195 protein-coding genes, 1 other RNA gene and 1 pseudogene (1 of these 197 cut by a window edge) are annotated in these 230,686 nt (G+C 61.5%); 88 read left to right on the top strand and 109 right to left on the bottom strand.

Annotated features, from left to right (window positions below; all coding sequences use genetic code 11):
• Together argJ and secA are read right to left on the bottom strand one after the other, a co-directional pair.
• Positions 1-804, bottom strand: partial view of a bifunctional glutamate N-acetyltransferase/amino-acid acetyltransferase ArgJ gene (gene argJ, locus HU715_RS18805; protein ID WP_186706368.1) — the 5' portion only. It extends 414 nt beyond the left edge of the window; the window shows 804 of its 1,218 coding nt (coding positions 1-804); its start codon is at positions 802-804; its stop codon lies off the left edge, out of view.
• Between the two features lie 119 nt (positions 805-923).
• Positions 924-3,659 carry a preprotein translocase subunit SecA gene (gene secA / locus HU715_RS18800; protein ID WP_186706369.1) on the bottom strand — a complete coding sequence of 912 codons (2,736 nt, stop codon included), beginning with the start codon at positions 3,657-3,659 and terminating at the stop codon, positions 924-926.
• A gap of 307 nt (positions 3,660-3,966) precedes the next feature.
• On the opposite strand from secA, the gene HU715_RS18795 reads away from it, so the two are divergent.
• Positions 3,967-4,422, top strand: a complete 456-nt coding sequence (locus HU715_RS18795) for a DUF721 domain-containing protein (protein ID WP_186706370.1) — start codon at positions 3,967-3,969, stop codon at positions 4,420-4,422.
• Positions 4,423-4,694: 272 nt separating this feature from the next.
• On the opposite strand, the gene HU715_RS18790 is transcribed toward HU715_RS18795, so the two are convergent.
• Positions 4,695-6,182 carry a helicase HerA-like domain-containing protein gene (locus tag HU715_RS18790; RefSeq protein WP_186706371.1) on the bottom strand — a complete coding sequence of 496 codons (1,488 nt, stop codon included), beginning with the start codon at positions 6,180-6,182 and terminating at the stop codon, positions 4,695-4,697.
• A 313-nt stretch (positions 6,183-6,495) separates the two neighbouring features.
• On the opposite strand from HU715_RS18790, the gene gpgS reads away from it, so the two are divergent.
• The 3 genes from gpgS to gpgF are packed head-to-tail and all read left to right on the top strand — an operon-like array spanning position 6,496 to position 9,393.
• On the top strand, positions 6,496-7,617 hold the full coding sequence (gpgS, locus tag HU715_RS18785; RefSeq protein ID WP_186706373.1) for an N-acetylglucosaminyl phosphatidylglycerol synthase: 1,122 nt from the start codon (positions 6,496-6,498) through the stop codon (positions 7,615-7,617).
• 16 nt (positions 7,618-7,633) lie between these two features.
• Positions 7,634-8,401, top strand: coding sequence for an N-acetylglucosaminyl phosphatidylglycerol deacetylase (gene gpgD / locus HU715_RS18780; protein ID WP_186706374.1), 768 nt, complete (start codon positions 7,634-7,636; stop codon positions 8,399-8,401).
• Complete coding sequence (gpgF, locus tag HU715_RS18775) at positions 8,398-9,393, top strand: glucosaminyl phosphatidylglycerol flippase (RefSeq protein WP_186706376.1); 996 nt, start codon at positions 8,398-8,400, stop codon at positions 9,391-9,393. The genes gpgD and gpgF overlap by 4 nt, the downstream gene beginning before the upstream one ends.
• Positions 9,394-9,397: 4 nt before the next feature.
• Here the strand turns inward: gpgF and HU715_RS18770 are convergent, their stop codons facing one another.
• A complete protein-coding gene (locus tag HU715_RS18770) occupies positions 9,398-9,571 on the bottom strand; it encodes a hypothetical protein (protein ID WP_186706377.1) in 174 nt (57 codons plus the stop codon).
• A gap of 233 nt (positions 9,572-9,804) precedes the next feature.
• Entirely contained in the window at positions 9,805-10,653 is an 849-nt protein-coding gene (gene purU, locus HU715_RS18765; RefSeq protein WP_003178545.1) for a formyltetrahydrofolate deformylase, read from the bottom strand.
• A gap of 306 nt (positions 10,654-10,959) precedes the next feature.
• On the opposite strand from purU, the gene mvaT reads away from it, so the two are divergent.
• Positions 10,960-11,337, top strand: a complete 378-nt coding sequence (gene mvaT, locus HU715_RS18760) for a histone-like nucleoid-structuring protein MvaT (protein ID WP_003205091.1) — start codon at positions 10,960-10,962, stop codon at positions 11,335-11,337.
• 82 nt (positions 11,338-11,419) lie between these two features.
• Here mvaT and sbcB read toward each other — a convergent pair whose 3' ends face one another.
• The gene (gene sbcB / locus HU715_RS18755; RefSeq protein WP_186706378.1) at positions 11,420-12,856 is read right to left on the bottom strand and encodes an exodeoxyribonuclease I; all 1,437 of its coding nucleotides are present in this window, start codon (positions 12,854-12,856) and stop codon (positions 11,420-11,422) included.
• A 370-nt stretch (positions 12,857-13,226) separates the two neighbouring features.
• Here sbcB and HU715_RS18750 point away from each other — a divergent pair, with 370 nt between their 5' ends.
• The 8 genes from HU715_RS18750 (at position 13,227) to HU715_RS18715 (ending at position 22,463) form a co-directional block, all read left to right on the top strand.
• The gene (locus HU715_RS18750) at positions 13,227-13,952 is read left to right on the top strand and encodes an RDD family protein (RefSeq protein ID WP_186706379.1); all 726 of its coding nucleotides are present in this window, start codon (positions 13,227-13,229) and stop codon (positions 13,950-13,952) included.
• Positions 13,949-14,923: a stage II sporulation protein M gene (locus HU715_RS18745; protein ID WP_186706381.1), complete on the top strand. Its 975-nt coding sequence runs from the start codon at positions 13,949-13,951 to the stop codon at positions 14,921-14,923. Before HU715_RS18750 ends, HU715_RS18745 begins: the two co-directional genes overlap by 4 nt.
• Positions 14,910-16,460, top strand: a complete 1,551-nt coding sequence (locus HU715_RS18740; protein ID WP_186706382.1) for a DUF4129 domain-containing protein — start codon at positions 14,910-14,912, stop codon at positions 16,458-16,460. Before HU715_RS18745 ends, HU715_RS18740 begins: the two co-directional genes overlap by 14 nt.
• Complete coding sequence (locus tag HU715_RS18735) at positions 16,457-17,620, top strand: DUF4350 domain-containing protein (RefSeq protein ID WP_186706383.1); 1,164 nt, start codon at positions 16,457-16,459, stop codon at positions 17,618-17,620. Before HU715_RS18740 ends, HU715_RS18735 begins: the two co-directional genes overlap by 4 nt.
• Before the next feature lie 161 nt (positions 17,621-17,781).
• The gene (locus tag HU715_RS18730; protein ID WP_186706384.1) at positions 17,782-18,969 is read left to right on the top strand and encodes a Fic family protein; all 1,188 of its coding nucleotides are present in this window, start codon (positions 17,782-17,784) and stop codon (positions 18,967-18,969) included.
• A gap of 83 nt (positions 18,970-19,052) precedes the next feature.
• Entirely contained in the window at positions 19,053-20,060 is a 1,008-nt protein-coding gene (locus HU715_RS18725) for an AAA family ATPase (protein ID WP_186706385.1), read from the top strand.
• Positions 20,061-20,331: 271 nt separating this feature from the next.
• A complete protein-coding gene (locus HU715_RS18720) occupies positions 20,332-21,663 on the top strand; it encodes a DUF58 domain-containing protein (protein WP_186706386.1) in 1,332 nt (443 codons plus the stop codon).
• Positions 21,664-22,115: 452 nt separating this feature from the next.
• Positions 22,116-22,463 carry a DUF6124 family protein gene (locus tag HU715_RS18715; protein ID WP_186706387.1) on the top strand — a complete coding sequence of 116 codons (348 nt, stop codon included), beginning with the start codon at positions 22,116-22,118 and terminating at the stop codon, positions 22,461-22,463.
• A 182-nt stretch (positions 22,464-22,645) separates the two neighbouring features.
• Here HU715_RS18715 and HU715_RS18710 read toward each other — a convergent pair whose 3' ends face one another.
• Both HU715_RS18710 and HU715_RS18705 read right to left on the bottom strand, forming a co-directional pair.
• Positions 22,646-23,005, bottom strand: coding sequence for a PilZ domain-containing protein (locus tag HU715_RS18710; RefSeq protein ID WP_186706388.1), 360 nt, complete (start codon positions 23,003-23,005; stop codon positions 22,646-22,648).
• 285 nt (positions 23,006-23,290) lie between these two features.
• Complete coding sequence (locus HU715_RS18705) at positions 23,291-23,662, bottom strand: tetratricopeptide repeat protein (RefSeq protein WP_186706389.1); 372 nt, start codon at positions 23,660-23,662, stop codon at positions 23,291-23,293.
• Between the two features lie 325 nt (positions 23,663-23,987).
• Here HU715_RS18705 and pyk point away from each other — a divergent pair, with 325 nt between their 5' ends.
• Positions 23,988-25,439 (top strand): pyruvate kinase, encoded by a 1,452-nt coding sequence (pyk, locus tag HU715_RS18700; RefSeq protein ID WP_053124684.1) that lies wholly within the window; start codon positions 23,988-23,990, stop codon positions 25,437-25,439.
• 289 nt (positions 25,440-25,728) lie between these two features.
• Here the strand turns inward: pyk and HU715_RS18695 are convergent, their stop codons facing one another.
• Genes HU715_RS18695 through HU715_RS18685 form a run of 3 tightly spaced genes read right to left on the bottom strand, consistent with a single transcriptional unit; the run spans position 25,729 to position 28,541 of the window.
• Positions 25,729-26,478, bottom strand: a complete 750-nt coding sequence (locus tag HU715_RS18695) for an enoyl-CoA hydratase (protein WP_186706390.1) — start codon at positions 26,476-26,478, stop codon at positions 25,729-25,731.
• A gap of 28 nt (positions 26,479-26,506) precedes the next feature.
• Entirely contained in the window at positions 26,507-27,442 is a 936-nt protein-coding gene (locus HU715_RS18690; RefSeq protein ID WP_186706391.1) for an iron-sulfur-binding ferredoxin reductase, read from the bottom strand.
• Positions 27,435-28,541: a GGDEF domain-containing protein gene (locus HU715_RS18685; RefSeq protein ID WP_186706392.1), complete on the bottom strand. Its 1,107-nt coding sequence runs from the start codon at positions 28,539-28,541 to the stop codon at positions 27,435-27,437. Before HU715_RS18685 ends, HU715_RS18690 begins: the two co-directional genes overlap by 8 nt.
• A 464-nt stretch (positions 28,542-29,005) precedes the next feature.
• Here HU715_RS18685 and HU715_RS18680 point away from each other — a divergent pair, with 464 nt between their 5' ends.
• The 6 genes from HU715_RS18680 to HU715_RS18655 all read left to right on the top strand — a co-directional run bounded on the left by HU715_RS18680 (position 29,006) and on the right by HU715_RS18655 (position 37,398).
• Positions 29,006-30,529, top strand: coding sequence for a fumarate hydratase (locus HU715_RS18680; protein WP_003178511.1), 1,524 nt, complete (start codon positions 29,006-29,008; stop codon positions 30,527-30,529).
• A 428-nt stretch (positions 30,530-30,957) separates the two neighbouring features.
• A complete protein-coding gene (locus tag HU715_RS18675; protein WP_186706393.1) occupies positions 30,958-32,724 on the top strand; it encodes a sensor histidine kinase in 1,767 nt (588 codons plus the stop codon).
• Positions 32,717-34,042: a sigma-54-dependent transcriptional regulator gene (locus HU715_RS18670; RefSeq protein WP_186706394.1), complete on the top strand. Its 1,326-nt coding sequence runs from the start codon at positions 32,717-32,719 to the stop codon at positions 34,040-34,042. The genes HU715_RS18675 and HU715_RS18670 overlap by 8 nt, the downstream gene beginning before the upstream one ends.
• 426 nt (positions 34,043-34,468) lie before the next feature.
• Entirely contained in the window at positions 34,469-35,788 is a 1,320-nt protein-coding gene (locus HU715_RS18665; protein WP_186706395.1) for an MFS transporter, read from the top strand.
• Between the two features lie 299 nt (positions 35,789-36,087).
• Complete coding sequence (locus HU715_RS18660) at positions 36,088-36,480, top strand: heme utilization protein (RefSeq protein ID WP_186706396.1); 393 nt, start codon at positions 36,088-36,090, stop codon at positions 36,478-36,480.
• A gap of 297 nt (positions 36,481-36,777) precedes the next feature.
• Positions 36,778-37,398: a flavin reductase family protein gene (locus tag HU715_RS18655; RefSeq protein WP_186706397.1), complete on the top strand. Its 621-nt coding sequence runs from the start codon at positions 36,778-36,780 to the stop codon at positions 37,396-37,398.
• Positions 37,399-37,561: 163 nt separating this feature from the next.
• Here HU715_RS18655 and HU715_RS18650 read toward each other — a convergent pair whose 3' ends face one another.
• From HU715_RS18650 to HU715_RS18640, 3 genes are read right to left on the bottom strand one after another with little or no spacing between them, the layout of a single operon-like run.
• Positions 37,562-37,795, bottom strand: coding sequence for a hypothetical protein (locus HU715_RS18650; RefSeq protein WP_186706398.1), 234 nt, complete (start codon positions 37,793-37,795; stop codon positions 37,562-37,564).
• Positions 37,796-37,838: 43 nt separating this feature from the next.
• Complete coding sequence (locus HU715_RS18645) at positions 37,839-38,192, bottom strand: putative quinol monooxygenase (RefSeq protein WP_053124710.1); 354 nt, start codon at positions 38,190-38,192, stop codon at positions 37,839-37,841.
• Between the two features lie 53 nt (positions 38,193-38,245).
• Positions 38,246-38,407: a hypothetical protein gene (locus HU715_RS18640; RefSeq protein ID WP_186706399.1), complete on the bottom strand. Its 162-nt coding sequence runs from the start codon at positions 38,405-38,407 to the stop codon at positions 38,246-38,248.
• A gap of 112 nt (positions 38,408-38,519) precedes the next feature.
• Between HU715_RS18640 and HU715_RS18635 the strand changes: the two genes are divergently transcribed.
• Positions 38,520-39,449 (top strand): AraC family transcriptional regulator, encoded by a 930-nt coding sequence (locus tag HU715_RS18635; RefSeq protein ID WP_186706400.1) that lies wholly within the window; start codon positions 38,520-38,522, stop codon positions 39,447-39,449.
• A gap of 141 nt (positions 39,450-39,590) precedes the next feature.
• On the opposite strand, the gene HU715_RS18630 is transcribed toward HU715_RS18635, so the two are convergent.
• Positions 39,591-41,222 carry a 5-guanidino-2-oxopentanoate decarboxylase gene (locus HU715_RS18630; protein WP_186706404.1) on the bottom strand — a complete coding sequence of 544 codons (1,632 nt, stop codon included), beginning with the start codon at positions 41,220-41,222 and terminating at the stop codon, positions 39,591-39,593.
• A 158-nt stretch (positions 41,223-41,380) separates the two neighbouring features.
• On the opposite strand from HU715_RS18630, the gene HU715_RS18625 reads away from it, so the two are divergent.
• A complete protein-coding gene (locus tag HU715_RS18625; RefSeq protein WP_186706401.1) occupies positions 41,381-42,262 on the top strand; it encodes a LysR substrate-binding domain-containing protein in 882 nt (293 codons plus the stop codon).
• A 193-nt stretch (positions 42,263-42,455) separates the two neighbouring features.
• Here HU715_RS18625 and HU715_RS18620 read toward each other — a convergent pair whose 3' ends face one another.
• From HU715_RS18620 to metE, 3 genes are all read right to left on the bottom strand, one after another.
• Positions 42,456-43,475 carry an alpha/beta fold hydrolase gene (locus tag HU715_RS18620; RefSeq protein ID WP_186706402.1) on the bottom strand — a complete coding sequence of 340 codons (1,020 nt, stop codon included), beginning with the start codon at positions 43,473-43,475 and terminating at the stop codon, positions 42,456-42,458.
• Between the two features lie 287 nt (positions 43,476-43,762).
• Positions 43,763-45,094 (bottom strand): IS110 family RNA-guided transposase, encoded by a 1,332-nt coding sequence (locus HU715_RS18615; RefSeq protein WP_217884307.1) that lies wholly within the window; start codon positions 45,092-45,094, stop codon positions 43,763-43,765.
• Positions 45,095-45,399: 305 nt separating this feature from the next.
• Complete coding sequence (gene metE / locus HU715_RS18610) at positions 45,400-47,712, bottom strand: 5-methyltetrahydropteroyltriglutamate--homocysteine S-methyltransferase (protein ID WP_186709915.1); 2,313 nt, start codon at positions 47,710-47,712, stop codon at positions 45,400-45,402.
• A gap of 109 nt (positions 47,713-47,821) precedes the next feature.
• On the opposite strand from metE, the gene metR reads away from it, so the two are divergent.
• Positions 47,822-48,739 (top strand): transcriptional regulator MetR, encoded by a 918-nt coding sequence (gene metR / locus HU715_RS18605; RefSeq protein WP_053124730.1) that lies wholly within the window; start codon positions 47,822-47,824, stop codon positions 48,737-48,739.
• A 128-nt stretch (positions 48,740-48,867) separates the two neighbouring features.
• Here metR and HU715_RS18600 read toward each other — a convergent pair whose 3' ends face one another.
• The 4 genes from HU715_RS18600 to nosR all read right to left on the bottom strand — a co-directional run bounded on the left by HU715_RS18600 (position 48,868) and on the right by nosR (position 52,023).
• On the bottom strand, positions 48,868-49,365 hold the full coding sequence (locus tag HU715_RS18600; RefSeq protein WP_186709916.1) for a GNAT family N-acetyltransferase: 498 nt from the start codon (positions 49,363-49,365) through the stop codon (positions 48,868-48,870).
• The gene (locus HU715_RS18595) at positions 49,362-50,000 is read right to left on the bottom strand and encodes a LysE family translocator (RefSeq protein ID WP_186709917.1); all 639 of its coding nucleotides are present in this window, start codon (positions 49,998-50,000) and stop codon (positions 49,362-49,364) included. The genes HU715_RS18600 and HU715_RS18595 overlap by 4 nt, the downstream gene beginning before the upstream one ends.
• A gap of 24 nt (positions 50,001-50,024) precedes the next feature.
• Positions 50,025-50,441 carry an NUDIX hydrolase gene (locus HU715_RS18590; protein ID WP_186709919.1) on the bottom strand — a complete coding sequence of 139 codons (417 nt, stop codon included), beginning with the start codon at positions 50,439-50,441 and terminating at the stop codon, positions 50,025-50,027.
• Positions 50,442-50,655: 214 nt separating this feature from the next.
• Positions 50,656-52,023: a response regulator c-di-GMP phosphodiesterase, NosR family gene (nosR, locus tag HU715_RS18585; RefSeq protein WP_186709921.1), complete on the bottom strand. Its 1,368-nt coding sequence runs from the start codon at positions 52,021-52,023 to the stop codon at positions 50,656-50,658.
• Between the two features lie 228 nt (positions 52,024-52,251).
• Between nosR and HU715_RS18580 the strand changes: the two genes are divergently transcribed.
• From HU715_RS18580 to HU715_RS18550, 8 genes and pseudogenes are all read left to right on the top strand, one after another.
• Positions 52,252-54,543 (top strand): GGDEF/EAL domain-containing response regulator, encoded by a 2,292-nt coding sequence (locus HU715_RS18580; RefSeq protein WP_186709923.1) that lies wholly within the window; start codon positions 52,252-52,254, stop codon positions 54,541-54,543.
• On the top strand, positions 54,540-56,414 hold the full coding sequence (locus tag HU715_RS18575; protein ID WP_186709924.1) for a putative bifunctional diguanylate cyclase/phosphodiesterase: 1,875 nt from the start codon (positions 54,540-54,542) through the stop codon (positions 56,412-56,414). The genes HU715_RS18580 and HU715_RS18575 overlap by 4 nt, the downstream gene beginning before the upstream one ends.
• Positions 56,415-56,456: 42 nt before the next feature.
• Positions 56,457-57,416, top strand: coding sequence for a cytochrome-c peroxidase (locus HU715_RS18570; protein WP_186709925.1), 960 nt, complete (start codon positions 56,457-56,459; stop codon positions 57,414-57,416).
• Positions 57,413-59,215: a DAHL domain-containing sensor histidine kinase gene (locus HU715_RS18565; protein ID WP_186709926.1), complete on the top strand. Its 1,803-nt coding sequence runs from the start codon at positions 57,413-57,415 to the stop codon at positions 59,213-59,215. The genes HU715_RS18570 and HU715_RS18565 overlap by 4 nt, the downstream gene beginning before the upstream one ends.
• Before the next feature lie 590 nt (positions 59,216-59,805).
• A pseudogene (locus HU715_RS27715) lies at positions 59,806-59,892 on the top strand (hypothetical protein); the annotation flags it as partial.
• Between the two features lie 57 nt (positions 59,893-59,949).
• On the top strand, positions 59,950-60,618 hold the full coding sequence (locus HU715_RS27710) for an ATP-binding protein (RefSeq protein ID WP_437182515.1): 669 nt from the start codon (positions 59,950-59,952) through the stop codon (positions 60,616-60,618).
• A gap of 394 nt (positions 60,619-61,012) precedes the next feature.
• The gene (locus HU715_RS18555) at positions 61,013-62,632 is read left to right on the top strand and encodes an FMN-binding glutamate synthase family protein (RefSeq protein ID WP_186709928.1); all 1,620 of its coding nucleotides are present in this window, start codon (positions 61,013-61,015) and stop codon (positions 62,630-62,632) included.
• A gap of 305 nt (positions 62,633-62,937) precedes the next feature.
• On the top strand, positions 62,938-65,355 hold the full coding sequence (locus HU715_RS18550; RefSeq protein WP_225917656.1) for a glycoside hydrolase family 3 N-terminal domain-containing protein: 2,418 nt from the start codon (positions 62,938-62,940) through the stop codon (positions 65,353-65,355).
• A gap of 46 nt (positions 65,356-65,401) precedes the next feature.
• Here the strand turns inward: HU715_RS18550 and HU715_RS18545 are convergent, their stop codons facing one another.
• The 6 genes from HU715_RS18545 to HU715_RS18520 all read right to left on the bottom strand — a co-directional run bounded on the left by HU715_RS18545 (position 65,402) and on the right by HU715_RS18520 (position 71,318).
• Positions 65,402-66,961 carry a glycosyltransferase family 39 protein gene (locus tag HU715_RS18545; protein ID WP_186709930.1) on the bottom strand — a complete coding sequence of 520 codons (1,560 nt, stop codon included), beginning with the start codon at positions 66,959-66,961 and terminating at the stop codon, positions 65,402-65,404.
• Positions 66,958-67,938, bottom strand: a complete 981-nt coding sequence (locus HU715_RS18540; RefSeq protein ID WP_186709931.1) for a glycosyltransferase family 2 protein — start codon at positions 67,936-67,938, stop codon at positions 66,958-66,960. Before HU715_RS18540 ends, HU715_RS18545 begins: the two co-directional genes overlap by 4 nt.
• A complete protein-coding gene (locus HU715_RS18535) occupies positions 67,935-68,309 on the bottom strand; it encodes a GtrA family protein (RefSeq protein ID WP_186709966.1) in 375 nt (124 codons plus the stop codon). The genes HU715_RS18540 and HU715_RS18535 overlap by 4 nt, the downstream gene beginning before the upstream one ends.
• Positions 68,310-68,389: 80 nt before the next feature.
• On the bottom strand, positions 68,390-68,740 hold the full coding sequence (locus HU715_RS18530) for a polysaccharide synthesis protein GtrA (protein WP_186709933.1): 351 nt from the start codon (positions 68,738-68,740) through the stop codon (positions 68,390-68,392).
• A gap of 172 nt (positions 68,741-68,912) precedes the next feature.
• Positions 68,913-70,334 carry an amino acid permease gene (locus HU715_RS18525; protein WP_186709935.1) on the bottom strand — a complete coding sequence of 474 codons (1,422 nt, stop codon included), beginning with the start codon at positions 70,332-70,334 and terminating at the stop codon, positions 68,913-68,915.
• A 525-nt stretch (positions 70,335-70,859) separates the two neighbouring features.
• Complete coding sequence (locus HU715_RS18520; protein ID WP_186709938.1) at positions 70,860-71,318, bottom strand: REP-associated tyrosine transposase; 459 nt, start codon at positions 71,316-71,318, stop codon at positions 70,860-70,862.
• Positions 71,319-71,680: 362 nt separating this feature from the next.
• On the opposite strand from HU715_RS18520, the gene HU715_RS18515 reads away from it, so the two are divergent.
• Complete coding sequence (locus HU715_RS18515; protein WP_186709940.1) at positions 71,681-74,788, top strand: transglycosylase domain-containing protein; 3,108 nt, start codon at positions 71,681-71,683, stop codon at positions 74,786-74,788.
• Between the two features lie 57 nt (positions 74,789-74,845).
• Here HU715_RS18515 and HU715_RS18510 read toward each other — a convergent pair whose 3' ends face one another.
• From HU715_RS18510 to HU715_RS18480, 7 genes are all read right to left on the bottom strand, one after another.
• Positions 74,846-75,352, bottom strand: coding sequence for a CS1 type fimbrial major subunit (locus HU715_RS18510; protein ID WP_186709942.1), 507 nt, complete (start codon positions 75,350-75,352; stop codon positions 74,846-74,848).
• A 93-nt stretch (positions 75,353-75,445) separates the two neighbouring features.
• Complete coding sequence (locus HU715_RS18505; protein WP_186709943.1) at positions 75,446-75,928, bottom strand: CS1 type fimbrial major subunit; 483 nt, start codon at positions 75,926-75,928, stop codon at positions 75,446-75,448.
• Positions 75,929-75,972: 44 nt separating this feature from the next.
• The gene (locus tag HU715_RS18500) at positions 75,973-76,716 is read right to left on the bottom strand and encodes a molecular chaperone (RefSeq protein WP_217884338.1); all 744 of its coding nucleotides are present in this window, start codon (positions 76,714-76,716) and stop codon (positions 75,973-75,975) included.
• A gap of 59 nt (positions 76,717-76,775) precedes the next feature.
• Entirely contained in the window at positions 76,776-78,020 is a 1,245-nt protein-coding gene (locus HU715_RS18495) for a hypothetical protein (RefSeq protein ID WP_186709947.1), read from the bottom strand.
• 40 nt (positions 78,021-78,060) lie between these two features.
• Positions 78,061-79,317: a hypothetical protein gene (locus tag HU715_RS18490; protein WP_186709949.1), complete on the bottom strand. Its 1,257-nt coding sequence runs from the start codon at positions 79,315-79,317 to the stop codon at positions 78,061-78,063.
• A gap of 208 nt (positions 79,318-79,525) precedes the next feature.
• Entirely contained in the window at positions 79,526-82,060 is a 2,535-nt protein-coding gene (locus HU715_RS18485; RefSeq protein ID WP_186709951.1) for a CS1-pili formation C-terminal domain-containing protein, read from the bottom strand.
• Positions 82,061-82,183: 123 nt separating this feature from the next.
• Positions 82,184-82,669 (bottom strand): CS1 type fimbrial major subunit, encoded by a 486-nt coding sequence (locus HU715_RS18480; RefSeq protein WP_186709953.1) that lies wholly within the window; start codon positions 82,667-82,669, stop codon positions 82,184-82,186.
• Between the two features lie 426 nt (positions 82,670-83,095).
• Here HU715_RS18480 and HU715_RS18475 point away from each other — a divergent pair, with 426 nt between their 5' ends.
• The 4 genes from HU715_RS18475 (at position 83,096) to purT (ending at position 86,443) form a co-directional block, all read left to right on the top strand.
• Positions 83,096-83,674, top strand: a complete 579-nt coding sequence (locus tag HU715_RS18475; protein WP_186709955.1) for a PadR family transcriptional regulator — start codon at positions 83,096-83,098, stop codon at positions 83,672-83,674.
• Positions 83,671-84,456, top strand: coding sequence for a siderophore-interacting protein (locus HU715_RS18470; RefSeq protein ID WP_186709957.1), 786 nt, complete (start codon positions 83,671-83,673; stop codon positions 84,454-84,456). Before HU715_RS18475 ends, HU715_RS18470 begins: the two co-directional genes overlap by 4 nt.
• A gap of 247 nt (positions 84,457-84,703) precedes the next feature.
• Entirely contained in the window at positions 84,704-85,171 is a 468-nt protein-coding gene (locus tag HU715_RS18465; protein ID WP_186709959.1) for a preQ0 transporter, read from the top strand.
• Positions 85,172-85,261: 90 nt separating this feature from the next.
• Positions 85,262-86,443 (top strand): formate-dependent phosphoribosylglycinamide formyltransferase, encoded by a 1,182-nt coding sequence (purT, locus tag HU715_RS18460; RefSeq protein WP_186709961.1) that lies wholly within the window; start codon positions 85,262-85,264, stop codon positions 86,441-86,443.
• Positions 86,444-86,745: 302 nt separating this feature from the next.
• Here the strand turns inward: purT and HU715_RS18455 are convergent, their stop codons facing one another.
• Positions 86,746-89,160, bottom strand: a complete 2,415-nt coding sequence (locus tag HU715_RS18455) for a glucose/quinate/shikimate family membrane-bound PQQ-dependent dehydrogenase (RefSeq protein WP_186709963.1) — start codon at positions 89,158-89,160, stop codon at positions 86,746-86,748.
• Positions 89,161-89,658: 498 nt separating this feature from the next.
• Here HU715_RS18455 and HU715_RS18450 point away from each other — a divergent pair, with 498 nt between their 5' ends.
• Positions 89,659-89,889 (top strand): VF530 family protein, encoded by a 231-nt coding sequence (locus tag HU715_RS18450; protein WP_003205228.1) that lies wholly within the window; start codon positions 89,659-89,661, stop codon positions 89,887-89,889.
• Between the two features lie 15 nt (positions 89,890-89,904).
• Positions 89,905-90,564, top strand: a complete 660-nt coding sequence (locus HU715_RS18445) for a Pr6Pr family membrane protein (RefSeq protein ID WP_217884337.1) — start codon at positions 89,905-89,907, stop codon at positions 90,562-90,564.
• 159 nt (positions 90,565-90,723) lie between these two features.
• On the opposite strand, the gene HU715_RS18440 is transcribed toward HU715_RS18445, so the two are convergent.
• Genes HU715_RS18440 through HU715_RS18430 form a run of 3 tightly spaced genes read right to left on the bottom strand, consistent with a single transcriptional unit; the run spans position 90,724 to position 92,070 of the window.
• Positions 90,724-90,933 (bottom strand): DUF1289 domain-containing protein, encoded by a 210-nt coding sequence (locus tag HU715_RS18440; protein WP_186705192.1) that lies wholly within the window; start codon positions 90,931-90,933, stop codon positions 90,724-90,726.
• Positions 90,930-91,454: a gamma carbonic anhydrase family protein gene (locus tag HU715_RS18435; protein WP_186705191.1), complete on the bottom strand. Its 525-nt coding sequence runs from the start codon at positions 91,452-91,454 to the stop codon at positions 90,930-90,932. The genes HU715_RS18440 and HU715_RS18435 overlap by 4 nt, the downstream gene beginning before the upstream one ends.
• Positions 91,455-91,470: 16 nt before the next feature.
• Complete coding sequence (locus HU715_RS18430; protein WP_186705190.1) at positions 91,471-92,070, bottom strand: CoA pyrophosphatase; 600 nt, start codon at positions 92,068-92,070, stop codon at positions 91,471-91,473.
• A 146-nt stretch (positions 92,071-92,216) separates the two neighbouring features.
• On the opposite strand from HU715_RS18430, the gene HU715_RS18425 reads away from it, so the two are divergent.
• The 3 genes from HU715_RS18425 to HU715_RS18415 all read left to right on the top strand — a co-directional run bounded on the left by HU715_RS18425 (position 92,217) and on the right by HU715_RS18415 (position 94,778).
• On the top strand, positions 92,217-92,768 hold the full coding sequence (locus HU715_RS18425; RefSeq protein ID WP_186705189.1) for an NUDIX hydrolase: 552 nt from the start codon (positions 92,217-92,219) through the stop codon (positions 92,766-92,768).
• Positions 92,769-92,809: 41 nt separating this feature from the next.
• A complete protein-coding gene (locus tag HU715_RS18420; RefSeq protein ID WP_039591469.1) occupies positions 92,810-93,316 on the top strand; it encodes a L,D-transpeptidase family protein in 507 nt (168 codons plus the stop codon).
• A gap of 388 nt (positions 93,317-93,704) precedes the next feature.
• Positions 93,705-94,778: a scabin-related ADP-ribosyltransferase gene (locus HU715_RS18415; protein WP_186705188.1), complete on the top strand. Its 1,074-nt coding sequence runs from the start codon at positions 93,705-93,707 to the stop codon at positions 94,776-94,778.
• 181 nt (positions 94,779-94,959) lie between these two features.
• Here the strand turns inward: HU715_RS18415 and HU715_RS18410 are convergent, their stop codons facing one another.
• The 3 genes from HU715_RS18410 to HU715_RS18400 all read right to left on the bottom strand — a co-directional run bounded on the left by HU715_RS18410 (position 94,960) and on the right by HU715_RS18400 (position 96,773).
• Positions 94,960-95,319 carry a DUF6124 family protein gene (locus tag HU715_RS18410; protein ID WP_217884335.1) on the bottom strand — a complete coding sequence of 120 codons (360 nt, stop codon included), beginning with the start codon at positions 95,317-95,319 and terminating at the stop codon, positions 94,960-94,962.
• Between the two features lie 379 nt (positions 95,320-95,698).
• Positions 95,699-96,151, bottom strand: coding sequence for a hypothetical protein (locus HU715_RS18405; RefSeq protein WP_186705186.1), 453 nt, complete (start codon positions 96,149-96,151; stop codon positions 95,699-95,701).
• On the bottom strand, positions 96,135-96,773 hold the full coding sequence (locus HU715_RS18400; RefSeq protein WP_186705185.1) for a DUF6036 family nucleotidyltransferase: 639 nt from the start codon (positions 96,771-96,773) through the stop codon (positions 96,135-96,137). Before HU715_RS18400 ends, HU715_RS18405 begins: the two co-directional genes overlap by 17 nt.
• Positions 96,774-98,039: 1,266 nt before the next feature.
• Here HU715_RS18400 and HU715_RS18395 point away from each other — a divergent pair.
• From HU715_RS18395 to nagE, 5 genes are read left to right on the top strand one after another with little or no spacing between them, the layout of a single operon-like run.
• Positions 98,040-98,771, top strand: coding sequence for a GntR family transcriptional regulator (locus tag HU715_RS18395; RefSeq protein WP_181286541.1), 732 nt, complete (start codon positions 98,040-98,042; stop codon positions 98,769-98,771).
• 17 nt (positions 98,772-98,788) lie between these two features.
• Complete coding sequence (gene nagA, locus HU715_RS18390) at positions 98,789-99,895, top strand: N-acetylglucosamine-6-phosphate deacetylase (protein ID WP_186705184.1); 1,107 nt, start codon at positions 98,789-98,791, stop codon at positions 99,893-99,895.
• A complete protein-coding gene (locus HU715_RS18385; RefSeq protein WP_186705183.1) occupies positions 99,876-100,898 on the top strand; it encodes an SIS domain-containing protein in 1,023 nt (340 codons plus the stop codon). The genes nagA and HU715_RS18385 overlap by 20 nt, the downstream gene beginning before the upstream one ends.
• A 51-nt stretch (positions 100,899-100,949) precedes the next feature.
• Entirely contained in the window at positions 100,950-103,463 is a 2,514-nt protein-coding gene (gene ptsP / locus HU715_RS18380) for a phosphoenolpyruvate--protein phosphotransferase (protein WP_186705182.1), read from the top strand.
• A gap of 33 nt (positions 103,464-103,496) precedes the next feature.
• Complete coding sequence (nagE, locus tag HU715_RS18375) at positions 103,497-105,212, top strand: N-acetylglucosamine-specific PTS transporter subunit IIBC (protein WP_186705181.1); 1,716 nt, start codon at positions 103,497-103,499, stop codon at positions 105,210-105,212.
• A gap of 350 nt (positions 105,213-105,562) precedes the next feature.
• Here the strand turns inward: nagE and HU715_RS18370 are convergent, their stop codons facing one another.
• Together HU715_RS18370 and purL are read right to left on the bottom strand one after the other, a co-directional pair.
• Complete coding sequence (locus HU715_RS18370) at positions 105,563-105,874, bottom strand: YqfO family protein (protein ID WP_186705180.1); 312 nt, start codon at positions 105,872-105,874, stop codon at positions 105,563-105,565.
• Between the two features lie 4 nt (positions 105,875-105,878).
• A complete protein-coding gene (gene purL / locus HU715_RS18365) occupies positions 105,879-109,775 on the bottom strand; it encodes a phosphoribosylformylglycinamidine synthase (protein ID WP_186705179.1) in 3,897 nt (1,298 codons plus the stop codon).
• A gap of 288 nt (positions 109,776-110,063) precedes the next feature.
• Between purL and mltF the strand changes: the two genes are divergently transcribed.
• A complete protein-coding gene (mltF, locus tag HU715_RS18360) occupies positions 110,064-111,524 on the top strand; it encodes a membrane-bound lytic murein transglycosylase MltF (protein ID WP_186705178.1) in 1,461 nt (486 codons plus the stop codon).
• A 186-nt stretch (positions 111,525-111,710) separates the two neighbouring features.
• On the opposite strand, the gene pdxJ is transcribed toward mltF, so the two are convergent.
• The 8 genes from pdxJ to lptF form a co-directional block, all read right to left on the bottom strand.
• A complete protein-coding gene (pdxJ, locus tag HU715_RS18355; protein WP_186705177.1) occupies positions 111,711-112,454 on the bottom strand; it encodes a pyridoxine 5'-phosphate synthase in 744 nt (247 codons plus the stop codon).
• 49 nt (positions 112,455-112,503) lie between these two features.
• Positions 112,504-113,187 carry a DNA repair protein RecO gene (gene recO / locus HU715_RS18350; RefSeq protein WP_186705176.1) on the bottom strand — a complete coding sequence of 228 codons (684 nt, stop codon included), beginning with the start codon at positions 113,185-113,187 and terminating at the stop codon, positions 112,504-112,506.
• A 170-nt stretch (positions 113,188-113,357) separates the two neighbouring features.
• Positions 113,358-114,260, bottom strand: coding sequence for a GTPase Era (gene era / locus HU715_RS18345; RefSeq protein WP_003205264.1), 903 nt, complete (start codon positions 114,258-114,260; stop codon positions 113,358-113,360).
• A complete protein-coding gene (rnc, locus tag HU715_RS18340; protein WP_186705175.1) occupies positions 114,253-114,942 on the bottom strand; it encodes a ribonuclease III in 690 nt (229 codons plus the stop codon). Before rnc ends, era begins: the two co-directional genes overlap by 8 nt.
• A gap of 185 nt (positions 114,943-115,127) precedes the next feature.
• On the bottom strand, positions 115,128-115,982 hold the full coding sequence (lepB, locus tag HU715_RS18335; RefSeq protein ID WP_186705174.1) for a signal peptidase I: 855 nt from the start codon (positions 115,980-115,982) through the stop codon (positions 115,128-115,130).
• 5 nt (positions 115,983-115,987) lie between these two features.
• Positions 115,988-117,787 (bottom strand): translation elongation factor 4, encoded by a 1,800-nt coding sequence (lepA, locus tag HU715_RS18330; protein ID WP_135847028.1) that lies wholly within the window; start codon positions 117,785-117,787, stop codon positions 115,988-115,990.
• Between the two features lie 236 nt (positions 117,788-118,023).
• Positions 118,024-119,085, bottom strand: coding sequence for an LPS export ABC transporter permease LptG (gene lptG / locus HU715_RS18325; protein WP_186705173.1), 1,062 nt, complete (start codon positions 119,083-119,085; stop codon positions 118,024-118,026).
• On the bottom strand, positions 119,078-120,199 hold the full coding sequence (lptF, locus tag HU715_RS18320) for an LPS export ABC transporter permease LptF (protein WP_186705172.1): 1,122 nt from the start codon (positions 120,197-120,199) through the stop codon (positions 119,078-119,080). Before lptF ends, lptG begins: the two co-directional genes overlap by 8 nt.
• Before the next feature lie 311 nt (positions 120,200-120,510).
• Here lptF and HU715_RS18315 point away from each other — a divergent pair, with 311 nt between their 5' ends.
• From HU715_RS18315 to rlmF, 5 genes are all read left to right on the top strand, one after another.
• Positions 120,511-122,001, top strand: coding sequence for a leucyl aminopeptidase (locus HU715_RS18315; RefSeq protein WP_186705171.1), 1,491 nt, complete (start codon positions 120,511-120,513; stop codon positions 121,999-122,001).
• Positions 122,002-122,061: 60 nt separating this feature from the next.
• Complete coding sequence (locus HU715_RS18310) at positions 122,062-122,490, top strand: DNA polymerase III subunit chi (protein ID WP_186705170.1); 429 nt, start codon at positions 122,062-122,064, stop codon at positions 122,488-122,490.
• 8 nt (positions 122,491-122,498) lie between these two features.
• A complete protein-coding gene (locus HU715_RS18305) occupies positions 122,499-122,876 on the top strand; it encodes a DNA polymerase III subunit chi (RefSeq protein ID WP_186705169.1) in 378 nt (125 codons plus the stop codon).
• A 243-nt stretch (positions 122,877-123,119) separates the two neighbouring features.
• Positions 123,120-125,966: a valine--tRNA ligase gene (locus HU715_RS18300; protein WP_186705168.1), complete on the top strand. Its 2,847-nt coding sequence runs from the start codon at positions 123,120-123,122 to the stop codon at positions 125,964-125,966.
• A 254-nt stretch (positions 125,967-126,220) separates the two neighbouring features.
• Positions 126,221-127,246: a 23S rRNA (adenine(1618)-N(6))-methyltransferase RlmF gene (gene rlmF / locus HU715_RS18295; RefSeq protein WP_186705167.1), complete on the top strand. Its 1,026-nt coding sequence runs from the start codon at positions 126,221-126,223 to the stop codon at positions 127,244-127,246.
• Between the two features lie 187 nt (positions 127,247-127,433).
• On the opposite strand, the gene HU715_RS18290 is transcribed toward rlmF, so the two are convergent.
• Complete coding sequence (locus HU715_RS18290; RefSeq protein WP_058544106.1) at positions 127,434-127,715, bottom strand: HU family DNA-binding protein; 282 nt, start codon at positions 127,713-127,715, stop codon at positions 127,434-127,436.
• 396 nt (positions 127,716-128,111) lie between these two features.
• Between HU715_RS18290 and yejK the strand changes: the two genes are divergently transcribed.
• Positions 128,112-129,116, top strand: coding sequence for a nucleoid-associated protein YejK (gene yejK, locus HU715_RS18285; RefSeq protein ID WP_030139623.1), 1,005 nt, complete (start codon positions 128,112-128,114; stop codon positions 129,114-129,116).
• 185 nt (positions 129,117-129,301) lie between these two features.
• Here yejK and HU715_RS18280 read toward each other — a convergent pair whose 3' ends face one another.
• From HU715_RS18280 to HU715_RS18260, 5 genes are all read right to left on the bottom strand, one after another.
• Positions 129,302-130,237, bottom strand: a complete 936-nt coding sequence (locus HU715_RS18280; protein WP_186705166.1) for a glutathione S-transferase family protein — start codon at positions 130,235-130,237, stop codon at positions 129,302-129,304.
• A 79-nt stretch (positions 130,238-130,316) separates the two neighbouring features.
• Positions 130,317-130,640 carry a GIY-YIG nuclease family protein gene (locus tag HU715_RS18275; protein ID WP_186705165.1) on the bottom strand — a complete coding sequence of 108 codons (324 nt, stop codon included), beginning with the start codon at positions 130,638-130,640 and terminating at the stop codon, positions 130,317-130,319.
• A 40-nt stretch (positions 130,641-130,680) separates the two neighbouring features.
• Positions 130,681-131,151: a nuclear transport factor 2 family protein gene (locus HU715_RS18270; protein WP_186705164.1), complete on the bottom strand. Its 471-nt coding sequence runs from the start codon at positions 131,149-131,151 to the stop codon at positions 130,681-130,683.
• 97 nt (positions 131,152-131,248) lie between these two features.
• Positions 131,249-132,565 (bottom strand): CynX/NimT family MFS transporter, encoded by a 1,317-nt coding sequence (locus HU715_RS18265; RefSeq protein WP_186705163.1) that lies wholly within the window; start codon positions 132,563-132,565, stop codon positions 131,249-131,251.
• Entirely contained in the window at positions 132,555-133,214 is a 660-nt protein-coding gene (locus HU715_RS18260) for a FadR/GntR family transcriptional regulator (protein ID WP_186705162.1), read from the bottom strand. The genes HU715_RS18265 and HU715_RS18260 overlap by 11 nt, the downstream gene beginning before the upstream one ends.
• 165 nt (positions 133,215-133,379) lie before the next feature.
• Here HU715_RS18260 and HU715_RS18255 point away from each other — a divergent pair, with 165 nt between their 5' ends.
• Together HU715_RS18255 and HU715_RS18250 are read left to right on the top strand one after the other, a co-directional pair.
• Entirely contained in the window at positions 133,380-133,691 is a 312-nt protein-coding gene (locus HU715_RS18255) for a type II toxin-antitoxin system MqsR family toxin (protein ID WP_134925673.1), read from the top strand.
• Entirely contained in the window at positions 133,688-134,170 is a 483-nt protein-coding gene (locus HU715_RS18250) for a type II toxin-antitoxin system MqsA family antitoxin (protein ID WP_186705161.1), read from the top strand. Before HU715_RS18255 ends, HU715_RS18250 begins: the two co-directional genes overlap by 4 nt.
• Positions 134,171-134,396: 226 nt before the next feature.
• Here HU715_RS18250 and HU715_RS18245 read toward each other — a convergent pair whose 3' ends face one another.
• The 4 genes from HU715_RS18245 to HU715_RS18230 all read right to left on the bottom strand — a co-directional run bounded on the left by HU715_RS18245 (position 134,397) and on the right by HU715_RS18230 (position 138,558).
• Positions 134,397-135,161 (bottom strand): amino acid ABC transporter ATP-binding protein, encoded by a 765-nt coding sequence (locus tag HU715_RS18245; RefSeq protein WP_003178331.1) that lies wholly within the window; start codon positions 135,159-135,161, stop codon positions 134,397-134,399.
• 10 nt (positions 135,162-135,171) lie between these two features.
• Positions 135,172-136,269 carry an amino acid ABC transporter permease gene (locus tag HU715_RS18240; RefSeq protein WP_186705160.1) on the bottom strand — a complete coding sequence of 366 codons (1,098 nt, stop codon included), beginning with the start codon at positions 136,267-136,269 and terminating at the stop codon, positions 135,172-135,174.
• 10 nt (positions 136,270-136,279) lie between these two features.
• A complete protein-coding gene (locus HU715_RS18235) occupies positions 136,280-137,461 on the bottom strand; it encodes an amino acid ABC transporter permease (protein WP_186705159.1) in 1,182 nt (393 codons plus the stop codon).
• A 65-nt stretch (positions 137,462-137,526) separates the two neighbouring features.
• The gene (locus HU715_RS18230) at positions 137,527-138,558 is read right to left on the bottom strand and encodes an amino acid ABC transporter substrate-binding protein (RefSeq protein WP_186705158.1); all 1,032 of its coding nucleotides are present in this window, start codon (positions 138,556-138,558) and stop codon (positions 137,527-137,529) included.
• Between the two features lie 472 nt (positions 138,559-139,030).
• Between HU715_RS18230 and HU715_RS18225 the strand changes: the two genes are divergently transcribed.
• The 5 genes from HU715_RS18225 (at position 139,031) to HU715_RS18205 (ending at position 144,314) form a co-directional block, all read left to right on the top strand.
• Positions 139,031-139,687, top strand: coding sequence for an alpha/beta hydrolase (locus HU715_RS18225; protein ID WP_186705157.1), 657 nt, complete (start codon positions 139,031-139,033; stop codon positions 139,685-139,687).
• Between the two features lie 98 nt (positions 139,688-139,785).
• Positions 139,786-141,249: an ATP-dependent RNA helicase RhlB gene (gene rhlB / locus HU715_RS18220; RefSeq protein ID WP_186705156.1), complete on the top strand. Its 1,464-nt coding sequence runs from the start codon at positions 139,786-139,788 to the stop codon at positions 141,247-141,249.
• A 124-nt stretch (positions 141,250-141,373) separates the two neighbouring features.
• Complete coding sequence (locus HU715_RS18215; RefSeq protein WP_186705155.1) at positions 141,374-142,324, top strand: ornithine cyclodeaminase family protein; 951 nt, start codon at positions 141,374-141,376, stop codon at positions 142,322-142,324.
• 146 nt (positions 142,325-142,470) lie between these two features.
• A complete protein-coding gene (locus HU715_RS18210; protein WP_186705154.1) occupies positions 142,471-143,598 on the top strand; it encodes an NAD(P)/FAD-dependent oxidoreductase in 1,128 nt (375 codons plus the stop codon).
• Between the two features lie 89 nt (positions 143,599-143,687).
• Positions 143,688-144,314 (top strand): helix-turn-helix transcriptional regulator, encoded by a 627-nt coding sequence (locus HU715_RS18205; RefSeq protein WP_186705153.1) that lies wholly within the window; start codon positions 143,688-143,690, stop codon positions 144,312-144,314.
• Positions 144,315-144,439: 125 nt separating this feature from the next.
• Here HU715_RS18205 and HU715_RS18200 read toward each other — a convergent pair whose 3' ends face one another.
• From HU715_RS18200 to HU715_RS18175, 6 genes are all read right to left on the bottom strand, one after another.
• The gene (locus tag HU715_RS18200) at positions 144,440-145,216 is read right to left on the bottom strand and encodes an ABC transporter substrate-binding protein (protein WP_186705152.1); all 777 of its coding nucleotides are present in this window, start codon (positions 145,214-145,216) and stop codon (positions 144,440-144,442) included.
• Between the two features lie 284 nt (positions 145,217-145,500).
• Positions 145,501-145,953, bottom strand: coding sequence for a molybdopterin synthase catalytic subunit MoaE (gene moaE / locus HU715_RS18195; protein WP_053124900.1), 453 nt, complete (start codon positions 145,951-145,953; stop codon positions 145,501-145,503).
• A 3-nt stretch (positions 145,954-145,956) separates the two neighbouring features.
• Positions 145,957-146,199 carry a molybdopterin converting factor subunit 1 gene (moaD, locus tag HU715_RS18190; protein ID WP_186705151.1) on the bottom strand — a complete coding sequence of 81 codons (243 nt, stop codon included), beginning with the start codon at positions 146,197-146,199 and terminating at the stop codon, positions 145,957-145,959.
• On the bottom strand, positions 146,196-146,669 hold the full coding sequence (gene moaC / locus HU715_RS18185) for a cyclic pyranopterin monophosphate synthase MoaC (protein WP_030139643.1): 474 nt from the start codon (positions 146,667-146,669) through the stop codon (positions 146,196-146,198). The genes moaD and moaC overlap by 4 nt, the downstream gene beginning before the upstream one ends.
• 250 nt (positions 146,670-146,919) lie before the next feature.
• Positions 146,920-148,314, bottom strand: a complete 1,395-nt coding sequence (locus tag HU715_RS18180) for a PhoH family protein (RefSeq protein WP_186705150.1) — start codon at positions 148,312-148,314, stop codon at positions 146,920-146,922.
• 335 nt (positions 148,315-148,649) lie between these two features.
• Entirely contained in the window at positions 148,650-149,774 is a 1,125-nt protein-coding gene (locus tag HU715_RS18175; protein ID WP_186705149.1) for a polysaccharide deacetylase family protein, read from the bottom strand.
• 314 nt (positions 149,775-150,088) lie between these two features.
• Here HU715_RS18175 and yaaA point away from each other — a divergent pair, with 314 nt between their 5' ends.
• The 15 genes from yaaA to HU715_RS18100 all read left to right on the top strand — a co-directional run bounded on the left by yaaA (position 150,089) and on the right by HU715_RS18100 (position 169,849).
• The gene (yaaA, locus tag HU715_RS18170; RefSeq protein WP_186705148.1) at positions 150,089-150,868 is read left to right on the top strand and encodes a peroxide stress protein YaaA; all 780 of its coding nucleotides are present in this window, start codon (positions 150,089-150,091) and stop codon (positions 150,866-150,868) included.
• An 810-nt stretch (positions 150,869-151,678) separates the two neighbouring features.
• On the top strand, positions 151,679-152,995 hold the full coding sequence (locus HU715_RS18165) for a nucleotide sugar dehydrogenase (protein WP_053124910.1): 1,317 nt from the start codon (positions 151,679-151,681) through the stop codon (positions 152,993-152,995).
• 100 nt (positions 152,996-153,095) lie between these two features.
• On the top strand, positions 153,096-154,577 hold the full coding sequence (gene alg8, locus HU715_RS18160; RefSeq protein WP_411385554.1) for a mannuronan synthase: 1,482 nt from the start codon (positions 153,096-153,098) through the stop codon (positions 154,575-154,577).
• Positions 154,578-154,612: 35 nt separating this feature from the next.
• Positions 154,613-155,782 carry an alginate biosynthesis protein Alg44 gene (locus tag HU715_RS18155; RefSeq protein ID WP_186705147.1) on the top strand — a complete coding sequence of 390 codons (1,170 nt, stop codon included), beginning with the start codon at positions 154,613-154,615 and terminating at the stop codon, positions 155,780-155,782.
• 9 nt (positions 155,783-155,791) lie between these two features.
• Complete coding sequence (gene algK, locus HU715_RS18150; protein ID WP_186705146.1) at positions 155,792-157,303, top strand: alginate biosynthesis TPR repeat lipoprotein AlgK; 1,512 nt, start codon at positions 155,792-155,794, stop codon at positions 157,301-157,303.
• A gap of 5 nt (positions 157,304-157,308) precedes the next feature.
• Positions 157,309-158,799, top strand: a complete 1,491-nt coding sequence (locus tag HU715_RS18145; protein WP_186705201.1) for an alginate export family protein — start codon at positions 157,309-157,311, stop codon at positions 158,797-158,799.
• A 26-nt stretch (positions 158,800-158,825) separates the two neighbouring features.
• The gene (algG, locus tag HU715_RS18140; RefSeq protein WP_186705145.1) at positions 158,826-160,418 is read left to right on the top strand and encodes a mannuronan 5-epimerase AlgG; all 1,593 of its coding nucleotides are present in this window, start codon (positions 158,826-158,828) and stop codon (positions 160,416-160,418) included.
• Between the two features lie 11 nt (positions 160,419-160,429).
• Positions 160,430-161,881 (top strand): alginate O-acetyltransferase, encoded by a 1,452-nt coding sequence (locus tag HU715_RS18135; RefSeq protein WP_186705144.1) that lies wholly within the window; start codon positions 160,430-160,432, stop codon positions 161,879-161,881.
• Between the two features lie 11 nt (positions 161,882-161,892).
• Positions 161,893-163,029 (top strand): mannuronate-specific alginate lyase, encoded by a 1,137-nt coding sequence (locus tag HU715_RS18130; protein WP_186705143.1) that lies wholly within the window; start codon positions 161,893-161,895, stop codon positions 163,027-163,029.
• A gap of 220 nt (positions 163,030-163,249) precedes the next feature.
• Positions 163,250-164,815, top strand: coding sequence for an MBOAT family O-acyltransferase (locus HU715_RS18125; protein ID WP_186705142.1), 1,566 nt, complete (start codon positions 163,250-163,252; stop codon positions 164,813-164,815).
• Between the two features lie 11 nt (positions 164,816-164,826).
• The gene (locus tag HU715_RS18120) at positions 164,827-166,002 is read left to right on the top strand and encodes an alginate O-acetyltransferase (protein WP_186705141.1); all 1,176 of its coding nucleotides are present in this window, start codon (positions 164,827-164,829) and stop codon (positions 166,000-166,002) included.
• 14 nt (positions 166,003-166,016) lie between these two features.
• The gene (locus HU715_RS18115) at positions 166,017-166,682 is read left to right on the top strand and encodes an alginate O-acetyltransferase AlgF (protein ID WP_186705140.1); all 666 of its coding nucleotides are present in this window, start codon (positions 166,017-166,019) and stop codon (positions 166,680-166,682) included.
• Between the two features lie 217 nt (positions 166,683-166,899).
• On the top strand, positions 166,900-168,351 hold the full coding sequence (locus HU715_RS18110) for a mannose-1-phosphate guanylyltransferase/mannose-6-phosphate isomerase (protein WP_186705139.1): 1,452 nt from the start codon (positions 166,900-166,902) through the stop codon (positions 168,349-168,351).
• A gap of 173 nt (positions 168,352-168,524) precedes the next feature.
• Positions 168,525-168,989: a multidrug transporter gene (locus tag HU715_RS18105; protein ID WP_186705138.1), complete on the top strand. Its 465-nt coding sequence runs from the start codon at positions 168,525-168,527 to the stop codon at positions 168,987-168,989.
• Positions 168,990-169,024: 35 nt separating this feature from the next.
• Positions 169,025-169,849: an SDR family oxidoreductase gene (locus HU715_RS18100; RefSeq protein WP_186705137.1), complete on the top strand. Its 825-nt coding sequence runs from the start codon at positions 169,025-169,027 to the stop codon at positions 169,847-169,849.
• A 465-nt stretch (positions 169,850-170,314) separates the two neighbouring features.
• Here HU715_RS18100 and HU715_RS18095 read toward each other — a convergent pair whose 3' ends face one another.
• From HU715_RS18095 to HU715_RS18080, 4 genes are read right to left on the bottom strand one after another with little or no spacing between them, the layout of a single operon-like run.
• On the bottom strand, positions 170,315-171,178 hold the full coding sequence (locus tag HU715_RS18095; RefSeq protein WP_186705136.1) for an efflux RND transporter periplasmic adaptor subunit: 864 nt from the start codon (positions 171,176-171,178) through the stop codon (positions 170,315-170,317).
• A gap of 10 nt (positions 171,179-171,188) precedes the next feature.
• The gene (locus HU715_RS18090; protein WP_003205331.1) at positions 171,189-171,389 is read right to left on the bottom strand and encodes a DUF1656 domain-containing protein; all 201 of its coding nucleotides are present in this window, start codon (positions 171,387-171,389) and stop codon (positions 171,189-171,191) included.
• Entirely contained in the window at positions 171,379-173,583 is a 2,205-nt protein-coding gene (locus HU715_RS18085) for an FUSC family protein (RefSeq protein ID WP_186705200.1), read from the bottom strand. The genes HU715_RS18090 and HU715_RS18085 overlap by 11 nt, the downstream gene beginning before the upstream one ends.
• A gap of 11 nt (positions 173,584-173,594) precedes the next feature.
• The gene (locus HU715_RS18080; protein ID WP_346343473.1) at positions 173,595-175,172 is read right to left on the bottom strand and encodes an efflux transporter outer membrane subunit; all 1,578 of its coding nucleotides are present in this window, start codon (positions 175,170-175,172) and stop codon (positions 173,595-173,597) included.
• 351 nt (positions 175,173-175,523) lie between these two features.
• On the opposite strand from HU715_RS18080, the gene HU715_RS18075 reads away from it, so the two are divergent.
• Positions 175,524-176,492, top strand: coding sequence for a LysR family transcriptional regulator (locus HU715_RS18075; protein WP_186705135.1), 969 nt, complete (start codon positions 175,524-175,526; stop codon positions 176,490-176,492).
• A 27-nt stretch (positions 176,493-176,519) separates the two neighbouring features.
• Here the strand turns inward: HU715_RS18075 and HU715_RS18070 are convergent, their stop codons facing one another.
• Positions 176,520-176,777 carry a hypothetical protein gene (locus HU715_RS18070; RefSeq protein WP_186705134.1) on the bottom strand — a complete coding sequence of 86 codons (258 nt, stop codon included), beginning with the start codon at positions 176,775-176,777 and terminating at the stop codon, positions 176,520-176,522.
• 467 nt (positions 176,778-177,244) lie between these two features.
• Between HU715_RS18070 and HU715_RS18065 the strand changes: the two genes are divergently transcribed.
• The 5 genes from HU715_RS18065 to HU715_RS18045 all read left to right on the top strand — a co-directional run bounded on the left by HU715_RS18065 (position 177,245) and on the right by HU715_RS18045 (position 185,285).
• Positions 177,245-178,402, top strand: coding sequence for an efflux RND transporter periplasmic adaptor subunit (locus HU715_RS18065; RefSeq protein WP_186705133.1), 1,158 nt, complete (start codon positions 177,245-177,247; stop codon positions 178,400-178,402).
• On the top strand, positions 178,399-181,515 hold the full coding sequence (locus HU715_RS18060; RefSeq protein WP_186705132.1) for a multidrug efflux RND transporter permease subunit: 3,117 nt from the start codon (positions 178,399-178,401) through the stop codon (positions 181,513-181,515). Before HU715_RS18065 ends, HU715_RS18060 begins: the two co-directional genes overlap by 4 nt.
• A gap of 9 nt (positions 181,516-181,524) precedes the next feature.
• The gene (locus HU715_RS18055) at positions 181,525-182,208 is read left to right on the top strand and encodes a heavy metal response regulator transcription factor (RefSeq protein WP_186705131.1); all 684 of its coding nucleotides are present in this window, start codon (positions 181,525-181,527) and stop codon (positions 182,206-182,208) included.
• Positions 182,195-183,562 (top strand): heavy metal sensor histidine kinase, encoded by a 1,368-nt coding sequence (locus HU715_RS18050; protein WP_186705130.1) that lies wholly within the window; start codon positions 182,195-182,197, stop codon positions 183,560-183,562. The genes HU715_RS18055 and HU715_RS18050 overlap by 14 nt, the downstream gene beginning before the upstream one ends.
• 229 nt (positions 183,563-183,791) lie before the next feature.
• Positions 183,792-185,285 (top strand): sensor domain-containing diguanylate cyclase, encoded by a 1,494-nt coding sequence (locus HU715_RS18045; protein WP_186705129.1) that lies wholly within the window; start codon positions 183,792-183,794, stop codon positions 185,283-185,285.
• Between the two features lie 461 nt (positions 185,286-185,746).
• Here HU715_RS18045 and lpxC read toward each other — a convergent pair whose 3' ends face one another.
• The 18 genes from lpxC to rsmI form a co-directional block, all read right to left on the bottom strand.
• Entirely contained in the window at positions 185,747-186,658 is a 912-nt protein-coding gene (gene lpxC, locus HU715_RS18040) for a UDP-3-O-acyl-N-acetylglucosamine deacetylase (RefSeq protein ID WP_030139673.1), read from the bottom strand.
• 112 nt (positions 186,659-186,770) lie between these two features.
• Complete coding sequence (gene ftsZ, locus HU715_RS18035; protein ID WP_042729563.1) at positions 186,771-187,964, bottom strand: cell division protein FtsZ; 1,194 nt, start codon at positions 187,962-187,964, stop codon at positions 186,771-186,773.
• Between the two features lie 98 nt (positions 187,965-188,062).
• Positions 188,063-189,322, bottom strand: coding sequence for a cell division protein FtsA (gene ftsA, locus HU715_RS18030; RefSeq protein ID WP_024618465.1), 1,260 nt, complete (start codon positions 189,320-189,322; stop codon positions 188,063-188,065).
• Between the two features lie 15 nt (positions 189,323-189,337).
• A complete protein-coding gene (locus HU715_RS18025; protein WP_186705128.1) occupies positions 189,338-190,204 on the bottom strand; it encodes a cell division protein FtsQ/DivIB in 867 nt (288 codons plus the stop codon).
• A 3-nt stretch (positions 190,205-190,207) separates the two neighbouring features.
• Positions 190,208-191,173: a D-alanine--D-alanine ligase gene (locus HU715_RS18020; protein WP_186705127.1), complete on the bottom strand. Its 966-nt coding sequence runs from the start codon at positions 191,171-191,173 to the stop codon at positions 190,208-190,210.
• A complete protein-coding gene (gene murC / locus HU715_RS18015) occupies positions 191,170-192,630 on the bottom strand; it encodes a UDP-N-acetylmuramate--L-alanine ligase (protein ID WP_053124957.1) in 1,461 nt (486 codons plus the stop codon). The genes HU715_RS18020 and murC overlap by 4 nt, the downstream gene beginning before the upstream one ends.
• Positions 192,623-193,693 (bottom strand): undecaprenyldiphospho-muramoylpentapeptide beta-N-acetylglucosaminyltransferase, encoded by a 1,071-nt coding sequence (gene murG, locus HU715_RS18010; RefSeq protein WP_186705126.1) that lies wholly within the window; start codon positions 193,691-193,693, stop codon positions 192,623-192,625. Before murG ends, murC begins: the two co-directional genes overlap by 8 nt.
• The gene (ftsW, locus tag HU715_RS18005) at positions 193,683-194,900 is read right to left on the bottom strand and encodes a putative lipid II flippase FtsW (protein ID WP_411385565.1); all 1,218 of its coding nucleotides are present in this window, start codon (positions 194,898-194,900) and stop codon (positions 193,683-193,685) included. The genes murG and ftsW overlap by 11 nt, the downstream gene beginning before the upstream one ends.
• On the bottom strand, positions 194,897-196,243 hold the full coding sequence (murD, locus tag HU715_RS18000; RefSeq protein WP_186705125.1) for a UDP-N-acetylmuramoyl-L-alanine--D-glutamate ligase: 1,347 nt from the start codon (positions 196,241-196,243) through the stop codon (positions 194,897-194,899). The genes ftsW and murD overlap by 4 nt, the downstream gene beginning before the upstream one ends.
• A gap of 5 nt (positions 196,244-196,248) precedes the next feature.
• A complete protein-coding gene (gene mraY, locus HU715_RS17995) occupies positions 196,249-197,331 on the bottom strand; it encodes a phospho-N-acetylmuramoyl-pentapeptide-transferase (RefSeq protein WP_063324484.1) in 1,083 nt (360 codons plus the stop codon).
• On the bottom strand, positions 197,331-198,698 hold the full coding sequence (locus HU715_RS17990) for a UDP-N-acetylmuramoyl-tripeptide--D-alanyl-D-alanine ligase (protein WP_186705124.1): 1,368 nt from the start codon (positions 198,696-198,698) through the stop codon (positions 197,331-197,333). Before HU715_RS17990 ends, mraY begins: the two co-directional genes overlap by 1 nt.
• Complete coding sequence (locus HU715_RS17985; protein WP_186705123.1) at positions 198,691-200,154, bottom strand: UDP-N-acetylmuramoyl-L-alanyl-D-glutamate--2,6-diaminopimelate ligase; 1,464 nt, start codon at positions 200,152-200,154, stop codon at positions 198,691-198,693. Before HU715_RS17985 ends, HU715_RS17990 begins: the two co-directional genes overlap by 8 nt.
• Complete coding sequence (locus HU715_RS17980) at positions 200,154-201,893, bottom strand: peptidoglycan D,D-transpeptidase FtsI family protein (protein WP_186705198.1); 1,740 nt, start codon at positions 201,891-201,893, stop codon at positions 200,154-200,156. The genes HU715_RS17985 and HU715_RS17980 overlap by 1 nt, the downstream gene beginning before the upstream one ends.
• Entirely contained in the window at positions 201,893-202,186 is a 294-nt protein-coding gene (ftsL, locus tag HU715_RS17975) for a cell division protein FtsL (protein ID WP_003178214.1), read from the bottom strand. Before ftsL ends, HU715_RS17980 begins: the two co-directional genes overlap by 1 nt.
• The gene (rsmH, locus tag HU715_RS17970) at positions 202,183-203,130 is read right to left on the bottom strand and encodes a 16S rRNA (cytosine(1402)-N(4))-methyltransferase RsmH (RefSeq protein ID WP_434574420.1); all 948 of its coding nucleotides are present in this window, start codon (positions 203,128-203,130) and stop codon (positions 202,183-202,185) included. Before rsmH ends, ftsL begins: the two co-directional genes overlap by 4 nt.
• Positions 203,127-203,582, bottom strand: coding sequence for a division/cell wall cluster transcriptional repressor MraZ (mraZ, locus tag HU715_RS17965; protein ID WP_186530428.1), 456 nt, complete (start codon positions 203,580-203,582; stop codon positions 203,127-203,129). Before mraZ ends, rsmH begins: the two co-directional genes overlap by 4 nt.
• Positions 203,583-203,890: 308 nt before the next feature.
• An RNA gene (rnpB, locus tag HU715_RS17960) (RNase P RNA component class A) lies at positions 203,891-204,244 on the bottom strand.
• Positions 204,245-204,318: 74 nt separating this feature from the next.
• On the bottom strand, positions 204,319-205,224 hold the full coding sequence (gene rsmI, locus HU715_RS17955; protein WP_186705122.1) for a 16S rRNA (cytidine(1402)-2'-O)-methyltransferase: 906 nt from the start codon (positions 205,222-205,224) through the stop codon (positions 204,319-204,321).
• 298 nt (positions 205,225-205,522) lie between these two features.
• Between rsmI and HU715_RS17950 the strand changes: the two genes are divergently transcribed.
• The 4 genes from HU715_RS17950 to HU715_RS17935 all read left to right on the top strand — a co-directional run bounded on the left by HU715_RS17950 (position 205,523) and on the right by HU715_RS17935 (position 208,967).
• Entirely contained in the window at positions 205,523-207,334 is a 1,812-nt protein-coding gene (locus HU715_RS17950) for a penicillin-binding protein activator (protein ID WP_186705121.1), read from the top strand.
• Complete coding sequence (locus HU715_RS17945) at positions 207,334-207,696, top strand: YraN family protein (protein ID WP_186705120.1); 363 nt, start codon at positions 207,334-207,336, stop codon at positions 207,694-207,696. Before HU715_RS17950 ends, HU715_RS17945 begins: the two co-directional genes overlap by 1 nt.
• Before the next feature lie 102 nt (positions 207,697-207,798).
• Positions 207,799-208,392 carry a phosphoheptose isomerase gene (locus tag HU715_RS17940; protein ID WP_007928463.1) on the top strand — a complete coding sequence of 198 codons (594 nt, stop codon included), beginning with the start codon at positions 207,799-207,801 and terminating at the stop codon, positions 208,390-208,392.
• Complete coding sequence (locus HU715_RS17935) at positions 208,389-208,967, top strand: BON domain-containing protein (RefSeq protein ID WP_030139689.1); 579 nt, start codon at positions 208,389-208,391, stop codon at positions 208,965-208,967. The genes HU715_RS17940 and HU715_RS17935 overlap by 4 nt, the downstream gene beginning before the upstream one ends.
• A gap of 903 nt (positions 208,968-209,870) precedes the next feature.
• Here HU715_RS17935 and HU715_RS17930 read toward each other — a convergent pair.
• From HU715_RS17930 to rplM, 7 genes are all read right to left on the bottom strand, one after another.
• Positions 209,871-210,284, bottom strand: a complete 414-nt coding sequence (locus HU715_RS17930) for a ClpXP protease specificity-enhancing factor (RefSeq protein ID WP_053124982.1) — start codon at positions 210,282-210,284, stop codon at positions 209,871-209,873.
• Positions 210,285-210,300: 16 nt separating this feature from the next.
• On the bottom strand, positions 210,301-210,918 hold the full coding sequence (locus HU715_RS17925; protein ID WP_003178195.1) for a glutathione S-transferase N-terminal domain-containing protein: 618 nt from the start codon (positions 210,916-210,918) through the stop codon (positions 210,301-210,303).
• Positions 210,919-211,069: 151 nt separating this feature from the next.
• Positions 211,070-211,852, bottom strand: coding sequence for a cytochrome c1 (locus tag HU715_RS17920; protein ID WP_186705119.1), 783 nt, complete (start codon positions 211,850-211,852; stop codon positions 211,070-211,072).
• Positions 211,852-213,063, bottom strand: coding sequence for a cytochrome b (locus HU715_RS17915; RefSeq protein ID WP_186705118.1), 1,212 nt, complete (start codon positions 213,061-213,063; stop codon positions 211,852-211,854). The genes HU715_RS17920 and HU715_RS17915 overlap by 1 nt, the downstream gene beginning before the upstream one ends.
• Positions 213,063-213,656: a ubiquinol-cytochrome c reductase iron-sulfur subunit gene (gene petA, locus HU715_RS17910; protein ID WP_039591565.1), complete on the bottom strand. Its 594-nt coding sequence runs from the start codon at positions 213,654-213,656 to the stop codon at positions 213,063-213,065. Before petA ends, HU715_RS17915 begins: the two co-directional genes overlap by 1 nt.
• Before the next feature lie 256 nt (positions 213,657-213,912).
• The gene (rpsI, locus tag HU715_RS17905; protein ID WP_003205364.1) at positions 213,913-214,305 is read right to left on the bottom strand and encodes a 30S ribosomal protein S9; all 393 of its coding nucleotides are present in this window, start codon (positions 214,303-214,305) and stop codon (positions 213,913-213,915) included.
• Positions 214,306-214,319: 14 nt separating this feature from the next.
• Positions 214,320-214,748, bottom strand: a complete 429-nt coding sequence (gene rplM, locus HU715_RS17900; RefSeq protein ID WP_003205365.1) for a 50S ribosomal protein L13 — start codon at positions 214,746-214,748, stop codon at positions 214,320-214,322.
• Positions 214,749-214,993: 245 nt separating this feature from the next.
• Here rplM and HU715_RS17895 point away from each other — a divergent pair, with 245 nt between their 5' ends.
• On the top strand, positions 214,994-216,034 hold the full coding sequence (locus HU715_RS17895; RefSeq protein WP_053124986.1) for an NADP(H)-dependent aldo-keto reductase: 1,041 nt from the start codon (positions 214,994-214,996) through the stop codon (positions 216,032-216,034).
• Positions 216,035-216,150: 116 nt separating this feature from the next.
• Here HU715_RS17895 and HU715_RS17890 read toward each other — a convergent pair whose 3' ends face one another.
• Entirely contained in the window at positions 216,151-217,287 is a 1,137-nt protein-coding gene (locus HU715_RS17890; protein ID WP_186705117.1) for an acyl-CoA dehydrogenase family protein, read from the bottom strand.
• A 244-nt stretch (positions 217,288-217,531) separates the two neighbouring features.
• Here HU715_RS17890 and HU715_RS17885 point away from each other — a divergent pair, with 244 nt between their 5' ends.
• Positions 217,532-218,428, top strand: a complete 897-nt coding sequence (locus tag HU715_RS17885) for a GlxA family transcriptional regulator (protein WP_186705196.1) — start codon at positions 217,532-217,534, stop codon at positions 218,426-218,428.
• 189 nt (positions 218,429-218,617) lie between these two features.
• Here HU715_RS17885 and zapE read toward each other — a convergent pair whose 3' ends face one another.
• The 3 genes from zapE to HU715_RS17870 all read right to left on the bottom strand — a co-directional run bounded on the left by zapE (position 218,618) and on the right by HU715_RS17870 (position 221,823).
• Positions 218,618-219,712 (bottom strand): cell division protein ZapE, encoded by a 1,095-nt coding sequence (zapE, locus tag HU715_RS17880; protein ID WP_186705116.1) that lies wholly within the window; start codon positions 219,710-219,712, stop codon positions 218,618-218,620.
• Between the two features lie 101 nt (positions 219,713-219,813).
• Entirely contained in the window at positions 219,814-221,169 is a 1,356-nt protein-coding gene (locus HU715_RS17875; RefSeq protein WP_186705115.1) for a tryptophan--tRNA ligase, read from the bottom strand.
• A gap of 24 nt (positions 221,170-221,193) precedes the next feature.
• A complete protein-coding gene (locus HU715_RS17870) occupies positions 221,194-221,823 on the bottom strand; it encodes an alpha/beta hydrolase (protein WP_186705195.1) in 630 nt (209 codons plus the stop codon).
• Between the two features lie 148 nt (positions 221,824-221,971).
• Between HU715_RS17870 and HU715_RS17865 the strand changes: the two genes are divergently transcribed.
• Positions 221,972-222,409: a Z-ring associated ZapG family protein gene (locus tag HU715_RS17865; protein ID WP_181287677.1), complete on the top strand. Its 438-nt coding sequence runs from the start codon at positions 221,972-221,974 to the stop codon at positions 222,407-222,409.
• Positions 222,410-222,655: 246 nt separating this feature from the next.
• Here the strand turns inward: HU715_RS17865 and HU715_RS17860 are convergent, their stop codons facing one another.
• The 7 genes from HU715_RS17860 to eutB all read right to left on the bottom strand — a co-directional run bounded on the left by HU715_RS17860 (position 222,656) and on the right by eutB (position 230,668).
• Positions 222,656-224,041, bottom strand: a complete 1,386-nt coding sequence (locus HU715_RS17860) for an aspartate aminotransferase family protein (RefSeq protein WP_186705114.1) — start codon at positions 224,039-224,041, stop codon at positions 222,656-222,658.
• Positions 224,038-225,525: an NAD-dependent succinate-semialdehyde dehydrogenase gene (locus tag HU715_RS17855; RefSeq protein ID WP_186705113.1), complete on the bottom strand. Its 1,488-nt coding sequence runs from the start codon at positions 225,523-225,525 to the stop codon at positions 224,038-224,040. The genes HU715_RS17860 and HU715_RS17855 overlap by 4 nt, the downstream gene beginning before the upstream one ends.
• 130 nt (positions 225,526-225,655) lie before the next feature.
• The gene (locus HU715_RS17850; protein ID WP_186705112.1) at positions 225,656-226,135 is read right to left on the bottom strand and encodes an Lrp/AsnC family transcriptional regulator; all 480 of its coding nucleotides are present in this window, start codon (positions 226,133-226,135) and stop codon (positions 225,656-225,658) included.
• 311 nt (positions 226,136-226,446) lie between these two features.
• Positions 226,447-227,448: a N(2)-acetyl-L-2,4-diaminobutanoate deacetylase DoeB gene (doeB, locus tag HU715_RS17845; RefSeq protein WP_186705111.1), complete on the bottom strand. Its 1,002-nt coding sequence runs from the start codon at positions 227,446-227,448 to the stop codon at positions 226,447-226,449.
• Between the two features lie 3 nt (positions 227,449-227,451).
• Positions 227,452-228,642 carry an ectoine hydrolase DoeA gene (gene doeA / locus HU715_RS17840; RefSeq protein WP_186705110.1) on the bottom strand — a complete coding sequence of 397 codons (1,191 nt, stop codon included), beginning with the start codon at positions 228,640-228,642 and terminating at the stop codon, positions 227,452-227,454.
• A 39-nt stretch (positions 228,643-228,681) separates the two neighbouring features.
• Positions 228,682-229,674, bottom strand: coding sequence for a cyclodeaminase (locus tag HU715_RS17835; protein WP_186705109.1), 993 nt, complete (start codon positions 229,672-229,674; stop codon positions 228,682-228,684).
• A 22-nt stretch (positions 229,675-229,696) separates the two neighbouring features.
• Positions 229,697-230,668: a hydroxyectoine utilization dehydratase EutB gene (eutB, locus tag HU715_RS17830; protein ID WP_186705108.1), complete on the bottom strand. Its 972-nt coding sequence runs from the start codon at positions 230,666-230,668 to the stop codon at positions 229,697-229,699.
• Positions 230,669-230,686: the final 18 nt, after the last annotated feature.

The raw sequence follows: 230,686 nt of genomic DNA, 5'->3' as shown, positions 1-230,686 counted from the left end.
GGCCACTTCCATGCACACGTCGAACACTGCCTGCTTCAGGGCGGCGAACAACGAACCGCTGGCCTCGGTGATCTCCGGCAGGTTGGCCTGGCCGGTGGCGATCAGCATGCAGCAGTCATTCGTGGACGTGTCGCCGTCGATGGTGATGCGGTTGAACGACTTGTTGGCGCCGTCGAGCATCAGGTCTTGCAGCACTTGGCGCGAGACCTTGGCGTCGGTGGCGATGTAGCCGAGCATGGTCGCCATGTTCGGGCGGATCATGCCGGCACCCTTGCTGATGCCGGTGACGGTGATGGTCACGCCGTCATGCTGGAACTGGCGGCTCGCGCCCTTGGGCAGCGTGTCGGTGGTCATGATGCCGGTGGCGGCCGCGGCCCAGTTGTTTTCCGACAAGTCATCGAGGGCGGCTTGCAGCGCGCCTTCGATCTTCTCCACCGGCAGCGGCTCGCCGATCACACCGGTGGAATACGGCAGCACCTGGCTGGCGTCGACGCCGGTCAGCTCAGCCAGCTTGGCGCAGGTGCGCTCGGCGGCGGCCAGACCTGGCGCGCCGGTGCCGGCGTTGGCGTTGCCGGTGTTGGTCAGCAGGTAACGCACCGGCCCTTGCACGCGTTGCTTGGCCAGGATCACCGGCGCGGCACAGAAAGCGTTGAGGGTGAACACGCCCGCTACGGTCGAACCTTCGGCGCAACGCATGACCACGACATCCTTGCGCCCGGGGCGCTTGATGCCGGCCGAAGCGATACCGAGTTCAAAACCGGCAACCGGGTGCAACGTGGGCAACGGACCAAGACCAACAGCCATGAATGCGCTCCTTAATAAATGTATTCAGCATCGTCCTTATCAAGACGACTGATCAAATGGCAAAACGCCGCGACAAGAGACTCTTGTCGCGGCGCGGGTCGTTCAGCGTTGAAACGGGATTATTGGATCTGCCCGTGGCAATGCTTGTATTTCTTGCCCGAACCGCAGTAGCACAGTTCGTTACGGCCCAGCTTCTGCTCGTTGCGCACCGGTGCGGTCGCCAGGGCGACATCCACATCGACGCCCTCTTCGGCGACCACTTCCAGGCCAGGGGCTTCGGCGTGTTCGAACTGCATCCGCGCGGCCAAGGCTTCGGCTTCCTGGCGCAGGCGAGCTTCTTCTTCGGCCGGATCTTCGCGGCGAACCTGAACGTGGGACAGCACACGGATCGAGTCGCGCTTGATCGAATCGAGCAACTCGGAGAACAGCGTGTAGGACTCGCGCTTGTACTCCTGCTTCGGGTTCTTCTGGGCGTAACCACGCAAATGGATACCGTGGCGCAGATGGTCCATGGTCGACAGGTGGTCTTTCCACAAGTCGTCCAGCACCCGCAGCACGATCTGCTTCTCGAAGGAACGCAGGGCCTCGGCCCCCGCCTGGTCTTCCTTCTCGTTATAGGCGGCGATCAGTTCGGCCAGCAGTTTTTCGCGCAGGGTTTCTTCGTACAGGTGATCGTCTTCGTCGAGCCATTGCTGGATCGGCAAGGCCACGCCGAAATCGCTCTGCAAGGCGGCTTCCAGGCCAGCGACGTCCCACTGTTCCGGCAGCGATTGCGGCGGGATGTGGGCGCTGACGGTGGCGTTGAGCACGTCCTGGCGGAAATCGGCGATGGTTTCGCCAATGTTGTCGGCGGCCAACAAACTGTTACGCATGTGATAGATCACTTTACGCTGTTCGTTGTTGACGTCGTCGAACTCGAGCAATTGCTTGCGGATATCGAAGTTGCGGCCTTCGACCTTGCGCTGGGCCTTTTCGATGGCGTTGGTCACCATGCGGTGCTCGATCGCCTCGCCTGGCTGCATGCCCAGGGCCTTCATGAAGTTCTTCACCCGGTCAGAGGCGAAGATGCGCATCAGGCTGTCTTCCAGGGACAGGTAGAAACGGCTGGAACCGGCGTCGCCCTGGCGACCGGCACGGCCACGCAGCTGGTTGTCGATGCGACGGGATTCGTGACGCTCGGACGCGATCACCTGCAAACCGCCGGACTCGAGCACCTGCTGGTGACGCTTCTGCCAGTCGGCCTTGATCTGCGCGATCTGCTCAGGCGTCGGGTTTTCCAGGCTGGCGACTTCCACTTCCCAGTTGCCGCCCAGCAGGATGTCGGTACCACGACCGGCCATGTTGGTGGCGATGGTCAGCGCACCCGGGCGACCAGCCTGGGCGATGATCTCGGCTTCCTTCTCGTGGAACTTGGCGTTGAGGACCTTGTGCTCGATGCCTTCCTTGTTGAGCAAGGCGGACATGTGCTCGGAGGTCTCGATGGTGGCGGTACCCACCAGGATCGGACGGCCCTGGGCCATGCCTTCCTTGATGTCGTTGATGATCGCCGCGTACTTCTCTTCGGCGGTCAGGAACACCAGGTCGTTGTAGTCTTTACGAGCCAGCGGCTTGTTCGGCGGAATCACCACCACTTGCAGGCCATAGATCTGGTGGAATTCGAACGCTTCGGTGTCCGCGGTACCGGTCATGCCGGACAGCTTGTTGTACAGGCGGAAGTAGTTCTGGAAGGTGGTCGAGGCCAGGGTCTGGCTCTCGGCCTGGATGTTCAGGCCTTCCTTGGCTTCGATGGCCTGGTGCAGGCCCTCGGACAGGCGACGGCCCGGCATGGTACGGCCGGTGTGCTCGTCCACCAGCACGACCTGGCCGTCCTGCACGATGTATTCGACGTTGCGATGGAACAGCTTGTGGGCACGCAGGCCGGCATAGACGTGGGTCAGCAGGCCCAGGTTATGGGCCGAGTACAAGCTCTCGCCCTCAGCCAGCAAGCCGACGCGGGTGAGCATTTCCTCGATGAACTGGTGACCGGCCTCGTTGAGTTCGACCTGGCGGGTCTTCTCGTCAACGGTGTAGTGCCCGGCCTGGGTCACTTCGCCTTCGACTTCCTCGACGTGCAGCTTGAGCTGCGGGATCAGTTTGTTGATCTCGATGTACAGCTTGGAGCTGTCCTCGGCCTGACCGGAAATGATCAGCGGGGTACGGGCTTCGTCGATGAGGATGGAGTCGACTTCGTCGATCACGGCAAAGTTGAGTTCACGCTGGAATTTCTCTTCCATGCTGAACGCCATGTTGTCGCGCAGGTAGTCGAACCCGAATTCGTTGTTGGTGCCGTAGGTGATGTCGGCGGCATAGGCGGCGCGCTTCTCTTCCGGCGGCTGGAACGGCGTGACGACGCCGACGGTCAGGCCGAGGAATTCGTAGAGCGGGCGCATCCAGTTGGCGTCGCGGCGGGCCAGGTAGTCGTTGACCGTCACCACGTGCACGCCCTTGCCGGACAATGCATTGAGGTACACACCCAGGGTCGCCACGAGGGTCTTGCCCTCACCGGTACGCATTTCAGCGATCTTGCCTTCGTGCAAGGTCATGCCGCCGATCAACTGAACGTCGAAGTGGCGCATGCCCATGACCCGCTTGCCGGCTTCACGGGCGACCGCAAAGGCTTCGGGCAGGAGCTGGTCAAGGGTTTCCCCTTTGGCGATGCGGTCCTTGAATTCGGCAGTCTTGGCGCGTAACTGATCGTCCGAAAGGGCCACCATTTGCTCTTCGAAGGCATTGACAGTCTGTACCGTCTTGAGCATGCGCTTGACTTCACGCTCGTTCTTGCTTCCAAAAAGTTTCTTTAACAAAGGCGCAAACATATCGGCAGGATCTTCCACACTAAAGGGATGGAGGGCGGCCCCATGAGTCGCCCGTGCAGCCCTCATGGCCGCATGCGAACGAGCATTCTACCCGGAAACGATGGAGAGGAAAGTGGCGTTATTCCACGATGCTGGCACAGCGCTGTGACGGGGCCACACTAAAATAAGGGCTTTTGCGCGAACTTCAACCCGCAAGGTGCAGAAGTTACTCATTGATTGTGCAGCTAAAAGCCGCTGGGCGAGAGGGTCGAGGCGCATCCGGCGCTTTCTGCTACCATGGCGCCTCTGTCATTTGCGGTATTCATTCATGGCCTTTCGCCCTCTTCCAGCCAAGGCACCCGCCGTTCTGCTGCGCGAAGCCAAGCCGTTGAAAGCCATCTTCGGCCACGCCCGGCGCCTGGGCCACCTGCAGCGCCTGCTGGACAGCCAGTTGCAACCGGCCGCGCGCGAACATTGCCACGTAGCGTCGTGGCGCGAAGGCAGCTTGTTGCTGATTGTCACCGACGGCCACTGGGCCACGCGCCTGCGCTACCAGCAAAAACGCTTGCTGCGCCAACTCCAGGCGTTCGAAGAATTCGCCAACCTGACGCGGATCCTGTTCAAGGTCCAACCGCCTACTGTCCAGGTCGGCGCCAAGGGGCATACGCTGGACTTGTCCACCGACGCCGCCGCGACCATCCAGGCCACGGCGGACGGCATCAGCGATCCCAACCTGCGGGCGGCGCTGGAACGGTTGGCGGCCCATGCCAGGCCCAAGGGTTGAGATTTTCGGCGGTTGTTAGATAGCTATCGCGAGCAGGCTCGCTCCCACAGGGGATCTGCGGCGGACACCTATTTCGTGTAAGACGCCGATCCCTTGTGGGAGCGAGCCTGCTCGCGATAGCGGCAGGTCAGTCAGCCTATTTTTCGCCTGCCAGATCGCCTTCGCGAGCAAGCCCGCTCCCACAGGGGATCTTCAGCGGACGCACATTTTGCGTACGACATCGATCCACTGTGGGAGCGAGCCTGCTCGCGATGGCCGCGACTCGGTCCTGACTACCGGCGCTTGCTGCCCCCCAGCAACGACCCCATCAACCCACGCACCAACTGCCGGCCCAATTGATTGGCCGCCTGGCGCATCGCCGATTTAAGTGCCTGGCCAGCCGCCGTGCCGAGGAACTCGCCGGCTTGTTCGGTGAAGCTGGGCGCTTCAGCCGCCGGCTTGCTCGGTACCGCTTCGGCCTGGGGTTCCAGCCCCTTGCGCCCCATCAGCACCTCATAGGCCGACTCGCGATCAATCGGCTTGTCGTAGCGCCCTTGCAACGCTGAACTGGCGATCAGCCCGGCGCGCTCGGCCTCGCTCAATGGCCCGATCCGCGATTGCGGCGGCGCCACCAGCACGCGCTGGACCATTTCCGGCGTGCCTTTTTCCTGCAAGGTGCCCACCAGGGCTTCACCGATGCCCAGTTCGGTCAACACCGCCAAGGCATCGAACTGCGGGTTGGGCCGGAAACCGTCGGCCACCGCCCGCAGGGATTTCTGTTCCTTGGCCGTGAAGGCTCGCAACCCGTGCTGGATGCGCAACCCCAATTGCGCCAGCACGTCGTCCGGCAAGTCTCCGGGCGACTGGGTCACAAAATACACCCCTACGCCCTTGGAGCGGATCAGCCGCACCACTTGCTCCAGGCGCTCCTGCAAAGCCTTGGGCGTACCGGCAAAAAGCAAGTGCGCCTCGTCGAAGAACAGCGCCAGCAGCGGCTTGTCCGCATCGCCGCGCTCGGGCAATTGCTCGAACAGCTCGGCCAGCAGCCACAGCAGGAACGTCGCGTAGACCTTTGGCGCTTCGTGGACCAGGCGGCTGGCATCGAGCAAGTGGATGCGGCCGCGGCCATCGCTGGCCGGTTGCAGGATGTCTTCGAGCTGCAAGGCCGGCTCGCCGAACAACGCGTCCGCGCCCTGCTGCTCCAAGGTGGACAAGCGCCGCAGCAGCGCCTGGCTGGAGCCGGTGGTCATCAGCGCCGCGTCGTCCCCCAGCAACTCGGGATTGTCCTTGAGGTGATTGAGCAGCGCCTTCAGGTCCTTGAGGTCCAGCAGCAACAGGCCCTCGCGATCGGCGACCTTGAACGCGGCATAGAGCGCCGATTGCTGGCTGTCCGTCAGTTCCAACAGGCTGCCGATCAACAACGGGCCCATTTCACTCAAGGTGGTGCGCAGCGGATGACCGGACTGGCCGTGGATATCCCACAAGGTCACCGGATAAGCCTGGGGTTTGTGATCGAGCCAGGGCATGCCCGCGATACGCTCGGCGATCTTGCCCTGGAGGTTGCCCGCCGCGCCGAGGCCGCACAGGTCGCCCTTGATGTCCGCCGCGAACACCGCCACGCCGGCATCGCTGAACATTTCCGCGAGGCGCTGCAAGGTGACGGTCTTGCCGGTACCGGTGGCGCCCGCCACCAGGCCATGGCGGTTCGCCAGGCGCATGGCCTGGCCGATGGGCTGGCCGCTGAGGTCGGCGCCGATAACGAGTTGCGATGAGTCAGGCATGTGGTCACCCGTGGTGTTTGCGATATGACGCCATTTTGCACGCTTATATAAAAGCATGCCTGGGGCATTAAGGCCCTGGCGCTGGAAATAAAAACCACATTTGACCGCACTCATGTGGCGAGGGAGCTTGCTCCCGCTGGGCTGCGCAGCGGCCCCAAAATCTTGGGAGCGCTTCGCACTGGAGCGCCAGCCCGGTCCAGCGGGAGCAAGCTCCCTCGCCACATATTCATTTGCATGACGGCTACGTCACCACAACCCCAACCGAACATCTATTCTTACTAAAGGTCAACACAGGAGAACACAGACCGGAGGGATGTTCATCGTGCATATCGCGGACATAACCATGTTCTACGCCCCTGCCAGCGGAGGCGTGCGCACTTACCTGGATGCCAAGCACCGGCGCCTGGGCGATCGGCCCGGTATTCGTCACAGCCTGTTGATTCCCGGCGCGCATTTGAGCGAGCACGACGGAATCTACAAGGTTCCGGCCCCTGCGCTGCCGTTCGGCAAGGGCTATCGTTTTCCCCTTCGCCTGGCGCCCTGGCGCAATGTCCTGCGCGATCTGCAGCCGGACCTGATCGAGGTTGGCGATCCGTACCTCACCGCCTGGGCCGCATTGGATGCCCGTCGTCAGCTCGACGTGCCCGTCATCGGCTTCTATCACTCCGACCTGCCACTGTTGGTGAGCAACCGCATGGGCAACTGGTTCACGCCCAACATCGAAGCCTACGTCAGCAAGTTATATGGCAATTTCGACCGGGTCCTGGCGCCAAGCCAGGTCATGGCCGACAAACTGACCGGGCTGGGGGTCAAGAACGTCTTCGTGCAACCCTTGGGCGTCGACCTGCAAACCTTCACCCCCGCCGCCCGCGACCCGGAACTGCGGGCCGAGCTGGGCATTGCCGAAGATACGCGCCTGCTGATTTTCGCCGGTCGCGGCTCCAAGGAAAAAAACCTGCCTGTGCTGCTCAAGTGCATGAAACGCCTGGGCGAGCGCTATCACCTGTTGTTGGTGGGCTCGTCGATGCCCGCCGTGGTGCCGGACAACGTCACGGTGGTCGATGAATTCTGCCCGGCGCCGCAAGTCGCCCGGCTCATGGCCAGCGCCGATGCCCTGTTGCACGCCGGCGACCAGGAGACTTTCGGCCTGGTGATCCTCGAAGCCATGGCCAGCGGTATTCCCGTGGTGGCGGTGGCGGCCGGGGCCTTCACCGAAATCGTCAAAGAGGACTGCGGGTTGCTGTGCACGCCCAACAACCCGCAGGCCATGGCCAATGCCGTGCGGCAACTGTTTGCCGAAGGCTGCCAGCGCCGTGGCACACTGGCGCGCCGGCATGTGGAACGGCATTACGCCTGGGATACCGTGGTCAACAGTTTGCTGGGGCATTACCACGCCGTGCTCGGCGAACAGCTGCCGCTGCTGGCCAATGGTTGAGGCGAGGTCCGTGTCGATGAGTTCCTCGCCCAGTGTTCTATTGGTGCTGCACGACGTGGCACCGCAAACCTGGCCCGATTACCAGCCCTTCGTCGAGGCCGTCGATGCCCTCGGCCAGGTGCCGATGACCTGGCTGGTGGTGCCGAACTTTCACCGCAACAATGCCTTGGAGGCTCACCCCGGCTTTCGGCGCCTGCTCGACAGCCGGGTGGAGCGCGGCGATGAGCTGGTATTGCATGGCTACTACCATTGCGACGATGGCCCCGCTGCCCGTCACCCCAAGGACTGGTTCATGCGCCGGGTCTATACCCACGAAGGGGAGTTCTACAACCTGTCCGAGCAAGCCGCCCTCGCCCGCCTGCGCGCCGGGATCGACACCTTTGAGCGTTACCACTGGCCGCTGGAGGGTTTCGTGGCCCCGGCCTGGCTGATGAGCGAAGGCACGCGCCGGGCGTTGCGCCAGTTGCCGCTGAGCTACACCAGCGATACCCAACACCTCTATCGCCTGCCCGACTTCACCGCCATCGACGCGCCGGGCCTGGTCTGGAGTGCCCGCAGCGCCTGGCGCCGTGGCCTGTCGAAAGTCATCAGCGACCAGCGTGAACAGCGCTGGCGCCAGGCCCCGGTGATTCGCCTTGGCTTGCACCCGGTGGACATGCGCCACGGATTTTCCCGCGACTATTGGCTGCGCACCCTCGAACGCTTGCTCAATGACGGTCGCGTGCCGATGACCAAGGTCGGCTGGCTGGCGACCCAGGGGCTACTGGCCCGTAGCGCCGCATGAAACGGCTGATCTGGCTGGGTGCCGCGCTGCTCACGGCGCTATTGGTGCCGCTGCTGGTCGGCGGCGGGGAAATGTGGTCGCGGGTGCAGCGTTTTCCCTTGTCGCTGCTGCTGGCCATGCTCGGCATGATCGTGCTGTGCTGGGGCTTGAACTCCGTACGCTTGCGCCTGTTGCTGGGTGAATACCGTGGACGCATCGGCCGGTGGAAAAGCATGGGCGTGGTGATGTCCACCGAGTTCGCCATGTGCGCGACGCCCGGCGGCAGCGGCGGCCCGCTGACGCTGATGGCCCTGCTGGCGCGTAACGGCGTGCGCCCGGCCCATGGCAGCGCGGTGTTCGCCATGGATCAGTTGAGCGACTTGCTGTTCTTCCTCTGCGCCTTGGTGGGCATTCTGTTCTACGCGCTGTTCCAGAACCTCAGCCAGCGCCTGGAATGGATGCTGGCGTTGAGCGCGATTTCATTGTTTGGCGGGCTGTTCGGCTGCGTCCTGGTGGCCCGTTATCACCGTCGATTGATCCTGCTGGGCGCCCGCGTGCTGCGGCACTTGCGGGTAAAGACCGCCACCCGCCGACGCTGGGGCCGCAAGATCCTGAACTTCCTCGCGGCGTTCACCGACACCTTGAAATTGCCGCGACGGACCCTGTTCCAGGTCTTCGGCCTGACCTGCCTGCATTGGGCGCTGCGCTACAGCGTGTTGTACCTGGCCTTGAAGGGACTGGGGGCGGACTTGCAGTGGGCCTGGAGTTTCCTGATCCAGATGCTGTCCTTGAGCGCGGGACAGTTCAGCCTGCTGCCGGGTGGTGCCGGGGCGGCCGAACTGACCTCGGCGGCGCTGCTGGCGCCCATGGTGGGCAAGTCCACCGCGGCGGCGGCGATCCTGATCTGGCGGGCGGTGACCTATTACTTCTACCTGGTGGCCGGCGGGCCGGTGTTTTTCCTGATGGTCGGGCGGCCGTTGATCAAGAAGCTGATCAGGCTCAGGCAAGCCTGACCGGTCACGGCTTTTGTTCGGCCTCGTCCTGGGGATGCAGTTGCTCCCACAATTGCGCGGCGTCGGGAAACTCGGTGCCGTCCTCCGGGCTCAATGCGTCAGGATCGTAGCGGCTGAGGCAGCCTTCGCCCAGGGTGGTTGGGGCCTTGGAGGTGGCTTTGTCCAATGGATCGGTCATGGCGCAGCGTTGCTCCTTGAGCGGTATGAATCACTGTGGCGAGGGAGCTTGCTCCCGCTCGGCTGCGCAGCAGTCGTAAAGCCTGCCTACTCTTTTCCCCGGTGCACGGTGTTGAATGGTTTTGGGTCTGCTTCGCAGCCCAGCGGGAGCAAGCTCCCTCGCCACGGGGCATCGTTGTTCTTTAGTCAATAAAAAGGCCTGGCGATCACTCGTCCAGGCCCTTCGAAGTGTAGTCAGAAGACCACGGTCTTGTTGCCGTGCACCAGCACCCGGTCTTCCAAGTGATAACGCAGGCCACGGGCCAACACCATTTTCTCGACGTCACGGCCGAAACGCACCATGTCTTCGATGCTGTCGCTGTGGCTGACGCGCACCACGTCCTGCTCGATGATCGGGCCGGCGTCCAGCTCTTCGGTCACGTAGTGGCAGGTGGCGCCAATCAGCTTCACACCACGCATCGAGGCCTGGTGGTACGGCTTGGCACCGACGAACGACGGCAGGAAACTGTGGTGGATGTTGATGACTTTATGGGCGTACTCGCTGCACAACGCCGGCGGCAGGATTTGCATGTAGCGGGCCAGCACCACTACTTCGGCGTCGTGCTGCTTGACCAACCGCGAGACTTCGGCGAATGCCGGCTGCTTGTCTTGCGGGTTGACCGGCACGTGGTAGTACGGGATGCCGTGCCACTCCACCATGCTGCGCAAGTCATCATGGTTGGAGATCACACAGGCGATGTCGCAATCGAGCTCATCGCTGTGCCAGCGGTGCAACAGGTCAGCCAGGCAGTGAGACTCACGACTGGCCATCAGCACCACGCGCTTTTTCTGCGCGGTGTCGGTGATGCGCCAGTCCATCGAGAACTCTTCGGCAATGGGTGCGAACGCTTCACGGAAGGCTTCGATACCGAAGGGCAGCGAGTCGGCACGGATCTCGTGACGCATGAAAAACCAACCGCTTTGATTGTCCGAGTGATGGCTCGCTTCGGTGATCCAGCCGTTATGGGACGCCAGAAAGTTACTGACTTTAGCAACGATGCCGACGCGGTCCGGGCAAGCAATCACCAGACGAAAAGTGCGCATTAGGGAAACTCCAGAACTTCGCAAAGGCGGCCATTCTAGCCATTGCGCGACAAAACTGCAGTATCGATGACACGCCGGAGCCTGGGCGACCGCCCCAGGCCATGGCCGGCGAGGCCTGGCAAGGCAGGCTATATGTGTGAATAGATGTGAAGACACTGTCACGGTATTTAACTGCAACAGGCATTTTTGTGGCGCAGCACTAATTAATTAAATAAAACACCGGTTAAATGTTTACTTGATGAAACTGTCTGATTACTATTGCCGCACTGTCTCCTTGTCACCCGCGTCCTACATAAGGTAGTCCACATGTCCTTGATCAATGAATACCGCGCCACAGAAGAAGCCATCAAAGAACTGCAAGCTCGCCTGAAAAATCTGTCGCAAGACGACAAACTGCAAACCGAGCTGGAATTCGAAGGCAAACTGCGCACGCTGATGGGCGAATACTCCAAGTCGCTGCGTGACATCATTGCCCTGCTGGATCCAGAAGCCAAGTCGAGCAAAGCGCCACGTGGCGCCGTCAAAACTACTGGCACCAAGCGCGCTCGCAAAGTTAAGCAATACAAGAACCCGCACAACGGCGAAGTCATCGAAACCAAAGGTGGCAACCACAAGACGCTGAAAGAGTGGAAAGCCAAGTGGGGCGGTGACGTGGTAGAAGGCTGGGCAACCCTGCTGGGCTAAGCCTCACCGCGTCGCATGCTTCTTTGCGAACAAAAAACGCCAGCGATTGCTGGCGTTTTTTTATGCCTGTCATCTTTTCAATTCATTGCGACTCAAGGCTTAAACGTTTGCGCAATTGCTGGCTGTAGCCTTGCCATTCCATGAGTACTTCTCGCTGCATGGGTGTCGACAGGCCCAGCCACTCTCCCATCGCCTCGTCAAAACTTTGCAAGGTATTAGGCGCTCCCCATTCCGGGGCGGACAGACGTTGTTGACAGAAAAGTCTCCAACGCCCCTGCTCTTCGGGATCCAAGGTGTCTGGAAAGTTGCGTGCGCGATATCGGAACAATAGTTCCGGCAGACGCTCATCATCGAAAGGCCAGCGCTCTTGAGCCAACTGCGCCGGGTCCGCCATGCGCACTTGTTCACATAAACGCCGATCGCGGTCGCCCAAGAAGCCTGCGTATAACTGTTGCTCGGGATCCTCGCTGGCGGTGAAATCTTCGCGGCCATAAATAGCCTGAAGTTTATCTTGCCAAACTTTCTGTCCGTCAGTTAGTCGCAATGCCCGCTGTTGGTAACCCTCCATGTCCAGCGCCAGCCGTTGCTGGTCCTCGACGCGCAGCACCGACAGCGGCGCGACCACCGGGCATTTGTTGATATGGATAAGCTTGAGCGGCACTGGCAGCTCACCTTCGAGCAACTCTTCACGGCGGGTATACAACCGTTGGCGCAGGCTGTCGGCGTCGTGGTCCAACAAGCCCTGGGGGTCCAAATGCAGGTCGCAGACAATCAGGGCGTTGCGGTTTTTCGGATGCCAGGCCAGGGGCAGGACCACGCCGATGTAGTTGCGCGCCGCCGAAAAGCGACCGGAAATATGCACCATCGGCTGCAACAGGCGAATCTGGTCCATCACCTTCTGTTTGCTGCGCAGCTGGAACAGCCAGTCGTAGAGCCGGGGCTGCTGCTGGCGGATCAGGCGAGCCAGGGCGATGGTCGCACGCACGTCCGACAACGCATCGTGGGCCTGGCCATGATCGATGCCGTTGGCGGCGGTCAGGCGTTCGAGCTTGAGGCTGACGCGACCGTCTTCCTGCGGCCAGACAATGCCTTGTGGGCGCAGCGCATAGGCCGCGCGCACCAGGTCAATCAAATCCCAGCGACTGTTACCGCCCTGCCATTCCCGCGCGTACGGGTCGAAGAAGTTTCGATAGAGGCTGTAGCGGGTCATTTCATCGTCGAAGCGCAGGGTGTTGTAGCCGGCGCCACAGGTACCGGGCGCGGCCAGTTGGTCGTGGACACGGGTCATGAAATCGGCTTCGCTCAAGCCTTTTTCCGCCAGGCATGACGGGGTGATGCCGGTAATGGCACAGGCCGCCGGATGCGGCAGGATGTCATCGCTGGGCCGGCAATACAGGTTCACCGGTTCGTCGATTTCATTGAGCTCGAAGTCGGTACGGATACCCGCCACCTGCAAGGGCCGGTCGCAACGCGGGTTGATGCCGGTGGTTTCGTAGTCGTACCAGAAGATGGAAGTCACGGGCTGTTCCTGAACTGAAGACTGGCGAAGTCTAGGCGCTCGAACCCGCCTGCGACCAGCAGTGCTGTAACTTTTAAAGACTAATACCAGGGATAGTGGATCTGTGTGGGAGCGGGCTTGCTCGCGAAGACGGCGATACATTCAACATCAATGCAAGCTGGCACACCGCTTTCGCGAGCAAGCCCGCTCCCACAGTTGGTCTGCGGTGCCTGCGAGTGCAATCCCGGCATGGAGGTACAGACCGTGTTCGCCCTCCCAATCCTGTTGCAAACCATGAAATGACCCACACAGTTCTATCGTTTGCCCGCGCGAAGACTGCTAGCATCGGGGCCGAGATTGAACATTCGGTCTGGCCCATCACAGGTTGCCCATGCTCGAGACACCAGCACTGCAAAGGAACGCGACGCTGCCCGCGCCCCTGGACACGCGTTATCAGGTTGAAACGCCGGAAGGTATCGACCTGCCGCTGCGCCCGGCGGGGTTGATGCCGCGTGCAATCGCCTTCGCCATCGACCTGGGCATACGCGGGCTGGTCCTGGGTTTTTTCTTCCTGGTCCTGGCATTTTTCGGTGAGCTGGGGCTCGGCCTGGGTTCCATCCTGCTGTTTGTCATCAGTTGGTGGTACATGGTGCTGTTCGAGGTGCTCAACCAGGGGCGCTCTCCCGGCAAGCAGATCATGGGGCTGCGCGTGGTGCAGGACGATGGCCGGCCCATCGGCTGGTCGGCGTCGTTGATCCGCAACCTGCTGCGTTTCGTCGACATGCTGCCCTTCGGCTACACCTTCGGGGCCATTTGCTGCCTGCAGCATCCGGCGTTCAAGCGCCTGGGCGATCTCGCGGCCGGCACGCTGGTGGTGTATCGCGAACAACCGGTCAAACGCCCCGCATTGCCCATGGCCCCGCCGATACGCACGCCTTTCACCCTGAACTTGCATGAACAACGCGCCGTGCTGGGCTTCGCCGAACGCCAGGCAGAACTGTCCCGGGCGCGGGTCAACGAACTGGCGGCGATCCTGGCCGCGCCACTGAACGTCCAAGGGCCGAACGCCACCGCCGAGCTCAATGGCATCGCCCGTGGCTTGTTGGGGCCGACATGAAGCAAAGCCTGTTCGAAAGCCGCCACCAAGGCGAATGGGAGCACCTGTCCCGACAACTCGATCAACTGGAGCGCAGCCGCAACGTACCCCAGAGCGGTGATTTCCCCGCCGCCTATCGACGGCTCTGCCATCACCTGGCACTGGCCCAGGCCCGGGGCTACAGCAGCTTGCTGGTCGACACCCTGCAACAACTGGCGCTACGCGGTCATCAGCAACTCTACCGGGATCGCAGCCGCCCCTCGGCCAGCCTCTCGGCCTTCATCCTGGTCGGTTTCCCTCGCCTGGTGCGTGAACAATGGCGCTTTGTGCTGGCCGCCAGCCTGATGTTCCTCGGCAGCCTGGTGGGCATCGGGCTGCTGGTCTATCTGTTTCCGGAACTGGTCTACAGCGTGCTGGGCGCCGACGAAATCAGCCAGATCCGCAGCATGTATGACCCCGCCTCCGGGCACCTGGGGCGCTCGGTCGAACGGGCCGCCAGCGAAGACTGGGTCATGTTCGGCTACTACATCATGCACAACATCGGCATTGCCTTTCAGACGTTCGCCAGTGGCTTGATGTTTGGGCTCGGGAGCGCGTTCTTCCTGCTTTTCAATGGCCTGACCATCGGCGCGGTGGCCGGGCACCTGACCCAGATCGGCTCGGGGGGAACGTTCTGGTCGTTCGTGATCGGCCACGGCGCCTTCGAACTCACCGCCATCGCCCTGGCCGGCGCCGCGGGCCTGCAATTGGGCTGGGCCTTGATCGCGCCGGGACGCCTGACCCGGGGCGAGGCCTTGCGACTCGCGGCGGGCAAAAGCGTGCTGATGATCGGTGGCGTGATGCTGTTCCTGCTCATCGCCGCGTTCATCGAGGCCTACTGGTCCTCCAGCGCCGTGACGCCCGCCACCAAATACACGGTGGGCGCGTTGTTGTGGCTGTTGGTGATCAGCTATCTGTCGTTTGCCGGACGGGTCCGCCATGCGCCTGAGTGATGCCACCGTCGTCATCCGCCCACGCACCACCTGGGAAGCCATGGACCTTGGCATATTGATGAGCCAGCAGCATCGACGCCTGCTGATGACCAGTTGGGCGATCATCACGTTGCCGGTGTACCTGTTGCTGACCCTGCTGCTGTGGGATTCACCGTCCCTGGTGGTGATGCTGTTCTGGTGGCTGAAGCCGGCCTTTGACCGTTTGCCCTTGTACATTCTGTCCAAGGCGTTGTTTGGCGAAACCCCGACCTTGAGGCAGGCCTTGCGCCAATGGCCAGCGCTGCTCAAACCCCAGTTGCTGGCCAGCCTGACCTGGCGCCGGCTGAGCCTGAGCCGCAGTTTCCTGCTGCCGGTGGTGCAACTCGAAGGGCTCGCCGGTGAAGCGCGGGAGCAACGCATACGGGTATTGCTGCAACGTAATCGCGGCGCTTCGCAATGGTTGACCATCATCGGCATGCACCTGGAAACCGCCCTGTGGTTCGGCCTGATGGCGCTGTTCTACCTGTTCGTGCCGCAACAAGTCGAACTGCAATGGGATTGGGAGACGCTGGTGTCCGCAGCCGAACACGACTGGTTGTGGTTCGAGCACCTGGTCAACTTCCTGTATCCGCTGCTGCTGATCTTGTGGGAACCGGTGTACGTCGCCTGCGGCTTCAGCCTCTACCTGAACCGGCGCACGATCCTCGAAGCGTGGGACATCGAACTGGTGTTCCGGCGCCTGCGCCAGCGGCTGAGCGGCGTAGCCCCGGTGTTGTTGCTCCTGGCCCTGGTGATGCTGCCATTGGCGCCCCCGGCGTTTGCCGCTGAGGACACCAACGGCCCCGACAGCCCGCGGCTGCTCAACCAGCCCCTCACCAGCGAAGCCTCCCGGGACGGCATCGAGGCGATCCTCGACGCTCCGCCCTTCAAGAACTCCGAGACCGTCACCCGTTATCGTTTCGGCGAAGACACCGCTGAACCCGCCGAGGAGACCGAAGAGACCGAGGCCAAACCGAGCTGGCTCAAGGCCCTGTTCAAATGGCTCGGCGGCCAACGCTTCGACATTGCCGCCTCGCTGATCCAGATCGCGCTGTGGGCCTGCTTGATAGGCGCGATCGTCTGGCTGGCCTGGCACTATCGGGAGCGGCTCAAGGCCCTGGTCAATCGCCGACCGACGCCACGCCTGCCCGTGGAACGAGCGGCGCCGGCACGCATGTTCGGCCTGGATATCCGGGAAGAAAGCCTGCCGGCCGACATCGCCGCCAGCGTCGAACAACTGTGGGCCACGCAACCCCGTGAAGCCCTGGGCCTGCTGTACCGGGCACTGCTCAGCCGGTTGCATCATGATTTCAAGATCCCCTTGAAACCGTCCGACACCGAAGGCCAGGTGCTGCAACGCGTCGAACAGCTCAAGCAGGACGAGCTGCTGGGCTTCAGCAAAGCCCTGACGCTGCATTGGCAAAACATTGCCTACGGGCATCGCCCACCGCCGACCCACCTGCAACAGGAACTGTGTGACGGCTGGCGCGGGCTGTTCGGTCCGGGAGCGTCTCGATGAGCCGGCACGCGGGGTGGCTGATCGGCGCCGTGCTGGCCGCCGTGGTGTGCGCATTCGGCTTCTATCTCTACGCCAAAGCCGTGCCCTATGAAGAGGTCGTCGAGCACGGCCCTTCTCCCGAAGCCCAGGCCAACCCTTACCTGGCCGCCGAGCATTTCCTGCGCCAGCGGGGCATCAACGTCGAACACGCCAACAGCCTGGATGTATTGCCCACCCTGGAGCCTCGCCAGCACAGCCTGCTGTTGCTGGGCGAGCGCACCCACATGACGCCCCGGGAAGTCGACCGGTTGATGAACTGGACCCGGGCCGGCGGGCGCTTGCTCTTCGTGGCCGAAGCCTTGTGGGACGACAGCGCCGGCAGCAGCGGCGACCTGCTGCTCGACCGCGTGCGCCTGCGCCAATTCCTGAGCAAGGACCTCAAGGAACCCGCGCCCGAACTGATCAAGGACCGCTTCCCCGAACTGACCAAGCTCTACCTGGAAGACGAAGAGGCGCCGGCCTATATCAGCTTCGACACCGACTTTCACCTCGAAGACCCGCATAACCTGGCCCAGGGCTGGGCCAACAGCGCGTCGTCGACCCACATGATGCAATTGACCCTCGGCCTGGGCTCGATCACCGTGCTCACCGATGCCGAGCTGTGGAAGAACGATGCGATCGACCAGTACGACAACGCCTGGCTGCTCTGGTATTTGAGCGCCGACACGGACGTCACGCTGCTGTTCAATACCGACCACGACGACCTGCTGACCCTGTTGCTGCGCTATTTCCCCCAAGCGCTGGTGGCACTGCTGGCCCTGGTTGCCCTGTGGTTCTGGCATTCGGCGGTGCGCCATGGCCCGCTGCAACCCCCCGCCTCCAAGGCGCGGCGCCAGTTGGAAGAACACGTGCAGGCCAGCGCCGGTTTCCACCTGCGCCACAACGGCCAGCAGCACCTGTTGCACACCTTGCAGCAAGACGTGCTGCGCCGGGCACGCCACCTTCACCCAGGTTTCGAACAACTGGCCGTCGCCGAACAATGGCAGGTCCTCGCCCGCCTGACCCGGCAACCGACGCGGGCCATCAGCCAGGCCTTGAGCCCACGGCCGAAACAGCGGATGTCCGGCGCCGAGTTCTGCCGTCAGGTCGCCCATTTGCAAACCCTTAGGAATGCCTTATAGATTCTTTCCGCAGAAAAATCCGCAAAAACAGCGGAAACAATCTATCGTACGGTATCGTCAAACCCAGTATTTACTGGCTTTATCGACCATTTTATTTTCCGCATAAATTTCCGCAGGAACTGCCCAACCAATAGCCGTTTATGTTCGCTGGAAGCAAAACGATGATCACCTCGAAAACGTACCTTGATCCCGTACTGCCAGAAAGTCTGCCCGACTCGATCATTCAGGCTGCGGATCAATTGCCACGCAAGGCAACCTTTCTGGCCGGACGTCTGGCCGATGAGACATCCAGGCAACTGGCGGGCCTGTTGCGCATCACCAACACCTACTACTCGAACCTGATCGAAGGGCATCGCACCGAGATTGCCGACCTGCAGGTTGCTCGCACGACACCAAAACGGGAACGAAAGGAACTCAAAGAGCTGGCCGTGCAGCACATGACGCAGCAGGAGGTGATGGAGCGGCTATTTCGCATGCGGCCAGCGGAGAATTTCTCCGCCCTGTTCGATCCCAAGTTGATCGCGGCCATCCATCGTCGACTGTTCAAGGACGCGTCCAAGCAGGAACTGACCCTGGGCGATGGGCGCCTGATGGAACCCGGCAGGCTGCGGGCCGAAGAGAATGAACAGGTCCAGGTCGGCGCGCATGTCGCTCCAGCGGCGGCTGTTGTATTGCCCATGCTTGAGCATCTGCAGCTGCACTACGGACGAATCAGGGATCCGCGGCGCCAATTGGTCGCGGCCCTGGCAGGCCATCACCGGGTGGCGCTTGTTCACCCCTTCCTGGACGGCAATGGTCGAGTGATTCGGATGCTCACCCACCTACAACTGGTTCACCTTGGGCTGAAACCTTTTCTCTGGTCACTGTCTCGCGGCCTGGCTCGCAGGCAAGATGAGTACTATCGCTTCCTGGCCCTGGCTGATCGCCCGCGTGAGGGTGACTATGACGGGCGTGGCCAACTTTCACAGCGTCACTACTTCAACTTCATCGAATTCATGCTCGATGTCTGCCGCGACCAGATTGAGTACATGACCACCTCGCTAAACCCGGCCAAGCTGCGCGAGCAGGTTGTTCATGTGTTCTCGACGGATCCCGAGCTTCGCCGTGCCGGCATCCGGCCAACCAGTGCAGCCGCTGTGCTGGCGCTTCTCACTCAAGGTGCGATGCCGCGTGCGGAGTTCAAGGTGTTCACAGGCTTGAAGGATCGGCTGGCAACGGAAGAACTGGGCCGCTTGATCGAAGCGGGGATCGTGGTCAGCAGTACCCCCCGGTCCCGCACGGTGGAAGCGGGTCTGCCCGCACGCTTCGCCGGATTGATCTTTCCGAACCTGCATTTTCAAATGGGCTAAGGTGTGCAGCGACTCAGTTGTCAGCGCCCGGCACTGCACCATATCGCGAGTCATAGGATTTAACCGTTAGGAGAACGCCAGAATTGACGACTGAACAGAACGAACCTACCGACGGCCAGGCCCACGCCGTCCAACAGCGCCAGCGCGCCAGTCAGTTGGCCCAGGCTATCCGCACCGAGCTGCGCAAGGCGGTGGTGGGTCAGGCCAGTGTGATCGACGATGTGCTCACGGCATTGATCGCCGGTGGCCACGTATTGCTCGAAGGCGTTCCCGGGCTGGGCAAGACCTTGCTGGTGCGGGCCCTGGCTCGCTGTTTCAACGGCGAGTTCGCGCGCATCCAGTTCACCCCCGACCTGATGCCCAGCGACGTCACCGGGCATGCGGTGTACGACTTGCAGACCGAGCAGTTCAAGCTGCGCAAGGGCCCGGTGTTCACCCATCTGCTGCTGGCCGACGAGATCAACCGTGCGCCAGCCAAGACCCAGGCCGCGCTGCTCGAAGCCATGCAGGAGCGTCAGGTCACCCTCGAGGGCCGCGCCCTGCCTATCGCCCAGCCGTTCATGGTCCTCGCCACCCAGAACCCCATCGAACAGGAAGGCACCTACCCGCTGCCGGAAGCCGAGCTCGACCGCTTCATGCTCAAGGTGCGCATGGATTACCCGGATGCCGAACAGGAGCTGGACATGGTCCGCCAGGTCAGCCGTTCGACCCGCGCCGACATGCTCGACGTGCAACCGCTGCGCATGGTGTTGCAGGCCAAGGACGTGCAAGCGTTGCAACGCATCGCCAGCGACCTGCCGATGGACGACCAGGTGCTCGACTACGCCGTGCGCCTGGCCCGCACCACCCGCAGCTGGCCGGGCTTGACCCTCGGCGCCGGGCCTCGCGCGTCGATTGCCCTGGTGCGTTGCGCCCGGGCCCGGGCGTTGTTGCGCGGCGGCGACTTCGTCGTGCCGGACGACATCAAGGGCTGCGCCCTGGCCGTACTGCGCCATCGCGTGCGGCTGGCGCCGGAACTGGACATCGAAGGGCTGTCGGTGGACCAGGTGCTGGGGCAACTGCTCGATCAAGTGCCGGCGCCGCGGTTGTGATGAGGGCGTCTGTGCCAAGCGTGCTTTTTGTGCCAGGAAAATTCTTTGTGGCAGGCATGCTTTTTGTGCCAGGAAAATTCTTTGTGGCAGGCATGCTTTTTGTGGCGAGGGAGCTTGCTCCCGCTGGGCTGCGAAGCAGCCCCCAAGTTCTATCTGACACACCGCCAGGGGACGCTGCGCGTCCAGCGGGAGCAAGCTCCCTCGCCACAGGAAACCTCACTGCAGTAAATTTCTTTGCCAAGGCCAACATCCCCTGCAAGGGCATGCACCGATGAAACCCTCACGCCTGCTGCTGACCTGGCTCGCCGTGCTGCTGGCCGTGAGCATCGTGCTCGGCGCCCTGCGAGCGCTGGGCATCGCGGTGCCATCGACGCTGCTGTCGATCAACTGGGGGTTGCTGCTGGCCTTGCTGGCCCTGGCGCTGCTCGACGCGGTGCGCGTCCGACGCCTGCCCTCGCCGCGGGTGCAACGGCAAATGCCCGGGAGCCTGGCCCTGGGCCGCTGGGGTGATGTCCGCCTGGAAGTCAGCCACGACTTTGCCCAGCCGCTGCACGTGCAGCTTTTCGATCATGTTCCCGATGGTCTGGACTTCGAAAACCTGCCGCAGTCGGTCGAACTGCAACCCGGCCAGCGCAGCCAGGTCGGCTACCGCCTGCGCCCGCTCAAGCGCGGTCACTTTACCTTCGTCCAGTGCGAAACCAACCTGCCGAGCCCGCTGGGCTTGTGGACCGATAAGCGCCTGCTGGACGCCGTCGACCACACCCGCGTCTACCCGGATTTCGCCAGGCTCTACGACGGCCAGTTGCTGGCGGTGGACAATTGGCTCAGCCAGCTCGGCATTCGCCAGCGGCAACGCCGCGGCCAGGGGCAGGAATTCCATCAACTGCGCGAATTCCGCGAGGGCGACAGCCTGCGCCAGATCGATTGGAAAGCCACCGCCCGCCATCGCACGCCGATCGCCCGGGAATACGAAGACGAGCGCGACCAGCAGATCATCTTCATGCTCGATTGTGGCCGACGCATGCGCAGCCAGGACGGCGAGCTGGCGCATTTCGACCACGCCCTCAACGCCTGCCTGCTGCTCAGCTACACCGCCCTGCGCCAGGGCGATGCCGTGGGCCTGAGCACCTTCGCCAGCGAGCAAAGCCGCTACCTCGCCCCGGTCAAAGGCACCGGCCAACTCAACGTCCTGCTCAACACCGTGTACGACCTCGACAGCAGCCAACGCCCCGCCGACTACCAGGCCGCCGTCACCGAACTGCTGGCCCGGCAAAAACGCCGGGCCCTGGTGGTGCTGGTGACCAACCTGCGGGATGAAGACGATGCGCAATTGCTCGCCGCCGTGAAACGGCTGGGGCAACAGCATCGGGTGCTGGTGGCCAGCCTGCGCGAAGACGCCCTCGACCGGTTGCGCCAGGCACCGGTGCAAACCTTGCCCGAGGCCTTGGCCTATTGCGGGACGGTGGACTATTTGAATGCGCGGGCCGAGCTGCACAAGCAGCTCGCCGCCCACGGCGTGCCAACCCTGGATTCGCGCCCCAGCGAATTGGGCGCGGCCCTGGTGACCCAATACCTGGCCTGGAAAAAAGCCGGAACCGCCTGAAGCTGATCACTTAAGAAAGCGATGAACCCGTGGCGAGGGAGCTTGCTCCCGCTGGGCTGCGTAGCAGCCCCTTTTGGGGGGCGCATCGCACTGAAACAGCAGCCCGGTCACAATGGTCCTACAGCGAGACAGCAAAAGTCCGATTAACTACAGCGCCTTGCGCAACGGACTACAGATCCGCCAGAATCCGCCGGCTTGTGCACCTTGGCCTTGCCCCGTAACTTGATTCGCGTCGCTGATAACCAGCGATCGGGTTTAGTCGCCCGGCGATGAAGTGATGTGCACTAGTGTCATCCAGTCGGGTTCCCCTATCCCCGCACTTGATGGTGGCTGTGCGCAGGGCGCCCTCGGGCGCGCCGGTTTCACTTCTCACCGGTCGACTAACCTGCGTCCAGCCGCCACCCCTCGTTTAGTCGCGAGCCGGATGGCAGCACCACCAACGAGAAGTGAATATGATCAAGCCGACTCCAAATCCACCCCACGAAACCCCCGACCCCGAAAAGCTCGACGAAGCCGCCCAAAGAGCCCTCGACTACTACCTCAAGCCCAACCACGGCCAACCCGACAAAAAACCTTACAAACAACCGGACTACTTCATCGTCGCCCCCGACGCCGACCCCGAAGGCATGCTCGCCCACACCTACGAAACCTTCTGTTCGGTAAGCACGCTGATCCTGGATCTATCGGAAGACCTCGAAGGCGCCCCACGCAACCTGGCGTTGGCGATTCACCAAATGGGCGAGATGGGGGTGTTGTTGCTGGAGAAGATGCTGGATAACGAGGCGAGGGTTCAGCGCTGAGGGCCGAATGCCTGTAGACGCAGGCGGATGAAGGTCCTGTGGGAGCGGGCTTGCTCGCGAAGGCGGCGGCACATTCAGCATTGCTGCAAGCTGATCCACCGCTTTCGCGAGCAAGCCCGCTCCCACAATTAAGTGAGGTACACCCGCAGGAACCAGGCCTTGCGGCTAGGACCCAAGCGGCATCAAGCCGACGCCGGCAACGGATAAAAACAGAAATACTGCCGCAACGCGCTCACCAGTTGCCCATAGTCCGGTGGCGCCCACAGCAAGCTGAAACCGGCATCGAAATGCTGCGGCGTCACGTCTTCGTGACACCACAGGCACCTGGCTTTCAACTGGATGTTCTCCTGTGGCCCTTCGTCGGCGGGGATTTTCAGGTGCAGGTCAAAATCCGCACCGACCATCAACGGCAGCTGGCTGATCAGCATCAGCCCATTTTCAGAAACGTTGCCCAAAAAACCGATGGGCCTGTCGTTGATACCGTTGAACACTTTGAGGAAATACGGCAACTGATGCCGTTCGATTCGGCGTTCCTTGTACATGTCTTGTATCGCTTTCTTAGCGGCCACATACAGGGCCAACCGATCACTTCGGAACGAACCCAAGCGAGCCCGCTCTCCCCAATCCCGGTGCCAGACGCTATCAACCGCCTTGAGCTTACTTCTGCCGGTCTCAGGTGCTTCTATAAAGTAGAGATCTAGCTCTAACTACGACTTGTACAAATATAGCCCAAGGTTAGAAGGCAACCAGTCCCATGTATTAATTTTCATAAACACGACGGGCAGAGGACGGATGGCCAGGATTACTCCTGGCCACGGGAGGGAGGGTCAAGAAGCAGGACGAATCGCCGAGGCGCTGCGGGTCGGGTAGTGGCCCAGGCTCTGCAGGGTTTCGAGCCGGGCGCGAGCGCGGAACGCGTATTCGCTGCTAGGGTATTGGGTGATGATGAACTGGTAGGTCTGCGCTGCATCGATGAACAGCTTCTGCCGCTCCAGGCATTGGCCGCGCAGCATCGAGACTTCCGGCTGCATATAGCGGCGGGCGCGGCTGGCGCGGTCGACCTTGGACAGCTCAAGCATGACCTGCTCGCAATTGCCACGGTCATAAGCCTTGTAGGCCAGGTTCATGTGGTGGTTCATCGACCAACGGGTGCAGCCCGTGACGCTCAGGGCCAGGGCAACAAAAAGCACGAATCGCATGGGAGGTTCTCCTGTCTTGAGCTCTGTATCGACCTGGCGGGGAAAATCTTCAGCTGAAAACACTCCGATGGTGAACACCTGTGTGGCGAGGGAGCTTGCTCCCGCTCGGTTGCGTAGCGACCGTAAAATCTTGGGGCTGTTGCACAGCCCAGCGGGAGCAAGCTCCCTCGCCACAAGAGCAGTGTTCGGCTTTAGTAGTTAAAGGCGCAAAAATTTTCAGGAATGTTCATTTCGAAAAACAAACGAAAAAGTAGTGCATATGAACAATGACTACACCCAAAGAGCATAGTAGCCTTCGCTGGCGCTTGAACTTGAGGAGTCTTGCATGTCCGTCCGTCGCACCAAAATCGTCGCTACCCTTGGCCCGGCCAGTAATTCGCCGGAAGTTCTCGAACAGCTGATTCTGGCTGGCCTGGACGTTGCCCGTCTGAATTTCTCCCACGGCACCCCCGACGAGCACAAGGCTCGTGCCAAGCTGGTGCGCGACCTCGCTGCCAAGCATGGCCGCTTCGTTGCCCTGCTGGGTGACCTGCAAGGCCCGAAGATCCGTATCGCCAAATTCGCCAACAAGCGCATCGAGCTGAAGATCGGTGACACCTTCACCTTCTCCACCAGCCATCCGCTGACCGAAGGCAACCAGCAAGTGGTCGGCATCGACTATCCGGACCTGGTCAAGGATTGCGGCGTCGGCGACGAGCTGCTGCTTGACGACGGTCGCGTGGTGATGCGCGTCGAGACCGCTACCGCCACCGAACTGAACTGCGTCGTGACCATCGGCGGCCCGCTGTCGGACCACAAAGGCATCAACCGTCGCGGCGGTGGCCTGACGGCCCCAGCCCTGACCGAAAAAGACAAGGCCGACATCAAGCTGGCGGCGGAAATGGAAGTCGACTACCTGGCCGTTTCCTTTCCCCGTGACGCGGCGGACATGGAATACGCCCGTCAACTGCGCGACGAAGCCGGCGGCACCGCCTGGCTGGTGGCCAAGATCGAACGCGCCGAAGCCGTGGCCGACGACGAAACCCTCGACGGCCTGATCAAGGCGTCCGACGCCGTGATGGTGGCCCGTGGCGACCTGGGCGTGGAAATCGGCGATGCCGAGCTGGTGGGCATCCAGAAGAAGATCATTCTGCATGCACGCCGCCACAACAAAGCAGTGATCGTTGCGACCCAGATGATGGAGTCGATGATCCAGAACCCGATGCCGACCCGCGCCGAAGTGTCCGACGTAGCCAACGCCGTGCTCGACTACACCGACGCCGTGATGCTCTCGGCCGAAAGCGCCGCCGGCCTCTACCCGCTCGAAGCGGTGCAGGCCATGGCGCGTATTTGCATCGGCGCTGAAAAGCACCCGACCAGCAAGACCTCCAGCCACCGCATCGGCAAGACCTTCGAGCGCTGCGACGAAAGCATCGCCCTGGCGACGATGTACACCGCCAACCACTTCCCGGGCGTGAAGGCGATCATCGCCTTGACCGAAAGTGGCTACACGCCGCTGATCATGTCGCGCATCCGCTCCTCGGTGCCGATCTACGCGTTCTCCCCGCACCGCGAAACCCAGGCCCGCGCGTCGATGTTCCGTGGCGTCTACACCGTGCCGTTCGACCCGGCGGCCCTGCAACCGGGCGAAGTCAGCCAGGCGGCGGTGGATGAACTGGTCAAGCGCGGCGTGGTGCAGACCGGCGACTGGGTCATCCTGACCAAGGGCGACAGCTACCACACCATCGGCGGCACCAACGGGATGAAAATCCTGCACGTTGGCGACCCGATGGTCTGAGTGACCGAGCGCTGAAAAACAAAAGCCCTGCCATGTGAATGGTGGGGCTTTTGGGTTTTTGCCTGCAAGAAATGTGGCACTTGGACTGGCGTACACATCTCACCTGTGGGAGCGGGCTTGCTCGCGAAGGCGTCAGCTCATTCAAGATGGATGCAAGCTGACCCACCGCTTTCGCGAGCAAGCCCGCTCCCACAGGGATCTTGTGTTGAACACATTATTCATGAACACCACAGATCTACTGTGGGAGCAAAGCTTGCTCGCGATAGGGCCGGACCAGGCACCAAAAAACTCAACGCCTGTTGATAAACCCCGACAACGCCGCCACCGCTTCGGGCGAGCGCAGGCGTTGGGTGAACAACTTGCCCTCCTCTTCGATCACCTTGCGCAATGCTTCCCGGTCCGGCGCTTTCATCAGTTGCTTGCTGATACACACCGCTTCCGGCGGCAGCGATTCGAAGCGCAATGCCACTTCCCTGGCCTTGGCCAATACCGCTTCGCCATTATCCAGCGCCTCGGTGGCGATGCCCCATGCGACCGCCTGTTCTCCATTGAAGCCCTCGCCCAACAGCAACAATTTCGCAGCCCTGGCCTGGCCCAGCAGCCGCGGCAGGATCAGGCTGGAGCCGAACTCCGGACACAAACCCAGGTTGACGAACGGCATGCGCAGCCGCGCATCCCGGCTGACGTAGACCAGGTCGCAATGCAACAGCAACGTGGTGCCGATGCCCACCGCCGGCCCGGCCACGGCGGCGATCACCGGTTTGCGGCAATCGAGCAGGCTGAGCATGAACTGGAATACCGGGTTATCGAGGTCGTTCGGTGGCTGTTCGAGGAAGTCGACGATGTCGTTACCGGCGGTGAAGCAATCGCTGGAGCCGGTGAGCAGCACCGCGCGAATCTGCGGGTCGGTGTCGGCCATCACCAGGGCATGGGCCAATTGACTGTACATCGCCCGGGTGAGGGCGTTTTTCTTGTCCGGGCGGTTCAAGCGCACGGTCAGCAGGCAGCGTTCACGGTCGAGCAACAGGGTTTCGGTCATGGTCGGTCTCGCGTCTGGGAATCAGCGCTCAACCACGGGGCAGGAAGACGTCGGCCAGCAGTTGATTGCGCGGCAAGCCGGCCAGGTACAAACGCTTGGCAAAGGCCTCGACCCGGTCGGGATGGCCGCAGAGTAAGGCTTGGGTTTGCCGGGAAACAAGCCGCAGTTGCGCCAAGGCGGACGGCGCCTCGGCCGCGGTCAGCAGCTCCACCGAGAGGTTTTGATGCTTGGCCGCCAGCGCCTCCAGGGGTTTGGCCAGGTAATGCCCGGCCGCATCATGGGCCACGTGAATAAGGCGAATCGCGCCTTGGTGATGCTGGCGCAACGCCTCGCGCAGCAAGCCGAACAGCGGCGCCAAGCCCGTCCCGGCGGCGAGCAGCCACAGCGGCCTGGCATGCCAGTCGGGATCGTAGTGCAAGGCGCCACCGCGCAGCTCGCCCAGCCGGATCGGGTCGCCGGCGTTCATCTGCCGGGCCGCCTCGATGAACTGGCCGGGCTCACGGCAATCGAGGTGGAACTCCAAGAAACGGTCTTCTTCGGGCAGGCTTGCCAGGGAATATGGCCGGGCCACCTCGCCGGCCCACAGCACCAGATGCTGCCCGGCCCGATACCGCAGCGGCCGCTCGGGCGTGACGCGCAAGCGCAACACCTCGCCGCCCAGCCAATCCACTGCCATCACCTGGGCGGCCTGGCCGTCACGTTGCGGATCGAAGGTATGGATCTGCACATCCTCCACCACCTGGCATTGGCAGGCCAACCGCCAGCCCTGGTCGCGCTGCGTCGGGCTCAGGGCATCGGGACGGCTGTCGCGCACGTCGCCACCCACGCACTGCACCAGGCAGGCGTGGCAGCTCCCGGCGCGGCAACTGTAGGGCACCGGCACGCCGGCACCGTTCAAGGCGTCCAGCAGGTTACTGCCCGCCGCCACCGTCCAGTGCCGACCGGCGACTGTCAGTTCAGGCATCGACGTTCTCCCAAGCGGCGGCGCACCGATTGCGGCCGTCTCGCTTGGCACGGTACAGGGCCTGGTCGGCCCGCTGCAACGCGTTATCCAGGTCATCGCCCATGTCCAGCATCGTCATGCCCGCCGACAGGCTGAGGGCGCCGACCTGCAGGCCGATCAGTTCGACTTCGGTGAACGCCAGCCGCAGCCGCTCGCAACAGGCCGTCAGGCGCTGGGGGTCGCAAGCGGGCAGCAGCATGACGAATTCCTCGCCGCCGTAACGGGCCAATACATCGCCTTCGCGCAGGCATGCCGTGGCGACCGCGGCGAACGCCTGGAGCACCTGGTCGCCGGCGGCGTGGCCGTGCAGGTCGTTGATGCGCTTGAAATGGTCAAGGTCGATCAGGGCCAGGCCATGGGCGACGCCGGGCCGGAGGGTGTTGAGTTCGCGGGAGGCCAGGCGCAGGAAATGCCGGCGATTGAACAGCCCGGTCAGCTCATCGGTGGCCACCAGGTCTTCGAGCTGGCGCATCATCCCGCGCAAGGTGTCCTGGTGCGCCTGCAAGGCAAACCGCCGCTGACGCATGCGCTGGCGTGAGGTCTGGACGTAGCGGGCGTAAAACACCAGCCACACCAGCACGAGAAACAGCACGGCCACCTGCAACCCGGCCAGGGTGGGATCGGGAAGCCTGAAGAAGTAACCGTCCCAGAGGGTAATTGCGGTGAAACTGATGAACACCAGCGACGCGCAGCGCACAAACGCCCGGCGTGACAGGTGGAACAGCCCGAACAACAGAATCAGCACATAGAACACCAGGAACACGCCCCGGGCCTGGTCCAGGTGCGCCATCATCCAAGTCTGCCAGCCCAGGCCGATCAACACCTGGACTTCGGTGAGGCTGGGGTCGGCAAAGCGCAGGTTGCGGTCGGTGATAAACAATGTGAACAGTCCGGCCTGGCACAGCACGACCAACACGCTGCCGATGATGACACCGCGCAACGAGTCCAGGTAATGCCCACTGAAAAATGCCAGCCACAACAAAACCAGTGCCAGCGCGTACGTCGCGGCCGCCAAAGCGAAGCGTTTCAGCAAAAGACGTTGAATGGCGTTATGGGTCAATCGTTGACTCACCATGGGAAAGGAAACTGACAGGAGGCGTCCTACGCTACAGGCCAGACGCCACTTTAGTGGCGTGTAGGACAAATGACCATTCAATTCTGGAGCAGAAAAATGGCGTCAAAGCAATGGCCCAATTGACGCAGTGGTTGGCTCCCCTGATATCCCTGTGGCGAGGGAGCTTGCTCCCGCTCGGTTGCGCAGCGACCGCAAAATCCTGGGGCCGCTTCGCAGCCCAGCGGGAGCAAGCTCCCTCGCCACAGGCTTTCACCGCCATCCTCATCAGTCCGTCGCGATCGCGAGCAAGCTCGCTCCCACAGGATGCTGGCCTGCGATATACTGCCGCGCCTTTTTAGCGTCGCGCCAGCATGCCCGGCGTGCCTTATAGAGGTGCCGCCCGTCGACCGATGCACCCAAGCGGCCGGCACCTTATTGAATGTTCCCGTCTTTAGAGAGGAGCGCGACTCATGACCGTGATCAAGCAAGATGACCTGATACAGAGCGTCGCCGACGCCTTGCAGTTCATTTCCTATTACCACCCCGTGGATTTCATCCAGGCGATGCACGAAGCCTACCTGCGCGAAGAATCGCCGGCGGCCCGTGACTCCATGGCGCAGATCCTGATCAACTCGCGCATGTGCGCCACCGGCCATCGGCCGATCTGCCAGGACACCGGCATCGTGACTGTGTTCGTGCGCGTGGGCATGGATGTGCGTTGGGATGGCGCGACCATGGGCCTGGACGACATGATCAACGAGGGCGTGCGTCGCGCCTACAACCTGCCAGAAAATGTCCTGCGTGCCTCCATCCTCGCCGACCCGGCAGGCGCACGCAAAAACACCAAGGACAACACCCCGGCGGTCATCCACTACTCCATCGTCCCGGGCAACACCGTGGAAGTGGACGTAGCGGCCAAGGGCGGCGGTTCCGAGAACAAGTCGAAGATGGCCATGCTCAACCCGTCCGACTCCATCGTCGACTGGGTGCTCAAGACCGTTCCGACCATGGGCGCCGGCTGGTGCCCACCGGGCATGCTCGGTATCGGCATCGGCGGCACTGCCGAGAAAGCCGCGGTGATGGCCAAGGAAGTCTTGATGGAATCCATCGACATCCATGAGCTCAAGGCCCGCGGCCCGCAGAACCGTATTGAAGAGATGCGCCTGGAGCTGTTCGAGAAGGTCAACCAACTGGGCATCGGCGCCCAGGGCCTGGGTGGCCTGACGACCGTGCTCGACGTGAAGATCATGGATTACCCGACCCACGCCGCCTCCCTGCCGGTGTGCATGATCCCCAACTGCGCCGCCACCCGTCACGCCCACTTCGTGCTGGACGGCACCGGCCCGGCTTCGCTGGAAGCGCCACCGCTGGACGCCTACCCGGAAATCGTCTGGGAAGCCGGCCCGTCGGCCCGTCGCGTCAACCTCGACACCTTGACCCCGGAAGACGTGCAGAGCTGGAAGCCGGGCGAAACCGTGCTGCTCAACGGCAAGATGCTCACCGGTCGCGACGCCGCGCACAAACGCATGGTCGAGATGCTGAACAAGGGTGAAACCTTGCCGGTGGACCTCAAGGGCCGCTTCATCTACTACGTCGGCCCGGTCGATCCGGTCGGCGACGAAGTGGTCGGCCCAGCCGGTCCGACCACCGCCACACGGATGGACAAGTTCACCCGCCAGATCCTCGAGCAGACCGGCCTGTTGGGCATGATCGGCAAATCCGAGCGCGGCCCGACCGCCATCGAAGCGATCAAGGACAACAAAGCCGTCTACCTGATGGCCGTCGGCGGTGCCGCTTACCTGGTGGCCCAGGCGATAAAGAAATCCAAGGTCCTGGCGTTCGCCGAACTGGGCATGGAAGCGATCTACGAGTTCGAGGTCAAGGACATGCCAGTGACGGTTGCCGTGGACAGCAAGGGCGAGTCGGTGCATATCACTGGTCCTGCCATCTGGCAGAAAAAGATCAGCGACAGCCTGGCGGTCGAAGTGCAGTAACAGGCATTTTGGCGCAGTGAAAAAGGCCGGCGGGGCAACAACCCCACCGGCTTTTTTTTATGCAGTGATGCCACAGCCGCCCCCTGTGGGAGCGGGCTTGCTCGCGAAAGCGGTGTGTCAGTTTGCGGTGATGTTGGATGGACCGGCCTCTTCGCGAGCAAGCCCGCTCCCACAGGGAATCGGCTGGGAAAAAGACTTTGCACTCACCACAAACCATTGTGGGAGCGAGCCTGCTCGCGAAAGCGGTGGGTCAGTCGACATCAAGTTGGATGTGCTGGCGTCTTCGCGAGCAGGCTCGCTCCCACTGGATCTCAGGTGACACAACACCCCAATCCACCACCAATCCCTGTTGGAGGCTAACTACCTGATCGCTCGAAGCAACCGCCATGCTATCGTGCCCGCCCGACTTTCCACTGGTTCACGCCAGCATGCTGCCGACCCCCCGTACCTTGCGCCTGTCGTTGTACACCTTGCTGATCCTCGCCGGCGCGGCCGTTGCCGCCACCCTCGCCGTGCGCCACGCCGAGCGCGAGGCCTTGGAAGAAGACGCCAGCCGTGCCAGCCAGCAGTTGGCGCTGTATGCCAATTCGTTGCACACCCTGATCGAACGCTACCGCGCCCTGCCTTCGGTGCTGTCGCTCGACCCGCAACTGCGTGATGCCCTCAAGGGGCCGGTCAACCCGGCACAACAGGATGAACTGAATCGCAAGCTGGAAAAGATCAACGGCGCCGCGCAGTCGTCCACCCTGGAGCTGATGGACCGTACCGGCCTGGCCGTGGCGGCCAGCAATTGGCGGCTGCCCAGCAGCTATGTCGGTCACAACTACGGGTTTCGCCCCTACTTCATCCAGACACGCACCCATGGCACCGGGCGGTTTTATGCGGTGGGCGTGACCAGTGGCATTCCCGGTTACTTCCTGTCCAGCGCGGTGACCGACGACAACGGCGAGTTCCTCGGTGCGATGGTGGTGAAGCTGGAATTCCCGGAGCTGGAGCGAGAGTGGCGCCAGGGCAGCGACACGTTGCTGGTCAGCGATGCGCGAGGCATCATCTTCATCGCCAACCGCCCGGGCTGGCGCTATCGCCACCTGCGCGCTCTGTCCGACAGCGACCTTGCCGAGCTCAAGGCTACGCGCCAATACGACAAGCAACCGCTGCAACCGCTGGCCTTCGAGCCGCTGCGCCGCTTCGATGACAACAGCCATCTGGCCCGGGTCGAAGCCCCCGATGGCTCGGCGGATTACCTGTGGGAATCCTTGCCGTTGACCGCCGAGGGCTGGACCCTGCACTTGCTGCGCCGCCCGCAAATCACCTTCGAAGACTTGCGCAACGCCGGGCTCGCCGCCGCTGGCTTATGGTTGGCGCTGGTGTTCCTGTTGCTGTTTCTCAACCAGCGCTGGCGCCTGGCAAGGTTGCGCCAGCGCAGCCGCGAAGAGCTGGAACGGCTGGTGGAGGAGCGCACTCGGGATCTGCGCACCGCCCAGGACGGGCTGGTGCAATCGGCCAAGCTGGCGGCGTTGGGGCAGATGTCGGCGGCCCTGGCCCATGAAATCAACCAACCGTTGACCGCCCAGCGCATGCAATTGGCAACCCTGCGCCTGCTGTTGGATCACGGTCGGGTCGATGACGCCTACAAGGCCCTCAAGCCGGTGGATGACATGCTGACCCGCATGGCCGCCCTCACCGGCCACTTGAAGACGTTCGCGCGCAAAAGCCCCAGCGGCCTGCGCGAACGCCTGGACCTGGCGGAAGTGGTGGACCAAGCCCTGCAACTGCTGGAAACACGCCTGCGCGATGAACAGATCAGCACCGTGCTGCACCTGACCCGCCCGGCGTGGGTGCGCGGCGATGCGATCCGCCTCGAACAGGTGTTGATCAACCTGCTGCGCAACGCCCTCGACGCCATGGCCGGCCAACCGCTCAAACGTTTGGAAGTGCGGCTGGAGGCCGATGAGCAATTGTGGCGCCTGACCGTCAGCGACAGCGGCACCGGCATCGCCGAGGAGCACCTGGCCCAGGTGTTCGATCCGTTCTTCACCACCAAGGCCGTGGGCGACGGCCTGGGCCTGGGGCTGGCGGTTTCGTTCGCAATCATTCATGAATCCGGTGGGCGGCTGACGGCGGACAACCACGGGAACGGCGCGGTATTCTGCGTGACCTTGCCCATCGATCAGGAGGCTCAACGGCATGCTTGATTCAGTCATGGTCGTGGATGACGAAGGCAGCATTCGCAGTGCCGTCGAGCAATGGTTGAGCCTGTCGGGGTTCCAGGTGCAACTGTTCAGCCGCGCCGACGAATGCCTGGCCCGGCTGCCGGAGCATTTCCCCGGGGTGATCCTCAGCGACGTGCGCATGCCCGGCCTCAGTGGCCTGGATCTGCTGGCCGAAGTGCGCCGCCGGGATCCAGACCTGCCGGTGATTCTCTTGACCGGTCACGGCGACGTGCCCATGGCGGTAGAGGCCATGCGCGACGGTGCCTACGACTTCCTGGAAAAGCCCTTCAGCCCGGAAGCCCTGCTTGGCAGTTTGCGCAGGGCCCTGGACAAGCGTTTCCTGGTGCTGGAAAACCGTCGATTGCACGAGCAGGCCGATGCCAGGACCAGGCTCGACGCCAGCTTGCTTGGCGTGTCCCGCTCGCTGCAAAACCTGCGACGTCAGGTGCTGGACCTGGCGACATTGCCGGTCAACGTGTTGATCCGTGGTGAAACCGGCAGTGGCAAGGAGTTGGTCGCCCGTTGCCTGCACGACTTCGGCCCGCGGGCGAGCAAACCTTTCGTGGCCTTGAACTGCGCGGCGATTCCCGAACCGCTGTTCGAAGCCGAACTGTTCGGCCATGAAAGCGGCGCCTTTACCGGGGCCCAGGGCAAGCGCATCGGCAAGCTCGAATACGCCGATGGCGGCACGCTGTTTCTCGATGAAATCGAAAGCATGCCCCTGGCCCAGCAGGCCAAGCTGTTACGAGTTCTTCAAGAAAAAAAGCTCGAACGCCTGGGCTCCAACCAGAGCATCAACGTGGACCTGCGCATCATTGCCGCCACCAAACCCGACCTGCTGGACGAAGCCCGGGCCGGGCGTTTTCGCGAAGACTTGGCCTATCGCCTGAACATCGCTGAACTGCGCCTGCCACCGCTGCGCGAACGGCGCGAGGACATCCCCTTGCTGTTCGAACATTTCACCCACCACGCCGCCGAACGCCTGGGCCGTCCCGCCGCGCCCTTGAATGGCCCGCAACTGAGCCATCTGCTGAGCCACGACTGGCCGGGCAATGTGCGGGAACTGGCCAACGTCGCCGAGCGCCAGGTGTTGGGACTCGATCAACTGCCCGTCCTGGAGGCAGAGCCGGGCCAGTCCCTGGCGGCCCAACAGGAAGCCTTCGAAGCCCAGTGCCTGCGCGCCGCCCTGACGCGGCACAAAGGTGATGTGAAAGCCGTGCTTGAGGAACTGCAACTGCCACGCCGCACCTTCAATGAAAAGATGCAGCGGCATGGGTTGAGTCGGGAGATGTTTTTGTAGGGCCCGCCATTTTGTGGTGGTTGTACTGGCGCCATCGCGAGCAGGCTCGCTCCCACAGGGGCATGTGTACACGTCGGGCAAAAATGTGGGAGCGGGCTTGCTCGCGAAGGCGTCGGATCAGTCAATACAGAGTTGGCTGACACACCGCTTTCGCGAGCAGGCTCGCTCCCACAAGGATCATATGTACACCGGACAGAAATGTGGGAGCGAGCCTGCTCGCGATGAGGCCGGTACTGACAACACACATTCCCCCTGCATAAGCGGATTCCCGCCCACACCCGCCGCCACAATAAGCGGATTTCCGCTTACGCAACGCCACAACCCCCTCTAAACCGGCCTTCTCCCAGCTGGCACAGCTCCTGCTATAGCCCTGTCAGGCTGCGTTCCCACGCGCTCCACAAAAACAATTAAACGAAGGATCCTTCAATGGATAACTCAAACACCCTGCCCATCGGGTCGGCTGCCGTGCCCGCCCGTGAAAGAACCACCGCCAGCCGGATCAAGTCGATCTTCAGTGGCTCGGTCGGCAACATGGTCGAGTGGTACGACTGGTACGTCTACGCCGCTTTCTCCTTGTACTTCGCCAAAGCCTTCTTCCCCAAGGGCGACACCACCGCCCAATTGCTCAACACCGCCGCGATCTTCGCCGTCGGCTTCCTGATGCGCCCGATCGGTGGCTGGCTGATGGGCTTGTACGCTGACCGCGCTGGTCGCAAACGCGCGTTGATGGCCTCGGTGTACTTGATGTGCTTTGGCTCGCTGATCATCGCCCTGAGCCCCGGCTACGAAACCATCGGTGTCGGCGCACCGATCCTGCTGGTATTCGCCCGCCTGCTCCAAGGCCTGTCGGTGGGTGGCGAATACGGCACCTCGGCGACCTACCTGAGCGAGATGGCGACCAAGGAACGCCGCGGCTTCTTCTCTAGCTTCCAGTACGTAACGCTGATTTCCGGCCAGCTCATCGCCCTCGGCGTGCTGATCGTGCTGCAACAAATGTTGACCACCGAGCAGCTGTACGCGTGGGGCTGGCGCATCCCGTTCGCCATCGGCGCGCTGTGTGCGGTGGTGGCGCTGTACCTGCGTCGCGGCATGGAAGAAACCGAGTCGTTCACCAAGAAGGAAAAAGCCAAGGAAAGCGCCATGCGCACCTTGATGCGTCATCCCAAGGAACTGCTGACCGTGGTCGGCCTGACCATGGGCGGCACCCTGGCCTTCTACACCTACACCACCTACATGCAGAAATACCTGGTGAACACCGTCGGCATGAGCATCTCCGACTCCACCACCATTTCCGCCGCAACGCTGTTCCTGTTCATGTGTCTGCAACCGCTGATCGGCGGGCTGTCGGACAAGATCGGTCGTCGGCCGATCCTGATCGCCTTCGGCATCCTCGGCACCCTGTTCACCGTGCCGATCCTCACCACCCTGCACACCATCGAGACCTGGTGGGGCGCGTTCTTCCTGATCATGGCCGCGCTGATCATCGTCAGCGGCTACACCTCGATCAACGCCGTGGTGAAGGCCGAGTTGTTCCCCACCGAAATCCGCGCCCTGGGCGTCGGCCTGCCCTACGCGCTGACCGTGTCGATTTTCGGCGGCACCGCTGAATACATCGCGCTGTGGTTCAAGAGCATCGGTATGGAGACCGGCTACTACTGGTACGTGACGGCCTGCATTGCCGTGTCGCTGCTGGTGTACATCACCATGAAAGATACACGCAAGCATTCACGGATCGTGACCGACTGATCTCCAAGTCGTACGCACAAAAGGGGCGAACCTACAGGTTCGCCCCTTTTTTCGTTCTGCCTGTCCAAAGATTTATCCGACATTAATCTCTGGTTAATGCCTGACCTCCATCCTCACCCTCAACAGAACGCCATTCGATACGCCGGCAATGGGCCTCATTGACCGTTCTGTGGCAACCCAATATAGATCTATTTAATTGATAGATTTAAGCATTTATTTGCGCTTTTTAATCAAATTAACGAGCGTAATATGAACTCCACACCCAAGGCGCCTAACGCCAAACATTCTGGAGCACGACCATGAAAACCAAACTGATCATCGCCCTGACCCTGTCCGTACTGGCCGCCAACACTTTTGCTGCCGACGGTTTCGACCGCACCAGCGCGGCCATCGCCGCTGATGGTTACGACCGCACCGGCGCTTCTACCCTCGCCGCCGATGGCTTCGACCGCACCAACGGTGCAATCGCTGCCGACGGTTTCGACCGCACCAACGGCGCAATCGCTGCCGACGGTTTCGACCGCACCAACGGCGCAATCGCTGCCGACGGTTTCGACCGCACCAACGGTGCAATCGCTGCCGACGGTTTCGACCGCACCAACGGCGCAATCGCTGCCGACGGCTTCGACCGCACCAATGGCGCAATCGCTGAAGATGGCTTCGACCGCACCAACGCTGCTGCCATCAGCTAATCCGATCACCACACCCTCACAGCCCGGCCTCGGCCGGGCTTAGTTGTTTTTGGATCACAGGAAAACGGGCAGCCTCAAGCCGAACACAAAGTGAAAAACACTGAAGAACAAATGTGGGAGCGAGCCTGCTCGCGATGACATCATCCGACGCGGCAACGGTTGCGCGTCATAGACAGCTATCGCGAGCAGGCTCGCTCCCACAAAGGTATCGGGTGCTCAGGTTTTGCTTGCGGCTGGAAATAACTCACCAACCCTTGCACTATCCCTTCGTTTTCAACCCATTCAGGACCCGGCCCGATGCCCGATGACATCCACTTCTACGAACCCGCCAACGGCCACGGCCTGCCCCACGACCCGTTCAATGCCATCGTCGGCCCACGGCCCATTGGCTGGATTTCATCCCAGGATGGCGAAGGCCGCCTGAACCTGGCGCCCTACAGTTTTTTCAATGCGTTCAACTACGTGCCGCCGATCATTGGTTTCTCCAGCGTCGGGCGCAAAGACAGCCTGAACAACATCGAACAGACCGGTGAATTCGCCTGGAACCTGGCCACTCGCCCGCTCGCCGAGCAGATGAACCAGAGCTGCGCGATGGTCGCGCCCGAGGTCAATGAGTTCGAACTCGCGGGTCTGACGGCGGCCCCGTCACGGGTGATCCAGGTACCGCGCGTCGCCGAAAGCCCGGTGTCCTTCGAATGCAAGGTCACGCAGATCATTCAATTGCAGCGGGCGGACAAGGAGCGGGTGCCGAGCTGGCTGATCCTCGGCGAAGTGGTCGCCGTGCATATCGCCCAGTGGCTGTTGAAGGATGGGGTGTACGACACCGCCGCCGCCGAGCCGATCTTGCGCGGTGGCGGGCCGGCGGATTATTTCCAATTGGGGCCTGAGGCGTTGTTCAAGATGCATCGCCCGAAGTAAGCGATAAAATCCTGCAAACAACACCGCTCACTTGAAATGAAGGTGTGTGTGGCGAGGGAGCTTGCTCCCGCTTGGGTGCGCAGCGCCCACCAAAAAAGGGGCCGCTGCGCAGCCCAGCGGGAGCAAGCTCCCTCGCCACAAAAGCATTCCCATCAATGCTGATTTACCAGACCAACCCGCCCTCGTCATCGACACCCTTGAGGTGGGTCAGCTGCAGGGCTGCCGCTTCATCGGCTTTGACGGCGGTCTCGAACGTCTGCTCTTCAAGCACCTTGTTGAAGCGCGGCGCACCTGAGCCGCCGATGGCCTTGGTGGCTATGGCGGCGTGGTAACCACCGCCCTCCTTGGGAACAACAGCAGAAACAGCTTCAAAGGTTTCAAAGGCTTTACGTGCCATGTCTTGTGCATCCTGGCGGTGGAAAATGACCGCCATTAAACCTTCAACCCGCCAGTTTGTGTACCTGTGCCCGGCACCCTTCGGTCGCCTGGGCTGCGGAGACTTCCCTGAAGGTATGGAAATCCAGGCTGCTCACCACCAGGTCTTGCACCAGCTCGGCGAAAATCGCCATGGCCGGCGAATTGAAGTAAGCGTCCATGGACGGCTGATTGACCCAGAGCCCGGACACCAGCCACAAATCAGCGTCGCATTGCGATTGCTGCAAGGCAAAGTGCAGGCAACCGGGCGCCTGGCGCGAAGGTGCGATCAGCGTGCTCAGGCGCGCACCCAATTGCTTGGAGCAACCGCCGCGGGCCCGGACAAAAGCCATGTGGCTGACGGGGATGTGTGTAGTCATGTTCAACCCTCCCAGGTAATCCGTTGTGCAGCCGGGGACAGGCTGCGACAGGATCAAAGGTTAAGCGCCGCGCCGCCAGCTTCGTTAGTCGATTCCTGCCGACCCATTGCACGATCCTGCGCATCGGCCGCACAAAATCCGCCAACGATCCGCTGGCAACCCGGGAAGTTGAAACAAAAGGTTTCAAGCAAGTTTCGGCAGCGTTGCACCGTCATGGCCCATTGCGCCGTGCAGGATCAGGCAAGCTTTCAACAGGATGTGGCTACCGCTGCGCCTTGCACAAACATAAGCTTTGTCCATTGCTCCCTATTGCCTGAGGATTCCGGCATGTCGCCACTCGATCACGCCCACGTCCCGCTGGACACGTACCTGGAACAACAGCGCGCCGAACTGGCGTCGATCATTGACCGCAACACCAGCGAAGACGGCAGCTACGCCACGGCCATCGGCTCGCTGAACCTGTCGCGGCACAGCCAGCCTCATCGATTCGCCCCGGTGCTGGCGCAACCGGCGCTGTGCATCATGGCCCAGGGCAGCAAACAGGTGTGCCTGGCGGATGAGTCGTTCCAGTACGACCCGCTGCATTACCTGGTGGTCTCGGTCTCGATGCCACTCAGTGGATGCATCACCGACGTTTCCGCCGGACTGCCGGTCCTGGCCTTGCGCCTGGACATCGACCCGACGGAAATCACCGCGTTGATCGCCGACGCCGGCCCCTTGGGCGTGCCGACCCGCCCCGCCGGGCGTGGGCTGTATGTCGAACGGCTGGACACGCCGATGCTCGACGCCGTCCTGCGCCTGGCACGGCTGCTCGACACGCCGAAAGACATCGCCATGCTCGCGCCCCTGGTGCGCCGGGAAATCCTCTATCGCCTGTTGCGCAGCCCGCAGGGCTATCGGCTGTATGAAATTGCCATCGCCAACAGTCAGAGCCACCGCATCAGCCAGGCGATCAAATGGCTCAACGGTCATTTCGAACAGCCGTTGCGCATCGATGACCTGGCCCGGGAAGTGAACCTCAGCGTCTCGACCTTGCATCACCGCTTCAAGGCCATGACCGCCATGAGCCCGCTGCAATACCAGAAGCAACTGCGCTTGCAGGAAGCCCGCCGACTGATGCTGGCCGAAGGGCTGGAAGCTTCGGCGGCGGGGTATCGGGTGGGTTACGAAAGTCCTTCGCAGTTCAGCCGCGAGTACAGCCGGTTGTTCGGCGCGCCGCCGCTAAGGGATCTGGCGCGGTTGCGGATGACTGTTTGATCTGAGGTTTGTGCAGCCCTTGCCGGCCCCTTCGCGAGCAAGCCCGCTCCCACATTTGATTTGCGGTGAACACAACATCTGTGATCACCACAGATCCCCTGTGGGAGCGGGCTTGCTCGCGAAGAGGCCAGTCGTTGCGACTCAACTCGTCGGTTTCCAGCGCGCCTGATCGATCTCAATCAACGTAGGCCCCTGCCGCTCACACGCCGCCAGCAACGCGGCCCTCAGCGACGGCACATCATCGATGGCCTCGGCAAAACAGCCCAACGCCTTGGCAACACCGATGAAATTCGGGGTGTAGATGTCCACCCCCACCGGCTCAATGGCGCGGTTGACCATGTATTTCTTGATCTCCTCGTAACCCTGGTTATTCCACAGCAACACGATCACGGGCGTGCGCGCTTCCACGGCACTGGCCAGTTCCGGCAGGGTGAACTGCAACCCGCCGTCGCCGATCAGGCACACCACCGCCGGGCGGCCGTGGCCCAGGTCCTTGCCGCCGAGCCAGGCACCGATGGCCGCCGGCAATGCGTAGCCGAGGGTGCCGTAGCCGGTGGATGAGTTGAACCAGCGGCGCGGCTGTTCCAGATTGAAGGTGAGGTTGCCGGAGTACACCGGTTGCGTGGAATCGCCGACGAACACCGCCTCCGGTAGCGTCTGCAAGACTGTGTCGAGAAACACCGTCTGGGCCCGGGTCGCGGCGTCCCAACTGCCTTGAAGCTCGGCGCGCAACCGGGCGGCACGCGCCGGCCCCCAATCGGCGTGGCGTTCGGCCAAGGGTTGCCGGCCCAATTCGTCGAGCACGGCCCGGGCCGCGATGCGGGCGTCGGCCACCAAGGCCAAGTGCGGCGGGTAGTTGCGCACGGTCTGGTCCGGGTCGATGTCGATACGCAACAGCGCACCGGGAATTTCGAAGCCGCCGGCGAAGGTAATGTCGTAGTCGGTCTCGGCCAATTCGGTGCCGATGGCCAGCACCACGTCCGCTTCGGCCACCAAGGCACGGGTCGCCACCAGGCTCTGGGTGGAGCCGATCAACAACGGATGGCGCGCCGGCAACAGGCCCTTGGCATTGATGGTCAACGCCACGGGTGCGCCGAGGCGTTCGGCCAGCTCGGTCAATTCGGCCGCGGCGTCGATGGCCCCGCCACCGGCCAGGATCAAAGGCCGTCGCGCCGTCGCCAGCAGGCCAGCCATTTGTTTGACCGCATGGGGTGCGGCACCGGCGCGGCTGATATTCACTGGCACGCTGGCCAGCCAGGCATCGGCGTCTTCGACCAGCACATCCAGCGGGATTTCAATGTGCACCGGCCGTGGGCGCCCGGCCTGGAACACCGCGAACGCCCGGGCCAGCACGCCGGGCAACTCGGCGGCGGACATCAGCGTGTGGGAAAACGCCGCGACACCGCCTACCAACGCAGACTGGTTCGGCAGTTCATGCAGCTTGCCGCGGCCGCCGCCCAACTGGCTGCGCGACTGCACGCTTGAGATCACCAGCATCGGGATCGAATCGGCATAGGCCTGGCCCATGGCGGTGGTGATATTGGTCATGCCCGGGCCGGTGATGATGAAACACACGCCGGGCTTGCCGCTGACCCGGGCGTAACCGTCGGCCATGAAGCCTGCGCCCTGCTCATGCCGCGGCGTCACATGGCGGATGCTCGAACGGGCCAGCCCGCGGTACAACTCGACGGTATGCACGCCGGGAATGCCGAACACCTGCTCCACGCCATAACCTTCAAGTAACTTGACCAATACTTCGCCGCACGTCGCCATTGCCATTGCCTTTCTTCTGGTCGGATAAAGGGCCGCGCAGCGCAGGCGGCGGCCCCTTTCCTGTCTTGGGAATGGGGTTATTGGAACGGTCCGGGCATGGCGCCAACAATGGATAAAAAGTCATACTAGCCATGTCCTCACGTCATGGCTGGATCGAAATGAAACGACTCCCCCCGTTGCCAGCGCTGCACACGTTTCTGATCACGGCCCAATGTTGCAACTTCACCCGGGCCGCCGAACAGCTGCACATCACCCAGGGCGCGGTGAGCCGGCAGATCGCCGGGCTGGAAGATCATTTGGGTTATGCGCTGTTCCGGCGCCAGGCGCGCGGCCTGAGCCTGACCGCCGAGGGCCAGGCCTGGCTGCCACGGGTGCAGCAGGTGTTCAGCCTGATCGACGAAGCGGTCGAGCAGATCGGCGAGAAGCGCCAGGTCCTGCGGCTCAAGGCCCCGACCTGTGTGATGCGCTGGCTACTGCCGCGTTTGTTGCAGTGGCAAAAGGAACGACCGGACGTGCCGGTGGAGCTGACCACTACCGTCAGGCACGGCGTGGATTTCCAGCGCGAAGCCTTCGACGCCGCGGTGGTCTATGGCCCGCCGCCGGACACCTCGCTGGCGTGCCTGCACCTGTTCGATGAGCAACTGACGCCCGTGTGCTCGCGCCCGGTCCTGGAAGGCCTGGTGCCGTTGCATGATCCCGCCGACCTGCAACACCACCTGCTGTTGCACCCGGCCCTTGACCAGCGCGACTGGAACGCCTGGCTGGCGGCGGCCGATGTGCATTTAAGCAATGTCAGCAAGGGCCAGCACTTCGAAACCCTGGACCTGGCGATGTCCATGGCCTCCCAGGGCACTGGCGTGGCGATTGGCGACTGGTCGCTGATCGGCGACGACCTGAGCGCCGGCCGACTGGTGATGCCGTTCGAGCTGAAGGTCAAGACCGGCCTGGGCTATCACCTGGTGCACCCGCGCAAGCCCCAGGCCTCGGGGCCTTTACAGGAGTTGATGGGGTGGTTGGTGGAGCAGGCTCAAACACGTTGAATGCTCGCAAGGTGCTTTTGTGGCGAGGGAGCTTGCTCCCGCTGGAGCGCGAAGCGGTCCCAAAATGTTTCAACCTCAAAATAGATCAAGGCATGAAATGTTGGGGCTGCTGCGCCCGAAGCGTCGGACCGGCCCAGCGGGAGCAAGCTCCCTCGCCACAAAAGCCGGGCAGGACCTTAGAAAAAGTGTTCCATCAAAGCAGATTCGGCGCCTGCGCCGGCTCGATCTGCGCCCAGTGCGAAGTGTCTTCACGGTGCTGCTGCAGGTACGGCAACACTGCCCCCAGCAAGGGCGCCTTGAACGCGTCCTGGAAGCGATGGGCCAGGCCCGGGATTAGTTTCAGTTGGCTGCCTTGGATGTGCGCCGCCAAGTGCACGCCGTGCATCACCGGCAGCAAAGGGTCGGCGGTGCCGTGGACGACCAGGGTCGGCACCCGCAGTTGATTGAGCAGGGCCACCCGGCTCGGCTCGGCCATGATCGCCATGATCTGGCGCTTCACGCCTTCAGGATTGAAGGCCCGGTCATAAGCCACGGCGGCCTGATGCAGCAAGGCCTGGCGATCGTCCATCACCACCGGGCTGCCCAACGCGGCCAGTAGATCGGCTTGCTGTTCAAGGGCCATTTCGCGATTCGGCGCACCGCGTCGGGACAACAGCTGCACCAGTCTTTCGCTGGGCGCGGGCAAGCCGGCGGCACTGGAACTGGTCATGATCAGGGTCAGGCTTTCAACCCGCTCAGGCGCCATGGCGGCCATGTGCTGGGCGATCATCCCGCCCATGCTCGCGCCCAGCACATGGAAGCGCTGCACCTGCAAGGCATCCATCAGCCCCAGCCCGTCGTCGGCCATGTCCGTCAGGGTATACGGCGCGGCCACGGGCAAGCCGAGTTTGTAGCGCAGGGCTTCAAACGTCAGGTTGGCGCTGCCGGGCGCCTGGCGCCAGGTGGACAGGCCAACATCGCGGTTGTCGTAGCGAATCACCCGGAAACCCTGCTCACACAGGGCGACCACCACTTCGTCCGGCCAATGGATCAGTTGCCCGCCCAGGCCCATCACCAACAGCAAGGCAGGATCCGAGGCACGGCCAATGCTTTGGTAAGCCAGGCTGACCTGATCCAGGTCGACATGTTGAGTTGCAACATTGACATCACAACGAGCCGCCGCCATCGACGGCAGGCCGAACAACAGCACGGCCAGGAAAATGAATACACGCATGAAGAAACACCAAAACGCAGAACCCCAGTAGAGCGCGAGTCTGATGAAGTTTGTTCAAGCGCGCTGCCACAGTTGCGTGACAGTTTGATGAAGATTGCCGAGTGGTTATCTGAAGCCATGTGGTGATTCTGTGGCGAGGGAGCTTGCTCCCGCTGGGCTGCGTAGCAGCCCCAACATTTCATGCCTTGATCTTATGTTGAGGTTGAGGCCTTTTGGGACCGCTTCGCGGTCCAGCGGGAGCAAGCTCTCATCAAACAAAATCCATCCCCTTGTTCTCCAAAGCTTTTTTAAGCCGCGACCAATCGAACACCCAGCTTTGTAGCCTTACGCTGTAAGGCTCTAAGCTGGCGATCACGGCTTTTGGCCTCGTATTCGTTCATATCCTGCGCCACGTAAGGTTGTCCCTTGGTCAGCATGGCGTAGATCAGGCGGGCCAGTTGGTGAGCCGTAGCCTTAATGGCGCAGGCCGTATCCATGCGAGCCAATCGGGCGCGGTGACTGGCACCGATAAAGCTTTTATCGGTGCGGGCGCTAGAGGCCGCCTGCTTCAACGCTTGTGCCGCCCGGTTAAATACCTTGGGGACATGACCGGGCAAGGGTTTTCCCCCCGATATTCGGGTTGAGGGCGCTACCCCCATCCAGGAGCTGAAATGTTGCTCAGTCGGAAAACGCGACAAATCAGGTCCGACTTCGCTCGCCAGAACCAAGGCGGATTCGATTCCGATGGTGGGAATCGCGGTCAGGTCCACGCCCATGATTCTCACAAGTGCCTGGTGCAAGCTGGCTTGTTCATCTGCCGAGCGATGCGGGCTACGCAGTGGCTTGGTGGGTTGCGTGGGCTCATGGTTCAGCACTGGAAGTCGATCAAGTGCCTGAGTGATGGTCCGATCACATTCGGCAATCTGCTTCTCAAGGAAATCATGAGCAGCCACCTCCTGAGCCAAAGCATGCAGATGCTCGACTCGCCAGTTACCGTGCAGGCTGCGGGCAATGGTTTGGTGATCGGCCTTGATACGGCCGTCTCGGAAGTTGGCCAAGACTTGAGGGTCACGCTCGCCATCGATGATGGCCTTGATGATTTTCATCCCTGTCACGCCAGCAATATTGCTGATGACATTGGCTAACTGAATGTTCATCTGCGTCAGGGCTTTTTGCATGCGGTTGATGGTCTTGGCTTGATCACGAACCTTCATGGCCCGCTGGCGAACCAATGATCGCATCGAGCAAATATCATCAGCGGGTCGGAAAGCACCTCTGAGTAAGCCATGGGTCATGAGTTGCCAGATCCACTGGCAATCCAGAACATCGGATTTACGTCCGCTTATCTGACGAGTTGCACGGGAATTGACCAGATACACCTCAAAGCCCCTTGAATCGAGAAGCTCGAACAGCGGTATCCAGTAAACGCCAGTGGCCTCCATCGCCACGACCTTGATTTTCAGCGATTCCAACCATTCGGCCAGGCTCACCAAATCCTCAGTGAAGGCCGGAAAACAGCGAACCGGCTTGTCGCTTTGATCGGGATTGACGCCAACCCAGTGCTCGCGGCTGCCGATATCGATACCGGCACAATGAGGGTGAATCACTTCAAATCGTTTCTGCTGCTTCTTGCGCGCCATGACAATTCCTCGCAGGATTGAATGGCGCGCGGGGAACACGGTGGCGAACGGATTCACTCTCTCATACGTGGTCACAGCTTGCTGTGCCTACAACGACTCCACGCCGATACCGTGCCGGCCACTCTCCCTCGCGGGTGCGGACACACCAGTGATAGCTACGGCCTCTTTCCCCGCGCGCACCCAATCTTAAGCCGAGCACTTGTTTGCTGCGCGACAGCGCAGCGTCGGCGACGCGGCGGGGACTCCCTCGCCACAAAAAAAAGCGCCCTTGCCAGAAATTGGCGCTCGCCTACTACATCCGGATCTCAGGCCAACTGGCTACGCAACTGCCGCGCCGCCGCCACCATGTTCACCAGCGCCGCTTCCGTTTCTGGCCAGCCCCGAGTCTTCAGCCCGCAGTCGGGGTTGATCCACAGCCGCTCGGCAGCGATCCGTTTCACCGCCTTGCTCATCAGCGCAACCATCTCGGCGGTGTCCGGCACCCGTGGCGAGTGGATGTCGTAGACACCCGGGCCGATGTCGTTCGGGTAGTCGAACGCCTCGAAAGCTTCCAGCAATTCCATGTCCGAACGGGAGGTTTCGATGGTGATCACATCGGCGTCCATGTCGGCGATGGCCTTGATCACATCATTGAACTCGCTGTAGCACATGTGGGTATGGATCTGGGTGTCATCCGCCACGCCCGAGGCGCACAAGCGGAAAGCCTCCACGGCCCAATCCAGGTAGGCCTGCCATTCCCCGCGACGCAACGGCAATCCCTCGCGGAACGCCGCTTCGTCGATCTGCACAATCTTGATCCCGGCTTTTTCCAAGTCCAACACTTCGTCCCGCAGGGCCAGGGCCAGTTGCCGGGCCTGGACCTGGCGCGACACGTCTTCGCGGGGGAACGACCACATCAGCATGGTCACGGGCCCGGTGAGCATGCCTTTCATGACCTTGTCGGTCAGGCTTTGCGCGTAACGGATCCAGTCGACGGTCATGGCTTTCGGGCGGCTGATATCGCCATAGATGATCGCCGGCTTCACACACCGCGAGCCATAACTCTGCACCCAGCCGAAACGGGTGAAGGCATAGCCGTCCAGTTGCTCGGCGAAGTACTCCACCATGTCGTTGCGTTCGGCTTCACCGTGCACCAGCACGTCCAGGCCCAGGCGCTCCTGGATCTGCACGGCATGGCGGATCTCGGTGTGCATGGCGTCCTGATAGTCGTTGGCCGACAATCTGCCTTGTTTGTAGGCCTGGCGCGCCAGGCGGATGGCCGGGGTCTGCGGGAAGGAGCCGATAGTGGTGGTGGGAAAGGTCGGCAGCGCCAGGCGTGCGCGCTGGCGTTCGATGCGCTGGGCAAACGGCGAGCGCCGCTGGCTGTCCTGTGGACTGATCGCTGCGAGGCGCGCCTGGACCTCGGCTTTGTGAATACGCGCCGAGCCCGCGCGACGGGCCTGCACCGCGCGGCTGTCGCTCAAGGCCTGTCGCACGGCGGGGGCCTGGGGATCGTTCAGCGCATCGCGCAGCACCGCGACTTCACCGCACTTCTGCACGGCAAAGGCGAGCCAGCTTTTGAGTTCCGGATCGAGCCGATCTTCACGCTCCAGATCCACCGGGCTGTGCAGCAGCGAGCACGAGGTGCTGACCCAGAGGTTGTCGCCAAAGCGCTCCTGGGCCGGTTGCAAATGCGCCAGCGCCTGTTCCAGTTCGCAGCGCCAGACGTTGCGACCGTTGACCAGGCCCACCGAGAGAATCTTGTACGTCGGCAGGCGGTCCAGCACCTGGCCCAGTTGTTCCGGGTCACGTACCGCGTCGATGTGCAAGCCGTCCACCGGCAGGCTCACCGCCAGGCCGAGGTTGTCTTGCAGGCCACTGAAATAGGTGGCCACGAGTTTTTTCAACGGCGAGTACTGGAGGATGTGATAAGCGCGCTCGAAGGCGCTCTTCCAGGCCTGAGGCAGGTCGAGGGTGAGGATCGGTTCGTCGATCTGCACCCATTCCACGCCCTGGGCCTTGAGGCGGTTGAGGATTTCACCATAGACCGGCAGCAGGCGCTCCAGCAGGTCGAGTTTGTCGAACGCCTCGCCCTTGGCCTTGCCCAGCCACAAGTAGGTCAACGGGCCGATGATCACCGGTTTGACCCGGTGGCCCAAGGCATGGGCCTCGGCCACTTCGTCAAACAACTGTTCCCAGCTCAGGGCGAAGGCCTGGTCGGCGGAAAACTCCGGGACCAGGTAGTGGTAGTTGGTGTCGAACCACTTGGTCAGCTCCTGGGCGTATTGCGCCTGGCCGTGGTCGGCACCGCAGCAACTGGCCGTGGCGCCACGGGCCATGGCGAACAAGGTGTCGAGGGTCGGTCGGCCCTGGGCATTCAAGGTGCTGTGGAAACGCTGCGGGACGGCGCCCAGGGTCAACGTGTGGCTAAGCACTTGGTCGTACCAGGCGAAGTCGCCGACGGGCAGCAGGTCGATGCCGGCGTCCTTTTGCAGTTGCCAGTGCCGGGCCCGCAGTTCACGGCCTACGGCCTGCAACGCTACCGGGGCCAGGTCGCCCTTCCAGTAGGCTTCGAGGGCTTTTTTCAATTCGCGGTCGGCGCCGATGCGGGGGAAACCGAGGGTGTGGGCCAGGGCCATGGTGTGCGTCCTCCTGTAAAAGATGGCGCCATTGTCGACAACCCGACCTGCATGAGACAAACTCAACCTTTTCGTGTTGATCACAAGTTTTACTCATGGAGCTACTCCGGTGCTTGAACTCCGTCACCTCAAGACCCTGCACGCCCTGCGCGAAGCCGACAGCCTGGTCGAAGCCGCCGAACGCCTGCACCTGACCCAGTCCGCCCTCTCCCATCAGTTCAAGGAATTGGAAGAGCGCCTGGGTATGCAGTTGTTCGTGCGCAAGACCAAGCCGGTACGCTTCACCAGCGCCGGCTTGCGCCTGTTGCAACTGGCCGATGCCGCCCTGCCGTTACTGCGCAGTGCTGAACGGGACATCGCGCGGCTGGCGGGCGGCACCGCCGGGCGCCTGCACATGGCTATCGAGTGCCACAGCTGCTTCCAGTGGCTGATGCCGACCATCGACCAGTTCCGCGATGCCTGGCCGGAAGTCGAGCTGGACCTGGCCTCGGGCTTCGCTTTCGCGCCGTTGCCGGCCCTGGCCCGAGGCGACCTTGACCTGGTGGTGACCTCCGACCCGCTGGAACTGGCCGGCATCACCTACGTGCCGCTGTTCACCTATGAAGCGATGCTTGCCGTCGCCAACCAACATCGGTTGGCGGGCAAGCCCTACATCGTGCCCGAGGACTTGGTCAGCGAGACCCTGATCACCTATCCCGTGGAGCGAGACCGGTTGGACATCTTCACCCGCTTCCTGGAGCCGGCCGACATCGAACCGGCCCAGGTGCGCACGTCCGAGCTGACGGTGATGATGATGCAACTGGTGGCCAGCGGCCGTGGCGTCTGTGGCATGCCGCACTGGGCGCTGCATGAATACAGCTCACGGGGCTATGTGAAAGCCAAGCGGCTGGGGGAGAAAGGCTTGTTCGCCACGCTGTACGCAGCGGTGCGCACCGACATGCTCGACGCGCCATACATGCGCGATTTCTTACTGACGGCCAAGGACACGTCGTTTTCGACATTGGATGGGGTCAGTGCCGTGCGCTGACCGCTTTTGTGGCGAGGGAGCTTGCTCCCGCTTGGGCGCGAAGCGGCCACAAAACGGGTCTGCTGCGCAGCCCAGCGGGAGCAAGCTCCCTCGCCACAAAAGCTCCATCACTCAAATCAGTGGTTCGATCAAAGTTCTAGCCACATATGGATTTTGTCGAGGTACTCATCGTCCACCCGGATCGCCATCGGCTCGAGGCCGTACAAGACGAAACCGCAGCGCTGGTAGAGCTTGAGGGCCGGCTCGTTGCCAGCGGTGACGGTCAGTTGCACCAGGCGCAGGAAGGTGTGGCGCCGGGCTTCGTCGAGGGTGGCCTGCACCAGTTGGTGGCCGAGCCCGCGATGGCGATGTTCGTCGGCGACGTACATGCCGAACAGCAGCGCCTTGTGTCGGGCTTTTTCCCGGGGCTCCAGGGCCAGGCCGACGATGCCGACCAGTTCTTGTTCGACAAACGCCCCCAACAGTACATCGAGCCGACTGCCCAAGCGTGACTCCCACCAGTTGATGGGCAACATCGCCCGCTCGCTGACGCTGGAGGTGAGGGCCTGGGGGTGCAAGGCATACGCCTGGAGCATCAGCTCGCGATAGGCATCGGCATCGCCAGCCCGCAGGCGTCGGATGCTCACGCCGAACGCCGCTGCTCGAGCATCAGGCGCAGGGCCAGGGCACCGAGGACAAATCCCATGACATAGCGCTGCACCGCCAGCCAGCTCGGGTTATGGACGAACCACGAGGCGATGCCGGCGGCGAACAGGGCGATCAGCAGGTTGACGCTGAAACTGACGCTGATTTGGGTCAGCCCGAGGATGAGGCTCTGGGTGAACAGCGAACCGTGTTCCGGGCTGATGAACTGCGGGAACACCGACAGATAGAACACCGCGATCTTGGGATTCAGCGCGCTGGTGAGAAAGCCCATGGTGATCAGCTTGCGCGTCGAGTCTGCCGGCAGTTGCTGGGCCTCGAAGGGCGAGCGCGCACCCGGCTTCACGGCCTGCCAGGCCAGCCACAACAGGTACAGCGCACCGGCCCATTTCAATACTTCATAGGCCATGGGCACCGCCAGGAACACCGCCGTCAGCCCCGCCGCGGCAGCGAACATGTGCACGAAGAAACCCGCCACCACGCCCAACAAGGACGTGACGCCAGCCTTGCGGCCCTGGCAGATCGAACGGGAGATCAGGTAGATCATGTTCGGGCCGGGCGTCAGCACCATCAGCAACGCGGCGGCGGCGAAAATCAACAGGTCCGGCAATGGAATCATGAGCATCAGTCCTTGAGGCGTGAATCAGCAGGTAGCGAGAAGTGTCGCTCGATAAAACGGCAGGATCACCTCGCCTGTCAACGGTGCCAGCACCAGATCGCTGTCGCCGGCCGGGTCGATCCAGCACACCTCTTCAATTTCGGCCGCTGGCGAAACCGCAGCGTCGATGCTCAGCAAAAACACCTCGGCCTGCACGGTGAACCCCGGCTCGTTGGCCGCCGGTGCGCTGAACACGCCTAGGTAATGGGCCTGTGCCGGGTCGATCTGCAACCCCAGTTCCTCTTCCAGCTCACGGGCCAGCGCCTGCACCGGTTGTTCATGGGCCTCGATCTTGCCGCCCGGCTGCATGAAGGCTTGGGTGCCGCGCTTGCGCACCAGCAGGGTTCGCCCGTCCGGCCCGAGCAACAGGGCGGCGGCGATGCGGATGAGGGGGGTGGTCATGAGGGGTCAAAGCCTTGGTCGCGAAAATGCCAGGGAGATTACAGACCTCGGCGGCGGGAGCAAAGCCTGGCGCATGCCACAACCCACCACAGTCCCCTGTGGGAGCGAGCCTGCTCGCGAAAGCGGTGTGTCAGCCAAATCATATTTAACTGCTATACCGCCTTCGCGAGCAGGCTCGCTCCCACAAGGAATCGCAGTGACCGCTAGAGCCGCATCACCCCAAAATCGGCTTCGGCGCCGTAGGGTCGGCCGCCTCTTCGGGGATCTTGACGAATACGCTGTACCGCGCGCCTTCCATCGCTTCGAAGGCAATGAGTTTTTCGATCAACGGGCCGCTCAGGACCTTGCCGGCGTTGAGCAGCAACATGCCGTTGTCGGCATTGAGGTTGCGCGCCAGAATCATCCCTGCAGTCAACTCGCGAGTGGCGGAGACTTGCACCGTCGGATCCGACAAGGTCACGTCTTCCAGGTATTCGGCACAGGCCTTGATGAAATCCTCGATCATGTCCGGGTCGTACAGCTTGCCGGCGTACTTGCGGATGTAGACCAGCGCTTCGTCGCTGTTCATCTGCCGTTCCAGGATCAACCCGCGCTGCAACTCGATGAAGTCCACCGCCAGTTTCAACAGGCGCGAGCCGAACGGAATCGCTTCGCCTTTCAGATGCTCGGGGAAACCGCTGCCGTCCCAGCGCTCCTGGTGATGGCGGATGATCCGCGCCGCGTCCTTCATCGGGTCCAGGGTCATCAGCAGCGATTCGCTCTGCTTCGGATAGGCGCGGTACAGCTCCAGTTCGGTGTGGTGCAGCATGTCGGCGGGCGTGACCATCATGTTGTCGGTCCAGCTCAGCTTGCCGATGTTGTAGAGCGCCGCCGCCATGGTCAGGTCGCGGTCGGTGGACTCATCGAGAAAATTGAGCCGGCTATAGACCCGGATCAGCTCGATGATCTGCCGGTTGGTCTGCTTGGCCTTGGGCAGGCGCAGGTTGGCGATCAGCGAAAACACCTCGGTGCTGGTCACATAGCTGCGCTTTAGCTCGTCATAAGCCAGGTCAAGCATGTCGGCGGTCTGCTGCAGCTCGGAGGTGCGCGACGCCACGCGTTTTTCCAGGGTGGCGTTCAGGGTCTTGAGTTGCTGGTTCTGCTCGCGGTTCAGCGCTTCGAGGCGCTGGCGCTCGCTTTCGGAGTGCTGGTGGGCCAGGGCCTGGCGCAAGGCCTGCACCAACTCCTCATCGTTCCACGGCTTGCTGAGGTAGCGATAAAGCTGCCCCTCGTTGATGGCCTTGGTCATCATGTCCACATCGGCATAACCGGTGAGCAGGATGCGCAAGGTCGATGGATACAACTTGCGGATTTCGGCCAGCAGCGTGGCGCCATCCATGTTCGGCATGCGCGCGTCGGTCATCACCAGGTCGACCGGGCGCTCCTTGAGAATTTCCAGCGCCTTGGCGCCACTGTCTGCCAGCAGGATCTCATACGGCTGGCTGCGCAATAGCCGACGCAAGCTATTGAGAATCGACTCTTCGTCATCGACCAACAGCACCGTCGGCTTCTTTACCGGAACATCCGGCGATTGACCTTCCATTTGCAACCCCCTCCTGATTCACGACAACCGTTCTACCTTAGCCCCAAAAAACAGGCTAGTAGATTGCGAAGATTTAGACACATTTGCCATCAGTGGCCGAGCGCATCCCGATCAGACGACTATGCTGTACCCCATGAAGGGCCATGTATAGGCCGAATACTCATGCCAGCGAAAGGGATAGCAGATGTTCCCAAGGTTCTATAGTCCGCATCAAAACGGTGCACGGCCATGAGCCTGCCTTTGGATAAAACCAATCGGCGGATCCTGATCGTCGACGACACCCCGACCATCCATGAGGATTTTCGCAAGATCCTCAGCCCGCAGATGAGCGCCGAAGATAACTTGAGCAGCGCCGAAGAAGCCCTGTTCGGCGCGCCGGTGGCGGTCGCCGGCACGAGTTTCGTGCTCGACTCGGCGTTCCAGGGCATGGAGGCCTTGAACAAGGTCGAAGCGGCGCTGGCCCAGGGGCAACCCTACGCCATGGCGTTCATCGACATGCGCATGCCACCGGGCTGGGACGGCCTGGAAACCATCGAACGGCTATGGCGCGCCGACCCCAAGCTGCAAGTGGCGTTGTGCACCGCGTACTCGGATTATTCCTGGGAAGATATTTCCGAGCGCCTGGAACTGGGCGACCGCCTGCTTATCCTGAAAAAACCCTTCGACGCCATCGAGATCCGCCAGATGGCCAGCGCCTTGACCGTCAAATGGCAGATGACCGAAGACGCAGCGCTGAAAATGGACATGCTCGAACGAGCGGTCGAGGAACGCACCCGAGAGTTGGCCGACGCCAATATCATCGTGCAGAACAGCCCGACCATCCTCTATCGCTTGCGGGGCGAACCGCCGTTCGCGTTGATGTACATCTCCCATAACATCACCAAGTTCGGTCATTCCGCGGCGCAACTGATCAACTCGCCGGACTGGGCAGAAACCCTGATCCATGCCGATGACCAGGCCAAAGTCCAGGAGGCCATGGTGCGCGTCCTCGACCGTGACACCGTGGGGGCGTCCATCGAGTTTCGCATGCGCACCGGCGACGACACGTTCCGCTGGGTGGAGAACCGCTACATCCCGGTGCGCAACGACCAGGGTCTGTTGCTGGAGGTGGAAGGCATCATCCTCGACATCACCGAACGCAGGCTGGCCGAAGAAAAGATCGCCCTGCTCGCCCGCACCGACGGCCTGACCGGGTTGGCCAACCGCGCCACCATGATCGAGCGCTTGCACCAGGCCTTCGCCGCCGCGCGTCGCGGGGCGGCGCCGTTTGCCATGTTCTACCTGGACCTGGACCACTTCAAACGCATCAACGACACCCTGGGCCATCCCATCGGCGACCTGCTGTTGCAGGAAGTTGCCGTGCGCATCAAGGCCTGTACCCGGGAAAACGACGTGGTGGCGCGCCTGGGCGGCGACGAGTTCGCCCTGCTGCAACTGGACGTGCATGAAGCGACCCATTGCGCCGCGCTGGCGGGCAAGATCCGCGACGCCCTCGTGGCGCCGTACTCCCTGGACGGCAACGACGTGCGGATCTCGGTGAGCATCGGCATCGCCCTGTACACCCCACAGAGCCTGAGTGCCGACAGCCTGATGGCGCAATCCGACATGGCCCTGTACCGCTCCAAGGAAAAGGGCCGCAACCAGTACCACTTCCACAACGAGGAAATCAACCAGGAAGTCACCGACCGGGTCGCCCTCGCCAACGACCTGCGCCAAGCCATCGAAAACCACGAACTGCACTTGCACTACCTGCCGGAAGTCGACCTCGGCACCGGCAAGATCCTCGGCATGGGCGTACAAGTGCGCTGGAACCACCCCGAACGGGGCTGGCTGGAACCGGCGGCCTTCATGCCCGCCGCCGAGAAGACCGGGATCATCATTGGCCTGGGGCATTGGGTGCTGGACCAGGCCTGCCAGCAAATGCGCCAGTGGCGCGACCAGGGCATGGCGCCGCCGGTGATCGCCATCGACCTGTCCCTGACCCAGCTCAAGACCGGCCCGGAACTGATCTACGACGTGCTGCGCACCACCGCGCGCTGGGAACTGGCGCCCTGGGACCTGCGTTTCGACGTCACCGAAGCCACCCTGGCCCAGACCAAGTGGACCCACAACGACGTGCTGCCGCGCCTCTGCGAATTGGGTGTGCAGATCGCCATCGATGACTTCGGCACCGAATATTCCTCGTTCGACTACCTCAAGACCTACCGGGTCAATCACCTCAAGCTCGCCCAGCGGTTCCTGGACAGTGCCAGCGACAATCCCGAAAACGCCACGACCTTGCGGGCGATCATCAACTTTGCCCGGGACGTGGGCATCGGGATCATTGCCGAGGGCGTCGAGACCCAGGAGCAACGCACCACGCTGATGTCCAGCGGCGGGGCGATGCAGGCCCAGGGGCATTACTTCAGCACCGTGGTCGACAGCGGCCAGGCCGCCGAACTGCTCAAGGCCGGCACCATCATTCCCGCGACAGACCACTGGACCCGACCTGCGAGCCAGCTATCGGAGAGCAATCCATGAACCCCATGTCGGTACCTGCCAACCGGCGAATCCTGGTGGTGGACGATACGCCGGCGATCCACCAGGACTTTCGCAAGATCCTCAGCCCCAGCGCCGGCCTCGATGACTCGCTGGACGACACCGAGAGCCTGCTGTTCGGCACCCCGCAGGTCAGCCGGCTGCAGTTCCAGATCGACTCGGCCTACCAGGGCGAGGAGGCGCTGGAACTGGTCAAGCGCGCCCAGGCCGAAGGCCAGCCCTATGCGTTGGTGTTCGCCGACATGCGCATGCCGCCGGGCTGGGACGGCCTGCAAACCATCGAGGCGCTGTGGGAGGCCGACCCACGGCTGCAAATCGCCCTGTGCACGGCGTTCTCGGATTACTCCTGGGAAACCATGTCCGAACGGATCGAGTTCGACGATCAGTTGCTGATCCTCAAGAAGCCCTTCGACACCCTGGAAATCCGCCAGATGGCCAGCGCCATGACCTGGAAATGGCAACTGGCCCAGGATGCGGCGAGGAAAATGCGCAGCCTGGAACGCACGATCGAAGAGCGCGTCCAGGAATTGCTCAAGGTGTCTCACCTGCTGCAATACGACGTGCTCACCGAACTGCCCAACAGCATGTTGCTCGGCGACCGCCTGACCCAGGCCATGGCCCAGTGCCGTCGGCATGACAAGCAACTGGCGGTGATGTTCCTCGGCCTGGACCGTTTCAAGCGCATCAATAACGCCCTGGGCCATCCGGTGGGCGATGAGATGCTCAAGCGCGTGGCGCGGGCGTTGGCAACCGTGGTGCGCGAGTCCGACTCGGTGTTTCGCTACGGCTCCGATGAATTCGTCGTGGTGCTGGGTGACATTGTCGATCCGCAGCAGATCAAAGGCGTGGCCGACAAACTGCTGGCGGCCATCAGTTCCCCGCAACCGATCGACGGCCATGACCTGAGCGTCACCGCGAGCCTGGGCATCAGCGTCTACCCGAGCGACGGTTTCGACGCCGTGGCGCTGATCAAGAAAGCCGAGACGGCGATGCGCAACGTCAAGGAGACCGGCCCCAACGACTACCGTTTTTTCACCGAGGATATGAACCGTCGGGCACGGCAGCAGCAAACCATCGAATCGGGCCTGCGCCTGGGCCTGCAACGCAAGGAATTCGTGCTGCATTACCAGCCCAAGCTCGACCTCAAGAGCGGCAAGGTGGTCGGCGTCGAGGCGCTGGTGCGCTGGGACAGGCCGGGGCACGGCATGGTCTACCCGTCGGATTTCATTCCGGTGGCCGAGGACAGCGGCCTGATCGTCCCACTGAGCCAATGGGTGCTCCAGGAAGCCTGCCAGCAGGCCTGTCGCTGGCAAGCCGAGGGCATGCGCCCGCTGTACCTGTCGGTGAACGTCTCGGCCATCGACTTTCGCCAGCGCGGCTTCGTCGAAGGCATCGCCCGCACCCTCAAGGAAACCGGCCTGGAACCGACACAGTTAGAACTGGAGATCACCGAAAGCGTACTGATGCAGAACGTCGATACCACGGTCGCCATCCTCAAGGCCATCAAGCAGCTGGGGATACGCCTGGCCATCGATGACTTCGGCACCGGCTATTCGAGCCTGAGCTACTTGCAGAAATTTCCGGTGGATGTGCTGAAGATCGACCAGTCGTTCGTGGGTGACCTGAGCATCGACAGCAACGATGCCAAGCTGGTGAGCACCATCATCAGCCTGGGCAAGAGCCTGAATCTGCACATCATCGCCGAAGGGGTGGAAACCCTTGAGCAGCTTGAATTTCTCAAGCAGCACCAATGCGAGGAAGTCCAAGGTTATTACTTCAGCAAGGCCGTCGAACCACAGGCCTTTGCCGACTGGATGACCGAATGGGAAAAACGCCAGAACCCGTTTTCGTGAACACCGGAGTGTCCTCAACCAACGTTTCAAGGAAAGCATCCCATGGCGTTACATGGACTGACTCTGGCGCTCGGCCTGCTCGTGGGAATGAGCGTGGCCGCGCACGCCGCCCCACTGGACGAACCCCTCAAGCCCCTGCCACCGATTCCGACCCTGGACCCCAAGCGCGTCCAGCTGGGGCTGCGGCTGTTCAATGACCCGCGGCTGTCGGTCAACAACACGCTGTCCTGCGCCAGTTGCCATCGCCTGGACAAGGGCGGCGCCGACGACAAACCGTTTTCCCTGGGCTTCGACGGCAAGCCAGTGGAGGTCAATACGCCGACCGTGTTCAATGCTGGCCTCAACTTCCACCAATTCTGGGATGGCCGCGTCGATACGCTGGAAGAACAGGTCCACATCGTCGTGACCAGCCCGGCGGAAATGGGTAGCACCTGGGAGTCTGTCGTCAAGCGCATCGCCGATGATCCGGGTTATGCCAAGGATTTCAACGACGCCTACCCCGACGGGGTGACCAAGCCCAATATCCAGGGTGCCCTGGCCGATTACGAACGGACCTTGCAGACACCCAATTCGCGCTTCGACCAGTACCTGCTGGGCAATACCGATGCCCTCACGCCCCGGGAAAAATTCGGTTACCAGCGGTTCAAGGAATACGGCTGCATCGCTTGTCACCAGGGCGTGAACATCGGGGGCAACATGTTCCAGAAATTCGGCATCATGGGTGACTACTTCGTTGACCGCGGCAACCCCACCCGGGCCGACGAAGGACGCTTCAACATCACCGGTGATGAAAATGATCACCAGGTTTTCAAAGTACCGAGCCTGCGTAACGTGGCCGTTACCGCGCCCTATTTCCATGACGGGTCGGCGCCAACCCTGGAGCGCGCGGTAGAGGTCATGTTCAAGTACCAACTGGGTCGTGAGCCCCTCAAGAACGATACGACGTTGATCGTCGAGTTCCTCAAGACCCTGACCGGTGAATGGGAGGGCAAGCCCCTATGACAGTCCTCCGTCGCCTCGGCCTGGCCTTCATTGGCGTCTTGCTGGCGGGCATCCTGTTGTTCATGTACATCAACTCGGGCGCCCAGCAGGCCGCCTCGTACATTGAATCCCGTGACCTGATCCGATTGCTCAAGCAACAGGACGCCATCTGGGACAACGAAATCCTCAAGTCGCGGATCGCCCTGACCCACAACTACGACCCGCTGGTCTCTCCGCTGCACGAAATGGCACGCCTGTGGCAGCGCCTGGACGCCATCGAGGCGGAGCCTGGCCGGCATGGGCCGTCACTCTGGGAGGCCCAGCGCGACGAATACCTCAAGCTGGTCAAGGAAAAGACCCGCCTGGTGGAACAGTTCAAGTCCCATAACGCGGTGTTGCGCAACTCCCTGGCCTTCCTGCCCACCGGCGAGGACGATATCCAGGGCCAGTTCGCCCGGCTGCCCGACACGTACCGGCTGGAATTGCAGAACGTTGCCATCGACACCTACGACCTGTTGCTCAGCAGCATGGAGTTCGCCCAGCTCAGCTCCCCTGATATCGCGGCCGAGGTCCTGCTGGGGTTGAACCAGCTGGAGGTCAACAAGGAGCGCCTGCCTGAGGGACTGCTCAACTCCGTCGAAGTCCTGCGCAGACACATCGGGGTGATCCTGCGGGAACAGCCAAAGGTCAATGAATTATTAACAGGCATCGAAATGGTCCCCTTGGCCGACCGCCTGGACACCATTACCAACCTACTCGAGAAAGACCAGGCAAAAGCCGCGGCCAAATACGAGCGCAACCACGTCTACCTGCTGGTGTTCGCCACGCTCCTGGTGTTGATCCTGATCTGGCTGGGGATCCGGCTGATCCGCAGCTTCGCCGAGATCAAGCGGGTCAACAACGCCCTGCAAACCGCCAACGACGAGCTGGAACAACGGGTCGAAGAGCGTACCCGCCAACTCAAGGACACCCAGAGCGAGCTGATGGACACCGCCCGCCAGGCCGGCATGGCGGAAATCGCCACCAACGTGCTGCACAACGTCGGTAACGTCCTCAATAGCGTGAACATTTCCGCCGACCTGGTCAGCCGCAAACTGCGCAGCAGCAAGGCGCTGGGGCTGGGCAAGGCGATGCAATTGATCAACGAACACACCGACGACCTCGGGCACTTCCTCACCGAAGACGCCAAGGGCAAGCTGCTGCCCGGCTACCTCAACCAACTGGTGGAGGCCATCGCGTCGGAGCAGCAGAGCCTGACCGATGAGCTGGCGCAGTTGAGCAAGAGCGTGGACCACATCAAGGACATCGTCGCCACACAGCAATCCTATGCGGGGGCCAACAGCCTGCTCGAACCGCTGGTGGTCAGCGAGCTGCTCGAGGACGCCCTGCGCATGAACTCCGGTGCCCTGACCCGCCACCATGTTACGGTGATCAAGGAATACGGTGATGTGCCGCGGATCATGGGCGACAAGCACCGCTTGCTGTTGATCCTGATCAACCTGATCAGCAACGCCAAATACGCCATGGCCGGGGTGTCCAACCATGCGCGGAACATGACGCTCAAGGCGGACGTCGTCGATGGCGAGACCCTGCAAATCAGCGTCAAGGACGAAGGCGAAGGCATCCCGGAGGAGAACATGACGCGCATCTTCGCCCACGGCTTTACCACGCGTAAGGAAGGCCACGGCTTCGGCCTGCACAGCTGCGCATTGGCGGCCATTGAAATGAACGGCCACCTCACCGCCCACAGTGAGGGGCCAGGAAAAGGGGCGACGTTCCAATTGCAGGTGCCCCTGAAACTTGCAGAAGGTGAGCCATGAACAGTATGAGTAACCGTCGCATCCTGTTGATCGACGACACACCCGCCATTCATGAAGATTTCCGCAAGATCCTCACCCCGGAAGATGAGGGCAACACGGACTTGCAGGACATGGAAAGCGCCCTGTTCGGCGAAGCGCCGAAACCTGCCGCCACCGTGTTCGAACTCGACTCGGCTTATGGCGGGCAGGAAGGCCTGAACAAATTGCTGGCGGCAGCGGCCAAGGAACGCCCCTATGCCCTGGCCTTTGTCGACATGCGCATGCCCGAAGGCTGGGATGGCGCCAAGACCATCGAAGAACTCTGGAAGCGCGACCCGCAGCTGCAAGTGGTGGTGTGCACCGCTTATTCGGATTACTCCTGGGATGAACTGCTCGATCGCCTGAACGGCCACGACCGCTTGCTGATCCTGAAGAAGCCGTTCGACAACATCGAAGTCCAGCAGATGGCCAACACCCTGACCACCAAATGGGAAATGACCTCCCGTGCGCAGTTGAAAATGAACAAGCTCGAAGACCTGGTGGAACAACGCACCCAGGCGTTCAAACAGGCCAGCGAACTGCTGCAAATGGAGATCGACGAACGCAAGATGCTGGAAACCCAGTTGGTGCAATCGGAAAAACTCGCCTCCCTGGGCCAGTTGGCGGCCGGCGTGGCCCACGAAATCAACAACCCGATCGGCTTCATTTCTTCGAACCTGGGGGCGCTGGACGGCTACTTCGGCAAGCTCCAGGAAATGCTCAGCGCCTACAGCAGCGCCGAGGAGGCCATCGCCTCGCCGGAGCTGGTGGTGAACTTGAGAAAGCTGCGCGAACAGGTGGAGCTCGACTTCCTGGTGGAGGACATTCCCCTGCTGATCAAGGAATCCAAGGATGGCATCGGCCGGGTCGGGCAGATCGTCAAGGACTTGAAGGACTTTTCCCGCGTCGACTCCAGCCAGGAATGGCAGATGGCCAATTTGCAGCAAGGCATGGATTCGACCTTGAACATCGTTGCCAACGAGATCAAGTACAAGGCCGACGTGGTCAAGCAGTACACGCCGTTGCCGGAGGTGGAATGCCTGCCGTCGCAGATCAACCAAGTGATCATGAACCTGATCGTCAACGCCGCCCAGGCCATCGGCCCAGAACGCGGCACCATCACCCTGCGCAACGGGGTCGGTGACGAAACCGTGTGGATCGAAGTGGCGGACAACGGCTCGGGCATTCCCCCCGAGACCCTGCAGAAAATCTTCGACCCGTTCTTCACCACCAAACCGATTGGCCAAGGCACCGGGCTGGGGCTGTCGTTGTCCTACGGCATCGTGAAAAAACACCACGGCGAAATCACCGTCCGCAGCGAAGTCGGCGTCGGCACCACCTTCCGCGTGGAATTGCCGGTGCGGCAGATGAAGCAGGCAGGCTGAGCCCCCCGGCAGTTCAAATTGTGGGAGCGAGCTTGCTCGCGATAGCGGTGCGACAGTCAATGCAGGAGTTGAATGTGCGGCCGCCATCGCGAGCAAGCCCGCTCCCACAGGTTTTTCTGGCGCTCATAAACTGATTACTCCAGCAACACACAACCCCTGTGGCGAGGGAGCTTGCTCCCGCTCGGCGGCGCAGCCGTCGTAAAACCGGCTCACGCGGTCTGTCTGAATGCTCGCAATGACCCCATGGGGGCCGCTTCGCAGCCCAGCGGGAGCAAGCTCCCTCGCCACAATGGCCCGTGTTTCACCACAAAACCAATTGTGGGGGTTTGCTCCCTCGCCACGGGCCACATTCCAAGCTAATGTCTCGCCAGTCGCTCAACCCCAAGGAACCCGCATGAGCCTGTCGTTGCTGAGCCGTTACGCCTTCTTTGCCTGCTGTGTCATCTTCACCCTCGCCAGCCTGCCGTTCCTGCAACACGACTGGCTCTGGCCGATCGCACTGGTGACCGGGCTGTTGAGCCTGCTGGGGCTGTTCGATCTGCTGCAGAGCCGCCACGCCGTACGGCGCAACTATCCAATCCTGGGCAACATCCGCTACCTGGTCGAAGGCATCCGCCCAGAGATCCGCCAGTACCTGCTCGAATCCGACAGCGATGCCCTGCCCTTCTCCCGCGCCCAGCGCTCGCTGGTGTACTCCCGGGCCAAGAACGAAAGCGCCGACAAACCCTTTGGCACCTTGATCGACGTCTACCAGACCGGTTTCGAATTCATCGGCCACTCCATGCGCCCGGCGCCGTTGAGCGACCCCAGCGGTTTTCGCGTGACAGTCGGCGGCCCGCAATGCACCCAGCCCTACTCGGCCTCGGTGTTCAACATCTCGGCCATGAGCTTCGGCTCCCTGAGCGCCAACGCCATCCGCGCTTTGAACCAGGGGGCCAAGCTGGGCAACTTCGCCCACGACACCGGCGAAGGCAGCATCAGCCCCTACCACCGCGAACACGGTGGCGACCTGACCTGGGAACTGGGCAGCGGCTATTTCGGTTGCCGTACATCCGACGGGCACTTCGACCCGGAGCGCTTCGCCGCCCAGGCCCGGAACCCGCAGGTACGGATGATCGAAATCAAGATGAGCCAGGGCGCCAAGCCCGGCCATGGCGGGATCCTGCCCAAGCACAAAGTCACTCGGGAAATCGCCGAGACCCGCGGCATCCTCATGGGCGAGGATTGTATTTCGCCGTCATGCCACAGCGCGTTTTCCACGCCGATCGAACTGATGCAGTTCGTCCAGCAACTGCGTGAATTGTCCGGCGGCAAACCGGTGGGCTTCAAATTCTGCCTCGGCCATCCATGGGAGTTCATGGGCATCGCCAAGGCCATGCTGGAAACCGGGATCCTGCCCGACTTCATCGTGGTGGACGGCAAGGAAGGCGGCACCGGCGCCGCGCCAGTGGAGTTCACCGACCACATCGGCGTGCCGCTGCGTGAAGGCCTGTTGTTCGTGCACAACACCCTGGTGGGCCTGAACCTGCGGGACAAGATCAAGCTCGGCGCCAGTGGCAAGATCGTCAGCGCCTTCGACATCGCCAGCGTCCTGGCCATCGGCGCCGACTGGGCCAACGCCGCGCGCGGCTTCATGTTCGCCATCGGCTGCATCCAGTCGCAAAGCTGCCACACCAACAAATGCCCCACCGGCGTCGCCACCCAAGACACCCTGCGCCAGCGCGCCCTGGTCGTCCCGGATAAAGCCCAACGGGTCTACAACTTCCACCGCAACACCCTCAAGGCCCTGGCCGAAATGCTCGCCGCCGCCGGGCTTGAGCATCCTTCGCAATTGCAGCCTAAGCATTTGGTGCGGCGGATGTCGGCGACCGAGGTGAAGTTGTTCTCGCAGTTGCATGTGTTTTTGAAGCCGGGGGAATTGCTCACGGGTGAGGTCAATGGGGCGTTTTATTCGCGGATGTGGCAGATGGCGCGGGCGGATAGTTTTGAGCCGCGGGAAATTGCGGCGGCTTAAGCGCCGCATAGTTACTGATACGCACCAGCTTTTGTGGCGAGGGAGCTTGCTCCCGCTGGGTTGCGAAGCGGCCCCAATTGCCGAACACGGAGTGTCAGCCAAACCACGCCGACCCGTTTGCGACTGCTACGCAGCCGAGCGGGAGCAAGCTCCCTCGCCACAAGGTCCTTAGGCCTCTCAAGTGCACTGCTTTACCCGACTTTTTACGCCGAATCCACAACGCACCTGTAAGTTCTGACAGTAGACGCCAACTTCCTCACGATTGACCATCCACCCCGATGGTTCGCTCGTCATGGAAGGTGCTTATGTTGACCCGACGCGATCTGGTTGGTTTTGCTTCGCTTTTTGTGGCATTGGGTTCGGTGAGGTTTGCCGTGCTGCGGCCGGACAATCGTCGCCAAGCGTACCTAAGGTCTAATCCCATGGACTGGACCCACCTGGCCTCGGCAATCTTGCTTGGTATGTTGATTGTCGCCACATGGCTTGCTTCCATTGCCCAAGCCAATGAACGCACTCAAAAATCACAAGAGGACGCGGCATTCATCGAACGGTTGATCGGGCAAATGACCCTTGAAGAAAAGGCCGATCAACTGACCCAACTGAGTGTACTCACCATACCCACCGGCCCAATCGAAGACGCCAATGACCCCAAAAAAATCGGCACCTCAAAGGCCGGTTCGCTATTAGGTGCCTATGGCGCCGAAAACACTCGAAGATTGCAGCACGAAGCAGTCCAAGGCTCGCGTCTGCATATTCCGCAGTTGTTCTCGTTCGATGTGATCCACGGTTTCCGCACGATATTTCCCGTCCCATTGGCCGAAGCGTCGGCCTGGGACCCATACCTGTCGCAACGAACCGCCAGGGCCGCCGCAGTCGAAGCAACGGCCAGCGGCCTTCATTGGACCTTCGCTCCTATGGTCGATATCGCACGGGATTCGCGTTGGGGTCGAGTGATAGAGGGCGCCGGTGAAGATCCATTCCTGGGGGCTGCCCTCGCCGCTTCGCGTGTACGAGGATTTCGCGGTGAAGGTCCCCCCGACACCTCGTCAATACTGTCTACAGCCAAGCATTTCGTCGCTTATGGCGCGGCCGAAGGCGGCCTTGACTACAACATTTCCGACCTGTCCGAGCGCACATTGGAAGAAGTCTATCTCACGCCCTTTCGGGCCGCTGTCGAAGCGGGCGTCGATACGATCATGCCCGGTTTCAATGAAGTGGACAGTATGCCGATGCACGCCAACAGGAAACTGCTCAAACAGAAGCTGCGCGATGAATGGGACTTCCAGGGAGTCGTCGTCAGTGATTGGGCGGGCATAAGGGAATTGATACCGCACGGCGTTGCCTCCGTTCCCCGAGAGGCTGCGCGACTTGCTCTCAATGCGACTGTTGATATCGACATGGTCAGCGGTGACTACAACGCTGAACTACCGGCACTGGTGCGCAGCGGTCAACTTTCACAAGACGCTATTGATGGAGCCGTGCGTCGAGTGCTTCAAGCGAAGCAGCGTCTGGGCCTGTTCGACGACCCATATCGCTACAGCGACCCTACCCGCGAAAAAACGCAGTTGCTCCAGCCCCCCACACGCGCGCTGGCACGAGAGGCCGCGCAAAAATCCATCGTATTGCTAAAAAACGACGATGCGTTGCTGCCACTCTCAAAGAATCTACGCAAGCTCGTCGTGGTGGGAGCCCTCGCAAATGACGGTGTGTCCAGCTTGGGCTCTTGGAGCGCTGACGGTCGTGCCAGCGAATCAATCACCGTACTGGAGGGGATAAAGCGCGCCGTATCGCCCATGACGGAGGTTGTCTATGTCCCGGCGGCCTCTCCCGGCAGTACGGACATCTCCGGCATTGAAGAGGTTCAGCGTGCGGTCGTGGATGCCGATGTGATCGTGGCTGCGCTGGGAGAAACGGCAGACATGAGCGGCGAAGCACGAAGCCGTACTTCCCTTGGCCTGCCAGGAGCGCAAGATGCGCTGGTCGCGCAACTGATCAAAACAGGCAAGCCTGTGGTAGTCGTCCTAATGAATGGACGTCCGCTGGCCATTCCCACCGTGGACGAACATGTTCCCGCGATACTTGAGGCTTGGTTTTTGGGTACCGAAATGGGCCACGCGGTGGCGGACGTACTTTTCGGTGATGTGAACCCCAGCGGAAAGCTACCTATTACCTTCCCGCGCACGGTGGGGCAAGTTCCTATCTATCTAGCCCGCAAAAACACTGGGCGACCGCCGAGCGGCACCAATGCATACGCCTCAAGCTACATCGATTCCAAGTGGACGGCTCTTTACCCGTTTGGTCATGGCCTGAGCTACACCACATTCACCTATGGAACCCCGAGACTCAGTAAACAGCGCTTGGCCTTCGATGAAACATTGACCGTCCAAGTAGATGTTCAGAACAGCGGTCAACGAGCCGGAGAGGAAACCGTGCAATTGTATCTACGGCAAGACGTCGCGAGCATCACGCGCCCGGTGCGCATGCTGCGCGGTTTTTCCAAAGTCAGACTCGCTCCAGGAGAAAGCACAACCGTCAGCTTTCTGCTCGATCAGGACGACTGGGCGTTGCTCAACCATGACCTCTTGCGATTCGTGGAGTCAGGCATTTTTACGGTGTTCATCGGCGGCACTTCTGCCACTGATAATCAGGCGAAGTTTGAAGTCATCACCAGTGCACAACTGACCGGCCCCGGCTCAGCCATCCCACGCACCTTGCGTGATTAATCGATGCGCTGAATGAGCCATCACGGCGTTTGCTGAGTTGCACGAACTAGTGACCGGCTGAACTCGTCTCGACCTGGGCGGGTGCCGCTTTAAGGGTAAACAGTGAGGCATTCATCTGCCCATCCACAAAGGTAACGGTCTTTTCCCAATCTTTTTCCGGGAGTGGGCTGGCATCAACTGACATCCCTACCCACCAAACCCTGTTTCCACCTTGAGTTAACACCTTCAACTGATTGAAATATATCCACTGACTTCCTTCGGAAATGAAGGCGTTCCCCCCCCGTTCCAAGGCGTCCAGATCATTGGCTTTGAATGATGAGATATAGAACTTCGGCTGTATGCCCGTGTGATTGTAATAAGCGAATGGCAAATACCAGATGGCATTATCCAATACGATCTGGTCGCCCGGCCGAGCCGCTTGCCTAACCTCAGCTGCCAACCCGTCAAGTCGGAAATCCGTTCTTAATTCAGTTCCATTCAGGCCGTCCGCTTGCCGATACACCGTCAGCAGTCCCTGTACTTCTGCTGCTGCCATAATCATGATGGCCAAGCACAAGGTCGTAGGTCGCAGCCCCACTGCATCCAGCGCGGCTGAGAGCAGAAGCGGCAACCCGACTGCAGCGAAGACCAAGTAGCGCGGAATGAATAGCGGGGCAATCAACGACATGAAGGCCAGCGCGAGGACGGGAATAAAAAAGTAACCGGTCAATAACACACTGAAGCGATGCAGACCGGTGTCTTTCCAGACCAGCAGCGCTGCGCAGGCGATCACCACCAACCAAGGCAAAACGCGAGTAAGCGACGATTGCCCCTCCCAGATTGTCATCACAGTGAACTGCCAGACAACATTCACAACCGCCTGCCAAGTGATAGCCGGTATCCAACCAAGCCCCGGCCGGCCTGAGAGATGATCGATGAAATGAGGTAGCCAGGGCAGGAACAGGACAAGGATTGCACAGTAGACCAAAATCCAGAGGCGCGCGGAGAGTACATTTGGACCCGCCTTCAAGCGACTCAGCCAATAGCACCCATGAACCAGCACGCCCAATGCGGCGAAATAATGCGTGTAAAAAGCGGCCGTCATCAACAGCACATAAATGGCTGGGAACCGCTTTTTTTCTGGTTCTTTAACCCAGCACACCAACGCCACGGTTGCGCCCATCAGCCAGAATCCGAGCAGGGTGTACATGCGCGCTTCCTGGCTGTAACGAACCGAAATCGGCAGCAACACCAATAGCAACGCAGCCATCCAGGTTGCTCTTCGCGTGGCAACCAGGCTCATCAACTTTATGCTCAGCAAAACCGAGCCCACGTCGGCTATCACACTGAGCGATCTAACAGCCAAAACCCCGTCGCCAAACAAAATCATCCAGTAGTGCAGCGTGAGGTAATAAAGCGGTGGGTGAATATCTCGTCCCGTAATAGACCAGATCTGCCACGGCTCGTGCCTGGCAAGCAGGATGCTAAAGGCCTCGTCGTACCAGATCGCCGGTGTTGTGATGCCGTAAAAACGTACGCACAGCGCCAGGACCACAACGGCTGCCAAGGCTGCGCCGTCGACGAATCGGCTGGGAGGCTTTCCTGAATAGGCTCGAAAGTTAGTCACGAATAATCATCGCCCCGTTCGCAAATGCTCTCGTCAGTTCCACGCACGCCCGACTCTCCCCGAACTATTTCCCTGATGACGTACCTCGGACGATGCTTTGTCTCTAAATAGATCCGTCCGACGTACTCACCCAACACACCAATACCAATCAGCTGCACACCACCCAAAAACAAAATCGCGGTCATCAAGGATGGATAACCGGGCAGATCGTTTCCAAAGATCAGCTTGTCCAGCACCATGTACCCGGCATACGCCAGCGAAACCAATGAAATGAAACCGCCGAGGTAAGTCCACAACCGCAACGGTACAGTGCTGAACGACGTGATGCCTTCGAGCGCCAAATTCCATAACTTCCAGCCGTTGAATTTGCTGCTACCAGCGGCGCGACCGGCGCGGTCGTATTCGACAATGACAGTGGTAAAACCGGCCCACGACAGCACACCCTTCATGAACAATTGATATTCGGGAAGGGTCTTGATCACCTCCACTACTTTACGGTCCATCAATCGGAAGTCCCCTACGTTACGCTCGATATGGGGAGAAGCGATCCGATCCAGCAAGCGATAAAACAGCGCAGCGCATCCGCGCTTCAGGTAACTGTCGGACGAGCGATCTCGACGCTTGGCAAGCACTACCTCGGCGCCTTTTTCCCATTCGGCAATAAGCTTGGGAATAACCTCGATGGGGTCCTGTAGATCCACGTCCATTGGAATGACCACGTCCCCGCTGGCGTGCTCGATACCGGCAAACAGGGCGGGCTCCTTGCCGAAATTTCGGGAAAAATTGATCAACACAACTAGGTTATCGACCAGCGCGATATCACGGGCAAGCGCATCCGTCTGGTCAGCGCTGCCATCGTTAATGAAGATGATCTCCACGCTATAACCGGCCAACGCCGGGTGCTGACGGATACTCTTGTAGAACAGTCCCAAGGTCTGTTCTTCATTGAACACCGGCACCACCAGCGAGATTTTCATGGGTGGTCTCCACGAAACACTACGAACCTAGAGAGCAGGAAACCGAACACCAAACTCAGCAGTGAAAATACCGTCACTGTCAGTAGCCCATGGACCTGCCAGCGATCTCCCAGATAACCCACGGCAAAACTGAGCGCTCCCATAACACACAGGAAAAACCCATAACCCGTCGCCGATATCCTGGCTTCGAAGGTGTAGAGCGCATTGAGGTAGTGGGAAAATGAAGCAGCCACACAGAACGCAGCAAGATTACTGATCGACTGATCAAGACCCATTGCCACGCGCAGTACAAAAAATATCTGCCAATGAACCAGCGTATTGGCCAATCCGACCAGTGAATAAGTGAGGAAAACACGCCATATCGCCTTCATGCTCGCTCCCCAACCTATGTCCACGACAAGAAAACGGTTGGCGACAACACCACTAGAAGCGCCCATGCAAGACGACCGCACTACAACTTGAACCGAATAAACCCGTACCCCATCACCAGGTTCAGCGAGAAATACAAAGACAAAGCGACCGCCATCCACCCAGGCAAATCCAGCGCATCGCCGAACGAGCCGAAGCCATAACTCAGCCCGCCCATTGCGCCATTGCCCAGCAGATAACCTCTCCACGACTCCCCGGGTCGGAAGATGTAGAGGCCACTTACATAAAACGAAAACGCCGCGGCCATGCAGAACGCAGCAAAGTTACTGGTCGCCTGGGCCAGTCCAACGGCGTCGTGCAATAGAAAAAAAACCTGGCCATGGATCAATCCATTGACCAGCGCGATAACCATCAATGCAGAAAGTCCGTTCATCTTGGTACCTTGCCATTCGCCAGTTGGCAGGTTTCCAAGCTAGTCGACAGTCCTATGACGGTCTACTGTCAGATCTTACAGGTGCGGCACCGAATCCGACGGACAGTCAGGCTCACGCCTATAAAAAACCCCAGTCATCTGACCGGGGCCTTCTTTTACGTCGCGGTTTATCTTACGAAACCGAGCTCACCGAACCCGATGCATCACCGGTCGGTTGCAATTTGAAGGTGTAGAACAACACCGTCAGCAGCACCAGGAACGCCGGGCCGATATACAGCGCTACGCGGGTGTCGGGGAAGTACGCCATCAGCCCTACCACCAGCACCAGGAATGCCAGCGCCAAATACGAGCTGACCGGGTACAGCCACATGCGGTATTTCAACGCCGCACGCTCGGAAGCGCTGAGGCCTTTGCGGAACTTGAGCTGGGCCAGCAGGATCATCACCCAGGTCCAGATCGCGCCGAAGGTGGCAATGGACGTCACCCAGACGAAGACTTTCTCCGGCACCAGATAGTTGAGCAGCACGCCCAGCAGCAACGCGGCGATGGACAACAGCAACGCGCGGCGCGGTACGCCGTTGGCCGAGGTCTTGGCGAAACCGGCCGGGGCCTGGCCGTTCTGCGCAAGGCTGTAGAGCATCCGTCCGGTGCTGAAGATCCCGCCGTTGCAGGAGGACAGCGCGGCGGTGATCACCACGAAGTTGATGATGCCGGCGGCGGTCTTGATGCCCAGGCGCTCGAAGGTCATCACGAACGGGCTGCCCTGGGTGCCGATTTCGTTCCATGGGTAGATCGACAGGATCACGAACAACGCGCCGACATAAAACAGCAGGATCCGCCAGAACACCGAGCCGATGGCGTTGGGGATGGTTTTCTGTGGGTTCTTCGCTTCACCGGCAGTCAGGCCGATCATCTCCACGCCCAGGTAGGCGAACATGACCATTTGCAGGGACATCAACACGCCGGACACGCCGTTGGGCATGAAACCGCCGTGGGTCCAGAGGTTGGAAATGCCGAGGGCCACGCCGTCGTTACCGAAGCCGAAGGCTATGATGCCAATGCCGCCGATGACCATGGCGATGATGGTGACGATCTTGATCAGGGCGAACCAGAATTCGAATTCGCCGAAGGCCTTGACTGCGATCAGGTTGATCGAGCCCATGCTGACCAGCGCGGCCAGGGCCCAGATCCAGCGGGGCACGTCGGGGAACCAGATGCCCATGTACACCGCCACGGCGGTGATTTCCGCCACGCAGGTCACCAGCCACAGGAACCAGTAGTTCCAACCGGTCAGGAAGCCTGCCAGTGGGCCGAGGTAATCCTGGGCATAGCGGCTGAACGAACCGGCCACCGGGTTGTGCACGGCCATTTCGCCGAGGGCGCGCATGATCACCAGGATCGCCAGGCCGCCGATGATGTAGGACAGCATGATCGCCGGCCCGGCCATTTCGATGGCCTTGGCCGAGCCGAGGAACAGCCCGACACCGATGCAGGCGCCGAGCGCCATCAGGCGGATATGCCGCTCGCCGAGTTCACGTTTGAGCGGACCACCCTGGGCGGTCTCGCCATGGGGCAGATGATTGCCGACAGGCATAGGGATAAACCTCGTCTTGTTATTGGATTAGCCACCGAGTGTCCAAGGCTGCGGGCGAGTGGGCCTGCGAGCATTGCCGAAACCGGGCCTGCCTTGTGGGCAGACCGTCCTGTGGAACGACAACCTCAGGATCAGCGGGTCGTGCAGTATAAAAAGCCAGGGATAGAGAGTTTCACTGTAAAACCTGGAAAATTCAGGGATAAGCCTGCGCCTGAATCGGGTTTCCGAGAGGTCTTGTCTGGGATCCAGGTCATACAGAAAACGCCGCCGAGTATTGCACAGTGATGGTGCAGCGTCATGCTCTGGCATGGGGCGATGGCTCTAGTGCAAGGCTTTCAGGCCCCATGGTGAGAGGAGTCATTTATGGCTAGCGGACTCATCTGTGGCGAGGGGATTTATCCCGCTGGGCTGCGTAGCAGCCCCACCAAAACTACAACCCGACCTGTCTGGACAATTGAGTTGCCTGCATTGGGGCTGCTGCGCAGCCCAGCGGGGATAAATCCCCTCGCCACAAGGTTTTCTGCCTCAAAGCCATACAGCGTCCCATAGCGGGTAATCGCCAATGCGCTCCACCAGCCCAGCACGAAGCGGATTGGCAATGATGTAGCGGGCGGAGGGCTTCAGATCCTCGTTGTCGCGGATCGCGCGGTCATGAAAGCCGCTTTGCCAAAGCGGGCCAGAGGCTCCGGTGATGTTATTGACACGATGGGTGCTGCGAGCTTTGGTGGCTCCGATCATACGACTCAGATGGCCCTCCTGGATTTGCAGCAACCAATGAAAGTGATCCGGCATTACCACCCAGGCCAAAGAGCTCACCTGGCCCGAATCATGAGCACGTTTGAATTCGGTGACCAATAGCCGTCCAATCTTCCAGTCGGAAAAAACCGGCCGCCGCTGATGAACAACAGCAGTCACCAGATAGGCTCGTCCTGGCTCTGAATAACGACCTCGACGCAAACGATGGGAATTGGGGCGTGGATGCATTCCTTGCTTCCTTTGAAGGGGTTTGAGTGCAGCCTAGTCATGCAGCTGGTTTTTCGACGCTGGAAAGGTCGAGAGCATATTCCGAAACTTGTGTAGTACTTGTGGCGGGGACTCATCTGTGGCGAGGGGATTTATCCCCGCTGGGCTGCGCAGCAGCCCCCAAAACGACAACCCGGTATGTCTGGACAATTGAGTTGCCTGCATTGGGGCTGCTGTGCAGCCCAGCGGGGATAAATCCCCTCGCCACAAAGGAATGCCATTGGCCATGACAAACCAGTGCCGACAATTTCCCCTCCCCCCACGCCAACCACCGTCTAAGCTTCAAGCAAGTCCGATCAATCTGCTTAATGGATCAGTCGACTATGGGCGCTTTGTGGCAAACCGATTCGAATGAACCTGTGGTCCCGACTGAACGTATGGAAGAAGCGCCTTTACCTCAAGAAAAACGCCGCGCACGGCATGGCTGGCGGGCATTCTGGTTGTTGCTGCTGATTATCGTGGTGGTGGTCGGTCTGGCGGCGGCCAAGGAAATGCGCACGTCGCGGTTTCAGGCTCGGGAGCTCAGCAAATACGCCGAGTCCCTGAGCTATTCGGTGCAACCGGGGCCCAGCGACGCCATCGTCTACCCGGGTGCGGGCCCGTTCGACCGGCGCTTGGGCTACAGCGCGCTGGGGGAGTTCCTGCCGCGGCTGCTCAAGCGCGACTACGTGATCCAGGCCCAGGCGAGGTTCTCGCCGGCCTTGATGGACTACGTCGAGAAAGGCCTGTTCGTGCCGTATGTGGAAAAGATCCAGGCCGGACTGACCATCACCGATTGTCGTGCCGCGCCGGTCTATCAGTTCAAGTACCCGCAGCAACTGTATGCAAGCTTCGAAGCGATCCCGCCCGTGGTGGTGCAAAGCCTGTTGTTCATCGAGAACCGTTTTCTGCTCGACCCCAAGCAACCCTTGGCCAACCCGGCCGTGGACTGGCCGCGCTTCGGCATGGCGGCCTGGTCCCAAGTCGCCAAACTGTTGAGCCTGCCGGGGCAGTCCGCCGGGGGCAGCACCTTGGCGACACAACTGGAGAAGTACCGCCACTCGCCTGAAGGCTTGACCGTGTCCGGCGCGGAGAAAATCCGCCAGATGATTTCCGCCAGCGTCCGTGCTTACCAGGCCGGCCCGCAAACCCTCGAGGCGCGGCAGCGGATCATCCGCGACTACCTCAACAGCGTGCCGCTCTCCGCGGTGCCTGGGCATGGTGAAGTCCACGGCATGGCCGAAGGCTTGCGGGTCTGGTACGGCGCCGATTTCAAGCGCGCCAATGAACGCTTGTCCAGCACCGCCACCGACTCCAAGAGCCTGGCGGAAAAAGGCCTGGCCCTGCGGGAAATGCTGTCATTGATGATCGCGCAGCGCCGGCCGTCCCATTTCCTCTCCAAGGGCCACGATGAACTGGCACGCCTGACCGACAGCCACATCCGGCTCCTGGCACAGAATGGCGTGATCGATGCCGCGCTGGCCGAGGCGGCCCTGGCGAGCAAGGTCAGCTATCGCGACTGGGTCAAAGATCCCACCGTCCAGCCCAACGAAACCAACAAAGGCATCAGCGCCGCCCGCAGTCGCCTCGCCGCGCTGCTCAATCGCCCGCTGTACGACCTCGATCGCCTCGACCTCTCTGCCACCAGCACCTTGCAAAGCGACTTGCAGGCCCAGGCCACCGAGTACCTCAAGCGCTTGGCCGACCCGGCCTTCGCGACCGAGATCGGCCTGATGGGAGAACGCCTGCTGACCCCGACCAGCACTACCCAGGTGCGCTACAGCTTCACGCTGCTGGAACTGACCCCGGACGGCTCGCGCGTGCGGGTACAGACCGACAGCACCGACCAGCCCTTCGACATCAACGAAGGCAGCAAGCTTGAACTGGGCTCCACCGCCAAGTTGCGCGTGCTGACCACGTACCTGCAAATCATCGCCGAACTGCACGAGCGTTATGCCCAGCAGGCCCCGGCGGCTTTGAAGAAAACCGAGATCGCCGAACAGGATCGCCTGTCCCGCTGGGCCGTGGACTACTTGATTGAAAACACCGACCGCAGCCTGCCGAAGATGCTCGAAGCGGCGCTGGATCGCACTTACTCAGCCAGCCCAGGCGAGGCGTTTTTCACCGGCGGTGGGCTGCACACGTTTCACAACTTCCGCAAGGAAGACGACGGCCGCCTGCCGACCTTGCGCGATGCCCTGCGTGAATCGATCAACCTGCCGTTCATCCGCCTGATGCGCGACCTGGTGCGCTACGCCACCTATGCCGGCCCCAACAACAGTTCCGAACTGCTCAAGGACGACAAGGACCCGCGCCGCCAGGAATACCTGGCCCAATTCGCCGACCGCGAAGGCACCTCGTTCCTGCTCAGGTTCTGGAAGAAGTATCAGAAAAAGGACACCGGCCAACGCCTGGAAACCTTCCTCGACGGGATGCGCCCTACGGCGATCCGCCTGGCCGCCGTTCACCGTTATTTCTTTCCCAACGACAGCCAGGAGAATTTCAACCGCTTCGTGCGCGCACATTTGAAGTCCGCCAAGAGCGCGGAAAAACTCACCGACGAACGCCTGGAGCGGCTCTACCAGAGCTACGGTCCCGGCGCCTATGACCTGCCAGACCAAGGCTTCATCGCCAAGGTCCACCCGCTGGACCTGTGGTTGATGGGTTACCTGCTGAACAACCCCGACGCCAAGTTCAGCCAGATCGTCAAGGCCAGTGAGTTCGAGCGCCAGGAAGTCTACAGCTGGCTGTTCAAGAGCCGGCACAAGAGCGCCCGCGACAGTCGCATCCGTACCATGCTGGAGGTCGAAGCTTTCCTGGATATCCACCAGCGCTGGCAGGAGGTCGGCTATCCGTTCGACCACCTGGTGCCGTCGCTGGCCACCGCCATCGGCAGTTCCGGCGACCGCCCCGCCGCGTTGGCGGAACTGGTGGGCACCATCCTCAACGATGGCATCCGCAAGCCCGCGCTGCGCGTCGACAGCCTGGACTTTGCCGTCGGTACGCCTTACGAGACACGGCTGGTGAGCAATCCGGATAACGGCAAGCGCGTGATGCCGGCAGAAGTGGCCCAGGCCTTGCGCGGTGCGCTGTCACAGGTGGTGGATGCCGGCACCGCAAAACGGGTAGCCGGCAGTTTCAAACTGGCCGACGGCACGCCGCTGGCCATGGGCGGCAAGACCGGCACCGGTGACAACCGCATCGAAGCCATCGGTTCCGGTGGACGGGTGATCAGCTCCAAGTCGATCAACCGCACGGCCACCTTCGTCTTCTACATCGGCGACAGCCATTTCGGCACCCTCACCGCCTACGTCCCGGGGGCCTCGGCGCAGAACTTCAAGTTCACCTCGGCCTTGCCGGTGCAGGTGCTCAAGGGCATGGCACCGTTTCTCTCGCCGTACTTGCAGCCAGGAACTCATACCCAGTGCAAACCGCTGGTGGCGGGGCAGTGAGTAACAGCCTGGGGATCAAGTAGCTGTGGCGAGAGGATTTATCCCCTCGTCGCAGAATCAGAAGGGTACGCGAGGCACTGCGTCGAAAATCAGAGTGATGTCCGCGGTGTAGAGCCCAGGAGCGAATGGGCGAGTAGGCGTATTTCTCTGCAGGATGAGCATCTGCGCCTGGGTGCCGGGCGTGGACGAGGCGTCGTCCACTACTTCCTTGGGTTGTCCGTTCAGAAGTACGTCGTTGAATACCACAGCCAAGCCAATAAACTCTGAACCGTTGCTTAAATGGACGGTTCCCTCCGCCCCATTCTCGATGTAGGCGTGGATCGAACCATCGGTATTCTTCACATCAAAGGTTTCGCGTACAGGCGTCAGCTTGTAGGTCAGCGCGTTGTAGTGCATGACTTCATCCTTGCCGAAATCGGGATTACGTGGCTGCACATGAAACTGCTTGTTGGGGATATTCGCGGTGATGTGAATATTCGAGCGGGCGTCATCGGCAGCGTGTGCCATCGAACAAACCAGGGCGACGGCGCCAAGCACCGTGCCGAATAGCATTTTCCTAAACATAGGTAGCTCCTTTTTTCATTGTGATAAAACGAAATGCAAAACGTGCCGTGGCGAACAAGCCGGCCCTGACGGGTTGGACGAACACGCTTCGTCCTACGGCGCAACCGCGTCGAATACCATGTGCACCGTGCCGTAGTAGTCACCGGGCACGTAGGCGTCACCGGGCCTGATGGCGGCGATTTCCAGCGGCACCTGCCGCCCAGGCCTGGCTTCGCTGGCCGACACGACCTGGGTAGAGTCCAAGGTCAATTCGACGTGGTTGAACCTCACCCGCAAATCGATCCGTTCCCGGCCATTGGACAAATACGCCTCCTCGCTCAGGCGCGCACCGATGGCGCCGTTGGTATTCTTCACCTCGTAGGTGGCCCGCAAGGGGCTGAGTTCGCCGGTGATGGTACTGAACGGCAAGCGTTGTTCACGCTGGACCAATTGCGGGTCAAGGGGCAACACATGGAAATCCACGGTGGGAATGGTCACGTAGACTTCGAACGTTTCCCGCTCGACCGCCGCCCAGGCCAAAGCGCAGGGCAACGTCAGAGCAGTCAGTACAAGGGGGCGTAGCAGTGTCTGGAACATAATGATTTACCTGTAGCGCAACGGCGATTCAGCGACGGCAGCCGTCACCCCTTGATCTCGATGGCTTTGCTCTGGCCACCTTCGATCAGCGTGAAGCGGTACTCGCGCCCCGCCTCCTTGTCGAACGAAAAGGTGCGGCCGGCCATGACGTGGTGCTTGGTGGTCGGCCGGCAGTCGTTTTCAGCCTTCGCCGCACAATCCTTGAACTCATCGATCACCAGGACGCTGTTGCCGTTGTTGCGCATCAGATAACGGTCGGCGTTGTCATCGATGACGGTGGCGAAACGGGTGTTCTTGGGCCGCACGAAAAACACCGTGCCATAACCCGCCAGCACCTTGACCCCCGCCGCCACGCGCTCCTTTTTGTACGCTTCGCGCTCCTCGGCGCTGACGGCAAATTCGTCTTCCGCTTCCGGCACCACCGGCACGAAACGCACCCGGAAGTACCGTTCCTTGTCACGGTTGCCCATGAACAACAGCCGGGTGCCCTGCACGCCGTTGGCCGGGACGATCAGCCGCGCCGGACTGGCCATCAGGCCGTCCTTGGCCGTGGCGCTGGCCTGGTTCTGCAGAGGCACTTCCTGGTAGGTGCCGTCTTCGTTGTAGAGAATCTCCAGGATGTTGACCTTGACGAAGGCCGTGGACGTCCCGCCATTGAACACCCGCTTCATGTAGGTACTCTTGTCACCGTCCAGGTAGTCGTAGACCACTCCGACGCCAATCTGCGGCCCGGCCTGGGCCACGCTGCAAGACAGAAAAACACCCATCCACGCCAATACTTGCTTTATCACTTTCCTAACCTCATGCATTAAACGCAATTCACTGAATACTGCCGGCCCACGGGCCATCAAACTTCCGAATCCCAGATCACCGTGACGTTGCCGATATAAGTCCTGGCGCCACCGTCCAGCATCTGCTCGACACTGGCTTGAGCGATTTCGAAAGAAAGGTTTGCTGCCCGGCGATCAACATAGAAACTGGGCAGGATCAACTCTGTACCGCTGCCATCGCGCAACAAGCGACGCTGGTTGATGGGTTGGCCGGCGAAGTCGGTCAACCCATCAGGCAGGCTGACCCTGATATCCACCGGCACGCTATGACCGGAGCCGGCGTCCGATATCGCGCAGGTATTGCCGCTGATGTATTGGCATTCGAGCATCATCTTGAAGCGGGTTGACGTCGAGAGATGAAAACGCTGGTCGCGAAACAGCCGAGTCGGCTTGCGACCATTGTTGAGCCAGGCTTGCCAGCCGTCAGGTGGCACCAACTCCACTCGGTTGCCACCAGGTGGGACTTCCACCTTGAAGGCATGCTCGACATCGAGCCTGAAATTGAGGGTAAGCGCCGAACTGCCGGGCAGCATGACATCCCCCATGTCCACTTCCCGCCCCGGCCCGATGCTGATCGTCAAATCCCCGGTGTACTGGCCGGAGGTCATTCTCATCGGGTTGGGCAGGCGCAGTTCATAGGCAAAGTCCACGTAGGTGTAGGCCATGCTGGGAATCGGATATTGGGCCTTCTTGGCACACACCGCTTCCATCGGCGTTCGCCAGAAGAATTCATAGAAGTTTTCCCCCAGACGGCCAAAACCGCTGAAATGACAAGGTGTCGGGGGAAATCCCCAGTTGTCGTTCCACAACTTGGTATGAGCAGTGGCTGGATCCACGCCGCCACCCACCAAGTCGACAACACTGACAGGCAGTTGGTATCGAGAACCGATACCGACCCAACGCACCTGGACGATCTCGGTTTCGCCAGTGCCCGAATGAACGATTTGTGCCGTGCGCCAATTGGCGGGCACCTGGAACATCGCCCCCTGCCGTGGATCTGTGTGCGCGGCCTGGATAGGCCTGATGGAATTCACATTCAGAGGCAGTCGAACGCTGTGCATCGCCCACATCCGACATTGCGAAGGAAATTCCGCGCAATAACCACTCGGGGGAGTGGTATTGAGAAAGACTGTTTCTTGAGGCTTCGACGGGTCAGGCCTGAACACTGCACTGATGTCTTGGGTCAAGGCATTGGCGCTGCTCATGCAGCCAAACAACAGCGTTGAAACCGCACAGCTCGCTACTACCGACGTTCCGTTCATAGGCACTACCTCATTCAAATCCATTGAATAGACCGAACTTCTAAACTTCCGAATCCCAGATTACCGTGACACTGCCGCTGTAAGCCTTGGCGCCACTGTCCAGCATCGCCTCGACGTTGTTGCTGCCAATTTCGAAGTGCAACGTTCCCGACCGGCGATCGATGTAGGACCCCGGCTGGAACAACTCGGTGCCAACGCCGTCACGTCGCAGTGGACGACGGCTGACCGGTTGCCCGCTCGCATCGGTCAAGCCCTCGGGCAGGCTTACACTGACATCCACCGGCACGGCGTGACCGGAGTCGGCGTCCGTGACGGCGCAGCTGTTGCCGCTGATGGCCTGGCACTCCAGCGCCATCTTGAAGCGTGAAGAGGCCGAGATATAAAAGCGCTGGTCACGGAACAGCCGCGTGGGTTTGCGACCGCTGTTCAGCCAGGATTGCCAGCCTTCCTGGGGGACCAGTTCTACGCGATTGCCGCCTGGGGGAACTTCCACTTTGAGGGTGTGTTCGACGTCGAGCTTGAAGTTGAGCGTGAGCGCCGAGTCGTTCGGGATCATGACGTCGCCGAAGTCCAAATCCTGTCCCGGACCGATGCCATAGGTCAGCGACCCGGTGTATTGTCCGGACGACATTTTCAGTGGGTTGGGTGTGCGTAGCTCGTAAGCGAAGTCCAGCCAGGTGTACATCAGGTTTCCGGCAGGGATCAGGTATTTGGCCCTTTTGTCACATACGCCCTCCGACGGAGTCTTCCAGAAAAACTGATAAGACATACTGCTGGCTCTTGCAGTCCCGCTGTAGCGACATGGCGAGGGCGCATACACCCAATCAAGGCCGACCCATAACATCCGGTGTGCCTGTAAATAATCTACGCCACCACCGACCAAAGTCATCACATCGCGAATACGGAATTCTTGTCTCGATCCCAATCCGGACCAGCGCACTTCAACCGTTTCTGTCTCGCCCGTACCCGAATGGGTTACTTGTATCGGGCGCCAATTGGCAGGCACTTTAAACATCGCACCTTGCCGAGGATCTGCATGATTTGCCTGGATATCGCTGATCGCACTGGCCGTGAGGGGCAATCGAATGCTGAACATGTTTGTTGCCCTGCATTCCGATGGTTTTTCCGCGCAATAACCACTGATCGGGGTGGTGTTGAGGAAGGTGTTCTCGTTGGGTTTCGAGGGGTCAGGCCTGAACACCGCGCTGATGTCCTGGGTCAAGGCATTGGCCGCAGGCACACACGCAAACAACAACACCGAGACGACGCTGCGCACTGCAACCGATAAGGGTTTCATTTATACAACCTCATACAATCAAGACAAATCGCAGCAAAATAAGTAAGTGGGCAATTCACTTGTGGGAGCAAGGCTTGCCCGCGATGCAGACGCCCCCTCTCTTCAGGTGAACTGCGTTATCGTTCATCGCGAGCAAGCTTTGCTCCCACAGTCTCGGAAGCGAGCTTTGCTCCCACAATCTCGGGAGCGAGCTTTTACTCCCACGGCCTCACGAGCGTTGTTTCGCACTGCCAGCCTCGGCAATCGTCGTATCGGCCAGGGTGTCCGGCGTGCAGCGCAGATCGCCGATCATCAACACGTCCCCCTCGCGACTGGCACTGTCCGGATCAAGGCGAAAACGGCAGAACAGTTCGTTGCCATGACGCACTTCCAGCGTCGGTGAACCGGCATTCATTTCCATGGAGAAGAACCCGTCCACCTCGCTGATGCCGCGACTGGCGTGGTTGATCACGTGATGGCCCTTGAGGGGTTGGCCGTGTTCGTCCAGCAAGCGCCCGAGCACGGTCACGGTTTTCATGACCTGGATCCGGCGGTAGTCCACCCCGCCCTTGTTCATGTGATAACGGGTGCGTGAAGGCTCGATGTTCGCCGCCGGCGGGTGCACGCCTTCGAAATCGAACGTCACCATGCTGTTTTTGTACGCGGTGATCGGCACGAAATTACGGCCTGGACGCAGCACGGTGTTGCCGCCGGTCAAGTCGTCGGCCAGCAGCGTGACGTCGTCCAGGTCGGTTTCCACATCGACGATCATTCCGGCGCCGCGTCCTTGGGGTACGCCGGTGAATGCGGCTTTGCTGCCACCCACCGCGACCGTGCTGCTCAAGTTCAAGCCGCCGGTGAGGTTGTCGTTATAGGACGAACGCTGGATAAAACCGTCGCCAAACAACGAGTCGGTCTGGAAACTGCCGAGGCCGGACAGGCCCACGCCGTAGGTGTCGGCCAGCACTGTCCCGGAGACGCTTTGCAGCACGTGATCTTCCAGGTTCCGGCGATAGGACAGCGAGGCATTGTTGTCCCGCTCGCCATCGCGCGAGGTGCGGGTACCGACACTGCCCGACCAGTATTCACCCGGCCCGCCCAACGCCACGCTGAGGCTCAGGTCCAGGCCACGATTGCGTTTGTCGGCGGTACTCGACGTGCCGGGACGATCGAACACCGACAGCCGCCAGTTGGCATCGCTGCCGCGCACCTTGGCGCGCTGGGTCCAGCCCAGGTCCAGGCCGGTGCCCTGGACGTTGCCTTCGCTGTAGGCCAGCCGTGCGTTGACGGAGGTCTTGTTGCTCAAGCGATGATTGACCGACAACGACGAGTTGCTGGTATGGCCGACGAACACGTTGCGCTGGCGAATACGGGTGCCATCCGGCAAGGTTTCGTAGGTGTTGCGGGTGTCCAACCAACTGCGGTTGTGGCTGGCGACGATACTGCCCTGGCCGTAGCTGTACAGGCCTTGCAAGTCCATGCCGTTGCCGTAGTCCTGGGTCTTGTAGACGTTGGCGTACAGGCTGGTGCTGCTGCCCAGCGTCCAGTCCACCGAGGTGCCGACTTGCATCCGGTCCTGCACCTTGCGCGTGGAGGCGCCGAGGATGACCCGAGGATGCAACAGATAATTGAAGCCAAGCCCGGCGGTCATGAAGCCCGACGGTTGGTCTTCCCAGTTGCTCCACAGCCGGGTTTCACGACCGGCGAACACGTTGTAGCGCCAGCGGTCTCCGGTGCTGTTCCAATTGTTGGGTTTATAGACGAGCTCTTGACTGGTGGCGGTGGTTTGTCCGTCTTCGATCAGGCGCACTTCCACCTCATAGATGCCGCCGGGCAGCGGACGGGTGTCCAGGCTTTGCAAGCCTGCGCTGACCGCCTGGGTGTTGATCAACAGGCCGTTGCGATAGATTTCCACCGATGCCTGGCGGCTGGCGGTGACATAAATGGGGTAGACGCTGGGCTTGGGATTGTCGACCGCCAGGCTGTCGGAACTGCCGTACATCACCCCCAATGCGGTGTCCGGGTTGGCGCCGAACGAACGGATCTGCCGATTCAACCCGTCTGAGCCGGGCGTGAAATAACCCAGGCGAAAAAAAGTACCTTCCAGCTCACGCTGGGTGTGGAGTTCATGGACGGCGTGGTACAGCTTGTCGTCCGGACCGCCCAGGCGAGAAAGCTGAAGGTCCAGCGACTGGCTCCAGTTGCCGACGCTGGAACTGGCGTTGAGGCCATAGCGTCCGCCGGTGTCCTGTTCCTGGCCACCGTTGATATTGAGTTGGTTATTGAAGATCAGGCCAAGGCTGCCGCCTTCCGGTTGATCATAGTAACGCTTGGTTTCGGTCGAGCGCTCGACGTCCCGGGTCAGGATCGACACCAAGGAATTTTCGAGGCTGTAGTGCACGGCCAGCAGCCCGCCGGTGCAGTTGGTTTCACAGGCACCCAGTGACTGTCCTTGCTTGAGGCGTTGCTCCCATTGCTCGCGGTCGACCGCTTTTATCGTGCTCTCTTGCGTGTCGGTGAACTCCAACAGGGTGATGCGATCATCCCGGGTCAAGACCACCATGGCTTCACCGAGATACTGTTGGTTGAGTTCAACACGAACCGCCAGGGGTACATCGAAGAAGTGCGCTTCAAACTCCGCCGGCAGGCCCTTGGCCTGGGACAGCAGGCTCCTGGGCGTCGTGCCGGGAGCGGTGGGCGCGGCCAATGCAGTCGCGCACAGAAATAGCGCGAGCGCACCTGCGATGGGTGTCATGGGAAACATCAACGGATTCTCATTGTGTGCGAGCTATCAGGGCATGTCAGGTACAGGCCGACCGGCTGGGGAGGACCGACCGGCCTGTGGCTGCCCGCGGGCGAGGTGAGACTCACCGGGCAGCGACGGGTGTTACGGACGTGGCACGGCGTCGAAGACGACGGTCATGTCGGCGGTGTACAGGCCGTTCTGGGAAGGCGTAGGCGTGGCCGCGACGATGGTCATGTCAGCCTGGGTACCTGGCGTGGAGGTGGCATCGTCCACCACTTCCTGAGGCATGGCCGTCAGGGTGACGCCGTTGAAGGCGGTGGTCAGGGCGATGGAATCGCTACCGTTGTACAGCGCAGCCGGGCCACCTTCGATGTAGGCGTGTACCGAACCTTCGGTGTTCTTCACGTCGAAGGTCTGGCGCAACGAAGTCAAGGAGCCGTTGACCGTGTTGTAGCTCATGGTTTCGTCTTTACCGAAGTCCGGGTTGCGCGGCTGCACATGGAACTGCTGGGTCGGGATGTTCGCGGTGATGTGGATCGACGAGCGAGCATCATCGGCAGCAAATGCCAGCGAAGAACCCAGGGTGGCGGCAACCAGGGCAGTACTGGATACGAGTTGTTTGAGCATGTTGTTAACACCTGTTCTTGGCAATAAAGAGAAAAGATTGAAATCGCAGACCAAGGGCAACTGGGCCTGTCCCTCCAACGCCGAGCATGATCGACGCTCTTTAACAAAAAAAAAGCAGGCAACTTCCTATAGGCTTGTAGTCCATCCAACATGCGGAAGAGCGAAAAATACGCAACTTTTGTTAAAACAGAAGTTTGGCTGTCAGAAACAGCCCACATTTTAAGCCTACGCCACTTTTATCATTACAAATGTATGCCGCCGCACCCCGCATACATTGAGCATTCATGTAAGGTCAGTCCCTGAACGCCAGTAATCCGCCGCAAAGACAAGATATATCTTAGTTTGCGAAATAACATTAAGCCAAAAAATATATCTTTTATTAAAGATATATCTGAGTGCTATCTATATGCAGAACGGAGACAGCATATGAACGCCCTTTATTCTCATTCCGACGCGTCCTCCAAACGCGAACACGACGGTTTCGAACGACGCCCGACAGGCTCGCGTGGCAGTCGGGCTCCCCGGGTCTTCGCCGCCGGTGATTTGAAGGTGTTATTGCTGGCGCTGATCGCCGAACAGCCGTGCCACGGCTACGACCTGATCCGCCGGATCGAGCACATGTTCGACGGCGCCTATAGCCCCAGCCCCGGCGTGATCTACCCGACCCTGACCTTCCTGGAAATGAACGCCATGATCATCTGCGGCGTCGACGATGGAAAAAAATGCTACAGCGTGACCGATGCCGGACGTCTATCCCTAGAGGACCAGGCCGAAGCGCTGAATGAGGTGCGTGCGCGCATCGAAATCAGCAAACGCACGTTGCGCGGCCATGACCGTCCAGCGGAAATCCATGAAGCGGTGTATAACCTGCGCCATGCCCTGCAAAAGCATCATGGCCGCTGGAGCCCGGAAGAAATCCGGCGGGTGCGCGACCTGCTCGACGCCACCGCCAAAGCCATCGTCGACGGCCCCGACCGTCCACCTGTCTCGGAGTCAAGCCAATGACCGAAGTCGATCCAAACACCATTCACCGTGTCAGCCACGAGATCAAACGCCGTCGCCTGCAAGTGTTGCGGGTGGAAGACCTGACCCCACGCATGCGCCGCATCACCGTCGGCGGGCCGGAACTGGCCGGGTTCGCCAGCCTGGGTACGGACGATCATGTGAAATTGCTGTTCCCGCAGAACGCCGAGGAACACGCCGCCCTGGAAAACTTCAGCCCCAGCGCTGGTAAGACCCAGGGCGCGATGCCCCCGATGCGCGACTACACCCCGCGCCGCTATGACCTGGACACCCTGGAGATGGACATCGATTTCGTGCTCCACGGCGACGGCCCGGCCTCGACCTGGGCGGCCCAGGCGGCGCCCGGGCAATACCTCAACATCGCCGGGCCCCGGGGCTCGATGATCGTGCCGGACATCTTCGACAGCTACCTGCTGATCGGCGACGAAACCGCCCTGCCCGCCATCGCCCGCCGCCTCGAAGGGCTGGCGCCCAACCGGCGTGCGCTGGTGGTGGTGGAGGTGGAAAACGGCGCCGAGCAGCAAGTGCTCCAAAGCCCGGCGCAGGTGCACGTGATCTGGGTGCTGCGCGAGGGGCGCCAGGACAACCTGCTGCGCACCGTGCAACAGCTGGACATGCCCGGCGGCAAGCTGTACGTCTGGGTCGCGACCGAGAGCAAGGTGTCGCGGCAGATTCGCAAGGTGTTGCTGGAGGAGAAAGGGTTGGACCAGGATTTTGTGAAGGCGGTGGGGTATTGGAAACTGGATGGTAGTGACGAAGATTGAGGGACGGGCGGTGCTGAAGTACCCTTCACTCACTGACTGAGCACAGCCTTTGTGGCGAGGGAGCTTGCTCCCGCTGGGCTGCGCAGCAGCCCCCCAAAAAACAGTCACCTCGATCTATCTGATCCACCGAGTTGTCAGGTTTTGGGTCTGCTTCGCAGCCCAGCGGGAGCAAGCTCCCTCGCCACAAGGGGCTTCGTTGCCCTTGAGGGTTTCACCGACATTCCATCCCCACCAGGTACCCCGCCCCATGCTTTTCCTGCTCGCCTACATCAGCAGCGTCGTGCTGATCAACTTCGCGTTTTCCGCCGCGCCGCACCTGGACATCATCTGGTCGGCCTGGGGCGGGCTGGTGTTTATCCTGCGGGACATGGTGCAGACCCGTTTCGGCCATGGCGCCATCGTGGCGATGCTGGCGGCGCTGGTGTTGTCCTATGTCACCTCGGATCCGACCATCGCCCTGGCCAGCGCCACGGCGTTCGCGGTGTCCGAATGCATCGACTGGCTGGTGTTCACGATCACCAAGCGCCCGCTCCATGACCGGTTGTGGATCAGTTCAGCCCTGAGCATTCCCCTGGATACATTCATTTTCTTCGGCCTGATCGATGCCCTGACGCCCGCCGTGGTGATCACCGCCCTGCTCTCGAAATTCGCCGGGGTCACCGCCGTCTGGCTGATCATGGCCTGGCGTCTGCGCAAACAGGCCGTCGCCGGCTGACGCGGTTCATGTAAAATGCCGCGCTTTCTCCCCACGGGAAGCTCGCCCGGCGCGCGCCCCGATGATCCGCTCCTGTTTGAGGACCTTCAGATGACCCGTATCGGAACCCCATTGTCGCCCACCGCGACCCGCGTTTTGTTGTGTGGCAGCGGCGAGCTGGGCAAGGAAGTGGTAATCGAACTGCAGCGCCTGGGCGTTGAAGTGATTGCCGTGGATCGCTACGCCAACGCGCCGGCCATGCAAGTGGCCCACCGCAGCCATGTGATCAACATGCTCGACGGCGCGGCCCTGCGTGCGGTGATCGAGGCCGAGAAACCGCATTTCATCGTGCCGGAAATCGAAGCCATCGCCACCGCCACCCTGGTGGAGCTGGAAGCCGAAGGTTTCACCGTGATCCCAACGGCTCGCGCCGCGCAGTTGACCATGAACCGTGAAGGCATCCGTCGCCTGGCCGCCGAAGAGCTGGGCCTGCCCACATCGCCGTATTTTTTCGCCGACACCGTGGAGGACTACCGCAAGGCCGTCGAGACCCTGGGTTTCCCGTGCGTGGTCAAGCCGGTGATGAGTTCCTCGGGCAAGGGCCAGAGCCTGCTGCGCAGTACCGATGACGTGCAAAAAGCCTGGGACTACGCCCAGGAAGGCGGCCGTGCTGGCAAGGGCCGGGTGATCATCGAAGGTTTCATCGATTTCGACTACGAAATCACCTTGCTCACCGTGCGTCACGTCGGCGGTACCACGTTCTGCGCACCGGTCGGCCACCGTCAGGAAAAAGGCGACTATCAGGAATCCTGGCAGCCCCAGGCCATGAGCCCGGTGGCCCTGGCCGAATCCGAGCGCGTCGCCAAGGCAGTGACCGAAGCCCTGGGTGGTCGCGGCCTGTTTGGCGTCGAGCTGTTCATCAAGGGTGACCAGGTGTGGTTCAGCGAAGTCTCGCCGCGCCCGCACGATACCGGCCTGGTGACGCTGATCTCCCAGGACCTGTCGCAGTTCGCCCTGCACGCCCGCGCGATCCTCGGCTTGCCGATTCCGTTGATCCGCCAGTTCGGCCCTTCGGCCTCGGCGGTGATCCTGGTGGAAGGCCAGTCGACCCAGACCGCGTTTGCCAACCTCGGCGTGGCCCTGAGCGAACCGGACACCGCCCTGCGCTTGTTCGGCAAGCCGGAAGTCAACGGCCAGCGCCGCCTGGGCGTCGCCCTGGCCCGCGATGAATCCATCGAAGCCGCCCGCGCCAAGGCGACCCGGGCTTCCCAGGCGGTCAAGATCGAGCTGTAAAACAGGCTGAGCACAACCCCAAGGCTGAGCACGATCCCAAGGCTGAGCACGATCCCCTGTGGCGAGGGAGCTTGCTCCCGCTGGATGCGTCAGCATCCCCTGCAGTGTGATGGCTGGCAAAGCAGGGGGCCGCTTCGCAGCCCAGCGGGAGCAAGCTCCCTCGCCACAAAAGCTAAAAAGCTAAAAAGTTCAGAAGCTCAAAAGTTCGGAAGCTCGGAGGCCTGCGTTCGCAGAGACTCCGCGCTGCTAAAAAAAGGCGACACCCGCAAGGGTGTCGCCTTTTTCATGGGCGCCGGTTGGGCTTAATCCGGCAGCTTGTAGGCAATCACATAATCACCCTGCTTGGTGCCCAGGGAACCATGACCACCCGCGACGACCAGCACGTATTGCTTGCCGTCCTTGCCGGTGTAGGTCATCGGCGTGGTCTGGGCGCCGGCGGGCAGGCGGCCTTCCCACAGCTGCTTGCCGTTCTTCACGTCGTAGGCACGCAGGTACTGGTCCAGCGTGCCGCTGAGGAACGCCAGGCCGCTGGCGGTGGTGAACGTGCCACCCAGGCTCGGGACGCCCATGCTCAGCGGGATCGGAACCGGCGAGCTGTCGCGCACGGTGCCGTTCTTGTGCTTCCACAGGGTCTTGTTGTTGGTCAGGTCCACGGCCGCGACATAACCCCACGCGGGCGCCTGGCACGGCAGGCCCATGGGCGAGAGCAGCGCTTCGAGGATCACGCCATAGGGCGCGCCCTTGTTCGGCTGCACGCCTTCGGTTTCGCTCTTGCGACCCGGGCCACCGGCCACTTCCGCCGCCGGCACCAGTTTCGACTTGAACGCCATGTAGCTCGGGTTGACGAACGCGATCTGGCGCACCGGGTCGACCGAAATGCCGCCCCAGTCGAACACGCCGAAGTTACCCGGATAGACGATCGAGCCTTGCAGCGACGGCGGCGTGAACATGCCGTCGTAACGCAAGGACTTGAAGTCGATCCGGCACAGCATCTGGTCGAACGGGGTCACGCCCCACATGTCGCGTTCCTGAAGGACCGGCGGCACGAAGTTCAGGTCGGACATCGGCTGGGTCGGCGAGGTGAAGTCGCCTTCCACCGCGCCTTGCGGCACCGGGATCTCCTTGATCGGCACGATCGGCTGGCCGTTGCTGCGGTCCAGCACGTAAATGCTGCCCTGCTTGGTCGATGCCAGGACGGCCGGTTTCACGCCATCGGCGGTCTTCAGGTCCATCAGGGTCGGTTGACCGCCGACGTCCATGTCCCACAGGTCGTGGTGGGTGAACTGGAAGTACCAGCGCACCTTGCCGGTGGCGATGTCCAGGGCGGTCAGGCCGGCGGCGTATTTTTCCGATTCCGGTGTGCGGAATCCACCGAACTGGTCGGGGGTCTGGTTGCCCATCGGCAGGTAGAGCATGCCGAGTTTTTCGTCGACGCTGAACATGGACCACATGTTCGGCGAGTTGCGGGTGTAGGTCTTGCCTTCGGCAATCGGCGTGGTGTCGTCGGGGTTGCCGCTGTCCCAGTTCCACACCAGCTTGCCGGTGTGCACGTCGTAGGCACGGATGACACCGCTTGGCTCGTCGGTGGAAACGTTATCGGTGACGTGACCGCCGATCACCACCAGGTTTTGGGTGACCGCCGGTGGCGAAGTGGAGTAGTAACCACCGGCCGTGAAACCGCCGATATTGGCGGTCAGGTCGACCTGGCCCTTGTCGCCGAAGTCTTCGCACATCTTGCCGGTGTCGGCATTGAGGGCGATCAGGCGGGTGTCGGCGGTCGGCAGGAAGATCCGTCGTGGGCACACGGTGCTGGCCGGCGTGGTGCTGGCGGCGCCGGTCGGGCTCTGCTCGGCGGAGGCGTAAACGGCGTCATCGTGGTAGGTCACGCCACGGCAGGTCATGTGGGCCCAACCCTTGAAGTTTTCCGCTTTTTGCGTGGAAAGCTTCGGATCGAAACGCCAGATTTCCTTGCCGGTCTCAGGCTCCAGGGCAATCACCTGGCTGTGAGGCGTGCACACGTAGAGCATGCCGTTGACCTTCAACGGGGTGTTTTCGGCGGTGGTTTCACCCGGGTCGTTCGGCCCTGGCAGGTCGCCGGTGCGATAAGACCAGGCTTCCTTCAACTTACTGACGTTCTCTGGGGTGATCTGCGCCAGCGGCGAATAGCGGTCGCCATGGGCACTGCGCCCGTAGGAGTTCCAGTCGCCGTCCGGCATGGCCGGTGCGGTGTTGGCCATGCCCGGCACGCTGTCGCGGTCCAGTTGGCCCTTGATCTCACCCGGGTTAGTGAACTGGCTGGCGAGCGCGGCGATACCGGCGATGACCACGGCGGCACCCAATGCGCGAGTGCCCATGGCCGAGGCATCGGCGGTCAACAGCGGGCGACGGAACCACGGCAGCAACATGACGATGCCCAAGGCAAACAGCATCGCCAGGCGCGGCACCAGTTGCCACCAATCCAGGCCCACTTCCCAGAGTGCCCACACGGTGCTGGCGAACAGCACCAGCGCGTACAAGCCCAAGGCCGCGCGACGGGCCATGATCAGCAGCACGCCGGTCAGCGCCAGGCCGATACCGGCCAGCAGGTAATACAGCGAGCCGCCGAGCGTGCTCAGCTTGATTCCTCCGGCCAGCAGGGCCAGGCCCATCAATAGAAGCAGAACGCCGAGCAAGCTCGGGAGCAGACGGCTTCGACTCAAAGCACCCTCAGTGCTCATAGTGTGATTCTCCGTGTCGTTTTGAGGAGTCCCGCGCAAGTAGTCACTTTAGATGACGATCTTGAGGGGCCATGGTTCAGTTGAAAAAAGGCAAATTCGGTTGCCGCGATCCCTTGTGGGAGCGGGCTTGCTCGCGAAAGCGGCGGATCAGTCAGCTCGGCGTTGAATGTAAAATGGCCTTCGCGAGCAAGCCCGCTCCCACAGGAATCAGTCTGAGATAGCGCTGTCTTTATAAAGTCAGAACATCGGGCATTTTTGATAATTCGATAGGAGTGAGCTGTACGCAGAGGCTCTGGCACACCAGAAGAAGCGTTTCAGCAGGCGGCGCAAGGATAATGTCCAGTTACAAATAGAGAAAGCGCTTTTATTGACATGAATCATTTCGGATTCAGTAACAGTGCGCCTGGCCCAGGAGGCCACGACGAAGGCTATGCTTCCACCACAAGGGCACCTCGGCTAAGGTGCGCGGCTTTACCCTTTTTCGCGCGAAGGCCTCCAATGACCGAACCCAACAACAACCCGCTGCACGGCGTGACGCTGGAACAGATCCTCAACGCCCTCGTGCAGCATTACGAATGGTCCGGCCTGGCTGAGCGCATCGATATCCGCTGCTTCAAGAGCGACCCGAGCATCAAGTCGAGCCTGACCTTCCTGCGCAAGACGCCTTGGGCGCGGGAGAAAGTCGAGCGCCTGTACATCAAGTTGATGCGCACCAAACGGCCGGTCTGAATAGCCGTGGGGCTTGTGAAAGGTCCTCACCTCACCCTGCGACAGCGCTTCGTGTCGGTGGCGGCGCTGCTGGCCTGGGCGGGGTTAAGCATCCAGCTGTATCTGATTCTGCTGGGCCGCTGGGAACTGGGCGCGAGCCTGCTGGGCGGGTTGGTGAGTTTCTTCAGCTTCTTTACGGTGCTGACCAACCTGTTGGTGGCGGTGGTGCTGACCTGGGAGCTGACCCCGCGCCCCTCCCCGGCCCGACGCTGGTTCCTCAGGCCCAGTGTACGCAGCGGCATCGCCGTGAGCATCGCCCTGGTCAGCCTGGCCTACAACCTGCTGCTGCGCCATCTCTGGCAACCCGAGGGCTGGCAGTTCGTGGCCGATGAATTACTGCATGACGTGGTGCCGTTGCTGTACATCGCCTATTGGTGGCGGTGCGTGCCCAAAGGCAGCTTGCGATTGGGCCACGTTGGGTTGTGGATGATCTACCCCTTGGTCTATTTCGCCTATGCCCTGCTGCGCGGGGATTTGCTGGCGGCCTACCCCTACCCTTTCATCGACGTGGCGAGCCTGGGTTATCCACAAGTGTTCATCAATGCCGGGGGGATATTGGCGGGGTTTGTCGGGATTGCGCTGGGGGTGGTGGGGGTGGATCGGTGGGTTGGACGACGATCGATTAAAGCCTTGTGAGATGCCCTTGTGGCGAGGGAGCTTGCTCCCGCTGGGCTGCGCAGCAGCCCCTCTTAAACAGACACCGTATTTTCCTGATACACCCGGGCGCCTGATTTTGGGGCTGCTTCGCAGCCCAGCGGGAGCAAGCTCCCTCGCCACAGTGGAGCGTGTTCATAATCACCGTCGTGCCGGCAACATCCACACCAACCCACTGGCCTTGGCCCGTTCATGACACAACGCCAAAACCGCGCGTCGCTCCTCGTTGTCCATCCGGCTCCAACGGGTAATCTCGGCCACGGTGCGCTGGCAGCCGGTGCAGATGTCGTCATCGTCCAGCGCGCAGATATTCACGCAGGGCGACGGCAACGGGCGTTCAGCGGCGCTCATGGTTCCTGCTCGACCAGATCGCGGGCGTAGCGCTGGGCGTTGTGCACATAGTGCGCCGCGCTGGCCACGAGCATGTTCTTCTGGGCCTCGGTCAATTCACGCACCACCTTGCCCGGAGAGCCCATCACCAACGAGCCGTCGGGAATCTCCTTGTTCTCGCCGATCAGCGCGTTGGCGCCGATGATGCAGTGCTTGCCGATCTTCGCGCCGTTGAGGATCACCGCGTTGATGCCGATAAGGCTGTAGTCGCCTACCGTACAGCCATGGAGCATGGCGTTGTGGCCAATGGTCACGCCGGTGCCGATGGTCAGTGGATAGCCCATGTCAGTGTGCATCACGGTGCCGTCCTGCACGTTGCTATCCTTGCCGATCAGGATCAGTTCGTTGTCACCGCGCAGCACGGCGTTGAACCAGACACTGGCGCCCTCTTCGAGGCGGACCTTGCCCACCAGCGTGGCGTTGGGCGCGACCCAGCTCTGTGGGTGGGTTTCGACACGGGCATCGCCCAGGCGGTATTTCATGGGAATCCTCGGGGCATCAGGTGTTGATGAAAGTCTTCGGCGGGGTGTGCAGGTCGATTTCGGCGTCGTACAGCAGGTTGACCAACTCGACGATCATGATCGCTGTCAGCCCCCAGATCTTGTAACCCTCGAAACGATAGCTGGGCACGTACCAGCTACGGCCCTGGTAGTCGATGCGGTGGGTATGCTCGCGCGGGTCCTTGCGGAAAAACTCCAGCGGCACGCTGAACACTGCGGCGATCTCGGCGTCGTTGGCTTGGTATTCGACGTAATCCGGGATCACGCCGACGTAAGGCGTGACCTTGATTCCGTGCAACGAAATCAGTGGACTGAGGGGACCGATCACCTCCACCAGGCCGGGGGGCAGGCCAATTTCCTCTTCCGCTTCACGCAAGGCGGTGAAAATCAGGTCGGGGTCTTCCGGGTCTCGACGTCCGCCGGGGAACGCCACTTCGCCGCCGTGGGTCGACAGACCGCTGGCGCGCAGGGTCAGTACCAGCTCCGGTTCATCACTGCGAGTGATCGGCACCAGCACCGCCGCTTCAGGGAAACGCCGATCGGTCTCCAGATCGCGCGGCGTGTGGTTGGTTACTCGATGCAGTAGCTCGTCCAGCATGAGACTTCTCGATTTATTCGCTGCCTAGCATCATGCACCAATCACGCAAGCGGCCCAAGCCCCGGACCGCGTCATGTCGCGAAACGACAACTTGCCGATACCGCCCCGTACACGCCAAGATAGGCGCAGCCTCCAGGAATCCAAGCATGAAATTCTGCAGCCAGTGCGGTAACCCGGTGACCCAGCGCATACCCGAGGGCGACTCGCGACTGCGCTTTGTCTGTGACACTTGCCATACCATCCATTATCAGAACCCCAATATCGTTGCCGGATGTGTACCGACTTGGGGCAGCAAGGTCCTGTTGTGCCGACGCGCCATCGAGCCACGGCGCGGTTATTGGACACTGCCGGCGGGCTTCATGGAGAACGGCGAAACTGTCGAGCAGGCCGCGGTGCGCGAAACCGCCGAGGAAGCCTGCGCCCGGGTGCGTAACCTGAGCATCTATACGCTGATCGACGTACCGCACATCAGCCAGGTGCATGTATTCTTCCGCGCCGAGTTGATGGACCTGGACTTCGCTGCCGGGCCCGAAAGCCTGGAAGTGAAGCTGTTTGAAGAAGCCGACATTCCCTGGGACGAGCTGGCTTTCCGTACAGTGGGCCGTACCCTAGAATACTTCTACGCTGATCGGCGAGCCGAAGATTACCCGGTGCGATCCGAGTCGATACCGCCGCTGGCCCAGCCTGCCAATACTTGAAAATCCAATATAGCCGCGACACCTCTAGGGATATCGTTTCAATGCGCTGGTTGCTTGTCCTGTTCTGCTTGTCATTCACCGCTGTGTCCCAAGCCGCCGCCGTGGGAACCTATAACGGCAAGGTCATTGAAAAAGTCCTGGTGCTGAAGTCCGCCCATCAATTGCAACTGATCAACGACGGCAAGCCGCTCAAGACCTATCGCATTTCCCTGGGCAAGGGCGCCAAGAAAGGCCCCAAGCTGATCGAAGGCGACAAGCGCACCCCCGAAGGTTTTTACTGGATCGACTGGCGCAAGGTCAGCGACAAGTTCTACCTGTCGATGCACATCTCCTACCCCAACATCAGCGACGCCGCCCGCGCCCGCCGTGAAGGCGTGGAGCCGGGGGGCATGATCATGATCCACGGCACACCGGATTCGGAAGACAATCCTGAGCAGTTGTTCCATACGCTGGACTGGACCGATGGCTGCATCGCCATGCGCAACGTGGACATGCGCGAGGTGTGGAACCTGGTACCGGATGGGACGATGATCGAGATTCGGCCGTAGCACCCTATTTTTTGCGGCGAGGGGCTCCTGTGGATAAGGGTTCCTGTGGCGAGGGAGCTTGCTCCCGCTGGGTTGCGCAGCAACCCTAAAACCAGGCAATTCGGTGCCTCAGGCAAATTGAGTTGCCTGCTTTGGGGCCGCTTCGCAGCCCAGCGGGAGCAAGCTCCCTCGCCACAGGGAACTGTGTCGACCAGCCTTTTTGTTACAAGTCCACGCACCGCAACGCCAACCCCTCCCCCCGCCTTGATCTACCCTCATAACTGATGCGGTGGCTCGGCTCGCTCGGCCCCGCAGAATCCAAAAGTGAGACGTGTCACGTCGAAGCATAGGCTGTCATGACGTATGTGATTCGACAGGGCTTCACCCGTTCCTGATAAGGCATCGAATCATGACAATCAATAACAGTTTCATACAGGCCACAGCTGTCGCGGCGGTGGTGTTTGCAGGTATGTGGCAACCGGGCGCCGACGCGTGGGGAGCCGATGGAAAAGAGGAGCCATGGTATACCGCCTGGCTTCAGGTCACAGCGGATACAGACGTGTCGATCCGCGATACCAAGCCATCTTTGCATTGGCGCACCGATATGGACACGCTTTATCGAGGGGACACCACGGGTCAGGGACTCGACGCCTTCCAGAACGGGATCTTACCCAAAGCCGTAGGCTTTCCAGTACCCGAATGGATGTATGACTGGTGGAGCCACGGTGCTGGGGCAGCGAAATCGGTCTACAGCAGCACAACCCGCGATCAGGATCTCGCCCAGCGCTTCGCCAAGGAATGGGTCTATGAGATCAAAGCCCCTCATGGTATTGACCAGGATGCATCTGGGGGAGCTGTCAGCGAGCAGGAGATCAGCTTTCCGGGGGGAGTCAAGCGCGAGTTCGTCAGGCAAGCATGCAAGAAAGACAACCTTGCCGATTGTGAGCCCAACCCGAACTACCGCGAACCGACGGGCCATGAAAGCCCATTGGAGGTCGCGGCGGTGAGCATCGATTGGAGCCGGATCACGCCCCCGGAAGGTCTGGCATGGGTAACGAGTAAGCAATCGTTCTGGGCAGTCGGCTCTCCACTAATCAACTCTGTACAGGGGGCGGCTGCACTTGCCCAAGGGCTACGGGCCTGGAACTCGCAGGTACCGAACTTGAGATTGGCGAGTGATCCAGAGTCGCGCGCTTTTACCAACTCGGCCGTTGTGGCGTTTCGCGACTATACCGATGCCAAGATCTGGGCCATCGCCCAAGCGCAAAACGGCGGCTGGGTATATGAAGTCAGACCTAACAGCGTGGCCGTGGATCTATCAGGGCGTAACACCGGCGCAAGTGAAGGTGCCTTCGCATTCATCGGCGGTATCAAGGGAGGCCTGTTGATGAATGCACGTCGTTTTGAGAAAGGCGTGAGCGAACCGGTCGAATGCATTGGCATAGAAAAAGAGGTTTGCCGCCTCGAAAACCGTCATCAGTAGTTTTCCAATCCATGCCAGCCGCGCATGCTGTTACTCAAGGCTTGTGTGAATCACTGTGGCGAGGGAGTTTGCTCCCTCGCCACAGGGTTTGGTGTCGATTGGCCTATTTGTCAACGACACGAAACCACTGTGGGAGCTTGCTCCGGGCGGCGATCCGACGATGAGGCCGGCACTTATCGCATCAAGTCCGAAGCTCAACCCGGTCCAAGGCCTTGTTCGCCAGCAATGTCCCCAGCTCGATCATCTGCGCCACGCCCAACGCGACATGTCGACGCGAACCGTCCAAGTCAAACAGGAGGTCGCTAAGCACCGCATTGGCCGAGGCCAGGGTCTCGTTGAGGTTGGCTAGCAGGGTTTCGGTGTCAACGTTGTCCGATACGGTGAACAACTGCACTGAGGGTTTGGGTTCTGGTTCGCTGTTGTCGGGCTTGAGGTAATGGTCCATCGCGCGGTCGGCAGCTTCTTTCAGCTTTTCGGGGGCGTAGTCGCCGTAGGGGAAGGTGGAGGCGGGTTTGGGAGGGTTGGGGGTTTCTTTGATCATATGCAGCTCCTTGTATCAATGGGAGCTACCGTCCTTCTGCGGTCAAACAAAAAGGGGCAGCTGTACGCGGGTTGACCGACCGGAAACAAGGCATTCCGGCACGTCCGAAGACGTCCCACGCACAGCCACCGGCGACACGATACCTCAGACGAACGAAAAACGCCTGAAATAGGTCTTGGAAAGGCTGGCGCGCCTTGTAGGTTCGGACGGTCAAATCCGGTCGCTGAATTGGCAGCGACACCCAGAGACTAGAGCCCTCGCTTCCGAGGGACAACCCTAAAAACATGTCGGAAACTTCGGTGCGTCTGACAGACCAAGAGAGGATGAATCACACAACAAAAAACCGGCCTGAGCCGGTTTTCGTTGGTGACATCTGTATTCACCCAAAAGCTGCGCGCTGCTCAGCCTCATAATGCCGAGTCTGAAAGGGCAAGAGGGTTTGCACCTTCAAGCCAAGCCCCTCATTCAGCCCCCAAGAGAGAGCGAGTTCATCACGGCGCTTGCGAAGCGCAACAGCTGTTTGCGAGGTTACTGCTTGCTTGGGTGTCGAGCGTAAAAACAGCTCAAGGGCTTTGAAGACTTCCAATGCACGACTGTCCGTGACGCAGGAAAATCGGGTGAATCGTTCGAGCAAATACCCTGCACGACGCAACTCGACCTCATCAGTGTGTTGGCTCAAAAAAGCTTGGGCTGCGCTGATCAAGTCTAAATTGGAATACCAGACAGCCTTGGCTGCCCGCACGAGTGCGACCTCATCTGCGTGGTCCAATGGAGTTTTGACCAATGTGTCCAGAGCGGCTGACAGGACGTGGCCATTAGCAGGCTTCGCCATCTGGATTCTCCAAATAATTTTGCAAGATATGGCTAAGAGCTGAGGTTGGAGGCTCTTTGTTGCCAACATATACATCAATCGCCTGTAATGCCAGCCGACGCAGCTCGGCGGTCAATATGAAGCCGGCCCTCATAAGTGCCATGATGTCCCCAATATCTTGATCTGTTGCCCTGCCTAGCTTTGAAATTGCTATATCGACAGGCGCAGCAATATGCACGTGCAGAGGAGACTCAACCGAAAACTGTTCAAGGGGAAGGCTTCGAGCCCAATAATCTTCGTGAATCGGACCAAAGCTGGTGTTGTACTGGAGGTCGTAGTTTAGCTCCATCAATCGGCCGGACGCCTCGTCAACAAACTGCTCGGGCACTTCCGCCAGCAACATTCGGAGATGAAAACCTTCCGGAAGACTGGCCTCATAAATCTCGGCGTCAACGTCCGTGGATACCCGATGATTTGTATAAAGGTGCACTGCGCACCCACCAAAAACGATGACTTTGACCGCCCCAGGCGCTGCATTCTCAAACGTCAGCTCCGCTTCTACAGACTTGAACATTGAAACCAAAGCCTGTCCCAACGCGCTTTTTGTATTGAGGCGGGGGGTGATCATATCCGGCAGTTCCATGCTTGAACCTCAAAGGCTAATGTTGCTCCTTGAAACTTGGATCTGACTCTTGGTCGTCCTAAAGACTGGTAAGCGATCCCTGCGCCAGGAGATTTGGGCCTAGAAAGCTAGAGTCCCCGCTTCCGAGGGACAACCTTAAAAACATGTCGGAAACTTCGGGGCGTCTGACAGGCCATCCATTTGATCAGGGATGTTTCGCACAAATTTGCGGATAGTTTTTTTTGAATTGAGTTGGGGTACATATCCATTGCTGCGGTAAGGGCGACTTAGGGTTCCGCCCAACGGCGGCTCACTTTTGAAAAGCCCGGAAGCCGGCCCAGTCAAAAGTAAGCAAAACGCTTTTGCCCCACCACTCGGTGCCTCGCTTAGGCTCGGCATGCCCGAGGCGGCCTGATAGCCGACCTGACTCTTGATCGGACCGCGTTTCTCCTGTGGGAGCGAGCCTGCTCGCGAAGGGGCCGGCACAGCCAACATCTTCATTGACTGAGCCACCGCTATCGCGAGCAGGCTCGCTCCCACAGTGTTTACCGTGGATCAATCTGTGCCGTGATGGCTGGGAAAGCTTTTGTGGCGAGGGAGCTTGCTCCCGCTTGACCGGGCTGGCGCTCCAGTGCGTAGCGCTCATCGCTTTTTTTGGGGCCGCTGTGCGCCCCAGCGGGAGCAAGCTCCCTCGCCACAGGACCGTGCCGTTCCCAAAACCTTTGTGGATATCCAGCGTCACCGCAAACTGACCCTCCGCTTTCGCGAGCAAGCTCGCTCCCACAGGGGAAACGCGATCATCCAGAACCAGGTCGGCTACCAGGCCGCCTCGGGACGAGCTTTGATCTCGGGCGCCCCGTTAACCACGATGCCTTCGTTCAGGCATGCCGAGCCTAGGCGAGGCACCGAGTGGTGGGCTTACTTTTGACTGGGCCGGCTTCCGGGCTCTTCAAAAGTGATTTGCCGCAAGGGCGGAACCCTAAGCCGCCGTGACAGCAGCAACGGATATACACACCAAACGAACTACCACCGGTCACCATAAAAATAAATATCGAATTCCGTAACCCGCCCTCCGTGCATACCACTGACCTTCAAAAACCCAATCCCAACGCTGTAATTCCACGCCCTACAAAAACCACCCTAATACCACTTAAATATCACCCCCATAAATACCCAGAAAACACTGGCCAACCCCAGAAAAGCAGCGTTGACATGGTATTCAAGTGGTATTAGCTTCCACCCCAATCACCGAGCGACAACGCCCAAAAAACCGCATCGGACAAACAAATGAACAACATCCAGACCCTACGCCCCGACGACACCCAACCCACCCCGCTCTACCTGCAACTGGCCCGCAACCTCGAAGCCGCCATCCACGCCGGCCAGTGGAAAGCCGAGCAAGCGATGCCATCCGAGCGCAGCCTGAGCGAGCAACTGGGCATTTCCCGGGTCACCGCCCGCAAGGCGCTGGAAGTGCTGTTCGAACAAGGCCTGATCCGCCGCAACCAAGGCTCGGGCACCTTCATCACCCCGCGCCTGGAACAACCGCTGTCACGCCTCAGCGGCTTCAGCGAAATGCTCCGGCTCAAAGGCTTCGTTCCCGGCTCCCAATGGTTGGAGCGAGAAATCACCCCGCCGACCCACGAAGAACTGATCCGCCTGGGCCTGTCGCCCACTGACAAAGTCGCCCGGCTCAAACGGCTGCGCAAGGCCGACGATACGGTCATGGCCATTGAGATGAGCACCCTGCCCGCCTCGATTATTCCCAAGCCGCAGGCAGTGGGCGATTCGCTTTATGAATTCCTCGATGGCATCGGCAAACCGGTGGTGCGCGCCCTGCAGCACATCCAGGCCATCAACGCCTCGGACGAATTCGCCGCCCTGGTGGGTATCGCCCCCGGCACCGCGATGCTGCTGATGACCCGGGTCGGCTACCTGGAAGACAACACGCCCATCGAAGTCACCGACACCTATTGCCGCAACGACTACTACGACTTCGTCGCAGAGTTGCGGCGCTAGACGATCAGAGAATCCCCATGTCCGAAGACAACATCCTCACCGCCAACGGCTGGATACGCGGCCGCCTGGTTCATGAACACGGCAAGGTCGTGTCCATCGAAGGCCAACCCTGCGATCCGACGAGCAACGACCTGCCCTACCTGTTGCCCGGCTTCATCGACCTGCATGTGCACGGCGGTGGCGGCAAGGACATCATGGAAGGCGCGCCGGCGTTCGACACCATTGCCCGCACCCATGTGCGCTTCGGCACCACGGCGCTGCTCGCCACCACCATGACGGCGCCGAGCGAAGAGATCGCCAGCGTACTCAAGGCCCTCGGTGAATTCTGCGAACAGCGGACCAGGGGTAGCGCACGAGTCCTGGGTGTGCACTTGGAAGGCCCTTATATCAACCCTGGCAAACTCGGCGCCCAACCGAATTTCGCCCACACCGCGTTGATGGCTGAAGTGGAGGCGTACCTGGCCCTGGCGCCGATCCGAGTGATCACCGTCGCACCGGAAATCGCCGGCCACGATGCCTTGATTCGCGCCCTCAGCGCCCGGGGCGTGCGCATGCAGATCGGCCATACCCTCGGCAGCTACGAAGAAGGCGTCGCGGCGCTGGCGGCCGGGGCCAGCAGTTTTACCCATTTGTACAACGCCATGAGCCCGCTGCATCACCGCGAGCCCGGCATCGTCGGCGCGGCGCTGGCCCATGCGCAATATGCCGAGCTGATCCCGGATTTGCTCCACGTACACCCCGGCGCCATGCGCGTGGCGTTGCGTTCGATCCCGTGCCTGTATTGCGTCACCGATTCCACCGCCGCCGCCGGCATGCCCGACGGCGAATACAAGTTGGGCAGCCACACCGTGACCAAATGCCTGGGTGGCGTGCGGCTGGCCGACGGCACGCTGGCCGGCAGCACCCTGACGATGGACCAGGCCCTGCGCAACCTGGTGAAGATCGGCCTGCCCCTCGCCGAAGCCTCCCGACGCCTGTCGCAATTCCCCGCCGACTACCTCGGCCTGCCCGAGCGCGGACGCCTGCAACCTGGCGCCTGGGCCGACTGCGTGCGCCTTGACCGTGCCCTGAACCTGATCGACGTGATGGTCGAAGGAGAAGCCATTGACTTCCAAAATGCTTGAAGAGGCCCTGACCTCGTCCGACGCCGTCGAGCGCCAATTGCAGCGATTGGACCCCGCCCTGCAAGAAATTGCCGGACGCCTGCGCCGCCAACCGCCGCAGGTGGCGATGACCGTGGCCCGTGGCAGCTCCGACCATGCCGCCAGCTACTTTGCCTACCTGACCATGCAACAACTCGGTTTGCCGGTGGCCTCGTTGCCGATGTCGGTGGTGACCATGCAGCAGGCGCCGTTGAAGGTCAGTGGCCAGGTGGCGTTCGCGTTTTCTCAATCGGGGCAGAGCCCAGACTTGGTGAACAGCCTGCGCCTGTTGCGCAAGCGCGGCGCCTTGAGCGTGGCGATGGTTAACGCAGAGGACTCTCCGCTGGAAGCGGCCTGTGAATTCAGCGTGCCCCTGTGCGCTGGCATCGAAAGCAGTGTCGCCGCCACCAAAAGTTTCATCGCCACCCTCAGCGCCAGCGCGCGCCTGGTGGCCCATTGGAAAGACGACGCCGAGTTGCTCGAAGCCGGTGCCGCGCTGCCCGAAGGCCTGCGCGAGGCCGCGCGCCAGGATTGGAGCGTTGCCGTTGAGGCGCTGCGTGAATGCCAGCGCTTGATGGTCATCGGCCGTGGCGCCGGGTTCGCCATCGCCCAGGAAGCGGCGCTCAAGTTCAAGGAGACCTCGGCGATCCAGGCCGAAGCCTTCAGCAGCGCCGAGGTTCGCCACGGGCCGATGGCGCTGATCGATGAGCATTATCCGCTGCTGGTATTCGCCCCCCGCGGTGCCGAGCAGGCCGGTGTGTTGAGCCTGGCCGCCGACATGCGCCAGCGCGGCGCCCGGGTGCTACTGGCCGCGCCCGATGACATCGCCGAGCGTGACCTGACGCTGACCCGTGCCGAACACCCGGCCCTGGACCCGATCCTGGCGATCCAGAGCTTTTACCGGATGGCCGCCAACCTGGCCGTGGCCCGAGGCCTGGACCCGGACCAGCCACGGTACTTGAGCAAGGTCACCCGGACCCACTGAACCGATGGCCCTTTAACGCAAGGCCAATAAGACTTCACAGAGAGCGAGCCCATGCCCAACAACAATAAAGAGCTGATCCTCAGCGCCCCACTCAGCGGGCCGGTGCTCACCCTCGCCAACGTCCCGGACGCGGTGTTCGCCAGCGGCGCCATGGGCGACGGGATCGCCATCGATCCGCTGAACGACACCCTCTACGCCCCCTGTGACGGCGAGGTGATCCACGTCGCGCGCACCGGCCACGCTGTGACCCTGCGGGCCGACAACGGCGCCGAACTGCTGCTGCACCTGGGGTTGGACACCGTCGAGTTGCAGGGCAACGGCTTTTCCATGCTGGTCAAGGAAGGCGCGCGGGTCAGCAACGGCCAGGCACTGCTGCGTTATGACGTGGACAGCGTGGCCCAGCGCTGCAAAAGCCTGGTCAGCCTGCTGATCCTCACCAATGGCGAACACTTCCAGGCACGGCCCATTACCCTCAAAGGCGTCAAGGTCGGCGAGCCGTTGCTGCACATCGTCAGCCAGAAGCCGAGTGAAACACGCGACAATGAGCCGGACGTCGGCATCGAAGTGTTCGGCCAGATCCGTATCGCCCATCGAGGCGGCCTGCACGCGCGGCCGGCCGCCTTGGTTCGCCAGGCCGCACAAGGGTTCAAGAGTCGCTCACACCTGCACTTCGGTGGCCGCTCGGCGTCCTGCGACAGTGTGATGGGCATGATGGGTCTGGCGATCACCGAACAGGCCGAAGTGCATGTCAGTTGTCGCGGCAGTGATGCCGAAGCGGCGTTGCAAGCGCTGCTGAAAACGTTATCCACAGCCTTGGCCGAAGAGGCCCATGTCGCGGCACCACCGGCCAAGGCGCCGAGCCGCACCGCCGAAGATGGTGCGCTCCATGGCGTCTGTGCCGCGCCCGGGCTGGTCAGCGGACCGTTGGTTAGACTCGAAGGTATCCAGTTGCCCGAGGATGTGGGCAGTCACGTCGTTGCAGAACAACGGCAACGGCTGCGCGATGCCTTGGCGCACGTCAGTCGCGACATCGAGTTGACCCTGGAGAACGCCAAGGCCCGGCATCACGTCGATGAGCAAGCGATCTTCAGCGCCCACCTGGCGTTGCTGGAAGATCCGGTCCTGCTGGATGCCGCCTACCTGTCCATCGACCAAGGGAGCGCGGCGGCCCACGCCTGGAGCCGATCCATCGACGTGCAGTGCCAAGTGCTGCGGCAATTGCAAAGCACGCTGCTGGCCGAGCGCGCCAATGATTTGCATGACCTGCGCCAGCGGGTCCTGCGGGTGCTGCTGGGTGAAGCCTGGCAATTCGACGTGCCGGCGGGCGCCATCGTCGTCGCCCAGGAGCTGACCCCGTCGGACCTGCTGCAACTCAGTGCCCAAGGCGTGGCCGGTGTGTGCATGGCCGAGGGCGGCGCGACGTCCCACGTGGCGATCCTGGCCCGTGGCAAAGGCCTGCCCTGCCTGGTGGCGCTGGGCGAGGCCGTGCTTGCACAGGCGCCGGGGCAATCGGTGGTGCTGGACGCGGACGGTGGCCGCCTCGAACTCACGCCAACCGCCGAGCGCCTGACCCAAGTGCAGCAAGCGCAGACCCGACGCGCAGCCCGGCGCGCCGAGCAGCAGACCCTCGCCCACACGCCGGCGCGAACCGTCGATGGGGTGGCGGTTGAAATCGCCGCCAACGTCGCCTCCAGCGCCGAAGCCAACCAGGCGTTCGCCAACGGTGCCGAGGGCGTTGGCCTCCTGCGCACCGAATTTCTCTTCGTCGACCGCCACACCGCCCCCGATGAAGAAGAACAGCGCCTTGCCTATCAAGCCGTGCTCGATGCCATGGGCGACAGGCCGGTGATCATCCGCACCATCGACGTTGGCGGCGACAAACAATTGGACTACCTGCCGCTGCCGGCCGAAGCCAACCCGGTGCTCGGCCTGCGGGGCATTCGCCTGGCCCAGGCGCGCCCGGAACTGCTGGACCAGCAATTGCGCGCCCTGCTACAAACCCGCCCTCTGCACCGCTGCCGGATTTTGTTGCCGATGGTCACCGAGGTCGACGAACTGCTGCACATTCGCCAGCGCCTAGACGCCTTGGGTGCCGAGCTCGGCATGAGTGAACGCCCGCAACTGGGGGTCATGATAGAAGTCCCGGCCGCCGCCTTGCTGGCCGAACAGTTGGCCGAGCACGCGGACTTCCTGTCCATCGGCACCAACGACCTGTCCCAGTACACCCTCGCCATGGACCGCGACCACGCCGGTCTCGCCGCCCGAGTCGATGCCCTGCACCCGGCACTGCTGCGGTTGATCGCCCAGACCTGCGCTGGCGCCGCCAAACATGGGCGTTGGGTCGGCGTGTGCGGGGCCCTGGCCTCCGATCCCCTGGCGACGCCGGTGCTGATCGGGCTAGGCGTACGGGAGCTGTCGGTCAGCCCGCCCCAGATCGGCGAAATCAAGGACCGCGTGCGTCACCTCGATGCCGCCCAGTGCCGCGACGTCAGTACCGATTTGCTGAACCTGGCCAGTGCCGCCGCCGTGCGCCAGGCCTGTCATCAACACTGGCCCCTGGGCTGAGCCACGTCGGACAACAATAAAAGGAGAGACGCCATGTACCAGCATTTCATCGAAGGGCTGCAACGCCTCGGCCGGGCGCTGATGCTGCCCATCGCGATCCTGCCGATCGCCGGCCTGCTGCTGCGCCTGGGTGACACGGACCTGTTGAACATCGCGATCATTCACGATGCCGGCCAGGCGATTTTCGCCAACCTCGCGCTGATCTTTGCCATCGGCATCGCCGTGGGTTTCGCCCGGGACAATAACGGCACGGCCGGGCTGGCCGGGGCCATTGGTTACCTGGTGATGATCGCGACGCTGAAGGTGCTCGACGCGACCATCAACATGGGCATGCTCGCCGGGATCATCAGCGGCCTGTTGGCCGGCGCGCTGTACAACCGTTTCAAGGACATCAAGCTGCCGGAGTACCTGGCGTTTTTTGGCGGCCGCCGCTTCGTGCCGATTGTCACCGGTTTCAGCGCGGTGGGCCTTGGCCTGGTGTTCGGCCTGATCTGGCCACCGATCCAGCACGGCATCAACAGTTTCGGCGAATTGCTGATGGCCAGCGGCAGCTTCGGCGCGTTCGTCTTCGGTGTGTTCAACCGGTTGCTGATCGTCACCGGCCTGCACCACATCCTCAACAACATGGCCTGGTTCATCTTCGGCAGCTTCACCGACCCCACCACCGGCGCGGTGGTCACCGGCGACCTGACCCGCTATTTCGCCGGCGACCCCAAGGGCGGCCAGTTCATGACCGGCATGTTCCCGGTAATGCTCTTCGGCCTGCCCGCCGCCTGCCTGGCGATGTACCGCAACGCCCTGCCCCAGCGGCGCAAGGTCATGGGCGGGATTTTGTTGTCGATGGCGCTGACCTCGTTCCTGACCGGCGTCACCGAGCCCATCGAATTCGCCTTCATGTTCCTTGCGCCGCTGTTGTACCTGGTCCACGCGCTGCTCACCGGCCTGTCGATGGCGGTGACCAATCTGCTGGACATCCACTTGGGTTTTACCTTCTCCGGCGGATTTATCGACATGGTCCTGGGCTGGGGCAAATCCACCAACGGCTGGCTGGTCTTTCCGGTGGGCCTGGCCTATGCGGCGATCTATTACCTGGTGTTCGACTTCTGCATCCGCCGCTTCGACCTGAAGACGCCGGGGCGTGAAGACGTGCCGACGGGCGACAAACCGGTCATCGCCGAAAACCAGCGGGCCGCCGCCTACATCCAGGCCTTGGGTGGCGCTGACAACCTGATCACACTCGGCGCTTGTACCACGCGCCTGCGGCTGGACCTGGTGGATCGCAACAAGGCGTCCGACGCACAACTCAAGGCCCTCGGCGCCATGGCTGTGGTTCGCCCCGGCAATGGCGGCAGCTTGCAGGTGGTGGTGGGGCCGATGGCCGACAGCATCGCCGATGAGATCCGCTTGGCATTGCCTTCTTCCGATAGGCCAGTCAGTGCGCCCGCGAACGTGGTGGTCGAGCCGGCCCTGACGACCATTGTCTCGGAGGCCGAAGCACAACAATGGCTCGATGCCCTGGGCGGTGGCGGGAATGTGTTGCAGCTCGATTGCGTGGCGACGAGCCGTTTGCGGGTGCGGTTGGCTGATGGCAAGGGGTTGTCGGAGAACCAGCTCAAGGCGCTGGGCTGCCAGGGGATCAGTTCGCTGGAAGGCGGCGTTTGGCACTTGTTGCTAGGGGAGAAAGCGCCGGGGTTGTGGCGGGCGTTGGAGGCGGTGGTGCTGAGTCGTAAGGCGGATGTCAAAGCCTAGGCCTTCGCCGACTGTCTGGCCCCTTCGCGAGCAAGCCCGCTCCCACAGGTCTGATGTCGTTCACAAGTTCTGTGGACAATACAAATCCACTGTGGGAGCGGGCTTGCTCGCGAAGGGGCCTGCACACACCCAACACCTATATCTGATACACAACAATCCTGTGGCGAGGGAGCTTGCTCCCGCTCGGTTGCGCAGCAACCGCAAAAGCTTAGGGCCGCTACGCCCGAGGCGTCGGACCGTCCCAGCGGGAGCAAGCTCCCTCGCCACAAGGGTTTGTGTACACAGGAATTGCACGTAATAAAAAACCCGCTGAATCGATCAGCGGGTTTTTTATTGCAACAGCGGGAAGATCAGAAATCCTCCAACCGCCACACCTCATACGCCGGTGTCTCGTAGGGATGGCTCTGCTTCAGCGCCTCCACCACGGGGCGAATCAACGCATCGGCCACCACCAGCTCCACCTTCCATTCCTCGACCTGCTCGACCTGCCCCGCCTCGCCAATGAACGGCTGGCTGCCGTCCAAAGGGCGAAACTGGCCCAGGCCCAGCACTTGCCAGGCGCAGTGGTCATAGTCGCCGATTCGCCCGCCACCGGCAGCGAATACGGCGTTTTTGACCTCGTCCACATGGCTGTCCGGGACGAAGAAGCAGAGCTTGTACACCGTCTTAGTTCACCCAGACGCGCGCGTTGCGGAACATGCGCATCCATGGCGCATCTTCGTTCCAGTCGTCCGAACGCCACGAGTTCTGCACCGCGCGGAACACCCGCTCCGGGTGCGGCATCATGATCGTGACGCGGCCGTCGCGGCTGGTCAGGCCGGTGATCCCGCGCGGCGAGCCGTTCGGGTTGGCCGGGTAGGTTTCGGTGACCTTGCCATGGTTGTCGACAAAACGCAGCGACACACAACCGGACAGGTCGGCTTCGAGCAAGGCTTCTTCGCTTTCGAATTCCGCGTGGCCTTCGCCGTGGGCGATGGCGATCGGCATGCGCGAACCGGCCATGCCCTGCAGGAAGATCGAGTTCGATTCCTGGACCTGGACCATCGCCACGCGGGCTTCAAACTGCTCGGAACGGTTACGCACAAAGTGCGGCCAGAACTCGCTGCCCGGAATCAGCTCGTGCAGGTTGGACATCATCTGGCAACCGTTGCACACGCCGAGGGTGAAGCTGTCGGTGCGTTCGAAGAAACCTTGGAACGCATCGCGGGCGCGGCTGTTGAACAGCGCCGACTTGGCCCAGCCTTCACCGGCGCCCAGCACGTCGCCGTAGGAGAAACCGCCACAAGCGACCATGCCCTTGAAGTCGTTCAGGTCGACACGACCGGCCAGGATGTCGCTCATGTGCACGTCGATCGCGTTGAAACCGGCGCGGTCGAACGCTGCCGCCATCTCCACCTGACCGTTGACGCCCTGCTCGCGCAGGACCGCCACTTGTGGGCGAATGCCTTTCTTGATGTAAGGCGCGGCCACGTTGTCGTTGACGTCGTAGCTGAGCTTGGCGCTCAGGCCCGGGTTGTCTTCTTCCAGCAGCGCGTCGAATTCCTGCTCGGCGCACTCGGCGTTGTCCCGCAGGCGCTGGATCTGGTAGCTAGTTTGCGCCCACTGGCGCTGCAACAGGCGACGCTGGCCTTCAAAGACGGTGTCGCCGTTGAAGGTAATGTTGATGTGCGCGTTGTTGATCGGCTGGCCGATCACCGAGACGCAATCGGCCAGGCCGGCCGCGCTGAACTGGGCCAGGATGTCTGGCGTGGCGTCCTGGCGAACCTGGATCACCGCACCCAGTTCTTCGTTGAACAGGATGGCTGGGATCTCGGCCTTGGATTCGGCAACGCTGTCCAGGGTCAGGCTCAGGCCGCAGTGACCGGCGAAGGCCATTTCCACCACGGTGGTCAGCAAACCACCGTCGGAGCGGTCGTGGTAGGCCAACAGGTGACCATCGGCGTTGAGGCCCTGGATCACGGCGAAGAACGCCTTCAGGTCTTCGGCATCATCGACGTCCGGTGCTTGCGAGCCGAGCTTGCCATGCACCTGGGCCAGGATCGAGGCGCCCATGCGGTTCTGGCCACGGCCCAGGTCGATCAGGATCAGGTCGGTGGTGCCCTTGTCCATGCGCAGTTGCGGGGTCAGGGTCTGGCGGATATCGGTGACAGGCGCAAAACCGGTCACGATCAGCGACAGCGGCGAGGTTACGCTCTTGTCCACGCCTTCATCGTTCCAGCGCGTGGCCATGGACATGGAGTCCTTGCCCACTGGAATGGTGATGCCCAGCTCAGGGCACAGCTCCATGCCAACCGCCTTGACGGTGTCGTACAGGCGGGCGTCTTCACCCGGGTGACCGGCGGCGGACATCCAGTTGGCCGACAGCTTGATGTCGGACATCTTGCCGATGCGCGACGCCGCGATGTTGGTCAGGGTCTCGCCGATCGCCATGCGGCCCGAGGCCGGGGCGTCCAGCAGCGCCAGCGGCGTGCGCTCGCCCATCGCCATGGCTTCGCCGGTGTAGACGTCGAAGCTGGTGGCGGTCACGGCCACGTCAGCCACTGGCACTTGCCATGGGCCGACCATCTGGTCGCGGGCCACAAGGCCGGTGATGGTCCGGTCGCCGATAGTGATCAGGAAGCTCTTGCTCGCCACGGCCGGGTGATGCAGCACGCGCTCGATGGAATCGGCGATGTCGAGGGTGGACGGATCGAAATCGTCGCCCAGCTCCGCTTCGCGGACCGCCGAACGGTGCATGCGCGGGGCCTTGCCCAGCAGCACTTCCAACGGCATGTCCACCGGGCTGTTGCCGAAGTGGCTGTCGGTGACGGTCAGTTGTGGCTCAGCAGTGGCTTCACCCACCACCGCGAACGGGCAACGCTCGCGCTCGCAAATGGCCTGGAAGCGTTCGAAGTCGGCCGGACCGACCGCCAGGACGTAGCGTTCCTGGGATTCGTTGCTCCAGATTTCGTGCGGGGCCATGCCCGGCTCGTCGTTTGGAATGTTGCGCAGTTCGAAGCGGCCACCGCGACCACCGTCGTTGACCAGTTCCGGGAAGGCGTTGGACAGGCCGCCCGCGCCGACGTCGTGGATGAAGCTGATGGGGTTGTGCTCACCCAACTGCCAGCAACGGTCGATGACTTCCTGGCAACGGCGTTCCATTTCCGGGTTTTCCCGTTGGACCGAAGCGAAGTCCAGGTCGGCCGAGCTGGTGCCGGTGGCCATGGAGGAAGCCGCGCCGCCACCCAGGCCGATCAACATGGCCGGGCCGCCGAGGACGATCAGCTTGGAGCCGACCAGGATCTCGCCTTTCTGCACGTGTTCGGCGCGGATGTTGCCCATGCCGCCAGCGAGCATGATCGGCTTGTGGTAACCACGGACTTCTTCACCACGGGGAGTGGTGATGGACTGTTCGAAGGTCCGGAAGTAACCGGTCAGGGCCGGACGGCCGAATTCGTTGTTGAACGCCGCGCCGCCCAGGGGACCTTCGATCATGATGTCGAGGGCGTTGACGATGCGCTCAGGCTTGCCGTACGGCTTTTCCCATGGCTGCTCGAAGCCCGGGATCTGCAGGTTCGACACGGTGAAGCCGGTCAGGCCGGCCTTGGGCTTGGCACCGCGACCGGTGGCGCCTTCGTCGCGGATCTCGCCACCGGAACCGGTGGACGCGCCCGGGAACGGGGCAATGGCGGTCGGGTGGTTGTGAGTCTCGACCTTCATCAGGATGTGCACCGGCTCCTGGACCGCACCGTACTGGCGGGTCTCGGGGTTCGGGTAGAAGCGACCGGCAACGCTGCCGACGATCACCGCCGCGTTGTCCTTGTAGGCCGACAGCACACCTTCGTTGTGCATCTGGTAGGTGTTCTTGATCATGCCGAACAGGCTTTTTTCCTGGTCCTGGCCGTCAATGTCCCAACTGGCGTTGAAGATCTTGTGGCGGCAGTGCTCGGAGTTGGCCTGGGCGAACATCATCAGTTCGATGTCGTGGGGGTTGCGCTTCAAGCCCTGGAAGGCGTTGACCAGGTAATCGATCTCGTCTTCGGCCAGGGCCAGGCCCAGCTCGGCGTTGGCTTTTTCCAGCGCGGCACGGCCACCGCCCAGTACGTCGATGGCGGTCAGGGGCTTGGGTTCGGCGTGACTGAACAGACCGGCGGCCTGCTCAAGGTTGCCGAGCACGACCTGGGTCATGCGGTCATGCAGGCCTTCGGCGATCAACTGGGCCTCGGCCTCGCTGAACTCACCGGCGACATAAAAGGCAATGCCGCGCTCCAGGCGCTGGATTTTCGCCAGGCCGCAGTTGCGGGCGATGTCGCTGGCCTTGCTCGACCACGGCGAAATGGTGCCGAAACGCGGCAACACCAGGAACAGGCGACCGGCCGGCTCCTGGACAGGAACACTGGGGCCGTACTTCAGAAGGCGCGCGAGCACCTGCTGTTCGTCGCCGGTCAAACCGCCGGTGACTTCGGCGAAGTGAGCGAATTCAGCATACAAGCCACTGACAGCCGGAACCTTCTGGCTCAGTTGCTCAAGGAGTTTGCTGTGGCGAAAGGCAGAAAGGGCAGGAGCGCCGCGCAGGATCAACATCTTCGGGACAGCCTCGGGAAGGGGGTGTGCTTTGAGGCCGTGCATTCTAGCCTAAACCGCCGGCAACGGCACCCGAAACGGCACGCGCGGTGCTGGCCGAATGTCGGTCTTTGCGCGCACGGCGGTATTGGACACCCGTGCCAAGGTTCGCGCACAGATATTTTTCAGCGGCGCAAAGCCCGCCACAGCCCGGCCGGCCGGTGTTGCGGACATGTTTTGCAACGGCTAGCAGACTGGCCTTTTGCTGTCGAGATATGGCGGTAGGGGCCGTTTGCGTATACTGCGCAGATGTTTTCCCCAACGGCTTTGCGTCCGCGATATGCCAAATGGCTGATCGCAACCGGACTCTTCCTGGTGCTCAGTGGTTGTGTTGAGAAACCCAACACACTGGAGCGCGTAAAGGAGGATGGCGTGCTGCGGGTGGTTACCCGAAACAGCCCCGCCACCTACTTCCAGGATCGCAGTGGTGAGACCGGCTTCGAATACGAGCTGGTGAAGCGTTTCGCCGAGGATTTGGGTGTCGAGCTTAAAATCGAGACCGCCGACAACCTCGACGACCTGTTCGGCCAGGTGGGCAAGCCCAACGGGCCGGTCCTGGCCGCCGCGGGCCTGGTCAGCAGCGAACAGCGCAAGAAGCAGGTGCGGTTTTCCCGCTCCTACCTGGAAGTCACCCCCCAAATCATCTACCGCAACGGCCAATCCCGCCCCACCGACGCGGCCGCCCTGGCGGGCAAGAAAATCATGGTGCTCAAGGGCAGCAGCCATGCCGAACAACTGGCGCAGTTGAAGCAGCAATACCCGGGCATCGAATACGAAGAGTCCGACGCGGTTGAGGTGGTCGACCTGCTGCGCATGGTGGACGAGGGCCAGATCGACCTGACGCTGGTGGACTCCAACGAAGTGGCGATGAACCAGGTGTACTTCCCCAACGTGCGCGTCGCCTTCGACCTTGGCGACGTCCGCAGCCAAAGCTGGGCGGTGGGCCCCGGCGAAGACAATAGCCTGCTTAACGAAATCAATGCCTATCTGGACAAGGTGCAGAAAAACGGCACGCTGCAGCGGCTCAAGGACCGCTACTACGGGCACGTCGACGTCCTCGGCTACATGGGCGCAACAACCTTCGCCCAGCATTTGCAGCAACGGTTGCCCAAATATGAGCAACACTTCAAGGCTTACGCCAAGAAAGAGAAAGTCGATTGGCGCCTGCTGGCTGCCATTGGCTACCAGGAATCGCTCTGGCAACCAACGGTCACGTCCAAGACCGGCGTGCGCGGCCTGATGATGCTGACCCAGAACACCGCCCAGGCCATGGGCGTGTCCAACCGACTGGATCCGAAACAAAGCATCATGGGCGGCGCCAAGTACCTGGCCTACATGAAGGAACAGCTGGACGAGAGCATCGAGGAGCCGGACCGTACCTGGTTCGCCCTTGCCGCCTATAACGTGGGCAGCGGCCACCTGGACGACGCCCGCAAACTGGCGGCCAAGGAAGGGCTGAACCCGAACAAATGGCTGGACGTGAAGAAAATCCTGCCGCGCCTGTCCCAGAAACAGTGGTACAGCAAGACCCGCTACGGCTACGCCCGGGGCGGCGAACCGGTGCATTTCGTGGCGAACATCCGTCGCTACTACGACATCCTGACCTGGGTGACACAGCCGCAGCTTGAAGGCGACCAAGTGGCCGAGGGCAATCTGCATGTGCCGGGTGTGGACAAGAGCAAGCCGAGCCAGGAATCCCCGCAGCTCTGACAGCTGCCCACTCCCACAGCTTTACTTGGATACCCACAAGTCTTGTACCTACCCAGATCCCCTGTGGGAGCGGGCTTGCTCGCGAAGGCGTCAGGTCAGTCACCATTGAAGTGGCTGACACACCGCTTTCGCGAGCAAGCCCGCTCCCACAGTTTTGATTGGGGTGTTCAGAAGTTTTGTGGTGGATCAGGACTTGGCGGCAGCCAGGATCAAGGCTTTCATTTCCGACACAGCCGACTTGAACCCGACGAACAAGGCATGGGCCACCAGTGCATGGCCGATGTTCAGTTCGTTGATGCCCTTGATGGCCGCGACGGCGTCGACGTTGTGGTAGTGCAGGCCATGGCCGGCGTTGACGATCAAGCCTTGGGCCAGGCCAAAGGCGACGCCATCGGCGACCCGTTGCAGCTCATCGGCCACGTCCGTGGGGGTCTCGGCGTCGGCGTACCGGCCGGTGTGCAGTTCGATGGCGGGGGCGCCGACACGCTTGGATGCCTCGATTTGCCGTTCGTCGGCATCGATGAACAGCGAGACCTCGGCGCCGATTTTCGACAGGCGTTCCACCGCCAGGCTGATCCGCGACTCCTGGCCCGCTACATCGAGGCCGCCTTCGGTGGTCAGTTCCTGGCGCGTCTCCGGCACCAGGCAGATGTGCGCCGGGCGGATGCGCTCGGCGAACGCCATCATTTCCTCGGTCACGCCCATTTCAAAGTTCATGCGGGTTTGCAGCACGTCCTTGAGCAGCAGCACGTCGCGCTCCTGGATGTGGCGACGGTCTTCACGCAGGTGCACGGTGATGCCGTCGGCCCCCGCTTCTTCCGCGTCCAGTGCGGCCTTGACCGGATCCGGGTAGCGCGTACCACGGGCCTGGCGCAGGGTGGCGACATGGTCGATGTTCACGCCGAGAAGAATGCGATTGCTGGTGCTCACGAAAAGGCTCCTGAAAGGACAAATAGTCGGCCCACAGCATACGGGTTGATCAGGGCTTGCGAAACAGCTCGCGACTGACCAAGGGCCGACCACCCAGATGCACGGCCAGGGCCTGGCGCATCAGGCGCTTGGCCGCCGACAAGGCACCCGGCGCACGCCAGTCGGCCTCGGCCATGGCCAGCAGTTCGGCACCGTTGAACAGCCCTGGTTGCAGCAGGTAGACCCGCTCCAGGCCGGCGTCCACTTGCAAGCGGTACAGGCCATCAGCCGCGATGGGTTCGCCGTGCAGGTCGGTATTCAGCGCAAAGCCATAACCCAGGTCATCCAGCAGCCGCCACTCGAACGAGCGCAGCAGCGGTTCCAGTGGCCGGCCTTCGGCCAGGGCCAGCAGTGTGGCGGTGTAGTGGTCGAAGACCGCCGGGTGGGGATCTTCGGCGGGCAACAGGCGGATCAGCAGTTCATTGAGGTACAAACCACTGAACAACGCCTCGCCGTTGAGCCAGGCCGCGACACCGTTGCTTTCCATGCGCCCGACATTCTTCAGCTCGCCCCTGCCGCGGAACTCGACTTCCAGCGGCACGAACGGCCGCGCCAGCGTCCCGGCCTTGCCCCGCGCTCCGCGCAACACCGCCCGCAGCCGTCCTTGGGGCGTGAGGAAGTCCACCAGGGCGCTACTTTCGCGGTAGGCACGGCTGTGGAGGACGTAGGCGGGCTGGGCGGTGGGTTGGGACATTGAAGTCGCAGTTCTCACTGAGCGGGCAAAATTTTCTAAACAACCCGAAACCAATGTGGGAGCGGGCTTGCTCGCGAAGGCGGCGTGTCAGTCAACGATGATGTCAACTGACACACCGCCTTCGCGAGCAAGCCCGCTCCCACAAGGTCGGTGGTGTACCGCTGGACGTTTTACAGGTCGCCGTAACCCAACGAACGCAACGCCCGCTCGTCGTCGGACCAGCCACCCTTCACCTTGACCCACAGGTTGAGCATGATCTTGGAGTCGAACAGCAGCTCCATGTCCTTGCGCGCCTCGGTGCCGATGCGCTTGATGCGCTCGCCCTTGTCGCCAATGATGATTTTCTTCTGGCCGTCACGTTCGACGAGGATCAACGCATGAATATGCAGGGTCTTCCCCTGTTGCTTGAACTCTTCGATCTCGACGGTGATCTGGTACGGCAGCTCGGCGCCCATCTGGCGCATGATTTTCTCGCGCACCAGCTCGGCGGCGAGGAAACGGCTGCTGCGGTCGGTGATCTGGTCTTCAGGGAAGAAATGATCGTTTTCCGGCAGGTGTTCGGCAATCACCCGCTCCAACGCATCGAGGTTATGGCCGTGCTGGGCAGAGATCGGGATGATCTGGGCGTTCGGCAACTGTTCCTGCAACCAGGTCAGGTGCGGCATCAGCTCAGCCTTGTCTTCGATACGGTCGGTCTTGTTCAGCGCCACGATCAAGGGGCCGGTCACGTACTGGACGCGTTCGAGGACCATTTGGTCTTCTTCGGTCCACTTGGTGCGGTCGACCACGAAGATCACCACGTCGACGTCCTTCAACGCCGCCGAGGCAGTCTTGTTCATGTAGCGGTTCAGGGCCTTTTCACCGCCCTTGTGCATGCCCGGGGTGTCGACGTAGATCGCCTGCACGGCGCCTTCAGTCTTGATGCCCAGCATGTTGTGGCGGGTGGTCTGGGGCTTGCGCGAGGTGATCGCCAATTTCTGGCCCAGGATGTGGTTCAGCAGCGTGGACTTGCCCACGTTCGGCCGACCGACAATGGCGACATAGCCGCAGCGGGTGACGGTTGTATCAGTCATTGCCATTCTCCACGCCCAGGGCAATCAGTGCTGCGGCGGCCGCTACCTGTTCGGCAATACGACGACTCACACCCTGACCCCGGCTTTTTTCATTCAATAGGACAACTTCGCATTCGACGAAGAAGGTTCGGCAATGCGGCTCACCCTGGATGTCCACCACTTCGTAGCGCGGCAGTTCGCAACTGCGCGATTGCAGGAATTCCTGCAAGCGGGTCTTCGGGTCCTTGTTGGTGTCCACCAGCGTCAGGCTGTCGATTTCGGAGGTCAGCCAGGCCAGCACGCGCTCGCGCGCCATTTCCATGCCTGAATCCAGGTAGATCGCACCAATCAACGCTTCCAGGGCATCGGCCAGGATCGACTCGCGCCGGAAACCGCCGCTTTTCAACTCACCGGAGCCCAGGCGCAGGTAATCGCCCAAGTCGAAACCACGGGCCAATACGGCCAGCGTCTCACCTTTTACCAGTCGCGCGCGCAAACGCGACAACTGGCCTTCGCGGGCCAGCGGGAAGCGCTCGAACAACGCCTCGCCAGCGACGAAGTTAAGGATGGCGTCACCGAGGAATTCCAGGCGTTCGTTGTTGCGCCCGGCAAAACTGCGGTGAGTGAGGGCCAGGAGCATCAGGTCCGGGTCCTTGAAGGTGTAGCCGAGCTGACGCTCGAGACGGCTTAGAGAAACGCTCACGGTTTACCCACGCTGAGTTCGTGGCTGGATTCCACCGCCACGGCGGCAAGGCACCGTTGGCTTGGGACAATTAACGCTGTGTTCAAAAATGACGTCCTGACTATCGTTGGCTTCATGCCTCCGGGCAACCCTTGTACAGGCTCCAGAAAAGCATTCGGCGCTGTGTTCAACAGCGCCGTGGGTGATTACTTGATCAGGCCAACCCGCGAGAAATTCGGCAGGTGACTGAGTTTGGGTTCCGGCCAGCTCATCCAGACCGCGAAGGCCTTGCCGACGATGTTCCGGTCGGGGACCATGCCCAGCAGGTTCTTGGGAATGTTCGGATCATCCCAGTAACGGCTGTCGTTGGAGTTGTCACGGTTGTCGCCCATCATGAAATAGTGCCCCGCCGGCACGGTCCAGGAACGGTCCGGCGCGGCGCGGTAGCGGCTCATTTCCTTGCGGATCAGGTGTTCGGCCTCACCGAGTTTTTCCCGGTAGAGTTCGGCACTGCCCAGCGTCCCCGGCTCGGAGCCGAGCAACTGTTCGGCCACCGATTCGCCATTGACGAACAAACGCTTGTCAGCGGTGTAGCGGATCGTGTCGCCCGGCAGGCCGACCACGCGCTTGATGTAATTGACGTTCGGGTCGCTAGGGAAGCGGAACACCATGACATCGCCGCGTTGCGGGTCACCCACCTCGATGACTTTCTTGTCGATCACCGGCAGGCGGATCCCGTAGGAAAACTTGTTCACCAGGATGAAATCGCCCACATCCAGGGTCGGCTTCATCGAGCCGGACGGGATCTGGAACGGTTCCACCAGGAACGAACGCAGCACCAGCACGATGAACAGCACCGGGAAGAACGACTTGCCGTATTCGACCAGCAGCGGTTCCTTGTTGAGTTTTTCGATCACCACACCATCAGGCTGGCTGACGCTGCCCTGATACGAGGCGATGGCCGCCCGGCGCCGAGGCGCCAGGAACAACAGATCAAGCAACGCCAACAGACCGCAGACAAACACGGCGATAACCAGCAACAGCGGGAAATTTAGCGACATAGGACCTAACTATCCAACCTGAGCACCGCGAGGAAGGCTTCCTGTGGAATTTCCACGTTACCGACCTGCTTCATGCGTTTTTTACCGGCCTTCTGCTTTTCCAACAGCTTGCGCTTACGGCTGACGTCGCCGCCGTAGCATTTGGCCAATACGTTCTTTCTGAGCGCCTTGACGGTTGTACGCGCCACAATCTGCCCGCCAATGGCGGCCTGGATTGCCACATCGAACATCTGCCGCGGAATCAGTTCCTTCATCTTCTCGGTCAATGCACGACCTTTGTAGTGCGCGTTGTCGCGGTGCACGATCAATGCCAGGGCATCGACTTTCTCACCGTTGATCAGCACATCCAGCTTTACCAGATTAGCCGATTGGTAACGATCGAAATGATAGTCCAGCGAAGCATAGCCGCGACTGGTGGATTTGAGACGGTCGAAGAAGTCCAGCACCACTTCGTTCATCGGCAGGTCATAGGTCACCTGGACCTGCGTGCCGAGGAACAGCATGTCGTGCTGCACGCCGCGCTTCTCGATGCACAGGGTAATGACGTTACCCAGGTGCTCCTGAGGCACAAGGATGTTGGCCCGCACGATCGGCTCGCGCATGTCCTCGATGGCCGACAGGTCCGGCAACTTGGACGGGTTGTCGACGTAGATGGTTTCGCCGTTCTTGAGCAGCAGTTCGAAGATTACCGTCGGCGCCGTGGTGATCAGGTCCAGGTCGTACTCGCGCTCCAGGCGCTCCTGGATGATTTCCATGTGCAGCATGCCAAGGAACCCGCAACGGAAACCGAAGCCCAGGGCGTCGGAGCTTTCCGGGGTGTACTGCAGCGACGAGTCGTTCAGGGTCAGCTTTTGCAGCGCTTCGCGGAAATCCTCGAAGTCGTCGGAGCTGACCGGGAACAGGCCGGCGTAGACCTGCGGCTGGATGCGTTTGAAGCCTGGCAGCACATCGACGTCGGGGGTAGAGCTCAAGGTCAGGGTGTCGCCGACCGGCGCCCCGTGGATGTCCTTGATACCGGCGATGATGAAGCCCACTTCACCGGCCTTCAGGTCGACGGTGGCGGTGTGTTTCGGGTTGAAGACACCAACGCTGTCCACCAGGTGGATCTTGCCGGTGGACTTGACCAGGATCTTGTCGCCTTTCTTCACGCGGCCATGGCGCACGCGAACCAGGGAGACCACGCCCAGGTAGTTGTCGAACCAGGAGTCGATGATCAACGCTTGCAGCGGATCTTCGATATTGCCGGTCGGTGCAGGAATAGTGGCGACCAGGCGCTCAAGCACTTCGTCGACGCCCAGGCCGGTCTTGGCGCTGCAGGTGACCGCGTCCGTGGCGTCGATGCCGATGATTTTCTCGATTTCTTCCTTCACGCGGTCCGGATCGGCCTGGGGCAGGTCGATCTTGTTCAGCACCGGCATGACTTCCAGGCCCTGCTCGATGGCCGTGTAGCAGTTGGCAACCGACTGGGCTTCAACGCCCTGGCCAGCGTCGACCACCAGCAATGCGCCTTCACAGGCCGCCAGCGACCGGCTGACTTCATAGGTGAAGTCGACGTGGCCGGGGGTATCGATGAAGTTCAGCTGATAGGTGACGCCGTCGCGAGCCTTGTAGTAGAGGGTAACGCTATGGGCCTTGATGGTGATCCCGCGCTCACGCTCGAGGTCCATGGAGTCCAGGACCTGGGCTTCCATTTCACGCTCGGCCAGGCCGCCGCACATCTGGATGAAGCGATCAGCCAGCGTCGACTTGCCATGGTCAATGTGGGCGATGATGGAGAAATTGCGGATATGACTCAAATCACTCACGGATCAACACTCAAAAAGGCTGCAGGCATGGCCCGCCGAAAAATAGCCGGGAATTGTACCTGATACACCGCGCAAGCGTCACGTGTGGCGAGGGAGCTTGCTCCCGCTGGGCTGCGAAGCGGCCCCTCGATTATGCGCCACGGCGATGTGTCAGGCAGGCTGCAGGGGACTGCTGCGCAGTCCAGCGGGAGCAAGCTCCCTCGCCACAGAAGCTCCCTAGCCACGACGAAACTGAATCAACCCGCCCGACGCAACAGCCAGAGCCCGGCCAGCGCGCAGATACCGGCCGGCACCAGCACCGCAAACAGCGGCGAGAAACCGAACACCAGGCTCGACGGCCCCAGCAGATCCTGGGCGATACGGAAGGTGAAGCCCACCAGCACGCCGGTAAATACCCGTTGCCCCAGGGTCACCGAACGCAACGGGCCGAAAATGAAGGAAATCGCCATCAACACCAGGGCGGCAGTGACCAGCGGTTGCAACACCTTGACCCAAAAAGCCAGCCAATAGCGGCCGTTATTCAGACCCTGGTCCGCCAGGTAGTGGATGTACCCCCACAAACCGGTAATCGACAAGGACTCCGGCGCCATTACCACGGTGCTGAGCAACTCCGGACTGATCGACACATTCCAACGCTCCTTCCGGGCGGCGACCACCTCGGTGCGTTTGTCATGGAACAGCGTGGTGGTCACATCCCTCAGTTGCCAGTGGTCCTTGACGAAATGCGCGCGCTTGGCGAAGCTCGACGACAGCATGTGCCGCTGCTCGTCAAAGCGATAACGGGTCACGCCGTACAGAATGCCGTTGGGTTGGACGGAGTTGATGTGGATGAACTCGTCGCCCTGGCGGTGCCACAGGCCGTGCTTGGCGCTTTGCGCATCACCGCCGCCCTGGGCCAGGGAGCGGTTGGCCTGGGCGGTGTTTTCGGTGGCCGGGGCGATGTACTCACCGATCAGCAGGCCCACCAGCATCAACACCAGCATGGGCTTCATCACCGCCCAGACAATCCGACCAATGGACACGCCGGCGGCGCGCATGATGGTCAGTTCGCTGTTACTGGCCAGGCTGCCCAGGCCGATCAGGCAGCCGATCAGCGCGGCCATCGGCAGCATGTCGTACAGACGGCGTGGCGCGGTCAGCAGCACATAGCTCGCCACGTCCATCAGGGTGTAGGTATCGCTGACGTCGCTCATTTCATCGATGAAGGCAAACAAGGTCGCCAGGCCAAGGATGATCCCCAGCACTGCGAGGATCGCCATGAACACGCTGCTGCCGATGTAGCGGTCGAGTTTAACCACGGGCCACCTCCATCGCACTGCGACGGCTGGCCAGCTTCAGGCGCAGCGGCTCCCAATAGAGCAGCCCCAGGCCGATGGCCAGGAAGATGCCGTGCACCCACCACAAGCCCAGCGCCGGCGGGATCTTGCCCTTCTCCAATGCGCCGCGGGCGGAAATCAGGATGGTCAGGTAAGCCATATACAGGAGAATCGCCGGCAGTAACTTGAGGAAACGGCCCTGGCGCGGGTTGACCCGCGACAGCGGGACCGCCATGAGGGTCACGATGAATACCAGCAGCGGCAGCGACAGGCGCCATTGCAGCTCGGTGCGGGCGCGAATGTCTTCGTTGCCCAGCAAGCTGGCGGTCGGCATCGCGTCGCGGTCGGTGACTTCGTCGCTGACCTCGGGCTTGGGCAGCAGCACGCCATAGGTGTCGTACTTGATGGCCCGGTAATCGGCCTGCCCTGGCTTGCCGTCGTAGCGATAGCCATTTTCCAGGATCAGGTAGCGGTTGCCGTCGGGGTTGATTTCCTGCCGGCCCTTCTCGGCCACCAGCACGGAAATACCACGGTCCTTCTTGGTGTCCGCAGACACATTCTTTTGCGTGATGAAGACGCCGCCCAGGTCGACCCGGTCATCCGAGAGCTGTTCGGTGTAGGTCACCCGGGTGCCGTCGCGCAGGGCCTGGAAGCGCCCTGGTACCAGGGTATCGAATTCGGTCATGGCGTCCTGCTGGTTGATCAGCAGCTGGAATTGGTTGGCGCCCTGGGGCGACAGGCTCAGGCTCAGCCACGCCACCACCAGCGCCACCAAGGTGGCCGGGAACAGCGTCATGCGAAACAGGCGTTGCTGGCTCATGCCGGTGGCCGACAGCACGGTCATTTCGCTGTCCAGGTACAAGCGCCCGTAGGCCAGCAAAATGCCGAGGAACAACCCCAGCGGCAGGATCAATTGCAGGAAGCCGGGCAGGCGGAACCCCATGATCAGGAACAGTGAACCCGGATCCAGGGCACCGGAGGCTGCCTGGGCGAGGTATTTGATGAAGCGCCCGCTCATGATGATGACCAGCAGCACGGCGCTGACGGCGCTCAGGGTCAGCAGGACTTCGCGGGACAGATAACGAAAGACGATCAAACCAGACACTCCACGATTGTCAGGCTAGGCGGCCGAACAAGAAACGTATCGAGCCGACTCATATTGCGAGCCGCCGAAAAAAGAGCCGCATTATCCTGTGATTGAAGGCGCCTGTCACTTCGCACGCTTTAACCCGCTGCTCAAAGCCGAAAAGTTAGGGGCGCCGAGGGTTGTCAGGCTCGGGCGCCGGGGTTCAAACTGCGGCCTTTGTCGCCGGCAAGTACCGGCGCTTCTTTTATATAGAAGACAGCTGTTCAGCGCGCCATTGTTTCGGCGCCTGGCCTCTTGACCATTCATTCAGGGATCCGGACATGGAACTGGTTGTAAAAAGCGTCAGCCCAGAAACGTTGAAAACCGCCACGCTGGTGGTTGCCGTCGGCGAAAACCGCCAGCTCGGCGTCGTCGCCACCCAGCTTGACAGCCTGAGCGGCGGGGCCATCAGCGCCGTGCTCAAGCGCGGCGACCTGGCCGGCAAGGTCGGCCAGAGCCTGCTGCTGCACAGCCTGCCCAACCTCAAGGCCGAGCGCGTGCTGCTGGTGGGCGTGGGCAAGGACGCCGAACTGGGCGACCGTCCGTTCCGTAAAATCATCGCCGGCGTGTTGGCCACCCTTAAAGGCCTCGGCGGCGGTGATGCCGTCCTGGCGCTGGACGAGTTGGTGGTCAAGGGCCGCGACAGCTACGGCAAGAATCGCCTGCTGGCCGAAACCCTGGTGGACGGCGAATATCAATTCGACCAGTTCAAGAGCCAGAAAGCCGAACCTCGCGCCCTGAAGAAAATCACCCTGCTGACCATCAAGGCCGCCCAGGCTGAAGTCCAGCGCGCCGTGACCCACGCCACCGCGATTGCCAATGGCATGGCGTTCACCCGTGACCTGGGCAACCTGCCGCCGAACATCTGCCACCCGACCTTCATGGGCGAACAGGCCAAGGCACTGGGCAAAGCGTTCAAGGGCCTGAAAGTCGAAGTCTTCGACGAGAAGAAGATCAAGGACCTGGGCATGGGTTCGTTCTATGCCGTGGGCCAGGGCAGCGCCCAGCCACCACGCCTGATCGTCATGCAATACAACGGCGGCAAGAAGTCCGAGAAGCCGTACGCACTGGTCGGCAAGGGCATCACCTTCGACACCGGCGGCATCAGCCTCAAGCCGGGCGCCGGCATGGATGAAATGAAGTACGACATGGGCGGCGCCGCGAGCGTGTTCGGCACCCTGCGCGCCGTGCTCGAACTGCAACTGCCGATCAACCTGGTGTGCATCCTGGCCTGCGCCGAGAACATGCCCAGCGGCACGGCTTCGCGTCCGGGCGACATCGTCACCACCATGAGCGGCCAGACCGTGGAAATCCTCAACACCGACGCCGAAGGCCGCCTGGTGCTGTGTGACGCCCTCACCTACTCCGAACGCTTCAAGCCGCAAGCGGTGATCGACATCGCGACCCTGACCGGCGCCTGCGTCGTCGCCCTCGGCGCCCACACCTCGGGCCTGCTGGGTAATAACGACGAGCTGATCGGCCAACTGCTCAGCGCCGGCCAGCAAGCCGACGACCGCGCCTGGCAGTTGCCACTGTTCGACGAGTACCAGGAACAACTGGACAGCCCGTTCGCCGACATCGCCAACATCGGCGGCCCGAAAGCCGGGACCATTACCGCGGCCTGCTTCCTGTCGCGCTTCACCAAGAACCTGAACTGGGCTCACCTGGACATCGCCGGCACGGCCTGGACCAGCGGCGGCAAGGACAAGGGCGCCACCGGTCGTCCGGTGCCCCTGCTGACCCAGTACCTGTTGGACCGCGCCAAGGCCTGACACCAATGACCGTCGTTGGCGTCGCCCTCGGGTGGCGTCATCGACGGCTCAGGAACCGCAATGACCAAAGTCGATTTTTATATCCTGCCCAGCGCCGATCCGTCGGCGCGGCTGGATTTCGCCTGCAAGCTCACCGAAAAGGCTTGGCGCATGGGACACCGCATTTACCTGCATTGCAGCGATGCCACCCAGCGCGAGGACCTGGACGCACGGCTGTGGGCATTCAAGGGCGAGAGCTTCGTGCCCCACGGCCCGGCCGAAAGCGAACCCGAGGGCCTGATCGTGCTGGGACTGGGGAATGACTGCGGTCAGCACCAGGACCTGTTGGTCAACCTCGACCTGAAAGTACCGGCCTTTGCCCAGCGCTTCGCCCGTGTGGCGGAAGTGGTGGTGGAAGACCCGGCCATTCGACAAGCCGCGCGGGAGAGTTTCCGTTTCTACCGCGAACAGGGCTATCCTCTGCAAGACCACCGTTTACAGCGACTCTGAGCCCTACGATGGACACTCCAAAATCGCCACAAAAGCCCGCGCACCTGCTGGATGACCTTGAGTCGATCCGCCAACTGCTCGGCGACGACAACCTCCAACCACCGCTGCTGACCGACACGGTCGTGCATGAGCCTGCTCATGAGCCGGTGCATGACGAACAGATTCCCCTGTTGTTCGATCCGATCAACGGCCAGCCCGAACCCGAGCCTGCCGCCAAGGCCGAAGCCAAGGGCCCCGACGCCCTGCTGCACCTGGACCGCGAATTGCGCGCTGCCGCGCAGTTGATCATGCAAGACGTCATCGACGACTTCGCCCCGCACATCGAAACCGAGATCAAGCGCCGGCTGGATGCGCGAATGGAGCGGTTGCTCAGCCAGTACGAATAACCCGGTAACCCGGTTGTGGTTGCTTTTGTGGCGAGGGAGCTTGCTCCCGCTCGACTGCGAAGCAGTCGTGAAAAGCCTGTTAGTTTTGGGGCCGCTTCGCGCCCCAGCGGGAGCAAGCTCCCTCGCCACAATGTTTCTCGGCTTGAATGAAGCGATCGCAGCCACCCCGACTCGCCCTGCGCCCCACGCCCCGCTATACTTCCCGGCTTTTCCTGAATAAATGCCAATAGGGTCCCGCCGCGCATGGATAAGACCTACCAGCCGCACGCCATTGAAACTTCCTGGTACAACACCTGGGAGTCCGAGAATTATTTCGCTCCGCAAGGCGCGGGCGATTCCTACACCATCATGATCCCGCCGCCGAACGTCACCGGCAGCCTGCACATGGGCCATGGCTTCAACAATGCGATCATGGACGCCTTGATCCGTTTCCGCCGCATGCAAGGTCGCAACACCTTGTGGCAGCCGGGCACCGACCACGCCGGTATCGCCACGCAGATGCTGGTGGAGCGCCGCCTTGAAGCCCAGGGCCAGAATCGCCATGACCTGGGTCGCGAGAAGTTCCTCGAGAAAGTCTGGGAATGGAAAGACGAATCCGGGGGCAACATCAGCCGCCAGATCCGCCGCCTCGGTTCATCCGTGGACTGGAGCCGCGAGCGCTTCACCATGGATGACGGCCTCTCGGAAGCGGTGAAGGAAGCCTTCGTGCGCCTGCACGAGGACGGGCTGATCTATCGCGGCAAGCGCCTGGTCAACTGGGACACCAAGTTGCACACGGCCATTTCCGACCTCGAAGTGGAGAACCACGACGAGAAAGGTTTCCTGTGGAACCTGAAATACCCGCTGGCCGACGGCGCCAAGACCGCCGACGGCAAGGATTACCTGATCGTCGCCACCACGCGTCCGGAAACCATGCTGGGCGATTCCGCCGTGGCGGTGAACCCGAACGACGAGCGCTACCAGGCCCTGATCGGCAAGTTTGTCGAGTTGCCATTGGTTGGCCGTCGGATCCCGATCATCGGCGACGATTACTGCGACCCCGAATTCGGCACCGGCTGCGTGAAAATCACCCCGGCCCACGATTTCAATGACTACGAAGTCGGCAAGCGCCACAACCTGCCGCTGCTGAACATCTTCGACAAGAACGCCCATGTGTTGCCGGCCGCCCAGGCCTTCAACCTCGACGGCACCCTGAACGAAAACGTCGACGGCCAGATCCCGGCCGAATACGCCGGCCTGGACCGCTTCGAAGCACGCAAGCAGATCGTCGCGGCGTTCGAGGCCGCCGGCCTGCTGGTCAGCGTCGACGATCACGCCCTGAAAGTCCCGAAAGGCGACCGCTCCGGCACCATCATCGAGCCGTGGCTGACCGACCAGTGGTACGTGTCCACCAAGCCGTTGGCCGAGCCTGCGATTGCCGCCGTGGAAGATGGCCGCATCCAGTTCGTGCCCAAGCAATACGAGAACATGTACTTCTCGTGGATGCGCGACATCCAGGATTGGTGCATCAGCCGTCAGCTGTGGTGGGGCCACCGCATCCCGGCCTGGTACGACGAGTCGGGCAAGGTCTATGTCGGCCGCGATGAAGCCGAAGTCCGCGCCAAGCACAACCTCGGTCCGGACGTTGCCCTGGCGCAGGACAACGACGTCCTCGACACCTGGTTCAGCTCGGGCCTGTGGACCTTCTCCACACTGGGCTGGCCGCAGCAGACCGAGTTCCTGAAGAAATTCCACTCCACCGACGTGCTGGTCACCGGCTTCGACATCATTTTCTTCTGGGTCGCCCGGATGATCATGATGACCATGCACTTGATGAAAAACGAAGACGGTACCCCGCAAGTACCGTTCAAGACCGTCTACGTCCACGGCCTGGTGCGCGACGGCCAGGGCCAGAAAATGTCCAAGTCCAAGGGCAACGTCCTGGACCCGCTGGACATCATCGACGGTATCGACCTGGAAACCCTGGTGCAGAAACGCACCTCCGGCCTGATGCAGCCAAAACTGGCGAAGAAGATCGAGAAAGCCACCCGCGAAGAATTCGCCGAAGGCATCGCCAGCTACGGCACCGACGCCCTGCGCTTCACCTTCTGTTCGCTGGCGTCCACCGGTCGCGACATCAAGTTCGACATGGGCCGCGTCGAAGGCTATCGCAACTTCTGCAACAAAATCTGGAACGCTGCGCGCTACGTGCTGGACAAGGGCGAAGACTGCGGCCAGAACGGCGAAGCCTATGAGCTGAGCCTGGCCGATCGCTGGATCATTTCCCAGTTGCAACGCACCGAAGCCGAAGTGACCCGCCAACTGGACCAGTTCCGTTTCGACCTGGCCGCGCAAGCCCTGTACGAGTTCATCTGGAACCAGTATTGCGACTGGTACCTGGAACTGTCCAAGCCTGTGCTGTGGGACGAAAACGCACCGGTCGAACGCCAGCGCGGCACCCGCCGCACCCTGGTGCGCGTACTGGAAGTGGCCCTGCGCCTGGCGCATCCGTTCATGCCATTCATCACCGAGGAAATCTGGCAGCGCATCGCACCGCTGGCGGGCATCCAAGGCAAGACGATCATGCTGCAACCGTGGCCGGTGGCCAACGAGAGCCGCATCGATCCAGCGGCCGAGGACGACATCGAGTGGCTCAAGACCTTCATGCTCGGCCTGCGTAACATCCGCGCCGAAATGAACATCGGCCCGGGCAAGCCGCTGACCCTGTTCCTGAAAAACGCCAGCGCCGAAGACCTGCGCCGCCTGAACGAAAACGAAGCGTTGCTCAAGAAGCTGGCGAAGCTTGAATCGGTGACCGTGCTGGCTGCGGGTGAAGAAGCGCCTCTGTCGGCCACCGCATTGGTCGGCGAAATGGAAGTGCTGGTGCCGATGGCCGGGCTGATCGACAAGGCGGCCGAACTGGCGCGCCTGGACAAGGAAATCCTGCGCCTCAAAGGCGAAGTGCAGCGGGTCGGCGGCAAGCTGTCCAACGCCGGCTTCGTCGACAAGGCGCCGGCCGAGGTCATCGAGAAGGAACGGGCCAAGCTGGCCGAGGCCGAACAGGCCCTGGGCAAGCTGGCTGAGCAGCATGCGCGGATTGCCAGTCTGTAACGGCGGTTCGCAATGAAAAAGGAGGTCCTGTTGGACCTCCTTTTTTATGCCCGCCCCTTTCTCCCGGACAATGAGCAACCCTCGTGGGAGCGGGCTTGCTCGCGAAAGCGGTAGGTCAGCTTGTCTCTGTTTGGAATGTACCGACGCCTTCGCGAGCAAGCCCGCTCCCACATTTAGTCCGCATTACCATCAAGAGCGCGCGGGATGTGGGACAATACCCGCCATTTTCAGCCATACCCGAATCGGCCACGCCCATGAACGCCCCCCGCACTCCCAAACCCGCACGCAAGAAGCCTGACGCCGCGTCCCCAAGCAAAGCCGTCGAGCCGCGTGAGAAGGCCAGCCTGCACCCGCGCAACCGCCATCAGGGTCGTTACGACTTCCCGGCGCTGATCAAGAGCACACCCGAACTGGCCAAGTTTGTGATCACCAACCCGTACGGCAAGGAAAGCATCGACTTCGCCAGCCCCGACGCGGTGCGGGTGTTCAACCGGGCGCTGCTCAAGGCGTTCTATGGCATCCAGCACTGGGACATCCCCGCGGATTACCTCTGCCCTCCGGTTCCAGGCCGCGCCGATTACGTGCACTTTCTCGCTGACCTGCTGGCGAGCATGAACGACGGCAAGGTGCCGCGTGGCGCAATCGTCAATGTGCTGGACATCGGCATGGGCGCCAATTGCGTTTATCCGCTGATCGGCAACAGCGAATACCGCTGGCACTTCCTCGGCTCGGAGATCGACCCGACAGCCGTGGCGGCCGCCAGGGCCATCGTTCAGTCCAACGATCTGAACAAGGTCATCCAGTTGCGCCAGCAGCAAAACCGCAAGCACATCCTCATCGGCTTGCTGGAACCGGGCGAGCGTTTCGACCTGACCATGTGCAATCCGCCGTTCCACGCCTCGATGGAAGAAGCGACCAAGGGCAGCGAGCGCAAGTGGCGGGCCCTGGGCAAGGCTGATCCGAAGCGCAAGCTGCCGGTGCTGAACTTCGGCGGGCAATCGGCGGAGTTATGGTGTGAAGGCGGTGAAGCACGCTTTGTAACGCAGTTGATTGCCGAAAGTGCGAACTTCCAACACAAGGTTCTGTGGTTCAGTACGTTAGTGTCGAAAGCCTCGAACCTGCCGGCGATCGAAACTGCGTTGAAGAAGGCTGGCGCGCTGGAGAGCCAGGTGGTGGAGATGTCGCAGGGGCAGAAGCAGAGTCGCTTTGTGGCGTGGACTTTCCAGACCAAGTCCGAGCAGCAGATCTGGCGGCGTGAGCGATGGGTCCGCAAGGGCTGAGTGGATGCAAGGCCAGTGGGAGCAAGGCTTGCCCGCGATGAAAGCGACTCGGTTTCCGAAAGATCGCATCGGCTGTCTCGCGGGCAAGCCTTGCTCCCACAAATGCCCTCACCACAGACCACTTTTTACAAGGCAATAAAAAACCGTGCCCGGATCGCTCCGAGGCACGGTTTTTTTTACAGCGGTCTTACTTGTTGACCGCGTCGGTCAGGCCTTTGGCCACAACCAGCTTGATCACTTTCTTGGCAGCGATTTCGATGGCAGCGCCAGTCGAAGGGTTACGGCCGGTACGGGCAGGACGCTCGGTGACTTTCAGCTTGCCAACGCCTGGCAGAGTGATTTCGCCGCCATTTTCCAGCTGATCGGCAACGACTTGGCCCAGTTGGTCCAGCAGAGCACGCACGGTAGCTTTTGGTGCGTCTACAGATTCAGCCAAATCAGCGATCAGTTGGTCTTTAGTAAGAGCCATGTAGTGTTCCTTCCCTATCAAATTCATATGGATTGCAGAGTGCAGTGTCAGCCATCGAGCCCGATCTCTGTGGATCAGGCACCCTCGGCAATCACCACGACGGATCGGGGTAATAGATGCCGAAAACCGGGTTTGGTTCGACCTGACAGATGCTGAATGCACGCTTAACGCAGTGACATCGCGTAAGACCGGGCAAAACTAGCACAATGCCTATGAAATATCCGCCTCTAGCTACCCATTTGGTCAGCTTTCTTGCGCTAAAACGTTAAAAAATTGCATATAGGCTGTCGGACGGCTCTGAAAGGGCCTTTGCCGGGTTCCAAAACCAGTGATTGCGGTACACTGGGCCCTTTTTCGGGGAGCGTGCCCTCCTCTCTTTCATCAGCCGAGAAATCCATGCCGATCCGTCATTGCATCGTCCACCTGATCGACAAAAAACCCGACGGCACCCCTGCTGTGCTCCATGCCCGCGACTCCGAACTGGCAGAGTCCACGGCCATCGAGAACATGCTCGCCGACCTCAACGAAAGTTATAACGCCAAGCAAGGCAAGGCCTGGGGCTTTTTCCACGCCGAGTCAGGGGCGCATCCGTTCAGCGGCTGGTTGAAGGAATACCTGGACGGCGGCAAGGATTTCACCGCGTTCAGTCGCGTGGCGGTGGAACACCTGCAAAAGCTGATGGAAGAGTCCAATCTGTCGGTGGGTGGCCACGTGTTGTTCGCGCATTACCAACAGGGCATGACGGATTACCTGGCCATCGCCCTGCTGCACCACAGCGAAGGCGTGGCGGTGACCGATGAGCTGGACGTGACCCCGTCCCGTCACTTGGACCTGGGCCAGTTGCACCTGGCGGCGCGGATCAACGTGTCGGAATGGCAGAACAACAAGCAGTCCAAACAGTACATCTCGTTCATCAAGGGCAAGAACGGCAAGAAGGTTTCGGAGTACTTCCGTGACTTCATCGGCTGCCAGGAAGGGGTCGACGGCCCCGGCGAGACCCGCACCTTGCTCAAGGCCTTTAGTGACTTTGTCGAAAGTGAAGACCTGCCGGAAGACGATGCCCGTGAGAAAACCAAGACCCTGGTGGACTACGCCAGCAGCCAGGCCAAGCTCGGCGAGCCGATGGGCCTGGAAGAGCTCTCCGAGCTGATCGACGAAGAGCGCCCGAAAGCCTTCTACGATCACATCCGCAACAAGGACTACGGCCTATCGCCGGAAATCCCCGCCGACAAACGCACCCTCAACCAGTTCCGCCGCTTCACCGGCCGAGCCGAAGGCTTGTCCATCAGCTTCGAAGCGCACCTGCTGGGTTCCAAGATCGAATATGACGAAGAGGCTGGGACGTTGATCATCAAGGGGTTGCCGACTTCGTTGACTGATCAGCTCAAGCGTCGCAACTGATGCTCGGCAGAGTGCGAGTTCGATAGGGTGCTGTCCGCGATATAGATTTGAGAGCCTCATCGCGAGCTTTGTGGGAGCGAAGCTTGCTCGCGATCCAGACGCTGCGGTACTCAAGAGACCGCGGCGCCTTCATCGCGGGCAAGCCTTGCTCCCACCAAGCTCGCTCCCACAAGATCATTCGTTGTTCATCGAGCCTCGACGCGAAACCCAAACCGCGGAAAGTGCACATGCACCACCCCGCCACGCTCATCTTCCCGGCGTACTATCAACGCCTCACTGCCCGCAAACACCAACTCCCCGGCCACGGGATCGACACCATAGTCCGTCGCGGCGATGGTCACCTGCTGCCCAACCGCGAACCCGTTCGGCTCTTCAAACGACTCATCCGGCAGCGCGGCCGGCGTCGCATTGCGGGCAACCTCCAAGGCTTCTTCGGAACTCATCTGGCTCGACGCGCCATGGCCGAAACCCAGCACCCGCGCGAGCCACGCCGATACCGCCGGGTATTCGTCCACCAACGGCGAAGTGACGGGCGTGCCCTTGAGGAACCACAGCGGATGAGCCATGGCGAAGTCGGCAATCGACGGATCGCCCAGCAGGAAATCGCCCTCTTCGCGCTGCAATTGTTGTTCGAGGCGCGCCATGATCGTCGGCCACTGGTGCTTGGCCTGGTCGGCGGGCAAGCGCGTGGTCGTGCCACCACTGAACAACCCGGCGCGGTCGCTGATGAATGCCTTGATGGCTTCAGGCGATAGCTTGGCGAACCGCACCGCCACCGACTCCGGCTGGAACACCAGGCTCACGGCATGCTGGAACACCACCGAATCGGCCCATGCCGCGAAGGACGCCGCGATCATCTCGCGGCCTTCAGGGAACAGCGCCGGCGAGGCTTTCTCCTGCTCCAGTCGACGAGCAATCAGCGACGTATCGCAATAGATATCCGCACCGATCTGCAACACCGGCGTCTTGCGATAGCCACCCGTCAGCGCCGTCAGGTCAGGCTTGGGCATCATTGGCGGGATGCTCACCGAACGCCAGGACAAGCCCTTGAAACCCAGCAACAACCGGGCTTTTTCCGCGAAAGGAGACGTCGGGTAATGATGAAGAATCAACTCTGACATGAGATTCGCCACTGCAGGAATGAAGTCTTGCAGCTTAGCGCGCCTGACCGGGCCAGCCTACCGGCCTGATAAAGGCCTATCAGCCCGGCTGATGAAGGGGCAGCGCACTGGCCACCAGGCATTCCTTGGCGCTTTTCCTGAGCTTTTTGATCAGCCGCTCCTGACGCAAGGCCTCGCCCTTGTCGCGGCAGGCCTCGGTGTACACCAGGGCCACTGCCGGGCTGGACAGGAAGAAGCGCGCGCCCTTGCCGCTTTGATGCTTGGCGAAGCGCCGCACCGGGTCATCACTGATGCCGCAGTACAGCGAGCCGTTGGCGGCCCGCACCAGGTAGACGAACCAGGGTTTGTCCGGTTCGGCGGCGCCTTGTGCAGGCAGATCGGAGGATAAGTCGACGGTCGTCACAAAATGTTCAACAGGTGAGCCAGGACAAACCGCGATCTTATCAGCGACTGGCCTGGAACGCCCGCAGCCCCTTGAGCGCTTGGGCCCTGACGGCGTTGCGCACCAGCGGCGTCCAGCCCAGCAACAGGCCCTTGGTGCCCAGCGCCTGGCGGGACCAGCGCCACAGATCGAAGCTGTCATGGTGTTCGCAGATCTTGCCATCGCGAAACACGAAGCGCGCCTGGATGTCGTTGATCACGATGTTGCCGGTCTGGCTGAACAGGTACGTCGCCACCCAGTGCGCACCGCCGGTACGTTCGTCGCTGCGCACGTTATCGAAGGTCAGGGAGAAGTCCTTGGCCCGGGTCGTCAACATGCGCCACATGTCACCGGCATCACGCCCGCGCAGTTCGCCGAACGCTGGATCGCTGAACACCACATCATCGGTGTAGCAGGCGCTCATGGCGTCGGCGTCCAGGCGTTGGAAGGCCTGGTAAAAACGGGTGATCAAGGCGTTGTGGGCATCACTCATGGACAGGCTCCGAAAAACGTTTCAGTAGGCCAGCACGATAATCTGCCGCCGTGGGGAAGACCATCGTCATTCGCCATGAAAATGATATCAACGAAGGTCAGACCCTTTCGCTGCTGACGCCGACGTACAACGCCCGGCCTGCGCCGATGCCTGCAATGATCGCCCCCAGGCCAATCAGGCCGAAGATCCAGCCCAGTGCATTCCAGCCGCCGGTCAAGTCGTGGACCACGCCCACCGCGAAGGGCCCCAACGACGCCAGCGTATAACCAAAGCCCTGGGCCATGCCGGACAGGTTGGCGGCCACATGGGCGTCCCGCGAACGCAACACGATCAGCGTGAGCGCCAGGCTGAACGTCGCGCCCTGCCCCAGGCCCAGCAGGATCGCCCAGCCCCACAAGCCATCGATGGGTGCGTAAAGGCAACCGAACAACCCGCCCAGGGTCATGACCATGACGACCACGATGGCCAGGCGCTGGTCCTTGCCGCGCGTGGCCAGCCAAGGCGCCGCCAGCGAACTGATCAGCTGCACGATGACCGAACCGGACAGCACGAGCCCGGCCTGGGTCGGGGTCAGGCCACGCCCAATCAGGATCGAGGGCAGCCAACCAAAGACGATGTAGGCCAGGGAGGACTGCAGCCCCATGTACAAGGTCACTTGCCAGGCCAGGGGATCGCGCAGCAAGCCGCGAACCCGGTACGCCACCTGATGGGCACCGTGTTTTTCGCCCACTTGCGGCAACCAGAACACCGCAGCCAGCAGCGCTGGGACCGCCCAGAACCCCAGGCCCAAGGCCCAGTCGTGGCCAAGGTGCTCGCTCAACGGCACCGTCGCCCCGGCCGCCATCGCCGCGCCCAGGCACAGCGCCATGGTGTAGACACCGGTCATGGTGCCGGCCTGCTTGGCGAAGTCGCGCTTGACGATGCCGGGCAGCAGCACCCCGATGACGCCGATGCTGGCGCCCGCCAGGATGCTGCCGGCGAACAAGCCGAACTGGCCGAACGAACTGCGCAAGACGATGCCGCAGGCCAGGGTCAGCAAAATGCCCAGCACGACGCGCTCAGCACCAAAGCGTCGCGCCAGCACAGGCGCCAGCGGTGCGAACAATCCCAGGCAAAGCACGGGCAGGGTCGTCAGCAAACCTGCTTGCGCAGCCGACAGGCCAAGGCTCTTGGAAACCTCGCTGAGCAACGGCGCCATGCTCGACAGCGCCGGACGCAAGTTCAGCGCCACCAGAATCAACCCAAGCAGCAACAGCCAGGGACGTCGTACCAACGGGTGGCTCTGCTGGGCCTGCTCATCGTCGGCTTCGGCGTCGATCAACAGTTCTTCGAGTTCGGCGGCGCGTTTTTTCGGCGTCAAAGGGGTGCGGTCAAGCGGATCGCGGGACATGGAAAGCTCTGGTTCAGGGTTCATTGATCAACTGCCGGCACAGGGCCTTGGCCCGCTCCGGATCCTGGCGTTCGACGGCTTCGAGAATCTCGATATGCAAATCGAACACATGTTGATGACGGGGAATGATGTTGAGGCTCTGGCGCAATTGCGCGCCGATCACGTTGGAGAAATAGCGATACAGCTCGCTGAGGGCCGGGTTATGCGCGGCGTCCACCAGCAGGCGATGGAACACCAGGTCGCACTTAATGTAGTGCTCCAGGTCGCCGTGGTAATGCTCGCCGCTGGTTTTCAGCGCCTGGCGCAAGGCAAGCAAATCCTCATCGGTACGCCGCAGCGCCGCCAGGCCAATGGCCTCTACTTCCAGGATGTGCCGGGTTTCCCGGGCCTGTTCCAGCGAACAGCGCGACAACACCTTGAGGGTATCCAGCGGATCGACCACCGCCCGCACGTAGCTGCCGTCGCCCTGGCGGATCTCGATCAAACCGGAAAACGCCAGCACGCGCATGGCTTCGCGCACCGTGTTGCGGCTGATACCCAGCTCCGCCACCAACTCTGGCTCGGTGGGCAAGCGCTGGCCGACAGCCCACACGCCCTCGCTGATTCGTCGACGCAATTGCTCCAGGGCCTGATCGACCAGGGAGCGTTTCATTAATGGAGAAATATCTGACATAGAGTCCGCCCTTTCATCCAATCATGGGATGAATTTTCTGACATGTTAGTCAGCTTCGTGTAGGACGGCAACTGCCTAGGGTCAATCGGAGGCAAATGAAACGAGATTTTCGATTAGTCAAAATTACCCTTTAAGGGTAATTTTACGAACAGGGCGCACCGTTCCATGGAAAAGAACACACCCCATTACGCCTTGGTGGCGATACAGGCGGATGTCAGGCGGCTAAAAGGGAAAGCTTTCACCAGCACTGCGAAGAACACTGCTCGGACGCTCGGTTTAAACGTCTCGGATATGCAGCAGGTCATCCATGGGCTTGAACGAAAACAGTTCTATAAATCGATGACCACCTATGACGATCATCGAGTCTGGCATGACGTCTACCACGCCAATTCACACGGTCTGCAGATTTACCTGAAAGTGACGTACCGCCCCAGCGGAGGCCCACCGGTAATTTCCTTCAAGGAGAAAAACTCATGAAACACCAGCAATGCTTCAGCTGTGGTGCCCCGGAGGGCATGTTGCATTTCGAAGGTCGCGGCGAAACCATCAGCGTCAAGGGACTGGAACGCCGGGTCGATGACTTGTCTGGCTGGGAATGTCAGATGTGCGGCGAAGTCGAGCTCGACTCAAGCTGCTCGGATCGCTATGACCACGCCGGTGATGAGCTGGTCAATGCGGCCAGGCGAATGATTGGCGAAGAGATCAAACGTGTCCGGCGCAAACTGAATCTCTCTCAAAAAGAAGCGGTAGCGCTGCTATCGGGCGGTGGGCACAACGCGTTTTCCCGCTATGAGCGCGGTGAGGTACTGCCACCAAAAGCGTTGATGCTGCTGATGCGCCTGCTTGATCGTTACCCGCATTTGCTCGTAGATGCACGAACCCTGGCTGAAGGTGCGGACTTGAGAGGATTCAAGACTACAGCGCACAAAGAGCACGAAACCCTCACGACTCACTGAGCAGCCAAAACAGCAAAAAAAAACGGACAAGTCCAACGCTATTCACATCGGGCGGTAGAAAAATCCGTGGCGAGGGAGCTTGCTCCCGCTGGGCTGCGTAGCGGCCCCCTCTTTGTGAGCGTTTCGCACTCAAGCGGGAGCAAGCTCCCTCGCCACGGGTTCACCGTTTTTCTTACGTGAACAGCATTGCGGACAAGTCCGGGTTTATTTCACTGCCTAACGCCGATCAATGCAGGATCTGGCTCAGGAACAGCTTGGTGCGGTCGTTCTGCGGGTTGTCGAAGAAGTCGTTCGGCGCGGCCTGTTCGACGATTTCACCCTTGTCCATGAAGATCACGCGGTTGGCCACGGTGCGGGCGAAGCCCATCTCGTGGGTCACGCAGAGCATGGTCATGCCGTCTTCGGCCAGGCCGATCATGGTGTCCAGCACCTCTTTCACCATCTCTGGGTCGAGTGCCGAGGTCGGTTCGTCGAACAGCATGATTTTCGGCTTCATGCACAGGGCACGGGCAATGGCCACACGCTGTTGCTGACCGCCCGAGAGCTGGCCCGGATACTTGTGCGCCTGCTCTGGAATGCGTACGCGCTCCAGGTAATGCATGGCGATTTCTTCGGCCTTGCGCTTGGGCATCTTGCGCACCCACATCGGCGCCAGGGTGCAGTTCTGCAGGATGGTCAGGTGCGGGAACAGGTTGAAATGCTGGAACACCATGCCGACTTCACGGCGGATCGCTTCGATCTGCTTGAGGTCGTTGGTCAGTTCCACGCCATCGACCACGATGCGACCCTGCTGGTGTTCTTCCAGGCGGTTGAGGCAGCGGATAGTCGTGGACTTGCCGGAACCCGACGGGCCGCACAGCACGATACGCTCGCCCTGCTTGACGTTCAGGTTGATGTCTTTCAACACGTGGAACTGGCCGTACCACTTGTTCACGCCCTGCATCTGAATAATGCCTTCAGGGCTCACAGGCTGTTTGATCGCTTCACTCATGAGTCAACTCCTAACGCTTGTGGCCAGTGTCCAGCTTGCGTTCCAAATGCATGGAATAGCGGGACATACCAAAACAGAAAATCCAGAACACCAGGGCGGCAAACACATAGCCTTCAGTGGCCATGCCCAGCCATTTCGGGTCGGCGGCAGCTTGTTTCACGCTGTTGAGCAGGTCGAACAGGCCGATGATGATCACCAGGCTCGTGTCCTTGAACAGCGCAATGAAGGTGTTGACGATCCCCGGGATCACCATCTTCAGTGCCTGTGGAAGGATCACCAGGCCCATGCTGCGCCAGTAACCCAGGCCCATCGCCGCGGCCGCTTCGTACTGCCCCTTCGGAATGGCTTGCAGGCCGCCGCGCACCACTTCGGCCACATAGGCCGACTGGAACAGGATCACCCCGATCAATGCCCGCAGCAGCTTGTCGAAGTTCATGCCTTCGGGCAGGAACAGCGGCAGCATCACCGACGACATGAACAGCACCGTGATCAACGGCACACCGCGCCAGAACTCGATGAAGGTCACGCAGACCACGCGGATCGCCGGCATGTTCGAGCGACGGCCCAGGGCCAGGACGATGCCCAGCGGCAGAGCACCGACGATACCGACGGTGGCGATCACCAACGTCAGCATCAGGCCGCCCCACTGGCTGGTCGCCACGGTATCCAGACCGAAAACGCCACCGTGCAGCAGGCACCAGGCAATGATCGGGTACAGCACCAGGAAGCTGAGGCCGTAGATCGCCTTGCGCGGGAAGCGCGAGATGAACAGCGGCGCCACACCCAGCACTGCCGCCCACACGGTCAGGTCTACGCGCCAGCGCAGGCCCGTCGGGTAATAGCCGTACATGAACTGGCCGAAACGCTGTTGGATGAACACCCAGCAGGCGCCCTCCTTGGTGCAGTCGGCCTGGGTGGTGCCCACCCAGTTGGCATCGAGGATAGCCCAACCGAGGATCGGTGGAACTATCAGGTAGATCAGGTAGAACGCGAACAATGTCAGCAGCGTGTTGAGCCAGCTGGAGAACATGTTCGCGCGCATCCATGCCACTGGCCCGAACACTTTGCTCGGTGGCGGCATATCAGGTTTGAAAGTATGGGATGTCATGCGCTTTTCCTCACCGCTCGATCAGCGCAATGCGCTTGTTGTACCAGTTCATCAGCAAGGAAATGCTGATACTGATCGCCAGGTACACACTCATGGTGATCGCGATCACCTCGATGGCCTGACCGGTCTGGTTCAACACCGTGCCAGCAAACAGCGAAACCATTTCCGGGTAACCGATACCGGCAGCCAGGGAAGAGTTTTTCGCCAGGTTCAGGTATTGGCTGGTCAGCGGCGGGATGATCACGCGCAAGGCTTGCGGGATGATCACCTTGCGCAGGGTCGGACCGTTGCGCAGGCCCAGCGAGTGGGCCGCCTCGGTCTGGCCATGGCTCACGGACTTGATGCCCGAGCGCACGATCTCGGCGATGAACGCCGCGGTGTACACGGTCAAGGCCAGGGTCAAGGCCAGCAGCTCAGGGATCAATACCCAGCCACCGACGAAGTTGAAGCCCTTGAGCTGCGGCATTTCCCAATGCACGGGCGCACCGAAGATCACGGCGCACAGTGCCGGGATCACCAGGAACAGCGCCAGGCCCACCCAGAATTTATGGAACGGCTCGCCGGTCGCTTCGAAACGCTTGTTGGCCCAGCGGGTCATCAGCACGATGGCGACGATCGCCAGCACGACACTGGCCACGAACGGCCAGAACCCATCCGCCATCAGCGCCGCTGGCATGTTGAGGCCGCGGCTGCTGACGAAGAAGGTGTCACCGAAATTGTGGGCAGCCCGTGGTCCCGGCATCGTCAGGAATACGGCGAAGTACCAGAACAGGATTTGCAACAGCGGTGGAATGTTACGGAAAACCTCCACATAGACGGTCGCCAGCTTGGAGATGATCCAGTTCTTCGACAAGCGTGCGACGCCGATGATGAACCCCAGGATGGTCGCCAGAATCACGCCAATGAAGGTCACCAGGAGGGTGTTGAGCAAACCGATGACAAAGACGCGGGCATAGCTGTCCGCTTCGGTGTAGTCGATCAGGTGTTGGGCGATGCCGAACCCGGCACTGCGCTCCAGAAAGCCGAAACCGGACGTGATGCCCCGGTGCTCCAGGTTGGTCTGCGTGTTATCGAACAGAAACCAGCCCAGCGAAATAACCGCCACGATGGTGACGATCTGAAATACCCACGCACGCACTCGTGGATCGCTGAGGCTGAGCCTCTGCTTAGGTGCGCCGATTGAATTTTGCATGAAGTGCCCCGCAAAGAATGGAACAGAACATCACCCGGTGGTTGGCCCACCGGGTGATAGAACCATCAGCGCACTGGTGGTGCGTATTGGATGCCGCCTGCGTTCCACAGAGCGTTCAGACCGCGATCGATCTGCAGCGGGGTGTCCTTGCCGAGGTTGCGCTCGAACATTTCACCGTAGTTGCCGACTTGCTTGACGATCTGCACGACCCAGTCCTTCGGCAGCTTCAGGTCTTTGCCGTATTCACCGTCAGCGCCCAGCATACGAGCGACGTCCGGGTTCTTGGTGGACTTGGCTTCAGCTTCGACGTTTTTCGAAGTGATGCCGGCTTCTTCAGCATTGAGCATGGCGTAGCCAGTCCAACGCACAACGGCCAGCCACTCGTCGTCGCCATTACGCACGACCGGGCCCAGTGGCTCCTTGGAGATGGTTTCCGGCAGGACCACGTAGTCCTTCGGCGACGCCAGCTTGCTGCGCTGGGCGAACAGTTGGGACTTGTCCGAGGTCAGCACGTCGCAACGGCCGGATTCCAGCGACTTGGCGCTTTCATCGGAGGTGTCGAAAGTGATCGGGGTGTACTTCAGGCCGTTGGCGCGGAAGTAGTCGGACACGTTCAGCTCGGTGGTGGTCCCGGCCTGGATGCAGATGGTCGCACCGTCCAGTTCCTTGGCGCTCTTGACGCCCAGTTTGCTGTTGGCCAGGAAACCGATGCCGTCATAGTAGGTAATGAAGCCAGGAAACTTCAGGCCCATGCCCGCATCACGGGAGCTGGTCATGGTGGAGTTGCGCGACAGCATGTCGATTTCGCCGGATTGCAGCGCGGTGAAGCGCTCCTTGGCGTTCAACTGGCTGAACTTGACCTTGGTCGCGTCGCCAAACACCGCAGCGGCCACGGCACGGCAGAAGTCAGCGTCGATACCAACGATCTTGCCGGTGGAATCAGGTACCGAGAAACCCGGCAAGCCGTCACTTACACCACATTGCACAAAACCTTTCTTCTGCACGGCATCCAGGGTTGCACCCGCCTGAGCGAACCCGCTGACGCCGAGGACTGCTGCTGCAGTCACGACTGCCAGGGTGGATTTCAGTAACTTCATTCAAACCTCCAGTTTTGCTCTTGTTGTGTCGGAGCTCGAGCCCTGTCGCACCCTTTTGAGGCATTGCCGACCCTTGTTGGCTTTTTTTAGGGTCAACCGACGTCTGGACTTTCGCTATGGGTCTACTAATGAGGATGTCCGTAAACAGTGGTCATGCCCATCTCTCACCAATCGGCCGAACGGGCTGTAGCCCTTCACGTTCGCGAAGCCCGTAGCGGCTATTGGCGAACATTCATCACCGGATTTCTGATATCCCATGCGGCGCGTCTAACTGATAGTGTTACCGCGCAGCGTAAGAATCATCACTCAGCTACCCCATAGCAAAGCCCGTACCAGACCGCTGCGCTTAGGCCATGTAAAACACGTCAAGACAAAAACTTTCAACTTTGCGACATCTAATTAACTGAGACGCCGGAAGCGCACTGTAATCACGCACTGATTGAGCGCACCCGCACAGATTTGGAGCACAACCATGACCGACCCCTTGATTCTCGAGCCCAGCGGCACTGTTGACGCGTGCGTTATCTGGCTCCACGGCCTGGGCGCCGATCGTTTTGATTTCCTGCCGGTCGCCGAAATGTTGCAGCAAAGCCTGCTCACCACACGTTTCGTTCTACCCCAGGCCCCGACCCAACCAGTAACGATCAACGGCGGCTATGCCATGCCCAGTTGGTACGACATTCGTGCCTTGAGCCCGGCCCGGGCCATCGACGAACAGCAACTCGAAGCCTCGGCGCAACGGGTCATTGACCTGATCGAAACCCAGCGAGCCAGCGGAATAGACGCCTCGCGGATTTTCCTCGCCGGTTTTTCCCAAGGTGGCGCGGTGGTCTATCACACCGCTTTCGTGAAATGGCAGGGCCCGCTGGGCGGCGTGGTCGCACTGTCTACTTATGCACCGACCTTCAGCGAAGAACTGCAATTATCGGCCAGCCAGCAGCGCATTCCGGTCCTGGCGCTGCATGGTCAATACGACGAAGTGGTACTCAACCCCATGGGGCGGACTGCTAAAGAGTATTTAAAGCAGCATGGTGTCACCGTGACATGGCAGGAATACCCAATGGGCCACGAAGTGTTACCCGAGGAGATTCGCGACATCGGCACCTGGCTGGCCGAGCGGTTGCGCTAGGCGGCCAATCGCCACGCCGGTCCTTTGACGATCCCACTACGCCGCGCCCGTTTCTTGCATTACACTGGCCGGCGTACATTCCTTAACCAATCGATGAGATGACCGTGCTCAAAGCACTCAAGAAGATGTTCGGTAAAAGCGAGGCCGAGCAACTCGCGCCTGGCCCCACAGCGCCGACCCACGGCCCGAGCCATACCGATGCGCAACAACCGCGCCGGGCGGCACCTGTTGCACAGGCAACAAAAGAACCCGTCGTCCAGCCTGTCACGGCCCCCGAGCCCGAGAAACCTCGCAACGAAGCCCCCAGGCCGCGCCGCGAACGCGCACCGAAACCACCGGTCGTCGCCTGGAAACTCGAGGACTTCGCCGTAGAACCCCAGGAAGGCAAGACCCGCTTCCACGACTTCAAGCTCGCCCCTGAATTGATGCATGCCATCCAGGACCTGGGTTTCCCCTATTGCACGCCGATCCAGGCGCAAGTGCTCGGTTACACCCTCGCCGGCAAAGACGCCATCGGTCGCGCCCAGACCGGCACCGGCAAGACCGCCGCGTTCCTGATCTCCATCATCACCCAATTGCTCCAGACCCCGCCGCCCAAGGAACGCTACATGGGCGAACCGCGGGCACTGATCATCGCGCCGACCCGCGAGCTGGTGGTGCAGATCGCCAAGGACGCCGCCGACCTGACCAAGTACACCGGCCTGAACGTGATGACGTTCGTCGGCGGCATGGATTTCGACAAGCAACTCAAGCACCTCGAAGCCCGCCACTGCGACATCCTGGTGGCCACCCCGGGCCGCCTGCTGGACTTCAACCAGCGCGGCGACGTGCACCTGGACATGGTCGAAGTGATGGTGCTGGACGAGGCCGACCGCATGCTCGACATGGGTTTCATCCCACAAGTGCGCCAGATCATTCGCCAGACCCCACCGAAAAGCGAACGCCAGACCCTACTGTTCTCCGCCACCTTCACCGAAGACGTGATGAACCTGGCCAAGCAGTGGACCACCGACCCGGCCATCGTCGAGATCGAAGCCGAGAACGTCGCCAGCGAAAACGTCGAGCAACATATCTACGCCGTCGCCGGTGCCGACAAATACAAGCTGCTCTACAACCTGGTCAACGACAACGGTTGGGAACGGGTGATGGTATTCGCCAACCGCAAGGACGAAGTGCGGCGTATCGAAGAACGCCTGGTGCGTGATGGCGTCAACGCCGCCCAACTCTCCGGCGACGTGCCCCAGCACAAGCGCATCAAGACCCTCGAAGGCTTCCGCGAAGGCAAGATCCGCGTACTGGTTGCCACCGACGTGGCCGGTCGTGGTATCCACATCGACGGTATCAGTCATGTGATCAATTTCACCCTGCCGGAAGTACCGGACGATTACGTGCACCGTATCGGCCGCACCGGTCGTGCCGGGGCCGCAGGGGTTTCGATCAGCTTCGCCGGTGAAGATGATTCTTACCAATTGCCGTCGATCGAGGCGTTGCTGGGGCGCAAGATCAGTTGTGAGATGCCACCGACGCATTTGTTGCGGCCGGTTGAGCGCAAGCGCCCTTAACGGCCCCACAAAACAAAAAGCGCAGCCACGACAGGCTGCGCTTTTTTTTGCCCCGGGATATTGCCCGAATAAACTAAAAGTCCATAATGGACAAATTAGTTTAGAAGCCCATCCCGGAGCCCCTATGTCCAGCACGCCTTATGTCATGACCCAAGCGACAGCCCGAGAACTGCTCGGACAGGTCGATGTGCCACACATCTTGCGCAAGCTGTTTCGTGATCTCGCGGCCGGGCAAGCGGTGCAGCCACCCCAGCAATTGGTGGTGTTTCCCCAGAGTGCCGGGGACTTCATCAATTACCTGGGCGTGCTGGCTGAAGAACAGGTCTACGGGATCAAGACCTCGCCCTACATCGTGCGCGAGCAAGGTCCGTTGGTGACCGCCTGGACCTTGCTGATGTCGATGCAGACCGGCCAACCGCTGCTGCTGTGCGATGCCGCCGAACTGACCACCGCCCGCACCGCCGCGACCACCGCCGTCGCCGTCGATGCCCTCGCCCCGCATACCGCCCGGCGCTTGGTGGTCATTGGCAGCGGCGCAGTGGCACGGGCGCATGTGCACTACGTCAAGGACCTGCGGGACTGGCAAGGCATCAGCCTGTTTTCGCCCGGCCTGAAAACCAAGTCGGCACAGGAACTTGCCTCGCTCACCGGCCTGGACCCGCGCCTGCAAATCGCCGACACCCTCGAAGCGGCGCTGCACGATGCCGATGTGGTGATGCTCTGCACCTCGTCCGCCAACGCCGTGTTCGACCCACGGACCTTGGGCAAACCAGCACTGATTACCTCCATCAGCACCAACGCCCCACGCGCCCACGAAATACCGCCCCAGCGCCTCAGCGACATGGACGTGTTCTGCGACTATCGTCAGACCACTCCGGGTTCGGCCGGTGAAATGTTGATCGCCAGCGAACAGTACGGCTGGCAAGCGTCGAGCATCATCGGTGACTTGCCTGAATTGCTCAGCGAACACGTGGAGCGTCCTGACTACCACCGCCACGTATTCTTCCGCTCCATCGGCCTGGGGCTGGAGGATGTTGCGTTGGCGAATGCGCTGTATCGGTTGCACCACCACTGACACAACTCGATTCCCTGTGGGAGCGGGCTTGCTCGCGAAGGCGGCAGCACATTCAACATTGATGTGGCAGACAAGCCGCTTTCGCGAGCAAGCCCGCTCCCACAGGTTCCGCGAACTCCCGGCAATGTGCTCGACAGGAGCGTTTCATGACACAAGCAGACTTCATCATCATCGGCGGCGGCATTGCCGGTGCTTCCACCGGTTACTGGCTGGCACCCCACGGCCGGGTCGTTGTGCTCGAACGCGAATCGCACCCGGCCTACCATTCCACCGGACGCTCCGCGGCGCTGTACACCGCGGCCTACGGCACCCCTCAGGTGCGGGCGCTGACCCAGGCCAGCCGGGATTTTTTCGACGCACCACCGGCCGGTTTCTGCGAGCACCCGCTGCTGAGCCCACGGGGCGAAATGACCGTGGACTTCACCGGTAACCCCGCCGAGCTGAACAACCAATACCTGAGCGCCAAGGCCACGGTGCCGCAGATGCAACTGCTCAGCGCCGACGAAGCTTGCGTGAGGCTGCCGATCCTGCGGCGGGAAAAGGTCCACGGGGCGATCTATGACCCCACGGCCTGCGACATCGATACGGATGCCCTGCACCAAGGCTACCTGCGTGGCATCCGTCGCAGCGGCGGCAGTGTGCACACCGACAGCGAAGTGTTGGGCCTGGGCCGCGATGACCAAGGGCTTTGGCAGGTGAAAACCGCCAGCCAGACCTTCACCGCCCCCATCGTGATCAATGCCGCCGGCGCCTGGGCCGATCAACTGGCCGAGCTGGCCGGCGCCCGCAAACTGGGCCTGCAACCCAAGCGCCGTGCGGCGTTCATCTTCGCCGGCCCCGAGGGCGTGGATATCCACGACTGGCCAATGCTGGTGAGCCTGGACGAATCCTTCTATATGAAGCCCGACGCCGGCATGTTCCTCGGCTCGCCGGCCAACGCGGACCCGGTGGAACCCCACGACGTGCAGCCGGAAGAGCTGGACATCGCCATGGGCATCTACCAGATCGAAGAGGCCACCACCCTGACCATTCGCCGTCCGACCCGCACCTGGGCCGGATTGCGCAGTTTCGTCCACGACGGTGATCTGCTGTCCGGTTTCGATCCGCAGGTGCCCGGGCTGTTCTGGGTCGCGGCACAGGGCGGCTACGGCATCCAGACCTCCCCGGCCATGGGCCAGGCCAGCGCGGCGCTGGTGCGTGGCGAACCGCTGCCCGAAGCCCTGGCGCGTTTCGGCCTGAGCAGCGCCATGCTCTCTCCCGAGCGCTTGGGATGAACCCACTCAGGTGACGCATCGCCACGATTGCGGCACACTCCCCCCGCGCCCCTGTTCCACGGGGCGCTGACGCTGCCTGGAGCCCTGTCATGACTGCTTCGCCCTCCGATACGGCGCTGGAAAACTTCCGCACCATCGCCGACGCCATCGCCACGCTGTTCTACCCCCACGCCGAAGTCGTGCTGCACGACCTGCGCACCCAGAAGGTCGACTACATCGCCAATAACCTGTCCAAGCGCGAAATCGGTGATGACTCGTCCCTGGAAGACATGCTCAGTGAGGACGTCAGCGAACGTAACATCGGGCCGTACGAAAAACTGAACTGGGACGGACAGAAGATTCGCAGCCTCAGCAGCGTCCTGCGCGATGCCCAGGGTCGTCCGTTGGCGGTGCTGTGCATCAACCTGAATATTTCGCTGTTCGAGAATGCCAAGGCCGCGCTGGATCTGTTCCTGTCGCCGGGAAAGCTGATCCCCCAGCCGGATTCACTGTTTCGCGATGACTGGCAGGAGCGGATCAACACCTTCCTGCACGCCTGGATGCGCGAGCGTCAACTGAGCTTGAACCTGTTGACCCGCGACCACAAACGCGAGCTGGTATTGGCGCTGCATGCCGAAGGCGCGTTCAAGGGCAAGAGCGCGTCCAACTATGTGGCGAATGTGCTGAACATGGGGCGGGCGACGGTGTACAAGCATTTGAAGGAGTTGAAGGGCTGAGACCTTTGATGCCTTACTGACGCCTTCGCGAGCAAGCCCGCTCCCACAAGGGATTTGCGTTGAACACGAGATTTATGTCCGACGAAGATCCATGTGGGAGCGGGCTTGCTCGCGAAGGCGATTGATCAGTCGCCGTAGATATCAGACTTGAAATACTTGGCCTGGATCTTCTGATACTCCCCATTCGCCCGAATCCCATCGATGGCCTTGTTCAAGTCCGCCACCAACTGGGTATTGCCTTTGCGCACTGCGATGCCAGCGCCCTCACCCACGTATTTCGGGTCCTTGAGCTCCGGCCCGACAAACGCGTAGCCCTTGCCACGGGGCATCGACAGGAAGTCTTCCAGGGGGATGGTGTCAGCGAAAATCGCGTCCAGGCGACCGGACGCCAGGTCCATGTAGATTTCTTCGTTGTTGCTGTAGCGCTTTACCGTCACGCCTTTGGGCTCGAAAACTTCCGTGGCGAAACGATCCGTAGTGGTAGCCCGCTGCACACCCACGGTCTTGCCCTTGAGGCTGGCGTACTGGTCATCGACCACAGCGCCTTCCTTCATCACCAGCCGCGATGAAGTGAAATAGTACTTGTGGGTGAAATCCACCGACTTCTTGCGCTCTTCGGTGATGGTCATGGACGACAGCGCCAGGTCGATCTTCTTCACCTTGAGCGACGGGATCAGCCCGTCGAACTCACCCTCGATCCACTCGCACTTGACCTGCATCTGGGTGCACAAGGCGTTGCCGATGTCGTAGTCGAAACCTTCGATCTTGCCTTCCGAGGTCTTGGAAGCAAACGGCGGATAAGCCGCCTCGATGCCGATGCGCAGGGTTTTCTCAGCGGCGAACAGGCCGCTGGAGGCCAACAGGCTCAAGGCCAGGCCGGTGATGAGGGGGAGTTTGCTCATGATGTTCTCTCGCGGTTGTTGTTGGTTTGGCAGAGAAAGGTGGGGCAATGACTTTATATGTACTTATAAATCCATACTGGACTTTAATGTACATATCGTCAATTGGGGAAACAAGGGAATGTGATGGGAGGCTGCTGGCCCCTTCGCGAGCAAGCCCGCTCCCACAAGGATCTGTGCCGAACACACATGCTGTGTACAACACAAATTCCCTGTGGGAGCGGGCTTGCTCGCGAAGACGGACTTATGGGCTGCGAAAAAACAACAGTTTGCTTGCTGCTTGCTGCTTACTGCTTCCAGCGATCCGCCGCCGCATGATCACTGTCCCGCCCTTCCACCCAGCGCGGCCCGTCGACGGTGTTTTCCTTCTTCCAGAATGGCGCGCGGGTCTTGAGGTAGTCCATGACAAAGGCGCAGGCGTCGAACGCCGCCTGGCGATGGGCACTGGCGGCGCCGACAAAAACGATCGGCTCACCCGGCTCCAGCGCCCCGATACGGTGCAACACCTCCAGCTTGAGCAACGGCCAGCGCTGCTCGGCCTCGGTGGCAATCTTGCCCAGGGCTTTTTCGGTCATGCCCGGGTAATGCTCCAGGAACATCCCTGACACATCGAGGCCGTCATTGAAGTCGCGCACGTAGCCGACAAAGCTCACCACCGCCCCCACGCCGACATTGGCCGCATGCATCGCATTGACTTCAACACCCGGGTCGAACGGTTCGACCTGCACACGAATCGCCATGGTTCAGCCTCCGGTCACGGTGGGGAAGAACGCAACTTCGTCACCGTCCGCCAATGGTTCGTCGAGCTGGCACAGATCTTCATTGCGCGCGCACATCAGGTTTTGCTCTTTCAGCACCTCGGCACCGTCCCGCTGGGCGAGCAATGCGCGCACATCGTCGACCGTGGCGAAATCGCCTTCCACCTTTACCGAGTCCACGCCTAGCGCTTCACGGTAGCGAGCAAAGAACTTCACGGTGATGTTCATGACGCATCCGCCTGGAAATGGCCGCTCTTGCCGCCGAGCTTTTCCAGCACCCGCACGCCTTCGATGGTCATGCCCCGGTCGACGGCCTTGCACATGTCATAGATGGTCAGCGCAGCGACGCTGGCGGCGGTGAGCGCTTCCATTTCCACGCCGGTCTGTCCCGACAGTTTGCAGCGGGCGACGATGCGCACCCGATCCTCGCCTTCGGCATTGAGTTCGACCTTGACGCTGGTGAGCATCAACGGGTGGCAGAGCGGAATCAGGTCACTGGTTTTCTTGGCCGCCTGGATGCCGGCAATGCGCGCAACGGCGAATACATCGCCCTTGGGATGACCGCCGCTGACGATCATCTGCAGCGTGTCGGGCAGCATGCGCACAAAAGCTTCGGCCGTGGCCTCACGGAAAGTCACGGCCTTGTCGGTCACGTCAACCATATTGGCGCGACCTTGGGAATCGAGATGAGTCAGCACAGGGATACTCCTGATCGGGAACGTCGATTGTAAACCCGTGGGTCAGATTCCGGCAGGGCTGATTGTCGCACCTGCAATTTGCAAAACACCGCATTTACCTGTGGGAGCGGGCTTGCTCGCGAAGGGGGCGTGTCAGGCAGCATATATGTCAACTGATACACCGCCTTCGCGAGCAAGCCCGCTCCCACGGGGATTATGTGGCGCATACAAAAAAACCGGGCGACTTGGTGGTCGCCCGGCTTGGCTGGGGTTACAGATGGGATTCGGCGTATTCGGCCAGGATCGAGCGCGGTACGCCCTGCAGGGTGATGTGGACCCCGTTGGGGAAGTCCTTGAAGCGTTCGGTCAGGTAGGTCAGCCCGGAGCTGGTCGCGGACAGGTAAGGGGTGTCGATCTGCGCCAGGTTACCCAGGCACACCACTTTGGAACCGGCACCGGCACGGGTGATGATGGTTTTCATCTGGTGCGGGGTCAGGTTCTGGCATTCGTCGATCAGGATCAGGCTCTGCTGGAAGCTGCGCCCGCGAATGTAGTTGAGGGATTTGAACTGCAACGGCACTTTGCTGAGGATGTAGTCGACGCTGCCATGGGTGCTTTCATCATCCATGTGCAAGGCTTCGAGGTTATCGGTGATCGCCCCCAGCCACGGCTCCATTTTCTCCGCTTCGGTACCGGGCAGGAAACCGATCTCCTGGTCCAGGCCCTGCACGCTGCGGGTGGCGATGATGCGCCGGTAGCGTTTGCTGACCATGGTCTGCTCGATAGCGGCGGCCAGGGCCAGGATGGTCTTGCCGGAACCGGCGGCGCCGGACAGGTTGACCAGGTGGATATCCGGATCGAGCAAGGCGAACAGCGCCAGGCTCTGGTAGATGTCACGAGGCTTGAGGCCCCACGCCTCTTGATGCAACAGCGGTTCCTGGTGCAAATCCAGGATCAGCAATTTGTCGACCTGGATTTCCTTGATCCAGCCGACGAAGCCTTGTTCGTCGATGATGAATTCGTTGATGTGCACCGCCGGCAGGTTGTCGATCAGTTGCACCTGGTGCCAGGTGCGGCCATGGTCCTGGCGGGTCTCGACCTTGCTCACACGGTCCCAGAAGGAGCCGGTCATGTTGTGGTAGCCATTGGGCAAGAGCGAAACGTCGTCGACCAGTTGGTCGGTGCTGTAGTCCTCCGCCGCGATCCCGCAGGCGCGTGCCTTGAGGCGCATGTTGATGTCTTTGGTCACCAACACCACGGCCTGGTCCTTGTTGCGCGCGTGTAGGTCGATCAACTGGTTGATGATGATGTTGTCGTTCAGGTGTTCAGGCAGCACCAGGTTGGGTTCGGTGCGCTTGCTCATCAGGATCGAGAGCAGGCCCTTGGGGCCACTTTTTCCACGCTGGATCGGCACGCCGAGTTCGACATCTTCCGGGGAGGCATCGCCCAGGGTCTTGTCGATCAGGCGGATCGCCTGCCGGCATTCGGCCGCAACGCTGTGGTGCCCGCTCTTGAGCTTGTCCAGCTCTTCAAGCACGGTCATCGGGAGGGCAACGTGGTGTTCTTCGAAGTTCAGGAGCGCGTTTGGATCGTGGATCAATACGTTGGTATCGAGTACATAGAGGATTGGCTGGTTGGAGGAAGGGCTACGTCCGTGGTCATCCATACTCGGTCACCTATGTGGGGGCCATTCGACGCAATACCGTGACAGTGCTGCGCCTCGAGGTAGCCACCGAATTCACCCGCGAGGATTCAGGTGAACTGCACACAATTGGGTCTTGGAAGACGCCACCTGTGTTGCAGGTTTCGGCGGTCTGACTTCTTGATACTCCAAAACACATGACAGGAAAAAGCACTTTGACGTTTTTTTGAAGTTTATTTTTCAGAGTGACGAATAACCCTTGGCGTACCGTCATTGCGCCGTTAAAGTCGGAAGTCCGGTTGTCACGAATGTGGCCCGGGTTTTCCTCCCTCCCCAATGTTTCCGGGCTTTTTCCGGTTTCAGCGAAACGCTTCCTGGCAGTCCGCCCAACCGATCCCGCTCTGCGCCGTCTGCGCCATGAGCCAGGGCATTGCCGTTTTCACCCCATCCTGCTTGGCGTTGAAATTGATCACCCCGTGACGCCATAGCAGCATCAGGGTCAGCACACGCTGGGCGCTTTGCTCAGGCTTGAGCCGCTTGCCGCTGTCCTGGGGATCGATGTCCCACAGCGCCACTTGCAGGCCCTGCTGCCGGAAAAACCCTTCGGCATCGCCTCGACGCTGGCCTTGGGGCGGGCGGAACAGCGGTACGTAATTCTCGGGCAACTTGCCTTTGACCAGCTCGACACTGCGCCGGACCGAGTCTTGCCAGTCCTGCCAATGGCTGTGGGAACGAAACTCCCAGCCCTGCACACCCACGCACTGCCCCGCATACAACATTTGGAGGCTGTTGGCCGAGCGCTCCTCCAGCCGCGCCTGGATGTCCTTGCCCAGCACGAAAAAAGTGCCGTTCATGTTGGCTTTGCGCAGGTAATCGGTCAGCCACGGGGTGTTGTCCGGCACCACGTTGGCGGCGCTGTCGAAGGTCAGCAGGAACAGCCGATCGTTCATGTTCTCGCCATTGCGCTCGTAGTCGCCAAAACGAGCGACTTCACTGCTGGTTTGCGGAAAAAGCGCGGCTTTACGCAGCAGTTCATCGCGATATTGGGTATGGAAAATCTGGCTCGGCGCCGCCCATTTGATGTAGTAGGAGTTGTCATCCAGATGGAACCTGCGAGCCTCTTCGCGCAGGGTGGCCATGTCCTCGACCAAATAACAGAAAGAAGCATCCTGATCGCAACTGCGCTGGGCAAAGTTGTAATTGGCCAGCAGCCGCTGCCACAGCCGTGCGCGAAGCGCGTCGACCGCAGCCATGTTGACCGTGCGCAACCCCAAGTACTGCTTGAGCGCGATTTCATCCATGGCATCGATATCCAGCAGGCCCCGGGCGAACATCAGGATCTCGGCCCGCGAGGCCACGTCGAACAGCGTCGGGCTGGTAAGTTGTTCCGGCCAGGTGCTGCGGTCCAGGGTGGCGACGTCGTTGGGCGCGGCACTGGCACCCAGGCTCAACAACCAGGCCGATAACAGAAGGGCGATGCGCAAAAGGGATGTCTCCATAACGAAACCCGCGCGGCATGATAGCTGATCCTGACGCGTCCCCCTTGCGCAAACTTGGCGGACAAGCCCTTGTGGCGAGGGAGCTTGCTCCCGCTGGGCCGGTCCGACGCTTCGGGCGAAGCGGCCCCAGAATTTTTGCGGTCGCTGCGCAACCGAGCGGGAGCAAGCTCCCTCGCCACAAAAGCGCCTGCCCAGGAGAGCAGCCATCCAAACACGCCCATCCATCACCTATCACCCCAATAGCTGGAGTCCACCCGGACAACCCCCTAGAATCGCCGCACCTTCAAGGAGACGATTGCATGCTGATGGTGATTTCCCCCGCCAAGACCCTCGATTACGAAACACCGCCGGCCACCGCGCGCTTCACTCAGCCGCAGTACCTGGATCACTCCCAGGAACTGATCCAACAGCTGCGCGAATTCTCGCCGGCACAGATCAGCGAGCTGATGCACGTCTCCGACAAGATCGGCGGCCTCAATGCCGCGCGATTCGGCAGCTGGACACCGGCGTTCACCCCGGCCAACGCCAAGCAGGCGCTGCTGGCTTTCAAGGGTGACGTGTACACCGGCCTCGATGCGCAAAGCCTTGGCGAAGCCGATTTCGACTATGCCCAGCAACACTTGCGCATGCTCTCCGGCCTCTATGGCCTGTTGCGGCCACTGGACCTGATGCAACCCTATCGCCTGGAGATGGGCACGAAGCTGGCCAACACTCGGGGCAAGGACCTGTATGCCTTCTGGGGCACGCGTATCAGCGAATGGCTGAACGAAGCCTTGGCCGACCAGGGCGACGACATACTGCTGAACCTGGCTTCCAATGAGTATTTCTCGGCGGTCAAGCGCAGCGCACTGAAAGCGCGCGTCATCGATACCGAATTCCGCGACCTGAAAAACGGCCAGTACAAAATCATCAGCTTCTACGCCAAGAAAGCCCGGGGCCTGATGAGTCGTTTCGTGATCGAGGAACGGATCAACGACCCTGCGGCACTCCGCCAATTCGACGTGCAAGGCTATCGTTTCAACCCCGAGCAATCGAGCCAGAACAAATTGGTGTTCCTGCGCGATCACGCCCCCGAATAAGGCATCACCTTATATCGCTCTCTGATCGGGGGCTTCGATCAAGCCCCGATCTGTCATCTTAGTTCCTCGCCTGTTTCGCCAGTTTCATGGCGTCAATAAATCGCCCCACTCCCCCGCTAACTTTTCTTTCACTCGACACTCGTCAGTTTTTTGCGTAGTGGCACCGATTTTTTTCATCGGTAGTGGCACAAAAATATCTCAGCTCATTAACTCCCCATTTATAAAGGCCAAAATGGTAAGTGCCATCATCTTGAGAGCAGTGCCATCTTCGATAATATTTCGAAAAATTTCGAAAATCGCGATGAGCGGATCGGAACTATGTGAAATTGCACGGCTCATACCACCCGTAACGATTCTTCGCAGATCTGTAGGAGATCACTTACACAGGACGTCGAACGGATTAACCAAGTTGTCACGACAACTTAGCGAAACGGTCGTCTAATTGGATCCACCCTTAAAGGATGGGAGATAACGCACCATTACTATCCCCTACAAGGCCAAGGCTGCGCCCCTATAACGTGCTCACCCGAGCACACAAGCTTCTGATTTTGTGGGCTTTTCGCCAGGGATTGGAAGTGAAGGACCTTTGCACGAGCGTTCCCGACAACGAGGACTGGCTGCATAACAGGGCAGGTCATAACAACTAGGCCGCTTTGCGCACAACTTGAGTGCAATTATTTAGACACTCGGAACTTAGTATGCCTGCACACGGCACTGTGGCGCCTGCATTCCACACTTCCGAGTGCACGATGACCGCTGAACACTATTAACTCCGGCCATTTAATGGCGTGAAAAACAGAGGTAAATGCGATGCGCATTAGCATATTTGGTTTGGGTTACGTCGGTGCAGTATGTGCCGGTTGCCTGTCTGCACGGGGCCATGATGTAGTTGGCGTAGATGTCGCCAAAGACAAAATCGACATGATCAACGCAGGCAAATCGCCGATCGTTGAACCTGGTCTTGGCGAGCTATTGGCGCAAGGCATTCAAACAGGCCGACTGCGCGGTACAACCAACTTCGCCGAAGCCATTCGTGATACTGACTTGTCGATGATTTGCGTCGGTACACCCAGCAAAAAGAACGGTGACCTGGAACTGAACTACATCGAGGCCGTGTGCCGCGAGATCGGTTTTGTCCTGCGTGACAAGACCACCCGCCACACCATCGTGGTTCGCAGCACCGTATTGCCGGGCACCGTGGCAAACGTTGTCATCCCGATCCTGGAAGACTGCTCCGGCAAGAAAGCCGGCGTCGATTTCGGTGTCGCGGTCAACCCTGAATTCCTGCGCGAAAGCACCGCGATCAAGGACTACGACCAGCCGCCAATGACCGTGATCGGTGAGTTCGACACCGCTTCCGGTGACGTTCTGCAGTCGCTGTACGAAGAACTCGACGCGCCGATCATCCGCAAGGACATCGCCGTTGCCGAGATGATCAAGTACACCTGCAACGTGTGGCACGCCACCAAGGTGACCTTTGCCAACGAGATCGGCAACATCGCCAAGGCCGTCGGCGTCGATGGTCGTGAAGTGATGGACGTGGTCTGCCAGGACAAGACCCTGAACCTGTCCCAGTACTACATGCGTCCAGGCTTCGCCTTCGGCGGCTCCTGCCTGCCCAAGGACGTTCGTGCCCTGACCTACCGCGCCGGCGCCCTGGACGTGGAAGCACCGCTGCTCAACTCGTTGATGCGCAGTAACGAATCCCAGGTGCAGAACGCCTTCGATATCGTTTCCAGCCACGACAAGCGCAAAGTCGCGCTGCTGGGCCTGAGCTTCAAGGCCGGCACCGACGATCTGCGTGAAAGCCCATTGGTAGAACTGGCGGAAATGCTGATCGGCAAGGGCTTCGACCTGAAGATCTACGACAGCAACGTCGAATACGCCCGCGTCCACGGTGCGAACAAGGACTACATCGAGTCGAAGATTCCTCACGTCTCGTCCTTGCTCAACGCCGACTTCGACTCGGTGATCGACAGCTCCGACATCATCATCCTGGGCAACCGCGACGAGAAGTTCCGCGCGCTGACCGAAAACGTACCGGAAGGCAAGCAGGTCATCGACCTGGTCGGCTTCATGTCCAAGGCCACCAACCCGAGTGGCCGGACCGAAGGCATCTGCTGGTAAGTCTGTTTGCCGGCCGGGGCATGCCCTGGCCGGCCTTTCGCCTGCCTTAACCCATCGGGCCGCCCACAAGGCCCGCCCGAGATAGAGACGGATGCAGATTATGCACAGGCTAAAGCACGGCCTGCTTCAGGCCGCCGGTTGGCTGTTTTACATGAGTTTATTGATGGGCATCGCCATGGCGCTGCCCACGTCCACGTTCGACTCCGAATCCAAGGATTTCATCTTCCTGATCGGCGCCGTGGGCATCTGGCGTTACTCCATGGGAGCGACGCATTTCGTGCGCGGCATGATCTTCCTGTACATCGTCTACCCACACCTGCGCCGCAAGGTTCGCAAGCTGGGCAAGGCGGCGGATCCGTCCCATGTGTACCTGATGGTCACCAGCTTCCGGATCGACGCGCTGACTACGGCCCAGGTCTATAGCTCGGTCATTCGCGAGGCCATCGACTGCGGGCTGCCCACCACCGTGGTCTGCTCCATCGTGGAAATGTCCGATGAACTGCTGGTCAAGAGCCTCTGGGCCCGCATGAACCCGCCAGCGCGGGTCAAGCTGGATTTCGTGCGCATTCCCGGCACCGGCAAGCGCGACGGCCTGGCCTTCGGTTTCCGCGCCATCTCCCGTCACTTGCCGGACGACCGCGCCGTGGTGGCGGTGATCGACGGCGACACCGTGCTCGCCGAAGGCGTCGTGCGCAAGACCGTGCCGTGGTTCCAGCTGTTCGGCAATGTCGGCGGCTTGACCACCAACGAGTTCTGCGAAGTGCGCGGCGGCTACATCATGAGCGAGTGGCACAAGCTGCGCTTCGCCCAGCGGCACATCAACATGTGCTCCATGGCGTTGTCCAAGCGCGTGCTGACCATGACCGGGCGCATGTCGGTATTCCGCGCCACCGTGGTCACCAACCCGGACTTCATCGCCGATGTGGAAAGCGACTCGCTGCAGCACTGGCGCCTGGGCCGCTTCAAGTTCCTGACCGGCGATGACAAGTCGAGCTGGTTCAGCCTGATGCGCCTGGGCTACGACACCTTCTACGTGCCCGATGCGGCGATCAACACCGTCGAGCATCCGCCGGAGAAGAGCTTCATCAAGGCCAGCCGCAAGCTGATGTTCCGCTGGTACGGCAACAACCTGCGGCAGAACTCCCGGGCTTTGGGCCTGGGCATGCGGCGTCTGGGCCTGTTCACCTCGGTGGTGCTGTTCGACCAACGGGTGTCGATGTGGACCTCGCTGCTGGGCCTGACCGTGGCCTTGATCGCCAGCTTCAAGTACGGCACCGCGTTCATCCTGGTGTACCTGCTGTGGATCGGCATCACCCGGTTCCTGCTGACCCTGCTGCTGTCGTGCTCCGGACATAAGATCGGCCCTGCCTACCCGGCGATTCTCTATTACAACCAGATCGTCGGTGCCCTGGTGAAGATCTACGTGTTCTTCCGCCTCGACCAGCAGTCCTGGACTCGCCAGCCCACCCACCTGACCCGTGATCTCGCCAGCTTTCAACGTTGGTTCAACACTTGGTCGTCTCGGACCATGACCTTCTCCGCCGGCAGCATTTTTGTCGCCGTGCTGCTGACGATGGTCTGACCGGACTTGAATGAATTAACTAGGAAATCGCCCCTATGAACACCGCCGTGAATGTCAACGTAGTGCATGAATCCGAAGCCCAGCGCCAACACGCCCGGGTCAAAATCCCGGCCAAGCTGCGCTTCTTCGGTCCCGACCGCACGCCCATGGAAGTCAAGGTCCTGGACCTGTCCGCCGGCGGGCTGTGCTTCAACGCCGGCCAGCTGCCGCTCAAGGTTGGCGAAACCTACAAGGCTCGCCTGCAATTCGTCATCGACAACCTTGGCCTGGCCATGGACGTGGAATTGCAGATCCGCTCCTACGACCGCGAGACCGGCCGTACCGGTTGCCAGTTCCAGAACCTGGAGCCGCGGGACATCTCGACACTGCGTCACATCATCACCTCGCACCTGGCCGGCGACATCGTCGGCGTCGGCGACGTGCTGGCGACCCTGCAGCGCGACAACTTCACCAAGGCTCGCAAGCAGAAAGACGACAACGGCGGCATGAGCGCCTTCGGTCGCCTGCGCGCCGTGACCTTCAGCCTCGGGATCTTCATCGTTGGCCTGGCGGCGTTCGGGTTCATCTTCAAGTCGGTGTATGGCATGTACTTCGTCAGCCACGCCCAGGCAGGCCTGGTGAATGTACCGGGCATGGCGATCACCATGCCGCGCGACGGCACCGTGCAGAGCCTGGTCAAGGCCGACGGCGCGGCCGCCAAGGGCGCCCCACTGGCGACCTTCAGCACCAGCATGCTCGATGTGCTCAAGGGTCACCTGGACGACAACCAATTGCAGCCGTCCAAAGTCGAAGAGCTGTTCGGCAAGCAAATGACCGGCACCCTGACGTCGCCGTGCGACTGCATCGTGGCCCAACAACTGGTTGCCAACGGTCAGTACGCCAGCAAGGGCGACGTGATCTTCCAACTGGTTCCACGGGGCACTGAAGCCAACGTCGAAGCGCGTTTCTCCTATCGCCAGTTCGGCGACGTGCGCCCAGGCACGCCGGTCAGCTTCCAGGTCGCCGGCGAAGACACCACCCGTACCGGCAAGATCGTCAGCAGCACCAGCCTGAAAAGTGCCGACCTGTCCTCCGATATCCGTGTGCTGATCCAGCCTGACGAACCCCTGGACAGCGCGCTGGCCGGCCGTCCGGTAGAAGTCACCAGCGACCGTGGCCCGAACCTGAACTGGCTGATCGACAAAGCCATGGCCGTCGGTATTTAAGTCGAGGATATGCCCGTGATCACTCCACAAAACAACAATGCACCGCATTCCCTGTGGGAGCGAGCCTGCTCGCGATGGGATCGACGCGGTCTGTCTGGTACACCGAGCGGCCCGCATCGCGAGCAGGCTCGCTCCCACACAGGATATGCGTTGTGTGCACTGGCGCTGGCAGTCAGTCTTAGCGGTTGCGCCGGCCTGCCCGATCAACGCCTGGCCAACGAAGCCCTAAAGCGCGGCGACACGGCGCTGGCGCAGCAGAACTACCAGCAACTGGCCGACCTGGGCTACAGCGAAGCCCAAGTAGGCCTGGCCGATATCCAGGTGGACAGCCGCGATCCCGAGCAGATGAAAAAAGCCGAGGCGACTTACCGCGCCGCGGCCGACATCTCGCCGCGGGCCCAGGCGCGCCTGGGTCGCCTGCTGGTGGCCAAGCCCGGTTCCACCGAAGCGGAAAAACACGAAGCCGAAGGCCTGTTGAAGAAAGCCTTCGCCAACGGCGAAGGCAACACCCTGATCCCGCTGGCGATGCTGTACCTGCAATATCCCCACAGCTTCCCGAACGTCAACGCCCAGCAGCAGATCAGTCAATGGCGCAGCGCCGGTTATCCGGAAGCGGGCCTGGCGCAGATCCTGCTCTACCGCACCCAAGGCACCTACGACCAGCACTTGGATGAAGTCGAGAAAGTCTGCAAGGCCGCGCTGGCGACCACGGACATCTGCTACGTCGAACTGGCCACCGTCTATCAGAAACGCGGCCAGCCGGAACAGCAGGCCGCGCTGCTCAAGCAAATGCAGGACGGCCACGCCCGTGGCGTCGTTTCCGCCCAGCGCGTGGACAGCGTCGCCCGCGTCCTGGCCGATGCCAGCCTGGGCAAGACCGATGAAAAGACCGCCCAATCGCTGCTCGAAGGCATCGCCCCTGGCTACCCCGCTGCCTGGGTCAGCCTGGCGCAACTGCTCTACGACTTCCCGGAACTGGGTGACGTCGACAAGATGATGCAGTACCTGGAAAACGGCCGCGCCGCCGACCAGTCGCGCGCTGATCTGTTGCTGGGCAAGCTGTACTACGAAGGCAAGTGGGTCCCGGCCGATGCCAAGGTCGCCGAGGCGCATTTCCAGAAAGCCGTGGGCCGCGAAGTGGCCGCCGACTATTACCTCGGCCAGATTTATCGCCGCGGTTACCTGGGCCAGGTGTACTCGCAAAAAGCCCTGGACCACCTGCTCAAGGCCGCCCGCAACGGCCAGAACAGCGCCGACTACGCCATTGCCCAGCTGTTCTCCCAGGGCAAGGGCACCAAGCCCAACCCGGTCAACGCGTATGTGTTCAGCCAGTTGGCCAAGGCGCAGAACACCCCGCAAGCCACCGAGCTTGCCCAAACCCTCGAAGCACAATTACCGCCGGAACAACTTGCACAAGCGCAACGCCTGCTACAACAAGAGCAGGCCATTCGCGGCGCAATGAGCCCCGATACGCTTGAACTGCAAGCCCTAAAAGAAGATGACGGCGAGGAACCTCTATGAAGCTTTTGAAGCTCAATCCTTTTGTACAGGCTGGTATTGGCCTGTCGTTTGCCCTGTTGTGGTCCAGCCCGACCCTGGCGGCCCTGACTGACACCAAGAACTTCGGCCTGGAAGTGAAGATCACCGGCCAGTCCGAAGACGACCGTGACCTCGGCACCCAGAGCGGTGGCGACGTCAACGGTGTCGGCCTGGACTTGCGTCCATGGGTCTACGGCGAAAGCGAAAGCGGCGCCTGGAGCGCCTACGCCATGGCCCAGGCCGTGACGTCCAGCGACATCATCGAGACCGACACCCTGCAGCAGTCCGATGGCAGCACCCAGCAAACCGACAGCGGCGATCGCGAAGCCAAGAAAAGCTACCTGGCCATGCGCGAGTTCTGGATCGGTTACCGTGGCCTGACCCCTTACCCGGGCGAGCAGTTGAAGTTCGGTCGCCAGCGCCTGCGCAACGACGACGGCCAATGGCGCGACACCAACATCGAAGCCCTGAACTGGACCTTCGACACCACCTTGCTGCGGGCAAACCTCGGCGTGGCCGAACGGTTCAGCGAATACCGCACCGACCTCAAGGAACTGTCCCCCAAGGACAAGGACCGCATGCACGTCTACGGCGACGTGGGCTACCAGTGGATGCCAGGCCAGTGGGCCGGGATCCGTGCCCACCACTCCCATGACAGCGGCAGCCTCGATTACCCGACCCCGGGCGAAGCCACCGACACCCTGGACAAGACCGAGAACGGTGACTTGACCTGGCTGGGCCTGGAAGCCAACAGCGACGCCTACAACTGGCGCAACACCAACACCGTCAACTACTGGGCGAGCCTCACCGGCATGACCGGCGACCGCGACACCGTCAACCCGCTCAATGCCGACGGCACGCGCCCAACAGAAGCCAAGCACAGCGATGACGTCGACGGCTGGGCCACCGACCTGGGTATCCGTCTGCGTCTGGACCCGCAATGGCAAGTCGGTGCGGCCTATGCCCGCGCCAGCGAGGACTACGAGCAGAACGGCCTGCAGAGCAACCGCTCGAACTTCACCGGCACCCGCTCGCGCGTGCACCGTTTCGGCGAAGCGTTCCGCGGCGAAATGGCCAACACCCAGAGCGCCAGCCTGTTCGGTTCCTGGCAACTGCGTGACGAATACGACGCAAGCCTTGTGTACCACAAGTTCTGGCGCGTGGACGGCAACAAGCCGGTGGGCAGCAACGGCATCAACGCCGTGGAAAACAACACCGACGACGTGACCGGCGCGATCCTGTCCACCTCGACCCTGCCGCTGCGTGATGGCGACAAGGACCTGGGCCAGGAAGTCGACCTCGTCGTCACCAAGTACTTCAAGCAAGGCCTGCTGCCGGCCGCGCTGAGTCAGTCCATTGATGAGCCGTCGGCGCTGGTGCGCTTTCGTGGCGGCGTGTTCAAGCCAGGCGACGCCTACGGCAAAGAGGTCGATTCGTACATGCATCGCGCCTTTGTCGACGTGATCTGGCGCTTCTGATGCGAATGGCCATGGGAGTGCCCGATATGAACCGCTACCTCAGGAACAGCCAGGCGATGAAAGGTTCGATCAGCCTGTTGGTCGCAGCGATGCTGCTGGCCGGCTCGCCGGCGTTCGCCAACGTTGAACCGGTGGTCAAGCCGGGCAACGTGGCCAAGGAACTGCAACAAGCCAAGACCTACACCGTCAGCAGCGCGCCGACCGCACCGCTGGAGCTGGCCGCGCCGACCCTGCCCGACCTCAAAGGCTATACGCCCGAAGCGGTCGCGGCCAAGATCGTGCGCAGCAAGCCCGGCAAGATCAGCGTGCGCCGGATGATGCAGGAAAACGCCTTGAAAGACTTCATCGGCGGCGACAACAAGATGGCCGAGTGGGTGGTGCGCCAGCGCGGCATCCCACAGGCCATCTTCATCGACGATGGCTACATGAACCTCAAGGACCTGGTCAAGAAGGTGCCCAAGCAGTACCTCAGCGAAACCTCGCCAGGCGTATTCCTGGCCAGGATTCCGATTGTGGTCGGCCAGAAAGGCATCCTTGAGATCGACAAGCAAACCCAGGAATTGCGCCTGTCCCAGGAGGGCGGCGCGTTCCTGATCAACGATGGCCGGATGTTCATCCGCGACACCAAGGTCACCGGCTGGCGCGAAAAGGAAAACGGCCCTGCCACGTTCCGCTCACCCAATGAATTCCGTCCGTTCCTGCTGTCCTGGGGCGGCACCGAGACCTACATCGTCAACAGCAAGATGGCCAGTTTCGGCTACGCCAACAGTAAGTCGTACGGGGTGAGTATTTCCCAGTACACGCCGAACATGGCCAAGGTCCTCAAGCGCCCAGAACCGACCGGCTGGATCATCGGTTCCGAGTTCTCGGACATGTGGTACGGCTTCTACTGCTACGAAACCAACGACTTCGTGGTCAAGAGCAATACCTACAAGGACAACATCGTCTACGGCATCGACCCCCACGACCGTTCCCATCGGCTGATCATTGCCGACAACACCGTCTACGGGACCAAGAAAAAGCACGGGATCATTATTTCCCGTGAGGTCAACGACAGTTTCATTTTCAACAACCGCAGCTATGACAACAAACTCTCGGGCCTGGTGATCGACCGTAACAGCGTGAACAACCTGATCGCCTACAACGAGATCTACAAGAACCACACCGACGGCATCACGCTGTACGAGAGTGGTGACAACCTGCTGTGGGGCAACAAAGTGATCAGCAACCGCCGCCACGGCATCCGGATTCGTAACAGCGTGAACATCCGCCTCTACGAAAACGTGTCCATGGCCAACGGCCTGACCGGTCTCTACGGCCACATCAAAGACCTGTCGGACACCGACCGGGACATCAAGCTCGACCCGTTCGATACCGAAGTGTCATTGATCGTGGTGGGTGGCGAACTCGCCGCCAATGGCAGCGGCCCATTGTCCATTGACTCGCCCTTGAGCGTTGAGCTGTACCGCGTGTCCATGCTCGCGCCGACCAAATCCAGCGGCATCAGCTTCACGGGGATCCTTGGCGAGCGCCAGGATGAAATTCTCGACCTGTTGGTGCGCCAGCAGAAAGCCGTGCTGATCGACCCTGTCGAACGCCAGACCGAAATGCGGGACTGAGGATGACCTTTATGAACCCACAGATGATCAAACTTTTGGGCCTGTCCGCCCTGACTGCCGGCATTCTCGCCGCTGCAAGTGGCGCGCGCGCCGATGAAGTCAAGGCACCGAGCTTCACCGCCGAACCGTGCTGCAACCTGTGCCCGGCGGCCCATGACGCGAAGAACTACACCACGCGCTACCAGCAGAACTTCACCACGCTGGTACAAGCCCAGGGCGATTGGCTGTTCCGGACCCAGGAAGACCTGCGCACCGAATTCAACACCACGCCGGCCGGCTACAAGCGCCTGCAGCAGTTGCACGATGCGTTCAAGGCCAAAGGCGTCGAGCTGGTGCTCGTCTACCAGCCGACCCGGGGCCTGGTGAACCGCAACAAGCTCAACCCGCAGGAAAAAGCCGCTTTCGACTATGAGAAAGCCCTGGCCAACTACAAATCCATGCTCGGCCGTTTCGCCCAGATGGGTTATGTGGTGCCGGACCTGTCGCCGCTGACCAACGAAAACCTGCCCGAAACCCTGCCGGCCCACGATTTCTATTTCCGTGGCGACCAGCACTGGACCCCATACGGCGCCCAGCGCACCGCCAAGGTCGTGGCCGAGAAGGTCAAGCAGATCCCGGCCTTCGCCGACATCCCCAAGCGTGAGTTCGAGACCAAGAAGTCCGGCCGCATGGGCAAGACCGGCACCCTGCACAACATGGCCGGGCAGCTGTGCGGCACCAGCTACGCGATCCAATACATGGACCAGTTCACCACCGAACCCAAGGGCGAGGCCGGTGACGGCGACCTGTTCGGCGATTCCGGCAACCCGCAGATCACCCTCGTGGGCACCAGTCACAGCGGCAAGAACTACAACTTTGCCGGTTTCCTGGAAGAAGCCATCGGCGCCGACATCCTCAACGTCGCCTTCCCTGGCGGTGGTTTCGAAGGCGCGATGATCCAGTACCTGGGCAGTGAAGAATTCCAGAAGAATCCACCGAAGATTCTCATCTGGGAATTCTCGCCGCTGTATCGCCTGGACCAGGAAACCATCTACCGCCAGATGATGGCGCTGCTGGACAACAACGGTTGCGAAGGCAAGCCGGCGCTCATGAGCAGCAAGGCCAAGCTCAAGCCGGGCAAGAACGAATTGATGGTCAACAGCCAGAACATGGATCTGCGTAACGGCAGCCACCAGGTCGACATCCGCTTCGCCGACACCTCGGTGAAAACCTTGCAAGCCACCCTCTGGTACATGAATGGGCGCCACGAGGACATCAAGATCGAAAAACCGAATACCTCCGACACCGACGGACGTTTCGCCTTCCAATTGCGTACCGACGAGGACTGGGCCTCCCAGAACCTCTTGGCTCTAGAGGTCCAGGGTCCTGAAGCCGGCAAGGAGCCACTGCAAGTGGAAGCGAAAGTCTGCAAACGCAACGCATCTCCGCAAGCCGGGCAACAAACGGCTCAAATCGGACAATGAGGTCTCGTCTCATGACCAGTACCACGCGCACCCGAACGTTGAAAACGCTGCTGGCGCCCTCCCTGCTGACCCTGGCGATGTTCGCCGGGGCCACGCAGGCGGCGGCCCCGCTGCGCCCGCCACAGGGTTACTTCGCACCGATCGAGAAGGTCAAGGCCGGCGAAGCGGCCAAAGGTTGCGACGCCACGCCGACGCCCTACACCGGTTCCCTGCAATTTCGCAGCAAGTACGAGGGCTCCGACAAGGCCCGCGCAACGCTGAACGTGCAATCGGAAAAAGCCTTCCGCGACAGCACCGCCGACATCACCAAGATCGAGCGTGGCGTCAGCAAGCAAGTGATGCAGTTCATGCGTGACGGCCGCCCCGAGCAACTGGAATGCACGCTGAACTGGCTGACCGCCTGGGCCCAGGCCGATGCGTTGATGTCCAAGGACTTCAACCACACCGGCAAGTCCATGCGCAAATGGGCGTTGGGCAGCATGGCTTCGGCCTATGTGCGCCTGAAGTTCTCCGAGTCCCGTCCGCTGGCCAATCACCCGGAGCAGGCGCAATTGATCGAAGGCTGGTTCAGTCGGATGGCCGACCAGGTGGTCAGCGATTGGGACAACCTGCCGCTGGACAAGATCAACAACCATTCCTACTGGGCTGCCTGGTCGGTGATGGCCACCTCCGTGGCAACCAACCGCCGCGACCTGTTCGATTGGGCCGTCAAGGAATACAAGGTCGGCGTCAATCAAGTCGACGCCGAAGGCTATTTGCCCAACGAACTCAAGCGCAAGCAACGGGCCCTGTCCTACCACAACTACGCCCTGCCGCCATTGGCGATGATCGCCAGTTTCGCCCAGGTCAACGGCGTCGACCTGCGCCAGGAAAACAACGGTGCGCTCAAGCGCCTGGGCGACCGGGTGCTGGCCGGGGTGAAAGACCCGGACATCTTCGAAGAGAAGAACGGCGAAGAGCAGGACATGAAGGACCTGAAGGTCGATTCGAAATTCGCCTGGCTCGAACCGTTCTGCAGCCTCTACACCTGCTCGGAGGACGTGCTGGAACGTAAGCACGAAATGCAACCGTTCAAGACCTTCCGCCTCGGCGGGGACTTGACCCGGGTGTATGACCCTTCGCGGGAGAAAGGCGAGAAAGGGAGCTGACACCGTACCCCTTGCCTGGCGGCAAACCCATTGTGGGAGCGGGCTTGCTCGCGAATCGGTCTGACATCCAACAATGATGTCGACTGATACACCGCCTTCGCGAGCAAGCCCGCTCCCACAGGGGCAGTGTCAGACATGAACTGTATACGCCCCCCGGTTTTCATGGGGGGGTTTGGGGGGCTCTGGCCCTTGACTGTTGATTCAACATGGAGAGATCGGGATGGTATTTTCATCCAACGTGTTCCTGTTCCTGTTCCTGCCGATCTTTCTCGGCTTGTACTACTTGAGCGGGCAACGCTATCGCAACCTGCTGCTGCTGATCGCCAGCTACGTGTTCTATGCCTGGTGGCGCGTGGACTTCCTCGCGCTGTTCGCCGGCGTGACCCTGTGGAACTACTGGATCGGCCTGAAAGTCGGCGCCGCCGGCGTGCGCACCAAACCGGCCCAGCGCTGGCTGTTGCTCGGCGTGGGCGTGGACTTGGCCATCCTGGGCTATTTCAAATACGCCAACTTCGGCGTGGACAGCCTCAATGCGATCATCACCGGCTTTGGTCTGAACCCGTTCATCCTGACCCACGTGCTGTTGCCGATCGGGATCTCGTTCTACATCTTCGAGTCCATCAGCTACATCATCGACGTCTATCGCGGTGACACACCGGCGACTCGCAACCTGATCGACTTCGCGGCATTCGTGGCGATCTTCCCGCACCTGATCGCCGGCCCCGTGTTGCGTTTCCGCGACCTGGCCGACCAGTTCAACAACCGCACCCACACGCTGGACAAGTTCTCCGAAGGCTGCACCCGCTTCATGCAGGGCTTCATCAAGAAAGTGTTCATCGCCGACACCCTGGCGGTGGTGGCCGACCATTGCTTCGCCTTGCAGAACCCGACCACGGGCGATGCCTGGCTCGGCGCCCTGGCCTACACCGCACAGCTGTACTTCGACTTCTCCGGCTACAGCGACATGGCCATCGGCCTGGGCCTGATGATGGGTTTCCGTTTCATGGAAAACTTCAAGCAGCCCTACATCAGCCAGTCGATCACCGAGTTCTGGCGCCGCTGGCACATCAGCCTGTCGACCTGGTTGCGCGACTACCTCTACATCACCCTGGGCGGTAACCGCAAAGGCACGCTGATGACCTATCGCAACCTGTTCCTGACCATGCTGCTCGGTGGTCTGTGGCACGGCGCGAACATCACCTACGTGATCTGGGGTGCCTGGCACGGCATGTGGCTGGCCATCGAAAAAGCGGTAGGCATCGACACCAACCCACGCAGCATCAACCCGATTCGTTGGGCGCTGACCTTCCTGCTGGTGGTGATGGGCTGGGTGATCTTCCGCGCCGAAAACCTGCACGTGGCCGGTCGCATGTACAGCGCGATGTTCAGCTTCGGCGACTGGTCGCTGTCGGAACTGACCCGCGCCAACCTCACCGGCCTGCAGATCGCCACGCTGGTGGTGGCCTACGCCACCCTCGCCTTCTTCGGCCTGCGGGACTTCTACACCAACCGTCCACCGGTCAAGACCAAGCCTGAGGTCAATACCGAAGCCAACGGCCCGGCCACCGCGCAACCGGGAATGATCAAGGCCGTGCCGGGTGACAACCCAGCGGCGATCCACGAGCCGGGCTACACCGTCGGCGTCGAGGCCCAAGTGCAACCGGCCTACTGGACCGTGGACTGGTCACGCTACGTGATGCGCGCCCTGGTGCTGCTGCTGTTCATTGCCTCGATTCTCAAACTCTCGGCGCAAAGCTTCTCGCCGTTCCTTTACTTCCAGTTCTGAGGGATCTGAACATGACCCGCTCATTACGCATCTTTTACATCGCACTGTTCATGCTGATTTTGACAGCGCTGGGCCTGTGGTCGATGCGCAGCTTCTTCGGCTTCAGCACCAACCCCGACGCGACCGTGCTCAACGGGCGCTGGGCCAAGGCCGTGGAAACGCACTACGACGAAGAGTTTCCGATCAAGCGCCTGGGCACCAACATCTGGGCCGCGCTGGACTACAAGCTGTTCAACGAGGGCCGCAAAGGCGTGGTCCTGGGCCGCGACCAGTGGCTGTACAGCGACGAAGAGTTCAACCCGATCGTCAACGAAGACCAGAACCTGCAAGGCAACTACGCGCTGATCGAAGGCGTGCGCCAGAAGCTCAAGGAGCAAGGCATCACCCTGGTCATGGCGATCGTGCCGGCCAAGGCGCGGCTGTACCCCGAGCACCTGGGTGAAGTGAAGCCTTCGAGCATTCACGCCAACCTGTACCAGGACTTCCATGCCCGCGTGGCAGCGGACAAGATCGTCGCCCCTGACCTGCTCGCCCCGCTGCAGCAGGCCAAGCAAAGCGGCCAGCAAGTGTTCCTGCGCACCGACACCCACTGGACACCGGAAGGCGCGCAAATTGCCGCGGAACATCTGGCCAAAGCCATTGCCGAACGCACACCACTCAATGGCGAACCACAGCGTTTCGTCACTGAGCCGGCAGAAAAAGTCATTCATAAAGGCGACCTGCGTCAGTTCCTGCCGCTGGACCCGCTGTTCGAAAACCTGATGCCGGCCCAGGAGCCGCTCGTCAAGCGCAACACCCGCGAAGCCGACGACCAGCCGGCCAGCGATGACGCACTGTTCGCCGATGCCCAGGTGCCCGTGGCCCTGATCGGCACCAGCTACAGCGCCAACCCCAACTGGAATTTCGTCGGTGCGCTCAAGCAAGCCCTGCACAGCGACGTCGTCAACTACGCCGAAGACGGCCATGGGCCGATTCTGCCGATGCTCAGCTACCTCAAGAGCGATGCCTTCAAGAACAGCCCGCCACAGGTGCTGATCTGGGAGTTCCCTGAACGTTATCTGCCCGTGAACAACGAGATCGGCGACGCCGATCCGCAGTGGGTCGCCGAGCTCAAGCAGGCCGGCGCCCGCCAACAGAACGTAGCTGCTAACACACAATCCGAGACGCCCGACCGGGCGCAAAACTGAAAGAGAGGTCCACCATGACTTTCAACACTACTCCTCGCCGTCTCGCTGCTCGCTCCTTCAAGGCTGTTGCCCTGGTCGCCAGCATGAGCGCCCTTTCCTTCTCGGCCTTCGCCGGTGACTCGGCCCTCTACGGTCCGGTCGCGCCAAAAGGCTCGAGCTTCGTGCGGGTGTACAACGCCAGCAACGCCGAAGTCAGCGCCACCGTCGGCAGCACCAACATCAGCGACGTAGCTCCCCTGGCCAGCAGCGACTTCAGCTTCATGCCCGGTGGCGACTACAGCGCCAAGGTCGGCAGCCAGTCCGTGCCGGTGAAACTGGCCTCCGATCACTATTACACCCTGGTCAACAACGCCACCGGCCAGCCGCAACTGATCGAAGAGCCACCGTTCAAGAACAAACAGAAGTCCCTGGTCCGCGTACAGAACCTCAGCGACAAGGCACTGACCCTCAAGACCGCCGACGGCAAGACCGAAGTGGTGCCGAACGTGGCCGCCAAGGGCCGTGGCGAACGTGAAATCAACCCAGTGAAAGTGTCCCTGGCCCTGTTCGAAGGCGACAAGAAAGTCGGCGACGTCAAGCCCGTGGCCCTGGAGCGCGGCGAAGCGGCCGTGCTGTACGTCACCGGTTCAGGCAGCAGCCTGTCGCCAGTGTGGGTGAAACGCCCAGTGTCGACCCGCTGATGAATTCACCTGATTGACGCTGTACCCCTGTGGGAGCGGGCTTGCTCGCGAATACGGTCTCACATTCAACATTGATGTTGGCTGAACCACCGCTTTCGCGAGCAAGCCCGCTCCCACCCTGAGTCGGGGTGTCAATCGGGTACGGAACAAAAACAAGAGAGTGAAACGACAGAACGCAGTAGCTCTAACAACCATTTCGCTTCAAGGAGTAACAAACATGATTCCGGTGATCTTGTCAGGTGGTAGTGGCTCACGTCTTTGGCCGCTTTCGCGCAAGCAATTCCCTAAACAGTTCCTGGCCTTGACCGGTGAACACACCCTGTTCCAGCAGACCCTCGAGCGCCTGGTGTTCGAAGGCATGGACACGCCGATCGTGGTCTGCAACAAAGACCACCGTTTCATCGTCAACGAGCAACTGAGCGCCCGTAAGCTCGAAACCCAGCGCATCCTGATGGAACCGTTCGGCCGCAACACCGCACCGGCCGTGGCGCTGACCGCGATGATGCTGGTCAACGAAGGCCGCGACGAGCTGATGCTGGTGCTGCCGGCCGACCACGTGATCGACGACCAGAAAGCCCTGCAACGCGCCCTGGCCCTGGCCACCGTGGCCGCCGAGCGTGGCGAAATGGTGCTGTTCGGCGTACCGGCCACCAAACCGGAAACCGGCTACGGCTACATCAAGTCGACCAACGATGCGCTGCTGCCCGAGGGCGTGAGCCGCGTCTCGCACTTCGTCGAAAAACCCGACGTCAAGCGTGCCACCGAGTTCGTCGAGGCCGGCGGTTATTTCTGGAACAGCGGCATGTTCCTGTTCCGCGCCAGCCGCTTCCTCGAAGAGCTGAAAAAGCACGATCCGGACATCTACGACACCTGCCTGCTGACCCTGGAGCGCAGTGAGCAGACCGCCGACACCATCACCTTCGACGAAGCCACCTTCGCCTGCTGCCCGGACAACTCCATCGACTACGCCGTGATGGAAAAGACCCAGCGTGCCTGCGTCGTACCGCTGTCGGCTGGCTGGAGCGATGTCGGCTGCTGGGCGTCGCTGTGGGAAGTCAACGAGAAAGACGCCAATGGCAACGTCACCAAGGGCGACGTCGTCGTCCAGGACAGCCGCAACTGCATGATCCACGGCAACGGCAAGCTGGTGTCGGTGATCGGCCTGGAAAACATCGTGGTGGTCGAAACCAAGGACGCCATGATGATCGCCCACAAGGACAAGGTCCAAGGCGTGAAACAGATGGTCAACACCCTAAACGCACAGGGCCGTACCGAGACTCAGAACCACTGCGAAGTCTATCGTCCGTGGGGTTCCTATGACTCGGTGGACATGGGCGGGCGCTTCCAGGTCAAGCACATCTCGGTCAAGCCGGGTGCGTGCCTGTCGCTGCAGATGCACCACCACCGCGCCGAACACTGGATCGTGGTCAGTGGCACCGCCGAGGTGACCTGCGACGAGAACGTGTTCCTGCTCTGCGAAAACCAGTCGACCTACATCCCGATCGCGTCGGTGCACCGCCTGCGCAACCCGGGCAAGATCCCGCTGGAAATCATCGAAGTGCAGTCCGGCAGCTACCTGGGCGAAGACGACATCGAGCGTTTCGAGGATATCTACGGTCGCTCCACCCCGATCGAACGTGGCGTGTCGGTGAAGACCATCGCACAGTAACCCGCAGCAACGATCAGCCGTACAAGAAGCCCCCATCCAGCCCACTGCGTCCCCTATCCGCAGTGGGTTGGGTGGGGGCTTTTTTTTGCAAGTAAGTCATGGCCGGGCATCATTGCTTCAACATTGCCCGCGCCCTTCGGTAGGATGTGCCTACGGTAACGGAGGCTTCCACCATGCTTATCGGCGTCTTGCTGGTCATCACCTGGCTCATCCTGCTGCTGCGCTACCCGGCCAAGGCCTTGCCGGTCTCCCTCGCGGCGTTCATCGGGCTGGGACTGGTCGCCGTGTGGGTGCTCTGGCAGGAAAGTCGCGAGACCCGGCAACTGGAGCGCCTGGAATTGCGCATCAGCTATGCCCCCGGACAGTGCCCCGCCGACCGGCCGCTGTCTCTGACCCTGAAGAACAACAACGACGTGCCGCTGCTCGAACTGCGCTGGCGGGTCGCGGCCTATGCACCTGGCGACTCCATCAACCTGGCCGACAGCCCCTACGACGCACCACGCTACCGTGGCCCTGGCGAATTGCAGGCCGGCGCCGACTGGCAGGATTGCCTGCCCCTGCCGCCCCTGCGTCCGGGTTATCGCCCGCAAACCCTGGAGTTTCGCGCCGAGCGCTTGCACGGCAGCTTCTCCAACTGATTGCCTCCCCCACTTTTTTGCACAAGGAACGCGCCATGCCTGTTGCGTTGATCACCGGATGTTCCAGCGGCATTGGCCGCGCCCTCGCCGACGCCTTCAAGGCCGCGGGTTATCAGGTCTGGGCCACGGCGCGCAAGGCTGAGGACGTGGCGACGCTCGCCACGGCCGGGTTCACCGCCGTGCAACTGGACGTCAACGATGGCCAGGCGCTGGAGCTGTTGAGCGAACGGATCAACCAGCAGCAGGGTGGCCTGGATGTGCTGATTAACAACGCCGGGTATGGCGCCATGGGGCCGCTGCTGGATGGCGGCGTGCCGGCCATGCAACGTCAGTTCGAAACCAACGTGTTCGCCATCGTCGGGGTCACCCGGGCGCTGTTCCCGGTATTGCGTCGGGCCCGGGGGCTGGTGGTGAACATCGGCAGCGTGTCCGGGGTGCTGGTCACGCCGTTTGCCGGCGCCTACTGCGCCTCGAAGGCGGCGGTGCATGCCCTGAGCGATGCCTTGCGCATGGAACTGGCGCCGTTCGGCATCCGCGTGATGGAAGTCCAGCCTGGCGCGATCGCCTCCAGCTTCGCCAAGAATGCCGGCCACGAAGCCGAACAATTGATCAGCGAACAATCGCCCTGGTGGCCCCTGCGCGAGGGCATCCGCGCCCGGGCCAAGGCCTCCCAGGACAACCCGACCCCAGCCCACGAATTCGCCGCCGCGCTGCTCAAGGCCGTACAACAACCCAAGCCGCCCCGCCTGCTGCGACTGGGCAATGGCAGCCGGGCATTGCCCATGATGGCCGGTTTGTTGCCAAAAGGGCTGCTGGAGAAGGGGTTGATGAAGCGGTTTGGGTTGGGCAAATCGCTGTAATCATCGCAAACCTGGCTTTTTGGCTGTTGTGGCGAGGGAGCTTGCTCCCGCTCGGCTGCGCAGCAGTCGTAACCCGGCTTGCACGGTTAATCCGTCGCACCGCAATGCCTGTTTTGGGGTGGCTTCGCCACCCAGCGGGAGCAAGCTCCCTCGCCACGGGTGAACGAGAGTTCCGGGTGCAACCGGAAAAAGTGCGGGCTTGCCCGCGAAGGCGCCGGCACAGTCAACATCAGTTCAAGCTGGACCACCGCTATCGCGAGCAAGCTGAACTCCCACAGGGACCTGGGGTGAACACAACATTCAGGCCCAGCAAAGATCGAATGTGGGAGCGAGCCTGCTCGCGATAGCGCCGGCATAGCCAACATCAGTGCAAGCTGAACCACCGCTATCGCGAGCAAGCTGAACTCCCACAGGTTTTTTTGGTGTGCAACAAACTCAACATCATCCACAAGCAAGCCACTGGCCTCAACGCTTGTCGCGGGGTTCTAGCACCACCGTGCAAGTCATCCCCGCCGCCAGCAGCACCCCGTCGGGCACTTCGTCGAGATGAATACGCACCGGCACCCGCTGGGCCAGGCGTACCCAGTTGAAGGTCGGGTTGACATCGGCAATCAGCTCGCGGCTTTCGGGGTTGTCGCGGTCGTAGATACCACGGGAGATGCTTTCCACATGCCCCTTGAGCACCTCACCGCTCATCAACTGTAACTGCGCCGAATCGCCGACCCGCACCTTGGGCAACTTGGTCTCTTCGAAGAAGCCATAGACCCAGAAAGAATGCATGTCCACCACGGCCATCTTCGCCTCGCCGATGCGCGCATAGTCGCCACGGTGGACGTTGAGGTTGGTGACGTAGCCGTCCACCGCTGCGCGAACCTCGGTACGGGACAGGTTCAATTCAGCGGCTTCTAATTGCGCCTGGGCCTGCTGGTAATCGGCCAGGGCCGAGTCGGCGATGTTGCTGGCGTCGTCGCGGTTTTCCCGGGAGATCACCAGGCTGTCCAGGTCGGCACGCCGATGGGCGTTGACCTTGCGCATTTCCCAGGTGGCCTTGCGCGACGCCACCAGGGAGCGCGCCTGCTTCACCGCGATGCGGTAATGCTCGGGGTCGATGCGCATCAGCAGATCACCCCTTTTCACCCACTGGTTGTCGCCCACCGGCACCTCGACCACCTCGCCGCTGACATCGGCGGCCACGTTGATGATGTCGGCTCGCACCCGGCCATCGCGGGTCCAGGGCGTATTCATGTAATGGACCCACAGCGTACGGCCGATCCACAACGCCAAGGCCAATACCAACAGCGTCGCCAGCAGGCTGAAGAACTTTTTCATCGCATCGATCTCAACGGTAGACCGTCAGCGCCAGCGCGCCGAACAGACAAGTGAACAGACTCAGGCGCAACAACGCCGGGTGCCAGAAGAAGCGGTACAAATCCAGCCCCGACAGGAAACGGTCCAAGGCCCAGGCCAGGCCGGCGGCGATGAAAAACATCAGGGTCATGGTGGGCATGTACACGCCATGAAAGGCGATCTCACGGGGCATGTTCAGGTTCCTGGGGAAGCACTGCGGTTTGCGGCATGGCATAGCCGGCCAATGGCGATTGCGGGTCCAGCAACGAGGTGCGGATGAAATGCAGGTAGCTTTTCACCCGGCGCAGGGCCGAGGTGTCGAAATGCGGGGCGAAGGGTTCGTCGGTGGCCTGCACACGGCCAATGGCGTGGTCCACCGCCACCAGGGCACGCTCCAGATTGCTCGGGTTCGGTTGGCGGAACAGCCGCACCAGCGCCCGCCCCATCACCCGGATCGCCTGGCGCCACGGTTGGCTTTCGGCATACGCCGGATGCACCGGTAAAATCGCCTGTTCCTTGCGCAGCTCGATGATCGCGTGGCCGACTTCCAGCACCACGAACATCCAGCGCAGCAAGTCCCGTTGCACCCCAGGTTGCCCCGCCGCCAGCCCGTAGGCCTGATGCAGCAAGTCGCGGCTACGACTCTCGAAACCCGAGGCCAGGCCCTTGAGCTTGCCACTGATGGCAAACACCACCTGCTCGCGCAGGTCCTGTTCCAGCCGGCGCCACAACCAGCGGCTGTTGGGCGGCAGAATAATCGCCCCGGCCGCGGCGCACACCAGCATGCCGAGGATCATCGCGATGTAATCGTTGATGAAGGCGTAGGGGTTGTAGACCGTCAGGTTGTCCGGCACCGAGCCGGTGCAGAAAAAGATCAGTAGCCCGAGCCCGACCCCGGCGTATTGGGGACGCGAACTGAGGAACGAGCCCAGCATGATCACCGGTGCCAGCATCACGCAGAGCAATGGGAAACCATCGATCAACGGGAAGACGAAGAACATTTCGACGAAGCCGATCAACGCCCCGGCCAACGTGCCGCAGGCCATCTGGAAGGCCATGCGCTTGGGGTTCGGCGTCGCGGCCGACAAGCCCACGGTCGCGGCGGCGATCATCGTCATGGTTGCGCCGCTCGGCCAGGCGGTGGCGACCCAGTAGCTGCCCAGCAACAACAGGATGAAAGCAGCGCGAACCCCCGACGCCGTGGCGGCCAGCCAGTTGGTCTGCGGCACGAACGGCTCGTCCCAGCGTTCACGGTCATGGCGATGCTCGGCCAGGGACGCGTGGGTCTGAGCGTAGCCATGCAGGTCGTCGACGAAGCGATACAGCAGTTCATAGGCGGTGTGGAAATCCAGCAGTTGCCCGTCGCTCGGCGCGGTGTCCTGGAAAACCGCCCGCAGCCGCCGCACCTGGGCCGGCAAATCGGCCTTGTACTCGGCCAGCGCCGCCGACAGACGGGCCGCATCGGCGTCGGTCAGGGCCCGGCTACTGAAACCGTCCAACCGTTCGGCCAGGGTTTGCAAACCAGGCTTGATGGCATTGACGACATGACCCGCCGCGCTGCTGCGCAAGCGCTCAAGCAACTGGTGCAAGGCGTTGAAGCGAGTGGTGATACCCATGAACTCGCTGTTCAAGCGACTGAGCCGACCGTTGCGCCGGCGCATGTGCGGGTCTTCGAACACAGTCACACTGCGCAGGCTTTCCAGGCCCACGGCCTCGGCAATGAAGCTCACGTTGCGCGCCTCGAACGCCTCTCGCTGGCTGCGTCCACGCAGGCCGTCGGTGACAAACAGGGCAAACACCCCGAAGCGCTGGTACAAGGCATTGCGCATGGCGGCACTGGCGGTTTGCGGCAGGATCGCGGCACTGACCAGGGTGGCGCAAAGAATCCCCAGGGAAATTTCCAGCACCCGCCAGACCGCCGCCATGAATGCACCTTCTGGATGGGCCAGGGCCGGCAGGCCGATCATCGCCGCGGTATAACCGGCCAGCACGAAACCATAGGCGCGGAAGTTGCGGTAACGCGCCGCTCCCGCCGAACAAAGGCCGACCCAGATCGCCAGGCAAACGAGGAATGGCTCAGTGTTCTGGGCAAACAAGGCGATCAGCGCCACCATCACCGCCGAGCCGGCCAGGGTGCCGAGGAAACGATAGAAACTCTTGGCGAACACCTGCCCGCTCTGGGGTTGCATGACGATGAACACGGTGATCATGGCCGTGCGTGGTTGTGGCAATTCCAGGCGCATCGCCAGCCACAAGGTCAGGAACGCGGCCAACAGGACCTTGAAGATATAAACCCAGGTCACCCCGTCGCTGCGGGCCCAGTCGAAGAAACCACGGCGCCATTCGAGGCGGTACAGCCAGCGGGCAGGGGCGAATAAAGACATCACAATAGGACGACTCAGCATTGTGGCGAGGGAGCTTGCTCCCGCTTGGGTGCGCAGCACCCACTTTGCGGCGCGATTGGAGGGGCTGCTGCGCAGCCCAGCGGGAGCAAGCTCCCTCGCCACAGGGTATGGCCCAAGTCAGGACTGTCGTTGCCGGCCTCAAGCCCGCCACCCAGCGCCGTCACCAAATCGGCATGGGCACTCAACCGGGCCGCCTGCACCTGCTGTTGCACCTGTTGCTGTTTGAACAACAGGCGTTGAGCGTTGAGCACGTTGAGGTAGTCGGTGAGCCCGCGCTGGAACGCCACCCTTGCGATGTCGTAGGTGCGCTGGGCCGCAGCCACCGATTCAGCCGCGAAGACCTGTTGCTTGTCCAGGGACTGGCGGCGGATCAACTGATCGGAAATGCCCTTGAGGGCGTTCACCAGTGTCTGGTTGTAGTGCGCCACGGCGATGTCATAACCGGCGGCCGCCTCGCCCAACTGCGAACGCAGGCGCCCGCCGTCGAAGATCGGCAAGGTGATCGCCGGCCCGACGTTGTAGGTGAGTTTCTTGCCGGTCAGGAACTCCAGCGCCCCACCACCGGTGGCCATGTAGCCGAGGCTCCCCACCAGATCGACGTTGGGATAAAAACCGGCCCGGGCCACATCGATGCCTCGGGCCTGGGCCGCCACTTGCCAACGCCCGGCCACCACATCCGGCCGCTGGCCAAGCAGTTCGGCGGGCAAGGCCGACGGCAGCTTCAAGGGCGCACCAAGGGACAGGGTCGGGCGTTGCAACGGCGCGCCTGCGCCCGGCCCTTTGCCTGCCAGCGCCGCCAACTGATTGCGGCTCAAGGCGATGGCTTCGTCGAGGGCGTCGAGTTGGCGATGGGTCTCGGGCAGGGGCGCCTGGGCCTGGCTGACTTCAAACTGGGTACCGATGCCGCCGTCCAGACGCTTTTGCGCCAGAGCGAGAATCTGCTGTTGTTGATGAAGCGTCGCGGCGACGATATCGCGCTGGGCATAGTGCAGTGAAAACTGGATGTAGGCGCGCACGATGTTGTTCTGCAACTCCAGTTGCGCCTGTCGTGCTTCAGCGACGCTTACGTGGGCCAGATCAACCGCCCGTTCACTGGCATTACGCTCACGGCCCCACAGGTCCAGGGCGTAGCTCAAGCCCAGGGAAGCCTTGTTGTCCCAGGTCGTGGTGTCGGCCAACTCGCCCGGGCCGTAGAACTGATCGGTAGGCCAGTCATGGCGCTTGAGGGTCGCCTGGCCATTGATCTGCAGCGACTCGGCGGCCTCGGCAACACCGGCCATGGCCTTGGCCTGGCGCACGCGGGCGGCGGCCATGGCCAGGCTCGGGCTGCCCTGCACCGCCAGGTCGATCCAGCGATCCAATTGCCGATCACCGTAGGCTTGCCACCATTGGCCGGCGGGCCAGCGGGCATCGCGGGCGGCCTCGCGGATGGCGGCATCGGTTGCCAGTTGGTTGGCCCGCACTACCTGGCCGTGTGGCGCAATGCCGCCTGTGCCGATGCAACCGCTGATGGTTAATGTCAGAACCCAAACACTGAGAGTCTTCAGCTCTCTGCTGATGCAACGCGGCACTGGCGCAAAATTCCTGAGAGGGGCACAACGATGGGATGAGAGTGCTTGCCTGTGGACACAAGACCTGTGGGAGCAAGCTTTTGTGGGAGCCGAGCTTGCTCGCGATGGGGACGACACGGTTTAACCACAGGACCGCGTCATCGTTCATCGCGAGCAAGCTCGGCTCCCACAAAGTTCGCTTCCACAGGAGTCAGTGACCCAGGATTGGCGGCAATTCTAGGCATCGCCCTCCCCGGCGATAAGCCGACCTTTCTGCGAATCTTTGTTACCGTTAACGCGATAATCCATTAGTCGGGTCCCGCATCTCTGTAACTTCATGTCACAATTTGCCACCTCCCAAGAGAGCCCTCCATGGACACCTTGCAAAACATGCGCGCGTTCAGCTGTGTGGCCGAAGCCGGCAGTTTCACCGCCGCCGCCGCGCAATTGGATACCACCACAGCCAACGTCTCGCGTGCGGTTTCCAACCTGGAAGCCCACCTGCAAACCCGTCTGCTCAACCGCACCACCCGACGCATTGCGTTGACCGAGGCGGGTAAACGCTACTTGCTGCGTTGCGAGCAGATCCTGGCGTATGTCGAAGAAGCGGAAGCCGAGGCCAGCGACGCCCATGCGCGGCCGGCCGGGCAGTTGAAGGTTCACACCATGACCGGCATCGGCCAGCATTTCGTGATCGACGCCATCGCCCGCTACCGCAAGACTCATCCGGACGTGACCTTCGACCTGACCCTGGCCAACCGCGTGCCGGACATCCTCGACGAGGGCTACGACGTCTCCATCGTGCTCGCCAGCGAACTGCCGGATTCGGGCTTCGTTTCCCAACGCCTGGGAATCACCTACAGCATCGTCTGCGCGTCGCCCGCCTACGTGAAAGCCAGCGGCTGCCCGCAAAAACCCAGCGACCTGCTCAACCACGCCTGCCTGCGCCTGGTCAGCCCGGTCATCCCGCTGGAAAAATGGGTGTTCGACGGCCCGGAAGGCCAAGAGATGGTCACCATCAACAGCTCACCGTTCCTGGTGAATTCCGCCGATGCGATGAAAACCGCGATCACCAGTGGCATGGGCGTGGGGGTGCTGCCGGTGTACGCCGCCATCGAAGGCTTGCGCAACGGCACGCTGGTGCGGGTCATGCCCAACTACCGCTCCCAGGAACTGAACCTCTACGCCATCTACCCGTCGCGCCAATACCTGGACGCGAAGATCAAGACCTGGGTCGAATACCTGCGCGGCTCGTTGCCGGAAATCCTCGCGGCGCACCAGGCTGAACTGACGGCTTATGAATTGAGCGGCAGCCTGGCAGGCACACGGGTCGCGAACTGAAGTCGTGCCCGTGCGTGAAGAATGACTTCAGCGCTTGCCCATCGAGCGGCGCGTGCCGGGAGGCGCGGCGCCCGGGGTCTTGGTATGGCCATTCTTTGCGCCATTCTTGTACCACGGCTGCTGGCCGGCGCCCTTGGCCGCAGCCAGTTCACCGGGTTTGAATGGGAATTTGAAGGCGGGGATCGCCGCTTTCACGTCCTCGCTGCTGGAAACATCGCTGTCCGTCTGGCCAGACGGTTCGCCTTGCGAGCGTTCGTCCGCGGGCGATGGTATTGAGGAAGTCATTTGAATTATTCACTTGAGTAGGACAACAAACCCGTGGCGAGGGAGCTTGCTCCCGCTTGGGTGCGAAGCGGCCCCATCCCTGTGAGCGCTTCGCACTCAAGCGGGAGCAAGCTCCCTCGCCACAATTCAGTATGCCGGGCTCGGTAGGCAAGCCGCGAAAGGCGGCAGTATACCTGCCCGATATCCCGGCGCGCAGGCCAGTTTCATCCAACATGAACCACCGCCATCGCGAGCAGGCTCGCTCCCACATTCAATCTTCAGTGGGCACGAAACTGATATCCAACACAGAGCCACTGTGGGAGCCGAGCTTGCTCGCGATGGGGCCAGCAAACCCAACATCCCTTCATCCGACAGCAATCCAGGACAAAACTGACACGCCTGTCAGTTAGCCGTCACCTTCCTGACCGGCTCGCAACGCTATATAAGAAAGCTCAAACTCCTGCGTCCCGAACCGGCCCTTCATATCCATGCGCACCCAGAAGAAAACTGTCCTGCTTGTCATGCTGTTGGTCGCCCTGGCGGCCCTCGTCCTCTGGTATGCGCTCAAGCCCGTGGCCGCCAAGCCCGGCGCCCCCGCCGCCGTTCCGGTACGGGCCGTCAGCGTGGTGCAAAAGGATGTGCCGCGCTTTGCCAGCGGCATCGGCACGGTCCTGTCGCTGCACAGCGTGGTAATCCGGCCGCAGATCGACGGCATCCTCACCCGGCTGCTGGTCAAGGAAGGGCAGCTGGTCAAGAAGGGTGACCTGCTGGCGACCATCGACGACCGCTCGATCCGCGCCAGCCTCGACCAGGCCCGGGCCCAGCTCGGCGAGAGCCAGGCGCAGCTGGCGGTGGCCCAGGTCAACCTCAAGCGCTACAAGTTGCTGAGCGTCGATGACGGCGTCTCGAAGCAGACCTATGACCAGCAACAGGCCCTGGTCAACCAGCTCAAGGCGACCGCCCAGGGCAACCAGGCGGCCATCGACTCGGCACAGGTGCAACTGTCCTACACCCAGATCCGCTCCCCGGTGAGCGGGCGCGTCGGCATTCGCAACGTAGACGAAGGCAACTTCCTGCGCACCAGCGATGCCGAAGGCCTGTTCACGGTGACCCAGATCGACCCGATCGCGGTGGAGTTCTCCCTGCCCCAACAAATGCTGCCGACCTTGCAACGGTTGATCGCCGCCCCTGAACAAGCCTTGGTCAAGGCTTACATCGGTGCCGATGGCGCCACCGGGGAACTGCTCGGCGAGGGGCGCCTGAGCCTCATCGATAACCAGATCAACGCCAACACCGGAACCCTGCGGGCCAAGGCCGAATTCAACAACGCCGCGCAACGACTGTGGCCTGGGCAACTGGTGACGCTGAAAATCCAGACGGCCATCGACAAGGACGCCCTGGTGGTGCCGCCCACCGTGGTCCAGCGTGGCCTGGAGCAACACTTCGTGTACCGGATCAAGGGCGACAAGGTCGAGAGCGTGCCGGTGACGATGGTTTACCAGGACAGCGACCTGCACATCATCAAGGGAGTCAACGCCGGCGACCAACTGGTGAGCGACGGCCAGTCACGGCTCAAGCCGGGCAGCCACATCCAGGTGCTCAGTGATCCGCCCGCCCTGGCCAAGACTGCGGAGTCGCAACCATGAAGGGCCGCGGCTCGGTTTCGGCGTGGTGCATCGACCACCCCATCGCCACGGTGCTGCTGACATTTGCCCTGGTGCTGCTGGGGGTAATCGCCTTTCCTCGCCTGCCCGTCGCGCCGTTGCCGGAGGCGGAGTTCCCGACCATCCAGGTCAATGCCCAGTTGCCCGGGGCCAGCCCCGAAACCATGGCGTCGTCGGTGGCGACGCCGCTGGAAGTGCAATTCAGCGCCATTCCCGGCATCACCCAAATGACGTCCAGCAGTGCCTTGGGCTCGACCAACCTGATCCTGCAATTCAGCCTCGATAAAAGCATCGACACCGCCGCCCAGGAAGTGCAGGCCGCCATCAACACCGCCGCTGGCAAATTGCCCAACGACATGCCGAACCTGCCGACCTGGCGCAAGGTCAACCCCGCCGACAGCCCGGTGCTGATCCTCAGCATCAGCTCCAGCCTGATGCCCGGCACCGAACTGAGCGACTACGTCGAAACCCTGCTCGCCCGCCAGATCAGCCAGATCGACGGCGTCGGACAAATCTACATCACCGGCCAGCAGCGCCCGGCGATCCGCGTCCAGGCCTCGGCCGACCGGCTCGCCGCCATCGGCCTGACCCTGGCGGACATTCGCCTGGCGCTGCAACAGGCCAGCCTCAACCTGGCCAAGGGCGCGCTGTACGGCGAGTCGAGCATTTCCACCCTGTCCACCAACGACCAATTGTTCCAACCTGCCGAGTATGGCGAGCTGATCGTGTCCTACCGGGACGGGGCACCCGTACATCTCAAGGACATCGCCAAGGTGGTCAACGGCTCGGAGAACGCCTACGTCCAGGCCTGGTCCGACAACGAGCCGGGGGTCAACCTGGTGATCTTCCGGCAGCCGGGGGCGAACATCGTCGAGACCGTCGACCGCATCCAGGCGGCCCTGCCCACCTTGCAAGCGATGTTGCCCGCCGCGGTGCAGGTCAAAGTGCTGATCGACCGCACCCAGACCATCCGCGCCTCGTTGCATGAAGTGGAGATCACCTTGCTGATCGCGGTGCTGCTGGTGGTGGCGGTAATGGCGTTGTTCCTGCGCCAGCTCTCGGCGACGTTGATCGTCTCGGCGGTGCTGGGGGTGTCGCTGATCGCCAGTTTCGCCCTGATGTACGTGATGGGGTTCAGCTTGAACAACCTGACCCTGGTGGCGATCGTCATCTCGGTGGGGTTCGTGGTGGACGATGCGATTGTGGTGGTGGAGAACATCCACCGGCACCTGGAGGCCGGCGATGGCATGCGCGAGGCGGCGATCAAGGGGGCCGGCGAGATTGGCTTCACCGTGGTTTCCATCAGTTTCTCGCTGATCGCCGCGTTCATTCCGCTGCTGTTCATGGGCGGCGTGGTCGGGCGCCTGTTCAAGGAGTTTGCCCTGACCGCCACCTCGACCATCCTGATTTCGGTGGTGGTGTCCCTCACATTGGCGCCGACCCTGGCCGCGCTGTTCATGCGTGCCCCGGTGCACCACGCCCACGACTCGCCAGGGTTCGGCGAACGCTTGTTGGGCTGGTATGAACGCGGCCTGCGTCGGGCCCTCGCCCATCAAAAACTGATGATCGGCGTGTTCGGCCTGACCCTCGCACTGGCGGTGGTCGGCTACGTGTTCATTCCCAAGGGCTTCTTCCCGGTACAGGACACCGGCCTGGTGCTGGGCACCAGCGAAGCCGCCGCCGATGTGTCGTTCCCGGACATGGTGGCCAAGCACAAGGCCCTGGCCGAGATCGTCGCCGCCGACCCGGCGGTGCAGACCTTCTCCCACTCCGTCGGTGTCTCGGGCAACAACCAGACCATCGCCAACGGCCGCTTCTGGATCGCCCTCAAGCCCCGGGGCGAGCGTGACGTGTCGGCCAGTGGCTTCATCGATCGGATCCGCCCGCAATTGTTGAAAATCCCTGGCGTGGTGCTGTACCTCAGGGCCGGGCAGGACATCAACCTCAGCTCCGGCCCCAGTCGCGCCCAGTACCAATATGTGCTCAAGAGCAATGACGGGCCGAGCCTCAACGCCTGGACGCAAAAACTCACCGACAAGCTGCGCGGCAACCCGGCGTTCCGCGACATCTCCAACGACCTGCAACTGGGCGGCAGCATCACCCACATCAACATCGACCGCAGCGCGGCGGCGCGTTTCGGCCTCACCGCCACCGATGTCGACCAAGCCCTGTACGACGCCTTCGGCCAGCGACAGATCAATGAATTCCAGACCGAGACCAACCAGTACAACGTGATCCTGGAGCTCGACACCGCGCAGCGGGGCAAGGCCGAAAGCCTGGCATATTTCTACCTGCGCTCGCCCTTGAGCGGGGAAATGGTGCCGCTCTCGGCCCTGGCCCGCTTCGATGCGCCGAGCAACGGCCCGCTGTCCATTGCCCACGACGGCATGTTCCCGGCCGCCAACCTGTCGTTCAACCTGGCGCCCGGCGTGGCCCTGGGAGACGCGGTGCGCCTGCTCGACCAGGCAAAAAACGAAATCGGCATGCCCGCCGCCATCACCGGTAATTTCCAGGGCGCGGCCCAGGCTTTCCAAAGTTCGCTGGCGAGCCAGCCATGGCTGATCCTCGCCGCGCTGGTGGCCGTCTACATCATCCTCGGCGTGCTCTACGAGAGTTTCGTACACCCGTTGACGATCATTTCTACCCTGCCCTCGGCCGGCCTCGGCGCGCTGATCATGCTCTGGCTGCTGGGCCAGGACTTTTCGATCATGGCGCTGATCGGGCTGGTGCTGCTGATCGGGATCGTCAAGAAGAACGGCATCCTGATGATCGACTTCGCCCTCGACGCCCAACGCAACAGAGGACTGGCGCCCCAGGAGGCGATTTTCCAGGCGTGCCTGACACGCTTCCGTCCGATCATGATGACCACCCTGGCCGCCCTGCTCGGTGCGCTGCCGCTGATGCTCGGCTACGGCGCCGGCGCGGAACTGCGCCAGCCCCTGGGCATCGCGGTGGTGGGCGGCCTGCTGGTGAGCCAGGCGCTGACGCTGTTCACCACACCGGTCATATACTTGTGGCTCGAGCGCCTGTTCCATCGGCCCGCCCACCAGCCAGGGTCGGCGCCGACGGCGGCGCTGGCAAGCACAGACCACTGAGGCGGAGCCATGCGCGTTCTGATCATCGAAGACGAAGAAAAAACCGCGGACTACCTGCACCGCGGCCTGACCGAACAGGGCTACACCGTGGACGTGGCGCCGGACGGCATCGAGGGGCTGCACCTGGCCCTGGAAACCGACTATGCGGTGATCGTGCTCGACGTGATGCTGCCGGGCTTGGACGGCTTCGGCGTGCTCCGGGCCTTGCGCGCCCGCAAGCAGACGCCGGTGATCATGCTCACCGCCCGGGAACGGGTCGAGGACCGCATCAAGGGGCTGCGCGACGGCGCCGACGACTACCTGGGCAAGCCCTTTTCGTTCCTGGAACTGGTGGCCCGCCTGCAAGCCCTGACCCGCCGCAGTGGCGGCCATGAACCGGTGCAGGTGAGCATCGCCGACCTGTGGATCGATCTGATAAGCCGCAAGGCCACCCGCGCCGGCCAGCGCCTGGACCTGACCGCCAAGGAGTTCTCCCTGCTCAGTGTCCTGGCCCGCCGCCAGGGCGAAATCCTTTCGAAGACCGCCATTGCCGAAATGGTCTGGGACATCAACTTCGACAGTGACGCCAACGTGGTGGAAGTGGCGATCAAACGCTTGCGGGCCAAGCTCGACGGGCCATTCGAGCAAAAGTTGCTGCACACCATTCGCGGCATGGGTTATGTGCTGGAGAATCGCGGCAATGAAATTGCCTGACAGCATCGCCCTGCGCCTCAGCGGCCTGTTCACGCTGGTGGCGGCATTAGTGTTCCTGTTGATCGGTGGCGCTTTGTATCAACAAGTCGCCAAAGGCCTGGGCCTGTTACCCGAAGCCGAGCTCGATGCCCGCTACAGTGTCCTGGAGTCTACTGTCGGTCGCTATGGCACGCCTGAACACTGGGTAAAGATCAACAACAAGCTGCGATTGCTCGGCGAGGAAGACAAGCGCATCCATTTCTGGATCGTCAGTGACGATCCGCGCTTTGAGTACGGCGATCCCGATGGGCAGATCCGCACCTTTGCCCAAGGTCCCCTGGGTAAACGCGACCTGACGTTGCCCCATCGACACTACCCGATGAAAGTCCTGGTGAGCCAGTTCCCGGCCAAGGACCAACGCCCGCCGCTGCGTTTCATGATCGGTATCGACACCGAGACCTTCTACCAGACCCAGCATCGCCTGTTGGTGGCGCTGGTGAGCCTGGCGATTGTCGGAGTGCTCCTGGCTTCGTTGCTGGGCTATTGGGTCGCGCGCATCGGCCTCAAGCCGCTGATCAAGCTTTCCGATGAAGCCCAACGCCTGACCCCGCCCCGCCTGTCCGGGCGCTTGCAACTGTCGCCCTTGCCGCCGGAACTGAACCAGTTCGTCAGCTCCTTCAACGCCACTCTGGACCGGGTCGAACAGGCTTACTCACGGCTGGAGTCGTTCAACGCCGACGTCGCCCATGAACTGCGCTCGCCCTTGACCAACCTGATCGGCCAGACCCAGGTGGCGCTGACCCGCGGACGCTCGGCCGAACATTACTTCGAAGTGCTGCAATCGAATCTCGAGGAGTTGGAGCGGCTGCGCTCGATCATCAACGACATGCTGTTCCTGGCCAGCGCCGACCAGGGCAGCAAGGCCACCAAGTTGACCAGCACCTCCCTGGCCAGCGAAGTGGCAACCACCCTCGATTACCTGGACTTCATTCTGGAAGATGCCCAAGTCCAGGTCCGGGTCAGCGGCGATGCCCAGGCCAACATCGAGATCGCCCACCTGCGCCGGGCGCTGATCAACCTGTTGAGCAACGCCGTCCAGCACACGGCGCCCGGTCAAGTGATCGATGTGCGCATCGAAGCCCTTGGCGAGCAGATCTGCCTCGCCGTCACCAACCCCGGCGACCCGATTGCCGGCGAACACCTGCCGCGCCTGTTCGAACGTTTCTATCGCGTCGATGCCTCGCGCAGCAACAGCGGCGCCAACCATGGGCTGGGGCTGGCCATCGTCAAGGCCATCGCACTGATGCATGGTGGCGATGTTTTTGTGCACAGCGACCAGGGCGCCAACACGTTCGGAATCCGCTTGCCAGCCTGACACCGCCACAAGGTCCGGTGTTTTCCAGTTGAATGCTGGGCGAAAGCCAACTGAATCAAAATTATCAGATCGCCACCTTCGGCAGCGCGTACCAGATATTGCGCAAACACTGATTGCCCGCTCTCATCGATCCAAGCACAATCAGCAAAAGGCCAGCATCTGGTTCATTTGCCGGTTTGCAATCCTTTGGGACGGATCCCAACCCTATGACAATGCAGACATCGGAACCATGAGCGCGCGCAGTGCGACACCCGGCAACACCCCGTCTTCGATACGTTCGGAACGGGTACTCGTACTGGCCAGCTCGCTGGTTGTCATTGCCATCCTGAGTATCGTGACGTTCCTGTTGATTCGCGAACACGCAACGGCTCAGCAGGCGGCCACACGCGCGGCGAACAATATCGTGCAACTGATCGATGCCGACGTGCTGCGCAACGTCGAACTCTACGACCTGTCGCTACAAGGCTTGATCGCCACGGCAAAACGCGACGACCTGAAAGACGTTTCGCCAACGATCCGCCACCTGGCCCTGTTCGACCGCGCCACCACCGTTCCCTATAAAGGCGACATCCTGCTGCTCGACAAGCGGGGCGATGTGATCGCCGATTCCGCCTCGGTCGAACCGCGCAAAGGCAACTACGCCGACCGGGAGTATTTCCAGTCCCATGTCCAAAACCCGACTCCGGACATGATGATCAGCCGCCCGTTCCGTTCCAGGAGTGCCACCAAGGATTGGCGCATCAGCTTCAGCTATCGACTGAGCGATGACCAGGGCGAGTTCATGGGCGTGGCCGAAGCCGCGATGCGCCTGAACTACTTCAGTCAGTTGTTCAAGAGCCTGAACATCGGCCATGGGACGGTCAACCTGGTCAGCCGCGATGGAATCCTGCTGGCCCAGGAACCGCCCCTGGCTGACGACATGATTGGCAAGGACTTCAGCAACCGACCGAACTTCGTGCGTATCCTGCGCGAGGGCAACGGCAGTTTTACCAGCATATCCAGTGTCGATCAGACACAGCGCCTATACACCTTTTCCCAGGTAGGCAACCTGCCACTGATCGTCGTGGTGGCGCTCTCCTCCCGAGAGGTCTTCGCGTCCTGGCAACGCACGGCATTGCTGGTCAGTGGCGCCACCGGTGCGCTGTGCATCGGTTTGCTCTGGCTCACCTGGCTGCTGCGCCGGGAATTGCGCCGCCGCCACAATGCCGAACGGGAACTGGCACAGCTGGCCGCCACGGACGCCCTCACAGGCCTTGCCAACCGGCGAACCCTGGACGAAACGTTGCAGCAGGAGTGGTTGCGCGCGCAACGTTCGGGTCAACCGTTGTCGGTGTTGATGATCGATGCCGATCACTTCAAGGCGTTCAACGATCGCCATGGTCATCAACAGGGTGACGAGGCCCTGCGGGCCTTGGCGCAGTTGATCGGCCAGCATGTGCGACGCCCCGCCGACCTGGCGGCGCGCTATGGCGGTGAAGAATTCTCGGTGATTCTGCCGGAGACCACCACTGCGGGCGCCTTTACCATGGCCCAGAACATTCGCGACGCGGTTGAACAATTACCGCCAGTGACCGAGGGGGGAGCGACCATGACGGTAAGTATTGGCATCGCTACTTGGCTGAATGGGCCATATGGTGAGCTTTCGCAACTTTTGTTCGCTGCGGATAAGGCGCTGTACCAGGCGAAGGCCAGTGGGCGAAATCGTGTGGTTTGTGCGATGTGATGTCCGGTGATGTTGGATACCCACAAGGGTTTTGGGAGCGGCACGGTCCTGTGGCGAGGGAGCTTGCTCCCGCTGGGTCGCGCAGCGGCCCCAAAAAAGCGATGAGCGCTGCGCACTCAAGCGGGAGCAAGCTCCCTCGCCACAAAAGCTTCCCAACCATCACGCCACAGATTGATCCACGGTAAACACTGTGGGAGCGAGCTTGCTCGCGATGGAGGTGTGTCAGTTTGCGGTGATGTTGGATGTGCCGGCCCCTTCGCGAGCAGGCTCGCTCCCGCAGGAGGAACACGGTTCCCTCAAGAACCAGGTCGGCTGACACGGGGGGCTCTTCCAGAAATGACCTGCCGTAAGGGCGGAACCCTAAGCAGCCGTTACCGAAGAAACGGATATACACACCCAAAACGCGCCCATAAAAAAAGGCCACCCAAAGGCAGCCTTCAAAAACTAGAGAGGTTTTTTGCTTACACGGCCGCGACAGGACGCATGTAAGAGATTGGTGCGGTGCTGGCGTCTTCGAACGTCACGACTTCCCAAGCATCTTTCTGCTCAATCAACTTGCGCAGCAGCTGGTTGTTCAGTGCGTGTCCGGACTTGAAGCCCTTGAACTCACCAATCAAGCTATTGCCCAGCAGGTAGAGGTCGCCGATTGCATCGAGGATCTTGTGCTTGACGAATTCGTCTTCATAGCGAAGACCGTCTTCGTTCAATACACCATCGGAATCGACCACGATCGCGTTTTCAACACTGCCGCCGAGTGCGAGGTTGTGCTTGCGCAGGTACTCGATATCACTCATGAAACCAAAGGTACGGGCGCGGCTGACTTCTTTTACGAACGAAGTGCTGGAAAAATCCACGCTTGCACTCTGGGTGCGGTCACGGAAAACCGGGTGATCGAAATCGATCTCGAAGCTCACCTTGAAACCTTCGAAAGGGACGAAAGTGGCGCGCTTGTCGCCGTCTTCCACTGTCACTTCCCGCAGGATGCGGATGAACTTCTTGGCTGCGTCCTGCTCTTCCAGGCCAGCCGATTGAATCAGGAATACGAAGGGTCCGGCACTGCCATCCATGATCGGGACTTCGGACGCGGAGAGCTCGACGTAGGCGTTATCGATGCCCAGGCCAGCCATGGCCGAGAGCAAATGCTCCACCGTATCCACTTTGGTGTCACCGTTGACCAACGTGGTCGACATAGTGGTTTCACCAACGTTTTCCGCGCGAGCAGGAATCTGCACCACAGGGTCGAGGTCGGCACGACAAAACACGATGCCGGTATCGACAGGCGCGGGCTTGAGGGTCAGGTAGACCTTCTCGCCGGAGTGCAGGCCGACACCTGTGGCACGGATAATATTCTTCAGGGTGCGTTGTTTAATCATGGCATGGGCCGCTTCAGCGCAAATTGCGAACTGGTATCAACAAAGGCTGGCGATGATAGCAGACCAGACCTTTGCTGAACACCAATCACCCGTATCCCCCTGATACATTTCATCAATCGGCCTGACGACGCAGGAAAGCTGGGATGTCCAGGTAATCCAGATCGTCTTGCGGATTCATCTTCGCGGCAGTCGCAGCACCGGCCTGGGCCTGGTTGCGCATGACGGTCGGACGGTCCAGGTCACGGTAGTTCACCGCAGGCTGTTCCTGACGAACGGGGGCTTGCTGCTGTGGCTGGGAGGCCATGGCGGTCTGCACGGTATTGTCGATCACCTTCATCGGTTTCTCGATTTTCGCGCCCAGGCCGGTGGCAACCACGGTCACGTGCAGCTCGTCACGCATGTCCGGATCGATCACGGTGCCGACCTTGACCATCGCGTGGTCGGAAGCGAACGCCTCGATGATGCTACCCACGTCGGAGTACTCGCCCAAGGACAAGTCCGGACCGGCGGTGATGTTCACCAGGATGCCACGGGCGCCCTGCAGGTTGACGTCTTCGAGCAGCGGGTTGCGGATGGCCGCTTCGGTGGCTTCGCGCGCACGGTTCGGACCGCTGGCGCAGCCAGTGCCCATCATCGCCATGCCCATTTCGGACATCACGGTGCGTACGTCGGCGAAGTCGACGTTGATCATGCCTGGACGCTTGATGATGTCGGAAATACCGCGAACGGCACCGGCCAACACGTCATCGGCCTTGGCGAAAGCCGACAAGAGGCTTGCGTCTTTACCCAGGATGGTCAGCAGCTTCTCGTTGGGGATGGTGATCAACGAGTCGACGCTTTCGCTCAGCGCGCGGATGCCTTCATCGGCGATCTGCATGCGCTTGCGGCCTTCGAACGGGAACGGACGGGTCACCACCGCAACGGTGAGGATACCCATTTCCTTGGCCACTTCGGCAATGATCGGCGCAGCACCGGTACCAGTACCACCGCCCATGCCCGTGGTGATGAACACCATGTTGGTGCCGGCCAGGACTTCAGCGATGCGCTCGCGGTCTTCCAGGGCAGCCTGACGGCCAACCTCGGGATTCGCGCCGGCACCCAGGCCCTTGGTCACACCGGTACCCAGTTGCAGGATGGTCCGCGCGCCGATGTTTTTCAGCGCTTGAGCATCGGTGTTGGCGCAGATGAACTCGACGCCTTCGATGTTGCTCTTGACCATGTGGTTGACAGCGTTGCCGCCGCCACCGCCGACACCGATTACTTTGATAACCGGGCTAGCGGGGATGTTGTCTACGAGTTCGAACATGTTCCCTCTCCTTTCATTCTCTAGTTTTTTCGCCTACTGCGTTTGCCGCGTCTTCCAGCGCCAAGCCTGAAACCTGCCGCGTGAAGCTTTGAAACTGTTTAGAAGTTGCCTTTGACCCAAGCCTTGAGCTGCTCGAACAGCGGAGCCTTCGGCTCGTCGCTGCTGTAGCTGTCGCGGCTGCCAATGCCCGAAAACGAGATCCCGTCGGACTGTTTCTGCAAGCCGTACATCAACAGGCCCACGCCGGTGGAATAGATCGGGTTGCGGACCACGTCATCCAGGCCCTTGACGCCATGGGGCACGCCCAGGCGCACCGGCATGTGGAAAATCTCCTCGGCCAGCTCGACCGCGCCTTCCATCTTCGAGGTACCGCCGGTCAGCACGATGCCGGCCGGGATCAGGTCTTCGTAGCCACTGCGACGCAGTTCGGCCTGGATCAGCGTGAACAGTTCGTCGTAACGCGGCTCGACCACTTCGGCCAGGGCCTGGCGCGACAGTTCGCGCGGTGGACGGTCGCCGACGCTCGGCACCTTGATGGTTTCACCGGCACCGGCCAGTTTCGCCAAGGCGCAGGCGTAGCGGATCTTGATTTCCTCGGCGTACTGGGTCGGGGTGCGCAACGCCATGGCGATGTCGTTGGTCACCTGGTCGCCGGCAATCGGGATCACGGCCGTGTGGCGGATCGCGCCTTCGGTGAAGATCGCGATGTCGGTGGTGCCGCCGCCGATGTCCACCAGGCACACGCCCAGCTCTTTCTCGTCGTCGGTCAGCACCGAGTAGGCCGAGGCCAGTTGCTCGAGGATGATGTCGTCGATTTCCAGGCCGCAGCGACGTACGCATTTCTCGATGTTCTGCGCGGCGTTCACCGCACAGGTCACCACGTGGACCTTGGCTTCCAGGCGCACGCCGGACATGCCCAGGGGCTCGCGCACGCCTTCCTGGTTATCGATCACGTAATCCTGCGGCAGGGTGTGCAGCACACGCTGGTCGGCCGGGATCGCCACGGCCTGGGCCGCGTCGAGCACGCGCTCGAGGTCGGCGGAGCTGACTTCGCGATCACGAATCGCCACGATACCGTGGGAATTCAGGCTGCGGATGTGATTGCCCGCCACGCCGACGAACGCCGAGTGGATCCGGCAACCGGCCATCAGCTGCGCCTCTTCGATGGCGCGCTGGATCGATTGCACGGTGGACTCGATGTTCACCACCACGCCTTTCTTCAAGCCGCGGGACGGGTGTGTACCGATCCCGACGATGACCAGCGTGCCGTCGTCCGCGACTTCGCCTACCAGCGCCACCACCTTGGAAGTGCCGATATCGAGACCGACGATCATTTTCCCGCTTTGCACGTTTGCCATGGGTCCTGCCTCTTCTTAATTCTTCGCGACGGCGGGTTCGGCCGTCGTCGGCGCTACAGGTTCCCGCCAGCCAACGGCCAGGCCGTTGGCGTAGCGCAGATCGATGCGCGCAATGTTCGTAATCTGTTCTTTGAGCGTCTTGTCATAGATGGCGATGAAGCGGCGCATCTTTTCCACCAGGTTGCCGCGACCGAGCAACAGCTCGATGCCCGGCCCCGAGCTGCCCGCGCCAGTGGTCAGGAACCAACTGCCGCGCTCACGCAACTCCAGACGCGCGATGGAGAAGCCCAACGGCCGCAACATCTGGCTCAACACCTGGTATTGCTGCATGACTTGCTGCTGGGCCCGCTGTGGACCGAACAGTTGTGGCAAATGTTCATAGTTGGCCAGTTCCCGCGGCGTAAACGCCTGGCCCTGGTTGTTCAACAGCGACTCGTCGCCCCAACGGGCCACCGGCAGCTGTTCTTCCAGGCGAATCGACACCTGGTCGGGCCACACCCGCCGGACTTCGGCGTGGGCGATCCAGGGCATCTGCTCCAGCTCCGTGCGCATGCCCGCCAGGTCGATGGTGAAGAAGCTCGACGCGACGAACGGGGCGATCCGCTGCTGCACCGCCTGCTGGCTGATGTAGCTCAGGTCGCCCTGGACGTTGATCCGCGCGATTGGCCGATCGGCATACGGCAACAACCGTTGCGCGCCTTCATACGTACCGAACCCCAGCGCAACCAGCATCACTGGCCAGAACAGGCTCTTGAGAAAGCCAAAATTGGCTTTCGGCAAGCGCGCCGACATCGGCTCTTTGGCCACCATTCGGCTGGCACCCCGCGGCACCGGCTTGCGACCGGGTGCGGATGGCTGATGACGAAGCGATGCGCCTTGCATGGCTTAACCTCTTGGCTCTTGTTGGCCGACACTGGCGGCCAGGATCGAGAGCACCAGTTGCTGGAAATCCAGGCCGGCGGCGCGGGCCGCCATCGGCACCAGGCTGTGATCGGTCATGCCAGGGGCGGTGTTGACTTCCAGGAACCAGAACTGTCCATCGGCGTCCTGCATCACGTCCGCCCGGCCCCAACCGGCGATACCCAGCGCCTCACAGGCCTTGGCCGTGAGGTCCATCAGTTGTTTTTCCTTGGCCGCATCCAGCCCGCAGGGAATGCGGTACTGGGTATCGTTGGCGATGTACTTGGCGTCGTAGTCGTAGAACGTGTGGGGCGTGCCCAGCGCGATCGGGGGCAACACCTGGTCACGCAGGGTGGCGATGGTGAACTCGGGACCGGTGATCCACTGTTCGACCAACACTTGCGAATCGTAGGAACTGGCGTCCTTCCAGGCTGCGGTCAACTCAGGCAGCGAATTCACTTTCGCCATGCCGATACTTGAACCTTCATGGGCCGGTTTGACGATCAAAGGGAAGCCCAGTTCCGTGGCCGCCGAAATACAATCGGCCTCGGACGCCAGCACGGCGTGACGCGGCGTCGGAATGCCGAGGCTGTGCCAGACCTGCTTGGTACGCAGCTTGTCCATCGCCAGGGCAGACGCGAGGATGCCGCTGCCGGTGTAGGGAATGCCAAGGCATTCGAGCAGGCCTTGCATGCTGCCGTCTTCACCGCCGCGACCGTGGAGAATGATGAAGGCGCGGTCGATCTTTTCGTTGAGCAGGCGCTGCAGGAAATCGTCGCCCACATCGATGCCGAAGGCGTCGACGCCGGCACTTTGCAAGGCTTGCAGCACGGCGTTGCCGGACTTGAGGGAGACCTCGCGCTCGGCGCTCTTGCCACCGAACAGCACGGCAACGCGGCCGAAGGCTTTCGGATCGAGGGTCGAGACCAGGTTGGCGTAGGCAGCAGTCATTTCAGTTTCCCCTCGCTGGACGCCACGATGGCTCCGGCGAATAACGGACTGTTCAACAGTTTCGGGGCCAGGCCACCGATGTCGCCGGCACCCTGGCACAGCAGGATGTCGCCGGCGCGCAGCAGCGGCTTGACCAGCGGTGCGAGGTCCACGCCGCGTTCGATGTAGATCGGGTCCAACTGGCCACGCTGGCGAATGCTGTGGCACAGCTGGCGGCTGTCGGCCCCCGGGATCGGCTCTTCACCGGCCGGGTAGACTTCCATCAACAGCAGCACGTTGGCGTCGGCCAATACCTGGACGAAATCGTCATACAGGTCGCGGGTGCGGCTGTAGCGGTGCGGCTGGTAGACCATCACCAGGCGCCGCTCCGGCCAGCCACCGCGCACGGCCTTGATCACCGCCGCGACTTCGGTCGGGTGGTGGCCGTAGTCGTCCACCAGCATCACGTTGCCGCCGTCCACCGGCAGTTCGCCGTAGACCTGGAAGCGTCGGCCCACACCCTGGAACCCGGACAGGCCCTGGACGATGGCTTCATCGCTGACACCTTCGTCGGTGGCGATGCAGATAGTGGCCAAGGCGTTGAGCACGTTGTGGTTGCCAGGCATGTTCACCGACACGTCCAACGGCTCGCGATCAGGACGCAACACGGTGAAGAACGTCTGCATGCCCTGCTGGCGCACGTTGATGGCGCGTACGTCGGCGTCTTCGCCAAAACCGTAGGTCACGGTCGGACGCTTGATCAGCGGCAGGATCTCACGCACCACCGGATCGTCCAGGCACACCACCGCCAGACCGTAGAACGGCAGGTTGTGCAAAAACTCCACGAAGGTTTTCTTCAGCTTGTTGAAGTCGCCGTCGTAGGTCGCCATGTGGTCGGCGTCGATGTTGGTCACCACGGCCACCAGCGGTTGCAAGTGCAGGAAGCTCGCATCGCTCTCGTCGGCTTCGGCGATCAGGTAGCGGCTGGTGCCCAGTTGGGCATTGGTGCCCGCGGCGTTCAAACGACCACCGATCACGAATGTCGGGTCGAGGCCACCAGCGGCGAACACCGAGGCGATCAGGCTGGTGGTGGTGGTCTTGCCATGAGTACCGGCGACGGCGATGCCGTGGCGATAGCGCATCAGCTCGGCGAGCATCTCGGCCCGTGGCACCACCGGAATGCGGCGTTCCAGGGCGGTGGCGACTTCCGGGTTGGACGTGTTCACGGCGCTGGACACCACCAGCACGTCGGCATTGGCGGCGTTCTCGGCACGGTGGCCGATAAAAATCTGCGCGCCGAAGGATTCCAGGCGCTCGGTGACCGGGGAAGCCTTCAGGTCGGAACCCGAGACCTGGTAACCCAGGTTCAGCAACACCTCGGCGATCCCGCACATACCCACGCCGCCGATACCGACGAAGTGGATGCGGCGGATACGGCGCATTTCCGGTTGCGGCATGGCTTTGCGATTCTCAACCATGGGCCACCTCCAGGCAGGTATCGACCACTTGGGCCGTGGCATCGGGTTTGGCCAGGCGGCGCGCGGCGCGGGCCATGTCTTCAAGTCGTTGCGGCTGCATCAAAACCTCTGTCAGGCGGGCGGCAAGATCCGCGGCGCCAGTCGTTCTTTGCGGCATCAGGAAAGCAGCGCCTTCACGGGCCAAATAATCGGCGTTACGGGTCTGGTGATCGTCGATGGCGTGGGGCAAAGGCACCAGCATCGAGGGCAGACCGGCGGCAGCCAGTTCACTGATGGTCAGCGCGCCTGCGCGGCAGACCACCAGGTCGGCCCAGCCATAGGCTTGGGCCATGTCTTTGATGAAAGGCTGCACTTGCGCCTCGACGCCAGCGGCGCGGTAGCGCTCGGCGGTCACTTCATCGTGGTTTTTGCCGGCCTGGTGAAACACTTCCGGGCGCAGTTCGGGGGCGACCTGCGACAGGGCTTCGGGCAGCAATTTGTTCAACGGTTCCGCCCCCAGGCTTCCACCCAGGACCAGCAAACGCGCCTTGCGTCCGGCCAGGGCCGGGCGCGGTGTTTCGAGGAACAGCTCGGTACGCACCGGGTTGCCGGTGGTGCGACGGCTGCCCGACAGGGTAAAGGTGTCGGGAAAGGCTTCACAGACCCGGGCGGCCAACGGCACCAGTAACCGATTGGCGGTACCGGCCACGGCGTTCTGCTCGTGGACGATCACCGGCACACCGGCCAGTTTTGCCGCAACGCCGCCCGGCCCGGTCACATAACCGCCGAACCCGACCACGCACACCGGCCGCAGCCGACGAATGATTGCCCGCGCCTGCCAGACCGACTTGAGCAGCATCAGCGGTGCCTTGAGCAACGACAGCTTGCCCTTGCCCCGCAGGCCGCTGGCGTCGATCCGGTGCAGTTCGAGGCCGGCGCCGGGCACCAGTTCGTTCTCGATGCCCCGTGGCGTGCCCAGCCAGTGCACGGTGTAGCCGCGTGCCTGGAACTCCCGGGCACAGGCCAGCGCCGGGAATACGTGCCCGCCGGTACCGCCCGCCATGATCAGCACGTTAGCGCCCATGAGTCGGCTCCTCGGCGAAGTCGCTCTCCTGGAATTCCATCTCTTCGCTGCCCAGGTGGGTTCGACTCTCCCATTCGATGCGCAGCAACAGGCCGAGACAGGCACAGCAGATCACCAGGGAACTGCCGCCGTAACTGAGGAACGGCAGCGTCAGGCCCTTGGTCGGCAACAGGCCGACGTTCACGCCGATGTTGATCAAAAACTGGCCAATCCACAGGAACGACAAGCCATACGCCACATAGGCGGCGAAGAACTGTTTGGCCTTTTCCGCCCACAAGCCGATGTACATGCCACGCACGCAGACGAACACGAACAGGGCGACGGTGCACAGGGAACCCACCATCCCCAGTTCTTCGGCCAGGACCGAGAACACGAAGTCGGTGTGGGCTTCCGGCAGGTAGAACTGCTTCTGCACGCTGTTGCCCAGGCCCACGCCCAGCCACTCGCCGCGACCGAAAGCAATCAGCGCCTGGGTCAATTGATAGCCGGAACCGAACTGGTCGGCCCACGGATCGGTAAAGGTGATCAGGCGCGCCATCCGATACGGTTGTGCCTGCACCAGCACCGTTACCGCCGCCACCGCCAGCGCGACCATCAAGGTGAAACGGAACAGCCCGACGCCGCCGAGGAACAGCATCGCCGCCGCCGCGCCCATCATCACCACCGTGGCGCCGAAGTCCGGCTCCATCAGCAGCAGGCCGGCCATCGGCAGCAACACGATGAACGGCTTGAAGAACCCCATCCAGCTCTCGCGCACTTCCTTCTGGCGACGCACCAGGTAACCGGCGAGGTAGATCACCACGAAGACCTTGGCGATCTCCGAAGGCTGGACGTTGAAGAAGCTGAAGCCGATCCAGCGCATCGAGCCGTTGACCTCGCGGCCAATACCCGGCAAGAGCACCATCACCAACAGGCCGAAGGCACCGAGCAACATCATCCAGCCCAGGCGTTGCCAGGTGGCGATCGGCACCATCATCGTGACGATGCACGCGCCCAGGCCGATCACCAGGTAAATCAGGTGGCGGATCATGTGGTAAAGGGTGTTGCCCGACTGCACGGCGGCCACTTCCGACGACGCGGAGGTGATCATGACCAGGCCCAGGCCCAGCAAGGCCAGGCAACCGGCGAGCATCGGGAAATCCAGATCGATGCCACGACCGGTGATCAGCGGCGACGGGTACGGCTTGATGATGTTCATCAGGTTCATGCCAAGTCCTCCGCGGCCTGGGCGAACAACTGCCCACGCTCTTCGTAGTTCTTGAACATGTCGAAACTGGCGCAGGCCGGCGACAACAGGACTGCATCGCCCGGTTGAGCAAGGGCGCGGCATTGCTGCACCGCCTCGTCCAGCGAAGCGACGCGCACCAGCGGCACGGCATCGCCGAGGGCCTGGGCGATCAATTCGCGATCACGGCCCATCAGCACCACGGCGCGGCAGTTGGCGGCAACGGGGTCGCGCAGGTCCTTGAAATCGGCACCCTTGCCGTCGCCGCCGGCGATCAGCACGAGCTTGCCGTCGATGTCCGCGCCCAGGCCTTCGATGGCCGCGAGCGCGGCACCGACGTTGGTGGCCTTGGAGTCGTTGTACCAGGCCACGCCATCGAGGTCGCGTACCCACTGGCAGCGGTGCTCAAGGCCGGCGAAGGTGCGCAGGGCCGAGAGCATGGCGTCGAACGGCAGACCGACCGCATGCCCCAGGGCCAACGCAGCCAGGGCATTGGCCTGGTTGTGGGCGCCGCGAATTTTCAACTCGCGCACCGGCATCAGGATCTGGAATTCGAAGGCCAGGTATTTCTCGCCATTCTCTTCACGCAGCCCGAAGCCTTTGAAATCCGGAACGCCCAGGCCGAAGGACCAGCACGGCATGCCCTCGCCCAGCAACGGCCGGGTCAAGGCGTCCTGGCGGTTGAACACCACTTGCCGGGCACCGCGGAAGATCCTGTGCTTGGCCAGGTGATATGCCGGAAGGCCGCTGTAGCGGTCCATGTGGTCTTCGCTGACGTTGAGCACGGTGGCCACTTCGGCGCCCAGGTGGTCGGTGGTCTCGAGCTGGAAGCTCGACAGTTCCATCACGTACAGCTCGACGTCATCGCTGAGCAGGTCCAGCGCCGGGGTACCGAGGTTGCCGCCCACGGCGACACGCTTGCCGGCCGCCGCAGCCATCTCACCGACCAAGGTGGTGACGGTGCTCTTGGCATTGGAACCGCTGATGGCAACGATCGGCGCCTTGGCGTTGCGCGCGAATAGCTCGATGTCGCCGGACAATTTCACACCACGGGCGGCGGCAGCCTGCAGGGCTGGGGTCGCCAGGGCCAGGCCGGGGCTCACGTAGAGCTCATCGGCACGGCACAGGAATTCGACGTCCAGCTCGCCACAACGCACGTCCACCTGTGGATAGTCACGGCGCAGCGTGGCCAGCTCAGGCGGATTTTCCCGCGTATCGGCCACGGCAAACGACACGCCCCGGTTCGCCAGGAAGCGAACCAGGGACATGCCGCTCTTGCCGAGGCCGACAACGATGCGGAAGTGGTCAGAAGCGATCAGGGACACTCGTTCTACCTCAGCTTCAGGGTGGCAAGGCCGACCAGCACCAGGATCACGGTGATGATCCAGAAACGGACGATCACGCGTGGCTCGGGCCAGCCCTTGAGTTCAAAGTGGTGGTGGATCGGCGCCATGCGGAATACGCGGCGGCCGGTCAATTTAAAGGAGGCCACCTGAATGACGACTGACAGGGTCTCCATCACGAACACACCGCCCATGATGAACAGGACGATTTCCTGGCGAACGATCACGGCGATGGTGCCCAGGGCCGCGCCCAGCGCCAGCGCGCCGACGTCGCCCATGAAGACTTGCGCCGGGTAGGTGTTGAACCACAGGAAGCCCAGGCCGGCACCGATCAGCGCACCGCAGAACACAATCAATTCGCCCGCGCCCGGCACATACGGGATCAGCAGGTATTCGGCGAACTTCACGTTACCCGACAGGTAGCAGAAGATTCCCAGGGCGCCGCCGACCATGACCGTCGGCATGATCGCCAGGCCGTCGAGGCCGTCAGTGAGGTTGACCGCGTTGCTCGAACCGACGATCACCAGGTAGGTCAACACAATGAAACCTGCGCCCAGCGGAATGCTGTAGTCCTTGAGCATCGGCAGGATCAGGGTGGTTTCCACCGGCGAGGCGGCGGTCATATAAAGGAAGATCGCCGCGCCGAGGCCGAACACCGATTGCCAGAAATATTTCCAGCGGCTTGGCAGCCCACGGGAATTCTTCTCGATGACCTTGCGATAGTCGTCGACCCAACCGATGGCACCGAAGAACAGCGTCACCAGCAGCACGACCCAGACGTAGCGGTTCGCCAGGTCGGCCCAGAGCAAAGTGCTGATGCCGATGGACGACAGGATCAGCGCGCCTCCCATGGTCGGGGTACCGGATTTGGACAGGTGCGATTGCGGACCGTCGTTACGGACCGACTGGCCGATCTGCAGGTTCTGCAGGGTGCGGATCATCCACGGGCCCAGGAACAGCGACAACGACAACGCGGTCAGCACACCCAGGATCCCGCGCAGGGTCAGGTATTGGAAGACCGCGAAGCCTTTGTGGAACTGTTGCAGGTACTCCGCTAGCAGCAGCAGCATTAATGTTTCTCCGTGGTGGTGCCGCACAGCGCCGCGACGATGTTTTCCATCGCTGCGCTGCGTGAACCCTTGATCAATAAGGTGGTGTTCGGGTCCTGCTCGGCGCCCAGGGCCTGGATCAATTCGGCTTGAGTAGTGAAATGCCGTGCGTGCTCGCCAAACGCGGCGACCGCATGGGCCATCATCGGACCGACCGCATACAGCGCATCGACCTTGCCGCGCGCATAGGCACCGACATCGTGATGTCCCTGTTGCGCCCATTCGCCCAACTCGCCGATATCCCCCAGCACCAGCACGGTACGGCCGGAGAAACCGGCGAGGATATCCACCGCCGCGCACATGGACGACGGGTTGGCGTTATAGGTGTCGTCGATCACGCGCATGCCGTTGCTGGCCAGTTGCGCGACAGAGCGCCCCTTGACCGGCTGCACGGCGTTCAGTCCGGCAACGATGCCCGGCAGCGACACGCCCAGGGCATGGGCGGCAGCCGCGGCGGCCAGGGCGTTGGCAACGTTATGGGTGCCCAGCAGGTTCAATTGGACCCGCTCGGCACCGTCGGGGCTGTGCAGGTTGAAGGCCGGGCAACCGCGGGCATCACGGTCCAGGTCGCTGGCGTAGAAATTCGCGGCGAGGTTGCTCAGGGCAAAGGTCAGCACCTTGCGCTCCCCCGCCCGGGTCTTCCAGATTTCGAAGGCCTTGTCGTCGAGATTCAGCACGGCGACGCCATTGGCATCCAGCCCTTCGATGATCTCGCCCTTGGCCTCGACGATTTTTTCCGGGCCGCCGAACTCGCCGACGTGGGCGGTCCCGGCGTTATTGAGCACCGCTACGTGGGGCTTGGTCATGGCCACGGTGTAGGCGATCTCGCCAAGCCGCGAAGCCCCCAGTTCAATGACGGCGGCGCTGTGTTCCGGCGCCAGTTCCAGCAAGGTCAGCGGCACACCGAGGTCGTTGTTCAGGTTGCCACGGGTCGCCAACACCGGACCACGAGTGCGCAGGATGCTGGCAAGCATTTCCTTGACCGTGGTCTTGCCGCTGGAACCGGTAATGGCCGCGACCGGGTTGCCATACGCTGCGCGGTTCAGCGCACCGAGCTGGCCCAGGGCCTGGCGAGTGTCGCTGACGAGCAATTGCGGCAACGTGCTGTTGCTCACTTCCCGCTCGACCAATGCGGCGACCGCACCTTTGCCCGCGACCTCGTTCAAGTAATCGTGGCCGTCGAAACGCGGACCGGTCAGGGCGACGAACAATTGCCCCGGCGCGATCGCCCGGCTGTCGATGCTCACGCCGCTGAAGGTGGCGTCCGCAGAAATGAGGCGCGCATTCAGGGCGTTGGTCAGTTCGCTGAGTTTCAAGGCTTTAAGCATGGGCCACCTCCCACGCGGTCAGGGCGTGATCGGCTTCCACCAGATCGGAGAACCCATGGCGTTCGCCGTTGATTTCCTGATAGTCCTCATGGCCCTTGCCGGCCAGGACGATGACATCGTCCGCCGAGGCGCTGGCGATCAACTGTGCAATGGCCTGGCCGCGACCGGCGACGAAGGTGACGTTATCCACAGCGGTAAAACCGGCGCGGATGTCGTCGAAGATCCGCAGCGGGTCTTCGCTGCGCGGGTTGTCATCGGTGACCAGCACGCCGTCCGCCAGACGCTCCACCACTTCTGCCATCAACGGGCGTTTGCCGCGATCGCGATCGCCGCCGCAGCCGAACAGGCACAGCAGCCGACCCTTGGCGTGAGGACGCAGGGCCGTGAGGACTTTTTCCAACGCGTCGGGGGTATGGGCGTAATCGACCACAACCAGTGGCTGAGTCCCACCGCCCAGGCGTTGCATGCGTCCGGCTGGCCCCTCGAGTTTTGGCAAGACCTTGAGAATTTCGTCCAGCGCGTAGTCCAGGCCGAGCAAGGCGCCGATGGCCGCCAATACGTTGCTCAGGTTGAAGCGGCCGAGCAAGGTGCTGCGCAGATGGTGCTCGCCCTGGGGCGTGACCAGCGTGGCGCGCACGCCTTCATCGTCGAACTGCGCCTGGCGTATATAAAGGTAGGCGCTGGTATCTTCCAGGCTATAGGTGATCAGCCGGGACTCGCGCTTGTCGGCGGCCAATTGCCGGCCGAACTCGTCGTCGAGATTGATGACCCGGCATTTCAAGTCATTCCAGGCGAACAGCTTGGCTTTGGCTTCGCCGTAGGCCTGCATGGTGCCGTGGTAGTCCAGGTGGTCGCGGGACAGGTTGGTCAACACCGCGACGTCGAACGCCAGCGCCGTCACACGACCCTGGTCCAGGCCATGGGACGAGACTTCCATCGCAACGGCCTTGGCACCGGCCTTCTTCAAGTCCGCCAGGGTCGCTTGCACGGCAATCGGGTTCGGCGTGGTGTGCAGGCCGCTTTCCAGCGCGCCATGAAAACCGTTGCCCAAGGTGCCGACAATGCCGCAATGCTGGCCGAGCAGGTCCAAGGCCTGGGCCACCAGTTGGGTCACGCTGGTCTTGCCGTTGGTGCCGGTCACGCCCACCAGGTTCAGGTGGCGGCTCGGGTCGCCATAAAACCGCCCGGCGATGTCCGACAGTTGCGCCGCCAGGCCCTTCACCGGAATCAGCGGCACGTCAGTGATCGGCAGCACGGTCGCGCCTTGCACTTCGTACGCCACGGCAGCCGCGCCGCGCTTCAGGGCGTCGGCGATATGGTCGCGACCATCGACACGGCCACCCGGCACCGCCAGGAACAAGTCCCCGGCACGTACATTGCGGCTGTCCAAGGCCAACTCACGAATCAGCAGATCGTGACCGGCGTGGGCAAAAATCTTGTTCAGGCTCAGGGACATCAGCCACGCCCTCCTTCGGCTTTCAAGGGAATGACCGGTGCGGTATTGGCCTGCTGGGTCGGCGGCAGGTTATCCGGAGTAATGTTCATTAGACGCAGGGTGCCGGACATCACTTTGCTGAACACCGGCGCCGAGACCAGGCCACCGAAATAGCCTGCCTTGCTCGGTTCGTCGATGACCACGACGATGGCGTAGCGTGGGTCGCTCATCGGGCCGAAGCCGGCGAACAGCGAACGGTAGGAATTCTCGGCGTAGCCTTTGGTGCCCACGGAGGTTTTGCGGGCCGTACCCGACTTGCCTGCCACGTGATAGGCCGGCACCTGGGCGCGGTAGACACCACGCGGCGCCTCGATCACCTGTTGCAGCATGCCCTGCATGGTCTTGGCGACGTTTTCCGGGATCACCTGGGTGGCCTGCGGTGGCTTGTCGGTCTTGATCAGGGTCAGCGGTGCCATGCGCCCGTTGTTCGCCAGCGCGGAAAACGCGTGGACCAACTGGATCGCGGTCACGGAAACGCCGTAGCCATAGGACAACGTGGCGGTCTCAGCCTTGCGCCAGTCACGGTAGTTCGGCAGGTTGCCGACACGCTCGCCCGGGAAGCCCAGGCCGGTGTCCTGGCCGAGGCCGATTTTCTGGGCCAGGCGATAAATCGTCTCGCCGCCGATATCGAAGGCGATCTTGCTCATGCCGACGTTACTGGAGTTGATCAGGATGCCGGTCAGGTCGAGCACCGGGCCTTCAGTCTTGGACACGTCACGGATGGTGTACTTGCCGATCTGCAGGGTGCCCGGGTAGACCTCGACGGTGTCGCTCGGTTTCCAGCGCCCAGTTTCCAGGGCGGCGGCCATGGACACGGCTTTCATGGTCGAACCCGGCTCGAACACGTCGATCATCGCGCGGTTGCGCATCATCGCCGGTTGCAGGTTGCGGCGGTTGTTCGGGTTGTAGGTCGGCTGGTTGACCATCGCCAGGATCTCGCCGGTCTTCACGTCCATGATCACCAGGCTGCCGGCCTTGGCACCGTTCTCGACGATGGCGTTGCGCAGCTCGCGGTTGGCCAGGTATTGCAGGCGCAGGTCAATGGACAACGCCAAGGGCTTGCCGGCCTTGGCGTTTTTGGTGACTTGGACATCCTTGATCAGCCTGCCGCGCCGGTCCTTGATAACCTGGCGTTTGCCGGCGACCCCGGCAAGCCATTCGTCATAGGCCAGTTCGACCCCTTCGCGCCCTCGATCATCGATGTCGGTAAACCCGACCATGTGGGCGGTGACTTCACCGGCCGGGTAGAAACGCCGGAATTCTTCGATGCCGTAGACACCGGGCACTTTCAGGTCGAGCACGCCCTGGCCTTGCTCGGGCGTCAATCCGCGCACCAGATAGATGAATTCTTTATTGGCTTGGGCTTCAAGACGCTCGGCCAGGGCCTTGGGGTCCTGCCCGAGGGCGGCGGCCAAGGCCGGCCATTTTTCCTTGGCTTGCTGCATTTCCTTGGCGTTGGCCCACAAGGTGGTCACCGGGGTACTCACGGCCAGGGGTTCGCCGTTGCGGTCGGTGATCAGGCCACGGTGCGCCGGAATTGGAATATGACGCACACTGCGAGCGTCGCCCTGCCCCTTGAGGAAGTCACGGTCGATGACCTGCAGGTCGATGATGCGCCACGAAATCGCCGCCACCATGATCCCGAGCAAGCCCAGGACCAGACGAAACCGCCACGGGAACAGCGCCCCTTCGAGTTTCATCATGGCGCCACCATTTGCACTTCGGCGGCGCCGGGAATGCGCATTTTCAGCTGTTCGGTGGCCAGTACTTCGATACGGCTATGGGCGGTCCAGGTGCTTTGCTCCAGGATCAACCGGCCCCACTCGGCCTGCGCCTTGTCGCGCACGCTCAGCTCGTTGTAGAGGGTATTGAGCAACTGCCGGTTCCAGTGCGCGCTATAGGATACGGCGATGGCCGACACGAGCACGCCGATAAACAGCAGCAGCATGAAAAAGCTGCCGCCAGGCAGGGGCTTGGCGAAGAGCTTGCTCACCGCAACTTCTCCGCGACACGCATGACGGCGCTACGGGCACGTGGGTTGGCCTTGAGTTCGGCGTCGGAGGCGAACTGCGCTTTGCCATGGATCTTGATTTTCGGCACGAAGGCTTCGAAACGCACCGGCAGGTTGCGCGGCAGGTTATCGGCTTCGCCTTTGGTGAGCTTGCGCATGAACAGCTTGACGATGCGGTCTTCCAGGGAATGGAAGCTGATCACCACCAGCCGACCACCGATCTCCAGCGCTTCAAGCGCCGCTTCGAGACCGACTTCCAGGTCGCCCAGCTCGTTGTTCACGTGGATGCGCAAGCCCTGGAAAGCACGGGTCGCCGGGTTCTTGCCCTTTTCCCAGGCCGGGTTGGCCACTTTCAGCACTTCGGCCAGGTCGCCGGTACGCTCGAAGGGCTTGATGTCGCGGCGCTCGACCACGGCGCGGGCCATGCGACCGGAGAAACGCTCTTCGCCGTATTCCTTGAAGACACGGGCGATTTCTTCCACTGGCGCGGTATTGACGAATTCGGCGGCGCTGATCCCACGGGACGGGTCCATGCGCATGTCCAACGGACCGTCATTGAGGAAACTGAAGCCGCGTTCCGGGTCGTCCAGTTGCGGCGACGACACGCCCAGGTCGAGCAGCACGCCACTGACCTTGCCGGCCAGGCCGCGCTCGGCGACTTCGGCGCCCAGCTCGGCAAAGCTGCGCTGCACAACGACAAAGCGGCCGTCTTCGGCCGCCAGCGCTTGCCCGGTGGCAATCGCTTGAGGATCCTTGTCGAACCCCAGCAACCGGCCGTCCGGACCGAGCTGGCTGAGAATCAGCCGGCTGTGTCCGCCACGCCCGAACGTACCGTCCAGATAGCAGCCATCAGGACGTACGGCGAGAGCCTCGACGGCTTCGTCAAGCAGTACGGTGATGTGGTTAAAGCCGCTATCAATAGTCACAGGATCAAATCACGCAGTTCATCAGGCATGGCGCCCGGTTGTTGAATAGCAGCGAGGTCAGCGGCAGAAACCGCATTCCAGGCATCTTCGTCCCACAGTTGGAACTTGTTCAGTTGGCCCACCAGCATCGCGCGCTTGTCCAGCCTGGCGTACTCGCGCAGGCGCGGCGGCACCAGGAAACGACCGCTGCCATCGAGCTCGAGGTCGACGGCATTACCGATCAGCAAGCGTTGCAGCCGGCGGTTTTCTTCACGCAGCGAAGGCAATGCGCGCAGTTTGGTTTCGATGATTTCCCACTCATCCAGAGGGTAAACGCACAAACATGGGTCAACGGCGTCGATCGTGACGATTAACTGCCCCGAACTTCGCGAAACGAGCTCGTCACGATACCGGCTAGGCATGGCGAGCCGGCCTTTTGCATCGAGACTGATAGCGTTAGCTCCGCGAAACACGTCTGCGTTTCTCCACTTTTTGGCGTTTTACCTTCAAAAAAACCCACTTCATGCCACTTTCCGCCACTTGCGCACACTATAGGAATGCGCCCACCGCACCGTCAAGGCGCGCAATGAAGGAAAAGCCTTATAGATCGGAGATTTAGGAGCGTTTCAGGAGGGGTAACAAGAATCTGACGTAGGAAAAGTCGCCCTAACCTGAAGCAGCACAGGGGACTGCGCGCACAAGTTAAAGTGATTTGTTAAGAGTAAGATTTTTTTGGTATTAGGAACTGCGTCTGCCAGTGATTCCGGCAGGAAGGGAAAAGGTGGAGAGTCGATCTGTAAGCCGGGTTCTGTCTTGAACAGTCATTCGTCTACGATGGCCATCACTGGACATCTTTAGCAACCTACCCGGTCCCAGCGCGGGCCACGCCTTGGGACCCTATTTGGTCTTGCTCCAAGTGGGGTTTACCTAGCCACGAACTGTTGCCAGCCGTGCGGTGCGCTCTTACCGCACCTTTTCACCCTTACCGGCGCCGAAACGCTTAGGCGGTTATTTTCTGTGGCACTTTCCGTAGGCTCACGCCTCCCAGGCATTACCTGGCACTTCGCCCTATGGAGCCCGGACTTTCCTCCCCCCTCTAATTTTCATAGAGGGCAGCGACTGTCCGATCGACTCTCCGCCGCGAAGGTTAACGGTAGAGCGCTTGAAGAACAAGCGCTAAAAGCCCCGGGCCAGCACCGTGTCCCGGTTTCACTGGTCTTTCTGTTTTTCCAGTGCGACCTGGTACAGCACATTCTTGCGCTCGCCGGTGATCTGCGCCGCCAGCGCCGCGGCGCGCTTGAGGGGCATTTCCTCCAGCAGCAGGTTCAGGACGCGCATCGCCTCGCTGCTGACGGCGTCCTCGCTTTGCGGCGGCGTCCAACCCGCCACCAGCACGACGCACTCACCGCGCTGCTGGTTGCTGTCGCTTTCGACGAAGGCGCGCAACTCGGCCAACGGCAGGCCCTTGAGGGTTTCAAAGGTCTTGGTCAACTCACGAGCCAACAGCGCCTGGCGCTCGGGGCCGAACACCAGCTCCATGTCTTGCAGGCATTCGAGGATGCGGTGTGGCGCCTCATAGAAGATCAGCGTGCGCGGCTCCTCCTTTATAGCCTCCAGGCGCGCCCGCCGGCCCACCGCCTTGGCCGGCAGGAAACCCTCGAAAATGAAACGGTCCGACGGCAGGCCTGCCGCCGACAGCGCCGCGATCAACGCGCAAGCTCCCGGTACAGGCACCACACTGATGCCGGCCGCCCGGGCCTGGCGCACCAGATGATAGCCGGGGTCGGAAATCAGCGGCGTACCGGCATCGGAAATCAGCGCAACGTTATCGCCCGCCAACAGCCGAGTAATAAAACGACTGCCTTCGTCCCGCTCATTGTGTTCATGACAGGCCGCCAACGGCGTGGAAATGCCGAAATGCTGCAGCAGGCGCTGGGAGTGGCGCGTGTCTTCAGCCGCGATCAGTGCGACCTCCTGCAGGATTTTCAGCGCCCGGGCACTGATATCGTCCAGGTTGCCGATGGGCGTCGCCACCACATAAAGCGAGCCGGCAGCGGAATTCAAAGCACCTGGAGCAGTCAAAACGCGTACCTCATGATCGGTAAAGACCGCCATTGTAGCGTGTTGTGGCGAGGGGATTTATCCCCGTTGGGCTGCGCAGCAGCCCCCGGAAGGCTGGGCTCCCTTTAACCTGACATACCGAGACTGCGTTTTTTGGGGCCGCTGCGCAGCCCAACGGGGATAAATCCCCTCGCCACAGGTTTGGTGTTTCCACCAAGTGAGTGGCGTCTTTTGTGCTGCGCCGCACTCTTTGAAATACCTAAATTGATCGATTCACGCCACTAACATCGCGCCCCGGCCAGTGCTTGGGTACAATTCGACGCTAATTTGATCTCGTATCAGGAACACTTACATGATCGCTTGCCTGCGGCTGCTCTCCGCCCTCTGCCTCGCTGCCCTCCTGGCGGCTTGCGCCAGCTCGCCCTCGTCCAGCCTTGGCGAACTCCCACGGACCCCGGATGCCAGTATCGAGCAACTGCTCGAACAGGCCACCCAAAGCAAAAACCCGGAAAAAGCCGCCCTGCTGCGCCTGAGCGCCGCAGACCTGGCCTACCGCCAGGGCAATGCCGGCCAGTCCGCACAGATCCTGCAACAAGTGCCGATGGAGCAACTCAAGCCCGGCCAGCAGATTTTCGCCAGCACGCTGTCGGCTGAACTGGCAATGACCCGCAACCAGCCCAAGGCTGCGCTGACCGCCCTGAGCCATCCAAGCCTGCAACACCTGAGCGAAATGCCGGTGGAGCAGCAGGTCCGCACCGGCACCGTCCGTGCCCGCGCCCTCGAGGCCGATGGCCAGACCCTGGCCGCCGCCAAGGAGCGCATTTTCATTGCGCCCCTGCTGGAGAACGACGCCGCGGCGAAAAACCACGAAACCATCTGGTCGCTGATCGCCTCGCTGCCCACCGACCAGTTGCAGCCCACCTCCGCCGACGACCTCGGCGGCTGGCTGAGCCTGGCCCAAGTCGTCAAGACCGCTGGGACCCTGGAACAGCAGCAGGCGGCCATCGACCACTGGCGCGAACAGAACCCGAAGCACCCTGCCGCCCTCCAACTGCCGACACCCCTGGTCAAGCTCAAGGAACTGGCCAGCCAGCCACTGAGCAAGATCGCCCTGCTGCTGCCACAGAATGGCCAGTTGGCCGCGGTTGCCAAGGCCTTGCGCGAGGGCTTCATGGCTGCCCACTACCAGGCCCAGCAGGCCGGGCAGACGCCGCCAAGCATCCAGTTCTATGACAGCGCCAGCCTGACCTCCATGGACGAGTTCTATCGCAAGGCCCAGGCCGACGGCGTGCAACTGGTCATCGGCCCGCTGGAAAAACCGCTGGTCAAGCAGATCAGCACCCGCCCGCAATTGCCGATCACTACCCTGGCACTGAACTACAGCGAAGGCGAACAAGGGCCACCGCAACTGTTCCAGTTCGGCCTGGCGCCTGAGGATGAAGCCCGCGAAGTGTCCCGCCGCGCCCGTGCCGATGGCCTGCACCGCGCCGCCGTCATGGTACCGAAGGGCGAATGGGGCGATCGCGTGCTCAAGGCCTTCAGCCAGGACTGGCAGGCCAACGGCGGCACCATCGTCGCCATCGAACGTGTCGACCAGCCGGTCCAACTGGCCCAGCAGATCGCCGACATGTTCCAGTTGCGCCAGAGCGAAGGTCGCGCCAAGAGCCTGCAAAACACCGTCGGCACCACGGTCGCGGCCCAGCCGTCCCGTCGCCAGGACATCGAGTTCATCTTCCTTGCCTCGACACCGCAGCAGGCCCAGCAGATCAAGCCGACCCTGAACTTCCAGTACGCCGGCGACGTGCCGGTCTACGCAACGTCCTCGGTGTTCAGCGCCAGCGGCGACCAGAACCAGTACAACGACATGAGCGGCATCCGCTTCTGTGAAACCCCCTGGCTGCTCGACGCCAATGACCCGTTGCGCAAGCAGGTCACCGCGCAGTGGCCCCAGGCGGGTGGCAGCCTGGGTCGGTTGTACGCGATGGGGGCGGACGCCTATCGCCTGGCGCCGCGCCTGGGCCAGCTCAAGACGTTGCCGGACAGCCGCATCGAAGGCCTGTCGGGCAGCCTGGCCGTATCTCCCACCCAGCGCGTACAGCGTCAACTGCCCTGGGCCGAGTTCGTCAATGGCCAGGTGCAGCGCCTGCCGGACACCCAGCGCTAATGCCTGACCGATCACGCCAGCAAAGCGGACGGGATGCCGAGGGCCAGGCCCTCGCGCATCTCGAGCAACACGGCCTGCGGCTGCTGGCGCAGAACTGGTTGTGTAAACGTGGCGAGCTTGATCTGGTCATGCTTGACGGCGATACAGTAGTATTCGTCGAAGTCCGCTATAGAAAAAATACCCAATGGGGTGGCGCGCTCGACAGCATTGACGGGCGCAAGCGCCAAAAGTTGATTTTCGCCGCGCAGTACTTCCTGCAACGCGAGTCTCGCTGGGCCGATCATCCCTGCCGCTTCGACGTGGTTGCCATCGACAGTAACGCCGACCAGTTGAACTGGCTGCAGAACGCCTTCGACAGTTGAGCGCCCATGCTGAGCCGGACACCTTCACCTAACTTTTTTGCTCTTTGCTTTGCGCGCCGCACATGTTTGTGCCGATAAGTCGCGCTACTTAAGGTCACACAGATGGACATGCAATCGCGAATTCGCCAGCTTTTTCAGGCCAGTATCGACACCAAGCAACAGGCGATGGACGTACTTGCACCGCACATCGAGCAAGCCAGCCAAGTGATGGTCAACGCCTTGCTCAACGAGGGCAAGATGCTTTCGTGCGGCAACGGCGGCTCGGCCGGCGACGCCCAGCACTTCTCCTCGGAACTGCTCAACCGCTTCGAGCGCGAACGCCCGAGCCTGCCGGCAATCGCCCTGACCACCGACAGCTCGACGATTACCTCGATCGCCAACGACTACAGCTACAACGAAGTCTTCTCCAAACAGATCCGCGCCCTCGGCCAACCCGGCGATGTCCTGCTGGCGATTTCCACCAGCGGCAACTCGGCCAACATTATTCAAGCGATCCAGGCCGCACATGATCGCGAAATGATTGTCGTAGCATTGACCGGTCGTGACGGCGGCGGCATGGCGTCACTGCTATTGCCCGAAGACGTCGAGATCCGCGTACCGGCCAATGTCACCGCACGTATCCAGGAAGTCCACCTGCTGGCGATCCACTGCCTTTGCGACTTGATCGACAGCCAACTGTTCGGGAGTGAAGAATGACCCCTAATCGCCTAGGCCTTCTGGCCCTGACCCTGTGCCTCGGCATCAGCGGCTGCACATCGGTGGTTAACGCCAGCCGGGAAAAGCCGATTGAAGATGACCGCGGCACCCGCACCTTCGGCAGCAAGATCGACGACTCCCTGATTGAAACCAAGGTCGGCGTGAACATCGCCAAGGCCGATCCGGACCTGGACAACAACTCGCACATCGTCGTCACCAGCTTCAACGGTGTCGTCTTGCTGGCCGGCCAGACCCCACGCGCCGACCTCAAGGCCAAGGCCGAACAGGAAGCCAGCGCTGTGCAGCGGGTCAAGACTGTGCATAACGAGCTTCAGGTTCTGCAGCCTTCTTCGCTGCTGGCGCGCCAGAACGATGCCTGGCTGACCACCAAGATCAAGACGCAGATGCTCACCGACGCCAGCATCCCTGGTTCGCGCATCAAGGTTGTGACTGAGAATGGCATCGTGTATCTGCTGGGGTTGCTGACCAAGCAGGAAGCGGCGCAGGCGACCAATCTGGTGCAGGGTGTGTCCGGGGTGCAGAAGATTGTGAAGTTGTTTGAGTACATTGACTGATATAGATGCTGGTACACGAACGGCGCTTTTCCTGGAAAGGAAGGCGCCGTTTTTTTATGGCTTCGTTTTGGGGCTGGTGGGTCGGTGTGTATATCCATTGCTGCGATAACGGCCGCTTAGGGTTCCGCCCTGACGGCGGGTCACTTTCGAGAAGCCCGGAAGCCGGCCCAGTCGAAAGTAACCAAAGCGCTTCTGCCCCACCACTCGGCGCCTCGCCTAGGCTCGGCATGCCTGAACGATGGCATTGCTCCGCGGGCCGCCGCGAAGGCGGTAACTCAGTCACATGGATGTTGGGTTTACTGACCTCATCGCGAGCAAGCCCGCTCCCACAGGGGTTCTGTGTTGGATATGAATTTTGTATTCACTGGAGGTTGAATGTGGGAGCGAGCCTGCTCGCGATGGCGATGGTTCAGTCAAATGGATACTGGGCTTGTCGGCCTCTTCGCGAGCAGGCTCGCTCCCACAGGGGTTCTGTGTTGGATATGAATTTTGTGTTCACTGGAGGTTGGATGTGGGAGCGAGCCTGCTCGCGATGGCGGTGGTTCAGTCAAATGGATGCGGGGCTTGCCGGCCTCTTCGCGAGCAGGCTCGCTCCCAAGGGGTTCTGTGTTGGATATGAATTTTGTGTTCACTGGAGGTTGAATGTGGGAGCGAGCCTGCTCGCGATGGCGGTGGTTCAGTCAAATGGATGCTGGGCTTGCCGGCCTCTTCGCGAGCAAGCCCGCTCCCACAGGACCTTGAAAGGGATGGTTGTAAGAACGGAACCATAAGCACGCGTTACCGCAGAAACGGATATACACATAAAACCACGACACAAAAAAATGCCCGCATCTCACGACACAGGCATTTTCTTAACCAAGCTGCAGACTTTCACACGATCAGTGACTGGCACTTATCTACAACCTACTTCACCACTTTCAAACTCGGCCGCCCGCTAGGACGCGGCGGCTCGTCATCCGGTGGCGGCAAATCATCATCCGGCTCGAACTCTTCCTCACCGTCCAGCGGCGCTTCCAGCTCGAACACCATGCCCTGGCCATTCTCCCGGGCATAAATGCCCAGGATCGCAGCAACAGGCACGTACAGGGTATGCGGCACACCACCGAAGCGCCCTTCGAAACTGACAGCGTCGTTATCCATGTGCAAATGACGCACGGCGGCTGGCGACACGTTCAGGACAATCTGCCCGTCATTGGCAAAACCCTGCGGCACCTGCACCGACGGAAACTCGGCATTGACCAGCATGTGCGGGGTGCAATCGTTGTCCACAATCCACTCATAGAGCGCGCGGACCAGATAAGGTCGACTGGAGTTCATAGCGGCTCCCTAAGCCTTAGCGCATGTCGCGTTCGACACCAGACAGACTCGCCTGGAATGCCTCACGCGCAAATTGGCGCTCCATATAATCAAGCAGCGGCTTGGCAGGCCGCGGCAGTTCGATACCCAGAATCGGCAAACGCCAGAGTATGGGCAATAGGCAGCAATCCACCAGACTTTGTTCCTCACTGAGGAAAAACGGCTTGTCGACGAACAGCGGCGATACGCCTGTCAGGCTTTCACGCAATTCCTTGCGCGCCACGACCCGCGCCGGCTCCTTGGTCCGGGAATCCAGGATCAAGTCCACCAACCCGCACCAGTCACGCTGGATGCGATGGATCAGCAAACGGCTGTTGGCACGCGCGACAGGATAAACCGGCAGTAAAGGTGGATGCGGATAACGCTCATCCAAATATTCCATCACCACAGTCGACTCCCACAACGCCAGGTCACGATCGACCAAGGTGGGCAGGCTGCCGTAAGGGTTCACCTCGATCAGCTTCGGCGGCTGACGGCCCGCTTCGACGTAAATGATCTCGGCGCTGACACCCTTCTCTGCCAGTACGATGCGTACCCGGTGGGAATAGTGGTCGGCGGGGTCGGAGTAACAGGCCAACCGATTGGTCACGCCCATGGCGATCCTCCTCGCTTGTTGAAATTATTGAAAAACGGAAAAGCGAGCGCGCCCAGAGGGCGCCTCCCGTAACACCTGGCTGGCCAGGCTCGTTACATTTTCAGAGACGCCCTTGGGCGCGCACGATTAACAGCAATGGCTTACAGCTTTATCAATGCACGTCTTTCCAGTATTCACGCTTGAGCAGGTAAGCGAATACGAAGAAGAACGCCAGGTACAGCAATACATAGGTACCGATGCGCTGATGTTCCAGCTTCACCGGGTTGGCCGAGTAGGCCAGGAAGGTCACCAGGTTCTTGACCTTCTCGTCAAACTGCTCCGAGGTCAGGCTGCCGGTATTCGGCAATACGGTCAGTTGGTCGCAAGCTTCGTGAGTCAACGCGGAGCCGGTCAGCGGATCGAATTGCTTTTTACCGTCTTCAACGATCTGGACCTGTTTGCAGCCTACCACCTGGCGACCTTGGAGGCCGACCAGAACGTTAGGCATGCCGACGTTCGGGAAGACCTTGTTGTTCACGCCCCATGGACGCGAAGGATCTTCGTAGAACGAGCGCAGGTAGCCGTAAAGCCAGTCGGTGCCACGCACACGGGCAACCAGCGTCAGGTCCGGCGGCGCGGCGCCGAACCAGGTCTTGGCGTCCGCCGGCTGCATGCCGATGTTCATGTGGTCACCCAGCTTGGCACCGGTGAACACCAGCTTCTCGAGCATCAGCTCATGAGGGATGCCCAGGTCATCGGCAACACGCTCGTAGCGCTGGAACTTGGCACTGTGGCAACCCATGCAGTAGTTGGCGAACGTACGGGCGCCGTCCTGCATGGCCGCTTTGTCGGAAACGTCGATGTCGACTTTTTCGAGCTCCGGGCCACCGTGTTCAGCCGCGAAGGACAGTACAGGCATAGCAGCAAGAATCAGTACAGCAAATAGCTTTTTCATCAGCCAGTCACCCTTTCCGGAACCGGTTTGGTCTTCTCGAGCCTGGTGTAGAACGGCATCAAAATGAAGTAGGCGAAATACAGGAAGGTGCAGACCTGCGACAGCAGCGTCCGGCCCGGTGTCGGTGCCAGTACGCCCAGCACGCCCAGGATCACGAACGAGACGCAGAACACCACGAGCCAGATCTTGCTCAGCCAGCCTTTGTAGCGCATCGACTTGACGGGGCTGCGGTCCAGCCACGGCAGGACGAACAGCACGGCGATGGCCGCGCCCATGGCGATAACACCCAGCAGCTTGTCCGGGATCGCCCGCAGAATCGCGTAGAACGGCGTGAAGTACCAGACCGGGGCAATGTGCTCAGGGGTCTTGAATGCGTTCGCCTGCTCGAAGTTCGGCTTCTCGAGGAAGTAACCGCCCATTTCCGGGAAGAAGAATACGATGGAGCAGAAGATGAACAGGAAGACCACCACGCCGACGATGTCTTTCACGGTGTAGTACGGGTGGAAGGCGATGCCATCCAGCGGTACGCCGTTCTCGTCCTTGTGCTTCTTGATATCCACGCCATCCGGGTTGTTCGAACCGACTTCGTGCAGCGCGAGGATGTGCAGCACCACCAGGCCGAGGATCACGATCGGCAGGGCCACGACATGCAAGGCGAAAAAGCGGTTCAAGGTGATACCCGAGATCAGGTAGTCACCACGGATCCATTGGGTCAGGTCGTCGCCGATGACCGGGATCGCACCGAACAGCGAGATGATCACCTGGGCACCCCAGTAGGACATCTGGCCCCACGGCAGCAGGTAGCCCATAAAGGCCTCGGCCATCAGCGCCAGGTAGATCAGCATGCCGAAGACCCACACTAGCTCACGAGGCTTCTGGTACGAACCGTAGAGCAAGCCACGGAACATGTGCAGGTAGACCACGATGAAGAACGCCGAAGCGCCGGTGGAGTGCAGCAGACGCAGGATCGAGCCGTACTCGACGTCGCGCATGATGTATTCGACGGAGGCGAACGCTTCTTCCGCCGACGGGGTGTAGCTCATGGTCAGCCAGACACCGGTGACGATCTGGTTGACCAGAACGAGCAGCGCCAGGGAGCCAAAGAAGTAGAAGAAGTTGAAGTTCTTCGGGGCGTAGTACTTGCTGAGATGGTCTTCCCACATTTTGGTCGCGGGAAAGCGCGCATCAACCCAATCCATAAGTTTGCTCATCACGCTTTCTCCGTATCGACGCCAACGACAATGATGTCATCGGTTTCATAGGAATGCGGGGGAACTGGCAGGTTCAGAGGTGCAGGCTGCGATTTGTAGACGCGACCGGCCAGGTCGTAGTGGGAGCCGTGGCAAGGGCAGAAATAGCCACCGACCCAGTCCTTGCCGAGATCGGCAGGGGCCACTTCAGGACGGAACGTTGGCGAGCAACCCAGGTGCGTGCAGATACCGATCAGCAGCAGAACCTCTGGCTTGATCGAACGCGTTTCAGGGTTGACGTATTCCGGTTGGACCGAGTTCTTGGAGGACGGGTCGGACAACTGACCCTCGATCTTTTTCAGATTCCCCAGGATTTCCTCTGTACGGCGGACGATGAACACCGGCTGGCCGCGCCACTCAGCAATCATCTGCTGGCCTGGCTCGATCTTGCTGACATTCACTTTCACCGGTGCACCTGCGGCTTTCGCCTTGGCGCTGGGAAACCATGACCCCACGAACGGGACCGCAGCCCCCACCGCTCCTGCAGCACCCACCACGGATGTGGCTGCTACCAGGAAGCGACGCCGGCCTGCATTCACGCCGTCATTGCTCATTCAGTCCTCTCCCATCAGCTTTGTGGCCTGTTAGATCAGGCGTCTACTAAGTAAAAATCTGAACTTATAAAAATTTTGCCGAATGGTAATGAAAAGCCCCAATTCTGACAAGGTAATTACCAAGCGGCCAAACCGCCAAGCCTTGTAGTATAGGGGCTCTACGAATGTGGCAAGTTGTCACAGAGCAATTCTTTTGCCCATAAAAAAACGCCCAGCTCCGTGAGGAACTGGGCGCCTTTTGAAAGCGGAAGCGAAATTAACGCTTCGAGTACTGCGGACGCTTACGCGCTTTACGCAGACCGACTTTCTTACGTTCAACTTCGCGAGCATCGCGAGTTACGAAGCCGGCTTTGCGCAGAGCACCACGCAGAGTCTCGTCGTAATCCATCAGGGCGCGAGTGATGCCGTGGCGGATTGCGCCAGCTTGACCACTTACACCACCACCGATAACAGTGACGTAGATGTCGAATTTTTCGACGGTCTCGGTCAGTTCCAGCGGCTGACGAACTACCATGCGGGCAGTTTCGCGGCCGAAGAAGTTATCCAGGGAGCGGTTGTTGATGGAGATGTTACCAGTGCCCGGACGCAGGAAAACGCGTGCGGTTGCAGTCTTGCGACGGCCAGTGCCGTAATTTTGAGTCGCCGACATAATGAACTATTCCGTTAAAACTTCAGTTCTTGGGGCTGCTGAGCAGTATGAGGGTGAGCAGCGCCCGCATAAACCTTCAGCTTACGATACATGTCGCGACCCAGTGGGTTCTTAGGCAGCATGCCTTTAACCGCGGTCTCGATCACGCGCTCAGGGGCTTTGGCGATCAGCTTTTCGAAGTTGATCGACTTGATGCCGCCAGGAAAACCGGAGTGGGAGTAGTACATTTTGTCAGTGGTTTTAGCGCCAGTAACACGTACTTGCTCAGCGTTGATCACGACGATGTAGTCACCGGTGTCAACGTGAGGGGTGTACTCAGGCTTGTGCTTGCCACGCAGACGGCTCGCGATTTCGGTGGCCAGACGACCCAGGGTCTGACCAGCAGCGTCGACGACAAACCAGTCGCGCTTTACTGTTTCCGGTTTAGCAGTAAAAGTTTTCATTCTTTATAGCCTCAGGGGCCGCCCTGTAAATTAGACGGCGGATCTTACTGAATAGTGCGTACTTTGACAAGTCAAAGGCAGCCGGATACAGACGCTTTCGGGGGCTCGGGTCGGCGCGTCCGTTCAACGGCAAGATTCTTCGGCGGCGGCGCATCACTTCCACTGCAGAAAGAGGTGCGCAATTATGCAGATTGCGAAAAATATTTCAACCTGCTTTTATGATTGTTTTGCCCAAGGAGTTCCCGATGGACTATCGCCAGCTAGGCCGTACCGATCTGAATGTCAGCGCCCTGTGCCTCGGCACCATGACCTGGGGTGAGCAGAACAGCGAGGCAGAGGCCTTCGCCCAGATCGAACGCGCCAAGGGTGCCGGCATCAATTTCATCGACACCGCCGAGATGTACCCGGTACCCCCCAAGGCCGAGACCTACGCCACCACCGAGCGCTACATCGGCAATTACTTCAAGAGCCGTGGCGACCGTGCCGACTGGATCCTGGCGAGCAAGATCGCCGGCCCCGGCAACACCATCGACTACATCCGCGACAAGAACCTCAAGCACAACCGCCGCCACATCGTCGAAGCGGTGGACGCCAGCCTCAAGCGCCTGCAGACCGACTGGATCGATCTCTACCAGCTGCATTGGCCCGAGCGCAGCACCAACTTCTTTGGTCAACTGGGCTACCAGCACAAGGCCGACGAAACGTTCACCCCGCTGGAGGAAACCCTCGAAGCCCTGGACGAGCAGGTCCGCGCCGGCAAGATCCGCCACATCGGCCTGTCCAACGAAACGCCTTGGGGCACCATGAAATTCCTCGCCCTGGCCGAGGCCCGTGGCTGGCCGCGGGCGGTGTCGATCCAGAACCCGTACAACCTGCTCAACCGCAGCTTCGAGATCGGCCTGTCGGAAATTGCCATTCGCGAACAATGCGGCCTGCTGGCTTATTCGCCACTGGCGTTCGGCTTCCTGTCGGGCAAATACGAAAACGGCGCACGGCCCGCCAAGGGCCGCCTGACCCTTTACAGCCGCTTCATGCGTTACTTCAACCCGCAATCGGAGGCCGCCTGCAGCCGTTATGTCGCCCTGGCCCGTGAACATGGCCTGGACCCGGCGCAGATGGCCCTGGCGTTCGTCACCCAGCAGCCGTTCGTGACCAGCAACATCATTGGCGCCACCACGCTGGAGCAGCTGGACAGCAACATCGCCAGCTTCGATCTGAAGCTGTCGGATGAAGTGCTGGCGGGGATCGAGGCGATTCACAAGGATCAGCCGAACCCGGCGCCCTGATCGCCAAGTAAAAAGCCTTCGCGAGCAAGCCCGCTCCCACATAGGATTTGTGATCGACACAAATTCTATGTGGGAGCGGGCTTGCTCGCGAAAGCAATCTTGAATTCACCCCATGATCAAAGCGACCGCGCAATGATCTCCTTCATGATTTCATTGGTCCCGGCATAGATCCGCTGCACCCGCGCATCCGCCCACGCCCGGGCAATCGGGTACTCCCACATGAAGCCGTAGCCACCATGCAACTGCACGCACTCGTCGAGCACCTTGCATTGCAGGTCGGTGCCCCAGTACTTGGCCATCGCCGCCGTCGGCACGTCCAGCTTGCCTTGCAGGTGCAACTCCAGGCAGCGGTCGACGAAGACCCGGCCGATCTGGATTTCGGTGGCCATTTCCGCGAGCTTGAAACGGGTGTTCTGGAAGTCGGCGATGGATTTGCCGAACGCCTTGCGATCCCGGGTGTAGTCCAAGGTCCATTGCAACGCCGCTTCGGCCGAAGCCAGGCCACCGATGGCGACGGTCAGGCGTTCCTGGGGCAGCTCTTGCATCAGGTAGGCAAAGCCCATTCCGGCCTGCCCCAGCAGGTTTTCCTTCGGCACGCGGACATCCTGGAAGAACAATTCCGACGTGTCCTGGGCCTTCATGCCGACTTTCTCCAGGCGCTTGCCTTTTTCAAAGCCCGGGGTGCCCGCCTCCACCAGGAACAGGCTGGTGCCCTTGGCGCCGGCCTTGGGGTCGGTCTTGGCGACCACAATCACCAGGTCCGCCAGGAAACCATTGGTGATGAAGGTCTTCGAGCCGTTGATGACGTATTCATCCCCGTCGAGCACCGCCGTGGTCTTCACCCCTTGCAGGTCGGAACCGGCGCCCGGCTCGGTCATGGCGATGGCCGTGACCATTTCGCCAGACACCAGTTTCGGCAGGTACTTGTGTTTCAACGCTTCGCTGCCGTAGTGCAGGATGTACGGCGCGACGATGTCGGAATGCAGCGAGAAGCCGATCCCCGTCAGCCCCAGGCGACCGATCTCCTCGATCACCACGGTGCTGTAGAGGAAATCCGCGTCGAGGCCGCCATAGGCCTCTGGCAGGTGCGAGCACAACATGCCCGCCTCCCCCGCCTTGTTCCAGATTTGACGGTCGACATGCCCCTGTTTTTCCCACTGACTGTGGTACGGCACGGCTTCTTTTTCGAGGAAGGTTCGTACGCTGTCGCGAAACAATTCGTGCTCGGGACTGAACAGGGTTCTTGGGATCATGGCGCACCTTTGGTTATTGTTGGGCGTGGTTATCCGACAAAGCCTAAGCCTGCGATGTACGACAGGACACTGGACACATCCGACAAAAAATAAGACGATCCAGCCGTCTGTTGACCACTTTCCCCTATAAAAATAAAGATGAATTATGTCTATGCACGCCTCCACGCCCTTGCGGCGCGTCAGCATCCTGGCAGTCGACCGGGTCTTCGCCTCTACCCTCATGCAAGCCAAGGATTTTTTCCACCTGGCCAGCCTGCGCTATGGCAAACAACTGGGCCACGGCCTGACGCCGGCGTTTGAAACCCGGCTGGTCAGCCCCGATGGCAAACCGGTGAACAGTTTCAGCGATGTGATCATGCCGGTGGACGGTGGCCTGGAAAATACTGACGTCATCATCCTGCCGGCCTTCTGGGATGATTTCGCCGGCCTCTGCCAACGTTATCCCCAGGTCTTGCCTTGGCTGCGCGAACAACACGCTCGCGGCGCAGTACTCTGCGGCGAAGCCACCGGAGTGTTCTGGCTGGCCGAGGCCGGGCTGCTCGACGGCAAGGAAGCCACCACTTACTGGCGCTTCTTTAATGCCTTCAAGGAGCGCTTCCCCCAGGTGCACCTGAACCAGGACAAGCACCTGACCGACGCCGACAACCTGTTCTGCGCTGGCGGCACGACCTCAGCCTGCGACCTTTACATCTACCTGATCGAACGCTTCTGCGGCGCCAACGTGGCCCAGGCCGTGGCGCGGGACATCCTGTATGAAGTGCAACGCAGCTATTCGCCAGGACGGATCGGCTTCGGCGGGCAGAAACTGCACCAGGACGTGATCATCCTGCAGATCCAGCAATGGCTTGAAGAGCACTTCGCCGATAAATTCCGCTTCGAGGACGTTGCCCGGGAGCATGGCATGAGCATCCGCAATTTCATGCGCCGCTTCCAGACCGCCACGGGCGACAAACCGCTGCATTACCTGCAACGGCTGCGGATCGAAACCGCCAAGGGCCTGCTCTCCGGCAGCCGCAAGAGCATCAAGACCATCAGCTACGAAGTCGGCTACGACGACGCGAGCTTTTTCGCACGACTGTTCCGGCAACACACCGACCTGTCGCCGAACCAGTATCGGCAGCAGTTTCAGCAGGCGGCGTGAACCGAAACTGAATACGATCCAGTGTGGGAGCGGGCTTGCTCGCGAAAGCGGCGGGTCAGCTTGCATCTATGCTGAACATGCCGCCCCCTTCGCGAGCAAGCCCGCTCCCACAGGGTTATGCAGTGAACTGCTCAACTCACGCGTACAAAAAAGGCCTGCAATCGCAGGCCTTTTTTGTTTTCCGATGCCTTAAGGCTTATGCGCCCGCGCCAGGAATTCGTGGGACTGCATCTCCAGCAAGCGACTCAGGGTCCGCTGGAATTCGAAGGTCAGGCGACCGCCGGTGTAGAGGTCCTTGAGTTCGACTTCAGCCGAAATGATCAGCTTCACGTTACGGTCGTAGAACTCGTCGACCATGTTGATGAAGCGACGGGCGATGTCGTCGGTGGTGACGCTCATCTGCTCGACGCCGCTGAGCAACACGGCGTGAAAGATCTTGCCCAGTTCGATGTAATCGTTCTGGCTACGCGGGCCGTCGCACAGTTCGCGGAAGTCGAACCAGGCGACGTCGTCGCAGGTGCGAATGGCGCGGATCTTGCGATTTTCGATGATCAGCTCGTCGTTTTCGACCGCTTGGGTGCATTCCGGTGTCAGGGCGCGGAAGCTCTTGCGCAGGCTTTCTTCGGCGGCCGCATCCAACGGGAAGTGGAACAGCTCCGCTTGTTCGAGGTGGCGCAGGCGGTAGTCGACGCCGCTGTCGACGTTGACGATTTCGGTGTGTTCCTTGATCAGCGCGATGGCCGGCAGGAAACGCGCTCGTTGCAGACCGTCCTTGTACAGGCCGTCCGGCACGATGTTCGAGGTGGCGACCAGGGTCACGCCGTTCTTGAACAGCTCTTCCATCAAGGTGCCGAGGATCATCGCGTCGGTGATGTCGGAAACGAAGAACTCATCGAAGCAGATCACCCGGGTCTCGTCGGAAAAACGCTTGGCGATGATGGTCAGCGGGTTCTTTTCGCCACCCAGGGTCTTCATTTCCTCGTGCACGCGCTTCATGAAGCGGTGGAAGTGCGTGCGTGTCTTTTCCTTGAACGGCAGCGCTTCGAAGAAGGTATCCACCAGGTAGGTCTTGCCACGGCCAACGCCGCCCCAGAAGTACAGGCCCTTGACGGGGGCCTGGTCTTTTTTGCCGAACAGTTTGCCCAACAGGCCCGGCTTGTTGTTCGAGGCCGCGACCAGGTCGTCGTACAGGCGCTGCAAATGCCGCACCGCCGTTTCCTGGGCTGCGTCGTGGAAGAACTCCGGGCGTTTCAGATCAGCTTGATATCGTTCTAGGGGCGTCATATTCGTTAGCAAGGCAACAAAAACGGGCCGTCACTGTAGCGATGGCCCAGAAGAATGGCAATCGGCCCTTATTCGGGCCGATGGTCGGGTGACGTGCCGGATCAGTCCTGGGCAGGCGTCAGGGCAATGCGCAAGGCATCAATGGCCGCGTCCCGGGCGGCACTGTCGGTGAACGCTGGGCTATTCGCCACGCATTCGCCTTCGAGCCAGACGCTGAAACTCAGCTCGTCGCTGCGTACGTCCAGGGGTTGGCCGGCCTGCAATTGCTTGGTCACCTGCCCTGCGGTCTTGCCGTCGGCAAAATTGTTCGAGAGCAACAGTTGCTCACCCTCGGCGGAAAGCAGGCGAAAACGGAAACTGCCGTCCTCCTCGCGGAAGCTGACGAAACGTGCCGCCTTGGCCGCTTTCTTTTTGGTCTGGGTGGCCACCTGGACCTGGCTGACGAAGGACCGCAAGCCAACGGCCTCGCGCAGTTCATTGAGGAACGGCGTTGCCACGGCCCGGGCCTTGCTCGCGCCCAGTTGCAGGATGTCTTCAAGGTCCGATGGACGTTCGATGAACTGGTGATAACGCTCGCGGGCCTCACCCAGCTCGCTGTCGAGCAACTGGAACAGGCGGTTCTTCGCTTCGCCCCAACCCAGGCCCTGCAACAGTTCGCTGCGGAACTCGGCGGACTGCTCGGCAGTGGCGAAAGCCTGGAACAGGGTGAACAGGTGCGAATTGTCCGGGTCCTTGGCTTCGCCCGGGGCACGGGAGTCGGTGACGATTCGCGAGATCGCGTCCTTCATGTCCTTGGCGCTGCTGAACAACGGAATGGTGTTGTCGTAGCTCTTGGACATCTTGCGGCCATCGAGGCCCGGCAATGTGGCGACGCTTTCTTCAATCAGCGCCTCGGGCATGGTGAAGAACTCCTTGCCTTGGCCGAACAGATGATTGAAGCGCTGGCCGATGTCCCGGGCCATCTCCACGTGCTGGATCTGGTCGCGACCGACCGGCACCTTGTGGGCGTTGAACATCAGGATGTCGGCGGCCATGAGGATCGGGTAGCTGTAGAGGCCCATGGTGACGCCGGCGTCCGGGTCTTCGCCGGCCTCGACGTTCTTGTCCACCGAGGCCTTGTAGGCGTGGGCGCGGTTGAGCAGGCCCTTGGCGGCGACGCAGGTCAGCAGCCAGGTCAGCTCCGGGATCTCGGGAATGTCGGACTGGCGATAGAACGTCACGCGGTCCACGTCCAGGCCGCCGGCCAGCCAGGTAGCGGCGATTTCCAGGCGCGAACGCTGGATACGCAGCGGGTCATCGCACTTGATCAGGGCGTGGTAGTCGGCCAGGAAGTAGAACGAATCGGCGTTGCTGTCGCGGCTGGCGAGGATCGCCGGACGGATGGCGCCGGCATAGTTGCCCAGGTGTGGGGTGCCGGTGGTGGTGATGCCGGTCAGGATACGGGTACGCGTCGTCATGGGTTATCGCTTGTCAGACTGCTGTCAATTCGAGAGGCGCGGCAGGATCAGATCCTTGAGATCAGTCAGCTTGCCATGAAAAAAGTGTCCGCATTCTGCCACTTTCAGCAGCTCATGGGGACGTTGGAGCGTGTCGGACCATGCGTAGACCAGCTGCGGATTGACCACTTCGTCGGTTTCCGGCTGGATCACGGTCAATTCGCCACCGGTCGGCAAGGGCGACTGCTCATCCAGGCGCATCACCGCCGGGGCCACCATGAACAAGTGCTTGACCGGTTGTCCCTGGGCTTCCAGGCGCCCGCCCAGGCTGGCGGCGACGAATCCGCCGAAGGAAAAGCCGAACAGGGTCAGGGGCAATTGCGGGTATTTTTCCCGCAGCCATTGGGCGACCGCCTGGGCGTCGTCCACTTCACCAGTGCCCATGTCATGAGTGCCGGCACTGGCGCCCACGCCACGATAATTGAAACGCAACGTAACCAGCCCGGCGTCCCGGGCGGTGCGTTGCAGGGTCGAGACCACTTTGTTGAGCATGGTCCCGCCCTGCACCGGGTTCGGGTGGCAGATCAGCGCCAGGCCACGGGGGGCCTCGTTGTCCAGGTACAAGGCTTCCAGTTGGCCCACGGGGCCATCGATGACTACAGGGGTTTCGCGCATAAGCAAGGGAAAGAACTCCGTGACCCCGAATGGGGTCGACTCGTCTAGCTAAAAGTCTGTGCCTGGCATGATTGCGATGTTCTTCGCGGTATACAGCGCAGGTCCGAGCCGTTAACGTAAAGCAAAGCCGTTTATAGAGGAAGGACTCGTGGAACACTCGCTCTTAGTTTGGTTGTTGCCGACTCTTGCCCTGGTTGCCGGTGTCGCCATTGGATTCCTGCTTGCCCGCCTGCTGCCCAACGCGGTGCCCAACAGCACCCAACGTCAGCTGGACGACATCCAGGAACGTTTCGACAGTTATCAGAATGAAGTGGTCACTCACTTCAACAGCACCGCGTCTCTGGTGAAAAAACTCACCCAGAGCTACCAGGAAGTCCAGGATCATCTGTCCGAGGGGGCCAATCGCCTTGCCTTGGACGAGCAGACTCGCCAGCGCCTGCTGGCTGCCCTGCAAGCCGATGCGGCACAGACGCCACGGGAACGCCTGACCCCACCCAAAGGGATCCAGGAACCGCCACGGGACTACGCGCCAAAGGCCCCGAATTCGCCCGGCATGCTCGATGAGCATTACGGTTTGAAGAAGTAATTTCCAAGCGACACCCAAAAGCCCGCCCGATCCCATGATCAGGCGGGCTTTTTTATTGGTTCCAATTCCCTATTTCAATTTGATCCCCCGTGGCGAGGGAGCTTGCTCCCGCTGGGCTGCGGAGCAGCCCTATAGCAGCGAACTCGATTTTCCTGGCACACCGAGTTGCCTGGTTTTGGGGCCGCTTCGCGGCCCAGCGGGAGCAAGCTCCCTCGCCATAGGGATCGGTGTACTGAGGCATCTCAGTTAAGCCAACACCTCTTCTGCCACCTGGTCGATAGCCCCTTTGGTGATGTCGACGATCAGGTCCGCATCCTCCCGGGTCAGGATCAGCGGCGGGGCGAAGCCCAGGATGTCGCCGTGGGGCATGGCGCGGGCGATCATGCCGCGCTCCAGGCAGGCAGCCGAGACCTTCGGGCCGACTTTGAGTGCCGGGTCGAACGCCGTGCGCTGTTCACGGTCGGCCATGAACTCCACGGCGGCCAGCATGCCGTCGCCGCGAACCTCCCCCACCAGCGGATGACCTTCCAGCGTTTCACGCAACCGACGGTTCAAGTAGCCGCCAACATCCTCGGCATTGGCCGTGAGGTTTTCCCGTTCGAGGATGTCGAGGTTGGCCAACGCCGCCGCTGCGCAGATCGGATGCCCGGAATAGGTCCAGCCATGGCCCATGGCGCCTTCGGCCTGGGAGGCCTTTTCAATCACGCTCCAGACCTTTTCGCCGATGATCACCGCCGACAATGGCGCATAGGCGCTGGTCAGCCCCTTGGCGGTGGTGATCAGGTCCGGCTTCATGCCGTAGCGCTGGCTACCCATCTTCGACCCCAGGCGACCAAACGCGCAGACCACCTCGTCGGCAATCAACAGCACGTCGTACTTCTTCAACACGGCCTGGATCGCATCCCAGTAACCGGCGGGCGGGACAATGATGCCGCCGGTGCCCATCAGCGGTTCACCGATGAACGCCGCCACGGTGTCCGGGCCTTCGGCAAGAATCATCTTCTCCAGCTCATCGGCGCAATAGCGCACGAATGCCGCTTCGTCCATGCCCACCGGGGCCTTGCGATACCAGTGCGGGCACACGGTGTGCTTGACCCCTTCCACCGGCAGGTCGAAATGCTGGTGGAAGGTCGCCAGCCCCGTCAGGCTGCCGGTCATGATGCCCGAACCATGGTAGCCACGGTCCCGCGAGATGATTTTTTTCTTCAACGGCCGGCCCAGCACGTTGTTGTAGTAGCGCACCAACTTGACTTGGGTCTCGTTGGCATCGGAGCCGGACAATCCGTAGTAAACCTTCTTCATCCCTTCCGGCGCCCAGTCCATGATGCGACGGGACAGTTCGATGATCGCCTCGCTCGAGTGGCCGACGTAGGTGTGGTAATAGGCCAGCTCCTTGGCCTGCTTATAGATGGCGTCAGCCACCTCCGTGCGGCCGTAGCCGATGTTCACGCAGTAGAGCCCGGCAAAGGCGTCGATGAACTCACGGCCCTCATAGTCGCGAATGCGAACGCCCGACGCGCTCTTGATGATCCGGCCCTTGAGCGCGCCGCTGGCGTGGTCATGGGCGTGGGTCGAGGGGTGCATGAAATGCGCACGGTCTTGTTCGAACAGCGTGTTGAATTCTTGGCTCATGCGGACTCTCCTGGGAACTGGCCTTGATGGTGCAGGCAAAAATATTTGGTTTCGACAAAGGGCTCGAAGCCCTCGCTGCCACCCTCACGACCGAGGCCGGAGGCTTTCATGCCACCGAAGGGGATCGGGTGGCCGGTGAACTTGACGCCGTTGACCGCGACCATCGCGTGGTCGAGACGGCGGATCAGCGGATAGATGACGTCCAGGCGGTTCGAACAAATATAGGCCGCCAGTCCGTATTCGGTGTCGTTGGCCATTTCGATGGCTTCGTCCAGGGTGTCGAACGGCATCACCCCGGCAATGGGCGCGAAGTTTTCTTCACGGTAGATGCGCATCTGCGGCGTGACATCGGCCAGCACGGTCGGTTGATAGAACAACCCGCCCAAGGCGTGGGCCTCGCCCCCCAACAGGCGCTGAGCGCCTAGCGTCAGGGCATCGGCGACACGATCAGCGGTCGCATCGAACGCCGCCTGGTGCATCAACGGCCCGACATCCACGTCCTGTTCCTGTTGACCGACCATGGCCGGCCCGACGCGCAAGGCACGCACCGCTGCGGCGAAACGACTGAGGAACGCTGGGTACACCGGGCGTTGCACCATGATTCGGTTGGCCGCGCAGCAATCCTGGCCCGAGGTCTGGAACTTCGCTTCCACAGCGACTTTCACCGCCAGCGTCAGGTCGGCATCGGCGCAGACAATGAACGGCGCGTTGCCGCCCAGTTCCAGCGCGACTTTCTTCACGTCATGGGCCGCCGCTTGCAGCACCAGTTTGCCGACCCGGGTCGAGCCAGTGAAACTCACCGAGCGTACACGACGGTCCTTGACCAGGGTTTCCATGGCCATTTGCGGCTCGCCCAAGACCACGTTGAAGACCCCGGCGGGAAAGCCCGCTTCCTCGGCCAATTGCGCCAGGGCCAACGCTGAGTACGGCGTTTCGTGGGCGGGCTTGATCACCACCGTGCAGCCGGCAGCCAGGGCCGCGGCGGCCTTGCGGGTGATCATCGCCGAAGGGAAATTCCACGGTGTGAGCAGCGCGCAGACGCCCACCGGCTCCTTGATGGTGCCCAGGTGCGCATTCGGGATATGGCTGGGGATGTTCTGGCCGTAAAGGCGCCGGGCTTCCTCGGCGAACCAAGGGATGAAGCTGGCGGCATAGGCGATTTCGCCACGGGACTCGGCCAACGGTTTGCCCTGTTCCAGGCTGAGGATGTGTGCGAGGTCTTCGCTGTGTTCGGTGATCAACGCTGTCCAGCGCCGCAGGATCGCGCCGCGCGTCTCCAGGCTCTGCTCGCGCCACGTCGGGAAGGCGCGATGCGCTGCGTCCACCGCCGCGACGATCTGTGGCTGATCGAGCATCGGCACATGGCCGATAACCGTGCGGGTGGCAGGGTTGTGCACCGCGATGCTCTGGCCACTGTCGCTGTGGACCCAATGGCCATCAATGTAGCAAAGCGCTTTGAACAGCAGCGGATGTTGGTAAGGCATGACGTTCACTCCAGAGCGTGTGCGTGAATCCATGCTAGGGCAGCGGCGCTTGGGCTTTCGGGTGTTTGCGCGGGGTCAGACCTTGGCTTTTTTCTGGAAACGACCTGCTGGACAGTGTTTTCTGCGGTGCTCAGGAAGAGGACGCCAACTCCGCCGGCAAGGCCCCGGCGGTCTTGATGGTCTTGGTGACGATGTAGGTGAAGTAGCGTTCGATGCCGAGATCTTCGAGCAGCAGTTGATCGACGAAACGCTGGTAGGCATCAACGTCCGGTGCCTGGATCATCGCCAGGTAATCCACACCGCCACCGGTGGCGTAACAGAATGCCACTTCCGGCGCGGTGATCATGCGTTGCTCGAAACGGCGCATGTCCTGGGCGGTGTGTCGGGCCAGGGTGATCTCCACCAGCACCTGCTGGCGCTTGAACACCCCGCCCCAATCGATCTGCGCCCGGTAACCGATGATCAAGCCCGCCGCTTCCAGCTTGCGCACCCGCTCCCAGGCCGGCGTCACCGACAGGTTGATGGCCTCGGCCAGGCTCGACTTGGTGATGCGCCCATCCTCGGCGAGGATCTGCAGGATCTTGAGGTCGTAGCGATCGAGTTTGTGCATGGGGCCGGGCTCCGGGTGGTTAAAAAACTCAGACTCAACGCAGGCCTTTGTGGGAGCGGGCTTGCTCGCGAAGAGGCCATCAAATTCAACATATCCGTTGCATGTCACACCGCGTTCGCGAGCAAGCCCGCTCCCACATTTATCTGTGGCGAATCACCAACCTGCAATCACCGTAAATCCCTGTGGGAGCGAGCCTGCTCGCGATGAGGCCATTACATTCAGCACCTCTATCATCTGTTATACCGCCATCGCGAGCAGGCTCGCTCCCACAGGTTTTATATGTACACAGGGAAATTTGTGGCTGGCTGTTATCAAGCCAACACATCCGCAATCACCGCCAACGTATCGCCACACTGCACCAGCCCGGGAAAGTGCCGGGCCGCCAGGAGGCCGCTGCGGGCGGCGCGGTATTCGACCGGGGCGACGCCGCTGCGGGTGGTGTCATGGATACGCGCCACCACCTCACCCTGGGTGACGTTTTCACCAAGATCACGGCACATTTCCAGCAAACCGTTGTGTTCGCTGGCGATGAAACAACTGGCGTCCGGCATGTCGAGCACCAGCGACGGCTGCAGCTCGATCGAGCCCCGCAGGATGCCGGCGTGGATCAGCAGGTTGCGCACCCCGCGCTCGGCAATCGCCACGCTGCGGGCGGTTGATGAACCGCCGCCGCCCAGTTCGGTAGTGACAAACACCTTGCCCTGGGATTCGGCCGCCGTGTCGTACATCGCCCCGGCGTCCAGCTCCAACATGCGCATGCAATATGGCGCGTTGAACGCCAGCATCCCGGCCTCGCAGCGGGCCTGTTGCTGTTTGTCCGGCAAGACGTGGCAGGCGGCGAACGGCAGGAAATCCAGGGTCCGGCCACCGGAGTGAATGTCCAGGACAATGTCCGCCAACGGCAACAACGTGCGATTGAAATAGTCGGCGATTTTCTCGGTAACGGAGCCGTCCGGCCGGCCGGGAAAACTGCGGTTCAGGTTGCCCTTGTCGATGGGTGAAGTCCGGCGCCCGGCATGGAACGCCGGGGTATTCATGAACGGCACGATGATCACTCGCCCGGTGACGTCCTCGGCGGTCAACTGCTGGGCCAGTTTGCTCAAGGCCACCGGGCCTTCGTATTCATCACCGTGGTTGCCACCGCTGAGCAGCGCCGTCGGGCCGCTACCGCGCTGGATCACGGTGATGGGGATCATCACCGCCCCCCAGGCCGAATCGTCCCGCGAATACGGCAGCTTGAGAAAGCCGTGCTGCACGCCCTCGCGGCTGAAGTCGACCGTGGCGCTGATCGGATTGTTGGGCACGTCAGGCATGGCTCAATCCTTCACGAACAGTTGACGAGGCACGTTGCACAGCGTCTCGACGCCGGTTTCGGTGATCAAAATGCTCTCGGTGATTTCCAGGCCCCAATCGTCCATCCACAGCCCCGGCATGAAATGGAAGGTCATGCCCGGTTGCAACACGCTGTTGTCGCCAGGGCGCAGGCTCATGGTGCGCTCGCCCCAATCCGGCGGATAACTGATGCCGATGGGGTAGCCGCAACGGCTGTCCTTGTGGATGCCGAACTTCTCCAGCACCTTGAAAAACGCCACGGCGATGTCCCCGGTGGTGTTGCCCGGCTTGGCCGCGTCCAGGCCGGCGGCGATGCCTTCGACCACGGCTTTTTCACCGTCGAGGAAATGTCGGGGCGGCTTGCCCAGGTAAATGGTCCGCGACAACGGGCAGTGGTAACGCTTGTAGCAACCGGCGATTTCAAAAAAGGTCCCGGCGCCCCGTTCGAACGGCGAATCGTCCCAGGTCAGGTGCGGCGCGCTGGCGTCGGCGCCGGTGGGCAACAGCGGCACGATGGCCGGGTAGTCGCCGCCATGACCATCCGCACCGAGAATGCCACTGCTGTAGATCTCGGCCACCAGTTCGTTCTTGCGCATGCCCGGTTCGATCCGTTCGAGGATCCGGCTGTGCATGTTCTCGACGATGCGCGCGGCGATGCGCATGTAGGCGATTTCCTGGGGCGACTTGACCGCTCGCTGCCAGTTCACCAGGCCCACCGCGTCTACCAGCGTCGCGTCGGGCAAGTGCTTTTGCAGCGACAGGTACGCGGCGGCGCTGAAGTAATAGTTGTCCATCTCCACGCCGATGCTCAGCGCCCCCCAACCACGGGCGATGATCACCTCGCGGGACAGGTAGTCCATGGGGTGGCGCTCGCGGGACTGCACGTAGATGTCCGGGTAGCCGACGATGTTGTCGGCCTGCATGAACACCGTGCGCTTGGCACCGTTGGCATCCTGGCCGCGGCCGAACCACACGGGCTCGCCCTCCAGCGCCAGCAGCACGCACTGGTGCACATAGAACGACCAACCGTCATAGCCGGTGAGCCAAGCCATGTTCGACGGATCGGTGACCAGCAGCAGCTCCAGGCCCTGGGCCTGCATGGCCGCGCGAACCTTCGCCAGGCGCTGGGTGTATTCCTCCCGTTTAAACGGAAGATTGACGACGATCTCTGACATCCACCTGCCCTCTGTTCAATGACTCATGAAGAAAATGATCTAGCGACCGAACGCAAAGCCCTTGCCCGCCGCCCTCGCCCGCTCGAACGCCAGGTTGGCGATGGCGGTGTCCTGGGCGCCGGTGCCGGTGAGGTCGCAGAGCGTCACTTGCGCCGTATCGGAACGTCCAATCCGCTGCCCTGCCAATACTCGTCCCAATTCCAGAAGCGCCAGGTCATCGCGTACGGTGCCGGCCGCCAGGGCGTGGTGCAGTTCGCCGAGTACGCGGGTCTGGCTCAGGCGATCGGCGACATAGCAATCGGCGGCCGCCAGGGCTTGCGGGGAAATTTCATTCTTGTGTTCCGCGTCCGAACCCATCGCCGTGATGTGCAAGCCAGGGTGCAAATGGCGGGCTTCGATCAGCGGCTCGCGACTGGGGGTGCAGGTGATGGCGATGTCCACGCCTTCCAGGGCAGCGTCAATGGAGGCGCAAGGCGTGACGGCCAGTCCGCTGTCACGCGCCAAGTCTTGGCTGAACGCCTTGGCCTTTTGCACATCCCGCGCCCAGACCCGCACCTCGTCGATGGGCCGCACCAGGCGCAGCGCCTGAAGCTGCAACGCCGCCTGTTCGCCGGCACCGATCAACGCGACGCTGCGGCTGTCCTCGCGAGACAGGCACCGCGCCGCCACGGCACCGGCGGCGGCGGTGCGCACGGCGGTGAGGTAACCGTTGTCCAGCAACAGCGCCTCCAGCAAACCGGTGCGTGCCGAGAGCAGCATCATCATGCCGTTAAGGCTGGGCAGGCCAAGCTTGGGGTTATCGAAAAAACCCGGACTGACCTTGATGGCGAAGCGTTCCAGGCCCGGCAGGTAAGCGGTCTTCACATCCACTTCGCCGTTGTGCTCGGGGATGTCCAATCGCAGGATCGGCGGCATCGCCACGGCGGCGGTGGCCAACAGCACGAAAGCCTGCTCGATGGCGTCGATGCTGGCCAGGTCGAGGGCCACGCAACTGCGCAAGTCGGCTTCGCTCAATAGGGTGACGTCACTCATGACAGGGCTCCGTTAACGGTTATCAGGCATTGGCGCCAGCGATCACGCGGGCATGTTGTTCGATGTCGACGTTGCGCCCGCTGACCACCAGGACGATGGGGCCGCGCGGCTCGACCAGGCCGTCGAGCAGCGCCGCGATGCCCACCACGGCGGCGCCTTCGAGCACCAGGCGTTCGTGGTGATAGGCGTGGCGGATGGCATTGGCGATGGAGGCTTCCGAGAGCAGGTGCAGGTCATCGCGCAATTGCCGGGTCATGGCGAAGGTGTAGCGGTTGTCCAGGCCGATGCCGCCCCCGAGGGAGTCGGCCAGGGTCGGCAACTCTTCGATGTCCACCGGTTGTCCGGCGGCGAGGCTGGCGTGCATCGCCGCACCACGGGCCATGCTGATGCCGTGGACCTGGATCGCGGGGTTGGCACCTTTGAGGGCCAGGGCAACCCCGGCGAACAGGCCGCCACCGGATAACGGCACCAGGACCTGGGCCACGTCCGGCTGCTGTTCGAGGATCTCCAGGCCGAGGGTGCCCTGGCCGGCGATGATCGCTGGGTGATCGAAGGGCGGTAAAAACGTTGCCCCCTGCTCTCGGGCGATGCGCTCGGCTTCGCGCTGGGCATCGTCCTGGGACTGGCCGACGATGCACACCTCGGCGCCCAAATCGCGAATCGCCTGCACCTTGTTGGCCGGTACCAGGTTCGACAGGCAGACAATCGCCCGGACGCCCTGCTGCGAGGCCGCGTGGGCGAGCGCCCGGCCATGATTACCGGTCGACGCGGTGACCACGCCCTGGGCCTTCTGCTCCGAACTGAGTTGCGCGACGGCATTGCTCGCCCCGCGCAGCTTGAAGCTGCCGGTGATTTGCAGGGACTCCAGCTTGAGGTATACGGGCACGCCGATCCGTCGCGACAGGCTCGGGGAATGCTCCATGGGCGTGCGCCTGACCTGCGACTCAATGCGCTGGCGGGCGAGGTAAATGTCCTGAAGCTGCAACCCTGTCATGACTGCGTCCCGAGCAGA

This window comes from Pseudomonas zanjanensis (assembly GCF_014268745.2).
In the GTDB taxonomy this organism is placed as follows: Bacteria; Pseudomonadota; Gammaproteobacteria; order Pseudomonadales; family Pseudomonadaceae; genus Aquipseudomonas; species Aquipseudomonas zanjanensis.
This window is presented reverse-complemented; position numbering and strand designations above follow the sequence as displayed.

Bases quoted from the DNA above. Each gene is read 5' to 3' on its own strand.
- secA (WP_186706369.1), bottom strand. From the start codon at position 3,659: ATGTTTGCGCCTTTGTTAAAGAAACTTTTTGGAAGCAAGAACGAGCGT.
- HU715_RS18795 (WP_186706370.1), top strand. From the start codon at position 3,967: ATGGCCTTTCGCCCTCTTCCAGCCAAGGCACCCGCCGTTCTGCTGCGC.
- HU715_RS18790 (WP_186706371.1), bottom strand. From the start codon at position 6,182: ATGCCTGACTCATCGCAACTCGTTATCGGCGCCGACCTCAGCGGCCAG.
- gpgS (WP_186706373.1), top strand. From the start codon at position 6,496: ATGTTCATCGTGCATATCGCGGACATAACCATGTTCTACGCCCCTGCC.
- gpgD (WP_186706374.1), top strand. From the start codon at position 7,634: ATGAGTTCCTCGCCCAGTGTTCTATTGGTGCTGCACGACGTGGCACCG.
- gpgF (WP_186706376.1), top strand. From the start codon at position 8,398: ATGAAACGGCTGATCTGGCTGGGTGCCGCGCTGCTCACGGCGCTATTG.
- HU715_RS18770 (WP_186706377.1), bottom strand. From the start codon at position 9,571: ATGACCGATCCATTGGACAAAGCCACCTCCAAGGCCCCAACCACCCTG.
- purU (WP_003178545.1), bottom strand. From the start codon at position 10,653: ATGCGCACTTTTCGTCTGGTGATTGCTTGCCCGGACCGCGTCGGCATC.
- mvaT (WP_003205091.1), top strand. From the start codon at position 10,960: ATGTCCTTGATCAATGAATACCGCGCCACAGAAGAAGCCATCAAAGAA.
- HU715_RS18750 (WP_186706379.1), top strand. From the start codon at position 13,227: ATGCTCGAGACACCAGCACTGCAAAGGAACGCGACGCTGCCCGCGCCC.
- HU715_RS18745 (WP_186706381.1), top strand. From the start codon at position 13,949: ATGAAGCAAAGCCTGTTCGAAAGCCGCCACCAAGGCGAATGGGAGCAC.
- HU715_RS18740 (WP_186706382.1), top strand. From the start codon at position 14,910: ATGCGCCTGAGTGATGCCACCGTCGTCATCCGCCCACGCACCACCTGG.
- HU715_RS18735 (WP_186706383.1), top strand. From the start codon at position 16,457: ATGAGCCGGCACGCGGGGTGGCTGATCGGCGCCGTGCTGGCCGCCGTG.
- HU715_RS18730 (WP_186706384.1), top strand. From the start codon at position 17,782: ATGATCACCTCGAAAACGTACCTTGATCCCGTACTGCCAGAAAGTCTG.
- HU715_RS18720 (WP_186706386.1), top strand. From the start codon at position 20,332: ATGAAACCCTCACGCCTGCTGCTGACCTGGCTCGCCGTGCTGCTGGCC.
- HU715_RS18715 (WP_186706387.1), top strand. From the start codon at position 22,116: ATGATCAAGCCGACTCCAAATCCACCCCACGAAACCCCCGACCCCGAA.
- HU715_RS18710 (WP_186706388.1), bottom strand. From the start codon at position 23,005: ATGTACAAGGAACGCCGAATCGAACGGCATCAGTTGCCGTATTTCCTC.
- HU715_RS18705 (WP_186706389.1), bottom strand. From the start codon at position 23,662: ATGCGATTCGTGCTTTTTGTTGCCCTGGCCCTGAGCGTCACGGGCTGC.
- pyk (WP_053124684.1), top strand. From the start codon at position 23,988: ATGTCCGTCCGTCGCACCAAAATCGTCGCTACCCTTGGCCCGGCCAGT.
- HU715_RS18695 (WP_186706390.1), bottom strand. From the start codon at position 26,478: ATGACCGAAACCCTGTTGCTCGACCGTGAACGCTGCCTGCTGACCGTG.
- HU715_RS18690 (WP_186706391.1), bottom strand. From the start codon at position 27,442: ATGCCTGAACTGACAGTCGCCGGTCGGCACTGGACGGTGGCGGCGGGC.
- HU715_RS18680 (WP_003178511.1), top strand. From the start codon at position 29,006: ATGACCGTGATCAAGCAAGATGACCTGATACAGAGCGTCGCCGACGCC.
- HU715_RS18675 (WP_186706393.1), top strand. From the start codon at position 30,958: ATGCTGCCGACCCCCCGTACCTTGCGCCTGTCGTTGTACACCTTGCTG.
- HU715_RS18670 (WP_186706394.1), top strand. From the start codon at position 32,717: ATGCTTGATTCAGTCATGGTCGTGGATGACGAAGGCAGCATTCGCAGT.
- HU715_RS18665 (WP_186706395.1), top strand. From the start codon at position 34,469: ATGGATAACTCAAACACCCTGCCCATCGGGTCGGCTGCCGTGCCCGCC.
- HU715_RS18660 (WP_186706396.1), top strand. From the start codon at position 36,088: ATGAAAACCAAACTGATCATCGCCCTGACCCTGTCCGTACTGGCCGCC.
- HU715_RS18655 (WP_186706397.1), top strand. From the start codon at position 36,778: ATGCCCGATGACATCCACTTCTACGAACCCGCCAACGGCCACGGCCTG.
- HU715_RS18650 (WP_186706398.1), bottom strand. From the start codon at position 37,795: ATGGCACGTAAAGCCTTTGAAACCTTTGAAGCTGTTTCTGCTGTTGTT.
- HU715_RS18645 (WP_053124710.1), bottom strand. From the start codon at position 38,192: ATGACTACACACATCCCCGTCAGCCACATGGCTTTTGTCCGGGCCCGC.
- HU715_RS18640 (WP_186706399.1), bottom strand. From the start codon at position 38,407: ATGACGGTGCAACGCTGCCGAAACTTGCTTGAAACCTTTTGTTTCAAC.
- HU715_RS18635 (WP_186706400.1), top strand. From the start codon at position 38,520: ATGTCGCCACTCGATCACGCCCACGTCCCGCTGGACACGTACCTGGAA.
- HU715_RS18630 (WP_186706404.1), bottom strand. From the start codon at position 41,222: ATGGCGACGTGCGGCGAAGTATTGGTCAAGTTACTTGAAGGTTATGGC.
- HU715_RS18625 (WP_186706401.1), top strand. From the start codon at position 41,381: ATGAAACGACTCCCCCCGTTGCCAGCGCTGCACACGTTTCTGATCACG.
- HU715_RS18620 (WP_186706402.1), bottom strand. From the start codon at position 43,475: ATGCGTGTATTCATTTTCCTGGCCGTGCTGTTGTTCGGCCTGCCGTCG.
- HU715_RS18615 (WP_217884307.1), bottom strand. From the start codon at position 45,094: ATGGCGCGCAAGAAGCAGCAGAAACGATTTGAAGTGATTCACCCTCAT.
- metE (WP_186709915.1), bottom strand. From the start codon at position 47,712: ATGGCCCTGGCCCACACCCTCGGTTTCCCCCGCATCGGCGCCGACCGC.
- HU715_RS18595 (WP_186709917.1), bottom strand. From the start codon at position 50,000: ATGATTCCATTGCCGGACCTGTTGATTTTCGCCGCCGCCGCGTTGCTG.
- HU715_RS18590 (WP_186709919.1), bottom strand. From the start codon at position 50,441: ATGACCACCCCCCTCATCCGCATCGCCGCCGCCCTGTTGCTCGGGCCG.
- nosR (WP_186709921.1), bottom strand. From the start codon at position 52,023: ATGGAAGGTCAATCGCCGGATGTTCCGGTAAAGAAGCCGACGGTGCTG.
- HU715_RS18580 (WP_186709923.1), top strand. From the start codon at position 52,252: ATGAGCCTGCCTTTGGATAAAACCAATCGGCGGATCCTGATCGTCGAC.
- HU715_RS18575 (WP_186709924.1), top strand. From the start codon at position 54,540: ATGAACCCCATGTCGGTACCTGCCAACCGGCGAATCCTGGTGGTGGAC.
- HU715_RS18570 (WP_186709925.1), top strand. From the start codon at position 56,457: ATGGCGTTACATGGACTGACTCTGGCGCTCGGCCTGCTCGTGGGAATG.
- HU715_RS18565 (WP_186709926.1), top strand. From the start codon at position 57,413: ATGACAGTCCTCCGTCGCCTCGGCCTGGCCTTCATTGGCGTCTTGCTG.
- HU715_RS27710 (WP_437182515.1), top strand. From the start codon at position 59,950: ATGCTCAGCGCCTACAGCAGCGCCGAGGAGGCCATCGCCTCGCCGGAG.
- HU715_RS18555 (WP_186709928.1), top strand. From the start codon at position 61,013: ATGAGCCTGTCGTTGCTGAGCCGTTACGCCTTCTTTGCCTGCTGTGTC.
- HU715_RS18550 (WP_225917656.1), top strand. From the start codon at position 62,938: ATGTTGACCCGACGCGATCTGGTTGGTTTTGCTTCGCTTTTTGTGGCA.
- HU715_RS18540 (WP_186709931.1), bottom strand. From the start codon at position 67,938: ATGAAAATCTCGCTGGTGGTGCCGGTGTTCAATGAAGAACAGACCTTG.
- HU715_RS18535 (WP_186709966.1), bottom strand. From the start codon at position 68,309: ATGAAGGCGATATGGCGTGTTTTCCTCACTTATTCACTGGTCGGATTG.
- HU715_RS18530 (WP_186709933.1), bottom strand. From the start codon at position 68,740: ATGAACGGACTTTCTGCATTGATGGTTATCGCGCTGGTCAATGGATTG.
- HU715_RS18525 (WP_186709935.1), bottom strand. From the start codon at position 70,334: ATGCCTGTCGGCAATCATCTGCCCCATGGCGAGACCGCCCAGGGTGGT.
- HU715_RS18520 (WP_186709938.1), bottom strand. From the start codon at position 71,318: ATGCATCCACGCCCCAATTCCCATCGTTTGCGTCGAGGTCGTTATTCA.
- HU715_RS18515 (WP_186709940.1), top strand. From the start codon at position 71,681: ATGGGCGCTTTGTGGCAAACCGATTCGAATGAACCTGTGGTCCCGACT.
- HU715_RS18510 (WP_186709942.1), bottom strand. From the start codon at position 75,352: ATGTTTAGGAAAATGCTATTCGGCACGGTGCTTGGCGCCGTCGCCCTG.
- HU715_RS18505 (WP_186709943.1), bottom strand. From the start codon at position 75,928: ATGTTCCAGACACTGCTACGCCCCCTTGTACTGACTGCTCTGACGTTG.
- HU715_RS18495 (WP_186709947.1), bottom strand. From the start codon at position 78,020: ATGAACGGAACGTCGGTAGTAGCGAGCTGTGCGGTTTCAACGCTGTTG.
- HU715_RS18490 (WP_186709949.1), bottom strand. From the start codon at position 79,317: ATGAAACCCTTATCGGTTGCAGTGCGCAGCGTCGTCTCGGTGTTGTTG.
- HU715_RS18485 (WP_186709951.1), bottom strand. From the start codon at position 82,060: ATGTTTCCCATGACACCCATCGCAGGTGCGCTCGCGCTATTTCTGTGC.
- HU715_RS18480 (WP_186709953.1), bottom strand. From the start codon at position 82,669: ATGCTCAAACAACTCGTATCCAGTACTGCCCTGGTTGCCGCCACCCTG.
- HU715_RS18475 (WP_186709955.1), top strand. From the start codon at position 83,096: ATGAACGCCCTTTATTCTCATTCCGACGCGTCCTCCAAACGCGAACAC.
- HU715_RS18470 (WP_186709957.1), top strand. From the start codon at position 83,671: ATGACCGAAGTCGATCCAAACACCATTCACCGTGTCAGCCACGAGATC.
- HU715_RS18465 (WP_186709959.1), top strand. From the start codon at position 84,704: ATGCTTTTCCTGCTCGCCTACATCAGCAGCGTCGTGCTGATCAACTTC.
- purT (WP_186709961.1), top strand. From the start codon at position 85,262: ATGACCCGTATCGGAACCCCATTGTCGCCCACCGCGACCCGCGTTTTG.
- HU715_RS18455 (WP_186709963.1), bottom strand. From the start codon at position 89,160: ATGAGCACTGAGGGTGCTTTGAGTCGAAGCCGTCTGCTCCCGAGCTTG.
- HU715_RS18450 (WP_003205228.1), top strand. From the start codon at position 89,659: ATGACCGAACCCAACAACAACCCGCTGCACGGCGTGACGCTGGAACAG.
- HU715_RS18440 (WP_186705192.1), bottom strand. From the start codon at position 90,933: ATGAGCGCCGCTGAACGCCCGTTGCCGTCGCCCTGCGTGAATATCTGC.
- HU715_RS18435 (WP_186705191.1), bottom strand. From the start codon at position 91,454: ATGAAATACCGCCTGGGCGATGCCCGTGTCGAAACCCACCCACAGAGC.
- HU715_RS18430 (WP_186705190.1), bottom strand. From the start codon at position 92,070: ATGCTGGACGAGCTACTGCATCGAGTAACCAACCACACGCCGCGCGAT.
- HU715_RS18425 (WP_186705189.1), top strand. From the start codon at position 92,217: ATGAAATTCTGCAGCCAGTGCGGTAACCCGGTGACCCAGCGCATACCC.
- HU715_RS18420 (WP_039591469.1), top strand. From the start codon at position 92,810: ATGCGCTGGTTGCTTGTCCTGTTCTGCTTGTCATTCACCGCTGTGTCC.
- HU715_RS18415 (WP_186705188.1), top strand. From the start codon at position 93,705: ATGACAATCAATAACAGTTTCATACAGGCCACAGCTGTCGCGGCGGTG.
- HU715_RS18410 (WP_217884335.1), bottom strand. From the start codon at position 95,319: ATGATCAAAGAAACCCCCAACCCTCCCAAACCCGCCTCCACCTTCCCC.
- HU715_RS18405 (WP_186705186.1), bottom strand. From the start codon at position 96,151: ATGGCGAAGCCTGCTAATGGCCACGTCCTGTCAGCCGCTCTGGACACA.
- HU715_RS18400 (WP_186705185.1), bottom strand. From the start codon at position 96,773: ATGGAACTGCCGGATATGATCACCCCCCGCCTCAATACAAAAAGCGCG.
- HU715_RS18395 (WP_181286541.1), top strand. From the start codon at position 98,040: ATGAACAACATCCAGACCCTACGCCCCGACGACACCCAACCCACCCCG.
- nagA (WP_186705184.1), top strand. From the start codon at position 98,789: ATGTCCGAAGACAACATCCTCACCGCCAACGGCTGGATACGCGGCCGC.
- ptsP (WP_186705182.1), top strand. From the start codon at position 100,950: ATGCCCAACAACAATAAAGAGCTGATCCTCAGCGCCCCACTCAGCGGG.
- nagE (WP_186705181.1), top strand. From the start codon at position 103,497: ATGTACCAGCATTTCATCGAAGGGCTGCAACGCCTCGGCCGGGCGCTG.
- purL (WP_186705179.1), bottom strand. From the start codon at position 109,775: ATGTTGATCCTGCGCGGCGCTCCTGCCCTTTCTGCCTTTCGCCACAGC.
- mltF (WP_186705178.1), top strand. From the start codon at position 110,064: ATGTTTTCCCCAACGGCTTTGCGTCCGCGATATGCCAAATGGCTGATC.
- recO (WP_186705176.1), bottom strand. From the start codon at position 113,187: ATGTCCCAACCCACCGCCCAGCCCGCCTACGTCCTCCACAGCCGTGCC.
- era (WP_003205264.1), bottom strand. From the start codon at position 114,260: ATGACTGATACAACCGTCACCCGCTGCGGCTATGTCGCCATTGTCGGT.
- lepB (WP_186705174.1), bottom strand. From the start codon at position 115,982: ATGTCGCTAAATTTCCCGCTGTTGCTGGTTATCGCCGTGTTTGTCTGC.
- HU715_RS18315 (WP_186705171.1), top strand. From the start codon at position 120,511: ATGGAACTGGTTGTAAAAAGCGTCAGCCCAGAAACGTTGAAAACCGCC.
- HU715_RS18310 (WP_186705170.1), top strand. From the start codon at position 122,062: ATGACCAAAGTCGATTTTTATATCCTGCCCAGCGCCGATCCGTCGGCG.
- HU715_RS18305 (WP_186705169.1), top strand. From the start codon at position 122,499: ATGGACACTCCAAAATCGCCACAAAAGCCCGCGCACCTGCTGGATGAC.
- HU715_RS18300 (WP_186705168.1), top strand. From the start codon at position 123,120: ATGGATAAGACCTACCAGCCGCACGCCATTGAAACTTCCTGGTACAAC.
- rlmF (WP_186705167.1), top strand. From the start codon at position 126,221: ATGAACGCCCCCCGCACTCCCAAACCCGCACGCAAGAAGCCTGACGCC.
- HU715_RS18290 (WP_058544106.1), bottom strand. From the start codon at position 127,715: ATGGCTCTTACTAAAGACCAACTGATCGCTGATTTGGCTGAATCTGTA.
- yejK (WP_030139623.1), top strand. From the start codon at position 128,112: ATGCCGATCCGTCATTGCATCGTCCACCTGATCGACAAAAAACCCGAC.
- HU715_RS18280 (WP_186705166.1), bottom strand. From the start codon at position 130,237: ATGTCAGAGTTGATTCTTCATCATTACCCGACGTCTCCTTTCGCGGAA.
- HU715_RS18270 (WP_186705164.1), bottom strand. From the start codon at position 131,151: ATGAGTGATGCCCACAACGCCTTGATCACCCGTTTTTACCAGGCCTTC.
- HU715_RS18265 (WP_186705163.1), bottom strand. From the start codon at position 132,565: ATGAACCCTGAACCAGAGCTTTCCATGTCCCGCGATCCGCTTGACCGC.
- HU715_RS18260 (WP_186705162.1), bottom strand. From the start codon at position 133,214: ATGTCAGATATTTCTCCATTAATGAAACGCTCCCTGGTCGATCAGGCC.
- HU715_RS18255 (WP_134925673.1), top strand. From the start codon at position 133,380: ATGGAAAAGAACACACCCCATTACGCCTTGGTGGCGATACAGGCGGAT.
- HU715_RS18250 (WP_186705161.1), top strand. From the start codon at position 133,688: ATGAAACACCAGCAATGCTTCAGCTGTGGTGCCCCGGAGGGCATGTTG.
- HU715_RS18245 (WP_003178331.1), bottom strand. From the start codon at position 135,161: ATGAGTGAAGCGATCAAACAGCCTGTGAGCCCTGAAGGCATTATTCAG.
- HU715_RS18240 (WP_186705160.1), bottom strand. From the start codon at position 136,269: ATGACATCCCATACTTTCAAACCTGATATGCCGCCACCGAGCAAAGTG.
- HU715_RS18235 (WP_186705159.1), bottom strand. From the start codon at position 137,461: ATGCAAAATTCAATCGGCGCACCTAAGCAGAGGCTCAGCCTCAGCGAT.
- HU715_RS18230 (WP_186705158.1), bottom strand. From the start codon at position 138,558: ATGAAGTTACTGAAATCCACCCTGGCAGTCGTGACTGCAGCAGCAGTC.
- HU715_RS18225 (WP_186705157.1), top strand. From the start codon at position 139,031: ATGACCGACCCCTTGATTCTCGAGCCCAGCGGCACTGTTGACGCGTGC.
- rhlB (WP_186705156.1), top strand. From the start codon at position 139,786: ATGACCGTGCTCAAAGCACTCAAGAAGATGTTCGGTAAAAGCGAGGCC.
- HU715_RS18215 (WP_186705155.1), top strand. From the start codon at position 141,374: ATGTCCAGCACGCCTTATGTCATGACCCAAGCGACAGCCCGAGAACTG.
- HU715_RS18210 (WP_186705154.1), top strand. From the start codon at position 142,471: ATGACACAAGCAGACTTCATCATCATCGGCGGCGGCATTGCCGGTGCT.
- HU715_RS18205 (WP_186705153.1), top strand. From the start codon at position 143,688: ATGACTGCTTCGCCCTCCGATACGGCGCTGGAAAACTTCCGCACCATC.
- HU715_RS18200 (WP_186705152.1), bottom strand. From the start codon at position 145,216: ATGAGCAAACTCCCCCTCATCACCGGCCTGGCCTTGAGCCTGTTGGCC.
- moaE (WP_053124900.1), bottom strand. From the start codon at position 145,953: ATGGCGATTCGTGTGCAGGTCGAACCGTTCGACCCGGGTGTTGAAGTC.
- moaD (WP_186705151.1), bottom strand. From the start codon at position 146,199: ATGAACATCACCGTGAAGTTCTTTGCTCGCTACCGTGAAGCGCTAGGC.
- HU715_RS18180 (WP_186705150.1), bottom strand. From the start codon at position 148,314: ATGGATGACCACGGACGTAGCCCTTCCTCCAACCAGCCAATCCTCTAT.
- yaaA (WP_186705148.1), top strand. From the start codon at position 150,089: ATGCTGATGGTGATTTCCCCCGCCAAGACCCTCGATTACGAAACACCG.
- HU715_RS18165 (WP_053124910.1), top strand. From the start codon at position 151,679: ATGCGCATTAGCATATTTGGTTTGGGTTACGTCGGTGCAGTATGTGCC.
- alg8 (WP_411385554.1), top strand. From the start codon at position 153,096: ATGCACAGGCTAAAGCACGGCCTGCTTCAGGCCGCCGGTTGGCTGTTT.
- HU715_RS18155 (WP_186705147.1), top strand. From the start codon at position 154,613: ATGAACACCGCCGTGAATGTCAACGTAGTGCATGAATCCGAAGCCCAG.
- algK (WP_186705146.1), top strand. From the start codon at position 155,792: ATGCCCGTGATCACTCCACAAAACAACAATGCACCGCATTCCCTGTGG.
- algG (WP_186705145.1), top strand. From the start codon at position 158,826: ATGAACCGCTACCTCAGGAACAGCCAGGCGATGAAAGGTTCGATCAGC.
- HU715_RS18135 (WP_186705144.1), top strand. From the start codon at position 160,430: ATGAACCCACAGATGATCAAACTTTTGGGCCTGTCCGCCCTGACTGCC.
- HU715_RS18130 (WP_186705143.1), top strand. From the start codon at position 161,893: ATGACCAGTACCACGCGCACCCGAACGTTGAAAACGCTGCTGGCGCCC.
- HU715_RS18125 (WP_186705142.1), top strand. From the start codon at position 163,250: ATGGTATTTTCATCCAACGTGTTCCTGTTCCTGTTCCTGCCGATCTTT.
- HU715_RS18120 (WP_186705141.1), top strand. From the start codon at position 164,827: ATGACCCGCTCATTACGCATCTTTTACATCGCACTGTTCATGCTGATT.
- HU715_RS18115 (WP_186705140.1), top strand. From the start codon at position 166,017: ATGACTTTCAACACTACTCCTCGCCGTCTCGCTGCTCGCTCCTTCAAG.
- HU715_RS18110 (WP_186705139.1), top strand. From the start codon at position 166,900: ATGATTCCGGTGATCTTGTCAGGTGGTAGTGGCTCACGTCTTTGGCCG.
- HU715_RS18105 (WP_186705138.1), top strand. From the start codon at position 168,525: ATGCTTATCGGCGTCTTGCTGGTCATCACCTGGCTCATCCTGCTGCTG.
- HU715_RS18100 (WP_186705137.1), top strand. From the start codon at position 169,025: ATGCCTGTTGCGTTGATCACCGGATGTTCCAGCGGCATTGGCCGCGCC.
- HU715_RS18095 (WP_186705136.1), bottom strand. From the start codon at position 171,178: ATGAAAAAGTTCTTCAGCCTGCTGGCGACGCTGTTGGTATTGGCCTTG.
- HU715_RS18090 (WP_003205331.1), bottom strand. From the start codon at position 171,389: ATGCCCCGTGAGATCGCCTTTCATGGCGTGTACATGCCCACCATGACC.
- HU715_RS18075 (WP_186705135.1), top strand. From the start codon at position 175,524: ATGGACACCTTGCAAAACATGCGCGCGTTCAGCTGTGTGGCCGAAGCC.
- HU715_RS18070 (WP_186705134.1), bottom strand. From the start codon at position 176,777: ATGACTTCCTCAATACCATCGCCCGCGGACGAACGCTCGCAAGGCGAA.
- HU715_RS18065 (WP_186705133.1), top strand. From the start codon at position 177,245: ATGCGCACCCAGAAGAAAACTGTCCTGCTTGTCATGCTGTTGGTCGCC.
- HU715_RS18060 (WP_186705132.1), top strand. From the start codon at position 178,399: ATGAAGGGCCGCGGCTCGGTTTCGGCGTGGTGCATCGACCACCCCATC.
- HU715_RS18055 (WP_186705131.1), top strand. From the start codon at position 181,525: ATGCGCGTTCTGATCATCGAAGACGAAGAAAAAACCGCGGACTACCTG.
- HU715_RS18050 (WP_186705130.1), top strand. From the start codon at position 182,195: ATGAAATTGCCTGACAGCATCGCCCTGCGCCTCAGCGGCCTGTTCACG.
- HU715_RS18045 (WP_186705129.1), top strand. From the start codon at position 183,792: ATGAGCGCGCGCAGTGCGACACCCGGCAACACCCCGTCTTCGATACGT.
- lpxC (WP_030139673.1), bottom strand. From the start codon at position 186,658: ATGATTAAACAACGCACCCTGAAGAATATTATCCGTGCCACAGGTGTC.
- ftsZ (WP_042729563.1), bottom strand. From the start codon at position 187,964: ATGTTCGAACTCGTAGACAACATCCCCGCTAGCCCGGTTATCAAAGTA.
- ftsA (WP_024618465.1), bottom strand. From the start codon at position 189,322: ATGGCAAACGTGCAAAGCGGGAAAATGATCGTCGGTCTCGATATCGGC.
- HU715_RS18025 (WP_186705128.1), bottom strand. From the start codon at position 190,204: ATGCAAGGCGCATCGCTTCGTCATCAGCCATCCGCACCCGGTCGCAAG.
- HU715_RS18020 (WP_186705127.1), bottom strand. From the start codon at position 191,173: ATGACTGCTGCCTACGCCAACCTGGTCTCGACCCTCGATCCGAAAGCC.
- murC (WP_053124957.1), bottom strand. From the start codon at position 192,630: ATGGTTGAGAATCGCAAAGCCATGCCGCAACCGGAAATGCGCCGTATC.
- murG (WP_186705126.1), bottom strand. From the start codon at position 193,693: ATGGGCGCTAACGTGCTGATCATGGCGGGCGGTACCGGCGGGCACGTA.
- ftsW (WP_411385565.1), bottom strand. From the start codon at position 194,900: ATGAACCTGATGAACATCATCAAGCCGTACCCGTCGCCGCTGATCACC.
- mraY (WP_063324484.1), bottom strand. From the start codon at position 197,331: ATGCTGCTGCTGCTAGCGGAGTACCTGCAACAGTTCCACAAAGGCTTC.
- HU715_RS17990 (WP_186705124.1), bottom strand. From the start codon at position 198,698: ATGCTTAAAGCCTTGAAACTCAGCGAACTGACCAACGCCCTGAATGCG.
- HU715_RS17985 (WP_186705123.1), bottom strand. From the start codon at position 200,154: ATGTCCCTGAGCCTGAACAAGATTTTTGCCCACGCCGGTCACGATCTG.
- HU715_RS17980 (WP_186705198.1), bottom strand. From the start codon at position 201,893: ATGAAACTCGAAGGGGCGCTGTTCCCGTGGCGGTTTCGTCTGGTCCTG.
- rsmI (WP_186705122.1), bottom strand. From the start codon at position 205,224: ATGGCGGTCTTTACCGATCATGAGGTACGCGTTTTGACTGCTCCAGGT.
- HU715_RS17950 (WP_186705121.1), top strand. From the start codon at position 205,523: ATGATCGCTTGCCTGCGGCTGCTCTCCGCCCTCTGCCTCGCTGCCCTC.
- HU715_RS17945 (WP_186705120.1), top strand. From the start codon at position 207,334: ATGCCTGACCGATCACGCCAGCAAAGCGGACGGGATGCCGAGGGCCAG.
- HU715_RS17940 (WP_007928463.1), top strand. From the start codon at position 207,799: ATGGACATGCAATCGCGAATTCGCCAGCTTTTTCAGGCCAGTATCGAC.
- HU715_RS17935 (WP_030139689.1), top strand. From the start codon at position 208,389: ATGACCCCTAATCGCCTAGGCCTTCTGGCCCTGACCCTGTGCCTCGGC.
- HU715_RS17930 (WP_053124982.1), bottom strand. From the start codon at position 210,284: ATGAACTCCAGTCGACCTTATCTGGTCCGCGCGCTCTATGAGTGGATT.
- HU715_RS17925 (WP_003178195.1), bottom strand. From the start codon at position 210,918: ATGGGCGTGACCAATCGGTTGGCCTGTTACTCCGACCCCGCCGACCAC.
- HU715_RS17920 (WP_186705119.1), bottom strand. From the start codon at position 211,852: ATGAAAAAGCTATTTGCTGTACTGATTCTTGCTGCTATGCCTGTACTG.
- HU715_RS17915 (WP_186705118.1), bottom strand. From the start codon at position 213,063: ATGAGCAAACTTATGGATTGGGTTGATGCGCGCTTTCCCGCGACCAAA.
- petA (WP_039591565.1), bottom strand. From the start codon at position 213,656: ATGAGCAATGACGGCGTGAATGCAGGCCGGCGTCGCTTCCTGGTAGCA.
- rpsI (WP_003205364.1), bottom strand. From the start codon at position 214,305: ATGTCGGCGACTCAAAATTACGGCACTGGCCGTCGCAAGACTGCAACC.
- rplM (WP_003205365.1), bottom strand. From the start codon at position 214,748: ATGAAAACTTTTACTGCTAAACCGGAAACAGTAAAGCGCGACTGGTTT.
- HU715_RS17895 (WP_053124986.1), top strand. From the start codon at position 214,994: ATGGACTATCGCCAGCTAGGCCGTACCGATCTGAATGTCAGCGCCCTG.
- HU715_RS17890 (WP_186705117.1), bottom strand. From the start codon at position 217,287: ATGATCCCAAGAACCCTGTTCAGTCCCGAGCACGAATTGTTTCGCGAC.
- zapE (WP_186705116.1), bottom strand. From the start codon at position 219,712: ATGACGCCCCTAGAACGATATCAAGCTGATCTGAAACGCCCGGAGTTC.
- HU715_RS17875 (WP_186705115.1), bottom strand. From the start codon at position 221,169: ATGACGACGCGTACCCGTATCCTGACCGGCATCACCACCACCGGCACC.
- HU715_RS17870 (WP_186705195.1), bottom strand. From the start codon at position 221,823: ATGCGCGAAACCCCTGTAGTCATCGATGGCCCCGTGGGCCAACTGGAA.
- HU715_RS17860 (WP_186705114.1), bottom strand. From the start codon at position 224,041: ATGAGCCAAGAATTCAACACGCTGTTCGAACAAGACCGTGCGCATTTC.
- HU715_RS17855 (WP_186705113.1), bottom strand. From the start codon at position 225,525: ATGCCTTACCAACATCCGCTGCTGTTCAAAGCGCTTTGCTACATTGAT.
- HU715_RS17850 (WP_186705112.1), bottom strand. From the start codon at position 226,135: ATGCACAAACTCGATCGCTACGACCTCAAGATCCTGCAGATCCTCGCC.
- doeB (WP_186705111.1), bottom strand. From the start codon at position 227,448: ATGCCTGACGTGCCCAACAATCCGATCAGCGCCACGGTCGACTTCAGC.
- doeA (WP_186705110.1), bottom strand. From the start codon at position 228,642: ATGTCAGAGATCGTCGTCAATCTTCCGTTTAAACGGGAGGAATACACC.
- HU715_RS17835 (WP_186705109.1), bottom strand. From the start codon at position 229,674: ATGAGTGACGTCACCCTATTGAGCGAAGCCGACTTGCGCAGTTGCGTG.
- eutB (WP_186705108.1), bottom strand. From the start codon at position 230,668: ATGACAGGGTTGCAGCTTCAGGACATTTACCTCGCCCGCCAGCGCATT.